Origin of the sequence: Longirhabdus pacifica (assembly GCF_004115085.1) — a bacterium.
Taxonomy (GTDB): Bacteria; Bacillota; Bacilli; order Paenibacillales; family DSM-105158; genus Longirhabdus; species Longirhabdus pacifica.
This window is the reverse complement of the sequence record NZ_QXJP01000008.1, coordinates 1-170,411: the sequence shown is the minus strand read 5'-3', so window position 1 is coordinate 170,411 and position 170,411 is coordinate 1. Positions and strand designations below refer to the sequence as shown.

Here is a 170,411-nt window from a genome sequence, read left to right as displayed (position 1 = left end):
TTGGACGCTTAGCTCAGCTGGGAGAGCATCTGCCTTACAAGCAGAGGGTCGGCGGTTCGATCCCGTCAGCGTCCACCATGAATTTTACTGAAATTGTATGCCGTTGTAGCTCAACTGGTAGAGCAACTGACTTGTAATCAGTAGGTTGGGGGTTCAAGTCCTCTCGACGGCACCACTTTCGGGGTTAGCCAAGCGGTAAGGCAACGGACTTTGACTCCGTCATGCCTAGGTTCGAATCCTAGACCCCGAGCCATTTAATTGGAGCCATTAGCTCAGTTGGTAGAGCACCTGACTTTTAATCAGGGTGTCGGAGGTTCGAGTCCTCCATGGCTCACCATTCAGATATGCGCATGTGGCGGAATTGGCAGACGCACTAGACTTAGGATCTAGCGTCTCACGACGTGGGGGTTCAAGTCCCTCCATGCGCACCATCTTTGCGGACGTGGCTCAGTGGTAGAGCATCGCCTTGCCAAGGCGAGGGTCGCGAGTTCGAATCTCGTCGTCCGCTCCATGATTTGTGCCCTTAGCTCAGCTGGATAGAGCGTTTGACTACGAATCAAAAGGTCGGGAGTTCGAATCTCTCAGGGCACGCCACTTAACATAAGCCATATAAATTACTTCGGGACGTAGCTCAGCTTGGTAGAGCACTTGGTTTGGGACCAAGGGGTCGCATGTTCAAATCGTGTCGTCCCGACCATTAATTTTATATTCGCGGGTGTAGTTCAATGGTAGAACTCCAGCCTTCCAAGCTGGTAGCGTGGGTTCGATTCCCATCACCCGCTCCATCTATTTAAAACAGAAGACCGTAGGGTCTTTTTTCGTATATACTTCCACATTTTTGTGCTTCACTACTCTAATAAATATAGTATAATGTAAATATGATTATACCCATAGGCATTGTATGTTTTAATGATTTGTAATTGTTGAAAACAAAATACTGTTACATCATCTATTCTGTATATTTATTGATTTTTTCTTATTTTTTTAATTTTCTTTATTTTCATGTTGTTTCTAAAACAAATAAAATATATAAAAAATTTACTGGGGTGGATGTATGAGTAAAGTAGATAACAATAGAAATGAATCTGTCAACTTGTTGCGTAGAGATGTAAGATTTCTAGCAACCATACTTGGTAAAGTATTGGTGCATCAAGGAGGTAAAGAATTACTTAACACGGTAGAAAAAATACGAGAGATGAGTAAATCACTTCGCTCTGATTATAAAGTGGAACTGTTTATGCAAATCAAGGACGAAGTTTCAGCATTGGGCCATACACCATTAAGAAGACAAGTAATTAGAGCATTCGCTATTTACTTTCAACTCGTTAATATAGCAGAACAAAATCATAGAGTGAGAAGAAAACGGGACTACGAAAGATCTGCTGGAGAAAACTTTCAACCTGGTTCTTTAGAAAGTGTAGTAGCAGAATTAAAGGAAAGAAATACGTCGGTAGAGGACGTAAAGTCTATATTGCAAGAATGCTCTTTGGAGCTAGTGATGACCGCTCATCCTACAGAAGCAACAAGAAGGGCAGTACTAGACATTCATCATCGGATTGCAAATGAAATGATGCAGCTCGATAATCCCAACCTTACATATCGTGAACGGGAGCAGTTGAAAGACAAGATGCTTAGTGAAGTCATGACGCTTTGGCAAACAGATGAATTGCGTTCACGTAAACCAACCGTTATAGATGAAGTGAAAAATGGGCTTTACTATTTTGACGAGACGTTGTTTGATGTCTTGCCTGAATTGTATAAAGAATTAGAGCGTTGTTTGAATAAATACTATGAGGGCTATGACTGGCATGTTCCATCTTTCTTGCGCTTCGGATCATGGATTGGCGGAGACAGAGATGGTAATCCTTCTGTGACGGCAGATGTGACATGGGAAACATTGCTGATGCATAGAAAAGTAGTACTCAAAAAATATATAGATGAATTACAACATATTAAAGACAATTTGAGTTTCAGTACTAGTATTATTGATATTACTGGTGAATTACAATCTTCTATTGAACAAGATCGTGAGCATATTAAACTTGCTCAAAATGATATTTGGTGGAATGATAGTGAACCTTATCGTATTAAAATTGGATATATGATAGAAAAAGTAAAAAACATCACTGCGAATAAACAATCTAATGTTTATTACCAACAGCCTAGTGAATTAATAGAAGACTTGAAAATTGTAGATCGCAGCTTAAGATATCATTTTGCTGACTATACAGCGGATGAATATATCATGAAATTAATTCGACAAGTCGAACTTTTTGGTTTCCACATGTCGACATTGGATATTCGTCAGCATAGTAAAGAACATGAACTAGCGCTGGAAGAGATGCTCAATAAAATTGGATTGGTAGAACACTATTCACAGTTAACAGAAAATGAAAAAATAGCATTACTAGAGCAATTATTAAGTAATCCGAGGCCCATTACTTCAAGGTATATTTCATACTCTGAAAGCACGCAAGAATGTCTTGAAGTATTCCGCACAGTGCAAAGGGCAAAACAAGAATTTGGTGAGCAATGCGTTACAAGTTATCTCATCAGTATGGCACAAGGTGTTAGCGACATACTGGAAGTTGCAGTACTAGCTAAAGAGGTTGGCCTCTCACCTGACCATGATGCTGGAAACAAACTTCAAGCTGTACCATTATTCGAAACAATAGAAGATCTGCATGCAGCACCTGCCATCATAAATAAGTTATTTTCTATTCCTATATATCGTTCATATTTAGGAAAAATGAACAACGTACATGAAATTATGCTTGGTTATTCTGATAGTAATAAAGATGGGGGCGCTATAACTGCCAACTGGGAACTCAGAATAGCATTGAACGAAATAACGAAAACAGCAGAAAAATTCGGTGTGAAAATTAAGTTTTTCCACGGTAGAGGTGGGGCCTTAGGGCGAGGTGGTATGCCATTAAACCGAAGTATTATGAATCAGCCGCCTCACACGATTGCTGGTGGAATTAAAATAACAGAGCAAGGTGAAGTATTGTCCTCTCGTTATTCTATGAAAGGCATAGCATATCGAAGTTTAGAGCAAGCTTCACATGCCATGATCAAATCATCCTTCTTATCTAAAAATCCAGGCAATGACATCGAAGATGATGCTTGGAAAGATATAATGAGTGGTATTTCTAAAGCGGCACAAAACAAATATCAGGATTTGATTTTTAGAGAGAAAGATTTCGTTACGTTCTTTAAAGAGTCGACACCACTATCTGAAATTAGTGAATTAAATATTGGCTCACGACCTTCAAAAAGAAAAAACAGTGATAAATTTGAAGATTTAAGAGCCATACCATGGGTTTTTTCTTGGACACAAAGTCGGTATCTTTTACCTGCATGGTATGCTGCTGGGACAGGGTTGCAATCCTATTACCAAGATGATGAGAATCGCATGCAGGAACTACAGCACATGTATGAAAAATGGCCATTTTTCCGTTCATTGATAGATAACTTGCAGATGGCACTTGCAAAAGCCGATTTACACATCGCAGAAGAATACTCCGGTTTGATTAGAGATAATAACATTCAACAAAAAATATTTGCTTACATTGAAGCAGAGTATAAGTTGACATCAGACCTCATTCTTAAAATAACAGACCAAAATGAAATATTAGATAATGTACCTGTAATCCAGGAATCCATTCGTTTAAGAAACCCATACGTAGACCCGTTAAGCTATTTACAAGTACAACTACTGACGGAACTAAGAAGCAAACGGGAAGAGGGCGAAGAGGCAACTTCGCTATTACGTCAAGTGTTGTTAACGATTAATGGCATTGCTTCTGGACTTAGAAATACAGGCTAAACTTTTAAAAAAATAGAGAGAGATCTCTATTTTTTTTTTGACCTTAAGTGTGGTAAAGTATATATGTTATACATAAAAGTGCGAAGAATGACAAAAGATTGTGATGCATTACAATGGAAGCCTCATTGTACATATGGAGCAAACATGATAAAACATGCAAACCTTAGTATATGATTAGTTTTTCGTAGCAGAAGCCGGGGGGATGTGCGTGAAGTCTATTGAATCGCAACTGGCTAAGAAAGCGAAAGGCGGCGATCGCAGCGCATTTAATGAATTAGTACAACGATATAGTTCCAAAATATATAACCTAGCTTATAGAATGCTTGGGAACGTTCAAGAATCGGAAGATGTAGTGCAGGAAACTTTTTTAAGAGTATATAAAAACTTAGCAAGCTATAATCCTACTCACAAATTTTCCACTTGGATTTATCGTATAGGTACTAATCTATGCATTGATCGTTTGCGAAAGCGCAAGCCAATTTATTCATTAGATATGGAAAGAGAAGATGGTGAAGGTGTCGATGGCTATGCCGTCATTGCCAGTGATGAAAAAACACCAGAGATGGAACTTATTTTATCTGAGACGCAGCTAAGTATTCGTGAAGCGATTCAATCACTTCCAGATAAATATAAATCAGTAGTGATATTAAAATATTTTCAAGACCTTTCCTTACAAGAAATCAGTGAAATTTTGGATATGCCAGTGACAACAGTAAAAACAAGAATACATCGTGGTAGAGAATACTTAAGAAGAAAATTACAGCATCAGCAATTGTAAAATTAGTTGAAACTTATGATCGACTTCTCCGTATGATAGATATATTACAAACTTTATGGACGAGGAAGGGGGGCTATGCATGGACTGTCGTCATGCCATCTCTTTGATGCACGAATATTTAGATGGGGACCTGGATCATGGGAACTCTGTAATGTTGAAAGAACACTTACAGACCTGTCCTTCATGTAAGCAGCATTTAAATGAGTTAGAACAAGCAGAAGTTTTTGCAGCAACGATACCTCCATTAAAAGTTCCGGCGAACTTAGCAGTGAATATTATTGAATCTTTTCCTCCAGAAAAAAAATCATCCGTTGTTTTCAGATGGTTGAAACGTTACCCAGCGTTATCTGTAGCTTCCATCTTTATCATTGCGATGGTTTCCAGCTACACTATTCAGGGTATGGGAAATGAACCTGAACTCGTAGTGAGAGGGACCGATATCGATAAGATCATGATTGAAAACAACAAAGTGATTGTACCTAGCGGAGTCGAAATTGCGGGTGATCTCGTCATTGAAAATGGTGAACTATGGATACAAGAAGATGCTGGTATTAAAGGTGATGTCGTCATCATTGATGGTGAGCTTGTTGCATCAACCGCTAATATAGAAGGGAAAATCAGAGAAGTCAATGAAACCATCGATCTGTTATGGTATAAATTGATTGGTTTTTTCCGTCCTTAAAAAAGCATGATTATTCAGAAACACCTAACACCTCCATCCAGGAGGTTTTTTGTGTACGTGCAGTGATGTTGTTGATGTGATAAAATAAATTAAATATAATCATACGTTTGTCGATAAACATATGAAACAGACGTGAGAATGGGTACTATCGATAATGGTTAAAGATGATGTGGATACGCTTGTAAGAAGTCCAAATTGAAAAGTCCCAATGGAAACATGATTACGTCAGTGCATTTGGTATAAAATAATGTGTAGAAGTAGACAACCTATCCTTTAACTGGGGGAGTACGGAAATGGACGTCTTTCAACAAATATCCGTAACAGATGGTATAGATATACTCATTGTCAGCTATGTTATATATAAATTAATTATGCTTGTAAAGGGCACAAGAGCAGTCCAATTGCTAAAGGGAATGCTTATTATTGTTGTCGTCTGGGTTATCAGTATTAGCTTTAATCTAAACACATTAAAATGGTTAATGGACGAAATGATAACAGTAGGCGTTCTGGCTATTATCGTTATTTTCCAACCAGAATTAAGACGAGCATTGGAGCAGCTAGGAAGAGGAAAGCTTTTTCAAAGATCTTCTCATACGGATGAGGTAAAAGCATTCCAAAAACAAGTTCATGAGATAATTAGGGCCGTTAATTATTTATCACGTAAAAAAACAGGGGCACTTATTGTTTTTGAAAGGCAGACGGGGTTAAATGATTATGTGGAAACGGGTATTCCTTTGCATGCAAGTATAACGGGGGAACTGTTGATGAATATTTTTATTCCAAACACCCCCCTTCATGATGGTGCCGTCATGATCAGAGGGAATGAATTGGTGGCAGCGGGATGTTATTTACCGCTATCCGAAAATCCTTTTATTAGTAAAGAACTAGGTACAAGACATCGAGCGGCAATTGGCATGAGTGAGGTTTCGGATGCGATATGTGTTGTCGTATCGGAGGAAACAGGACAAGTTTCACTCGCTATAAACGGTCAAGTCGTAAGAGACATACAAGAGGAATCCCTAGTTTCCAAATTATATGATGAGTTAACGCCGAAGTCGAAGGAAAAACAACCCTTTTTCAAGAAAAAGGAGAGTAACGATGGATAATTGGCTTAACAATAAAAAAGTAGTCATACTCATATCTGCTTTAATTGCTATCTTATTATGGGCGATTGTACGATATGATCAGGGTGTTATGCCAACACCTACCAACGTAGTACAGCAGGAGACAAAGGTGTACAAAAGCTTTCCTATCACTTATGTTGGGCTAGATCCTGAAGCGGATCTTATTTTAACGAGTGTAGAATATACAGAAACCGATGTGACCATTCGCGGGACGAAGGACGAAATTACGAGAATGGACCCCGGCCAAAATAATTTTCGCATTGAAGTGGACTTGTCTGGTATTGAAGCAGAGGGAGAATATAGTCTACCTTTAAACGAAGTAGGTTTTCCAAAAGGGCTGATCGTCAATGCAGATCATTTTACTACGAAAGTAGTAGTGGAAAATCTCTTGAGCAAAGAGATGGATGTACAGATTCAGATTATAGGTAGTCAAGCAGAAGGATACGAGCAAGACCCACTACAATTAGATCCATTGAAAGTTACAGTAAAGAGCTCAGAAAGTGTGCTTGGAAACATTTATACCATCTATGGTGAAGTAGACATCAGTGGAGCGGTGACGACGGTAGAGCAGGAAGTCCCTCTCATTGCTTTAGATGAAAGCGGGAATGCAATTGAAACTGTGCAGCTTTCGGAATCCAGTGTAAATGTTAAAGTACCTATTCAAAGTCCTTCGAAAAGTATGCCTCTCATTATCTCATTAATTGGAGAAACACCAGAAGGCTATAGTGTAGTATCATATAAGCAAAGTGTAGATGAAATAACGGTATTTGCTCCACAAGAAGTGTTGGATAGCATGGATCGTTATGAAATGACTTTGGATATTTCTGCATTGACCGGAAACCAAATTGTTAATTTAAATATACCGATTTTAGAAAAAGTTCGGGATGTATATCAAAATCAAGTGGTAGTTGAAGTTGAAATTGCCGCCACTGCATCTAAAATAATACAAAATGTTCCTGTCAACATTATTGGTGCAGGAGAATACGATGCTTCTATAATAGATCCTTCCAATGGGCTCATATCGGTTACGTTGAACGGAGCAGCGGAACTTTTGCAAAACATTGAAGAGGTAGAGGCTACAGTAGATGTGAGTGGTTTTTCTGAAGGGACGTATACAGAGGAAGTTACGTATACATTACCTAATTTCATAAGTGCTACATACACTGAAGTAACCATTGATTTATCAAAAGCTGTAGATGTGAACCCAAATGATGCAGAAGATGGTAGTCAAGTAGGCAGTGAAGAGACAGAGCAAGATGATACCACGGATGATGAAAATGAACCAGCAGAGCAGCCAGTAGAGGTTCCAAGTGAAGAAGAGGAGCAAATAGAAGTATCAGATACAGATACAGATCCGATTATAGAACAACCACTATAAAAAAAGCAACATATCGGAAACGCATGAGTATAACATGATATCATGACAAAAGAAAGACTACGTTTCATTATGTGTGCATAAGTTAAAAGGAGAGTTTATCATGGGGAAATATTTTGGCACAGACGGTGTGAGAGGGATAGCAAACAAAGAATTAACACCGGAGTTAGCATTTAAAATTGGACGATGTGGTGGTTATGTATTAGCAGGTAAAGTCAAAAAACCACAAATTGTCATTGGCAGAGATACACGTATTTCTGGTTCGATGTTAGAATCAGCACTAGTTGCAGGCTTACTATCTATTGGAGCGGATTGTGTTCGCCTTGGCGTTGTTACCACCCCTTGTGTGGCACATGTTACGAAGCAACTAAACGCAGATGCTGGTGTGATGATATCTGCTTCTCATAATCCAATACCAGATAACGGTATTAAATTTTTTGGTGGAGATGGATTCAAACTATCAGACGAAACAGAACTGTTAATAGAGCAATGTTTGGACTCGGATGAAGATACATTACCTCGTCCTATTGGCGATAAAATGGGCGCTGTAACAGATTTGGACTCAGCAAAATTTGACTACATTCACGATTTAGAAAATGCAATACAAACAACGTTTACTGGACTTAAAATTGTGCTGGATGGTGCAAATGGATCAGCGTATGAATTAGCCCCTTATGTGTTCGAAAAGTTAGGTGCAGAAGTCATAAAAATAGCTTGTGAACCAGATGGGCTGAATATTAACGAAGAGTGTGGTTCCACACATATTGATCATTTAAAGGCGGAAGTCAAAGCACACGGTGCTGATTTAGGGCTCGCATTTGATGGGGATGCAGATCGACTGATTGCAGTAGATGAGCATGCAGAAGAGTTAGACGGTGACTATATTTTAGCGATTATCGGTCAGCAGTTACATGAGCAAGGTAAATTAAATCATGGAACGATTGTATCTACTGTAATGAGCAACATCGGATTCTACAAAGCAGTGGATGAACTAGGAATGCAGACGAAGCAAACGGCAGTAGGCGATCGCTACGTGATGGAGGAAATGCGTAAAGGTGGATATAACCTTGGCGGAGAGCAATCTGGACACGTTATTTTTCTAGATCACAGTACAACAGGCGATGGTATATTGACTGCACTAAAATTAGTAGAAGCGATGGTGTTAACACAAAAGCCATTAAGTCAATTACGTCACATCATGCAGAAATATCCACAAGTGCTTGTTAACGTAAAAGGGGTACAAAAAGATGGTTGGCAGGAAAATGAAAAAATTAATGAAGTCATTTCCGGTGTGGAATATAAATTAGGGAATGAAGGAAGAGTACTCGTACGTGCTTCTGGAACAGAACCATTAATTCGTGTCATGGCTGAAGGAAAAGATAGTGCGGTTGTAGAGCAATATGTAACAGAAATCGTAGAAACGATCAAAGATGAAATTTCACTCACCTAGTCATTATTGACTTGGATGAGTGTTAAAAAGTTGCAATTTATATCGCACATGCATAAAATAGAACTATGTGATTCAAGAATGGAAAGGAGCATAGAGGTTTGGTTCATAAGCGCCTGAACTTATACAAAGGGTCGGTCAAAAGCTTTGTTTAAGTTGACGAGGTAGAGGTGTTCGGAATAATCGGCGGGGGCCTCTCGGTACTTCATCTATACCGAAAAGTTGAATCTAAAATGATAGGGCGACCAATCAGACAACCATTCAACTACGATGACAAATCAAAAATAAAATTACAAGCCTAATACCCTCCAAGACATCAGGGTATAGTAATTCATCATATTTTGAACTATGAAAATCACTAGGAATGCAAACAAGAGAATATTTTTATATATACAATATATATGGAACACGCTTCTCTCCTATCGCTTACTATTCTCCTTTTGACATGGAGGGTACAAGGTACAGATGGAGGAGTAATAAATATGTGTGGAATTGTAGGATATATTGGAAATCGTGAAGCGCAGTCTATATTAATTTCAGGTTTGAGTAAACTAGAGTATCGTGGTTACGACTCTGCAGGAATTAGTGTTTACAACGGTAAAGCATTGCAAACTGCTAAGAAAAAAGGTAGATTGGCAGTGTTAGAAGAGCAGTTGCAATCTAATCCATTAAACGGACACATTGGAATCGGTCATACGAGATGGGCAACACATGGTAAACCATCTGACGAAAATGCACATCCTCATAGCGATAATGATCATCAATTTTCTATCATTCATAATGGTATTATTGAAAATTATTTATCATTGAAAGAAGAATTAGTGGCAAAAGGTCATGTTTTCAAGTCAGAAACCGATACAGAAGTCATTGCTCACCTTATACAATCATTGTATGAAGGAGATATGGAGCAGGCGGTACAACGAGCAGTGAAGAAAATGAAAGGCGCATATGCTTTAGTTGTGCTTTCCAAATCAGAGCCGGATAAACTCATTGCAGTGAGACTGGCTAGTCCGCTTATCGTTGGCGTTGGTCAAGGAGAAAACTTCATCGGTTCAGACATTCCAGCTATTTTAGAATATACGAGAAACGTGTACATTCTAAATGACGGGGAGATGGCTGTGTTAACTCGTAACGATGTGCAGTTGAAAGATGTCGAAGGGAACTCGATTTCCCGGGAAATTTATCATGTGGATTGGGATATTGTCACGGCTGAAAAAGACGGATACGATCACTTTATGTTGAAGGAAATTCATGAGCAACCAAAAGGTTATCGTGATACGATGGGAAGTCGCATTCAATCTGATCAACACAAAGTGGATTTGAAAGAGTTGACGTTAAGTAAGCAACAAATTGAATCTATTGATCGTATTCATATCGTAGCATGTGGAACAGCATATCATGCAGGACTAGTAGGAAAGCAAGTACTAGAGTCCATGACGCGAATACCAGTAGAGGTTGACGTTGCTTCCGAGTACCGTTACCGTAATCCTATTATTACGAACAATACGCTCGTGATCATTGTCAGTCAATCTGGAGAAACGGCAGATACGCTTGCTGCGCTTCGTGAAGCGAAATCGCAAGGCGCTACTATATTGGCCATAACGAATGTGGTAGGTAGTTCTGTTACTAGAGAAGCTGATCAAGTGTTAATCACATGGGCTGGTCCTGAAATTGCTGTAGCTTCAACGAAAGCCTACACAACACAATTAATTACGTTTTATTTATTAGGCTGTCATTTTGCGGAAGTATTAGAGACGAAAGATGAGCAATTCATTGCAGAAGTGGTTAGTGCGCTGCAAGTGTTGCCAGAACAAGTCGAAATGATTTTAAGTCAAGCTGAAGATATTAAGCGTTATGCGGAACATATCGCACAGCATGATCATGTGTTCTTCCTTGGAAGAGGTTTGGATTTTGCTGTAGCGCAAGAAGCTTCGCTTAAGCTAAAAGAAATTTCCTACATTCACTCCGAAGCGTATGCAGCGGGCGAGTTGAAACATGGAACGTTAGCTTTAATAGAAGAAGGAACACCTGTAGTAGCTATCGCTACACAAGAAGATTTATTTGACAAGACGGTAAGTAACATACAGGAAGTCGTAGCGAGAGGCGCAGATGTTTTAGGTTTAAGTACAGTAGGCGATGAAGAGTTAGTGAAGTCTGTAAACCAACTTCTGTTCATACCGAAAACATTGCCGTTCCTTACACCAGCGTTATCTATTATTCCATTGCAACTGTTGTCCTACTATGCAGCAATGGCAAGAGGAACGGACGTAGATAAGCCTCGTAATTTAGCTAAGAGTGTGACTGTAGAGTAAAGTATATTAGGTAGAGTTAAGTAAGTTAGTATCGTTTAGCCTATTGTAGATTTAAAATAAAGTCGCGACGTTGATAAAAAAACTTACACCGTTTACCCCTTTAGATATGGATGATCTAAAGGGGTGTTTTTATGTGCAAAAGAAAAAATTCTGAGATGGAGCATTGGATTAAACAAGATCAAGTTACCGGTATTGCCGTAGATTATAAACCTTGATAGTTTAGTGATTTTATAAATATTGTCATTAATAGATGCCACAGACACTACTCTTTTATACTAGGAACCGCTAGCAAAAGTGAGAAGGAGTAGTAGTGTGTTGTAGTAAAACTTCAATAGTTTTTTGTTTCTCCTTTTCAATGAGCTAGGGCTAATTATGCCTAGCTTTTTTTGCTGTGTGATCCAAACTTATGTTAATTCAATTCGTAAGTAATAACTTTTAATTTAATAAAAACAACACATTATTTAGGTATAAAGACCCATTTACTATTCTTTTCACGAGTTCTATAATTTTAATCGTAATAATTACGATTAAAAGAAAGGTGTATGTAGTATGAATCTTTCAAAATATGATTTCTTGTTGTCGTTAAAATCTATAGACTTTCAAATTAGAGAGCTTGAAAAGATGTCCGAACAAGTTGATGTATGTTATGTACTCCTTCGTAAAAAAGTAGATGAATTGTCGTCCTATGTGGTCAATCAAAGGAATCAGGAACTATGGGAGACGTGGTGCGAGGATAGTGATGTGAAAGAGCAAGTTGGATTTATAAGAGAGTCTGCTGTAAATGCGATCTGTAATCTTGAAAAATATGAATCTCACGAGATTATTTCCGGACGTTACGAATCAAGCAGCTATCTAAACAATCTTAGCAAACAACTCAAAGATGAGATAGAGATTTATCGCATGAACAAGGATTCCTATATTCTTTTTATCGGCTCTGGCGCACTACCATTGTCCGCATTAACGATTGCTAAAAATACTGGAGCAAAAATGATGTGCGTTGATATTGATGAGGAAACGATTCCTTTAGCGAGAGAGGCCACAGCCAAGTTAGGCCTTCAAACACAGATTGAATTTACAAGTGATAAAGTTTCACAGCTTGTAGATCGAGGGCAATACACACACGCCGTGATTGCTTCTTTAGTAAATGAAAAGGTCAAGTTGATAGATGAGTTAGCACAATCTATCCAACCTGAAGCGAAGGTGATTGTAAGGTATGGAGATGGCTTAAAATCATTATTCAATTATCCCTCATCATTCTTTCTCTCTTCCAATTGGCAGGTTGAAAAACATGAAAAAGATGATTTTTTTTATGATACAGCTCTCATCAAATGGATACCAACCAACGTAGTTGGAGTGGAGGGATAAGATGAATGCAAACAGAGCAGATCAACATGCAATACAAAATGTTCTTTTGGTTGGGTTGGGACCAGCGGCAGCCCAAATGGCTGTGCTTTTAACAAATATTGGCGTAAAACATATTGATATTGTCACCAGAGCACCGTATAGATCGAAAGAAATTACAGCCGTAGTGACAAAGGACGGATTTCCTCATTTAGCTGGACAAGCAAGGATTAATAACCTAGAAACAGACATGACTAAGTTAGATGGAGAATGGGATACGATCATTTACTGCACGCCTAATCATGTTTATGAAGATATAACGAAAAAACTACTTGAATGTGAGTGTAGAAGTTTAGAGCGAGTACTCTTGCTATCACCAGGAATAGGAGACCACGCACTCGTACAATCCCTTTTACAGGATAAAGCAGTTGTTGTCAGTTTATCTACATATTTCGCTGCAACGAAATGGAAAGCGTCTAACGGATTAAGCTGCATCACGAAAAACATAAAGAAAAAAGTGTACATAGGTTCAAGTAAAGGAGCACGTTGTCCATCTGTGATGTTGTTTAAGCAACTATGGAAGCAAGCAGGTATATGCCTGGAAGTGACGGAGAATGCGTGGATTGCAGAAAGCAGAAATATTACGACATATGTACATCCGCCGTTCTTTATGAACTACTTCGCATTAGAAGATATATTTTTTGGCTCAGGTCCCTTGAAAAGTATGTATAAAGTGTACCCGGAAGGCCCTCTTACGCCTCAAGTCATAAAAGACATGGTTCTTTTATGGAAAGAGATAACAGAGCTTTTACGTATGCTAAATGTGAAGCCGCTTGATTTATTACGTTTTCTAAATGATGATAACTATCCGGTACCAGCATACCTTCTCCCACGTGATCACATTGATGAATTTATGTCCATGAGTCAAAAAGAACAAGAATATGCACTTTATGTGCGATATACAGGCTTATTAATCGACCCATTTTCTACGCCGGATCAAGACGGTTATTATGCTGATTTTTCACGTGTTCCCCTAAAAAGAATTTTTAAATTAGGAGAGGGCTGGGGTATTCCGAGAGTACCACTGGAAGATTACAGAAAGATAAAACGACTTGTTTTGTTAGGAGAAGCGATGGAAGTAGACCTGAAGACAGCTAAGAAACTGACACAACAATTCGAACATTATGTAAGTCGGACAAGAGAAATGAATATCGTTACCATAGATTTAGATACGGTGATCAAACAGTTACAGCAAGAAGCAATTATCATTAGTCAGCAGTTATATATTCACGAGGGTTAGGGGTTTAGTTTATGAAAAACGGTATTATATTAGCTATTGCATCTGCCTTTACCTTTAGCATTATGAATGTGCTTGTAAAAGCAGCAAGTGAAACGATACCTGTAACTGAAATTGTTTTTTTTAGAAGTTTAATTGGTACATTGCTTGTCCTAATTCTCATGAGGAAATATCAAGTGGCTTTTTCTAAAAAGGGAATTCCAATGTTGTTTCTTCGTGGGGCGCTTGGATCTGCATATTTGTTAGCTTATTTCTATACGATCGCGCATATTCCACTTGGAGATGCGAGTATTCTAGCACATATGTCACCATTTTTCGCGCTGATTTTTTCCATAGTATTCTTAAAGGAAAGCGTCAGTAAGCAGGTGTTCCTTTGGATGCCTCTTTTTCTTGTTGGGGCCGTATTCTTATTAGATCCGTCAAGCTTTGATAGTTATACGGTGTATGCTTTAGTAGGGGTACTGAGTGCAATGCTCGCAGCAGGTGCAGCAACTAGTATTCGTTATTTAAGTAGAACCCATCATAAGTTTGAGATCGTCTTCTACTTCCTGGCTACTGGTACGGTGGTCTCGATTCCTCTAATGTGGGAGGGATTTGTGAACCCCTCATGGACGGGTTGGATCTACTTAATTAGCATTGGCATTGTTTCATTGATCGGTCAATTTGTTCTAACAAGTGCTTTTACTCATGAAAATGTGATGGTGGTAGAAGTGGTTAGATATATAGGTATTTTCTTTAACGTGATGTGGGGATTTTTATTCTGGGGAGAAGTCATTTCCTTAGGGTCATTATTCGGAGGAGCATGTATTATTGCAGGTTCGATTGCCTTATCCAGACGGAAAAAAGAAAGAACAGAGACAAAAGTGGCCTAAAATCATTGCAATGCGTTAAATACACACAAGGTTAAAAAGAAGTTATAACTTCATTCATCATCGTTACGATGTATTGCTGTTTTAACAACAAACTAATAAAAATGAATATATCAACTCAAAACATACCGGGGGAATAAAAATGAAGTTTATGAAATCAAAATGTATGATGCTTATCATGGTGCTTTCGTTTGTTTTAGTAGCATGTTCTAGTCATGATAATGAAGAAACAAATACAGGAGGAGAAAGTGAAAATAAAGAGATTACTTTTCTTTCAAATTTTCCCTTTGAAACGATGGACCCTCACTTGAACTGGACGCCAATGAGAGCGGGTGTTGTGGAAACACTAGTAAAAATAACGGAAGATTACAATATAGAACCTTGGCTAGCTTCTGAATGGGAAACAAAAGATAACGGTCAGACATGGACGTTTAAGATTACCGAAAACGTTACATTTCAAAATGGAAAAACGCTGGATGCTGAGGCGGTGAAAGCATCTTTTGAAAGGAATATACAAAACAGTGCAAAGATGAAAGCAGCTTTAAGCATAGAGAGTATGGAAGCGGAAGGACAAAAGCTAACGTTTAGACTAGAAAAAGCTTTACCACAATTTCCATCGGAATTAGTTCATCCGAATGCTTCTATCATCGATGTAACAGAAGAAAATATGGAAACAGCGCCTATTGGTACAGGCCCTTTCCAAGTAGCTACCTTTGAAGCAGGTACTAAATTAGAACTGAATAGATACGATGATTATTGGGGTGGGAAACCAAAGCTGAATAAAGTTACGTTCACATATAATGAAGATGCGAATGCAAGAACGGCCGCTTTACAGTCAGGAGATGCTGACATCGTCTATCGACCAGCAATAGAGAGTCTTGAATTATTAAAACAAGATAAATCTATTGCAACAGAAGTAGTTCCAAGTACGAGAACAACCATGTTGATGTTCAATATGAATGTAGAAACGACACAGGATGAAAATATTAGAAGAGCTTTGGAGGCGTTGATTCATCGAGAAGAAGTGGTTAGTAGTGTAATGGCAGGACAAGCGGAAGTATCACAAGGTCCATTTCTAGCTGATGCTCCATTTTCCCCTTCATATGAAGAAAAAGAATTCGGTGAAGAAATCGCAAAAGAGTATTTGCAAACAGCGGGCTTTGTTATGGAAAACGGCAAGGCTTTAAAAGACGGTAATCCTTTAGAGTTAACACTTGTTACTTATAATTATCGTCCCGACCTTCCAATAGTCGCACAAATCCTCGAATCCAATGCGAAAGAGCTAGGGATAACAATGGACATACAGATTGTAGAAAATATTGATGAATATTTAAAGACAAAAGACGATTGGGACTTAGCCATTTATAGTGCTAACACAGCACCAAGAGGTGATGCAGGGTACTTTTTAAACGCTGTATATATGGAAAATGGTGCGTTAAACTTTGGTGAAGTAAGAGACCAAAATTTAGTGAACGTTATTCATGAGTTCAATGGAACGGCTGAAATAGAGAAACGTAATGAGCTAGCGAAAGAGGCGGTCACTATTATTGATGAGAATAGATACCATTCCTTTGTTGTTCATCCAAGCAACTATGCTGCTTACAAGAATACTGTGAAAAACTATCAAATTAGCAAAAGTGAGTTTTACGTTATAACAAAAGATATCGATATTGGTGAATAATGAAACAAATATTAAAGCGGCTGTTGGAATTTACTTTATTTATTTTAATTTTATCTATTGTGAGTTTTACATTCATGAAGCTAGCGCCTGGAGATCCTGTCAGATCCATACTAAGCGTAGATGATGTATCAATAAGTGAAGCTCAAATAGAAGAACTAAGAAGCGAACTAGGTCTGGACAAGCCTGTTGTGATACAGTACTTGCATTGGTTGTATAGCTTTATTCAATTTGATCTAGGGCATTCATATATGACAAAGCAACCCGTAGTGCATGAATTGTTAGAGAAGCTTCCAGCAACACTTCAGTTAACTATTGCTTCTTTGGTTATAATGATGATGATATCCGTCCCTTTGGGCATTCTATCGGCCATTTATAAAGACAGTTGGATAGATCATGTAAGCAGAATGTTCGCTTTAGGTGGATCTGCCATACCAAGTTTCTGGCTTGGGTTACTGTTAGTGCAAATTTTTTCAGTCAAGCTTGGACTACTTCCTTCAATGGGGAAAGGGAGCTTTCTTCACTTGCTCCTGCCCTCCATTACCTTGGGTATTGCAATGGCCGCAGTTTACGTAAGGCTTATCAGGGCTAGTTTAATAGAGAGTCTCGGTGAGGACTTTATAAGGTCCGCTAAATCAAGAGGATATAGTAGAAGAAAAATATTTTTTCAACTCGCATTTCGACACGCGTTAGCACCTGTTATCAACGTTCTAGGAGTAACTATCGGCAGTTTGTTAGGAGGAACAGTCATCATAGAGGTGATTTTTTCTTACCCGGGTTTAGGTAAGTTGGTTATTGATTCTATTCTGAGAAGAGACTATCCAGTTATACAAGGGTATATTCTCTCTATGGGGATAATCGTTGTCATCGTCAACCTATTAGTAGATAGTACTCACCGTTATTTGGATCCCAAAATACGTATTAAAGGGGGAGAGTAGCGTTGGGAAAAATGAAAACGATAGTTGCTAGAATGCCGATCATGATCTTGGTCATTGTATTACTAAGCATAAGCCTTTTCTTATTTATTGCTCCAATTGTTGCCCCGTATGATCCTTTAAAAGTGGAAATGGGTAGCCGATTATTACCAATAAGTTCAGAACATTGGTTAGGGACAGATCATTTAGGCCGCGATATTTTATCAAGACTATTAGTTGGCGCACAAGTTACGGTGGGATCGACTTTCCTTATTTTATTTTTATCTATTGCTATAGGTTTACCATTTGGGCTTATCTCAGGCTATGTAGGTGGATGGGTTGATAGAGTGTTAATGAGGATAGTAGATGCCATACTGGCTTTTCCGGATTACATTGTTGCCATTGTATTGACTGGCTTGCTTGGTCCGGGGTTGAGTAACCTAGTTATTTCTGTAATTATAGTAAAATGGGTGAAGTATACGCGGCTTGTCAGAGGAACCGTATTATCTGAAAAGTATGCAGACTACATTGCAATGGCCAAAGTGAATGGCTTAAACCCTTTTCAAATCTTAACAAAACATATCATCCCTCATGTCATGGGAAATGTACTAGTACTAGCAACTTTGGACATAGGGAAAACGATCCTTCTCATTGCTTCACTATCTTATATAGGGCTTGGAAATCAACCACCAAATCCAGAATGGGGTTCTATGCTTAATGAAGGAAAACAATTTTTTTACAATGAGCCTCAATTGATGTTTATTCCAGGAATCGCTATTGTCATTGTGGTTCTATTCTTTAATTTATTTGGAGATAAACTAAGGGATTACTATGATGTGAAGAACAAGCAAGGAGGTTATTGATGAGCATATTAACTGTTGAGAATATTAAAATTTCGAATGAAGACCAAATCATTATCCAAGATGTAAGCTTTTCAGTATCTTCAGGTGAATGGTTAGCATTGATTGGGGAGAGTGGAAGTGGGAAAAGTGTCACATCTTCTGCAATTGGAGGCATATTGCCCAAACCGCTAAAGGTTCAAAGTGGTAGCATTTTCTTTGAAGGAAGTAATATGTTACATAAGAGTGAAAAGCAATTACAACCAATAAGAGGGAACCAAATCTCATATATTTTTCAAGATTACCAAGGAGCGTTTGCTCCTTTTTTAACTATTGGAAAACAATTCGATGAAACATTAAAAACGCATACTAAACTCTCGAAAAAAGAGAGGATACAATGTTCGTTACAAGCGATAAAAAAAGTCAGCCTTCCAGAGAAAAGAGTATATGACAGCTATCCTTTTCAATTGAGTGGAGGGCAGCTACAAAGAGCAGCGATTGCACTGGCCATTTTATTAAAACCAAAACTATTAATTGCGGATGAATCAACTACTGCCCTAGATAGTGTTACTACTGCGAGTATTTTGGATCTTATTAAGGATCTAAAAGACCAGATGAACTGTGCCGTATTGTTTATCTCCCATGATTTAAGACAAGTAAAAAAACACGCGGATACGATAGCCATTATGAAGCAAGGTCGTATTGTAGAAACAGGAAAGACAATGGATGTGTTTAATCAACCACAACATGAATATACCAAAAAGCTATTTGCATCTATCCCTCCTTTGAAAAATCCTCCATCCAGATTGTTAGCGTTGGAGAACAAAAAAGTTTGGAAAGAAAACCGTGTCTCCTTGAAGCAAAATAACGAACAAACTATCATATTACAAGCAAATGGAATTTCTAAACGTTTTAAACATCATGCTGCTGTTAAGGATGTCTCTCTGACCATTAATAGAGGAGAATGTGTAGGGTTGGTAGGTGAAAGTGGAAGTGGAAAAAGTACATTAGCCAAATGTTTATTACTATTGGAAAGAATGAATACGGGGGAAATGTCATTAAATGGATTTCCTATGCACAATATGAAGAAGAAAGCACTGTACAGCAAACGGAAAGAAGTCCAAGCTGTATTTCAGAATCCCGCGCAATCACTAAATCCTAAATTAAGAATCATTGACTCTCTTATGGAACCATTAGATGTCCAAAATAAAAAGCAGATTGAATTCTTAAACTTGGAGTGTTATGACCGCAAGCAGGTTGCAGCTAAACTGCTTGATATCGTACATATACCATCTAGGTATATGAACCTTTATCCCCATGAACTCAGCGGGGGTCAAAAGCAGAGGGTGGTTATAGCAAAAGCCATAAGTGTTGAACCATCACTCATTATTTTAGATGAACCTACATCAAGCTTAGACGTTTCTGTGCAAGCACAATTGTTAAATTTGTTAAAAGATCTACAGGAAAAATTCTCTTTCTCTTATTTGTTCATTTCGCATGATTTAGCAGCTGTTAACTTTATGAGTGACCGAACTCTAGTAATGAAAGATGGAATGATTGTTGATGAATGTAATAAAGACAATATGTTTAAAGAGGAAAGAAATGAATATACAAAACAATTACTTCATATTTTTGAATCTTAACGAAACGACGATAATACCAGGTACCATCAATCATTTTGTGTAAAGTGAAATTCTTTTTCATGCAGAAATATTACCTTTTTCTTTCATTAGAACTATAACATCTACAAATGGGTGTTACAGAGGTAGTTGTAAACAAATCAGGCTAAGCATACTGGAGACGGGTAATATATCACTATCCGTCTTTTTTAGTTAATACATCCTATTCGCGCTAGGACTATCACGTCATAACAAGAATTTTTTAAGGTATGAAATAAAAACCTTTCAAATGGAATAATGAACCTAGCTGTTCCAATAAAAAGTGGTCTAATGCTGATAACAGTGAACTTTTTTTGTTAATAGTAATTAAAAACACTTACCGATACACTGTGGTTCATGGTATAATATAATCGAAACGTTTCGATTTTACTTCACACTTAAAAGGGGAAAGGAGCAAACTATGAATAAAGTAAGAATAGTAAGCGTATTTTTGATGTTTAGTCTTTTAGCGAACTTATTTGTAACACCCATAGCTTCAGCAGGAGATATGGAAAAAAATCATGTTTTTGAAACAAAGTTGAAAGCGGTTGCAAAGAAAACATACAAATATTTTAGGCATCATACAGATCCTAATACAGGCTTGACTTATGATATAGTACGTTTTACTGAAGAAGGGAAAGAAGAGGCAACACATACTTCACCTACCAATATTGCAATGTATTTGATGAGTACTGTTTCAGCTCAAGAGATGGGGATCATTACGGAAAAGAAGGCAGTAAAACGTATTAAGGTAACGTTAGACACTCTAGAAGAGTTGGAAACGTGGAATGGTCTATATTATAACTGGTATAACACAGAAGATGGTTCCGTTAAGACAGATTGGGGGCAATTTATATCTCAAGTCGATAATGGTTGGCTTACAGCAGGATTAATCGTTGTTGGACAAGCATATGAAGAGTTGAACGAACAAACGAGTAGATTAGTCGATGCGATGAACTATACACCGTTATATGATCCGGAAGTTGGTCAATTTCGTGGTGGTTTTGATGTGGCAACAGGAGAATTAACAGAACATCATTACGGCATGTTCTACACAGAGCCACGCATTACTAGTTATATTTCCATTGGTAAAGGGGATGTACCACAAGATCACTGGTGGAAAATGTACCGCACACTTCCGAAAGAGTGGGATTGGCAGTCTCAAATTCCGGAAGGAGAAAATGTAGAATATGATGGAGTAACCGTGTTCGAAGGAAGTTATGAATACAACGGCCTGAAGTTTGTTCCAAGCTGGGGAGGAAGCATGTTTGAAGGCCTTATGCCTGGCATTGTTTTAAAAGAACAAGAACTTGGGACGGAAGCATTAGGGTTAAACAACCAACGTCACGTAGAACTTCAAATAGCGTATGCAGAAGAAAAAGGATATCCTGCATGGGGCTTCTCTCCAGCTGCAACTCCAACAGGGTATAGCGAGTTCGGGGTACCAACACTTGGCACATCAGGTTATGAAGATCATGCGACTGTAACTCCACATGCTACATTCCTTGCTTTAGACTATGCGCCTGAAGCTGTACAAAAAAACATGAAAGCATTAAAAAAATTAAAAATGTATGGTAAATATGGCTTCTATGACTCTGTAAATATGGAAACAGGAGAGATTGCAAAAGCTTACCTTGCACTGGACCAAGGAATGATCATAGTATCCATTGCTAACTACTTGGAAGATGGAGTGATACGTGATTATTTCCATAGTGACCCAATTGGGAAAAAGCCAGAGGAATTACTAGAAAGAGAAGTATTCTCCATTCAATAGTAAAAGCAAGCTGAAAATTAAATAACATCTTTAGAAAAATACATGCGTTGTACCCCTTTTGATATCAATATCTAAAGGGGTATTTAATTGTGTTCCACGCATGGCACGTAGATAAATGGTGAGTATTATAGTACCCCTAATCCTAGGGGTAATTTTTTAATATTTAGTTTTACAAAAATTATAAACTGAATTGTTTCATACCTTTTTATTTTGTTTACTATGTTCGCAGTAAATGTAATAATAATGATTGGAATTCCTGTGCTTAAAAAAACATGTAGAAAGAAGGTTGATGTATTGAACAAGAATAAGCTTATTCTAGGCATGATTATCTCATTACTAATACTATTAACCGCCTGTGATATAAATAGTTCTGAAGAGAACATAATAACCTCACAAAATAACATATCCATTGAGGTAGAAGATTCTAATACGCATACTAAAGAAGAAAATAATAATTTTGAAGATGTGTCTGCAAGTAAAAGTGACTATACATTTATTGAGCAAAGTTATATCAGTAGTGAGAACAGTAATAACATTATCATTAACTATCCTCAATTGAGCAATGTTGAAGATATTACGAAACAGAAAGCAATAAATGCAATAATAAAAAATGAATCTTTAAAAGTATTAAGTACTTATGATGCTTCTGTTGAAAATCTAACGTTAAAAATAAATTATGAAATTAAGTTCAACGATACTGATATTATTAGTATCGCTTATTCCGGAGTAGGGTACGTAAAAGGAGCGGCTCATCCAAATAAACTATATTATACAACCAATGTTAATGTGGAAAAAGCAACCAAACTACGCTTGGAAGATATGATTACCTTAGATGAAAAATTTGTACAGAAAATTTTAAATGGAGAGTTTACAGTTTTAAATGAGGATCAAGAAACAGTATTGAGTCTATATACCAACGATGAACTTATGGAAAGACTAACGTATGCAGACACGATGGGGGAAAATGATAGGTATACGTATGCATTTAGCTATTTTACAGAAGACGTATTAGGGATTAGTTTCAGTGTTCCCTATGGTGCTGGAAGTCACTTAGAGATTGAAATACATTATGAAGAGATAGAAAGTCATATGCATGATAATATAACCTTAAATTGAATGGGAAAGACGGAGTCACAAGTTAATAAATCATTGCATGTCAATTTGTTGGATGTGTTACAGTACAGAGGTTGTTCTAACAAATTCATGTTTCTTATATCAGAAATATATGGTAGCATGATGTATAGAGATGTAAGAAAGGGGAATTAGTTTAAACATGTGGAATAACCTTGAAATGATGAACTAATTGGATAGAGACACTGGCGGTCCTTTTTGTTTAAAAGGATTCGTTTATTTGTCTATCTTAAATCATTCAAGGGACACATGGTGCGGACAATCTATTCCCATAACCAAGCAGATACCTTTTGTGTATCTGCTTTTTGCTTTATTTCGGGGAAATTCACATCTCTATTGCTGTAATTATAGTGTCTCTAAAATAAACTACAACGTTTATCCATGTTATGTTAGGAGGGAGTGAACGAAACATGGTTTTATTGCTAAAATGAAACATAAGGCACATTAGTAATGACCATGTTTCTAGTAGCAGATATTTATGGAAAAAGAAATATATCCTTTATTTACTGAATCGATAATTAGAGAGGCTTCAAGACGATTTGGATTAAATTATAGTTCATTAATAAACCTTCATGGCTTTCAAAACTTTGTATATGAATCTACAAGGGATGGAGATAGTGTTATATTACGAATATCTCATAGTTCTCATCGGTCAAAAGAAATGATTTCTGGCGAATTAGAGTGGGTTTCATATCTTACAGACAATGGTATACCTGCAGCGAAACCAGTTCTGTCTTTGAACAATAGATTAGTAGAAGTTATTCAAGGTAATGACTCCTATTTTGTTGTTGCTTTATTTAAGAAAGTACCAGGAAAGCAACCGCCATTGTATGAAGACAATAGTCTTTTATACAAAAACTTAGGTAGGATTACTGGCAAGATTCATTCATTGTCTCGAAACTATAAACCTTCCTCTTTGAGTGTAAAGCGATATAGTTGGGACGAAAATAACTATCTGGTTAAAGTGAAAAAATATGTACCTTTATCCTATCATGTAGTACATGAAAAATTCGAGCTATTATTAAACAACATTCAAAAAATTCCTAAAAGCACCAACAATTATGGATTAATACATGGCGACATTAGCGATGGAAATTATCTGGTAGAGGATGAGATAATATCTATTATTGATTTTGATGAATGTGAATATAGCTGGTTTGTTAGTGATATTGCCATCCCTCTTTTTTATGCTACTCCATTAAAAAGTTGGGGGGAAGAAAAACGAACGCTAGTAGCCAAGCATTTCTTTGAAAATTTCATGGAAGGTTACAGTCAAGAAAATCATTTGGATAATAATTGGATTAAACAAATTCCCTTGTTTTTAAAGTTAAGAGAGATGCTCTTATTTTCTGTAATTTATAGGAGTCTGTATCCAGACTATATGAATGATTGGGGAAATGAATTTATAAAACAGGCAAAAATGAGTATTGAAAATGACATTCCATATTTAGATCATCGTTTGTTTGATCGTTAATCAGTATATGTCCCCTGGTTACCCCTTTAGATAACCCTATCTAAAGGGGTGTTTGTATTGTTATTACAAGAAAATCGTTGTGATAGTTGTTAGCGAATAGAGCAACGTATTTAACCATTGCATCTCTAGCGGGAACATCATTCCAAAAGTTCGTACTTGATTTTGATGTGAATCATATAATACAATATATTAAATCGTAATTATTACGATTAATAATCAACCAACAACTAGACGAAGTATGAACTGGTTTTGGCACACATGTTTTCAGTGAAAAACTTATTCGTCTTCAAAACATATATTTCTAATATCAAAAAGGAGAGAATGATTTTGACAAAAAGAATACCTGTTACCGTGTTAAGTGGATACCTAGGATCAGGAAAAACAACATTGCTAAATCATATTTTGACTAACAAAGAGCAAAAAAAGATTGCGGTTATCGTTAATGATATGAGTGAAGTGAATATTGATGCTTCCATGATAAAACAAGGAAGTTTTTCAAGAACAGAAGAGAAGATGGTTGAGCTGCAAAATGGTTGTATCTGTTGTACATTACGTGAAGACTTAATCATTGAAGTGGAAAGGCTCGTAAAGTCAGGGGATATCGATTATATCGTCATTGAATCCACTGGGATATCAGAGCCAATACCTGTAGCACAAACTTTTACGTACATGGACGAAGAATTGAATATTAACTTAGCAGAATTTTGTAGGTTGGATACGATGGTGACGGTAGTCGATGGCAATCGATTCTGGCATGATTTTGCTTCGGGAGAGACGCTCTTAGATCGTAAACAAGCAACGGATGCTAGTGACCAACGAGAAGTCGTGGATCTATTAATAGATCAAATTGAATTTGCAGATGTGATTTTACTAAACAAAACAGATTTAATTGAAGAGAATGATGTAAAAGAATTACATTCCGTTCTTCAAAAGTTAAACCCAGTAGCAAAAGTCTATAACACAGTAAACTCACAAGTCAGTTTAGATACTGTTCTGCATACACATCTTTTTGATTTTGAGCGTGCAAGTCAAGGTGCTGGTTGGATTAAAGAGTTAAATGAGGAACATATTCCGGAGACGGATGAGTATGGTATATCGTCCTTTGTCCACCGCAGTAAAAGACCGTTCCATCCTCAAAGATGGAAGCAATGGCTTGAAAATTGGCCAGAAGATGTTGTTCGAGCGAAAGGGTTTTTCTGGCTGGCAACAAGAAACGATATGACAGGTTTGATCTCTCAAGCGGGAACATCGATTACACTTCAAGGAGCGGGCGAGTGGGTAGCGGCCTATCCAGAAGATGAAAGAAACCAACTGTTGAAAGAAGAACCACAGCTCTTAGAGTCATGGGACCCTATCTACGGCGATAGAATGAATGAAATTGTGTTTATTGGAGTCCAAATGAGTCAAGAGGACATTTCCGCATCATTAGACGAATGCTTATTAACCGATACAGAGATGGAAAGTGACTGGTCACTTATCAAAGATGAATTACCCGCATTTATTGCAGAATAAATACGATGTATATACGTTGAATGCATTTTTACAACCAACATATTAAGGCTATGTATAAGATGGAGAAATCTCATCTGCAAATAAAGGATGGTACGTACTGTTAATGACAGTTATGTATCATCTCTAAGAAATCAATAGAGAAATATTATTGCAGTGGTAACAGGCTTTGTTTGTTTTTTTATTTATAAGTTTGGTAGAAATAGTTTAAAAAAGTATATGAAATATATACCTTCTATGGTGTTCGCTATCAGTATTGTTTTGTTTTATTTGAAGATGGTATTACTTTCAAAAGGGTATGAGGGAATCTTAGATATCGTTATGATCATCAATCTTTCCGTCGTACTCTTCATTTCAATATTGTTAGCACTCATCATGGAATTATGGTTATGGAATAAAAAACGTAACGGTGAAATGGAGCAATAGGCTTAGTCTCATCAACATTCAAGAAGATACAATGTTTACGTTTTCAACCCTTTGGATAAGTCATCCAAAGGGTGTTTTTTATAGTAAAATAATAATTTTTTTATTCAACAATTTGTTGTTTTTACTTTATGAAGTAATGTAAGCCTCCGATATAAGAAGAGACTAAACGTATAGAGTATATATTATTGGGAGGAAGACTGCATGAAGCAAATTTCTGTTTGCATTATCATCTTATGTATGATCATTACTGGTTGTCAAAATGGCGATCAAGAGAAAAATGCACAGGTAGAAGAAAAAAGAATTGGCATAATGTTAAGTGGTAGTGGTCTTGGTGATGGTGCTTATAATGATGTTGCATTTACAGGAATGGAAAAGGCTCGTGATGAACTAGGTATTATATTTGATTATAGAGAAGATCCAGATGAAAATTATGAAGCACAGCTTCTGGAACTAATAGAACAAGATAACGATCTAATTATTGCATTAGGGTTTAGTATACAAGAAGCATTGGAAAAAGTGGCAACAGCAAATCCACAACAACAATTTTTATTAATTGATGCTGTATCTGAATTAGATAATGTTGTTTCCATTACGTTCAAGGAACATGAAGGTAGTTTTCTAGTAGGTATGGTAGCTGCTATGACTTCTAAAACAGGGAAAATAGGTTTTATTGGTGGTGTGGATATCGAAACCATAAACCGTTTTGAAGTAGGTTACAAGCAAGGTGCGCAATATGTTAACCCTGATATTGAAATCGTGGTAGATTATGCAGGTAATTTTATCGACGCAGCACTAGGTAGTAACATTGCCGAAAATCAAATTGCACAAGGTGTGGATTTCATTTTCCCTGCTGCCGGATTTACAGGCGTTGGAGCACTACAAACAGCCCAAGATAAAGGAATTTATGGTTCCGGAGTAGATTCAGATCAATTCCTTTTAGCAGAAGAGGCTGTTGTGACCTCCATGTTAAAGAACGTAGATGTTGCGGTGTTTAATATGATAAATAATTTGTTGAATGACCAATTAACAGAACAAATGTACACTCTAGGTCTTGCTGAGAATGGTGTTGGACTTGCTCCTGTCCGCATTATGGAGCTAACAGATGAACAGGAAAAAATAATGGAAATGGCGAAAGAGGACATCGTTTCTAATAAAATACAAGTCCAATCAAAAAAATAAGAAGGAGCATCCCTATGAGGTTACAGTTAAGAATGTTTATAATAGGTCTTGTGCCTATCCTGCTTTCATCTATTATGATCACTTACATTATTTTCAACATGTTTCAAATACAAAACGCGGCCGAAGGTGATGTAATCATCTTATTAGAAGCTGAAGAACTAGAGGGTAAGTTATCATCAGCTAAGTTAGCACTTTCTAGCTATTCATTTAATGCTACGGAAGTAAACAAGAATGAAGCCGAAAAGGCATTAAGAGATTCAACAGTACTAATTAGTCATTTAAAAACGATTATTACAGAAGAAGAACAACAAAGATATTTAACATCTATTGATGAAAAGTTTAATGTTATCTTAGCAGAATCCACCACCGCATTAGAAGCTAAAAATCAGGCCAACATTAAACGGCAATCTATTCGTATTAATGGAATATTAAATGATGTCATCATGTTAGAAAAAGTAGCCAATGAATGGTATAGCAACAATCTAGAAAGCACACAAAAACAAATTAATGCTATTGCAGTAAGTAGTACCGTTAGTGTTTTTATTTTAATTGTGGCTTCTGCTGCTCTGGCATATGTGTTATCTATGCAAATTGTTCGTCCTGTTAATCGTATTGTCAAACAGACCGAAGAAGTCGCGAAAGGGAACCTTGCCGTTGTGTTGTCAAAACCTAAACATAGTCAATATGAAATTGATAAGCTCAACGTAGCGTTTGCACATATGTTAGATAACCTTCGTGCAACAGTAGAATCTATCGACAGCACAGGTAAACAAGTGCAATCCTTTACAACAGATGTCAAAACAAAGATGGAAAACGTCACAGAAAGTAGTCGTCAGGTCGCTGTTTCCACAGATGAGCTTTCCCGTGGCAGTCAAAGTATTTCTGAGGATATTCAATCTACCTCCGTCCTGATGTCTTCATTAGTAGAGAAATTTGAGGATAATGTAGCAGAGGGGAAGAAGTCCAATGAAGCGAGTAAACTTGCTTTAATTTCTGTGGAAGAAGGACGTCTATCTGTTGAGAAGCAAATACAGTTCGCTAATCAATTGTCGAATTCATCTCAGCATATTAAAGAGGGTGTAGAGAAATTTTCTGAGTATACAACAGAAATTGAAACAGCGGCAGAAGCGGTACGTGATATCGCAGAGCAAACCAATTTGTTATCTTTAAACGCTGCTATCGAAGCGGCGCGTGCTGGTGAAGCGGGGAAAGGGTTTGCTGTTGTAGCAGATGAAGTGAAAAACCTTGCAGAAGATTCAAGAAAAGCTACTGAAGCCATTACACAGATGGCACAGTCTATCAAGAAAGGCATTTCTTCCATAATAGAAGCTTCTACGACGGGAAGCGATTTATCCCAAAAGCAAGTGGAGAGTATGAGCCAGACGGAAAGTGCGTTTCAAAGTATATCCAATCAAGTATCGAATATCTCGACTCAAGTTAAGACCTTGGAGGAAGCCATGACCTATTCCAGTGACTTGTCTAAAGAAGTGATTGCGTCAGTGGAAAATATCTCCGCGGTTATAGAACAAAGTGCTGCAGGTACAGAAGAGATTTCGGCTTCGACACAAGAACAGTTGAGCTCTTTTGAATTCTTAGTAAAAGAAGTGGAGACGTTAGATGAGATGACAAGCGAAATGAAGAAAGCTTTAGAGAAATTCACTGTATAGAGAATGATGAGTGAAGAGATCAGAAAGAAAAAGAAAGAAGAGTGAAGATGGAAGAAAAAAGAGAACTGCCCGAACAACGGACAGTTCTCTTTTTATGCATTTCTATCTTTTACAGATTCCCTTTCCACTAATTCTGTAGATAATTTATAGTAGTTTTCTACTTTTTCATTGGAAAGCAACTGAAAGATTAAGTGAACGGCTAGCGCACCTGCTTCATACTTTGGTTGTTTCATCGTTGTCAAAGGAGGGGATACAAATTCAGAGAGCTGAATATCATCGAATCCAATGACGGAAATGTCCTCTGGAACAGTAATGCCATTCTCTTTTAGAGCTTGTAGACCACCTACTGCCATTTCATCATTACCATAGAAAATACCTTCAGGAAGATCATTTTGCGCAATGAGCATTTTTGTTGCTTTATATCCACCTTCTCGGGTAAACTCACCTGATATTTTCCATTTTGAACGGTATGGTAATTGATGATGGTTTAGAGCGTTTTTATAGCCCTGTAGCCTCAATTCATTATCATGAGAGTTAGCAGGTCCACTGATGTAGGCTATTTCTTGATGTCCTTTATGAATGAGATATTCTGTGGCTGTAAACGCACCTTGCACATTATCTACCTCTATTTCATTCACAAATTCATTGTCTAGACTACGGTCTAATACTACAATGGGAAAATCTTGACGAGCAGAAGATTGAATAGTCTCATCCTTAATGTTATGAGCTAAAATAATGACACCGTCTACTCGTTTTTCTCTCAAAAATTTGAGGGCTGTCGATGCGGAGCCTCCAATGGAACTACAGGCAATAAGATCAAATCCATGCGTTCTCGTAATATCTTGGACGCCCTTGATGAGTTCAGAATAATAAGGGCCAGATAAATCACTGAGTATGAGCGCAATCGTATTGGTACTTGTTCTTTTTAAATCTGAAGCAAGACCGTTTTTTTGATAATTTAATTCCTCTGCGGCTTTCATCACTTTATTTTTTGTTTCTTCTTTTACTTTATTGCTGTTATTTAAAGCATAGGAAGCCGTTGAAACGGCTACTCCTGCTAATTTTGCAACATCTTTAATGGTTGGCATACTGTCACTTCCTACTACTAGGGTCTGCATGATTGATTCATCGTGCATTAAACATTTTTAACATTTATTTACTCATAATATATCAATGGTATAAGTATACATCTTATTTATTGTATAGAGTAGGAAGAAAACGGAAAGTTCCTACTATGTTTAACAAATAAAACTACTTCACATCCTGATAATGGTTACTTCATACCGGACATCGTAAATCCTTCCACAATATATTTTTGGAAGAACGCAAAGATAATAATGATTGGAACGACCATAAAGGCTGCGCCTGCCATTTGTAAAGCAAAGTTGTTGGCGTACTGTCCTTTAAGTAAAGATAAACCGACAGATAGCGTGTATAATCTTTCGTCATTGGCAATGATCAATGGCCATAGGAAACTATTCCATGAACCGATAAACGTTAAAATGCCTTGAACCGCAAAAATGGGCTTACAAACGGGAACGATCAATTTAAAAAAGATATAAAATTCATTTGCGCCATCCAGCCTCGCTGCTTCAATTAAGTCATCTGGTATGGTCGCCATAAATTGTCGGAACAAGAAAATACCAAAGGCTGCCGCCAAGCCAGGAAGAATGATACCCGTCATCGTATTGGTCAATCCCAACTCATTTAAAATGAGATAAACGGGAATCATCGTCACTTGAGCTGGAATCATCATCGTTGCCAAGATAAGTATAAACAATTTGTTTTTACCTTTAAAATCGTACTTTGCAAATGCATATCCAGCCATCGCATTAAAGAGTAATCCTAGAAAAGATAATAAGACAATAATGACAGTGTTTCGTAGGTACAGCCCAAAATTCATATTGGAAAATAAATTGATGTAGTTTTCCAATGTAGGATTTTGAGGAAATAAAGTAGGTGGCACCTGTAAAATTTCACTTTCTGGTTTAAATGAAGACGTAATCATCCAGATAAACGGAATAGAAACCAACAATCCACCTAAAACAAGCACGATGGAAACGACTATTTTTTCTATGCGTAATTTTATTTTACTTTTTTTGTTATTCATTATATTCCACTCCGATACTGTTTTTTTGAGCGATTTAATAGTCTGTATCAGATTTTCGCAGTTTAAATTGAAGCAAGGTTACAATAATGATAAAGATAAACAATACGAAAGACCCAGCTGCTGCGTAACCAAATTCACTGAATTGGAATCCGTTTTTGTAAATAAATAAGGACATCGAAATGGTACCATCAAGCGGTCCACCTTTTGTCATAATAAACGGCTCTTCAAAAAACTGTAGCCAACCGATAAGTGTCGTTACCGTGACGAAGAAGATGGCGAACCGTAAAAGTGGAATCGTAATATAAAATAATCTTTGGAATCGATTAGCTCCATCTATTTCAGCAGCCTCATAGTACATTTTCGGAATGCCTTGGAGTGCTGCTAAGAAGATAATCATATTAATACCTATCCCTTTCCACACAGCAAGAATAATTAACGATATTTTTGCTATCGTTGGTTCTCCCAGCCAAGGAATTTTATCCACATGGACTAAAGACAGAAGATAGTTAATTAAACCGTATTCTGTATTGTACAGGTATCCCCAAACTACAGCTACAGCGATAATATTCGTGATGGAAGGCATGTAGTATACCCCACGAAATATTTTAAATAACAGACTGCTTCCATAGTTCAATAATAAAGCAATACTTAATGAAAAAAAGATGACTAATGGAACACCGAAGATAACATAAAAGAATGTATTGAAAATAGAGCGATGAAATACCTCATCACTTAATAATGATGCATAGTTTTCCAAGCCAATAAAACTAATGTTAGACCAGTCTGCCAACCCTTTAAGATTAAGATCGGTAAAACTAATAAAAAGCGCTACGACTATGGGGATGATGCTAAAAACCGTTAGAATGATAATTGCTGGGGCAATAAATATATATGGATGTCTATTTTTCATGAGATTTTTTACTGTGCCCATGTTATCCCACCTATCTTATGAAATTCTACCGTAGTGGTTGTTGCTGCAAAAAGAGTTAAGGCGTCCTTAAGACGCCTATAACTCTAATGGTGTATGCATGACCTACTGTATAAGGTAGAGCGTTCGCTGTACTTCTTGTCATGCTACTCTACAATCTCGTTTGCTTTTTCTCTGAATTTTTCTAGTTGCGTTTCTAAATCCTCTCCACCAAGAATGACACGCTCTAGTGTGGATAACAATTCTTGCGCTATCGCTTCAAACTCTGCTAACTGAGGAGAGCTTTTTGTGTTTGCAAGTTGTTCACCAAACGCTAGAAGATGAGGATCTTCTTGTAAAACGGAATTTTCCCATGCTGCTACTCTGGATGGTAATGTGTTGGCAATATCTAACCACTCTAATTGTGTATCTACTTCATTAATGTAAGAAATAAATTTTAATGACTCTTCTACGTTCTCTGAGTTATGGAATATAGATAACACTGAACCACCGATACTGGACGTATTCGTCTCTTGGGATGGCATGACAGCTGTTGTCCATTGTCCTTCTATTTCAGGAGCTTGATCATTAATGATGTTAATCATCCACGGACCACTAAAGAAGATAGGTTTTACACCATTTTTAAACGCTTGGACAATCTCCAATCCTTCTGTTGTAGGAGCTATCCCTTCTTTAAAGAAGCTAGTGTAGTATTCCATTGCGCCTACAAATGCTTCACTGTCAAAGTTCATATATTCCGCATCTGCATCGAACTCATAACCGTTTTGCCATGCAAAAATAAATGGATTGATTTGGTCATTTTGATCAATATCAAGACCATAAAAGTCCTCGCCACGCGCCGTTAACTTTGTTGTAGCATCTTTGAGTTCATCCCATGTTGCTGGTGCGTTGCTGTAGCCCACTTCTTCTAATACATCTGTACGGTAATACATGACGCGTGTATCGATATACCAAGGAATGCCTACGACCTTATCATTAAATTTCATGGTTTCAACAGAACCTGAGAAATAATTTTCTGCTTTGAAATCAGGATAATCATCTAAGTAAGGCGTTATATCTAACAGTGCATCTGCATCTGCAAATTCTGAAACCCATGTTGTTCCTAATTGAAGCACGTCCGGACCATTTTGAGAAGCAACCGCAGTTAAGATCTTATCACGAGCGGTATCCCAAGGTATTGCTTGTACTTCTACTTCAATTTCTGGGTTCTCTGCTTCAAATTTCTCCGTTAACTGTCCGAGTTGCTTACCTTCTCCGCCCATTGCCCAAACCGTAATGGTGGTAGTATCGCTAGAGGAACCCTCATCTCCACTACTAGAGCATCCTGCCAATAAAGTAGACACCGATAATGCACAAACTAACGCTAAAGACCAAACTTTCTTTTTCATGTTTACAACTCCCATTCTTCAAATTTGTTATCAAGCCATGTGATAGAAATGATCAGTTTTGTTTCTTTTTATAAGGAGCTATTTTAGCTTATGAAAAAAGATAATAAAACTCATCCATAAAAACATTGTAACGTTTCGATAATTTGATTATAATTTATTATGTATTCGCTTTCAACATTTTTTACAAAAAAATTATAAAAGAAGAGATGGAAAAGTAATTTCCAATTTTTTTATTGTAATATCAATGTATTTTAATGTATTTTCGAAAAATCACATTGACGGAAGAATATCATAATCGTATAATCTCTTTTATCAAGCCTAATTGAAACGTTTCGAATTACATGAGCCAACATAAGGAGGAAATAGTAATAAAATGGAAGATAATAAATTGGTTTATCTTTTAAATAAAATGACATTAGATGAAAAAATTGCACAGCTTTTGCAACTGGCGACTCCTTTTTTTAAGGGAGCAAAAGATCAGGGAGAAATTACAGGTCCCATGCAAAGTCTGAATATATCAGAAGAAATAGTCGAAAACAGTGGCTCTGTCCTCGGTGCATCTGGTGCAAGCGAAATTAAATCTATTCAAAAAGCTCATCTAGAAACAAATCGACTAGGGATTCCTCTTTTATTTATGTCCGATGTTGTGCATGGTTATGAAACGATATTTCCAGTACCCCTAGCCATAGGTTGCTCATGGGATTTAGAACTTGCGGAAGAGAGCAGTAAAATTGCTGCAATAGAAGCGGCCGTTTCTGGTATTCATGTTACGTTTGCTCCGATGGTCGATCTTGTCCGAGATCCTAGATGGGGTCGTGTAATGGAGTCTACAGGGGAAGACCCTTATTTAAATAGTGAGTTTGCAAGAGCGTTTGTAAGAGGGTTCCAAGGAAAGGATTTACGATCCGAGACGGAACGCGTCGCTGCTTGTGTGAAGCACTTTGCAGCTTATGGTGCGGCAGAGGGAGGAAGAGACTACAATACGGTGGACCTTTCTGAAAGGGAATTGAGAGAGAATTATCTTCCTGCTTATAAAGCTGCTTTAGATGAAGGTTGTGAAATGGTGATGACAGCTTTCAATACCGTATTTGGAGTTCCTGCTACTGGGAATAAAAAGTTAATGAGGCAGATGTTACGTGATGAAATGCAGTTCAACGGTGTATTAATTTCTGACTGGGGCGCTGTAAAAGAAATGATTCCCCATGGCGTAGCGGAGAACGAAAAGGAAGCGGCGCTGAAAGCGATAACAGCAGGAGTGGACATCGAAATGATGACGGCGACCTATGTGCATCATCTCAAAGAATTAGTACAAGAAGGAAAAATGAATGAAAGTTTGATTGACGAAGCGGTTCTTCGTATTCTTATATTAAAAGAAAAATTAGGATTATTTGAAAACCCTTATCGTGGTGCGGATGAAGAACGGGAAAAAGAAGTGATCATGAGCGAAAGTCATCGTGCAGTGGCGAGAGAGTTAGCGACGAAGTCAGCGGTACTTCTAAAAAATGATAACGTTCTTCCACTTCAGTCTGATCAAAAGATCGCGCTCATTGGGCCATTTGGAGAAAGTGGTGACATCCTTGGTCCTTGGTCTTGGAAAGGGTCTAAACAAGCAGCAGTGACATTGAAGCAAGGAATGTTATCGCAAATAAAAGAAGAGCAATTGCTCCTTTCTAAGGGATCAGACGTGGAAACGATCACCGATGAGCAACTAACGGAAGCCAAAAAAATAGGCGAAGCAAGTGATGTCATTGTGCTTGCACTTGGGGAGCACTCCGATATGAGTGGGGAAGCGGGTTGCCGAGCAGACATTCGACTTCCGAAAGCGCAGCTGAAACTTTTATCGCACATGAAAGAGCTTCAGAAACCGATCGTTGTGGTGTTGTTTAATGGTCGACCACTTGATTTACATGGAGTGGTGGACGAAGCAGATGCAGTGCTAGAAGCGTGGTTCCCTGGTACAGAGGGTGGCTCTGCTATTGCAGACTTGCTATTTGGCGAAGTCAATCCATCTGGTCGATTATCCATGTCATTTCCATATAGTGTGGGACAGATCCCTGTTTATTATAATCATTTTAATACAGGTAGGCCGAAGGGAGCTGTCGATGCACAAGAACGGTATGTTTCGCAATACTTGGATATTCCTAATGCCCCACGCTTCCCATTCGGTTATGGCATGAGCTACACTCACTTTGCTTATAGTGAGCCAAAGCTTTCATGTCACACCTTGACGGCGGATTCTCCTATTACGATCACGGTTACTGTGCGTAACACAGGGGATAGGGCTGGGGAAGAAGTTGTCCAGTTATACGTAAGAGATTGGAGCGGGGAAGTAGTAAGACCACTTAAAGAATTAAAAGGTTTTAGCAAGATAGCGCTAGAAGCTGGCGAAAGCAAAGAGGTTACGTTTACTTTATCAGAGGATCAACTTCGGTATTATGATACAGATTTATCTTATGCAAGCGATGCCGGTTCTTTCACTGCGTTTGTCGGTTCAAATAGCCGTGATGTGGTGGGCGTAACATTTACATTAGAATAAATATGAGATGAGGGAAAGTCATGGAACAGACACACATGTTAGTATCGGAGAATATAAACTTTACCTTTTTAAAAAGTGGAGATATAAAAGAAATTTCATATCAACATACGATGATGAATCAAGTCGTAGCAAATGGCATCGATGGCTCCATGAATCAACTATACTTGCGTGTTCATGAGGAGAATGGGATTCAGTTTGCACCAATGATAGGAACTAAATCACGTAGTCACGTTTCCTTTGGAGATACACAAGTGAAATGGACAGGAAAGGAACTTGGCATCCATTATGAAGTGACTTTTACATTGGCTAAAGGTGGTGTTTGGTTCTGGGATGTACAAGTGGAAGGGACAGACAAAGAAGTAGACGTCATCTATGGGCAGGATGTTGGCTTAGCGGACAAAGGTGCTGTTCAATCCAATGAAGCCTATATGGCACAATACTTGGATCACCGTGTTTTTGAAAATGCCGACGGTAGTGTAGCGGTTTGCTCTCGTCAAAACCAACCGCAGCATGCAGGATTTCCTTACTTGCAGCAAGGAACAATCGGTAAAGCATCAGGTTATGCTACAGATGGTTTTCAATTTTTTGGATTATCTTATAAAGAAACGAACGTACCTGAGGCATTATCTAAGGCACTATTGCCAAATGAAATCTATCAGTATGAATTTGCATATACAGCACTTCAGTCTGAGCGGGTACTATTACAAGGTGATCACCGCTTTGTATTTTATGGACTGTTTAAAGAAAATCATGCAGAAGTCGTGACAGTGCGGGAGTATGAAGAAGACATCCAAGCAGCGTGGAAACATGTACAGACTCATAAGGAAGTGTTACAAGAAGCGTTAGCACCACCTTCATCCTTTACGACATTAACGAAGCCACTTCACACATTACCGATGACAACAGAAGAGGTGGAAGCACATTATCCTGATCGTCATAACGAGGAATGGGACGGTACGACGTTACTTTCCTTTTTCACAGCCAGTCATGAGCATGTTGTGTTAAAAGAAAAAGAACTTTTGATGGAAAGACCACATGGTCATATTATCATGTCGGGAAACAATCATACGGTAAAAGATGATACGATCACGACGACATCCTTTATGTATGGTGTCTTCAATTCACAGTTAGTGATAGGAAATACTTCTTTTCATAAAATGTTGAGTAATCAACGGAATCATTTAAATGTATTAAAAACATCTGGACAGCGCATCTATGTAGAAGTCGATGAAACATATTATTTGTTAACAATGCCATCTTGGTTTGAATTAGGTGTCAATTATAGTAAATGGTATTACAAAACAGAGACGGACGTCACTATCGTTACCAATTATGCTGTAGTAGATGCTCAAGAAATCAATCTAACAGTGGAGTCTGCATCTGGTCGTCACTATCGCTATCTCATTACAAACCAAGTGACGATGAATAATAATGAATACGAAGTACCATTCCACTTTGAGGTTCAAGATCATGTCGTGAATATTACAGCAGATGAAAAATCAAACAGTGCAGAGAATTATCCTCACTTGGCATATAAGTTGACCTTGGAAGGTGCTGTAGCTTCTGTAGGGAGGGAAGACAAGCTTGGTGTTACTGTTGAAGATAGTCAAGCTTCCTTGCTGATATATGAACTAGAGGCTACGGATCAGTGGAGGCTCGTCATTCAAGGTTCCTTACAACAAGAAAATAAACCAGTGTTGGAAAGAGAATTTGCGGTGGAAGTAGATAAATACCGCCGATATTATTTGGAATTAATGAATGGCTTTTCCTTATCTATGAACGGTAAAAATGGCAACGATACATCTACATCCCATTTACAAAAATTTAACGCGACAGCTTGGTGGTATACCCATAATATGCTTGTTCATTTCTCTGTGCCGCATGGTCTAGAGCAATATGGAGGAGCTGCTTGGGGAGTAAGGGACGTGTGCCAAGGCCCTACGGAATTTTTCATGGCGATGCAGAAGTACGGTACGGTCAAGGAAATCATTCAAACCGTTTTCTCCCATCAATACGTTGAAGACGGCAGCTGGCCACAATGGTTTATGTTCGATCGACATTATAAAGTACAGCAATATCATAGTCACGGAGACGTGATTGTATGGCCGCTAAAGGTCATTGGTGACTATCTTGCTGCTACAAACGATTACAGTATCTTACAAGAACCGTTACCTTACACTAGTAAAGATGGATATGACTTTACAGATAAACAAGAGACGTTATTGGATCATATGCATAAAGCTATTGATTATATTAAAAACAACTTCTTACATGATACGTTCCTTTCCTCCTATGGAGATGGTGATTGGGATGACACACTGCAACCTGCTAATCAACAATTGAAGCAATACATGGCAAGTAGCTGGACGGTGGCATTAACGTATCAAGTGTTGTCAACATTAGCAGACGTATTACATGGCGTGCATCCAAACGATGCAGATGACATACAAGCCATCGTAGAAGGGATTCAACAAGATTACAACGAATACGTACTGAAAAACGATGTCATTCCTGGATTTTTGTACATGGAAGAGCCAGGAAAAGCAGAATTAATGCTTCATCCTAGCGATACAAAAACAGGTATACAATATCGACTATTGCCGATTAATCGAAGCATTATTAGTGAGCTATTTTCCAAAGATCAAGCAGCAAAGCATTATGACATCGTAAAAAAACACTTAGCGTGCCCAGATGGAGTCAGATTAATGAGCAAGCCTGCACATTATAATGGTGGGGAATCCGTTCACTTTAAGCGTGCAGAACAAGCGTCTAATTTTGGTAGAGAAATTGGATTGCAGTATGTCCATGCACATATTCGTTTTGTGGAAGCGATGGCTAAGCTCGGTAATAAAGAGGAAGTGTGGAATGGCCTAGAGGTTATTAATCCGATAGGTATTCAAGATATCGTTCATAATGCCGAACGTCGCCAAAGTAACGCGTATTTCAGTAGTTCAGATGGTAACTTTAAAACGCGTTATGAGGCAGAAGATCAATTCCATGCATTACGAACAGGTACTGTAGGTGTAAAAGGTGGATGGAGAATTTACTCTAGTGGCCCAGGAATCTATATGAATCAGCTTATTTCTAACGGTTTAGGAATTCGTTTTGAAGCGGAGGATGTCATTATTGATCCGGTATTGCCTACTGAATTAGACGGATTACACTTCCATTTCCGTCTGCACAATTATCCAGTGACCTTTGTATATCATATGAATGCGAAGGAGCAAGGTATCAAAATTAACAATCAAGCTGTGGAAGTGGAACAGGTATCTAATCGATATCGAGCATGTGGGATGAAATTGTCCTACAACCAATTGAAAAAGTATGGTGTGACAAGTGAGGAGAATGTCATCGAACTGTTTATATCCTAATTCATTTCCCAAACCATCATGTATGTCCAAGCCAAGATAAAACTTGGTGTCTAGGAGCATGAAAAAATGAAAAACCCTTGAATAGTGCTGTATTCCAAAAGTGATAGTGTGAAATTAGCTTTTGGGGTGCAGCACTTTTTTGCGTTTTTTAGTGATGTTTCATGGTGAATATCGCGTAGTGAAATTCTATATCAAGCTTATACAAGGGTGTGTATTAAAAAAATAGTTGCAAAATTAATTTCGTTGTATATAATGTATATATATAACATATACAATATAAACAAAATATACAGTTTGAGCTTAAAAAATGGAAAAGAAAGAGGAAATCTATGCAGATTATTATCTCCAACAGCTCTAAAGAACCGATTTACGAGCAAATTACGAATCAAATTAAATCCTCCATTTTAGCAGGTGACCTTTGTAAGGGGACGGCATTGCCATCTATACGCAAACTTGCTAAAGAGCTACAAGTGAGTGTCATTACGACAAAGCGTGCCTATGAGGAGTTGGAAAAAGAGGGTTTTATTTATTCCATCGTAGGAAAAGGATCTTTTATTGCAGAGCAAAATTTAGAAATGATGAGAGAGAAAAAACTAAAGGTGATTGAAGAACAGCTGATGGCTGCGATAACAAACAGTAGAGAAATGGATTTACCCTTTGAGGAATTACAGCAACTATTAAACATTTTGTATGAGGAGTGAAGACGATGGAGAATGTCGTTGAGTTAAAAGGTGTCACGAAAAACTTTAAAGGTTTTTCTGTTGAAAATATGAATTTAGAAGTAAAGCAAGGGTACATAACAGGATTTATTGGAGAAAATGGTGCAGGTAAATCAACAACGTTAAAAATGATCATGAATTTACTGAGACCAGATGCAGGGGAAGTTAACATATTTGGCATGGACTATAAGCAACATGAAAAGGAGATCAAACAACGTATTGGGTTTGTGTACGATAGCAATGTGTTTTTTGAAGGATTAAATGTAAAAGATATTAAACGGATTGTAGCACCAGCTTATAAACAATGGGATGATGCTTTATTTTATCGATATGTGGAGCAGTTTGAGTTGCCACTAAATAAAGCGATAAAGACATTTTCCAAAGGGATGCAAATGAAAGTATCACTTGCGATCGCATTATCTCATCATGCTGAGTTTATTATTATGGATGAACCCACAGCGGGCTTAGACCCTATTTTCAGAAGAGAGCTATTGCATCTGTTACAGGAAATAATGGAAGATGGTCAGCGTACTATTTTCTTCTCCACGCATATTACGACAGACTTAGATCGTATTGCCGATTATATCGCTTTGATACAAAAAGGGAACCTATTATTTAATCACTCCATCCATGAAATAGAAGAAAATTATACACTCGTGAAGGGGAGTTTAGACCTTTTAGATCGGGACACAGAGCAGGCATTTGTTCACGTTCATCGTACATCAACAGGGTTCGAAGCTCTAGCGAAGAATGTACAAAATGTAGAGCATACTTTCGGCAATGATGTTGTCATGGAACGTGCTTCTTTAGAAGATATCATGTATTACTTTAAAGGGGGAATGCAACATGCTTAATTTAATTCGTCGTGATTATATACTATTGAAATGGCAAATATTAATCTTTATTCCTTTTGTTTTATTTTTTATCTTTTTCGGTGATCATCTTGATCCTGCTTTTATTTTCTTGATCGCGAGTTTTTATATTTCCTTTAGTACCTATACTTATGATGAAAAAGCAGAGACGAATAGGTTACTAAACTCTCTACCTTATACACGTAAAGAAATTATTGCATCACGTTATCTTGGTGGTATGGTTCATATGATAGTAGCGATTGCCTTTACAAGTGCGTTGTTGTTTATTTTCAATAAACCTTATACAGTGACGGATATTGCCATATCTAGTGCCCTTTTTCTAGTGTTTGCTTCGTTATTTTTTCCATTATTTTATGTGATAAAAAAAGGTTTTTTTACACCAGTTGTCATTATTAGTTTCCTCGTTATTAGTTTTATAGGCCCTCCCATTGCGTCATTTTTTGCTAATCATGTAACAGCAGTTACTAATTTTATTAACAATTTATCTGTTCCTGCTTTATACAGTGGATCAGTTCTAGTAAGTATGTTCATTTATGCTGTTTCATGGGGCATCTCCGTGATCATTTACGAACGAAAAGCATTTTAAAAAAATCATTTAAAAAACATACTAAATTATAGTATATTAAAAAAATATTTAAAAAGTTTAGTGAATATAGTATAATGCGGCATGAGGTATCGTCAATAATTTCGTGTAAATGGAAACTCCTTTTCATGCAGAGAGAAAAAACTAAAGGTGATTAAAGAGCAACTGATGGCTGTGATAACAAACAGTAGAGAAATGGATCTGCCTTTTGAGGAATTACAGCAACTATTGAACATTTTATATGAGGAGTGAACACAATGGAAAATGTCGTTGAGCTAAAAGGTGTCACGAAAAACTTTAAAGGTTTCTCTGTTGAAAATATGAATTTAGAAGTAAAGCAAGGATGCATAACAGGATTTATTGGAGAAAATGGTGCGGGTATATCAACAACGTTAAAAATGATCATGAATTTACTGAGACCAGATGCAGGGGAAGTTAACATATTTGGCATGAACTATAGGCAACATGAAAAGGAGATCAAACAACGTATTGGGTTTGTGTGCGATAGTAATGTGTACTATGAAGGACTGAACGTAAAAGATATTAAACGAATTGTAGCACCAGCTTATAAACAATGGGATGATGCTTTATTTCATCGATATGTGGATCAATTTGAGTTACCTCTGAATAAAGCGATAAAGAAATTTTCAAAAGGGATGCAAATGAAAGTATCACTTGCGATCGCACTATCTCATCAGGCTGAGCTTATTATTATGGATGAGCCAACAGCGGGCTTAGACTCTATTTTCAGAAGAGAGCTATTGCATGTTTTACAGGAATTAAAGGAAGATCGTCAGCGTACTATTTTCTTCTCTACGCATATTACGACAGATTTAGATCGTATTGCAGATTATATCGCTTTTATACATAAAGGAAATTTAATATTTAATTACTCCACACATGAAATTGAAGAAAATTATACACTCGTGAAGGGGAGTTTAGACCTTTTAGATTGGGAAACGGAGCAGGTATTTGTTCACGTTCATCGTACATCAACAGGGTTCGAAGCTCTAGCGAAGAATATACAAGATGTAGAGCATACTTTCGGTAATGACGTTATCATGGAACGCGCTTCTTTAGAAGATATTATGTACCACTATAAAGGAGGGATGAAACATGCTAAATTTAATATGGCGTGAGTATATACTATTTAAACAGAGTATGTTATTTTTTATTCCTTTTATTTTATTTTTAACCTTTTTTTATGATGGTTTTCATACTGCTGTTATTTTTTTGGGCGGGAGCTTTGCTATTTCCTTTAATTCCTATGCTTATGATGAAAAAGCAGAGACGGATATTTTACTAAATTCTCTACCTTATACACGTAAAGAAATTATTGCATCACGCTATCTTGGTGGTATTGTTCATATGATAGTATCGATTGCCTTTACAAGTGCGTTGTTGTTTATTTTCAATAAACCTTATACAGTAACAGACATTGCCATATCTATTGCCCTTTTTCTAGTGTTTGCTTCGTTACTTTTTCCATTATTTCATGTGATAAAGAAAGGTTATTTTTTAACAGTTGCCGTGAATAGTTTTCTCCTTATAACTATTCCAGGCTCTAAAGTCAGGTCATTTGTTGCAAATCTTGTAACAGCAGTTACTGAATTTACTAGTGGAGCAATGTTGGCGGCGATGCTTATTTATGCTGTTTCATGGGGCATCTCCGTAATCATTTATGAACGAAAAGAATTTTAAAAAATATTTAAAAGTATACTAATTATAGTATATTAAAAAAATATTTAAAAAGTTTAGTGAATATAGTATAGTACAGGTCTAACGATGAAAATATTAGATAAATTTACCAACAGATTAAAGGAGAGAACAAAAACATGCAACAATTTTTACAACAGATCTCAGAAATGAATGTTTTTATCCAACTCATTGCCATATTCATTATTGGCATGATACCACTTTTGGAAGCCCCTTTAGCTTCGGTGTTGGGAATAGCGCTTCAACTTCCCCTTCCATTGGTACTGATGTTAGCTATATTAAGTAATTTCTTGACCGTCGTTATCGTAATTTCTTTTGCCAACCTATTAAAATCCAAATTTAGTAGAAAAGATAAAAGTGAAAGTGGCTTCCTTAACAAACGATTCCACAAAACACAGGTTTATTTTAATCGGTATGGTGTACCGGGAGTTTCTCTCCTAAGTCATTTTATCCTGGTTGGTAATCCCATTTCCGCTTTCTTTTGTATCCTTCTTGGAGGAACTAAAGCTCAAGTGATGGTATGGCAATTTTTGAGTATTGTTTTATGGGGAGTTGGAACAGCTCTATTAGCGCTTGGTCTAATTTCGTTATAAATTGAAACTATTAGACAAAGATGCGGATCGTCCATGTCCATCTCGCTGCAACAGGATTTGAGGCATGAACAGATAATATGAAACTAGCGCAACATACTTTCAGAGATGCGGTTGTTATGAAGACTGTTTCGTAAGAAGATATGCTGTATTAGCTTAAAGGGTTAGAAGATTCTTCTATAGATGGAGGGGACGAACTAAATCACTAGTCCGTCCTCTTGTATTTTATCTTATGCAAAAAATAATTTCGGTTTCATTCTGAATACTTTAGTAAAATATGGTAAATACATTTTCACTTTTTTACTTGTGAGAATGTTCAAGACACATTTTGATGTTTGAGTACGATCCGTTGATTTTTTCTGTAACGGATAAATAAAATAACGGAAATAAGTAAACTTCCGATGATGCCAATAAAAATATTACGGTATATCGCTTCATATGCCAGATTAGACTGCCAAAGTATCAACATACCTGACAATGCTACACCAAAAGCACCTCCAAAAAACTGCACCAGTTGATACATGCCCATCCCCGTTCCTATTTGCGCATCTGGTAAAATTCTTGTCGCTTCATTCGCAATGCTAGACGTTAAGGCGGAAAAGCCCGTACTCATAAATGCATAGGCGAACATAATCCAGTAAGGAGAGACGCTAGAAAATAGAGCAAGTAAACTAGTGGAAATGATTAATAAAGCTTGTCCTAGCATCATAATTGGTATGTTACCAAAACGGTCAATGACTCTACCGATAAATTGTGCGGCAACAGCAGAGAGCATCGCACCTGGAAAGATCATCAGTCCAATGGCAGCAGCTTCTTTGTTGAAAATATTTGCAAGAATAAACGGCATCATAAACAAGGTAGAAAAATGAGTAATAAAGGCGATGAAACTAATAAACAGTAACTTAATATATGCACGATTTTGCAATATGATCGGCTGAATAAATGGGACGGATACCTTGTGGATGTGTTTCCATAGCAGCAACAAACTGACTACACTAGCAATGAGAAAGTAAAATGAAAGTGTAGATAAAAATAGTAAAAAGAAAGTAACGATAGCAGCAGTTAACAATGCACCGATATAATCAAATTTTATTTTTTGAGTTGCTGACTCTTTAGGTAGTAGTTTATAAAAAACAGGAAGTAGTAACACCGTAAAACTCGTCACGACAAATAAATAGTTCCATCCTAGTGCCTGAGTAATCGCCCCTCCAACAACAGGCCCTAGACCAAAACCTAAGGATGCAGCGGAAGAAATAAGCGACATGGCTTTTCCTCTTCTAGACAACGGGATGTATCTACTAGCTAAAACCATCGCTAATCCTGGTACAGATCCAGCGCCCGCAGCTTGTAAAAGCCTTGCTAATAATAACTCTACAAACGTATTAGCCATCCAACCGATAAAAGAAGCGATTCCCAGTAAGATGAGACCAAGCAATAGTAGTCGAGAAATGGGGATGAAATCGGATAATCTGCTGTACGTTAGTGTAGAAATAGCAAACACAATAGAATAACCTGAAACTACCCAAGAGGTAGTAGAAGAGGTTAAGGATAAATCTTGAAGGACGGATGGCAGCGCCACATTAAACATCGTCGTGTTCATGACAACGAGCAATACCGTCATACTCCATAAAAAAATGATTTTATTTTCATGCACTAATGAACCTTCCTTCATTGCAGCTGTATTCATTGGATTAGATCAAACTCCTTGTCATTCATTTACTATATAACATTCATGTACTATATAAGATGAAGAAATGATGGGATAATGTAATAAGTTGGTTGCAAAAGTTCATTCAACTTGTGTAGTATTGCTATACTGTATAAACTATACATCCAGTTTAACATTTCGTCAAAAGAAACATATGACATTCATATTTGTTAATGAAGGGAAAATCTTGTTTCTTGTAAGTGTTTTGATGAATTAAGTGTACACTGGGGTGAGATAGTTACTGTATTGGGGTGCATTACCAGAAACAATATTTTGGTACAACTTTTGAATATTGCTTGTGATTATTCCTTTCTTACCTGTTCCAATAGTTCGGTGATCAATTTTCACTATGGACTTAATTCCAGCTGCAGTCCCACTAATAAAAACTTCATCCGCAGTGTAAAGCTCTGTTCGATCCATGCTTCTTTGTACTGTGTTTATTCCAAGTGAATGTTTTGCCATGGTAATGATGGTATCTCTAGTAATTCCGTTTACAATATCATCAGAAACGGGTGGAGTTATTAATGTTCTTCCTATAACGATGAAAACATTTGTCCCAGTTCCTTCTGCCACATTCCCTGCAGCGTCAAGGAAAATAGCATCATCAAACCCACTTAACCTTGCATTAGATGCTGCAAGTGCTGAATTCATGTAGCCAGCTGTTGATTTAGCATCTGTAGGAATAGCGTTTGTTTGATTTCTTACCCAAGAAGAAATACATATATTTAGTTCATCTTCACCATAACGAACTGAACTTAAATAAATATAGACAACATTATTACTATCAAACAAACGGAGAGCAGTGGCAGTTTCATCAACAAGACAAAGAGGACGAATGTATATGTTTTCTCTTATTTTATTTATTCTTAATAGATCTATCGTTGCTTTGAGAAGCTGTTGGACTGGATTCCAAAAAGCTCTGATGCCTTCTAAAATGCCCAGTCCAAAGTTGACGCTAGAACTTCTAATGCTTATTTTTGTTTTTTCTTCAGGTACAAATTTACCTTGAGCAAAAACAACCATATGTAACCTCCTCAAAGTGTTTACTTACTTATATATAGCATGGTTAAAGTTGTACCATCACGCTTGTGGAATAATTTTTTATTAGGGTGTAGGTGCAGTTTGAAAGACGACAACGGGCAACAATCACATTATACTTATAAATATAGTTAGGAGATATGTAATGATCATGGTCAAATTAGTAGACTACAATCCAGAATGGGAACAACGTTTCTTCATAGAGAAAAAAAGAATGATCGACGTTATAGGTGATAAAGTGAGCGGAATAGAACATATCGGAAGTACTTCCATAAAAGGTATGCCAGCTAAGCCCATTATCGATATACTCGTAGGCATTAGTGATGTAGCGGATGCATTTCAACTTATCGAACCATTCAGTACAATACAATATGAATACGTACATAAGCCGGAATTAATAGATAGAAGATTTTTTAGAAAAGGGGAATGGGGAAGAGGGACGTGTCATGTACACGTATGTGAATATCATAGTAAAGAATGGAAAGAAAAAATATGGTTTCGTGACTACCTCAGTGAACACCCTCCTGAAGCAAAGCAGTATGCAATGGTAAAGAGGACATTGGCTGTGCAATATGCTCAGGATAGAGCGCTGTATAGTAAAAGCAAAGAACCATTCATTCAGGCCGTCATAGAAAAAGCACGCATACGATATGAACAGTAGTGTAGTAGCTAATTGTAGCTAACCTTTGGTTGTTTTAAGCCAAAGGTTTTTTGGGTATGCATACCTTCACTCTAAGTACACATGAAGGACACATCTCCCTCCTATAATACAAACTACAAATAACCTAAACCTTTAGGAGTGTGAGAGATGAAAAAACTTTCATTATTACAGTCATTTCGAGCGATAGCCCCTGTGCTTATTTTGCTCTTACATGCAGCTCAAATATATGATGTCAACTTTATGTATATGTTGAAATTTGAGAAAACGGGTGGTGTAGATTTATTTTTTGTGATGAGTGGCTTTCTGTTATATTACATTTATAATAGAAAGTTCGGGGAAAACGGGCAAGCAAGAAATTTCTTGCTTAAACGAATCACGAGGATTATGCCACTGGTTTGGGTGTTGACGTTGTTCTTTTTTGCAGCTAGTTATATTGGTTTGTGGGAACCATATGCTTCAGATGAATTGCTAGGATCTCTTTTCGTTCTCCCAACGTCAGAACATATACTAGATACGACATGGTCGTTAAGTCATATGGTGTTTTTCTACCTGATGATGGCAATCGTGATTTGGCAGCCGTTATGGAGACTACCTATGTTGGCAATAGTCAGTATCATGACACTGTATCTGTATCGTTATGGATTTTTGGGAGAAGATACGATTCTTTCTCTGTTAACGATGAATTATTATAACTTCGAATTCTTATTAGGATGTATTGCAGCTGCTATCGTGATGAAAGTGAGAATAAGGGGGGCGTTCGTATACCTCATTGCTGGCATCATCGGTTATGCCTATACTTGGTATGTCATGACCAACGGAATCGAGAGTCGCTTGCCATTAGAAATGATGTTTGGTCCTGCTGCCTTTTTACTTGTACTAGGTGGAGCGGGATTAGACCAAACTAGAAATATTAACATTCCGAAACCAATTCAGATTTTAGAACAGTCTAGTTATGCTTTGTACTTATCTCATTACCCTCTGCTTATTATCTCGATGTACTTGTACGATGTGAACAGATGGTTTGAATATATATCCTCTGCTGTAGCATACAGTTTGGTATGTACAGTGATTGTATGTATCAGTACCGGCATTCATTACGTTGTGGAAAAGCCACTAGATCGTTTCGTTCAACGGTTAGTACAACCTTTGTATAGTAAAGCGAAGCCAAAGGATGAGGTAAAGGCAACAGCAGTACAATAGAAGGAAGACGAGATTAAACGGAGGATTAGGAGATGAACACCACGATTTTGTTAGTGGAAGACGAAGTGCGAATGAGAGAGATTGTGAGGGATTACTTTCAAGCCAATGGATTCAAGGTGATTGAGGCGGAAAATGGGGCAGAAGCGTTGGAGAAGTTTCATATGCATCCTGTGGATCTCATCATATTAGATATTATGATGCCTGAAATGGATGGATGGTCTGTCTGTCGGCGTGTGAGAAAAGAATCCGACATTCCGATTATTATGCTCACAGCAAGAAGCGAAGAGGACGATCAATTAATGGGATTTGAGCTGGGAGCAGATGAATATGTCATTAAGCCGTTTAGCCCGAAAGTATTAGTGGTCAGAGCACGAAATATTTTGAAAAGAGCTAAGGGCAAGGAATTACAGCACATTGAAGATGTAACAATAGATAGACAAGGTCAAGTGGTGAAAATAGGGACGGAACGTGTAACATTAACACCGAAAGAGTTCGAATTATTGTTGTATCTTGTAGATAATGAGGGCATTGTGCTGTCACGTGAACAAATACTAAATCAGATTTGGGGATACGAATACTACGGTGATGAACGGGTCGTGGATACACATATTAAAAAACTACGCAAGAAAATACAGAAAAGCGCAAAACATATTCATACTGTTATTGGTACTGGATACAAGTTTGAGGTGTTGACGTGAGAAGGAAAGGCATATCATTTAAACTGTTTATGTTTACATTTGGGATTTTTTCATTTATTCTGCTCGTTCAATTTATTTTCCAAACGTTATTTTTAGGGGATTATTACATCAACAAAAAAAATAATGACATTGAACATAATATATATGATTTTGCGGAATCGTTTACGGAGTCTAATTGGAATTTGTCGCAATTGAATGAACAAATCAGTTTATTTGTAGAATACAACAATGCACCGCTAGTCATTATGGATGAAGATGGGATTACGGATACACAACATAATTATAGTATTGTGATGCAAACGGAGGAAGGTCTTTTTTATAAAATATTCTCAGGTGACATTTATGCACTCGATACTTACGAAGACTTTGAGAAGTTAATGGGTTCGAAGATTCATGTAGAAGGTATTTTAATGAAAGAAGATGAAAGTGTCATAGAACCATTTCTTTTACAGTCAGATGAAGTCAATTATTACAACGAAGACTTAGAAAAAGAGTGGAAAGAGGATCAATTTTCTACCGTTAATGTCACTGGTAAAGTCGTTTATTTTAATGAATTGGTGTACGAAGAAGCATTGATATACAAAAATGATCTTTTGTTAGATGAAGTAGGGTATTGGTTTTACGAAAATAGAGAAGAATTATTGGATCTTGAAATGGGAGAAGTCATCCATTACAGTTTTGAAGATGAATTAAGTGGTATAGAGAACATCGTGTTCATTTACCCGATTGAAGTGCAAAGTAATATGAAGTATATTTTCGTGATGCATTCGTTACAACCTATCAACGAAGCGATTAGTATTATGAATCAATTTACGATCTTTGTGCTAGGTATAGGGCTTGTTTTGATCGTTTTGTCATCCTTTTTATACTCGCGGACGATGACGAAGCCTATTGTGGAAATGAACCGTATAGCAGAGCGGATGGCTAATTTAGATTTTTCAACATCCTCTACGATCCAATCGGATGATGAATTAGGGAATCTCTCTCGTAGTTTAAATACTTTATCTAACAATTTGGACCAGAGCCTTAAAGAACTTCAAGCATCGAATGCTAAGTTGAAAGATGAGATGGAGTTGGAGCGGGAACAAGAAAAACGGCGCAAGGAGTTTGTAGCTAATGTATCCCATGAATTGAAAACGCCATTAGGGATTATAAAAGGATACGCAGAAGGCATAAAAGATGGCATATACGAGGAAAAGAAGGAACACTATTTAACGGTTATTCTAGAAGAAATTGATTCTATGAACGCGCTCGTTCTCGACATGTTGGAGTTGTCTAAACTAGAGGAGGATAGTTTTCAGCTGACGATCTCGACTTTTCCGCTGCAACATTTGTTTAGAAAAATAAAAACTATTTTTAGTCATATGCTGGAAGAGAAACAGATAGCATTTGAAATGACGCCTGTTCAGGTACACGTAGAAGGGGATATGAAACAGTTAGAGCAAGTGCTGCGTAATTTAGTACATAATGCTATCCGTTATAGTAAGCATGGAGAGAGGGTATTTGTTAGAGCAGAAGTGCAGAATACCTATGTGACGGTAAGCGTAGTGAATACAGGTGCGTATATTGAAGAAGAAGAGCTGACAAAAATATGGGACAGATTTTATCGCATTGAAAAATCAAGAAATCGAACTTCAGGTGGTACAGGATTAGGCCTTCTTATTGTAAAAACGATATTAGAACGTCATCGTAATGAGTATGGTGTGAGTAATAGTGAAGAAGGAGTCGTTTTTCATTTCACCTTACCACGGAGCTGAGGCAAAGTAAGGTGAAATGATATTACATTTCTGAATGCTGCTTCATCATGTCACGTTGTAATGATGGACGTCGGTCATATATTTTTTCAAATATAACACCCATCATATAGAAAAATAGCAGGCAGAAGCTAATACGAAGAAATGAAAATAGAGGGCCGAATGAAGTGAGTTCAAAAATAACCACGTGTATTTTTGTGGTGGACCAAACACCTAGGAAAAACACAATATACCGCAGGCTTGCGCCTTTTCTTAACAGTATGACGGAGATGGGAAAAGCAATATAGAGGGGGCCTGCTGCAACAGTACCTAATAACAAAGCAAATACTATGCCGTATAGACCAGCATCTTTCCCCATATATTTTACTAGTGCATCTTTTTCCAACCATGTATCCAGTACACTGACAAAAATGAGTATAGGAGGCAGTAAGAGGAGCATGTCTAACATACTTTTACCGGTTAATTGTATGGCATTCCATCCCATCGTTTGATTCCATAAAGTGACGAGAGAGAGAACGAATAGTAACACAACAAATAAGCGGTATGCTTTGAATGTTTTCATACCATCACCACCCAGATTAACAGTGAAAATAGCAAACACATGAATATAGCAGCTGCATTACGAGCGTATGCAAAACTATTCCCAAATGTTTTCCGTTCCAAAGGTAAAGTGAAGATACCGACTGCCATTAATGAGGACATGAAGGCGGCTACTTGGGGGAGGCCTGCTCCGTTCTCTACTAAAGTATCTCCTAGTGGAAATACAATAAAGCTAGGAATAAGCGCAATAGAACCAATGATGGTAGAAGTGACAACGCCAATCCATCCGGACTGCTCTCCAATCACAGAAGAGAGAAAAGACGGTGTGAATACAGATAGGGACAATCCTACTAGCAGCATAATAGACATCACATCTGGCATAATCTTCGCAAACATGCTCCAGGCATTTTGTACAACCTTTTTAGTACGACTGACACTTTTTCTCCAAGAAAGGATAAGGAGAATCATAGCGATACTGTATAGTATCACTCCGCTAATCATGATGAGATGCCTTCCATTCACTATATTGATCCATGAAAAAAGATAAGTTTTTTATTTTAGCTTGCGTTAAAATATAAAACTCGTCTAGTTTTTGTTTCCCCATCTCCGTTAGTTTGTACATTTTTATCGGTTTGCCCTCTTCCGATGTCATCCAATATGATGTAATCGCATTTTCGTTTTCTAATTTTTTTAATGTGCGATATAAAATAGCGCTATCAATCGGGTTGACGGGTAGTTCATCCTCACACTTTTGTAATAGCTTTCCTCCATAGCTGTCTTCCTGAGCTAAAAATAGTAAAATAAATTCCGCAGTATGTCGGCCTGTATGTTTCATGACGATTTATCCTCCTTTTTGTTCTTCATTGTCACAATGAACTGCACGAAAAAATATGAAAATATGACATGATAAATCAGTGACAAAATGTACTTTTTCTGTGATGCTTTTACTATCATAATAGTGTTATTGACAGTTGAGTGTTACTAACAGTTTAAATAAAATATAAAAAAATGTCAATAAAATCGTTACATCGTTTTTTTCGATTTTTTGAAATGCAATTTTTTGGTCCGTTTCACGAAAAAAATCAAATGAAAATACAGATGAAACAAGAAATATTTTTTAAAATATATATTTCTTGAAAGGTGTTGGATGAGTAACATGTATGTCCATGAAATTGAATCGTTACGAAAACAATTAGTAAAAAAAGTAATTCATTGCAAAAAATTAACCGATGACCAAGTTGTGCAGTTGAGTCAACAGTTAGATACTTTAATTGTGGAAGATCAGAGATGGAAAGCAAAGAAGAGAGTGCGATAATACTCCAAATATAAATATTACTTTTACGGCAATGATGATCTGCAGTGCATGTCAATCCTGTGATATGCTTATGTGCCTGTAACATCTATACCATATTACGTTTCATACGCAGTAATCTATTCATCTTTATGTGACAGGTGATTTTGCCTGTTTGTAGATTTGTATATCATTTCGTATGTTGTATATGCTTTTTTAGATGTTTATTTAATGCCGTCGGTAGATTTACACTTAGAAACTATCTGTGATGGAAGACACTTACCCTATTCACTTCCAAGTCTCGATGAAGCCCATCTAGGCTTTTTGTTTTGTGATTGTCGAAAATGTATTTTCATGTTTCCACTGATAGAAATTGGATTTACATGGTTTCACTTTTTTTATGAATGAGATGATTTATGGTTTGCCGTTGTTACTTTCATCACATCGTCCACCTTCACAACCTTGATATAATAGTATGCAAAATGTCTATGACATCTAGAAAAAGAGGGAGAAACGATGCCATCACACAACAAGTTAAAAAGTAGAGCGGCAGCAAACGTTGTAAGTAACATACAGATTGCAACGAATATCTATGAGATGGTGCTGCACCACGACGACGTTAGTAGAGCGACACAGCCAGGACAGTTTATTAATTTGTACTGTAATGGTAAAGCGACATTGTTACCGAGACCGATTAGTATATGTGAAACGCAGTCTGATTATGGAACGATGAAAATAGTGTACGCTGTAGTTGGTGCAGGAACAGAGGAATTCAGTCAACGGCAACCCGGTGACACAGTGGATATTCTAGGTCCGTTAGGACACGGTTATGACATGCATGAAGGTGTCAAGGAGCATATTATTGTTGGCGGGGGACTTGGTATACCACCGTTATTGGAGCTTACAAAAAGATTGATAGGAAAGAAGAAAGTCGTCCTTGGTTTCAGAGACGAAACGTTCTTAGTGGATGCATTTAAACACTATGCGGACGAACTGTACGTGGCAACCAATGATGGATCTGTTGGGGAACAAGGGACGGTCATCGATATTTTGGAACGCCATCATATTAGAGGAGATATGTTGTATTCTTGTGGTCCCAAGGCAATGCTAGAAGAAGTGCAACCATGGTGTATCCAACATGAAATAGAAGGCCAAATTTCCATGGAAGAAAGAATGGGTTGCGGGTTTGGAGCTTGTGTTGGCTGTGTGACCAAAGTGAAAAATCAGGAAACAGAGCAATGGGAATACAAAAAAATATGCAGTGATGGTCCGATCTTCTATGCTAAGGAGGTCGTTTTTGATGTGTAAATCCATGGAAGTCAACATTGCTGGTATCACGTTCAAAAATCCAGTGATGACTGCATCAGGTACGTTTCAGCCACGGGAATGTGGTGACTATGTAGACATGAATCAACTTGGAGCGGTAGTCGTAAAAGGAATAGCGAGTGAACCTTGGACGGGAAATGCTACACCTCGCATTGCAGAAACGTATGGGGGCATGTTGAACAGCGTGGGACTGCAAAACCCAGGTGTAGACGTGTTTCTACAAGAGGATTTACCGTTTTTAGAGCAATGTGACACAAAAATTATTGTGAATATAGCGGGTAGAATGATACAAGATTATTGCGAAGTAGCGGAAAAATTACAAGGTACGTCTATCGCGATGTTGGAATTAAATATTTCTTGTCCCAATATCAAAGAAGGCGGTGTAGCATTTGGAACGGATGCAAGCATGGTGGAGAAAGTTACACGAGAAGTGAAAAAGTATTGTGACAAGCCCCTTATTGTCAAGCTTAGCCCGAACGTCACAGACATTACGGAGATGGCAAGAGCTGCAGTGAGTGGTGGTGCAGACGCCATTTCGCTTATTAATACGTTGCTTGGGATGGTAATCGATGTGCATCAGAGGACACCTATCTTATCGACCAAGATGGGAGGTCTCTCAGGCCCAGCCATTAAACCGATTGCAGTAAGAATGGTGTATCAGGTAGCCAATGCAGTAGAGGTGCCGATTATTGGTATGGGTGGAATCACAACCGGAGAAGACGCGATTGAGTTTATCCTTGCTGGAGCAGACGCAGTTGCTGTTGGAACTGCTGGATTGATCCATCCTACTGCACTAACCGATGTTGTTCAGGGAATACAATACTATATGGATAGATATAATGTAAAACATATAAAGGAACTCCGTGGATTAGTAAAATAAATAGAATAGATGTTTTTGCTAGAGAATGGCTCCCCTTAAGATAGACAGTTAAAGGATAAAACTGTTTATGACAAGGAGGAGCTTTTTTGTTTCTAAGAAATCCCCATAAAACGATGAGGTCATGCTCTACAATCCGAATATAGTAATAGGTATAAAGAATTATAGTATATATGTCAATTCTACCAACAACACATTATATGTTTAGTATTTGTTAAGTAATAAGTGTTTTAATAAGGTATTGTATATAGTTCTATATTACTATAAAGGGGATAATTACAAAAAATGATGAAAAAACAAGTGTCCATATTCCTAATATTTATTTTATTTCTTCAGTCTTTTATAGGGGTAGGGAAAGATATAGTACATGCTGCATATAATGGGGATTTACAGTTTGCCATACAGCATGGTTCGAAACAGATCGTACTAGGAAAGCAGACTACATTGTATGCGAAAGTGACTAATAATGAAACGAACGATTGGGCTTATAATCTAACCTATGCCATAGCATTAGGAGATGGGTTGGAATACGTGGAAGATCCACTATACCCTGCATCTGATCATTCTGTGTCTACTGATGGTGTACAGAACATCGTGTGGAAAGATATGAAAGATTTAGCTCCCCAAGAGACATATATGTTTCCAATTTCCATTCAATCTTTAGAATCTTATCGCTACCATGAGGATCAACGAGCGGTAGCTTTCGGAGATGATATTGCCATCACCATGTCGGTAGCAGCAAGCGATGATGCTCGTAACCTTCCGCAAGCAGGAGATGGACCAAGTGATGTGATCACCATGGAAATCGTGCCGTTTGAAATTAACGTAAACCATACAGCTGCAGTAAAGGGTGCAGGTCCGAATGACACCCCTCCAGATCATGGACAAAATTGGGGAGAGATGACTCGTTTTATTAATCTTGTTAATAATACACGAACGGAAACGGTCATTGATCTAGAAAATAGAGTCCATACAGCAGTGGAGGTGTACCAGTTGTCGGATGCTGCTGATGAAGAAATAGACAGCACTTCAGATCCAGAGTGGAGGCAATGGGAGTGGTCTAATTTACAATTAGCCGCTGGTGAGACACGCAAACTGTCGTATAAAGAAGCTTTTTTAGAACAATACCCAGATCAAAGTGCTATCCAACATGGAGATACGGTCACGCATACATTAGCTTACACTGCGATAGTCGATAGTGAGAGTTACACAGGAAATATCGATTATACAGCCAATGCGAAAGATATTTCTATTCATAAAGCAGTAGATAAATCTGTGGTGAAGTATGGTGATACCGTCACATATACAATACATATAAAGACCAATGAGTATGAAGATGTTGCTGATGTTGTTGTAACCGATACACTCGGAGATGGACAAGATTTTTTGCAATACTTAGATGTGCAGGGAGTAGAAGGTAATCCACAAAAAAATAGTGATGGAACGACGACGATAACTTGGGATTTAGGTACGCTTGCGAAACAATCTACGATGTCCATATCCTATACAGCTCATATACGTGATGAATGGGCAGCTTCCTATAATGGAGGTCCAATTTACGCTGGAGATAGTATCCATAATGCTGTCAGTATAGCGGGAGTTACTGATGCATCCGGTTACGTTCAACATAGCAGTGATACTTCTATTAGTGTGAATGAACCTCATATAAGTGAAAAAATCGTAAAAATAAACGACGTAGCGATGGATGCCAAAGCTGGATCTGTGACGGTCGGAGATCGTGTATATATGGATGTGAAGTACGATGCTCGTAACATTGGTGCGAAGCAGCATGATGTGGCGTTGTACAATTTTCTTCCTTTAGGTACCGTTTTAGAAAGTAATGACTTATCTTCCTATGCCTTAAATGGAGTTGCTCCAAGTTATGAATCTTCCAATCATTTGTTAGTGTGGGAGTTAGGTGATTTGCCTGATAATACAGGAGAGTTATCTACGACATTGGAGATCATCGTTGAAGATAGTGGTGAATTTGTCAAAGCAGATAAAGGTGCAGAGAACTTGCTTGTACTTTCTTATGCCAATTCGCCACAACGCATTGTGAGTAAAAGAGATAGTGTGAAATTACAATATACAGAACCAGCTATAGAGATGGAACGCAAAGTCAAACAAGTTTCGGTAAAAGATACCCGTACTGTAGATGTATACGGTTCTGAGATGGTGGATATCGCTATTACATTGCGTAACCATGGCGATACAACGGCCTATAACATTCAATTCGTGGATGTATTGGGTGAACAACTGGAAAACCCAACGATCATTCAAGATGATTTTACCTTTAATAGTAACGATAGAACACTTACGTTTGATGAGATAGAGAAATTAGAACCGCTACAGTCCGTAACATTTACGTATACAGCAGATGTCACAGACCCTATCGGATCAGGTTACGTCATTTACAGTAACGCTTCAGCAGATTATTACGGTCAACCACAGCAAATGACTCCTGTAAGAGAGTATACCGCATCAGAAGTCAATAATCCTGTCATGCAAGTAGAGCGACCTGCTGTGACGAAAAAAGTAATAGATACAACAACAGGAAGTAAGGCAAATGTACGTATCGGAGATTGGGTTGTGTATCAACTAGAAGTGAACCTTCCGACTGGAGCTGTTGCGTATGAGCCGAAACTCATCGATACCATTTCGAATAACCAAACGTTTTTAGAAATGTTTACTACCTATCATAGTGATGGGAATGGACAGTGGTCCCCAGCAGGTGAACAGAAGAGTGTTGCAGGCAATAACGTGACGATTTCTAACTTAGCAGTAAGCACAGAAGCTACGTACACTTATTATGTGAAAACAAGAGTAGATGATATTAAAGATGGTGTAGTAAATGAAACGCAAAAATCTACCGCTATCTTTGAATGGCAAGATCCCAATGATAAAGTTGGCAAGCTAGTTGCACAATCTAATCCAGCTGCAGTACAAGTGAGAATACCGAATTTGAGAGCAACAATCACCCCTGCTTCTAAAGAGATGAATCTAAATGATGAAGTGGATTACACGTTTTCTGTTAAAAATGTAGGTAGAAATACGGCGTATGGCTTTACCCCTTCGGTCACTATACCCGCGGGATTTGATATCATTTCCACCCCTGTTCAGACTGCTGTCTATGGAGATGTGAATAAGGGATATACATTGACTTTTGATACCGTATCGACGTTGTTCGTAAATCATAGTGTGGATTACAACTTTACTATGTCATTAGTTTCATTAAAAGACGCAGGAGAGAATGATGCCGTGTATGGGGATACAGGCCCCTATTATACGAATAACCAAGCGTATGTGAATGATACAGATGCAGATCATAACAATAATCCAGAGTTAGGGAAAGAAAAATATAGTAGTTCCAAGGCCACAGGCGTTTTAAACATTCCAAAAGTATGGATAAATAATCGTATTAAAAGGAGCAGCAATGAAGGGCGTATAGATGAAATTCGTCCTGGAGATACGATAGATTATGAGTTAACCGTTACTGTGCCAAAAGGTACCAACGCTCGTAACATTACGATAAGAGATACATTCGATTTGTTGAACATGTTTGATGTTATATCTGTTACCGATGAGAAAGGGCAACCCGATCTTACAGCCACTTGGTCTAACAGTACGTTAAGTATGGTTTTGGGAGACGTTATAGCGAAAGAAACAGATACGGATGCAACTACGATCGTTCGTCATGTTCAACTTCAAGTAAAAAACGATGGTAGCAGTGTGGATACAGGATCGGTAACGCAATTAATAGAGGCTGTAGAAAGTAGTGCGGTTGTAAGATGGGCGACAGAAGAGGGGAAATGGCTGCAAAGTGCTAAATCCAAAACAAACGTGGATGTCGTACAACCTAAATTAATGTTAAGTAAAATAGGTTTGTTACAGAGTGAGTTTTCTGAAACGGTAAACGAAATTCAGATTGGGTATAAGCTTAAGAATGAGGGAGAAACGAATGCTTTTAACGGTGTAGTAGAGGTAGATATTCCTACTGGTTTAACGGTAGTACCCCAGTCCATCTCGAACCAAGGGACACTAAGCAGTGATGGGAACAAAGTGATATGGACACAGCTGCATGTCAATCAGAATGCAGAAACAAACGTCACGTTTACCGTAACTCCCGATACCCTTGCGGCCGGAGTAGATGACATTATCGTACCAGCTACACTCACATCGTATACATCAAAATTCAATACCCCATATAAAACGTATAAGCTTAATCAAACCATACAGCACAAGCTATCGACAGCACCGCCGCAACTATCTGCTGTGATGAAGTACAATACAAATAACGATCAAACCAACGTTACACCAGGGGATGAAGTGACTTATGAAGTTAACATTGATATCCCGAATGGGTTGCATGTGTATGATGCTGTGTTGAAATTTGAACAAACGGAACAGATGATAACGGAAGTGTTTTTACCTAATGGGGATAAGGTAGAGTTGAAAGGCGGAGGATATCATCTTGAACATATAACAAGGGATATGTATGTTACAGTAAAGGCGATAACTCCTACAGATAGTTCGCAAAGTAGCAATAGCTATTATACGAGCTTTGAGCCTATTCTGCATTACGAGACTGCGCTGCAACATGGTGTGTCAAAGCAAGCGACAGTAAGTCAAGCGATTATATTACAAGTAGGGCAACCTGATTTGTCGATCTCCTTAACTTCAAATGAAAGTGAGTTTACACAAGTAGGAGATACCATTACGTACACGTTAGAAGTGAATAACGAAGGACAAAGCACAGCGTATGATGCAGTCACTTATTTGAGTGTAACAGATGCAGTATACGTTACGCTGAAAGAGCCGACAGTGTCCGATGCAGTATATGGTGATGCTTCATGGAACGATGCTCGCAATGAGTTGAAGTGGGACATATCATCATTAAGACTGGGCGAAAAACAGGTAGTGACGTTTGACGCAACAGCGAAAAAAGATACCGCGGTTGGTGCTGAATTACAATTTGAAGCGGAAATCAATCAATATTTCTCTAGACCAGTGGCAGACTACAAACAATACGGACCGGTAAATACGAATAAGGTTAACGCAGTGGTGAAAGGGCAACATATGCTTCTCGGTAATGGTTATGAAGAAGTAACAGCGGGGAACAGTGTGCGATTCACGCATACGCTGCACAATACGGGTGCAGGAAAAGATGAGTTTGCGTTAACCTTTGATAGTCCTTTCCAGGTCACAAGGGTGGATGACGACCGACAAGCAATGACCCTTGCTGCAGATGAAAAACGAGACATTATCATTGAAGTGGTCGTTCCAGAGCAAACACCTTATGACACCACCCATATCGTTACGGTGAAAGCAACAGGCAAAAATAGCGGCAAAGAAAGTACCACGCAAAATACAGTGAAAGTGCTGGGCAGCTTGCTAGATGGTTGGAGTGGATCAGAGCAACAAGCAGATTGGGAATTAACGAACTATGGGGAGAATGACATAGCAACATTTCAGGCGATCAGTGCGGTAAACGTAGAGGACGTTACCGTAACATATGGACAAGGTACGAATGTACAAACCCATGCATTGATATGGATGAATACCACTTCTTATATTTCCGATGGGTACAAAGAGTGGATCGTATCCGTACCATTAGATCAGTCAGTAGCTGCATCCACGCTCTTTACACCAACCTTTCATGGTTACCACAGTCAGAGTCAACAGATAGAACAAGATGCTTATAACGGTGTAAACGGGGCAAACAATCCATTCTACGTGTATCCGACGGTAGATGTTGTTGGCACGATTACGGATATCGTTGATGATGCAGTGATGGAAGGTGCGAGTGTTAGGTTGTTACATCGTTATAGTGAGGAAGAAACTGCAAGGACTGCAACAGCAGCTAACGGTACCTATATTTTTAAAAATGTTAGTGTGGCTGAGTATATACTAGACGTGAGTGCGGAAGCATACGCTGACACACAAGTAGAGTTTTATGCATTACCAGAAAGCGGTGCAGAACAAGTCATTGTCGATGCACAACTTGCACCATACCAAATTACGTTGATGGCTGATCCAGAGACCATTCTGGGTGATGGGAAATCAGAGACGATATTACAAGCCATGATTACGGATCTGAATGGAGAACCATTATCAGGAGCGAACGTCCTATTTTCCTCACCAACTAACAGGGGGACTTTCCCGCAAGGGACAACAGCGATAACAGATGAGGATGGAAAGGCAAGCTTACCGTTTCGTTCGGATGAGATTATCGGTACATCTTCTATCCGTTTTCCTGTATTGGTGGAAGTAAGTGATGAGAAGAAGAAATTATATGCAACAGATCAAATTTATATCGTGTTTAATCCCGGAGCAGTTGCAGGAGTGGTAACAGAAATAGACGAAAATGGTATGAGTCAGCCTGTAGGTGGAGCCATTGTTATCATTACAAAAGATATGGATGGTGATGGGGTCATCGACTTTTCTGCAAAAGCGATAACAAAAGAAGATGGATCTTATCAAATCTCAGTTCCAAAAAGCAACACGGACTATGATATAGAAGTGACAAAACAAGTACAGATTGGAAAAAATACGACACCAATAACGTTTAAACAAAAAGCAGAAGTAGGACAATTTCCGATTTCTAACCATGATGTATTTCCTTCAGATAAGACAGGAGCAGGAATGGTTTTATTTCAATCTGTAGAACAAGAGACACTACAATATCCGAAAGAGCTGTATGAAAAAATGAAAGGATATTTGCTGGATAGTAATGGGGATATCGTATTAAATCATGATCAAAGTATTAAATATTTTTCCATAGAAGAGCAAGGTGTTTTTCATATCCCTAATTTGAAGAATGGTACGTATCAATTAGTTGTGCTGATGGAAGTGACACCGGGTGTGGAGATCATTATTAATGAAGATCGGAATGGAAATTACGCACCATTAATGATTAATCAAGATGGGGAGTTAAATCTGAGTGAAGTGCTCATTGATCCATATGGCATAGTGACGGATGCAGTAACAGGAAAATCTATTGAAAACGCACATGTGCATTTGTATTATGCGGATACGCAGCGAAATCGTGATCATAACATTACACCAGGAGAGTTAGTGATTTTACCTGAACTTGTGGGCTTTGATCCTAATGATAACCGCAACCCACAAGATTCCGATGCATATGGTTTCTATGCTTATATGGTGTATCCATATACGGACTATAAAGTGGTTGTCACCAAGCCAGGATACATTACTTACAATAGTCCTGCAATTGAAGTTGGAACGACGATGGTGCGTCATGATGTGTCTTTAAAACCGATTATAGAACCGAGCGAACCAAGTAAACCGAGCAATAACCAAACGACAAATAGAAAAGAATCGGATTTATCCATCGAAATTTTCTCTGATAAAGCGATGTATGGCGAAGGGGACAACATATATTATACGTTGCAATACCGTAATGACAGCGAGCATGCCGTAAATCAAGTTGAAATACAGGCACAAATTCCACGCTATACTAGTATGGAAGATGCTGCTGGTGGTAATGTGAATGGACAGATGGTGAGTTGGAATGTCGGTACATTGCAAGCTGGCGAGACAGGGGAAATAATGTACAGTGTTGTTGTAGGAGAAGATGTACTACCCCAAGCGGAGGTAATCGTGAACAATGAAGCGAAGATTGCAAGTAAAGCAGCTATACTAGTGAATACACTAAACGATACATCTTCCATTCAAGTCATGTTGCATAGTGATCGATTTGGTTCATCGTTGCACCATAGCTATATTGTTGGTTATCCAGATGGGGAATTTAAACCGAATCGTGAAATTACCCGTGGGGAAATTGCAGGTATATTCGCGAGAATTATGGATTTAGAGCATATCGTTACAGAGAAGAAAATGTATGACGATATCCCAACAGATCACTGGGCAGCAGCATATATTGAAGCCGTTACCCGTGCTGAATTATTTGGGGGCTATGACGACGGGTCGTTTAGGCCTGACCAAGCTATTACCCGTGCAGAGCTTAGCGCTGTTATTGCTAAATATTTAAATTTAAACAATAGTGAGGCATTAAATATTCACTTTACAGATGTTGAAAATCATTGGGCTGTGAATTACATTGAACATATGTACCGACATCATATTATCGTTGGCAATCCAGATGGAAGCTTTAAACCTAGTGATCCAATGATTCGTGCCGAGGCGGTAACAATGATCAATCGCCTGTTGCATCGTGGGCCGTTAACTAATGTGGATGTTTCATTTCCAGATGTCCCAGCAGATCACTGGGCATTTGGCGAAGTAGAGGAGAGTACTAGAACACATCGATACGATCGCTTGGAAGATGGCACAGAACAAATGACGGAATTTATTCCTGATCCGTTATGGTAATCTGACGTCCTCCTTCTTTCACATATTGAAATAGATATAGATAACCAGCCTACTCATACTAATGATAATAGGCTGGTTATTTTTTTCATTATATGTATGAATGTATGATATTGTTGAAAGACTTATGAAAGCGACATCGTATAAAGTGTCAAAAAATAATTAATCATGTTATTTTTTCGATATCACTGTCAATTTGTGTGATATAATCATAAATTATAATCTTTATTTTTGAAGTGATGTTACAGTATTTTTAATTGCTTTTTTAATATTAAATAAAATAATAAGATATACATAACAAAACAGAAATTTAATATTCAGTATATTCTAAAAACAAAACATGAAAGTCTGTCTTAGTATACAAACATCTTTAGTGTGAAAATCGTCATGGGAGTGAAGGAGTGAGATGATGAAAGTTTACATTGTAAATGATGACGTAATGGAAGTAGAGATGCTTCAAAGGCTCCTTTATCATATAGATGATGTGGATATTATAGGAAGTCATGTTCATCCATATAAAGCATTAGAGGAAATAAGAATACTATCTCCACATGTGGTGTTTCTTGATATTCAATTACAAGAAATAACGGGGATAGAGCTTGCCAAACAAATACATCAGATGGATCCTTTCATACATATTATTTTTGTAACTGAATATAGTACACATGCGATTTCGGCTTTTGAGGAGGGGGCTATCGACTATATCTTAAAACCTGTAAGTGAAGCAAGGCTTTTGAAATCCATTGAACGTGTTAAAAGAATACAGATGGCGAGTACGTCTTCATTAATGAAAACAAAATATGATGCAAAATTATGTGTGAAAATGCTTGGTAATTTTGAAGTGTATGGTATAGATGGAGTGAAGTTGAAATGGCGAACTGCGAAAGAAAAGGAGCTATTTGCTTTTCTCGTTTTGCGAGGCACTGCTGGTGTATCACCAGATATTTTGTTAGAAGTGCTGTGGCCTGAAGAAAACCCTAGCAAAGCAAAAGTGTATCTACATACTTGTGTGAGTTATATTCGAAAAAAGTTGCGTCCATACCAATGTAGTAATGCATTGACATATAGTAATAAAAAGTATTACTTGGATCGAACAGAAATGAAGATAGATTATTGGGAGTGGATGGAATATGCCATGGTTCCTAGATTAGGAGAGATGTTATTCCCCCCAATACAAGAAAAGATGAGCATGGCTTTGCATGGCACTTTACTACAAGATTGTGATTATATTTGGGCGGAACAAGATCGTGAGCAAATGAACAGACTCATGATGGAATTTTATATTCGCTCCGCTTTAAATGCATTGGAGAATGGGGAAAAGGATGGAGCGATGCATTTATTGCAATCTGTTATTTTTAAAGATCGCTACAATGAGGAAGCGTATCGATTGTTGATGAAAATATACGTAGAAGAAGGAAGACACGATGCGGTCATGCGTGTGTATATTCAACTTGAACAGGCGTTAAATGAACTGAGTATTAAACCTTCTTATGCTACGAAAAACATATTGGAACAAACGTTAATAACGTAGCATCAACGATACACACACCTAAACTATAAAACAATTATAACTCCCCTTAAGATAGACAGTGGGGCACTGGCATCATAAGGGGAGTAAAGATTTAGTAAAGGGATGAATGGTTTAGATTATGCTTTCTTTCCGTACCAGTGCTTACGGTTCATAATGTCTCGTTCATGTCCAGATTCGAAATCATCTACAATGTAGGACCAAGTGTAATTCATGATACATACTTTAAAAGATCCAAATTTGTGATGGCTCAGTCCATAGTTATGACCAATTTCATGAATCACTGTATGCCATGTTGCAGAGTAAGATTGGTCTGCCATTACACTGATACCTACACTTGGTGCGCTGTTATAAACATATGCAATGCCACCATCTTTAAAATTACCATCGTCAGAGAATCCCATGACAAAGTCGTACTGGCTGTCTCCCCATTCTCTTTGTAAATCAGCTAAAATTTCGCTACTGTTATTACCTTCCGATTGCCATTCTACATAAGAAGTAATATTAAAATCAATTCCAAAATCTCTATTAAACGTATCATCCGCTCTTTCTACAATGTCTTTCGTATATTGTACCCAATTGCTATGGCTTTTACGATATTCTTCATCGGCTGCAATACGCACATTGATGACAGTGTCCCCTGACTCTCTAGCGGAGCTTATCTCATTAAGCATTGCCTTGAAAGTGGCACTAGAATCATTAACTTCGAGGTTACTGCCTGATGTTGTGGTGGCTTCAAATGTTACAGTTTCCTTGACACCATCAGCATTTTCAATGTTTGCATAAATTGCTTTTTCCGTTATACCTTTTTCCACTATAAAATGCTCTGCTGGTGGATTGACTTCTCTAGGTAATGCGTGTACTTCTACTCCATTGGATTCATGTTCATGGCCTACTGCATGCTGGTCTGCTATGGAGACGGAAGAAAATAAAGAAAAAGATAGTGTTACTGCCGAAATAATAGATAACGTTTTTTTCATGTTTATCATCATTGTCACTCCTCTAGTATTGTAAATGATTCATTTTAAAAGCGAAAAATAGATTATCAATTCCCTCCTTTTTATTTTCATCATATAAAACGACAACGCTTTTATGCTTAACTTCACTAAATTAAGCAAATATAAAATAAAAAGGGAATCATTTGAGTACATTAAAATGAAGTAGAAAATAATCCCTTTTATCTTATATATTAGTTATCGGAAGGATAAAACACTTTATTTATAAACGCTAAAAAAGTTTAAATTTTAAAATTATTCATTTTATTTCCATGAAAATACGATATAAAATGGAAAGGTGCTGTACAGTGGAGATTGTACAGCACCTTTGTAATGGAGATAATGAATGCGTTTTTTATACAGATTCGCTGCTGGATGGTAACGGTCGATATTTTTTATTTCCGATATAGTAAAAGAAAGTTGCTGCCAGTGATATGACAGCCATCATTAGAAACAATACCGTTCCATTAAGATGATCTAATACGATCCCTCCCATAAGAGGGCCGAGGAAAAAACCTAAACTAATAAACTGGTAAGAGCCAAAATACGTTCCTTTCATTCCTTCTGGGGCAATCTGATCTACAAATACGCTGCTAGCTGGAAATATCAACATTTCACCTAATGTGTAGACAATCATGGATAATATAAACCACCCAGATGTAAAGGAGAGCCCTAAACCAACATTTCCAATAGCAAACAGCACGCTGCCTATAATAATGATACGCATCGGGTTTATTTTTTCTGTGATACTAGAAAGCTTAAGTTGTAAAACGATAATGGTAATCGTATTGACCACTAGTAAAATCGTGTACATTTTCTCTTGGTTTATGAAAAGGTTAAACATCGAAAAGCCATCATTAAAGTTTTGTGTTAAATGTAGAGAGAGTCCTGTACTCATCTGTGAAAAACTCGTACCGATCAATATACCACCGATAATGAAAAATAGTAGCGGTAAATCTTTGCTAATAGTAAGAATAGAATGTTTAAAAGAAACAGTTTCTTTTTTAGCATCGTAAGTAGATTCATTGATATCTTTTAGTTTTATCGCCATGATGATCGTATACAAGAAGTAGATAGCTCCTGTTAATAGCCATGGGATAAGGATGTTCACCATGGCAAATAATGCACCTAGCATAGGTCCGATCGTAGCTCCAATATTAATCGTTAAATAGCGAAGCGTAAAAATTCTAGCACGTTGCGATGGTTTGGATAAGTCGGTCATCATCGCCTGAGATGCCGGTTCATAGAAACTGCGACATAATCCATTCAAAATGTTTAAAATGATAAACATCCATATGTGTGTGGCTACGGCAAAACAAAAAAACGTTATAGACCATACGAATAATGAAAAAATAATGACTTGCTTTCTCCCTATTTTATCTGCTAAATGACCTCCAAGAAAGCCTCCAAAGGTAGAAGCAAGTGCGCTCAAACTGACAGCAAATAAAATAGAAGTAGGGTTTAGAGGCGTCACTTTCGTCATATAAATGGCTAGGAACGGCAAGCTCATAGAAGAACCAATTCGAGATAGCATGGTGCCAAATAATAAGAAATTAACAATCGGATTATAGTTTTTGAGTTCGTTCCATACATTTTTCATTGTGATTACCTTCTTTTTGTATATTGATATTATTTCTCTTTCATTTTATTTATTCTAGCATGAATTAAATATTTTCCCACTGACCATTAGTAGGAAGAAAGCAAACTTTCATCCCCTACTTTTGTCGTAGAAAACATGAAAGTGATGATAACCACAGCAATTTGTAGATCATCATTTCTACTTTGAATTCCCTGTTTAGATTCATATCTATCGACGGTACTATTTATTATTTTTTGTACAACATTAAAATTTAGTACCTGTATATGAATGGAAGCTTCGAGCTATTTTCCTCAACTATATAAAAAAGCAAAAAAAGATAAAAGAGTTATTCCGTTGTTATTAAAAAAAGCTAAATATAATGGAGAGGTTATTCATTTATATAGTTTTGAGCTCAATCACCCTGAAGCTATTGGGGAATGGTTAGCTAAAGAAGCGAGGAACTATGGTGTATATATCAAAGTGCATTGGGTAAATTACGCAAATGGAATGTCTCTTGCGAATGATGCCGATATCATGTTAGCAAGAGATATTGGTAATAACGATCCGCTCATTTCGTTTTTATCCTGTTTTTATATGAAATCGCTTGTATTTAATCGTTTTTTCGGAGAAATGTGGCTGAAAGTAGAGCCGTATTTAGAGAGGTTACGATATGAAGAAAATGGGGATAAACAAATCGAGTTCATTCAGCACATTGAACACATCATAAGACAGCATCATCTTATTGTTTACTTATTCCACCCAAAAGAAAGTAGTTCCTTTCATTCTCTAATGAAAGAAATACATATGGATCATTTCGGTTTTGCAGATTTGCGGAAACTTTGGTTAGATGAACAGATGAGACTTGGTGACGGTTCGCTATAGATGTGATGACACAAATAGGTTGAAAAAGAATGTAGTAGATAGGATGCATTTACCATTCACAAACTTTTGTTTATATGATAAACTTTTGTTTGTGAGAACGAATGGAAAGGTGATGTACATGGATAAAGAGAAACAAATTATTGAGCACATTAAAAATAATCCATACATTTCACAACAAGAGTTAGCAAACTTGGTAAACATATCACGTTCTGCAGTGGCGGGTTATATCGCTGCTTTAACGAAAAAAGGAATCATCAAAGGAAGAGCTTACGTCCTGCGTGATGAAAAGATCGTGATGTGTATCGGTGGTGCTAACCTTGATCGAAAAGCATATAGCAAACAAAAAGTAACATTGCACACTTCCAATCCAGTGACTATAAAGGAGTCCTGTGGTGGTGTTGCTAGAAATATTGCAGAGAACCTTGGAAGATTAGGCAGTACCGTCATGTTAATGAGCGGGGTAGGAGACGATAAGGAAGGCAAACTTCTTTTACAGAAAACGAAACAGCATGGTGTCGATGTTAGTCAAGTCTGGGTATTTCCAACGCAAAATACAGGCACGTATACAGCCATGTTAGATCAAGATGGGGAAATGGTCGTTTCACTAGCAGATATGGATATTTACGATGCATTAACGCCTGCTTTATTTGCAGATAAATGGCCTCAGATCAATGCTACAGAAGTCGTTTTTATTGATACCAATATTCCAGAAGACGCATTGCAATTTATCATCGAGCGTTGTAAGCAAGAGGACATTCCGTTATATATTGATCCTGTATCTTCCATTAAAGCGCAGAAGCTTCCACATGATTTAAGTGGGGTCAAAGGAATGATGCCTAATTTAGATGAAGCGGAAGTATTATCTGGTATAAGCATTAACTCTACTGAAGATGCCAAGCAAGCATGTAAAATTATGCATGAACGTGGCGTGGAGCAAGTCATTATCACCATGGGCGAAAAGGGTGTGTATTGTTCCACAGAACATGACGATCAACTACTTCCTCCGTTTTCAACCGAAGTTGTGGATGTAACAGGAGCAGGAGATGCATTCGCTTCTGGACTTCTATACGGTATAGTTCAAGCATTACCTATCATCATTGCATGTCAGCTAGGACTAGCTGCCTCGATGTTAACACTGCAAAGCGAACAGTCGGTGTCACCTGAATTATCAGCAGAAAAACTTTATTCCGTTATAAAGGAGCAAACAACATGAAACAATATTTATCTTTTACAGAAGAAGTAAGACAAGCACTAGACAACAATCAGCCTATAGTAGCACTAGAAACAACGATTATTTCACACGGTATGCCATACCCACAAAATATCGAAATGGCTAAAGAAGTAGAGCAAATTATTCGGGACAATGGCGCAGTGCCAGCTACGATTGGCATTATGAATGGGAAAATTAAAATAGGTTTAACAGATGAAGAATTGCAAGAGTTTGCAACGAATAAACAAGTAGAAAAAGTAAGTCGCCGTGATTTCCCGTATATGCTGGCGAGTGGAAAAATAGGAGCTACTACTGTAGCAGGTACGATGATAGCCGCTCAATTAGCTGGAATTAACATGTTTGCAACTGGTGGAATAGGAGGCGTGCATCGCGAAGGAGAAATCACTTGGGATGTATCCGCTGACTTAACAGAACTGGCAAACACCGATGTTGCTGTGGTATGCGCAGGAGCAAAATCCATCTTAGACATTGGAAGAACATTAGAATATCTAGAAACAAATGGTGTTCCGGTAGTAGGATACAAAACCGACGAATTTCCATCCTTCTATTCTAGGGAAAGTGGATACGGTGTAGATTTTAATCTAGATAAACCTGAGCAGGTAGCAGCTGTAATGGCTAGTAAATGGGATTTGGAACTTCGTGGTGGTATGGTTATAGCCAACCCTGTTCCAGCGGAAGCTGCATTGAACTTTAATGAAATTGAAGGGGTTATTGTTCAAGCATTAGAAGAAGCTAAACAACAAGAAATAACTGGAAAAAATGTAACGCCGTTCATTTTAGCTAAAGTAAAAGAGTTAACGAGCGGAAAAAGTTTAGAGACGAATATTGCACTTGTTAAACATAATGCGCAAGTAGCGGCTAACATTGCTGTAGCATATCAGGATATCCAAAAAGATAATTAAGTCATTTGTCCTATTCCCTTACTGTACATTTCCATTACAATGATAGTAAGGGAATTGATTTAAACTATTTAAATTTATGTTTAAATTTGATGTCTTAAGGGTAAATGACTATATTTTATCATTCATCATAGTGGGATCTTTTTTGTTGTAAAAAAGTAAATATGTTTACCATAATATGATGAAAAGTTTGCCCGCAGACAAAGAGGGGGACACAAATATGAAAGTAATGAGTGAGGAAATGCAAATCCAAGATTTTGAAGTGTGGACTACTTATACGAAACAAAGTCATCAAAATATGTGGGAATTTTTACACAACCAAGAACGGTTCAAACAACTCACTACTCCTCAAATTGTTCTAATACAAGATTATATTATTTTACAGGAATTATACGACGAAGCATTATTGAATGATTGGATCATAGATTGTCACCAACACAAACAATGTGTAGAACAAGCTGTGAATATTTGTGCTGTACTTGATTTATTTCCTACATTAGAGCAAAATGATTTATCGAAAACAGACTTGAAGGTGCTAGGTGAGATCATTAGAAAATTCTGGGCTAAGAGTTTTCTTGAACGGTATGGAGATAGAGGAATCATCGTAGATTTGATTGAAGATGAGGAGCATTACTTCTTGTCGGTATATGAAGTTCAAATATAAATATATGTCACTAATATGCTATGAATATAAATAACAATATTATAAATAAGGAAAAGGAAAACAAAGTGATGCCACTAATAGAATTAAAAGAAAAAGAATATTCTAGGATTGAACATTGTTTTCAGTTTAAAAAACAGCATATACCAGCATTATCTGTTATACAGCAACGTTTTCCAAAACAAAAAGAAGCCAGTGAAAAGTGCTCATAGCACCTTCATGAGGCTTCTTTTTGTATGAGGTTAAGTTGAAGTTAACACTTCATTTTTATTGAAGATGACCTTCATTCCAATGGTTTGAATGGTTTCTGCTGGGATAGGGAAGGAGCGCGCTGCTGGATCTTTGGACACAGCTTTTATCGTAGCTTCTAGCTGAGATGCATTAATGTTGTAATCCCTAAAATCAGCTGGCAGATCGACTTGCTGCTGCAACTCTTTTATTTTATGGACACTATCTTTCAGTAAATGTTCACGTTGCTTCCCATTGGTGTCAATACCTAGCGCTTGCGCGAGTTCGAAGCTTTTAGGTAAATATAGTTGAGGAATATGTTCCATCACTTCGGGCAAGAAGACGGCATTGGCTAGCCCGTGTGGAATGCGGAACAATGCTCCATATGCATGAGCAAAGTTGTGAACGGGAATCGCATTCAGAGCGAAACTAAACGCAGTAATGGCAATCAAACTTGCCTGCAACATTTCCATACGTGCCGGAAGATAGGCTCCATCTTTTACAACAGCAGGTAGTTGTTTCGAAATAATACGTATAGCATGCAGTGCATAAGCGTCTGTCAGTACAGTTGCTTTAGGAGATGCCAGTGCTTCTATGGCATGGGTTAGAGCGTCGAATCCGGTAAACGCAGTAATAAATGGAGGCAAGCCAACCGTTAAATCTGGATCCAACACGGCCATATCTGCGTTAATAAAAGGATGAATGATATTGGATTTTATTTTTAATTGCTCGTTGTAAATGACCGCTATTGGCGATACTTCAGAACCCGTACCTGCAGTTGTAGGTACGGCAACATGAGGAATCGACATCGGCTGTGCTTGAGGCCAATTTTCTACAAGGATGCCTCCTGTAATGATGGACTTAATATCTGTAATGCCTTTCGCAAGGCAATACTTCACTCCCTTTACCGCATCGAGAACGCTTCCTCCACCTACCGCAAGTAAGGCATCGGCACCGACTTCACGAGCATAACGAGCCGCTGCATTGACACACTCACTACTAGCATCTTGTTGTATATCTAAATATATACCAACTAGTTCTGGGCCATGTTGCTGCTTAGGTAAATCAAACAGGGAAGCTATTTTGTCTACAATGCCTGCAGATTGTAGTCCAGCATCACTAAATAATACGATTCGTTTGGCATGTAAACCTCTAAAGAGTTCAGGAATCATTGCTCTTGTTCCTGTGCCGCTATGAATAGCAGTTCTTTGACCAAATTGATTATACGTTAATGTCATTGTATTCACCTCAATTCATCATTTGAATTTGAAAATAATATGTTATACCAGCTGCGTTTGTTAAGCTCTGGTGTCATCGACGTGTGGACATGCTTTGTTTGTGTGTATTCATCTAGAGAATGTTTACCCATTTCTCTTCCGATACCACTCTGTTTATATCCACCGAATGGTGCATCTGGTCTCAGTAAATGCCAATCATTAATCCATACCACACCAGCACGTAGCTTGCGTGCCACATCGTATGCTTTATTCACATCTTTCGTCCATACTCCAGCAGCTAGGCCATAAATCGTATCATTTGCCATCTCAATGGCTTCTTCCACGCTGTTGTATCGTATGACAGACAATACAGGTCCAAAAATTTCTTCTTTTGCGACCTTCATGTCATTTGCTACATCTGCTAAAATCGTAGGTCGAATAAAGTGTCCACCTTCGCATCCTGGAACCGTCTCTTTTTTACCGCCACAAATGACTCTTGCCCCTTCTTTTTTAGCCGATTCAATATAAGATAAGATTTTTTCTTGCTGTTTCGCTGAAATAACAGGTCCCATGTCGGTGGAAGGATCAAGAGGGTTACCGAGTTTGAGTTTGCTTGTTTGTTTCACGAGTAAATTAATGACAGTGTCATACATGTGATCGGGAACGAAAAGCCTTGTACCAGATTCACATAATTGACCGCTATGTAAAAATACACCGAACAAGCTTCCAGGAATGGCGATTTCTAAATCAGCATCATCCAGTAAAATGTTAGGGGACTTTCCGCCAAGTTCTAGTGTCGTGTTCTTCACCGTCTTGGCTGCAATGGACATAATCTTACGTCCTACCTCAGTAGAACCAGTAAAAGCGATTTTATCAACATCAGGATGGGCTGCAAGAGACTCCCCAACTTCTGCTCCTGAACCTGTAACGACGTTGATGACGCCTTTCGGGACAACTTCTGAAATAATTTCTGCAAATTTAAGTGTGGATAGAGGGGTGTAGCTTGCTGGTTTAAGAACAATGGTATTTCCCATAGCAAGTGCAGGGGCGATTTTCCATGATGCAATTAACATCGGCATGTTCCATGGTGTAATGGCTGCACAAACTCCAATAGGTTCTCGCCAAACAAAGTTATGTGCTGGACCAGGGAAGAGTGGCATAGGTAGTGTTTCGGAGTAAGGATATTCTAGGACAAATTTACTGAGTGTTTGAAAAAATAGTGCTGTTTGCAACACATCGCTGTTAGAGAGCCTTCTTACCGTTCCACCAGAACTGATAGCGTCTAAGTACACGAGTTCTTTTGCATTAGCTATAATCTTTTGCGCTATCATCAGTAACATTTTAGAGCGCTGTTCTGGCTTCATTTCCCGCCATGCTTCTAACTCAAAAGCTTCACGAGCAGCGGTAACGGCTTTATTTACATCTTCTTTCGTGGCTTTCGCTACTTTAGCTACTAATTCACCAGTTGCGGGATTGCTGACATCAAATGTTTCTCCGTGAGTAGCTGGTGTCCATTCCCCATTAATAAACAGCAAGAATGTTTTTACATCTACTTGTTGCTGTAAAGACATACAATACCCTCCTTCATTATAAATAGTTTGAAGTTTATTATTCTTTCTAATCTGAATTTTCTGGTTTTTAAATGTAATCGTTTACAAAAAAGAAAAATTTTAATAGTATAGTGACTTTTATTTACTTAACATACACTTGCTGCATGCGTTGTTACATGCAGATGCAACGATAATATGATTTCTTCTATCATAGATGAGAGACGTTTTGCCTGTCAAGACAAGGAATAGGAATGAAAAAGACGGATAACCTTATGTCAAGATAGGTTTGCTTGATTATGTAAGTGGAAATGATGGTGTGAGTGCATCTATAAAAAGAAGTATTGCGAAAAAAGCCGATGAAATTCGGCTTTTTTCGTTATGTTCATTGCTGTTCATGGAATTAATCTTTTTAGTTAGTTGACTTCATCTAGAGAGATTTGTTTTAATGTATCATCTCTCTGTTTAAACACCATTTGTTGATCGATGATTGCATATGTTTCATAATCCCCCATGTACTGTTTGCGTTCTAAAGACGCTTGATCTAAATCGTAAGTAATGAGTTGATTCATCTTTCCTCTACTAGTATCATTAACGAGTGAAAAATACAGTTTGTTTTGGTCATATAGTAAATAGCCTATTCGATAGTGTGAAAAGATGGTTCTCATTTCTTCCGTTTTTAAATCTACCTCAATCACTTGTGAGTCAATGACGATATACAACAGATCGGCCTCTTCTAATAGTACATAACTACCACTAGATGGTATCTCCCATCGATAATCTTCATATCTCTCTTTATCCATCTCAATAACTTTCTCAAAGTCACCATTACGTTCAAAAAAGTAAATTTGATGATCTGTCAACACGAGCACTTTATCTTTATAAGGGATGATCGAATCAGAAGAAAGCATATAAGTTGAAGTTTCTATATAATACGTCCGTAGTGTGTTTTCTGACTGGTTATATTGCGTTAATGTACCTCCATTTAGCTGCCACAGGATATCAAGTTCATTATCTACATAGACGAGATTTTCATCTATCTCTTTCTCATTCCAATCTCCAGAGAAGGGTTCGAATGTTCTGGTTTTTTGATTCACTATATTGAGATCATTGTCTATTTCATACGTATGAGCTAAGGACTCCACGATAAGTGTGTCGTCGTCTGACCATTGCACCGCATAGGGAGATAACAGTTCGACTTCGGCAATTACATTAAAGTATGCATCCAATTTCACTAATCTGTCTCCATATGTATCGGCTACAAACCATTGATTATCAACCTGTATAAAATCTTCTGCTGAATAACTTATTCCGTATGAATTGTTAAAAGATGAAGCGTTGTTTACTGGCAATTCTCCTATTTTTTGTAGGTCATTCTGATCATTAATGATATACATTGTATTTACTAAGAGAACATGCCACACGTTATTTATTTGACGCGCTGTGTATGCCAAGGACAAATCTCCACTACCTTCATCTCCGTAAGAATCAATAATGGCTTCAATGTGTTCCGGAATTATTGTGTTGCTTTCACCTACTGTAGGAACAAGTGGGATATTTGTCATCACTTCTTTATTTATTACAACATCATCCTCGGTTGCCTTTAAAATCAACGTTTCGTTTTCAACCCAATAATGCGCAAGCGGTTTTTGATAATCAGTATGGTAGTTACTTGCATAAATTAAATCTTGGAGATGTAATTTCTTATCTGCGCCATCCACTTTAAACGTAAAAACTACTTCTCCTCCCAATTCTTCTTTGTTTGTTAACTTGGCACCGTTAAGAAGATAATAATGATTATTTATTTCAAATTTATTATCTGTTATACGATAAAAGTGGTTATCATCCACATCGTTCCACTTCGTCCAATGACTTGCATCATTCGCTATTTTATCAACTGATGTTGTTCCTTCGTCTTGATGCGATTCCATTTCATCAGTTAATTCTGATGTTTCCGACAGTGCATCTCTCTTCAATCCATCGGAATAAAAACCGATGATAATAAAAATGAGAGATATGAGTATACTGAACAATACAACCTTACGCTTACTTGCAAGCATGATTCCGCCTCCTTTTTTTGAGATTATATCACAATTAAACGAATGATTGTATACTCGTTATATAGTGCATACTTACTATATGGTGAAGGGTATGGAAGAAAAGGTAGGGAGAAAGTTGTGAATATACAAAATATTCCCAATGTCGACACGTTTTTTTGTATAATAGAAATAAGTATATCGTTTTTTATCATGTAACCGTAAAAAGCAAAATATGATGAATTGGAGTGAGATTAATGTTAAATAAGCAATTGCAGGATACGAAAGCAATGCTGAACAAGGCAAAAGAAACAATGCACGATCAGGAACATTTGGTTAAAAAATACTCTGAAAATTCTAACAATATTGCTACACATTCCCAAAAATTGCAAGTGCAGGTATCTAGCATGAAGACATTATCAGATGAAGCGGAACAACATATTAACTTAGGAGAAAAAGAAGTAGCAGAAGTACATCAAAATATTAAAACTATTGCAGGAAAAGCAGCTATGATATTAGAACAAATGCAAGAGCTTGCAAGCTACTCCAAAGATATTTTAAAAGTTGTCGGTGTAATGCAAGAACTGGCAAGTCAAACAAAATTGCTTTCTTTAAACGCATCTATTGAAGCGGCAAGAGCGGGAGAACATGGCAGAGGTTTTAACGTCGTGGCAACGGAAGTTAAGAAATTAGCGGAAAGCAGTAATAAATCTGCCGCTGAAGTACATGAATTGGGAAGTAAAATAACGGGGCAAATTGATGAGTTGTTGCACAAGACGTTAACTGGGGATAGTGCAGCTAATAAAGTCATTGAAAGTATGGGAGAAGTGATGTTTCGCTTTGAACAAATTAGAGATATCACTAAGAAACTGAATGAAAATAGTGACACACTACATAACCAGTCCGTTGAAATGACCGAAGTTAGTGAAGTAGTCCAACATCTAAGTCAACCTATTTCTCAAAATCGCATACATATATCAGAAGGTTTGGATACTGCCATCAAAACGATAAGTGAGTTAGTAGATGAAACTGTAACGTCATGAAAACGTTAATATTGGTAGGGGGTGGACATGCCCACTTGTTCATCTTGCATCAATTGAAAAATCATAAACTAGACAATGTCCAAGTGTGTCTCATTTCGACAAGTACGCATCAATACTATTCTGGTATGCTCTCGGGCTATGCCGAAGGGATATTTCAGCAATCAGAAATACGTGTGAACTTACGTCAACTTTGTAAGCAAGCTGGTGTGATGTTTATGCAGGAAAAAGTGGAACATATCGATCCGGTGAAGCAAAATATTGTAACTTTAAAAGGAAAAGAGATCACATATGACCTCATTTCGTTTAATATAGGTTCTGTTTTGAATACAAGTCATGTGCCTGGTGCGGATCAGTATGCCATGCTGATAAAACCTTACGATCAGTTACCACAACAAATAGAAAAAGTAAGACAAAGTGAAAACGTTATCATTGTAGGAGGAGGGGCATCTGGTGTAGAAATTAGTTTGGCCCTTCAATCGTGGCGAAATCAGCATGACATTCCAAATACTGTTCACTTAATTTCTCAAGGGAACATACTGCATGAAGTTTCAAAGAAAGCAACAAACATAGTGACACAGCGTTTCCAACAAGTTGGTGTTTCCTTACACCAGCATAATCAGGTTTTACGAGTGGAGAAAGATATAGTGCACGTCATCCATACGCAGTCTAAAGCAAAGCAAACACTACCTTACGATACTTTAATTTGGTTAGCTGGTGTAACGGCTTCCTCCATTTTTAAATATCATCATACATTAGAAACGGATGAAGCTGGCTATTTGTTCGTTAACAATCAGTTGCAAAGCACTTCATTTTCCAATGTGTTCGGAGTAGGGGATTGTGTAAGTTTTAAACATCATGCTCATGTAACCAAAACAGGTGTATATGCAGTAAAAGCGGCGGAGACATTGTGGCATAACTTGCTGGCATATGTACAAGGAACCGACCTAAAAACATACAAACCACAGCGACATTATTTAGCTATACTATCTACGGGCCATCGTCAGGCCCTATTAAAATACGGAACATTCGTGGCACACGGACGATGGTGTTGGACACTGAAAAAAAAGATAGACACCTCCTTCATAAAAAAATATATTGAATAACAATTTGCGACTGGCAACTGAGTCGCAAACAATTTGCGACTGGCAACTGAATCGCAAACAATTTGCGATTGGCAACTGAATCGCAAACAATTTGCGACTGGCAACTGAGTCGCAAACAATTTGCGATTGGCAACTGAATCGTACACAATTTGCGATTGGCAACTGAATCGCAAACAAGTGAACATATACTGAAATTTCATTAATGTTTGAAACATTAATGAAATTTGTAAATTCTTTTTGAAGTTAGGTTTTTGTCTATGGTAAAATGGAGAAAAGGAGGAGTTACTATGATGAATTTTCACGTTAGAGGAAACCAAATTGAAGTTACAGAAGCCCTGAAGGATTATGTGGAGAAGAAAATCGGTAAATTGGAAAAATATTTCGACACTCCCCCTGAATCAGATGCTCATGTAACATTAACGGTTGTTAAAGATCTTCATAATGTTGAGGTTACTATTCCTTTACAAAATGTGCTTTTAAGAGCGGAAGTGCGTGGCGAAGATATGTACGCTTCCATTGATTTAGCTGTAGATAAACTGGAAAGACAAATTAGAAAGCATAAAACAAAATTAAATCGTAAAGTACGTCAAAAAAGTGGTCTGAAAGGCCTTTTCAAAGAAAATGGTATTACAACTTCTGCATACAGCGAAGTAGAGGAAGACGATTTGACAGTAGTTCGTACAAAACGTCACTTACTTAAACCAATGGATGTGGAAGAAGCAATATTACAAATGAATATGGTAGGACATAATTTCTTCGTATTTTCTAATATGAACACAGAAGAAGTGAACGTAGTGTACAAACGCAATGACGGTAAATACGGTTTAATTGAACCAGCGCAATAATACAATAAATATGATGTAATAAAAATATAAAATAATGATAGACATGCATAATTGTAATTGAAATGCTGAAAGGAGTCTGGACTTTTAAAGCCAGACTCCTTTTATATACTGATACATTTTCAATCATTTTTTTCCCACCGATTCTAATACTTTTCTACTTATGTTTACCGCGGCTCTTCTAGGTGCTAGTCGATTTGCTTGCACGATGACGTTATTCATTGTTCCAGTTATCACCGTCGATTTACCCCGTAGTAAGCCTCTATACCCAAGTTTAGCTACAGTAGAAGCACTCATCATATACTTTTTGTTCACATCTACCCCTTGTAGACCGTCTCGCTTCCCAAACTCCGTTTCTGTAAACCCAGGGCATAAAGCTGTTACGGTAACACCGCTGTTTTTAAGTTCATTCCCTATCGCTTCAGAAAAAGACAAAACATATGATTTAGTCGCGCTGTATACTGCCATAAAAGGACAGGGTTGAAAAGCAGCAGTGGAAGCGACATTTAAAACTTTCCCTTGTTTTCTCTTTATCATTTCAGGAATAAATAATCTTGTAAGGGCTGTGAGCGATGAGATATTAACGTGAATCATTTGAAGCTGTGAAGAAAGATCACTCTCATGAAAAAGTCCATATGAGCCAACTCCTGCATTGTTTACAAGGGTATGAACGACCAAGTTTTGCTCTTTACAATGATCATAAATGTCTACTGCTGCATGTGTTTCTGCTAAATCTTTTTTTATGATTTGAACATCGATTGGATGATGTTTTGTTATATGTTTCGCTAATGCATGTAATTTATCTTCGCGACGGGCAACAAGGATGAGATGATGCCCATTTTGTGCAAATAGTTTTGCAAGTTCCAATCCAATGCCACTAGATGCGCCTGTAATTAAAGCGTATTCCATCGCTGACACCTCACTTTCCATTTTGTACATGACGATGTTGCTGACGAAAAATAAATCTGTATTCTACACTTTATTGTATGTGCTCTTTATATGAATATTAGTATAGGTCAACATATAAAAGAATATGAACATATACAACATGATCTCCAATAAACAATTTTTAAGCAACATTTTCTTTCTGCAACATATACTAAGTGGTGGAGTCATATTAAATATGAATAAAGGAGCATCAAGCATGAATACAGGCGTGTATAGTGTAGAAGAACGCTTACGGCGTACAAAAAAAATGTTGAAAGAAAAGGAGCATTTGAAACATTTAATCCAAGAAGATGTTAACGAGCTAGAACATGATGTAAAGCAATTGGAAGAAATGTTGGCAAAGGAAACAAGCCAATCCAAACAAAGTGTGCATAGCTAACCAAATCTTATACGATCATAACAGAGAGCCAGATTGGCTCCTTTTCGTTTTAGTTGGATAATTGGAAATGTTTAAAAAAAACGTTGACAAAATGTTTCCAACGGTGATAAGATACTCAACATAAGATTCATACATACATCATAAAAAGGAGGTTACGATCATGAAAGCCATCATAAGAATGCAAGATCTATCTGTTCAGAGTAACAGAACGGGAGTCCCAACAGCAATTAAATATAAGAAAGATCAATTCAATCTTTCATATCGTGACCTGTCTATATCTGTATTTTAAGTTATCCATAAGCGCTAATGTAGAATAAACGTTAGCGAATTACGGTGAACGTAAATCAAAGCGCAGGTCACACTATATCATTCGTGACATGCGCTTATATATTTTTTTGGAACCTAAAGCACATCACTGAAGTGGTGTGCTTTGTTGCATTTAAAAGGAGATGATAACGTGTTTGCAGCACTAACGAAATTAAAATGGTTTTTTGTACTAGAGAAAAAGCGCTATATTGTGGCTATTAGTTTGCTGATATTAGTAGGTGCATTAGAGCTCGTACCTCCAAGGCTGCTAGGGAATGCGGTCGACGAGATTGTCATTGGCTCCATGACCAGTGAAAGTTTATGGCGCTACATTAGTTACTTTCTTATCACGATCGCAATTATTTACATGATTACGTATGTATGGATTTATAATTTATTTGGTGGTTCTTTTGTTTATCAGAGAATGCAACGTTCTTTTTTGATGAAACATTTTTTGAAAATGAGCCCAACCTTTTATGAAAAAAATCGTACTGGAGATTTAATGGCGAGAGCAACGAACGATCTGCAAGCCATATCCTTAACGGTAGGATTCGGAGTCTTAACATTAGTCGATTCTACGTTGTACTTATTTTTTATTTTGCTGGCAATGTGGTTTACGATAAGTTGGAAATTGACCTTGGTTGCACTTATTCCAATGCCAATACTTGCTCTTACCGTCAATAAATATGGAAAAGTCATTCATAAGCGATTTATGAAAGCCCAAGATTCATTTGGAAAAATGAATGACGAAGTGCTAGAATCCGTCTCAGGCGTTCGAGTTATTCGTTCTTACGTCCAAGAGCGAGCAGATGAGCGTAAATTTAAAGGGGCAACAGAAGATGTATATGAAAAAAACATGAATGTTGCCAAAGTAGATGCTTTACTCGAACCAGCAATCAAAATTTTGATTGGAGCAAGTTATTTGTTATGTAACATGTTTGGTATCTACTTGATTTTCCAAACGGAATTAACACTAGGTAAACTCGTAACATTTAACGTCTATCTTGGATTCGTGACATGGCCGATGTTTGCAATCGGACAATTGATTAACGTCATGCAGCGTGGTAATGCTTCTCTTGATCGTATAAATACGACAACATCGTATGAACCTGATGTGAAAGATGAAGGGGACTTAGTGGAAGTGAAAAGGCCAGAGGAAATTGAATTTAGAAACGTAACATTCCGCTATCCTTCCGCTGTAGATGTGAATCAGTTGGAAAATGTATCATTTAGATTGAAAAGAGGACACACGCTAGGTGTCGTTGGAAAAACGGGAAGCGGGAAATCAACGCTAATTCGTCAATTGCTGCGTGAATATCCTGTAGGTGATGGACAAATCAACATCTCCAACGTACCTATTGATAACATTGCGCTAGATACGTTGCATCAATGGATAGGCTACGTGCCACAGGAACAAATTTTGTTCTCTAAGACAGTAAGAGAGAACATTAAATTCAGCAAACCAAATGGTACGGATGAAGAAATGTATGACGCGATGAAATTGGCTGTATTTGATAAAGATGTCGAACGTTTGTCAGATGGATTAGAAACATTAGTTGGGGAAAAGGGAGTCGCGTTGTCAGGAGGACAGAAACAACGTATTTCCATTGCCAGAGCGCTCATGTTAGATCCAGAAATATTGCTGTTAGATGATGCAATGTCTGCGGTAGATGCGAAAACAGAGACATCGATTATACGAAACATTCAAAATGTAAGATCAGGCAAAACGACCATCATTACAACGCACCGCTTATCTGCTGTCCAACATGCAAATTGGATTATTGTGTTAGGTGACGGTGCCATCATAGAAGAAGGTACGCATGAACAACTCATTCAACGAAACGGTTGGTATAAACAGCAGTTTGATCGCCAACAACTGGAACAGAAATTAGATCAATAACATCACTAAAAAAAATATATAGAAGGGAACGATGAAAAAATGATGATACTAACAAAAAGAAGACGTAAACAACAAATATTAGAGGGAACAGGAACGAAACGAAAGCATAAAGACAATGAAAAAATAAACATGAGGCAAATTTACAAGTCATGAAGTAAGTCTGCCTCGATAACGAGGTGAACAGGGTGAACTTAATCTATAAACTTTTGACCATTCATCGATTGCAAATTAATGTATCATTGAACTGGATAAATAAAAATGAGTATCTGGAAGAAATATATGCATATAACCAACGAATGAATGAAATAGAAAAAGAAAAGATGAAATATATAAATGAAATAAGATATTATTAATACAATGGTTAAACTACCATATTATACGGTTTAATCATAGGAGGTGAAGTGGTTGTCCATATCAAGGAGATTACTAAGCTACGCTGCTTTGTATAAGAAAACCATATTAATCGCATTATCTTTATTGATCGTTGCAGCTTCAGCGGACCTAGCTGGTCCGCTCATTATGAAAAATATAATAGATAATCACGTAACAGGTATTGAAAGACCGTGGTACGTATCAGAACAATCCGAAGATGCTGTGCAATATGAAGGAGTTTGGTACAAACGAAGTGATCGTTTTTCAGCAGGAGAATCACAAGGTGCGGAAGTCAATATACTACAAGCTGGAACGACATACTACTTTGTCAATGAAGCCATTTCATCTTCGGATGGAAAGCGAGAATATAGCGATGGGCAATTAAGCATTACTCGTGGGGAAAATGTTGTCTTTTATAATGCAACGCCACTGAGCAAAGAAGAGCTATATTTATTTTACAAACCAGAAATTAATCCGATCATTAAACTCGCATCTATTTTCGGAGGACTGATCTTAATTTCCGCGCTGTTCCATTACGGTCAACGCTATTTATTGCAGCTTGCTGCAAATCGTATCATTCAAAAAATGAGAACAGATCTTTTCGGACATTTACAGCGTTTGCATATTCAATACTTCGATACATTGCCAGCAGGTAAAATTGTATCGAGAGTTACCAACGATACCGAAACGATCAGAGAATTGTTTGTTACGGTATTAGCAAGCTTTGTGACTAGCTTTATGTACATCGGTGGGGCATTAACCGCTTTATTTTTCTTGGATACGAACTTAGCATTAATATGTTTAATTGTCGTTCCCATTATTTTTGCTTGGATGTGGATGTATCGCACGATTGCTTCCAAGTACAATCATAATATTAGGACGTTAATTAGTGATATTAATGCAAACATTAACGAATCCATTCAAGGGATGCCTGTCATTAGAGCGTTTAATAAACAAAAAGAAAGACAAGAAGAATTTGAAACTTTCAATAAGGAACATTTCCATTTCCAAAATAAACTGCTTAATTTAAACGCCATGACAGGACATAACTTAGTAGGAACGTTAAGAAATCTTTCGTTCGTTGCCGTGATTTGGTATTTTGGTGGGGCAACCATCAGCTCTACTTCGATCATCTCCATGGGAGTACTGTATGCGTTTATCGATTACTTAGGTCGAATATTTAACCCACTAGTTGAAATTGTGAACCGTTTGCCAGAGCTGAATCAAGCGATGGTGTCCACGGAAAGAGTGTTCCAATTGTTAGATGAAAAGGGTATCCATGTAGCAGATGAGAAAAAAGAACGTATACAAGGAAATGTAGAGTTTGATGATGTATCTTTCTCTTATGTCAATAATGAATTAGTCCTTAAACATATTTCGTTTGAGGCCAATAAAGGGGAAACGATCGCTTTAGTTGGGCACACAGGCTCAGGGAAAAGTTCCATTATGAACTTATTGCTTCGTTTTTACGATGCGCAGCATGGTGAAATTCGTATAGACGGGGAAGAAATTAAATCGATACCACATCAAACATTGCGTCAACATTTAGGTATCGTACTGCAAGATCCGTTTTTATTTACGGGCACCATAGCGTCCAATGTCAGTTTAAATGATCCGAAAATTACGAGAGAGCAAGTGGACGATGCTTTAAATCGCATTGGTGCAGCTCAAATTTTCAAAAATTTAGAGCATGGATATGACGAGCCAGTATTAGAAAAAGGGAGCACGCTCTCTGCAGGGCAAAGACAAATCATTTCCTTTGCGCGAGCACTTGCTTTTAACCCAGCCATTCTCGTATTAGATGAAGCTACAGCGAATATTGATACGGAAACAGAAGCGATCATTCAACATGCATTAGATGTATTGAAAGAAGGTCGAACGACGTTTATTATTGCGCATCGACTCTCTACTATTAAAAATGCAGATAAAATTCTCGTATTGGATAAAGGGGTTATCGTAGAACGTGGTAACCATGATGAATTGATGCAACAAGAAGGGAAATACTTCAACATGTATCAATTACAAAAAGGGAAGAAACAACAACAGACTCAAGAGAATAAAAATAAACTGGGTAGTAAAAAGAAAAATACCAAAGTAGCAGTGTTATAAAAGTAAAATAGTACAAAATAAGTTAAAAGCGATTTCCTCACTGTAGGAAATTGCTTTTTTTATTGGACTTAAGTCTAGTTACATTTCCGCCTAAAGTTGAGGGGGAATACCCATCTAAAGCCGGTTTCGGCGGAAAACGATAGCCGTTAAACTAAATATACAATAAAAAATAAATACGTTCTAACTCTTGGGGAGGGAAAAATATGCACAATCATACAACAATAAAACAATGGGTTCAACATCGCATTCATCGTCATACACAAAAAAGAACATTAACAAAAATATATGAGAATCAAATACAGTTAAAACGGTTGGAGAGGGAGAGAAGTCGGACATTAATCTATTATCGATTATAATGTTTGCACATACATGTAATATCAACAACATCGTTGTATCAAAGTAACCATAAAATGAATACGTCATTAGTACTCAAAGGTTTGATGATGTTTCACTCTAAAGCGTTTCTCAAATCATGATGTTTCTTCTTCTCTCTATAACTTCATTCATATTTATGCTAAAATATTTTTGTACAACATCTTGTAGGAGAAGGGACAAGAAGAATGAGCAATGTAACCTTGCAAGAAATTATAAACGCGGAGCGTGCACTCAGTAAATTTATTGATCGTACGCCTTTACAAAAGAGTGATTTATTATCTGAAAAATATGAATGTAATTTATACATGAAGCGAGAAGATTTACAAGTTGTTCGTTCGTTTAAAATTCGCGGAGCATATAACGCCATAAGAAACTTATCAGCAGAACAAAGGAAACGTGGAGTCGTATGTGCCAGTGCGGGTAATCATGCGCAAGGCGTAGCTTATTGCTGTAAGATGTTAAATATTAAAGGCAAAGTATTTATGCCTGCCACCACACCACGACAAAAGATGTCGCAAGTAAAGTTTTTTGGTGGTAAGCAAATTGAAGTCGTGATTACAGGCGATACATTTGATGATTCATTTGAAAAAGCAAAAGAATATTGTGAACAAGAGAAGATGGTGTTTATACATCCATTTGATGATATACATACGGTTGTTGGACAAGGTACGGTAGGACTAGAGATTATGGATCAAATACATGAATCTGTTGACTACGTATTCTCCAGCATTGGCGGCGGTGGTTTAGTTTCCGGAATGGGAACGTACATTAAAGCGCTTAGCCCTACAACACAAATTATTGGTGTTGAGCCTGAAGGCGCACCAGGAATGAAAACAGCTTTTGATCAGGGCGGAGTGGTGAAGTTAGATGAGATTGATCCGTTCGTAGATGGAGCAGCAATTAAACAAGTAGGAAAACTGAATTATGAAATGTGTAAAAAAGTAGTCGATGACATTTTAGTGCTTCCAGAAGGAAAAGTATGTACGACGATATTAGAGCTTTATAATAACCATGCTATCGTTGTGGAGCCTGCAGGTGCGCTATCTATTGGGGCATTGGATTTCTATAAAGAAGAAATAAAAGGAAAGAATGTGGTTTGTGTCATTAGTGGGGGAAATAATGACATAGATCGTATGCAAGAAATAAAAGAGCGCTCCATGATTTATGAAGGGTTAAAACATTACTTTATTATTACTTTCCCGCAGCGCGCCGGTGCATTAAGACAATTTTTAGATGAAATATTAGGGCCTAATGACGATATTACAAGGTTCGAATATGTCAAAAAGAATGATAGAGGCGATGGCCCTGCTATGGTTGGTGTGGAGCTCAAACATCGTGATGACTATCATGGGTTAATAAAACGCATGAAAGAAAAAGATTACGCTTATGTAGAAATCAACGACAATCCGGAATTGTTCTATTTCTTAGTGTAAGGAACATGGCATGGTTGTGTATTAAAGGAGAAGAGAAAGATTGACCTGGGATATATGGAATGTTATTGGAACGATTGCGTTTGCCGTTTCTGGTGTTATCGTAGCAATGGAAGAAGAATATGATATATTAGGTGTTTACTTTCTTGGACTGGTCACAGCTTTCGGCGGCGGGGCAACGAGGAACTTATTAATCGGAGTGCCTGTAGATCGATTGTGGGAACAAGGAAATTTATTTATGATTGCTATCATCACGATGACGATCGTATTCGTTATCCCAAATTTGTGGTTCAATTATATTAAACATTGGACTTTTTTTGATGCGCTTGGACTTTCGGCATTTGCTATTCAAGGCGCACTGTATGCCGTGGAGATGCAGCATACGATAAGTGCTGCCATTTTTGCCGCATTGCTAACGGGCAGTGGGGGAGGTCTCATTCGAGACGTGCTCGCTCATCGTAAGCCGCTCATTTTCCGAGATGAAATATATGCGCTATGGGCTATGCTGGGAGGCCTTGTCATTGGTCTTGGTTGGGCGAACGACCCATGGGAGTTATATGTTTTGTTTGCCATCATTGTCAGCTTGAGATTGCTTTCTGTGAAGTATCATTGGAAGCTACCTAAACGAAAATTACATAGTTAATGTATGGATGTGACTTTCTAGAGTTTGGTTGTACTACGCTAGAAGGTTTTTTTTTTGAAATAAATAAATATGATTATAGGAAGGCGATGAAAGGTGAAATGATTGAATTAGAAAATATAAACCATTCATTTGAAATCGGAACTAAGAAACATAAACGAAAAGTACCTGTCCTGCATGATATTCATTTAAAAGTGGAACAAGGTGAGATATTGTCTATTATGGGACGCAGCGGGACTGGAAAATCTACATTGCTACATCTCATTAGTGGTTACATTAAACCACAACAAGGGAAAATAATGATCAACGATACGGAAGTCACCCATTTTACCGAAGGTGAATGGGCCGATTTTCGTTTACAACATTTAGGTTTTGTTTTTCAAAATTTTCAGCTTATCCCTAGTATGACCGCAATGCAAAATGCCGAGCTTCCCCTTATTCTTCATGGCGTTCCTGAAGCAGAAAGAAAAAATAAAGTGACGGACATGATGAAAAGGCTAGATATCGAGAAATACATGGAACATTATCCGAGTGAATTATCTGGAGGACAACAACAGAGAGTGAGTATTGCTAGAGCATTAATGTTAAATCCTTCAATTATTTTAGCCGACGAACCAACAGGAAGTTTAGATAGTGAAAATGAGCAATCCCTATTGCACTTTATTAAGCAGTTAAATGAAGAGCATGGTATTACATTTTTAATTATTACGCATGATGAACAAGTCGCAAAAGTCGGACACCGGACATTACTGATGAAAGATGGCCGCATTGCGGAAGGAGGCCATGCGATATGAAGTGGAAAGATAAATTGAAATTTGTAAGACAAAACGTGAAAAAGAATCGCATGCGCACATTTATGACGGTACTTGCCACAGCAATGAGCTGCGCATTTTTAATTATTATTGCTTCGGTAGGATTTGGTGTGCAAAAGACTGTGGTGGATGAATTGACTGCTGATGCGTTAGTAACGGAAATTGATATTCATAGTCGTATAGACAGTGACTTCGGACAAATAACGTTAGCCGACATACAGTACTTTGAGTCATTAGACCACGTAAAGGCTGTTACCCGCAGCAATTTTACTGGTCTGACTATGGAGGATGACGACGACACTACATCTGATGCATCTATCTTTGGTGAAATTACCGCTATGGAAGCGTTAAAGCAAAGTGGCAAGTTGGAGTTGGCTTATGGCAAATATCCTGAAAAGGAAAATGAAGTAGTTGTTGGTGCACATTTTTCCGATGTTTTTTCAGAACGTGCTTTTCGTAATATAGAAGATACGCAGCAATGGCTGGATAAAACAATAAACATCATGGTAACTGGTGAAAGTACTACAATGGAAGTAAAAATAGTAGGGATTATAGAAGAACCCAAGAAAGAATGGGTTTCAAGTGAACAGATAGTGATTGATGAATTACTGTTACTTAATCATGGTGTATCCTTAGGAGATAGCCAACAATATGATAATGTAAAAGTATATATGGACCATGTAAAATACGTAGAAGAGACAAATAAAGCAATTAGCGAAGCAGGCTATTTTACTTATGCTGTCATTAGTGAAATCGAGCAATTTAGTTCGTTTTTCTTTATTTTTCAAGCTGGGCTTATTTTTGTGGGCGTGATAGCTATCATTATCGCTTCTATCGGGATTTATAATACGATGACGATGGCAGTAACAGAACGTATCCAAGATATTGGTATTATGAAAGCTATAGGGTCACACCCATCCACAATACGTCAGTTGTTTTTAATTGAAAGTGCGTATATCGGTTTTATTGGGGCAATCATTGGGACGAGTGTGTCTTATTTACTGAGCAAAATGGTGAATGTAGCTATGCCTGTACTATTAGAGTTAGCAATTGAGAGACAACCACCAGAAGATTTTATTTTTTCCTATATTCCGCTTTCGCTTGTTATCATTGCAGTAACGATTTGTATTGGCATTGCAATCATTTCTGGTATAAGACCAGCAATGCGAGCAACACGTGTTGATGTGTTAAAAGCACTGAGGAGAGATATTTAAAAAATCATTGCTAAAAGTAAATAAAATGAACCGCATATGAAAATTAACTCCTCACATCATACACCTTTTTATACTTTTACCAAGCATCACATACGATGGTGTGAGAGATCGAGGGGTTAAGCAACCCCTCTTACTTCATTCATTTCTTGTAGTTTTTCTATTCATTGTGTTTAGTTCTTCAATATGAATTTCTCAATCACGTGTTTCACGCCTTCTTCATTGTTTGAGCGAGTAACATAATTGGCAACGTCCTTTAGAGGTGCTACTGCATTCTCCATGGCAACACCTAGTCCAGCAGCTTCAATCATTTCATGATCGTTCCAGCTATCTCCAATGGCGATGACTTCAGCAATATCACAGTCATAATGTTCAGCGAGGAATCGTACAGCGTGCCCTTTCGTTGCTTCTTTGTGGACAAATTCAAGGAAGTTCGGCTTTGATTTTGTCATATGAACGTCTTGGCCAATTTGTTGATCAAGATGGTTTTTCATTTCATCTAACACTTCCGGCTCATCAATAATAATGAGTTTAGATAAAGGTAAGTGGCTTAATGTAGACATATCTTCTTCAATAATATACGCTACATTAGATAAACGACAATACTGAATGAGCTTTTCGTTTTCTTCTTGCGCATAAAGCTGATCGTTATAGTACGCCTGAATGTGAAGGTCATGTTCCTTTGCATATTGAAACATAAATGCTACAACGGTTTGTGGCAAATAACGTTCATAAATGGTGTCTTCATCAAGACAATTTTTGATAAGCGCCCCTTGATAAGTAATAATAGGCACGTTAATGTCCAATTGCTTTGCAATTTTCTTTGCAGAGGCGAACATTCTCCCCGTTGCTAACGTCACCACAACACCTTGATCTGTTGCAGCTTGTAGCGCTTGTTTCGTACCTTCTGTTACTTCATTACTATCCGTTAGTAACGTATCATCAATGTCAATTGTGATCATTTTATACATGATGCTTTTCTCCTTTTTCCTATCCTTGAAAGGGTTGTTTTTATATATAAGTTGAATAACTTGTTTAACCAACTTATTACCACTATTCATAAGATGGAGAAATCTCAATATCACACTTTTTACGCCTGGCTACTGAGGCGTAAATTTGTATTAGATCATTTCTTCATCTTCTATATAGTATACCATGATATGCGTTGCATAAGACGGTACAGTCACGTGTACAAACCATAACAAATCAAGCCTGTACAAACCAACAAAGACGTTTTATTGACAAGAATTCATGCTTAAAAAGTACATTGTTAAATGAAATGAGGAAATGATGAAATTCGTTAAAGACATCTGCATGATAGTGTGAATAAATGGTTACTGCAACGGAGTAACATATACATGAAAAAAATGGGCAACATAACATAAGTAAAAGATGAAAGAGGCATTATTTTACCAAAAAAGCAAAATAGATGGTTACTAACAGGAGGGTATGCAATGGATGAACAACAAATGGATAACAAAATAGGTGCATATAAAATAGGCGTAGGACATATGCAAGATCAATCACCGCAAGTGGTGCAAGCTTATCATCACTTTACAGGCGAGTGCTTTAAAGAAGGGGAATTATCAGCGAAAGAAAAACAGTTGATTGCGCTAGGCATTAGTATGTTTGCTAACAACGAAGTGTGTACATATTATCATGTGCATGAATCCCTGACACATGGTGCAACGCATGGAGAAGTGATGGAAAGCGTCGCTGTGGCAGCTGCACTTGGCGGAGGTCATGTCATGTCGCAAGGGGTGACAAGGGTACAGAAGGCATTGGAAAACCAACCGTTACACTAATGCCTTTTATACAAAACTCAAAAAGTTCTCGAAACTCTCATGCTGCAGTGATTAAACGCTGTAAGTATGAGAGTTTTTTGTTGTTTGTGAACTTTTTAACGGGGGATGGGATTGAAAAATATGAGAGTGGAGTGGAGTGAGTATAAATTATGCTTGAAAAAGAATACATCGAATGTCAAACTTAACATAATACAAACTACGGCATGATTAAAATGATCATTAGGCAAAAATTAGCTGCATACGTATATGGCGGGCTACATAGAGGAACGAACAGTAGGGGGAAATTCATGCTGAAAAAAATGAATGAATCAGAATTAATCACACTACAGACGATTGCCGAACTGTTGAATCAATGTGTGGAAATCGAAGATATGTTGCATACAGTGTTGCAAAAATTGTTAGAGGTCACAGGTTTAACGACAGGTTGGATTTACATGATAGAGGAAGAACCATATTATACATGTGAAGCGGACTATCGACTACCTCCTGCATTGCAAAAAGACGATAAACAAGTGATGGAACGGGGAGATTGTTGGTGTTTGAATCGATTTTGGGACGGAAGATTACAAAACGCAGTAAACATTATTAATTGCAAACGTATCGAAGAAGCAATCAAGTATAAATGGGGGGACACGAAAGGGATTACACACCATGCTACCATTCCTTTGCGCACTGGAGATAAACTGCGAGGTTTATTAAATGTGGCAGCACCAGGCAAAGAACATTTTAATGAGGAAGAGCTGGCATTATTGCAGTCCGTAGCATTACAAATCGGTACAGCATTAGAGCGTGTCACATTATTTCAAACCGAACGGATGCGAGCAGATTATTTTGCTAAGTTAGGTAAGTTGAATAGTGAATGGAACCATGTAGAACAATCATTCGAGATACCTAGTGTGACAATGCATTGGCTACGGGAAAATTTTCAATGGGACTGTTTATTTTTTCATACTAACGATAAACACCAAAGTCCAGACATCGTAAAGAAAGCTTTTCAACAAAAAATGACCATAAGTCAGCATTACGAACTAGCTGTGGCTGTGACCTATGCAGACGATATGATAGGAGCGATATATTTGCGGTTTTCTCCACCTGAAAAAATTGGTGTCGTGGAGAGAGAGATACTTGAAAATGTGTCTAAGCAAATGGTATTGCAAATAGAAAACATGAAAATAAGTCAGCAGCGACATGAATTAATCAAATGGGAAGAGCGTAATCGATTAGCACGTGATTTACATGATTCGGTTAATCAATCTTTATTTTCGTTGCAATTGACCGCCAAAGGAATGGAAGGGTTGTTGCAACAGACACAACAAACAGAACAGCAGGAAAACAAGTTGCCAGCACAAACGTCATTTGCTGAGATGAGAGAAGCACTTGATGATATTCAATCTTTATCTAGCGGTGCTTTAGTAGAAATGCGTGCTTTAATCATGCAATTACGTCCGATGGGTTTGGAGGCAGGGCTGCTGAAAGGTTTTGAAAACTATGGACAGCGGCTTGGTTTGCAGGTTAAAACACATATAAAAGGTTTGAAGAATATGGATCGCTGTATGGAAGAAGCGTTGTGGCGTATAGGACAAGAGGCGTTGAATAATGTGCGTAAACATGCGAATTGCAACACAGTAGAAATCCACCTTCACTGTTCACAGGATGAGGTGAACATGAAGGTCATCGATTTTGGGAAAGGCATTGACAAACAGGAAACCACATCAGGATTTGGTTTACATAGTATGAAAGAGAGAGCGTAAGCTTTAGGCGGGAAATGTGTTGTGGATAGTAACCCACAGCAGGGGACAGTCGTTACCGTCGTTTTACCACTAAAGAAATAAAATAAGAAGCAAGTAATGGGGTGAAGAAACGATGAGTATTAATATTATGCTTGTAGATGATCATAAAATAGTACGGAAAGGGCTTCAATTTTTTTTAAAAACACAAGCAGATTTTCATATCGTAGGGGAAGCAAGTAACGGGCAGGAAGCATTGGAAAAAATAAAACAATGGATGCCAGATGTCATATTATTAGACTTAATGATGCCTGTAATGGACGGAGTAGAAGCGACAAAGGCTATACGGCAAACATATAAAGATATAAAAATTATGGTGCTCACGACATTTGCAGACCAAGATCACGTCATTCCAGCGATTCAAGCAGGAGCAAATGGATATGTACTGAAAGAAATAGAACCAGTTGAATTAGCAAAAGCGATTAGAATTGTACATAGCGGACAATCATATTTAGATCCTACTGTAGCAGGACAGGTGATGAATCAAGTTCAACATCCTACAAATCCAAGTACAGCAGATCATCAAGTGAATGATGAACAGCCAGTAGAAGCGCTTACGCCGAGAGAGACGGAAATATTAAGATACATTGCTTCAGGTCTTAGCAATAAAGAGATTGCTGCAACATGCTCCATTACAGAGAAGACAGTAAAAACACACGTCAGTAATATTTTAGGTAAACTTGGTTGTGCAGATCGGACACAGGCTGCTATTTACGCCGTGAAGCATGGTTTGGATGTGGAAAGTAATACATGATAAACATGAAATCAGACTAAAGTAGTACAAAGTCCGAAGGGTATTCGGGCTTTTTTACGATGTCGAAGTAGACCTTTTCCCCGAGGTCAAGTTGGAAAATACAAGTTAAAATAATTATACACAGGAAGAGGACTAGAAAAGAGGGCGATCAATTTGATTCTAAAAGATAAAAGGCTACATGCCATCTTAACTGCTAATTTATTTTCTTCTATAGGATTAGGTATTTCCGGAACGGTAGTTACGTGGAATTTAATTCAATCAGCGAATGGTGCACAACTTTACGGCTATGTCATTGCGGTTATGAATATTACGATGTTTTTAATACTGCCTTATTTAGGCACGATGGTGGATCGGTATTCTAGGAAAAAAGTCATTATTTTCGCAGAAGTATTTGGCTTAACTATTACGTTTCTCGTTTTATGCTTTGGTTACGTATCTCAAGGCTTGGATGTTTGGCACTTTGTCGTATTACTTATGTTGAGTTATATTTATTACCCTTTACAAATTCCTGCCAAAATTGCACTTTGCCAAGAAATATTTGATGCATCACAATATCGAACGTTGAACAGTGCACTAGAAATTCAAGGGCAAACAGCAGCCATGATTAGTGCAGGTATAACAGCATTAGCGATGAAGTATTTATCGTTGTTTACTATTTTGTGGATCGATGTGTTGACGTATGTGATTGCTATTAGCTTTATTATGTTCATTCCATATACGGCGAAGCAATCAGAGCGGTTACAAAAGTCAAAGGCATGGGCAAACATCTCAGAAGGATTTATGTATTTAAAAAATCGTAAGCGATTATTATTGTTTTTGCTAGGTACTTTCATCCCTTTCGTCATGGTTATGATAGGTAATTATATCAACCCCATTCATATTAAAGATACGCTAGGTGCAGGACTAGAAGTGTTCGCTTCTTTTGAAATGTTTTATGCTATAGGTGCCATTTTAGCTGGGTTTATGATGACAATATTAATGAAAAAGTACGGCGATTTTACAGCGTGTTTTACGATGATGATTATTTTTACTATAGGTATGATGAGCATTATTATTATTCCTAATGTAGCCATGTTGCTTGTGGCATCGTTGTTATTTGGTTTAGGAAATGCAGGAACAAGGGTAGGTAGGAACGTAATCATGATGAAAATTGTCCCAAATGACATCATAGGAAGAGTAAGCAGTTTTGTACAAGGGATGGGTTTGTTGATTCGAACGACGTCTATTTTCATCTTATCCTCCATTATTCATCAAATCAGTACCCTGCATGCTTTTTCCGTCATGACATTCATGTTATTACTAGCCCTTTTTGCAGTTTGGAAAGTTAGGGATACAGTGATAGAGGACAAAGTGAGCGTTACCCATGTAAGTGTGTAATAAGCATCGATAAAGCATGTAAAGTAAAAAGATTTTGTAATACGAAAAAAATAAAGAGACAAGGGAACATCCAACATTAAGTGAGTGGGAACAGAAGCAAATAAGTATATAGTTTAGCGAGCAACGATGTGAAGTAGTAAATGAGAATGCAAATAGGAAAAGGGAGTTTACAAGAAACCAGAATAAAGCAGATAGAAGGGAATATACATGATATACCCTCTTGTCTGCTCCTCCTGAATTGAACATATGTTTTACTCGTTAGTCATTTCGAATAATCAAATAAATGATAATTCCTAGAATGGGAAAAAATATAGTAGCGACAAGTATTAAAATCGCATATTCTTTGCTTTTTCCTTTACGTAAACTGTCACGATATGCCCAAACACTCGTTAAAATATTAATAATAAACAAAACGATAGAAATGATGAAAAACGTTAAAACAATATTCAAAGCGATAAATTCCATATAAACCTCCATCATTAATGTATTCTTTTATCATATAGTAAAGTATAGTATTAATGAAGAGGTATATAGTACTAATGTAATGAAACAAAACATAATAAAAATATATCCCAGGTGATTACCATGGGATATTTCATGTGACTATTCACCAAAGTGATTTTTTACAGCCTCATTAAATGAGCTCACATATGGTTGCAGAGGTTCCCCTCCATATGTTTTTTTAGCGAAATCATCAAATAGGTTCATCATGTCTGGGTTGGCTGTAATAAACACTTCCTGTAATGGGGTGTGATAGGACCTTACACATAATGCTATTTTTTGTTTGAGTATGTGAGAGATGTTTTCTGGTCTTGGTAAAATCGGAGCACTTCTATAATTTTGCATAATTTGGCTTGGGTGTGCGTTGATATCACCGCCTTTGTTTTGGTCTATGGTCTCGCTATTTTTTATACCTGTTGCATTGTTTCTTGTCATGATGGTAACGTAAGCATTTTTATTCGTTACAAATACATAAGCTTGACCCACTCCTTTTATTTTCATGACTTCATTAGATGTAGTTTTTTGAAAGTCTAAGTACTCATTTTCATGATGCTTTATATTCGGTATGGTGTGGCCATATGCTACAGGGCTTTTTTCATATTTTTCATATGCAGCTTTAGAACTTAAGTCACTGTCACTTTGCTCATATTGTTCTCTATAGTTACAAGAAATCATAAATAAAGAGAACAGCAGTAAAATGGAAAGGCAATATAATAGATTCTTATTCATAGAATTTCACGCTCCATTATTAGAACAATTTGTGAACTTTACAAGATTCATTGACAAAAAAGTTTAAGAATTTTATAGTAATAACGTGGTAAGCTTTGTTTTTTGGACGGCTTATGTTCTAATTACTTACAAAATTGTTACATATCAAGGACGAAGTGGGGTTGATATTGTGAAACGGAGAAAGTTTATGATGTTTCTCCTAATGATGTTGACACTCTCTTTAGTATTAAGTGGCTGTAGTTTTACAGAAGAAGCAAGTCCACTTAATCCTCAAGGTAGTGTCGGTGAAAGTCAGCTTTTTCTCATTAATTTATCATTAGGAATCATGTTTGGTGTTTTAGCTGTTGTATTTGCACTGTTTTTCTATGCAATCATACGTTTCAGAAGAAAGAAAAGTGACAAGGACTATCCAGAACAAGTAGAAGGAAGTCACAAGTTAGAAATTATATGGACTGTTATTCCTTTGATCTTAATTACTATTTTGGCTGTTCCTACTGTAATTTATGCATTTGTGTTAGGTGAAGATTTAACGGAAGACCCAGATGTTTTATTAGTAGAAGTAGTGGGTCACCAGTACTGGTGGGAATTTAACTATCCACAGTTAGATATCTACACTGCTCAGGATTTAGTTATGCCTGTGGATAAAACCGTTGCGTTTAAAATAACTGCAAGTGACGTCTTGCACTCATTCTGGATTCCAGGTTTAGGCGGAAAGATGGATGCAATACCTGGTACAGAAAATGTTTTATATTATGATGCCAACACAACGGGTGTTTTAAAAGGTAAATGTGTGGAGCTTTGTGGTCAGTCTCATGCTCTCATGGATTTCAAGGCGGTCGTTCTTGAGCAAGATGAATTCGATACATGGGTGGAAGACATGAAAACCCCTTACCCGGAAGAGGTAGAAAATGTTGAACTTGCTGAAGGATACGAAATATTCAAGAACAATTGTATTAGTTGCCATGCAATCGATGCAACACAAAAGGGTATTTTTCCAAACTTGAAAGGGTTTGCGAATCGTGAAACAGTGGCTGGTTTCAAAGACAATAATGCAGAAGAAATTAAAGCTTGGATTGAAGATCCTAACAAAATGAAACCAGGTGTAAGCGATATGCCTGCTTTTGAAAACGTTCTTAGCGATGAAGAGTTAGATAAACTAGTTGAATATTTACAAAGCCTAGATTGAGGGTTTAAGGAATGATAAGGGGAGGCTAGAACATTGGCTCATAAGGCAAAAAAGTACAAGGGTTTAATGGACTGGTTGACTACGGTCGATCATAAGAAAATAGGAATAATGTATTTAATTGCTGGTGCTTTTTTCTTTGTTATCGGGGGAATAGAAGCGTTACTGATTCGTTTACAGTTAATGTTTCCAGATATTAGAGCATTCGGTGATGATACGGCACAAATTTTTAATGAACTTATAACGATGCATGGAACCACGATGATATTTTTGGCAGCGATGCCGATATTGTTTGGTTTAATGAATGCAATTGTCCCACTACAAATTGGTGCTCGTGACGTAGCATTTCCATTTGTAAATGCGCTCGGTTTTTGGACGTTCTTATTTGGTGGGTTATTGCTGAATATTAGTTTATTCACTGGTGGTATGCCAGATGCAGGATGGACATCCTATGTACCTCTAGCTTCAAATGAGTTTAGTACGAGTAGAGGTGTGGATTTTTATACTATCGGTTTACAGATTGCTGGTATTGGTACGTTAATTGGTGGTATTAACTTCTTAGTTACGATTATTAACATGAGAGCGCCAGGAATGACGTTCATGAGAATGCCTTTATTTACTTGGGCAACTTTCGTAGCATCTATTATTATATTATTTGCTTTCCCAGCTTTTGCAGTTGGTTTGATTTTATTAACATTTGATCGTTTGTTTGACGCAAACTTTTTTGATGTTGCAAGTGGCGGTAGCCCCGTGCTATGGCAACATATATTCTGGATTTTTGGACATCCTGAAGTTTATATATTGATTTTGCCGGCATTTGGAATCATTTCTGATATCATTAGTAATTTCTCACGAAAGCGCTTATTCGGATATGCATCCATGGTATTTGCAACGATGTTGATTGGATTTTTAGGTTTCATGGTTTGGGCGCATCACATGTTTACTGTTGGTCTCGGACCTGTTGCAAACGCATTGTTTGCTGTAGCTACGATGTTGATTGCAGTACCTACAGGAATGAAAGTATTTAACTGGCTCCTTACATTATGGGGCGGTCAAATTACGTATAACACAGCGAATTTGTTTGCGATGTCATTTATCCCTACATTTGTTATGGGGGGCGTGACAGGGGTTATGCTTGCTGTTGCTCCAGCTAACGCGCAGATGCATGATACGTATTTTGTTGTAGGACACTTTCATTACGTTATTGTAGGTGGAATTGTACTTAGTTTATTCGCTGCTGCATATTACTGGTGGCCGCGTATGTTCAATAAAGAACTTAACGAAGGACTAGGTAAATTTACGTTCTGGACGTTCTATATTGGATTCCACTTAACTTTCTTCGTACAACATATTCTTGGTTTAATGGGTATGCCACGTCGTGTATTTACGTATTTACCGAACCAAGGTTGGGATACAATGAACTTGGTAAGTTCTATCGGTGCATTTTTAATGGGTATTGGATTTTTGGCTACGGTGATCAATATCGTGATCACGACGGCAAAGAAGAAAAAATCTGTAGCAGATCCATGGGATGGCCGTACGTTAGAGTGGGCTATACCTTCTCCTACACCAGAATACAACTTTAAACAGCTTCCACTTGTTCGTAGTATAGATCCTCTATTCTATGAAAAAGTGCAAGGAAATAAAGGCATGACACCTGCTGAACCAGTTGGTCCGATTCACATGCCTAACGCTTCTATCTTGCCATTTGTGATGTCATTTGGACTGTTTGTGGCTGGATTAGGGTTCATGTATCAAGATGGTGGATTGAATAACGATTTCTTGAATTTTATTTTTGAGAACTTTATTGTGGCGTTTGTTGGTATAGGCATTACATTACTTTGTATGTTCTTACGTTCTGTTATCGATGATCACGGATATCATATAGAAGTTGAAGAGCTTGAAGATGAGGGGGCGAAAATATGAGTCACGCATCCCATGAAGGAGAAAATAAAATAATGCATCAGCCTGAAAAGGCAACCCTTGAAGGTCGTAATAAAGTCTTAGGTTTCTGGCTATTCCTTGGTGGAGAAACCGTTCTTTTCGGAACGTTATTTGCTACATTTATTGCGCTTCGTGGAGAAAGCAATGGTGTTCTTGCAAAAGACTTATTTGATATGACACTAGTTGCCATCGCAACGTTCATATTGTTAACGAGTAGTTTGACCAGTGTATTAGCTACACAAGCATTGCATAGAGGTAATGCGAAACAAATGATCAACTGGTTAATTGTAACCGTCATACTCGGATTCTCATTCTTAGGATTAGAGATATATGAGTTTTATCATTACGTACACTTAGGACATACTTTTTCGTCCAGTCCTTTTGGTTCATCGTTTTATGCTCTAGTTGGTTTTCACGGAGCTCACGTTGCACTCGGTGTAGCTTGGATTACCATTTTGATTGTGCAAGGTATGCGCAAAGGAATTACGACGTACACTGCTCCAAAGTTTTATGTAGCAGGATTGTATTGGCACTTTATTGACGTGGTATGGGTATTTATCTTTACTGTTGTTTATTTGATGGGAGAGGTGGGCTTTTAATGAATAATCATGTTGAAGAAAAGCCAGTTACAAACATCAAAAGACGAGATAATCACGAAGGTCCAAAGTATCACTTTATTACTTACGCTGTGTCCATGGTTCTCACTTTTTTAGCCTTTATCGCAGTGTTGAATGAGACATTAAATAAGAATTTTGTTGTATTTCTTATTTTGGCTATGGCAGTGGTGCAAGTGGTATTGCAGTTAGCTTATTGGATGCATATGAAAGATCGCGGACATTTCTACGCCATAACTGGTTTAATAGTCGGGACATTTGTTATGTTTACTTGTGTTATTATGGCTGTGTATTGGGTATGGTGGTAGGATACAATAGATAAGAAGTGGAGATAGAAGGCAAATGCTTTCTATCTTTACTTATTTTCTTTGTTTAGTATATTCTATAGTACTCATTGTTGGCTTCAGTATGGGGCCATTTTTCATTTTTATACTATATAGTAGGGGAGGTAGCTATGATGTTTGGATTAGAATATTTTAGTTTTAGTGCAGTGTGGAGTCCGTACGTTATGATTTCATCACTTGCTTTGATTGTCCTTTATTTACTTATTACAGGACCATGGCGACACAAGTTTAAAAACAGTGAGCCCGTTCCGTTGAGAAAAAAGATGTATTTTATTATTGGAATAGCTATTTTTTATTTTGCGCAAGGCGGTCCTTTAGACTTGCTTGCTCATTTAATGTTTAGTGCACATATGATTTCTATGTCGGTTAAATTTATTATTTTACCGCCCATTATTTTATTAAGTATACCTGCTTGGTTTTACCAAGCCGTTTTCAGAGCTTCATTTTTCAAAAAGCTTTCTTTTATTGTTCATCCCATTTTTACCGCTATATTGTTTAATGGATTATTTTCTTTTTATCACATACCGATTATTCATGATGCAGTAATGACTAACTATAGTGTTCACACCATTTACTTGATCATTTTATATATTTCCGCTTTTCTTATGTTTTGGCCTGTTATGAATCCTTTACCTGATACAGACACGTTGAGTGGGTTGAAGAAAACGGGTTATATGTTTTTGAATGGTGCATTGATTACTCCGGCATGTGCGCTAATTATTTTTTCGCCCACGGCTTTGTATACGACGTTTACAGATCCGGCAGAGTGGGCTGTTATGTTAGGGTATTGTGTACCATTAGACGCCAGCACATTGCTTGCAAATTTTAGTGGACCAGAATACTTTACTAACGTTACACCTTTAGAAGATCAGCAGATAGGTGGCGTGGCGATGAAATTAGTTCAGGAATTTGTGTATGCATTCGTGTTAGCATCGATCTTTGCACAATGGTTTAGAAAAGAGAGTAAAAAAGATAAGTTTGATGTGCAAGACAAAACATCATCTTTGACCAACACGCTATCTGACAATAGAGCATAACCAACTAGAGTTGTTCTTAAAGTACATTGATTTTCACTTTGAGAACAGCTCTTTTTTTATGATGACCATGATAGAAACCGATACATTACATATGTAATGAGTCAAGTTAAAGGAGGTGTAAGGTGAATGGTCTCCTCACTCGGTGATAACAAAAAGCTATTGCTTACACTAGGAACAATCATTACTTTTATCACCCATATTATCGTTGCTTCAAGTTTGCAAAACATTTCATTTTCATCACTGTTATGGTTTCTTGTGATTACAATGTGGATTAGCTTCCTATGTGTACTCATATACCATAAAAGAAACCAAAGTTATAGTTTAGGAGAAACGATAGTTGCTTATCGTGTGCAACTTGTATTTGCTTTACTGATAAGTATTATGTTTTACATCACCCCTTTTCCTCGCTATATTGAGGAGTATTTTATCATTTACGTTGCCATGTTTCAATTTGTATACGTTGGGCCAGCTATTGTCGTTTTTAGCATGATCAATAAACGATTGATGCAAGGGGTCATATTAGGTGCTATCATCACTATTTTAGTTAGTATAGCGTGTGTTGGGTCTGTTCTAGTCTCTGTGGGTATTTAATGCATGAAATGTTGTTTTAAAAAGGAGTTGCATGATGGATTTTCCTGTTTTCATTTCTATTGGTTCTTTTACTATTCATCCTCATTTGTTATTTGAAATGCTCGCATATTTTATTGGATTTCGGGTGTATATGTGGACGCGTACTAAAGGTGCAATGAGTTTTGATAAAGCGATTTGGATTGTGATTGGTGCAGGGCTTGGGGCTGCTATTGGTTCCAAAGTGTTATATTGGTTTGAAGATCCGCTATTGCTGTATAATAATTGAAATGATTTAACTTATTTGATGGAAGGAAAAACGATTGTTGGTGGACTGCTAGGAGGCTTGATTGGTGTAGAAATAAGCAAGCGATTTGTAGGGGTCAAACAATCTACCGGTGATGATATGGTCATCCCGATTGTCATCGGAATGTGTATAGGTAGAGTAGGTTGCTTTTTAACTGGTTTATCTGATCGTACGTATGGTACAGCGACAACATGGATGACTGGTGTGAATTTTGGTGATGGGATCATGAGACATCCTACACAATTATATGAAATAGCTGCATTATTGTGCTTTATGCTGCTGCTAGGTTATGTGCATTACATAGAGAAAAAACGAGGTAGTGTATTTCACCAGGGATTCCGATTTCAACTATTTATGCTCTATTATTTAACGTTCCGATTGTTTATTGAATGGATAAAACCAACACCTCATCCATACTTCGGATTGAGTAATATTCAACTTGCAGCGTGCATCGGGATTGTATATTACATTTGGTTAGTAAGGAGAAAGATGAAGAAGATGAACACGATCAAAACGATAACAGCAACGTAACTTACTTCAATATGTCTTATAAATATAATATGACTTGTGACTTATCATTGGAGGTCAAAAAGATGGCGACAAAAAATCGTGATTACTTGTTTTACGAATTAACGAATAGTATTTGTTCTGTATGCTTACGTAAAGTAGAAGCAAAAGTCATCATACAAGACGATAAAGTATATTTATCTAAATATTGCTTCACACACGGACCTGAAAAAGTGCTCATTTCTGACGATGTGGAATATTACAAGCAATGCAGACAATTTATTAAACCTTCCGAGATGCCCCAGCGATGGAACACACCGATTAAATATGGCTGTCCATACGACTGTGGTCTTTGTCCTGATCATGAACAGCATAGCTGTTTAACGTTACTCGAAATTACGGATCGCTGCAACTTACAATGTCCGATCTGTTACGCTGATTCATCATCTGCGCCTCATAAAAGTCATCGTTCGATGGAAGACATCGAGTATATGCTTGATGCTATCGTTAAAAATGAAGGAGAGGCCGATATCGTACAAATTAGTGGGGGTGAACCAACGCTTCATCCACATTTTTTTGAAATATTAGATCTGGCTAAGTCTAAACCGATTAAACATATCATGGTAAATACAAATGGCGTTAAAATTGCACAGGATAAAACATTTGCAGAAAAATTAGCACAGTACATGCCTGGTTTTGAACTGTATGTGCAATTTGATAGTTTTAAAGCAGACACGTTAACATCATTACGTGGAAAAGATCTAACTGCCATCAGGCAGCAGGCACTTGCACACTTAAATGAACACAATGTTTCTACTACGCTCGTAGTGACCGTCAAAAAAGGATGGAACGATGATGAAATTGGAAAAATAATTGATTTTGCATTACAGCAAAAAGCGGTTAGAGGTGTAACTTTTCAGCCTATTCAAAGTGCAGGTAGATTAGAAGACTTTGATCCCAAATTAGATAGATTAACACTAAGCGAAGTGCGGAGGAATATCATTACACAAAGCGACGTTTTCTCAGAGAAAGATATGATTCCCGTTCCTTGTCATCCAGATTGTTTAGCTATGGGGTATGCGTTGAAGTTAGAAGGAGATGTTATTCCGCTAACGCAATTTATTGAACCAGATAGTTTGTTAGAGGGGCAACGGAATACGATTGTATTTGAGCAGGATGAACAGATGAAAGAAAAGGTTTTTAACTTATTTTCCACCAGTCATTCACCTGCATCTTCTGCTGCTTCATTGAAAGATTTACTTTGTTGTTTGCCCAAAGTATCAGCTCCGCCTTCCATAAGTTATGATCACGTTTTTCGTGTGCTCATTATGCAGTTTTTAGATCCATACAATTTTGATATTCGCTCTGTTAAAAAATCATGTGTACACATTGCGCATCCTGATGGACGTATTATTCCTTTTGACACATACAATATATTTTATCGAGATGGACTAGAAAGCCAGTTACAGCAGATTATTTCAGGCTCATCTTCATGATATTTATGATAGAAGTTTCGTTCTAGATTGACATCGATTGACATAAAAACAAGGATAGTGAAAGTATGGTATACTATACGAGTTGAAGGTATGGTAAAAATATGAATATATTATACGTTTCATTATTAAATAAGTTGTTCAACCAACTTATTACCGCTAAACACAAGATAAAGAAATCTCATACAACTTTTACGGCTGGCAACTGAGGCGTAAACTTGTATTCTTATATTTCTTTATCTTATAAATAAGTTGTTCAACCAACTTATTACCGCTAAACACAAGATAAAGAAATCTCATACAACTTTTACGGCTGGCAACTGAGGCGTAAACTTGTATTCTTATATTTCTTTATCTTATAAATAAGTTGTTCAACCAACTTATTTACATACTTTTTCACTGACTTACATTCATTTGGAGGGATAGAAATGATGAAATGGAATCAAATTCGTTATATGTTTATTGCTATAATTATGTTTACTCTAGTTATGCCTACGTATAGTTTTGCAGAAGAAGCACAAGGTGAAACGGGAGTAGTATATGATGAAACAGAAGTAGTGCAAGAAGTCATTCACTTAATTAATGAGCATAGTATTTATGAAAGTGATCTAAATAGAATGATAGATGCAGCTATAGATGGAATTAGTTATTACGGTACAGACGATCCGTATATTAGTTATTATTCACCAAGTGAAGAAGTAGGTGTAGTGGGGACAAAAGCTTACTATTCAGGCAACTACACTGATGCTGGCTTTGATTTTTCTTATAATGACGAAGGAGAAATCTTTGTCTCTTACATTTATGAACAATCCGTAGCGAATGGCAAGCTTCAAGTTGGTGATACCATAAAAAAAATAAATGATATCGATGTGACAAGCGAGGAAGTAGCAGTAGGAGAGATAAGTGTATTCTCTATGATTTATGATAACGTAGAGGGTGAGTTGGTAACGGTTGTCGTTGAAAGAGAAGGAAAAGAAGTTGAGGTTGAGCTGATTATTTCTTCTTATTATGTGCCAACGGTAATGGGTTTGATGGCTGATTCACAAACAGCGTATATAAAATTACATGAGTTTAATGATAAAACAGGCACGGAATTTAAGGAAGTGCTTAGTAACTTGCAGAAGCAAGGGATGAAATCTTTAATACTAGATCTTCGAGATAATTCTGGTGGTTATGTGGACCAGATGCAAGAAGTAGCAAAGAACTTGATGAAAGATAAAGTGATCATGTATGAAGTCGATAATAAAGGGAACATGGAAGCAGTGAAGCTTGACGGAGGTACAGATGCGGAATTCCCTATTACCGTCTTGACGAACTATAATACTGCTAGTGCATCAGAAATTTTGGCGGCTGCACTGCAAGATCATGAAATCGCAACAATCGTTGGCGAACAAACTTATGGAAAAGCAGCCATCCAAAATGGTTATGATTTATCAAATGGCGGTGTGTTGTACTTAACGACCCACAAATACTTAACACCGGACAAACACGATATCGACAATTACGGTATCACTCCAGACATTGCAGCATCTAGTGAGGCAGATCAGATCATTGCTGCTTTGCAGCACGCTGGTGTTAGTAAAGTGGAAGTAGAGTTCACATCGTATCTTGAAACGAAAATAAACGGGATTCCATCTTACTATACATCGCATTATGTGGAACAAGATAATACATTCTATGTACCAAGTTCATTGCTATTAACATTGCTTTCTGCAGAGGTAGAATGGTTAGATGAAAAAAATAATTTACTCAAATATGTCATCAATGATACGGTATTATCTTTTTCATATGATAACGGTGAAGTGATGTATGATGAAGGTGATTTTGAAACGTATATTGCAGTAGATGCCATTGCAAAAAAAATAGACGGTTTTGAATGGAAAAAAGATAAAAATTTCTTTACGATACAGTACGAAGCTAAGTAGTACAAAATCAAGTAAGCAAGTGATATGAGGACTACAAGCAGCAACGGGTAAAATAAAAAATAAGGGGAACAGGAGGTACAGTGCATGAAGGAACTTGAAATTAAAGTAGCAGGGATGATGTGTGAAACTTGTGCACGTTCTATTGAACAATCTGTACGTTCTCTTTCTGGTATTATTGAAGTACAGGGAATCGTAGAAAGTCAATCCGTTATCGTAACATTGGATACCGTCGTCGCTAGCGTTGATAAAGTGGAAGAAGCCATTGAAGCGGCAGGATACGATGTTGTAGGATAAAGTTACAATAAAGCATCATGTACTATACGCTAACTATTTTCATATTAAACACCACTTCTTGCATAGGATACAGCATGGAGGTGGTGTTTGTTGCATTTAACACGCTTTGTGGATCCCCTACCTAGACCGAAAAAGAAGCAGCCATTTAAGCAAGTAAAAGGCAATACGTTATATGAGATAAAGATGTTAGAAAGCAACCATACATTTCATCGTGATCTCGGACCGAGCACGATTTATGGATATGATGGGCAATATGTAGCTCCATATTTTGAGGTAAATCGTAATGAAAAAGTGAAGGTGGAATGGAAAAACGAATTACCATTGAAGCATTTTTTACCTGTAGATAAAACGGTTCATGGTGCAGAAGAAGATAAACCTGAGGTTAGAACGGTAGTGCATGTTCACGGTGGGGTAACGAGGGCAGATAGCGATGGATACCCAGATGCATGGTATACGAACGGTTATGAAGTAACAGGACCATTTTTCACTAGGAAAGTGTATGAGTATGATAATCCTCAGCAAGCGACGATGCTTTGGTATCATGATCATACGGTAGGTATCAATCGATTGAACGTCTATGCTGGTTTAGCTGGTTTTTATATTATCCGTGACGAAATAGAAAAAAAGGCGCAGCTACCGAAAGGAAATGAAGAAGTTTTCTTAATGATTCAAGATAAATGCTTTTTTGAAAATGGGGAAATGTATTATCCTCCTGAACCAACGCCCAATCCGTACGGTGTTTTTCCTTGTATTCTCGGAGAATTTTTTGGAGATTTTATTATTACGAATGGCAAGGCATACCCTTATTTGAATGTCGAAAAGAAAAAGTATCGATTTAGAATATTAAACGCTGCAAATGCCCGTTTTTTTGAATTAAGTTTAGACAATGGGCAGTCTTTTGAAGTGATAGGAACGGATCAAGGTTTATTAGAGCGTTCAGTAAAGGTGAAAAAGTTTTTGCTAGCACCAGCAGAGAGGATCGATGTTATCATTGATTTTTCCCACAGCAGTCAAAGAAGAATAAATCTCCTCAATAGTGCAAGAGCCCCTTATCCATCTGGGGATGAAGTAAATGAATATACTCGTTATGTGATGCAATTTAGAGTGACCAGTAAACAGATCTCTAGTCAATTTGCAAAAGAGCAGGCAGTGCATGATGCCAAACCTTTATTCCTACAGTATCCTTACGACAAATGGAAAGAAGAAGATGCTGTAAAAGAAAGGGCATTATTACTATCCGAAGAAAAAGATGAGTACGGAAGACCTTATATGTTGTTGAATAAAACGACGTGGAGCCAGCCAGTAACAGAAAAGCCTAAACTACATAGCATAGAAATTTGGAAGTTTATAAATATATCAGAAGATACACACCCTATACATATTCATCTTGTAAAATTTTTACTGTTGAGTCGGCAACGTTTTGATAAAGAGCAATACCTTGCAACAGGAGAGGTCACGTATACCGGTGATAAACAACGTCCGCTGATATATGAGAGAGGGTGGAAAGACGTCGTAGCTGCTAATCCAGGAGAGGAAGTGAGGGTGATAACGAAATTTACTCCATATAGTGGTAGGTATGTGTGGCATTGTCACATGTTAGAACACGAAGATAATGAAATGATGAGGCCATATGATGTGGTCCCTAAGTTTCGTTTTGCTAACCCATTTTACTTCATCAATACGGTAGTGAGAACTATAAGCAAGGTAAAGCGTGTCATGAAATAGATGTAAGCTAACCTTGGCATGTCATGAAAAGTTTACTGCTAAAAGGAGACAGAATAACTTCAATTATTGTGGTTACACTACCATTACCATGATAAAGGAGGATATTCAGTTGGAACCAGCTTCTATCGTATTCCAATTTCAAGATGGCAATCAAGCAAAATTAGCTTGGGACACGTATAATGATTTAGGATATAGTCCTGTGATGTTTACAGATACAGAACAACCTTCTCTTAAGATTCATATTGATAAATGTGACTTAACATCTGCTCTAGAAATTGCTTTTATGCATGGTGGGGAATTAATTACGAGCAGCAAATATAATGATTTAGAAATTTTCTCCATGGCATACGAATTCGGAGAAGAATTTATATCTATTCCAGCTCATATCGTCAATGAAGATATCATTCACGATGAGATGACTAAGGACACTGAAAGCAAAAAAGCAACATCGACAGAGGAAGAAGATGAAATGGACGAATCATTACAAAGCATATTGTCAGACCAAGATCAAAAATTTGATCACTTCTCAGCCGATGTTAGAGCCTAGCAGCGCGGCATTTTTTCCCGCCGTAAATCCTGTGGCAAAAGCAGCAGTAATATTGTAGCCACCTGTATAACCATGTATATCTAATATTTCTCCGCAAAAGAAAAGGCCTTGTAACAATTTTGATTGCATACATTTCGGATCAATTTCTTTTAATTTTACTCCTCCACCTGTTACGAATGCTTTTTCGATTGGTAACGTACCATTTACTTGTATGTTAAAAGCTTTGATTTGCATGGCTATCTTTTCCCACAATATATTGGAAATATCATAATTACAACGTTCATGATTGATATCCAACTTATCTAGTATGGCAGGCACTATACGTTCAGGAATGAAAGATTTCAATGTGTTTTTTAATAATTTGTTAGGATTTTCATTGCCTTTTGATAATAACATTTGCTGTATTTGTTGGATCTTTTGTTCTGGAAGAAGGTCAATGGTAATGGTAACAGTAGTATTAACTTTATTTTTCTGTAATTGCTTCACTACAAATTGACTGCATCGCAAAACTGCAGGACCAGATATACCGAAATGGGTAAAGATCATATCTCCTTGATGAGAAATGATTTTTTTGTTTTTTTCATTCCATACCGTCAAGATGACATTTCTTAATGATAGTCCTTGACATTGTTTTTGTTGAATGAACTTCTCATTAGATGTAATAGGTACTTCTGTTGGGTATAACGTCGTAATGGTATGTCCTGCTTGCTCTGCCCAAGCATAACCATCTCCTGTTGAACCTGTATGTGGTACTGATTTTCCACCAGCGGCAAGGATGACGTTATCTGCAAGTATAGTCTCTCCATTTATCAAGACGACACCTTGTAATCTTTCTTCACGTATGAGAAGTTGTTGCACAGGAGTATGGACTTTGATTTTCACCCCAAGGCGACGAACTTCTGCAATCAACGTATCCACTACCGTCTTTGCTTCATCACTAACTGGAAACATTCTCCCATTGTCTTCTTCTTTTAAAGAAATGCCGAGGTCTTCAAAAAATGTAATGATGTCTCTGTTGCTAAACGTATGAAAAGCGCTGTAAAGAAACTTACCATTACCTGGTATGTGTTGAATGATGTGGTCGACGTCTCCATTATTCGTAACGTTACAGCGACCTCCACCAGATATAGCTAACTTTCTTCCGAGTTTATCTCCTTTATCCAAAAGGAGTACTTTTGCACCATTGCGACTAGCAGCGATGCTGGCCATTAATCCTGAAGGGCCTCCTCCAATAACAATGACGTCGTATTTCATGTGTTTCCAGTCTCCTTTCATTGCATTAGATAGTATAGCTTAATGTTGGACAGGAAGTAAAGTAAACAGAGATGTACGTCTTCATGATATTTCATTTCTTTTTGCACATAATAAAGAGGAAAGGAGATGATAAAATGACGCATTCATCACAATCAAAAGCACAACAAGAACATGACAGAGAAAATAAACAAAACAAGCAAAAAGCAAATAAAAAGATCACCGATAAGTATTTAGATGGACCAAATGAACCTGCCACATAAGATGGGGGAACAATGATGAAAGAAAGCAATGATCAAATACAGAACAATGTAGATCGTAATGTAGATAGTGAGGAAAAGTTGAAAAATCTGGGGGATCCGAAGTTAGATCCATATGAAATACAGTTTATGCCCAAGTTGCATATGCAAGCTGTAGCGCCTTTCATGAATCAACATGGAGTAGTAATTGGGGATCATGAATATGAATCTCCAAACTCTCCTCTAACAAACTGGGATGAACATACAGACCCTGCTACCATGGCCGGGGAGGAATGGGTTCATCCAACGAAAGATATTGGCTTTCACCTTCCTAGCAATAAGCAATATTTTGAAAAAGGAACGTACCCAGAGGGGAATAATATTTCCCATCCTTTACATGATGTATCCTATTTCATACACAAAGAAAAAAGACAAAAGGACGATGGATGATCATGATCATCAGGAATTATGGATCTTATCTTGAGTGCATTCCATGAGGATGTGGAACAATCATCATCTCCATGTTTTATTTCTTCTCGTCCAGATGTATAATGGAAGAGTACGAAAGTACAGGATACTTAGAAAGTTAAGGAGGGGAATCTGTTGTCCCAATTTCAATTTTATATGGAAGATATGGTAAGACCTATGCGTGAGGAATTGACAAACATAGGTATTACGGAGCTTACAACTCCAGAACAGGTAAGTGAGAATTTTGAAGGTATGACAGGTACGGCATTACTTGTCGTGAACTCTGTGTGTGGTTGTGCTGCTGGGCAATGTCGTCCAGGAGTAGCAAAAGCATTGCAGCATGCTAAAACACCAACTCATTTATATACGGTTTTTGCTGGTCAGGATAAAGAAGCAACGGCAAAAGCAAGAGAATATTTAGCACCTAATCCGCCATCATCTCCATCCATTGCTTTATTTAAAGATGGAAAATTAGTGCACTTTATTGAGCGTCATCAAATAGAAGATCGCACTGCTGTAGATATTGCTAATGATTTAACTGCTGCATTTGATCAACATTGCTAAACATAGATAAAGATAAGTATATCTAAACGAAGCAAAGAACATCCCCCTTCATATAACATGAGGGGGGATGTTTTATACTTACATTTTATAGATGATCTTGATCGGTTAAAATCATAGGTCCGTCTTTCGTAATCGCAATCGTATGCTCATACTGTGCAGACCATTTTCCATCAAACGTTTTTGCTTGCCACCCGTCATCTTCAACGTAACAATGGGCTGTTCCTAGATTCAACATCGGTTCAATCGTAAATACCATTCCTTCTTTAATACGAGGACCAAACCCTGCTTTACCGAAATGAGGAACATCGGGAGCTTCATGAATATGTTTCCCAATACCATGACCTGAGAATTCCCTGACTACTCCATAGCCTTTACTTTCACCGAACACTTGAATAGCGTGTGATATATCTCCAATTCTATTTCCGATCTTTGCTTGCTCAATGCCGATATATAAAGATTCCTTCGTATCTTTCAGTAAGTTATCTGCTTGTTCTGAAACTTTACCTACTGCATAAGACCAAGCGGAATCAGCTAGCCATCCATCAAGATTGACTACCATATCGATGGTTACGATGTCGCCTTCTTTTAGAGGTTCTTTGCTGGGGAAGCCATGACACACCATCTCATTGATGGAAGCGCATGTGGCGTAAGGATAATCCATGACTCTGCCTCTGTAACCTTTTTGCTCCGGTGTAGCGCCATGGTCTAACAAGAACTGTTCGGCAAAAGCATCTATTTCTAAAGTACTAATGCCAGGTTGGATTCTTTTTTTTATTTCTTGATGACAAGCAGCTAAAATTTTCCCTGCTTGCTTCATTTTATTTATCTCTGATAACGTTTTTAATCTCGTCAATGGAAAAGAACGCTCCTCTCGTACGTTTTATTTATCTTTTTCCGACAGAAGACTCAAGACTCCCACTTCAACGAGTGAGAAGGGCATAGCCCAATGAGTAAGTGGGAGATGAATGTCGGTAAGCGTAGCCTAAGATTGTTTGATTATTATGCAACTGAGGCAAAAGGTAACTTGAGTAAGTAATGATCAGTGTACATACTAAATAATCCTGTAATTTATTATACATAAAAACTGGAAAGATGTTAACTGTTACTTTTGTATAATTTACACTGCTACGCAAAACATACCAGTATAGCGATGGCATATATCGTTGCTGTTTGGCTTTACATGTGGGAATACGGTATAATTTATATAATATGTTACGTACATATATAAGATGAAGAAATGATCTAATACAAGTTTACGCCTCAGTAGCTAGGCGTAAAGGTGTGATGTGGAGATTTCTCCATCTTATGCATCGTGGTAATAAGTTGCATTAACAAGTTAATTCAACTTATATAGATGAATGATGATTTTGTATCGTTATCGTTTAGGAGGGTGTAAACAATATGAGAGAGAAAGACATGCAACAGCACATTATAGAAGCGTTAGGTGTAAAACCAACGATAGATGTAGCAGCAGAAGTGGACAAGCGGGTACAATTTTTAAAAGAACACGTATTAGCGTCTAAAACAACCGGACTTCTCATCGCTATTAGCGGAGGAATAGATAGTGCGGTGACCGCAGGTCTCTGTAAACGTGCTACGGATGAGTTAACGAAGGAAACAGGTCAAGATTATCGTACTATTGGTGTATTCCAACCGTATGGTGAACAAGAAGATATTGAACATAGTTATGCTGTAGCAGAAGAGTTTCAACTTCAACACACCATGGAGACGAATATAGAAGAGGCAGTGAACGAAGTTGCTTTAGAAGTGGAAGACAGTTTGAAATCGATTGGTGTACACCGTCACGTTAGTGTGAAGGGGAAAGGCAACATCAAGGCTCGTACGAGAATGGTAATGCAATATGCGATCGCATTTGAGCAAAATGTACTCGTTGTGGGAACAGACCATGCGTCGGAAGCGTTGACTGGTTTCTTTACTAAATATGGAGACGGAGCAGTAGATATTACACCATTGAGTACACTAAACAAGCGCCAAGTTAAAATGTTGGCGGAGGTTTTAGGTGTGCCACAGCAAATTATTACAAAAGCACCGACGGCTGGGTTATGGGTAGGACAAACCGATGAAGATGAGTTAGGTATTAGTTATGACGATAACAGTGACTACTTGGAAGGAAAAGAAGTACCTGCATCGGTGAGAGAGAAGTTAGAGCAATTATATCAAAATACGCAGCATAAACGTTCCATTATTCCAGGTATATAAGCGTAAATGTTATCATTCACCATGAAATATGAAATGCTAGGGTAGCATAGTACTCTAGCATTTCAAGAAATCAAAATAAATGGTAATATCAATAAAACTATGGTATTATGTTAATGATTTCTTATTTTTTATTAGATTATATGAATAAGGAGGTAAGGAAAAGTTACAATGCAGAGGTATCTGTTGCATACTTGTAATAAAAGTTAATTTATAGCTAATTATACTTTAATTCATTATTGTGTTAAAGTTTTCAGAAAATTTTAAATTATGTCTACAGCAGTAATAGAACGTTCCATGTACTTTAAATTTAGGGAGGACAAATATATATGAAACATATACAGCAAAAAATAAAATGGGTGGCAGCCACTGCGCTCTCATTATGTTTAGTTTTTACATTTATTCCAGTACAAGCAGAAGAAGCGGAAGAATTGCAAGTGATGCCAGCAATGACAGAAACACCAACGGTTGAGATGCACGAAATGGATGACATGAAGATGGAAGAAGCAGCAGTTTACAAATACGTTGCTTTTGGTGATTCCATTACATCAGGATTTGAGCCTGGATGGACTCCAGAATCTGTACCTTATGGATTTGTAGAAAGAGTTTATGAGCAAGCATTATTACAAGGTAGAGCAGAAGTGAACAATTATGGTGTATTAGGGATAGAAACAGATGTATTGTTGAGATTACTTACAGCGATATCAACTGAAAATACAGAAATGACTGCAGAGGAGATTCAAGCTAATTTCTATGATCCTAAATTGACGGAAATACTTTCTCAGTTAGATGTCGTAAAAAAGAATGTGCAAGAAGCTGATCTTATTACGATCACGATTGGTGGAAATGATATTATAGATCTGCCCAATTTATTAGGTGAGAAAACGCAAGAAGAAATTGCAGCGGTATTTACAGAGCGCTTGCAGGCGATTGGCACTAATTTAGCTGAAAGTTTGCAAATCTTGTACACACTAAATCCTGATGCTAAAATCGTTATTTCTGATCAATATCAGCCAATTCCTGAAGTTGCAGTTGGAGAAGAGTATGCAGGTTTAGATTTATTGAGACAAACGATGACAGATCAATTAAGTGAAGTTGTTGCTGGATTTCAATCGTTAGGATTAGATTTATCATTAGCACTAGTAGCTGAGCCGTTTGTAGGTAATGAGCTAGCTTACACACACATTGGTGTTGAAGATATTCATCCGAATCAAATGGGATATCAAAAATTTGCAGAAATCTTCTCACAACAAATCTGGGGAGAGTATAGCGAAATTTCTAGTGTAGAACCTGCTACTATTTTGTTGGAAGGTCAGTTGTTTGAAACAGCTGAAATGCCTGTCCTTTTGAACGATAAAGTATATGTACCGATTAGAGAATATGTGGAAACACTAGGTGCTAAAATTGAATATGATGTGGAAACAGAAACAACTAGCGTGATGAAAGACGGTATGACTACAGAATATAAAGTCACTTCATTTTTCGCAGATGACAACTTTGAAACGTTCACAGAAGGAGTTTTTATCTATCAAGGTAGAACGTATGTAGCTTTAACTTCTTTTGCTGAACAAATGGGATTAGATTTGACTGTTACAGGTAGTGATAAGATCTTCCTACATTCTATGTATAGTAAACCGCTTCTTGAACAAGAGACGATGGAAGTGGAAAGTGAAGATTTTGAATTAGAAATTAACACTGAAGATCTTAAATTAGAGACGGACACGGAAGAACCAATGATGGAAGAAGATACGAACGCAGGAATGTAATGACTGCATGCATATCGTTTAAGAAAGAAAGCCCCTTTAGAACAAATCTAAAGGGGCTTTAGCTTTACTTTGTAAAGCTTTTTCTTCTCTTGCTTACGAAGTAGCTTTACTTTGTAAAGCTTTTAGAAGTAGCTTTATTTCATAAAGCTTTTAGTTACTTTTTCAATTACTGCTTTTGTACGCTCCATGATGTCTGCAATTTGTTCTGTCGTTGTACATAAAGGAAGCCATAAATACAGTGTATCTCCAAGTGGACGGAGTACCAGTCCATGCTTCAATGACTCTAGGTAGACGTGGTAGCCAATGCGTTGTTCAGGGTCAAAAGGCGTTCCATTCTCTACATCTTGCACTAAGTCCCATGCTGCTATCATTCCAATTCCACGTATGTTGGTGACATGAGGAACTGAAATTAGCTCTTCCTTTATATTTTGCAAATAGGCGGCACTTGTTTCCACGTGTGCCATCACTTGGTCTTCCTCAAATATGCGCAAACTTTCTACTGCTACAGCACAGGCGAGTGGATTCCCTGTAAAACTATGACCATGGAAAAACGTTTTGAATGTATCGTAATCGTCATAGAAAGCTTGGTAAATTTCTTCTTTGCATAGTGTAGTGGACAGTGGCATAATTCCAGCCGTTAGTCCTTTGGATAAGCACATGATGTCTGGGCTAATACCAGCGTGCTCACAAGCAAACATTTTACCTGTTCTGCCGAATCCAGTAGCAACCTCATCTACAATAAGATGTACATTATATCGATCACATACTTCTCTAATCTCTTTCAAGTATTGTGGATCATAGATGTGCATACCACCAGCTGCTTGAATAAGTGGTTCAATGACAATACCTGCAATGCTATCTTCATGCTCTTCTAGTATCGCTGTTACATCTTCTATACTTTGCTGTATGCCTACATCTGCTGGTGATTTAGCAAGGAAAGAAGGGAAGAGCAACGGTTTAAATACGGAGTGGAATAGTTCTACTCCCCCGATGCTAACCGCACCAAGTGTATCTCCATGATAACTGTTGTTTAAGTATATAAAATGATGTTTGTTTTTGCGTCCTCTATGTTGCCAATATTGGAAGGACATTTTCAAACCAACTTCTACAGCCGTGGACCCGTTATCGGAATAAAATACTCTGGTAAGTGAATCAGGAGTAATCTCTACTAGTTTTTCTGCAAGTTCAATACCAGGCTCATGTGTCATGCCACTGAACATGACGTGATCCATTTTTTGAATTTGCTGCTCTATCGCTTTTTGAATTCGCGGATGATTGTGGCCGTGAATGTTTGTCCACCATGAAGAAACAGAGTCATAATATTTATTCCCATCTGCATCGAACAAGAACACACCCTCTGCTTTTTCAATCAATAAATGATCGCGTTCTTCGTAATCTTTCATTTGCGTGAATGGATGCCACACGTATTGTCTATCTTTCTTCAATAAATCTATTTTCTTTTGCTTATCCATTAGCTCACCATCTTTCATTATGTTTGATTGCAATACCATGTTGAACGGTAGTACATATAAAGTGATACCTATGTTAATACAGGCAAAACTACCTGTTTATTGTCGTTACTATATTAGTGTACACTATATACAGACAAGATGACATGCTATGTATTTAAATGGAAAAAACCGTATAATAAAAATAAAGATATAAAGTAGAAGGGGTACAATATGATAATTGGAGTCGGAACAGATATCGTAGAATTGAAAAGAATAGAGAAATTGTTGAGTGGTAAAATAGCAGAAAAATTTATACATCGCATCTTGACAGAGGAGGAAGGGGAGAGGCTGTTAAGTATGAGTGAAAATCGAAAAAAAGAACATATTGCAGGTCGTTATGCTGCAAAGGAAGCGATTGTAAAGGCGTTAGGTTGTGGAATTGGGGAAAAAGTTGGATTTCACGACATCATAATGATGCCGAATGCGGATGGAAAGCCAGAAGTTCGGCTTTCACAAAAAGCATTCGACAAATTAAATCTCTCATCAGAACATATTACTATCCATCTTTCCATATCTCATAGCACTGAACAAGCTGTAGCTTTTGCAGTAGCAGAACAGCAAACGGAAATATAATATTCCCTTACTACAAGAGATTATAATGGTTGGTAAGTTCTATTTTTTTGTCTCCAACCATGTTGCAAGTTGATCTATTTGTTCTTCATCTAATTGCGTTTGAGCAGGCATGATGCCTTGACCGTTCGCGATAACGTTTTTAATTTCATCTTTACTTAGTCTGCTTCCTACTTGCGTGATATTGCTTCCACTCATGACTCCTGATAAATCATTGGCGTGACATCCGATACAATTGTTGTTAAATGTTTTCACTGCGTCACCGTATTGTGCTGTGTCTAAACTTGTGTCTACCCCAACGCTTCCACCGTCATCACTTCCACCGCCACAGGCTGTAAGTATCATGCTCATACCTACTACTACCGCCCATTTCTTCATGTTTTTCATGTTTTGGACCTCCACTTCAAAATAAAATAAGGTGCGCTTCATAAAATGAAGAATATGTGTCATCTCAGTCCATAGTTCATGACAAGCCAACTTCAGAAATTCTCCATTTTATGGGATTGAGTTATATGTTGAAAATATGTAATTCAACATATATAGTTAAAGTTACATGCTACATGGATGTCATTAATCATATAAGCTACACTTTACTTTCATTATAATTTAATATCGTATAAACGAGTGTATGATTCCAGTGTTTTCAGTATTTTGTAACAAAAAAAGGAGAAGAAATGTCACATCATCGTCATAATTATTTTGTTGAACAGTTATTAGCGTGGTATAGAGGCAATAAACGAGATCTACCTTGGAGAAAAGATCATAACGCTTATCGTGTCTGGGTTTCGGAAATCATGTTACAGCAAACCAAAGTAGATACCGTCATTCCTTACTTTGAAAATTTTATGAGTAAGTTTCCCACCGTTTCAACATTAGCTGAGGCACCAGAAGAGCAAGTGTTAAAAGCTTGGGAGGGGCTCGGTTATTATTCTAGAGCGAGAAATTTGCATGCCGCTGTGAAGGAAGTAGAAGCGACCTACGGAGGGGTTGTTCCACAAGAGAAAGAGGAGATTTTAAAGTTAAAAGGGGTAGGGCCTTACACCGCTGGTGCAGTATTGAGCATTGCATATAACAAACCAGAGCCTGCGGTGGACGGGAATGTGATGCGAGTGTTATCACGCTATGAAAAAATAGAAGAAGATATTGCAAAAGTCTCTACACGTAAAATGATGGAAAAATGGATTGTAAACGTTATTCCACATGACAGTAGTGGGGATTTTAATCAAGCTCTGATGGAATTAGGTGCGCTAGTATGTACTCCTAAATCTCCGAAATGCGACACTTGTCCAGTGTTCAAACATTGCATTGCTCGTAAAGAAGGCTTGCAAACATTGTTACCGATCAAGAAAAAAGCGAAGCCGCCTCGACCAGAGAGACGTATAGTCGCCTTGATTAGAGGTACAGGAGCGCATAAGGATCAAGTATTGATTGCAAAAAGACCAGCAGAAGGATTGCTAGCAAACATGTGGGAGTTTCCACATTGGGAAGTGAAGAAAACAGCAGATCAGACGTCACATCATCAAGATATGGTGAAACTGAGAAAACATATTAAACAGGAATTAGGCATAGAAGTACAACCTCTAGGATGGGCAATGAACGTCACCCATATGTTCAGCCATATTCATTGGGATATGGATGTGTATGAATGTACTTTGCATGAAAATGATAGTGTGCTAGATGATCGTTATCACTGGTATGATCCATCGAAAATAGAAGCATATACGTTTCCAAATGTCTTTTTGAAAATAGGAAATACGTTATTAAGTAAGAATGAATCGGGAGAGCCTGAATAAGGTGATGGAACAAGTTCATTTAACTTATCTGTATGTGAAAAATAGCGCTAGCCTCCAAGGCTAGCGCTATTAGTATACAACGTAATGTTGTACATTAGTTTATTTTACCGCTGCGTCATAACGTTTGCTTGCTTCATCCCAATTAATAATGCTAAAGAATGCAGCAATGTAATCAGGGCGCTTGTTTTGGTATTTCAAATAGTATGCATGCTCCCATACATCTAATCCTATTACAGGAGTTAACCCTTCCATTAATGGGTTATCTTGATTAGCAGTGCTATGTACGACGAGTTTTCCATCAGCGTTGACACTTAACCAAGCCCAACCACTTCCAAATCTAGTAGCTCCAGCTTTTGAGAATTGTTCCTTAAAGCTTTCAAGTCCACCTAATTCTGATTCAATGGCTTTAGCTAAAGCTCCAGTAGGAGTTTTGCTTCCACCTGGTGCGATAATTTCCCAGAATAAAGAATGGTTTGCGTGTCCGCCACCATTATTTCTAACAGCAGTTTTAGCGCTTTCAGGTACAGCATCCATGTTAGAGATAAGTTGGTTAATGTCTTGCTTCAACAATGTTTGATTTCCCTCTAGTGCAGCATTTAAATTGTTTACATACGTTGCATGATGGCGATCATGATGTATCGTCATTGTTTCCTCATCGATGTAAGGCTCTAACGCGTTTTTAGCATAAGTTAATTCAGGTAATTGAAAAGTCATGAAATATATTCCTCCTTGGCATTGTACTAATCTTATTATCTCTAATTTTTCATAATAAATCAACATATATGTATAGAAAGTACAAGAACTATTTTATGCTAAATTTGCATGGAAATGTTATCCATTCATTCTCAGTTACAGGAATCATTATGCAGCTATGGAAATAACAAAAACGATAAAAGCGCTTACATTAAAATTCAACGTTTTTTTTGATAAAAAATTTTTATAGTAGAAGATTTTCACTGAAAAATGTCGTATTATAAGAAAGTAGTCCTAAGCAGTAGACATCCACACTTGATATAAATATTAATATATTTGCATATTTATTAATAGAAACGTATTTTCGCATTGTATTCAAAAATAGCATGATAGACATCAGATAAGAACAAAACTTCGGTTAGGGAGAGAATATATGTATATACGTACTTTTCAATTAAGTGATTACGTTGCAATATCTCAGTTGTTGCAGACAGAATTAAGTGAACGTTGTTATGATGAAACGAGAAGAGCATTTGCACATCAATTGAACTGGGACTCCGAACTTGTTTTGGTTGCTGTTTTAGATGATGAGATCGTAGGTACGATTATTGGTACGATTGATCATGAAGAAGGTTATTTTTACAGAGTTATTGTTCAATCTAACTGTTTACATAAAAATTGTGAGGTTAGGTTAATTGAAGCGATGAACCAGTGTTTTGCACAACATCAAGTGAAAAGAGTGCTGGTAACGGTAGATGAATACAATCATCAATTACAATTTTTATGTAAATCTTTAGGTTTTGTAACGACAAATACACCTTGTAGTGAAAAAAAATTGAGCATTTTAACAGGATAACACTAAACACTGTTTAAATTAAAAAGTTTAAAATACAGATACAATGAATGAAATAAAACAAGGATAGAAATAACATAACATTCCCGAGACAAACTATACGTTTCGGGATTTTCTTATGCTTAATACTGCTTAGCACCAACCTCTTTCATATTCACAGCACGTATTTCGCGTGCTTTCATGCACTCATGATATAATATGAATGATTGAATACAGTGAGATGGAGGAGTATATGAATAGTCAATTGGATGTAAAGGGTAAGATGAATGTAAATAACCGCAAAAACCTTCATACATTATGGGGGTGGATCAAGTGGGCTGCTACCGTCCTCATTTGCTCTATTTTGATACATCAGTTTGTGTTTCAATTATCGATCGTACAAGGCAGTTCTATGAATCCTACACTGGAGCATAATCAAAGATTGTTTATTAATAAATTCATGTATCAATTTGCTGATCCGAAACAAGGAGATGTCATCGTGTTTAAGCATCCTTTAGACGATGTGAAGGAGAAATACTTGGTGAAACGCGTCGTTGCAGAACCAGGTGACATCGTTGAAATAAAAAAGGGCAGGTTAATTGTCAACGGAGTGGCGCTTGAAGAGCCTTACACCGCGACAAACATTCAAAGTATGGATCAGAAGCAGACGGAAGTAGCAAGCGATCATTATTTTGTCATGGGAGATAACCGTTATGCTGGGGGAAGTACAGATAGCAGAATATTTGGTACGATTCATGAAGATTTGATTGTGGGCCGTGCAGATTGGATAGTATGGCCATGGAGTCAAATAGGAGGATTGTAGGTGATAGAGATTGACCATACAAATGGCAGCAGCATCACGTGATGACTGGATGGAGTTAAAAGAAAAATTAAAACGACAAGCGTCTTCGTTAGGCATAGATAAAATTGGGTTTACATCTGCACGTCCATTCCAAGGACTGAAAGACATATTAGTGCAGCATAGGCAGAAGGGATATGAATCAGGTTTCGAAGAACAGGATCTGGATAAACGGGTAGATCCCAGTCAATCGTTAGGAGAAGCACAGTCGATTATTTCTATTGCAATTGCGTATCCTTCTAAACTATCTCCTGCTCCTAAATCAGAAAAAGATCATTACAGAGGTATGATTGCACGCTCTGCTTGGGGACAAGACTATCACCATGTATTGAAAAAAAGGCTCGTAGCACTTCAATCCGTCTTAGAACAAGAAGTGAGTGATGTGAAAACAGAGTTAATGGTGGATACAGGAGCACTCGTAGATCGCTCTGTGGCAGAGAGAGCTGGGATAGGTTGGAGCGGGAAAAATTGCTCCATCATCTCACCTGAATTTGGGTCATGGATTTACTTAGGTGAAATGATAACGAACATACCTTTTCCACCCGATGTTCCAATGACGGAACAATGCGGGAGCTGTAATAAGTGCATTGAAGCTTGTCCGACCGATGCGCTTGTAGGACCGGGACAATTAAACGCCCAGCGCTGTATTTCATTTTTAACCCAGACAAAGGACGTTATCGATGATTTTTATAAGAAAAAAATTGGAAATCGACTTTACGGTTGTGATACATGTCAAATCGTTTGTCCTATAAATAAAGGAAAACATTTTACACACCAAGAAGAATTACTTCCTGAACCTGAATTGGCCAAGCCGTTGCTAAAGCCATTGCTTTCTATGAGCAACAAACAGTTTAAGCAAAAGTTTGGACACACTGCTGCTGCATGGAGAGGGAAGAAGCCGATTCAACGTAATGCGATTATTGCGCTAGGGCACTTTAAAGACCAGTCCGCTTTGCCTGATCTCATGCCCATACTCCTTCGTGATGAGAGAGAAGTGATGAGAGAGAGTGCTGCCTGGTCATTAGGACAAATAGGTGGTGCAGAAGCAGAAAGTGTACTTCATCAAGCATCGGAAAAAGAAGAAAGTGAAGTCGTTTTGGACGCCATACACAAAGCTTTACAAAACATACTATCCACAGCTGAGGAAAATCATAATAGGATTGAATCATGATGGTGGTCATGCTATCATAAGGGACGGATAAATTAATTAGGGGTGAAAAGGAAAATGTGGAATATTATTATACCGATTCTTACTTTAATTGTCGGTTTGATTCTAGGGTTTGTGATAGGTGTATTTTATTTACGTCAGCAAATGACGAAGATGCAAAATGACCCTGCAATGATGCAAAAAATGGCAAAACAAATGGGATATAACTTAAACAAGCAACAAATGAACAAGATGCAACAAATGATGAAAAATAAAAAGTTTTAATACAAGAGGGGAGTGATCATTGTCACTTCCCTCTCTTTTTTCTATGATATAATGTGATATGGATGATTTTTTCTTTTATCGGGGTTAACGATGGAATTGACGTTTATGTTTGATTACATTGTTTACTCCGTTTTTTTATCTAATGTATCTAATGAACCTAGTAAACTAGCTAAACCTCTGTACCATGGTCTCATGTCATATCCTCCAATGCCTACGATGTCCGTATGATCTACCTGACTTAACACTCCTAAATAGTTCCACTTTCCTATTTGCGCCTTTCCATTGTAAAATACAGCAGCATCACTAGATCCGAAACTTGGTTTATCCATGGATACGGTGCTCACTAGCCCATCATTTTCCCACCAGCTTTGATCAATATTGACACTTCCGTTGTGCGTATATTTACCCATCAAATAACTTGTAGGTGCAAACAATGGATTCATGAACAGTTCTGGGTAATGATGTCCTGTGAAAAAACCAGAATACGTTTGTTCATTGGCAACAGAGAAATAGTAGACATCAGGCTGTGCTTCTACCCAACTATTTAATTGTTTTGCACCTTCCGGACTTAAATCATACTTACTAATATCACTTGTATCCCAAATATGACTATTCATGACACGATCAAAATAAGAGGAGAGTTCTTCACCATTTCCTCGTGCTAGTCCCCATTGTTCAAGCTGGAAATCGTATAGATCATTATCGATAACACCATTAAATGCTGCTAATAACGTAATCAATTGTCTAGTAAAAGGCACTTTATCATCTAAAATATGAAGCAATGATGTACCATCATGTGGTGTAGATATACTCGTTGCACTGTGTACCCATGATTTACCTCCTGTAAACAAAGGAGATATGCTGTCAGCGGAAGTCAAACTTGCTTCCTCTGGATGCCCATCAGATAAAAGCTCCGTTAATACGCGAATCGTTTGTCCACCCATAGAATGTCCGATAAGATGAACTTTATTGACTTCCCCTGTCTCTGGATTGATTTCTCCCCATTCTGGGTAAAGCCCTTCGTAAGTGATGCCGTATCGATCATGTCCATGTAATTTGGAATGTGCTTCACCGTAGTCGACGGTTCCCCCTTTGATCTGAGCGTACAATTCACATGCGCGATCCCAATTGCTAGAAACAGCACCGATACTAGCTGTTAATGCACGGTAACCACTGTTACTTAAATACGCTTCAATATCGCGAAATCCCCCCCAGTATAGAAGGCCAGCTGCTTCCTCTCTACCAAATCCCATTAATCCGTGTACAAGGATAATAGGATAATCATTTTTCCTTTCTCCTTCTGCACTAATTCGAAAAGAAGGGGTCATGGTTCTATTATTTTGTGCCCCTTGTTCTAGTTGAAAGATTTCCACATCGTTATCTAGTTCCAATAATGGAGCAACATCTTGTTCCATTTTCATAGGTTCTAGTTGTACTCCCTCAGCAGGCGTAGCACTTACAAAGTCAAAAGTGAGCGTAAACATAAATAGACTTAAAATAAGTAGAGTAATTTTTTTCAATATAAACCCTCCTGTTTTGATAAACGTATTTTTGAAAAAATGAAAAAACGAACTTAAAATCAAAAAAATGACGAATAAACCTTAAGCGTATTGACGTTCTGACCGTATAATCAAAATGGTCAAATTAACACATAAAAAGATGGATGAAAAATTACATTTTTTGAAAGCGTTTTCAAATATAGATTTAAATAAAAATGACATCAACATGCTAGATAAGTTCTACTTTCTACGAAATGATGAGTAAACGTTATGAAAATAATAGACTGAAAATACTGAAAAAACTGAAAATAATTTTAAAAAGCTGCATCAAACTATTTCATCACGCTCCTTTCATAGTGGCATTAAAAATATCATGTTAGGTATGCTGGAGTAATTTTAAAATATAGTAAAAAAGTCAGGTTGTCAATATTTTATTAACAAGTTATTACTTTATATATCATAATTAGATATTGAACTTAATTTTCCAATAATTGATTTCAAAGTGTGAATGAAAAATATACTATGTCCATTCATGTTCATTTTTGATAAACTATATGAGTTAGATAGGTAGGGTGTACTCTGCCATCTTAATGTTTAGTGGTAATAAGTGGATTGGATAAGTTCATTCTACTTATCTACAAGATTGACATGATGAAACTATTTGTAGCATGATGTATAAATAAATCGAAAACATTCATCTTTTTAGGAGGTATGGAGACATGGCTGGTTTGAAAGATTATCATAATACTATGGCTGAGCAAAATAAAGAAAAGCTTGAATTTCATATAAAAGAAATCTTGAAGTTAGTTGGGGAAGATGTAGAAAGAGAAGGATTGCTAGAAACGCCTACTCGTGTAGCTAAAATGTACCAGGAGATTTTTGCAGGATATGAAGTAGATCCTCGCGATGCATTAGGTACAGTATTTGATGAGCAGCATGAGGAGTTAGTGATCGTGAAAGATATTGTTTATTACAGCCAATGCGAACATCATATGGCTCCTTTCTTCGGTAATGTTCATATTGGATATATTCCCAGTGGTAAGATTGCGGGATTGAGTAAGTTTGCTAGATTGGTGGAGGCGGTAACTAGACGCTTGCAAGTGCAGGAGCGTATTACTTCACAAATAGCGAATATTATCGATGAAGTACTTTCTCCACACGGGGTGATGGTTGTAGTGGATGGACAACACTTATGCATGTGTGCAAGAGGGGTAAAGAAGCCTAACAGCAAAACGATAACTTCTGCTGTAAGAGGCCAATTTGGTACAAGTTCAGCTCTTCGTTCAGAATTTATGTCTTTGATTAAAGAGTAAAAGTTAAACAATAAAAGAATAAACGTACAAGCACATTAATATGGTTGCCATTTTAATGTGCTTGCTTTTGTAAATCGCTCATTGACATGACTCCAATTGACGATGTTCCACCAAGCATCCACATAGGAGCCACGATCCGCTTGGTATTGTAAGTAATATGCATGTTCCCATACATCCAGCACGAGAAGAGGGATGACATCCCACTGCGTTAAATTTTGATGTTTTTCTGCTTGCAGTATCTCTAGTCTTCTACTGCGTGGACTCCAAACGAGAATCGCCCATCCACTTCCTTCTACCTTTTTCGCTGCTTCACTAAAATGCGTTTGAAAAGCCTCGAATGACCCAAAGTCTTTTTCAATTTGTTTACCTATCGCTTGTGTAGGCTCTCCTCCACCATCAGGGGACATAATATTCCAAAAGATGGTGTGCAAGTAATGTCCTGCACCATGAAATGCAGCCTGTCTTTCCCAATGTTGAATTAGATCGTAATCTCCTGTGATACGAGCTTGCTCCATCATTTTTTCTGCTGTATTTAAACCTTCGACATACGCCCTATGGTGAATATCGTGATGAAGGCGCATAATTTCCTCATCAATATAAGGCTCAAGTGCATCGTAAGCATATGGTAAAGGTGGTAGTGTGTGCTGGCCAATGCCCACAGCTTCATTACGATGGTCAAACATATACGATGTCCATAAACTTTCATTCGTTATAGGAGAAGTAAATGCTTCGTTTTCGTTCTCTGGTGTAGGCTGATGTGGAATGTTAGATAGGTGAAGATGGTTAGGATTAGGATTGACAGTCGCTTCATGGTTTAATGATTCGACATCATCCACTTTCCCTACTTGTTCCATGACATAAATATAATATTGTGATTGTTGAATAATATGGTTGAGAATAGGCGTTGTATGTTGCTGTGATTTTATCCCACGGCTTTTGTCCATTAGCTTTGTTAAATGTTGAATAAATTCATAGGAATGTGTATTTGCTTGATGTACAAAATGTTGTAAGGGCTTAGAAGTTTCCATTGTAGGATGAGATCTATATAAATGATGCTGAATCGCTTGATGTGCGGTAGATTCCGTTTTGGCAAATACAACTTCCCAATCACTTAACAATTTTTCATATTCTGGTTCTAATGTTGGACAGGCTTGTCGAATTAAAATGGTATGTTCTTTCTCCATCATTTTCCAAAAACGTACTTGTTCTAAAATGCGAAGAGGCATTTGCCTTCCGTACACAATTAACAAAATACCAACCCCTTCAGTCTCCCTTTGTGAATATAGCTCCTCATTTACTTATATTCCACAGCACCCTTGTTTATGATTAAGGAACACTGTATTGCAATGAACGGTCAAAACATTTGCCTTTTCATTTAAGATAGAATCCGCTATACTATATAAATAAGAAACTTAGTTTCATTATACGAAACTGACTGTGAGGTGAGTGGTTTGGAAGATAAAAAATCTACCGTACGTGCAGTAGATCGAGCATTAGATGTATTATTATGTTTTACACAGAAACCTTCACTAAGTTTAACGGATATTACGATGCTAACTTCCCTACATAAAAGCACCGTTCATCGATTACTTGCTTCTTTAGAAGAAAAAGGGTTTGTTGTTCGTAGTGCAGAAACAGATAAATATACATTAGGTTTTCGTATATGGGAACTTTCTACACATTTGCCTCAGGTGGATGATCCTGCTACGATCCTGCTTCCAGAGATGGAGAAGTTAGGTGATTTGCTAGGGGAGACGATTAGTTTATATATTAGAGACGGCAATGAAAGGGTTCGTATTCAAGCCGTGCAGAGTAAACAAGCCATTCGTAGAGTAGCGCCAATTGGGGCGAGACTACCATTATATGTAGGCGCTTCTAGTAAAATATTAGTTGCATACGCAGATGACGAAGCACAAATATCATTGCTTTCCAGTATAAACTTTCCGAAGTCTTCAGATAAAGAAAAGTACTTAATACAGCTAAAGCAAATCAGACAGGACGGTTATGCAACGAGTATTGAAGAGAGGGAGCAGGGAGCTGCCGCAGTAGCTGTGCCCATATTCGATCAGTCTGAAAAGCTAGCAGTTGTGCTCTCTGTATCAGGTCCATCTAATCGATTGACTTTAGAGAAAATGCAAGAACATGCCCCGCAAATGATGGAAGCAGCCGCTAGAATGGGTAAAATGCTACGTTAGGGTAGTATGCAAATACCATTTAACGCGTTGCTTTCGCAAGTGTGTTGCTTAAACGCTTCACGTGTTTCTCCATATGCTCCAGATCTAAATGAGAAAAGCCAAAACATGCGCTTGGTACTGGATGATGGTAATAATACGATGTACAATCTGTCCAGCTTATACCTTGCTGTAGACTATATGTTTTGGCTTTTTCATATGCTTCTTCGCTTCCTTTCCATTCCGCAAATACGTGTAGTCCACTATCTGAAGCATGAAATGAGAACCAAGTACGACAGTATGTTGATAATAAATGAAAAAAGTACGTTTGTTTACTTTTGTAAACTCTCGTCATTTTTCTGATATGCCGATCGTAATGACCTGTTTTCATAAAATGTGCTAATGCTCTTTGTTCCAATCCGTTACTCGGATGGGGTTCAAACAGTTTTTTTCCTGTAATAAACGCCTGCACCAGTGAGGGAGGAAGAATGACGTAACCGATCCTTAGGGCCGTCATCATTGTCTTTGTAAAGGTGCCGATATAAATGACACGCTGTTCTTGATCCAATACTTTTAGCGGCTCTATCGGTTTACCTTTGTATCGAAACTCACTATCATAATCATCCTCTACAATATATGCATGTTGCTCGTTTGCCCAATGTAGCATGTGTTGTCTACGCTTGAGGCTAAGTACCGATCCTGTAGGGTATTGCCGACTCGGTGTTGTAAATAGCATTTTACTAGGATGCGGTTCAAACACGACTCCATCTTGATCCACAGGTAGTGGAATGGGCGATGCTCCTGTGGTCGCAATCGCATTTAAAATGCCACTGTAACATGGGTTTTCTATCATGACATGATCTTCAGCATCTAAAAGGAGCTGAGCCAAAATGGCAATCGCTTGCATAGAACCGTTGACCAGTACAATCTCTTCCGGTGTGCAATGAATGCCGCGGTGGTGGCGAACATGCTGACAGATTGCTTCTCGCAGTGCTAGGTTTCCTTGTGTATCATATAGATCGTAATGCGGATGATCTATTGTTTCTCTGACACTTTGATATAAGCTTCTACTCCACAATGCTTTCGGAAAATGTCTTTGATCTGGCGTTCCAACATGAAAATGCAATGTATTCTCCTTAGCATCCACTAACGTATGAACTAGCGTATGGTCAAACTTTGAAAGTTGTTGGCCCCACTTGGAGAGCGGAATGTCTGGCTTTTTTTCCGTACATTCTACAGGGGACGTCAAAGCAGTAAAGGTAACATAACTTCCTTTTCCTACTTCCGAAAAAATATATCCTTCAGCAGTTAGCATTTCATATACTTGATTCACGATACCTCTAGAAAGTTGGTATTGCTTTGCTAGCGCTCTAGTTGAAGGCAGCTTCGTGTGATTCGGGATGTGGCCAGAGGTTATGGCATCGTGCAGCGCATGATACAACGCTTTGTATTTATACGTATATCTTTTTTTATACGCTTCTAAAGGAATGAAAAGAGGCATAATGTTTACTCCTGTAAAATTGGTCTCATAAAACAAACTATTAATGGTACTTTTATTATACCCATTTTCTTTTTACGATGTAAGTATAAGGAGGGAAAGAAATGGGAGTAAACATCAGTGAATTACGAGGACAAACGGTGATGCTACGAACGATGCAGCCAACAGATTTAGATGCCTTATATGCTATCAGTACAGAGGAGATATGGCAGTATACGCCGATGCGTGTGAAGCATAAGGAGGATATGAAATGTTGGATGGAATATGTGTTAAATGAACAGAAGAAAGGTATGCAACACCCTTTCGTTATACTGGACACCCATAACAATATCGTAGGGAGTACTAGTTTGCTGGATATTCAACCTGCTCATCGCAAAATAGAAATAGGATGGACTTGGCTTGCTCGTGACGTATGGAAGACGAGGATCAATAGTGAATGTAAATATGTATTGTTGTCGTATTGTTTTGAACTGTGGGAAGCGGCAAGAGTGCAGCTCAAAACAGATACAAGAAATAAACGATCACAGCGTGCTATAGAGCGCATTGGAGCGAAGCAAGAGGGGACGTTACGCCAAGATCGTATTCTATGTGATGGCCATATAAGAGATACCGTATATTACAGTATCTTACGCGAAGAATGGCCTAGTATAAAACGTCATTTAAAGATGAGTCTGGGCTTGAAATAAAGGTAGATATGATTCTGCCCGACCTAAGTCATGATGATGTCATACATATGTAGAGAGTAGCCTTTCACGATAGGCTACTCTTTATACTAAGAATGGAAGAAGGAGTAAACACTCACCGATTTCATATTGATAGGATGTTGCATGCATGAAGTGAGCAGCTACAATAGGATCGCATGATGGGAGGTCGAAGGAGGTTGTTTTCCCATATGCTGATGCCAAGGTAGGTGATAACGTTCATTAACTCCTCGTATGACATAAATAAAATTATTGTCTCTTGGATGTGCAGCGTAAAGCAATAATTTATTTATGTTCTATATCGTATGAAGTGGGGTCAAGTATTGCTTGTATGAATATGGAGTTAATAAAAATTTAGTGGGATGCTGATGAGCTTTTATATGTATGGCAGTGATAGGTGTCTATACCAATTTTTTCGCTTGAGAGTATGATGCAGGATATTAAACTTTGAGGTGGTATAGATGATTTGTAATAGGAATGCTGTAGGAATTTGCTCTGATGCCACGGGACAAAACACATTTGCAAATGGGCAGGCTTCTCATGCTGAGGGATTAAATAATACATCTAATGGGGTTGCGGCACATAGTGAAGGATGTAGCACTTTAGCTGAAGGGTTGTGTTCACACGCAGAAGGGAATAGCACCAAGGCAATCGGTGCTAATTGTCATGCGGAAGGAATTTTAACCATTGCAGAAGGGGATAACGCTCACGCAGAGGGATGTAGCACGTTTGCATCTGATATATGTTCTCATGCTGAAGGAAATCTGTCCATATGTTGTGGGGTGAATGGACATGCTGAGGGCATTCAAGCTGTTGCTGCTGCAAGCAATACGCATGCCGAAGGAAATGACACGATGGCACTTGCTGAACAAGCGCATGTCGAAGGGTTGAGATCAATGGCAACTGCTCCACAGGGACATGCAGAAGGAACGGATACATCAGCAAGTGGAGTAAGTGCCCACGCAGAAGGCAACATGACACAAGCTAGTGGTAATGGCTCTCATGCCGAAGGGTGGATGTCTCTTGCCATGGCTCAAAATAGCCATGCAGAAGGAACAGCAGTAGCATCAGGTATGAATAGTCATGCCGAAGGATTGTCGAATGCCACAGGAGTAAATAGTCATGCTGAAGGGATATCGAATGCCTCAGGAGCAAATAGTCATGCGGAGGGTGCGTCGATTGCCTCGGGTGTTGTTGCGCATGCGGAAGGGGATGCAACGATAGCTTGTTCTGATGCTGCCCATGCCGAAGGTAGCTCTACGATGGCAAGTGGTGCTTTTTCTCATAGCGAAGGAATGTTTTCCATTGCTACTGCTGTCACTTCTCATGCGGAAGGATTATGTACATTTTCTATGGGAGAAAGTACTCATGCCGAAGGTGTATTATCTATAGCCATGGGTGATCGTTCTCATGCGGAAGGATTTGAGGGAAATGCGATAGGAGAGGCTTCCCATGCGGAAGGAAGTCAAACAACCGCAAATGGGAACAATAGTCATGCGGAAGGAGAAGCTACCTTTGCACAAGGCAGATGTGCGCACGCAGAGGGAACGTTAACGCAGGCGATTGGAGAGAATGCGCACGCCGAAGGAATTTCTACGACAGCAAGTGCAGATCATGCACACGCCGAAGGGAATCAAAGTGTTGCGAGTGGGACTTCTTCGCATGCAGAAGGAGTAAGTTCACAAGCCACCTCTTTAGCTGCACATGCAGAGGGATTTATATGTACTGCCACCAATATCGGTTCTCATGCGGAAGGTCAATGCACAGTTTGTACAGGGGCTGGTGCACATACAGAAGGTGTAAATACGATGGCTGTGGGAGAAGGAGCGCATGCAGAAGGTGCAAATACGAATGCAGTCGGAGACGATAGTCATGCAGAGGGGTGTGCAACGACTGCTACTGGTGTTGCTGCCCATGCCGAAGGTGTAATGACAGTTGCTGGTGCTAGTGGCTCGCATGCGCAAGGAGTAGCTACTAGCGTTGGAGCAACATTAGTTAGTGCGCATATTATGGGTAACAGTGGAGCTGCTAAGTTCGAAAATTCCTGGCACTTGGCTGCTGGGGCATTTGGTGTAACCGGTAATGGATTAGCAGCCTTTATTAGTGGAACAACAAATGGGGCTAACTTAGGCGATGCATGTTTTATGGGAACTGTTTCCATGAACAGTAATTGTAATGCTTGTGATTTTGCAGAAATGTTTGAGAGTATGGATGAGCAAGGCATTGATGTTGGTTTTTTTGTGACGCTAAAAGGGAATAAGATACGCAAAGCAACGAGCAAGGATTCATATATATTAGGTATTACAAGTGCGACTCCTGGATTGTTAGGTGGTAATGCATCATTGCATTGGCATGAGCAATACATGATGGATGAATGGGGAAGACGTATATATGAAGAAGTGCCCTCATGGCAACAGCAAAAAAACCGGAAAATTTTAAAAGTTAACCCAAATTATAATTCGTCGTTTTCATATACTCCGCGGAATGAGCGGGCGGAGTGGGCTGCTGTAGGATTAGTAGGTCAAGTTCGTGTTAGAGATGATGGTAGCTGCCTTGTCGATGGGTATTGTTTACCTAATGATGAGGGCATGGCTACGAAAGCATCCTTTGGTTATCGTGTTGTAGCACGAACAGGAAGCAATCAAGTGATGGTGCTATTGAATGGAGATCACTATACAGAGCAGCAACAACAAAGAAGAAAGGTACAACAGATGAGAGAGGATATGGATTTGTTACTCATGAATAGAGATATAGAAATACAATCTTTGAAAAAAGAAGTAGAGCAGTTGCGTCAAGCATTAAAAACAGTAACGGTACAAATGAAAAAGATGTTATAAAAACTATATAAGATAAAGAGATTTCTTCATCTTATGAGCAGAGGTAATAAGTTGAACAAGTTCATTCAACTTATCTATAAGATAAAGAAATATTGAAATACAAGTTTACGCCTCAGTAGCCAGGCGTAAAGGTATGATAAAGAAAAAAGCCTTAGTTCCACTAATACCCTTTAGAGGTTGGGAAATAAGGCTTTTGCCATACTATATACATTACATAGGATTAACCTGATGGTGTATCCTTCATCATTTGACGCAACACTGTTTGTAAAATACCACCATTACGATAGTAATCAATATCTACTAAACTATCTAGACGTAAAATAGCATCGAAATCAAACGTAGTACCATCTTCTCTGGTAGCTTCCACTTTCACCGTTTGTCCTGGTTTGATCTCATTATCTAATCCAAGAATAGAGAACGTTTCTTTCCCTGTAATGTTCAGTGTTTTCCAGCTATGACCTTCTGCGAATTGAAGTGGTAACACACCCATACCTACAAGGTTACTGCGGTGAATACGTTCGAAACTTTCTGCAATAACTGCTTTTACCCCAAGTAAATCCGTTCCTTTTGCAGCCCAGTCACGGGAGCTTCCTGTACCGTATTCTTTACCAGCAATGACGACAAGCGGTGTGCCGCTTTCTTGGTATTTCATCGAAGCATCATAGATTGGCATCACTTCATCTGTTGGAAGATAAGTCGTGAATCCACCTTCTGTACCAGGAGCCATCTGATTTCTAATGCGGATATTGGCAAACGTTCCACGCATCATCACTTCATGATTACCACGACGGGAACCATAGGAGTTAAAGTTTTTACGCTCTACGCCATTTCCTGTTAAATACGTGCCAGCAGGACTGTCTGTTGCGATGTTGCCCGCAGGTGAAATGTGATCCGTAGTAACGGAATCTCCTAGCAATGCTAATGTTTTTGCACCTTTTATTTCTTTAATATCTTCTATTTCAGGGCTCAATCCTTCGAAGAATGGAGGATTTTGAATATAAGTAGATTTGTCATCCCACTCATATAGTTTTCCTTCGGCGACAGGGATCTCGTTCCATCTTTCATTTGCAGTAAATACATTTTTATATTTATCTGCAAACAACGCAGGGCTCATCGCTTCAGCTACCGCTGTTTTTACTTCTTCGTTGGTTGGCCAAATATCTTTTAAATACACCGGTTTGTTTTGTTGATCGTATCCGATTGGATCGTTTTGTAAGTCGATGTTCACATTTCCCGCTAATGCATAAGCCACAACGAGTGGTGGAGAAGCAAGGTAGTTAGCTTTTACCTGTGCGTGAACACGGCCTTCAAAGTTACGGTTACCACTGAGCACAGAAACGACAGTCATATCATGGTCTGCAATTGCTTTGCTCACTTCGTCAGGAAGTGGTCCGCTGTTTCCGATACAAGTTGCGCAGCCATACCCAGCAACGTGGAAACCTAATTGTTCAAGGGATTCCAATAAACCAGCTTTTTTCAAGTATTCCGTTACGACTAGGGAACCTGGAGTTAAACTGCTCTTGACATACGCAGGTTTAACCAAGCCTTTTTCCACCGCTTTTTTAGCTACTAATCCTGCTCCAAGCATCACGCTAGGGTTGGATGTATTCGTACAACTTGTGATGGCAGCAATAACGACAGCACCCGTTTCTAATGCTGATTTTTCCCCATCATAATCGATACTTACTTTTTCTTTCATTTTTTCTGCTGACAGTCCGTATCCACCTTTATCAATTGGCGTGCTGGTGATATTTTGGAATGCTTCTTGCATTTGAGATAATTCAATGCGATCTTGTGGACGCTTAGGACCTGCCAAACTTGGAACAACAGAACCGAGATCCAATTCAATACTGTCAGAGAAAACAGGGTCAGGTGTATCATCTGTACGATACATGCCTTGGGCTGTATAGTACGATTGAATGAGTGCAATTTGCTCTTCACTGCGGTTCGTACCACGCAAGTAATTCAGTGTTTCATCGTCGACAGGGAAGAATCCCATCGTAGCGCCATATTCTGGAGCCATATTTGCGACGGTAGCTCTATCTGCAAGAGAGATGTTACTTAAGCCTGAACCGTAGAACTCTACAAATTTCCCAACTACACCTTTTTTACGAAGCATTTGTGTGACAGTAAGCGCTAAATCCGTAGCTGTTGCACCTTCTGGCAAGCTTCCAGTTAATTTAAAACCGATCACTTCAGGTGTAACAAAATATAGCGGTTGACCTAACATGCCTGCTTCCGCCTCAATACCACCAACACCCCAGCCCGCAACACCAAGGCCGTTGATCATGGTCGTATGAGAGTCCGTTCCTACTAAGGAATCAGGGTAGACGTAAGTTTCACCGTCAATGTCTTTCGTTGCGGCAACAGAAGCTAAGTATTCTAAATTAACTTGGTGAACAATGCCTGTTGCAGGAGGGACTGCACGGAAGTTATCGAACGCTGTTTGTGCCCAACGTAAAAAGCGATAGCGCTCTTCATTTCTTTCAAATTCTAAATTCATATTCGTAGCTAAAGCATTTTCATTACCGAATGCATCGACCATGACAGAGTGGTCAATAACGAGATCTACAGGAACGAGTGGATTGATTTTTTGTGGATCTCCACCAGCTTTCTCCATCGTGTTGCGCATTGCTGCTAAGTCAACGACAACGGGAACACCTGTAAAGTCTTGCAATACGATTCGTGCCGGAATAAAAGGCACTTCTTTTCTTTCTTTATTTGTCGTCCAATTCGTTAGTTGTTGTAAGTGCGTTTCTGTAATTGCTCTTCCATCAAATTGACGCAAACCAGCTTCCAATAACACTTTAATGGAAAAAGGTAATTTTTCAATGTCACTTTTTTGTTGTTCAGATAATTTAGCTAATGAAAAATATTGATACGATTTCCCATTAACGTTCAAAGAAGATTGCGTTGAAAAATGATCTTTATAATGCATGGGTATGCCTCCTAACTTGATTTTGTTTCCATTTTCGTTATAGTTTCACATAATGAAACACAATTTCATATTATGACGTCTTCTTCAGTATACCGTTTTCTCTATGTCAGGTAAAGGTTTTTTTATCATGTGTTGACGAAGATCCATGCATGATTCATATTTTGCTGGTGTTCATCATATAGTTATACAATCTTTAAACATGGTGGAGGATGCAAATGGAGCGGAATGTTTATCCTTTGATCAAACAGTATGTACAGTTGAAAAGTGACATGAGGATAGGTAATTTTAAAGATGTGGACTGGATTAAAGATCAATTATTTAAGTATAGAGCGATGCAAAAAACAAGCCGAATACGAAAGGTATATCAAATACGTAAAGTGACTCCCATACACTGTCAGATGCATGCGGTGGTGACGAAGGTAAAAGAGGTAAAAGAAGAGACCACAATATACTTAGTTACGAATTGGAACCTAGTGTATACGCAAGGTAATACGATGTTTGCTGATGCAGGAAGCGAGACAGAAACGATGGTACTGAAAAAGGAACACGCTGCTACTGTCATGAAAAGTGTGGTGGTGGACGATATAGAGCGCTGTCCTTTTATATATCAAGCAACGCAACAACATGATGTATTATATTTGCACATACCTGCAAACGAGCATACAATGAAGCAAGGTCAAGAGGAGCTTGTGCAAGAGGGAAGTATGGATCACAGTCAACTGCCAAGTAGAAAAGTAGCATACGATCGGCAAAAAGCAGCTAACTATGCTGACCAGTGGTGGAACAAAGGAAATGAACAGTACATTCATTTTGATGTGGATTGTACCAATTATGTTTCACAATGTCTCTATGCAGGCGGAGCCCCAATATATTATACTGGTAAAAGAGCAAGCGGTTGGTGGTATAAGCAATATGGAAAAGGCGCTTCCTGGAGTTTTAGTTGGACCGTTTCTCATAGTTTATATTTATATTTGACGAATAATAAGCAAGGTTTGCAAGGCGAAGTAGTTTCCGCCCCTGAAATGCTCGATATTGGAGACGTTATTTTTTATGATTGGAATGGCAATGGAAGATTTGAACACAGTGTCATCGTGACAGATAAAGACGCGCAGCACATGCCGCTGGTGAACGCACATACTTTAGATAGTAAGCATCGGTATTGGAACTATCATGACAGTCATGCATGGACAGAAAGAACGACATATGCTTTCGTACATATAGCAGACTATTTTTAAATAACGAAATAAGTATATACATCATAACGAGTTGACGGAGGTTGAACATGAAAAAAACAAGAGTGGGGATTGTGTACGGTGGAAGATCAGGGGAACATGAAGTCTCCTTAACGACAGCATTTTCGGTCATTTCCTCATTAGATTTTGAGCGATATGAAGTCGTTCCATTTTACATTAATAAAGAAGGTCATTGGTTTAGCAGCAGCCCATTATCCGCACCTTTACAACAACAATCACAGTTATTATTACAAGAACAAGGGGAATCTTTAGCAAGTCCGCTGCCAACTTTATTGGGCCAACATAAGGATAAAGATCAGTCCATTGATGTCATGTTCCCTTTGCTGCATGGTACATACGGTGAAGATGGTACGATACAAGGTTTCTTTGAGATGCTGCAAATGCCATACGTAGGGTGTGGCGTGTTGGCATCTGCTGTAGGGATGGACAAAGTGATGATGAAGAAAATTTTCGCGGAATCTGGGTTGCCACAAAGTTTATATCGTTACTTTAACCGAAACCAATGGGAAAATAATGCCGAATACTACATTATGGAAATTGAAGTGACGCTTGGATATCCATGTTTTGTTAAACCAGCAAACCTAGGTTCCAGTGTGGGCATTAGTAAAGTACAGACAAGGGAACAATTAATGGAGGCAGTGTCTTATGCACTTCAATTTGATCATAAAGTGATCGTGGAAGAATTTGTGGATGGTAGAGAAATCGAAGTGGGTGTGCTTGGAAATGACAATCCAGAGGCTTCTGTACTGGGTGAAATAGGTTCAGACGGAGAATTTTATGATTATAACGCCAAGTATAAAGAAGGCAAAACAGAGATGATCATTCCTGCTGAGCTACCTTCAGAGCAGGTACAATATATTCAGCAGCTTGCCATTAGAGCCTTTCAAGCCATTGATGGAAGTGGTTTATCTAGAGTAGATTTCTTTATCGGCCGTGATAACGACAAAGTTTACATTAATGAAATTAATACGATGCCTGGATTCACACCTTATAGTATGTATCCCATGTTATGGCAAGCCAGCGGGGTAAGTTATACAAAACTATTAGATACGTTAATTACACTCTCTATAGAAAGATTTAAGCATAAAAATCAGCTTCGATATGAACTAGAGTAAGCATATGCTCTATCTGAATGATGTCATATCATGGTGAAAGCTTATGTTCTAATTATATATCGTAGTGTAAAGGAGAATGGATGATGGGATTTTCAACTGAATTTAATAGTGTATGTAAATTTAAATCGGAACAGGAACTGCATGAATTATTGGAATACGGTAAGACAGCGATGGTAAAAAAAGGACTTCGTGTATATCCAACAGGACAAAAGGTGATTGCTTATACTCCAAATAACAAAGCTATCGCTATCGTGCAAATTACCGCAAGTATTGCAGAAATAGTGGAAAACGAAGAGGTTACGAAAGTAGAGATGGATCTCATCCGCAAATTAACAGAAGAAGAGTCTACTGTACAGACTGCGCTTGCACATGAAATGTTTTTTGGTGATCATACAGGATAAAGTAGGGGAAGTCATTCACCCATCATATATTGACAACGTTAATATAGTAGATTGTCCATGATATACGGCAATCTACTTTCGTTATGTTGCAGCAAAGTTGTAGTATGCATAGATGATGATCGTGATGTACAGACATAACGTCTATGCTAGTGTATGCTGATTCGTATGAATAGAGAAAAGTATAATCAAGCGTAATCAAAAGTTATTTAGCGTTATCTTGATTATACAGGAGTAATTATCGCATTTTTGTTTTATTTGTCAAAAAAATGAAACCATTCACTCCTATTTGCGTATTATTAATTGTGAAGCAAACAACATAAAACATAAAACAATGCTTCCATCACGTGATTGGAATGGAAAGGAGGATTTGCACTTGGCTACATTATACTTAGGATGTTTTATTTTCGGTGTACTATTTGTAGTAGTCACCGTTGTTTTCGGTGATATCGTAGGAGGTATATTTGACGGTATATTCGATTTTTTATCGTTTGAACTGGCATTCATACAGCCACTAACGATTGTAGGTGGGTTAGCGGCATTTGGTGGTAGTGGTTTGCTATTGGATCAATTTAGTTCGTTATCATCCTCTATCATTTTCCTTCTTTCACTCTGCATTGCTGTTATTGCTTCCGTTATGAGTTACATCCTTTACATTAAACCGATGTCAAAAGCAGAAAACTCATTAGCGTTTTCGATTCAAGATTTAGTAGGTCAACTAGGAGAAGTATCTATTCCTGTGCCGAATGATGGATTTGGTCAAGTGGAAATCAAATCAAAAACAGGTAACGTATATGAAATTGCAGCAAGTTTTGATCAAAAGGAAATTGCACTAGGACAAAAGGTTGTCGTTGTCGAAGAAAGAGAAGGGGCGCTGTACGTCTCTCCTTTGAAAGAAGATGAATTATAATCATGTACTTTTGTTAATCAATTTTTTATTTTATACTGTTTCATATTATTCATAATTTATAAGGAGTGGTTTGAATGGGTGTTTTCGCGTATGGGGTACCGGTAGTTATTATTGGAATTATAGTGATATTAGGATTGGCATTTTGGGCTCGGTATAAGACGGTTGGTGCAGATGAAGCGATGATTGTAACCGGTTCGATGTTAGGAAGTAAAAATGTGATTTCTGATCAAAGTGGAAGAAGTATTAAGATCGTAAGAGGTGGCGGTGCGTTTATTCTACCTATTTTTCAGCAATCTGAATTTTTATCGTTGCTATCTCACAAACTGGACGTTTCCACTCCAGAAGTGTATACCGAACAAGGTGTACCTGTCATGTCAGATGGGGTAGCTATTATTAAAATCGGTAGTGCAGTAGAAGAAATTGCGACGGCTGCTGAGCAATTTTTAGGTAAAAAATCTTCCGAATTAGTGCTTGAAGCACAGGAAGTACTAGAAGGTCATCTGCGTGCGATACTCGGTTCCATGACGGTAGAAGAAATTTATCGTAATCGTGACAAATTTGCACAAGAAGTACAGGAAGTAGCTGCAAGAGATTTGAAACGAATGGGTCTATCCATCGTATCCTTCACGATTAAAGATGTACGTGACAAACACGGTTATTTGGATGCATTAGGAAAACCAAGAATCGCAGCAGTAAAAAGAGACGCAGATATCGCAGAAGCAAACGCAGTGAGAGATTCTAGAATTAAAAAGGCGCTTGCCGACGAAGAAGGGATGAAAGCAGAACTACTTCGCGATACAAATGTGGCGGAAGCGGCAAAAGAAAAAGAATTGAAAGTAGCTGAGTTTAAGAAAGATCAAGATATGGCAAAAGCAGAAGCAGACCAAGCGTATCATGTGCAAGAAGCGATATCTAAACAGCAAGTGGTGGAAGAACAAATGAAAGTAGAACTTGTTCGTAAAGAGAAACAAATTGATATCGAAGAGAAAGAAATTTCTCGTCGTGAAAAGCAATATGATTCCGAAGTAAAGAAAAAAGCAGATGCCGATCGCTATGCAGTAGTGCAAGCCGCAGAAGCAGAAAAAGCAAGACAGCTTACGCAAGCAGATGCGTTGCAATATAAAATTGAAGCGGAAGCAAAAGCGAATGCAGAACAAAAACGTTTGGACGGTCTTGCGATCGCAGAAGCAGAGAGAGCAAAAGGTACGGCAGAAGCTGATGTTATTCGCTTGCAAGGTTTAGCAGAAGCCGAAGCGAAAGAGAAACTTGCGGAAGCATTTGAGAAATTTGATGATGCAGCTATCGTCGATATTATCGTTCGCATGTTACCAGAATTAGCGGAGAAAATTGCGCTTCCGTTGCAAAATGTAGATAAAATTACGGTAGTAGATACAGGCAATGGAGAAGGAGCAGCGCGTTTAAGTAATTATGTAACGCAGCTGATGGCCACAGCTCCAGAAATGGTGAAAGATGTGTCAGGTATAGATATGAATCAATTAGTAAAGAAATTAACAGATAAACAATCTCAATAACCTCATCATATAGGGCTGTATTTTCATATCTTTACAGCCTTTACTACTTATCCTATATCCATATAAGTACATTACAACATGAACGATAATAAGCTGGAAGTTTATGAAACCATAAGTAAAGTTTGTCGTATAACATAATAACAAAACAGTATTTCATTTTGGAAATACGTTATCATTAGGAGGAAAAAAGGAATGGGAATTTTTAAACGTATTCGTGACATCTCTTCAGCTGCAATTAACGATGTGATTGATAAAGCTGAAGATCCAGTAAAAATGGTCAGTCAATATATTAGAGATATGGAAGATGATATAGCAGAAGCGGAAATTGCGGTAGCAAAACAAATTGCAGTAGAGAAAAAATTGAAACATCAAGCAGAAGAAGCGCAGGAAATGGTTGACAAGCGAATGGAGCAAGCGAAAAAGGCACTTGCATCTGGAAATGAAGACTTAGCTCGTAGAGCGTTGGAAGATAAAAAAGAACACGAGCAAAAAGCAGAAGATTTCCGTACGCAATATGAAAATGCAAAGTCCAATGCAGATAATCTTCGTGCACAATTGAAAGAGATGAAAGACGAATTCGAAAAAATGAAAAACCGAAAAGACACGCTCGTTGCACGTGCTGAAACCGCAAAAGCACAGAAAAAAATCAATCAAACGATGTCAGGATTCGGTAAAGGTTCAGGAGTGAAAGGCTTTGATCGCATGAACGACAAAGTGATGCAGATGGAAGCGGAAGCAGAAGCAAGTGGAGAATTGAAAAAATCCAATCGCAGCTTGGATGATGAATTAGATGCATTAGGCTCCAGTGATGTGGATGATGAATTGGCAGCTTTGAAAGCAGAGTTAAATAAAGATACTAAATAAGCATATACCATCCATATACATCATGTATAATAAATAAGGTGAGGCGTCCATTCCTCACCTTTCTGTACGTCTAATCGTAGGTTATAATAAAAAAAGCTGGGGAAATAACAGTTATGTACAATAAGGTGGTGTTTCATATTCCAAAACGATTAGGAGCGATGATAGCCGTTCTACTTTGTTTTGCACTTGTATTATCTGCTTGTGGAAATTCTGCATTGAATACGTATTTAAACAATGCATACGAGTTTGAAGACAACATAGAAACGGACGACGGCTCGAAGGCGATGGTATATCGAGCGCAGGGCACTGACGTAGAACAAGTTTCTAACCAAATTCAAGGGTGGAAGAATCCTGTCCAAACTAGTCCGCTTAAGGAAGAAAGAATGTTTCTAGTCTACGATGAAGAACTTGTTCAATTGATGCCTGATGCGAACAGTCCTACCGATACGTTAATTGAAGTATACGATCAAAAATTTGTACGCAATCATTTTAGTATGTCTTTGTTGGAAACGTACCTTCTTGTTAGTATCGTGGATGATTTATTCGACATTGCCAGAAACAGAAAAGGTACTGGTGGATACGGCGGCTATGTAAATAATGACGGCAAATATACGAAAACTGTAGGCAATACTGGTACGATTCGCTTTGGATCATCCAATGCTTCGGTGCGTGGAGGCGGACCAGGAGTAGGGAAATAAAACGATCTGCATGTTAAACAAGTGAATGTTTTGCAACGATACGAGGAGGGTATATATGGATTTTATTTATGAAAATGATTTTTTGTTAACCGCAGCATATTTTATGATCGCAATCATCGCCATTGTGATTAGTTTGGTGATTTTTGAAATTGTAACGAAATATAAAAATTGGGTGCAAATTAGACAAGGAAATGTTGCCGTTGCGATGGCTACTGGCGGTAAAATATTTGGTATCGCGAACGTCTTCCGCTTTTCTATTGAACACAATGACACGATACTAAAAACAGTAGTGTGGGGCGGTTTTGGATTTGTTTTACTACTTTTAGCTTATTTTATTTTTGAATTTTTAACGACAGGATTTAAAGTGGATGAAGAAATTGAAAAAGGAAATACCGCAGTAGGGTTAATCTCTTTATTTATATCTATCGGTGTATCGTACGTTATCGGTGCAAGTATTACTTAAATAAAGTAAGGCTGATACATAAATAAGAGGAGGAATCGATATTGGTTTTTTCAAGATTTTTTAAAAAGAAAGACAAAGAAACGAAACCTAGTCGAGGTCTAAGACCAGTAGAGGAACAAGTATTTCACCTAAGAGTCAATGATATTGTTGAATATGATTTAGAAGATTACGTTGTCATCGGTAAAATCGTGTACGATCACGGTGGATACAAATGGTACGCATATCAACTCAAAGGAGACCAGCAAAATATATGGCTCTCTGCCGAGATGGATGATGAATTAGAGCTTGGTGTGTATCAAAAAGTGAAAACGAAAATCACGAAAGTACCAGATAAAATGGACATGGACGGAGATACGTATTATCTGGAGGAGCAAGGAACGGCTAGAATTGTAGAAGTCGATGGGCAAGCTGGCGCTGTTGTAGGTCAGCAAGTACAATACTGGGAATTTGAAGCAGATGAAGAAGAGCGTTATTTATCTGTGGAGAAGTGGGGCGGAGACCTCGAAGTGAGCAAAGGATACCCGATTAAAAGCAAAGAAATTAAAATTCACCTTGGCAGTTAGTGAAGGTAGGATGAGGATCGATGTATCATGACGAATACAAGAAAAATCTATATTGCTAGTGGTATCGTCTCCATTTGTGGTATCGTTTTTCAGGTTATGCTTGGAGCACTTGGCTCGTACACACTTGGGGACAGCGTAAAGCAATATGCCCTCACGATTGGATTGTTTTTGAGCGGGATGGGCATTGGTTCTGCACTTAGTGAAAAAGTGATGAAGCAACTCATTCGTCGCTTTGTGCAAATTGAATTGTTGATTGGAGTAATCGGAGGATGTTCATCCTTCGTTTTATTTTTTATTTTAGCTTATGGAGATTTTACAGCAGGACAATTTTACTTGTATTTGGTCACCTTAATTATTGGCATGTTAACGGGGCTAGAAGTACCGATTTTAATTCGCAGAGCGAGTGAAATTGGCGTAGAGTTAAACAAGAGTACGGCAAGAGTTTTATTTTCTGATTATGCTGGAAGCTTAGTTGGTGCGCTTGCGTTTGTTTTTTTACTTCGTCCGTGGCTCGGTCTTATTAAAACTGCTTTTCTCATCGGCATGATCAACATTGCAGTGGCCATTTGGCTTATTTATGCTTTCCGTAATGAAATGGTGAACAGCAAATGGCTTAAAGGTTTAAATATGGCCTTGTTTTTACTTTTATTCGCTGGATTTTGGTTTGGAGAAAGCTACGTATCTATATTCGAACAAAAATTATATCGTGATCAAATTGTGCGTTCTTTCGATACAAGTTATCAGCGCGTCGTTGTGACGAAAGAAGGGCCAGATACGAGACTGTATTTGAATGGCAACATTCAATTTTCTTCATCGGATGAACATCGTTACCATGAAGCTTTGGTGCATCCCGCTATGAGTGCAGCTAAAGCGCATCAACATATTTTAATTTTAGGCGGTGGCGATGGCATTGTGATGCGTGAACTGCTCAAATATGATGATGTGGGACAAGTGACGATGGTGGATTTAGATGAGGAATTTGTACAATTTGCGAAAGAAGACCCTCTGTTAACTGCGGTGCATGAAGGGTCGCTGCAAAGTGATAAGCTGCGCATCATTCATGAGGATGCATTTCAATTTATGATGCAGGATCGCAGTTTGTACGATGTGATTATCGTCGACTTGCCTGATCCGAATAGTGAAGCGTTGAATAAATTGTATACTTTGCAATTTTACAATATGGTACAAAAACGCCTGGCTCCAGATGGTGCCGCTGCTATCCAATCCACGAGCCCACTGCATGCGGTGAAGGCGTTTTGGACGATTCATACGACGATTAAGGAAGCGGGCTTACACGCGCAAAGTTATCATGTAGAAGTTCCTTCGTTTGGAAACTGGGGCTTTACGCTCGCTACCCGTAACCCATTGGATATAAACCATTTACAAGTGGAAGTAGATACAAAATATCTTAATAATGAAGTGCTGCCATTGTTATTTTCATTTGGTGAAGATGAGGATGAGTACATTGAAGAGAATGGAAGCGTGCTGAAGCTAAGACCGAATACGATCAATGACCCCATCTTAATGCAATATTATAATGAAGCATGGAAGTTTTATTAAAACAACCCCCTTCACAAGAAGGAGGTTGTTCGTCATGCTTCACATTACAGCGATAGTCATATGCATATATGGTTTTATAATTTTAGCAGATCCTTCAGCAGGTTAAATATTAATTATCTAAAGTAAAATCTCCCGAAGTTGTTCTAACTTTAACTTCAAATGCTCCATCATTTTTAGTGCCAAAGAATGCATGATCTCCGTTTTTTTCGTTTGTGAGTCCATCTATGTTCTGATCTATACTGCCAGAACTTCCGTCATAATCTAACGTAATGGAAGCAATGGGATCTTCAAATGTTAAATTCACATCCCCGCTTGTTGCTTTAGCGTATATGTTTCCTTTCAATGCTTTATTTTCAATTTCTATATCTCCTGAAGTAACTTTCGTTGTTATGTCTTCTGCGACAATATCTTCGGCTTCAATGTCACCGCTACTGGTATGCAGTTCTATTTGCTTACTGTCCATTTGCTCTAGTGATATAGTACCACTTGATGTGTGGAGTTGAATTTGGACACCTTCCACTTCCTGCGCCGTTATATTTCCACTTGATGCCTTTACTAGCATATCCTCTGTATTAATAGTGCTTATTTTTATATCTCCGCTTGATGATTTCACTTCAAACTGGTCATCTGCTTGCACAGCTGAGATATGTTGATTTCCCGAACTGGTGTGGGATATGAAATCATTACTATGAACTTGTTGAACCTCGATGTCTGTACTGTAGGTATCAATCTCCACCGCATCGTATACTTTGTTTGGAATGGTAATATGTAGAGTGCTGCGATGTTCATTATTTTGGATTACATTTATTAAGCTACCAATACCATCTATATTTACAATAGATAATATATTTTGAGTCGTGCTGACATTCACATACAATGTGTCTTGCTTGGATTCTACTTCAAACTCCATATTTTCCTTTTCGCTTTGGCTCAACGTTCCTTCTAGTGATACTTGTATTTCTTCACTGTCCGTGGCTTCTAGTATAATATGCTGAATGGAAGAAGATTGAATGTTAATGTTTTGTATGTCTTTACTTTCTTCTGCTGTTACTGTTTTTTGTTCATTTATTTCTGCAACGTTGGAATCGGAGAACACCGCCGTACCTGATACAACCATGCCTACAAATCCGACGATAATAAGTAGTAATGCTATTTTTTTCATTACTTTCCTCCCTTAATCAGGTTTCTGTTAAATGCTATATAGCGCTGCACTCCATGTTTGAGCATGCTACCAACATATTTTGCTACAGGAAATAATAACATGCCGATCCCGCATAAAAAAATAGATGTAAATAAACTTAAGCTGTTAGCTGTTTCAAAAGGATTTTGAAATACATATAACTGTATCACGATCTCGATAAGTGCCAAGATTGGACTAAATATAAGCACACATGCCACCATAAAAAAAGCGATCACTCCCAAAAAGCCAGCTGCAAACGGCGCAATAAGAAAAAGATGGAGAAACACCAATCCAATCATACAAAAAATATAGCCAATGGATCGTTTATCACGATGAGTACGTTCAGCTTGGATAGTGTCAGTATGCATGGGTTGTATGTTGCTTGTTTTCGGTTGCTCTGTTTTGTTTAACTTGTACTCTGCTATGAAGTCATTAGCAACGACCATAGGATCAGCTAGTTGTTGTAAGATTTGTGTTTCTGATTTGCCTGATCGTTGTTCTTTATTGAAAAAATCCTTTAGATCATCGAACAAAGGTTGTTGCTCTTTGTAAGGAATGTCAGTAAGTAAAGTTTTCAATTGATCTTTATACATTTTTAAAGTGACTTCCATGTCATGCTCAACTCCCAATTTGTTGTATTACGCTTTTTGCCATCCTATGCCGTCTTCGTTAAGCAAAAGAGTAGGCACTATCTTCATATATAGTATCGTACAGCATATGATGAACTTTAGTATTTATGTTATGGCCATCAAAATGGCATATGAATCCTTTATCAATGTGAGTAAAGTATTTGTTTGTTGTGAAATCAAAAGGTCTTACTAAGCTTGGATGTTGTTTGAAGTAGCTGGATCCAGAGCTATTCAGAATGAAACTGACAAATTGAGAACAAAAATAAGCATTGTTTTCTTCACTTTCTTTCCCCGCTAAATTTTTAAATAAGCCGTAAAAATTGTACTTCCATTTGTGTTTGTTGTCTTTGAAATAGTTTAATTTATTAATCATCTTACGTTTTTGTTGCTCTGATACAAACGTGACATAAAGCGAATAATGGATCGTATCTTGATATTTGCAATAAATACCCTCGTGAATACTTTCTTTCACAAACCCTCCGATAAAAGGGTTGGATGGGTTTTTCCTACCGAAGCTGTACATTTCAGAAAGTGAGCTATCAAAGGATATACTCACGTGACTATAAGGCGCTCTTGTAATAGATTTAATCGTATTCGCTAACACGGTCCCTGTATGAGTAAGCAGGATATAGACAGGAACTACTTTATCTTGGGTGTGGTGAGCGGAGCTTATATCATGAGGTAATTTCCTTGTATCAGCAAATAGATGATTTACATGTTGGTTATTGCTGTGTTTCTTTTCTGTCTTATTATAGTGATGTTGCGTGCGCTGTTCTGTGTATGTAACATATGTATGATCATCATTATTCTCTTTATTTGGCGTATTTTGATCATAATAAGGGAATGTTATTTTTTTAAAATAGTATTGAAACTGTTGTACGATATGGTTTGTGACTGTGTTAGGATGATGAGCCTTTTTTATATGATGTAAAAGTTCGGCTTTACTTTCAAAAAGTTGAGCGCATATGTTGCAAGTAAACATGAATGCTCCTCCTTTCACTATACTTACTATAGTTTTAGTCACTTTTTAATGTATATTGGTGTTATTATAATATTTTCAATTCACGATTGTCAGTAAATATTTTCATTTAGCAGATGATTCAAACGGCTTGTTTGTTGAAAGTACAATACTTATTATATCTAAAATTTATTAAAGTGGTATGGACTATGGCATTGTTTTGTACTGGCTTAAAGTAGAGGTCTAACCTAGACTTTAGTCTAGGTTAGGTTGAACGTTCTCACTACCAACAACAAAAAAAGCTTTCCCCTAGATCTACATCTACTTTGGAGGAAAGCTGTAATATGTTTGTATACGTGCAGATGCTGCGCGTGTTAAAAAGTAAAAATGTGTTATCGATTTTTTGTACTACTTGATTAAACTTTTAGCAATACGTAAATTGAGTTTCATATATGCAGCAACCCACTTGATAAGTTTTCGACCGAATTTCATGACCAGGGGAAACAGGAGTATACCTAAACCACACAAAAAAACGGACAAAAATATTTCTAGCCAATGGATATTATTAAAAGTCAGCGAAAAGAAATACAAATCTAATATGACATCACCTACGGTTAACAGTGGTGTAAGCACAAATACACCTGCTAAGATAAAGAAAGCGATAAAAATAAAAAATCCAGCAATAAAGGGAGCGATGAGCAAAAGGTTAAGAAAACTTATGCCAATTACCGACAGAATAGGAGAGCCGTTTTTGGGAGCTGGTTCCGGTTCCTGTGGATTGTTTACATAGTATTCTGCTATAAAGTCGTTTGCAATATGGAGTGGATCACCTAATAGGGCTATACTCTGTTCTTCTGTTCTCCCCATTCTTAAGCCTTTATCGAAAAATTCCGCAAGATCTTCAAAAAATGGTTGCTGCGCTTTTAAAGGTATTTCTTTGAGTAAAGCCCTTAATTGGGCAGCATAAAGTTGTCTGTTCATCCCCAGAAGGCTCCTTTTTTAGTCGTTATGATGATAGATATTCATAAAGGTTCTTATGTTTTGTGTATGCTTATCGTTGTACATTTAGAATATACTACTTGCAATCTGTATATCAATAGTTTGTTTATAAAGCCCATAACAATTCATGGCGATAGGCATATAATGAACTATGTTTGCCATGTAAGCCATGATACTCACTACCTTTCATTGTACAATTTATTTACTTCGTTAGGAGGTCAGCAGTGATGACAGTAAAAAGAGGAACACCTGGTGCAGTTTATTTAGCTAACCTAAATAGTAATGCATGTGTGACGTTTTGCAGAAATGTATGTAACTTATTTTCGTCAGGTCGTAGACAATGTCGCAGCGATTGTTTGAATTGTACGGACTCAAGTGCTGCATTTAAAAAAATACATCAAAATAAACGATCTAAAGTATACACAAGACCAAAAAAGAAAAATTGTGGTTGTTCCATCTAAACAAAATAGAATAGATTGTACTAACGTGTTTTAGAACGTGAAGAATTTGAAACCTTCTTGGTTGTTGATGACTTATGGGTGATACAACATCAAGAAGGTTATACATAGGTATACATACGAAAAAGGCATAGAAGAAAAACAAAAAAAGGACAAGCAGTAAGAACAAATGTTTGCATATTATTTTTATTTCGTGAAATACTAAGCATATAAACGTTACACATATTTAGGAGGTAAAGGGGAAGACGATGAACACGACAAAAGGTCAACACCATAAAACGAAAAAGGAGGAGGTTCAGATGACAGTGTATGAAGCCATGTCGTTAATGGTTTCGTTTGGGATATTAATTATAGGAATATTAGCTTTCCACAAACATAAATAACTTATAACATGACAACATATGGAAATTTATCTGATTGTCATGTATAGTAGAATCCATAAAGTATGTGAAATATGTACAAATAAACATATAGAAGGGGAGATGACATGCAGAAATTAGTTGGGGATAACGTTGTAGTAAGAAAATTAGAAGAAAAAGATCTCCCTTTATTGTGGAACTATAGATATGGAGAAGAAAATCCAGAGTGGAAAAAGTGGGATGCACCGTATTTTGAACTAGAATATGAACCGTTAGAAGATTATATAGAGAGCATGAAGCCATCTATAGAGCACGAAGATTGTTACGTCATTGAAGTCAATGAAAAGGTCGTAGGCTCTGTTGTGTATTATTGGGAGTATCAGCCTACGAGATGGTTGGAAGTAGGTATTGGTATTTATGATCCTTCGTATTGGAATGGAGGGTATGGAACAGAAGCTTTACAGCTATGGGTAACGGAAATATTTCGACGCTTCCCTCGTATTGCGAGAGTAGGATTAACAACATGGTCTGGCAATCATCGCATGATGAACGCAGCGGAAAAAGTAGGAATGATACTAGAAGGTAGAATGAGAAAATGCAGATACTATAACGGCGTATATTATGACTCTATACGCATGGGTGTGCTGCGTGAAGAATGGATGGAAAAGAAGGAAGGAATAGAGGAGAAAAAATAAGGAGCTAACGTTGTTTAATACTGAAGTAGTGTATGAAGGAGGAAGGAAGATGAGAAAACGAGGTAGCTACTCGATGCAGTTAAACAGGAGGATAGAGTCTGTATCGAGATAATGAAATTCTATCTGTGAACTGCATCGTCCATCATTAAAAATATGTAGAGGATGGATGAGTATGACAACAAAAAAATATCGAATGCAAGATGAAATGGATTTATTAAAACAATGGGAAGAGCACGAAAAGATAACCTTTTCTGGATGGGACTTTACTCATATTAAAGATAGCTGGGAAAATGAGCCTCTTCCATGGGACTATAAAAATATAATAGAAACTTACTTGTCATGTGACATGAAGCTACTCGACATGAGTTCTTCAATGCGAAGGAAGTGCATAGGGTTCTAAAACCAAATGGAATATTCATTACGCAACAAGTGGGCGGTCAAAACGGAAGACGCTTATCAAACATGCTTATTCCTCACTTTATCCCTAAGTATGAGGAATGGAAGCTACACAACACATCGCAACAATTGCAGAAAGAACACTTTGAAATCATCTATGCCAATGAATATCATCCTTACCAAAAGTTTTTTACGATAGAAGCACTTATTTATTATGCTAAAGTAATACAATGGGAGTTTCCTGATTTTACTGTAAGCAATAACTTTCAACAACTACTAGAAGCTGAGAAAGAACGATTAGCGAAAGGGTATATTTTAAACTACCAGCATCGATTTATCATCGTCTCAAGGAAACGCACCTAATAAGTAAACCTTTGCAGGTAGAAAGTAACGTAAATTACTTTCTACCTTTTCTAGTTTTTTTGAGTTTTTAAAGTGAGTGAAAATAGTAATGTGAAAATGCTTAACGCAGACACGGACATTTTTTTGGTTTGTTTGGTTTAGTATTTCTGAAGTAAATTCTTTTGTTTGTTAATATGCCGTTGTTATTTAAAGACTGAATTAACGCGCTTTTTTTATTTTTATTTTTAATATTAGTGAATTTAATTGTTTTTACTTCTAATTTTCCTTTTGAAGAAGCATTTAAAATGGAATATTGTACATATTTACTTGGTTTTAATATGGCGATTAGTCCATTTTTAGTTTTCTTAAAAGTAATATTTGCATTGGAAACGGTTGTTCCTGTCAATTGTCCGCATACAAATAAAACGCCGCCAAAGAAACATATGCAAGTAGGAAATGGACAATGATTACAATTACTTGCAACACAATTTTTTTCAGGTGGTACAGGTACACTTTTTAAATTGTATACTTTCCTAGTAACCACTTTGTTTCTTATCATTAAGATCACCTCCAACTGTTATATGTTATGTATGTTAACCAGAGCATGCCTGTACATTTGAAGCATTATTTAGTTTGCATGCTTTCAATAGTTAGCCAAAATATTTAGAGTTAATCATGACAACCTTTGTCACTATCCCCATCTATAATATAGACAAAAGTAATGGATAATGAATGAGGAGATGGTGATACCATGATTCAAATGAAAAAAGCTAAAAAAGATGCTATGATGCTAAGTGGAATGATGACAAGAACAAACAATCAACGAGAATTTGAAGGAAACGGAAACATTCAAAAACTATGGGAACAATTTTATGCACAAGATACGAACGAAAATCAAAGAAATCAATCACAGCCAATATATGCGATCTACAGTGATTACGAAAGTGAGGAGTTTGGTCATTATAATTACACCATAAGTACGGAATGTAGTAGATTTCCTCTTACAAATTTTACGATGCATATTCCGAAGCAAAACTATATCGTATTTACGACAGAAAAAGGACCAATAGCTGAAGTAGTTCCTAATGCGTGGGAGGAAATTTGGAATTGGTCAAAAACATCAGCAGAAAAACGCTCATTTACGTATGATATGGAAGTATACGATGAGCGCGCGCAAGATCCAGCAAATGCCATAGTAGATATCTATATTGCTATAGTGTAAACCATTTTTAAAAAGCAGTGGGTCTCGAAAAGGAGACAAACTGCTTTTTGTTTTTATATTGTAAACTTGTTTATAAAAGATGAAGAAATGATGAAATACAGTTTACGCCTCAGTAGCCAGGCGTAAAGTTTGTAATGTGGAAATTTCTCCATCTTATGTTAGCGGTAATAAGTTGCCTGAACAAGTTCATTCAACTTAATATAAGATGAAGAAATGATGAAATACAGTTTACGCCTCAGTAGCCAGGCGTAAAGTTTGTAATGTGGAAATTTCTCCATCTTATGTTAGCGGTAATAAGTTGCCTGAACAAGTTCATTCAACTTAATATAAGATGAAGAAATGATGAAATACAGTTTACGCCTCAGTAGCCAGGCGTAAAGATTGTAATGTGGAAATCTCTCCATCTTATGTTAGCGGTAATAAGTTGCCTGAACAAGTTCATTCAACTTATGTAGTATCGTTCAATGAATAAGCATAAAGTTATGCATTGCCAAGAGATAAAAAAAAAGATAATATATAAAGTGCGAATAGTTAACCTTACATGGAAAAATTGGTTAACATTTTTTTTGCAACTGTACATATGAAATAGAAGGTGGCAAAAACATGCATACAAAACAAATATTCATCACTGCGACAGATACAGAAGTAGGCAAAACAGAAGTAGCTGCGGCATTAGCAGGAATGTGGAAAGAGCAGCATAAACCAGTGCAAGTATGGAAGCCTGTCCAAACAGGCGTGACCGTAGGAGCACCAGATGCAGATAGCTATCGTTTAAAATGGGGAAGTGGAACAGAGCAAGAGGAGAAGGATATTGCTACATATACGTTTAGTCAGCCATTAGCACCATGGATCGCTGCACAACATGATAAAAGAGAAATTGATTTTTCGTCATTAATAGAAGAAGGCAAAAATAGGTGTGAAAATTCTGAATATTTAATCGTGGAAGGAGCAGGAGGCTTAGCTGTACCAATAACAGAACAGCACCTCATGTCCACATTGATACAAGCGCTGTCATTACCTATCATTATTGTAGCTAGAGCGGGATTAGGTACTGTAAACCATACATTACTTTCCATAGAACATGCAAAGACATTGCAAATTCCTATACTAGGCGTCATCTTAAACCAATCCACACCGCAAGAAGAAGAGAGAATCATAGAAAACAAAACCATGATAGAAACCTTTGCAAACGTACCAGTAATCGGCATCTTGCCACATATGAAACAAGAAAAAGACCAAACCTTACATCGTAACAAGTGGATAAAAGCACTACAAAACCAACCTAAACTGCTTGAACTATAAGCAGAAGAAGTATAAGTGGCAGAAAAAGCAATGGGGCCCCGACTTTTGCGGTTCTCAGCAAGTGGAGGAAGCCACCTCCCGTGAGCAACACCCAAAGCCAACTGAAAGTAGCGGAAAGAGAAGTGGCGCCCCGACTTTTGCGGTTTCCAGCAAGTGGAGGAAGCGACTTCTCATGAGCAACACACAAACCCAACCAAAGGCGAGGAAAGAGAATTCGCGCCCGACTTTTGCGGTTTCCAGCAAGTGGAGGAAGCGAATACACTTTCCGAGCAGTTAGGAGAAATCACATGCAAACAACAATAACAAATTGGAACGAACTAGCAGACAAAGTATTACAAGGGGATAGCATTACAAAAGAAGAGGGGCTATCCATACTACAAGCAGATGACGAACAAGTTTTACCTTTAATGAATGCAGCATTTAAAATCAGACAGCACTACTATCAAAAGAAAGTAAAACTAAACATGATCTTGAACGCTAAAAGTGGCCTTTGCCCAGAGGACTGTGGGTATTGTTCTCAATCGATCAACTCCACTGCACCGATTGAAAAATATACGTTACTAGAAAAAGATGAACTCCTCAAAGGAGCACAAAAAGCACTGGACATGAAAGTAGGTACATATTGTATCGTTGCTAGTGGAAGAGGCCCTACGCCAAAAGAAGTGGATCAAGTCATCGATGCTGTAACCGAAATTAAAGATACGATGCCGTTAAAAATTTGTGCGTGCCTTGGTATCCTTTCCGATGAACAAGCAGTACGGTTAAAACAAGCAGGTGTCGATCGTTACAATCATAACATCAACACCAGTAAATCCAACTATGGCAACATTACGACGACACATACGTACGACGACCGTGTAGACACAGTAGAAACCGCAAAAGCAGCGGGTATGTCCCCTTGCTCCGGTATTATTGTTGGTATGGGTGAAAAAGACGAAGAAATCATTGAAATGGCAGAAGGATTAAAAGCGCTAGATGCAGATTCTATTCCTGTTAACTTCTTGAACGCCATTCCAGGGACGTTACTCGAAAAATACAACTACCTTACACCGATGAAATGTTTAAAAGTGTTGGCGTTAATGCGCTTCATCAATCCATCGAAAGAAATTCGCATTTCAGGTGGCCGTGAAGTGAACCTAAGATCCCTACAGCCACTTGGACTGTACGCGGCAAACTCTATTTTTATCGGTGATTACCTTACTACGGAAGGTCAGCAAGGATCAAAAGACCATCAAATGATAGAAGATATGGGATTTGAAATTGAAGTTTGTGCATTGTAATAGTGGGACACCATGCATGATGACGATGGAAAAGAGTGCTTGCCTATGAGTAAGACTAAGAAGTCGACATTAGACTGGATGCACAGAAAACTAGATGATTTGCAGCAACAATCCCAATATCGGACGCTAACGGAAACGACCTTGTTGCCAAATGGTTGGCTCATGCGAAACCAGCAAAAAATGCTGAACCTAGCATCGAATGACTATTTAGGTTTAAGTTTGGCTCCTATAGCGGATCAAGATTATAATCATATTCAATCTAGTGCATCCAATCTAGTATTACCGCCTGACAAAGGGCAAGAACAACATGTTCCCATTGGTGCAGCCGCTTCGAGGCTCATCAGTGGACACTCTCTGCTATACGAAACATTTGAACAAGATTTTGCAGCGTATAAGCAGACGGAAAGTGCATTAATATTTAATAGTGGCTATATGGCAAACATCGGTGTCATCAGTGCTATTGTTGGACGTGGAGATATTATTTTTAGTGACCGATTAAATCACGCGAGTATCATAGACGGGAGCATATTATCTCGAGCAGAAGTGAAGCGTTATCGGCACGGTGATCTAGATCACTTGCAATCTCTACTAGAGAAAGCTCCAGCGAAAGCGAAAAAACTTATCATTTCAGACAGTATTTTTAGTATGGACGGTACCGTGGCCCCCATAGCATCATTAGTGGAACTGAAAAACAAATATGGTGCGATGCTGATGATAGATGAAGCACACAGTGGTGGTGTTTACGGAAAGCAAGGAGAAGGACTAGTTCATGAACTTGGCTTGACTAACGAAGTAGAAATTCATATGGGTACATTCAGCAAAGCATTTGGTAGTTACGGTGCCTATATTGCGGGTGACCAAGTGTTAAAGGATTACCTTATCAATCATGCGCGCAGCTTTATTTACACGACAGCGATGCCCCCGCAATGGATGGTTACGCTGAGAAAGCAATGGCAAACACTACGTGATGAGCAATGGCGTAGAGAGGCGCTGCAAGAACGAGCGTGTTGGTTCCGCAACCAACTTCAACATGCTGGATTACACATAGGAGCATCTACGACACATATAATCCCTGTTATTGTAGGTGGCAATGAGGAAACATTACAATTTGCAAAGCGATTGCAAGAAGAAGGGATAGCAGCGGTTGCTATAAGACCGCCTACAGTTCGGCAGCAAGAGGCGAGAATAAGATTCACGTTAATGAGTGTGCACCAGTGGGAAGATTTACAATGGGCTGTAGATACGATCATTACTACAGCGAAAGCAATGGATTTGATCTGACACTTTCCCGCCTGTATAGGTGGGATATTTTTTCTAACAATATAGTAAGGAGTTTGAAGTCATGGAATCTATTATTTGGATCCCTGGTTGGGGCATGTCTCCGCTAATCTATCATGCATTGGAGAAAGATTTACCCACTATTCGTCATCATCATGTTGATTTTAAAGATTGTAACGATGTAACAGCATTTCAACATAAAATACATAGCGCGTTACAGCAAGCAGAGTCTAACGTGACAATAATCGGATGGTCGATGGGGGGCATGCTTGCACTGCAAACGTTATTCCAACAAAATAACCATCTCGATAAACGCATAGACCGTGTCATGATCATCTCTAGCTCATTAAAATTTATAAGTAAAGAGCGAACGCTCGGATGGCCGATGCGTATGGTGAAGGTGATGCAGCAACGGTTGCTGGAACAACGCCAATCAGTATGGGACTCCTTCACCAAGCTGATGTTCAGTAAACATGACTTGCCTCTCATTACTCAGGATCATAAGGAAATACTTAGAACGTCGGATTGGTGTCATCAAGCATTAGAAGGTGGGCTACAATATCTAATGCAAGTGGATTTGACCACGGCATGGGAAGCTTGGAGAAAACATCATCCTGATTTCCCTCTGCGTTGGATTCATGGAATAGAAGATGCAGTATGCCCTGTGCAAGCATTGCCGCAGTCGTTACATGAAAAGCATAAACTCATCTTAGAACATACAGGTCATGTGCCTTTTATTTCTTATCATGACAGGATGGTTCATGAAATAAGGAGTTTTATTTATGGTAGTGAATAAACATCAAGTTCGACTTCATTTTGATAAAAACGCATATCAGTATGAACAATATGCATCATTGCAAGAACAGATGGCGCAGCGATTAGTACATACCGTGTTATCCCAAAGGGATGCAACGCAAATCCATCATATATTGGAGATCGGAAGTGGAACAGGGCTTTTAACAAGGAAGTTGTTGCAGTATTTTCCCCATGCTATCATCACCGCAATCGATATTTCCTCTCATATGATAGAGCAAGCACAAGCAAGCCTGTCTAAAGCGCAACGAGCGCGTGTTCATTTTATATGTGAGGATGCGGAGCATATGGAGTCTATTCAAAATCAATGGAGTACTTTAGATCCTCACCATGATAACGTAGACCTCATCATCTCCAACGCATCTTTTCAATGGTTTAACGAACCGAAGAAAACGATAGGCCGCTATATTCATCAATTTTTAGATCAAGGTTTGTTTGCATTTAGTACGTTTGGACCGCGAACGTTTCATGAAATGCATCACGCTTTCGAGGTAGCAGAGCAGATAGAAGGAAGAAATGCACAGCGAAGAGGACAACCGTTTGTATCCCTGCCCTATTGGGATGAAGTCATGACGGCACATCACGGGGTAAAATTAGCCCTGCATACAAGGGAAGAGAAACAATACTTTAAGTCTGTATTAGACTTTCTGCGCAGCATCCAACGTATTGGAGCATCGAGTGCCAATTCATCTTCTCAACAAGCGTATTTATCTAAAGCGTTGTTAAAAAGCATGACAGCGCAATACGAATCATTATACACTACATCTCACGGGATAGAAGCAACGTATGAAATCATTGAAGGTTGTTATGCAATAGGATGAAGAAAAGAAGTAGTCGCCAAGCAAGAAAGCAACTGCAACAACAGATCGTATACGACTACATACGAAATATAGTTATCCATGGATGACGCACAATGCAGTCAATGCAGTGCTGGAATCTATAGAAAAATATATAGATGCTGTAAAGCTGAAGCCCTTTGGTTTCAGTTTTTTTATGATCTTATCCATCTTACCTTCTATTTATTTACATAAAAATATAGGTTAGTACAGTATATTACAAATGAATAACGGTATAAGTTGTACGAAATGATGTTTGATTGCCTTTATAGTACAGACCGAGGTTTTAACATTAAAACGGGAGAGGTGAATAACGTGAATGTAGAGTTTGATATGTTAGGTTACTTTTCTTTATATGGACCGTTTTCAGTACTGTTTGTAAGTTTATTTTATTGGACATTAAAAACGTATACACACCGGGAGGATATTTATCGAAGAGAATTGCAAGAAATGCGTAGTGAAATAAACACGTTTACGAAGCAATATAATGAAAGATCAAAAGAGTTTAATGAGGTTATTATAAAATTTGCCGATAAATTAGAATTAGTAAATGAAGTCTATAAAAAAGTGAATAACATCGAAACAAAATTAGACAACAAAGAAATATGAAATATATACACTATACACTTTAATTCTCCAATTAACCCTATTTATCTCATGTAAAAATACGATGTATAATGACAATTATCATCGTTTTTCTGTGCATTTTAGGATACATACTTTTATATTAGTTGATAAATTGCTCGATTTTTGTCTGTTTTTAATTAAGTAAACATTTTAATACATATTATATTTATTTTAATAGAAAATAAAAATATTTTATTATAAGCACAATTTATATTACATTCTTCTTAAATTGGTTGTAAATTATGAACCATAATCTACCTATTTATGTAGAGACGTGAAAGGGAGGGGAAAATAATATCTAATATGATAGAAATAGAAGAATGTCGAATATTTTTAAGAAGAACGGCGTGGAAATTACAGTATCGTTCTCGTGTACAGCGAAACAAGGAGTCTTTTTTATTTCAAGATTATTTTACTTCTCAACCTGGCTTTGAAAATGATTTAGTTTTAAAACTACATGTAGAAGAATTGCTGGAATCCATCTCTTCACATCGTGGGAAATATATTTTAATTAGACTGTTTTATGAGCAAGCAACAGAAAAAGAAATAGCTTCAGAATTAAATATATCTCAACAGGCGGTGAGTAAATGGAAAAAAAAGATTTTGCAGTCTATACAAATGAAGACCATATGATTGAAAGTTATTTTGAAAAAGCTAAAACAGGCGACAAAAAAGCACTTGAAATTATACTCGCTTACTTTGATGAAGAAATACAGTATTTATCTAAATATATTAGACTTCCTAAAGAAGATGCAATGCAATCGATACGAACAGAACTTATAGCATACATTCTCCAATTAGATCAGCCTAAATAGATGGAATTATAAAATAATAATGATGATTGCTTGCTATTGTTAGCAAGCTTTTCTTATGTCGTACTGTCCTGCTTTGTTCATCCTATGCATTTCATAAGCTAGTTATTTCCTATCAATAATTTCATCATACATCTTACTTTGAGATGTTGTTATGTTTTATTAAGGGCTTAATGATGAGTTGAGCATGGTCTAATTTTCCTGTTATATATTTTATTTTTGTAATAATTAACCTTTTTTATTTATTTTAGTTGTAAAAAAGAGTTATTTTTTCCTTAATATTTGAAAACACAATAAAACAACATCAACTAAGGTGGAGTTGATTTTTGTTTTACCACCAAGTGTTTGAAAGTGTAGTTGAGTCACTTGTTTCGGGATAAAGGCACGTGATTTATATCCTACTATACGTCATTATATTAAATTTTTTGGAGGTCATGAGAATGCCAAATTACAAGTTATCCGTATTTTTCGATGATAAAGATCTAGAAAGAATTTGTTGTGCAAAACAAAAAGTTGTATTAATAAAACAATCAGGAAAAGGTTCTCCATTAGCATGGGTTACCTTTGATCCATTCGAATTAACAGAAATAACGTGGGAGGATAAATATGGGGTATATGCCTCAGCCTCTGCGACACAAAATGGAGCAACTATTTCCAAACATTCCAGTAAAGACGCTATATCTGAATATTGTTACACGTTTAGTTGTGGTAGATTTACACAAAATTTTGGAAAAGGAAAAGGTCCTTTCCCAGAGACAGTAATTCCAGCCGATGGGTACGGTGTATATAATCAGTCTGGTCGTGATCTGACTTTCGGTTTATATCAAGATGTTTCTGTAAATGGTGCTTCTTATCCGAAGTCCCCAATTAATGCAGTCAAGGTACTAAACGAAGATGTAGATACGTTCTCTCCTTTAGAAGAAGTACAAATCTTTTTACAGTCGAATATCCAGCAAGGACTAGTACTTTCTGACTTAACTAGTCAGCGTACCACGCTGGAATTTGGGAATGGCACGGATAGTATCGGGGTTAAATTCGACGGTGCTCGATTTATTCAAGTTTAATGTTTATCGTTTCTTCAAACGATTTTAATAGAAATAAAAGGTAGTACTGTATGCATCATTAATCGTAACTAGGGATCAGTATAAATTTAAAATCAAGTTAAACTAGAGATGGGGGAATGGTTATGCCTACACCAGTATGGCCCTATAGTTGGCCTTCTAAAGATATCACGTTTAAAATTGATAGTGGCACAACATATTATAATGCAGCCGCATCAAGATGGAATAATGCAACGAATGTAACGATGACTTCAGGAGATAGTGATGTTTTCATAGCAAAAGAAGTCAATGCAGGAGAAACAGGATGGGATGGTATTTCTCAAAGATCAAGTTCAGGTAGCGAGATTACGGGATGTACGGTAAAGTTAAACACTTTTTATACAAGTCAAGAAAAATATACGGAAGAAATCATAAAAGGTATTGCTACGCATGAATTTGGACATGCCTTAGGGTTAAAACATAGTGACGAGGGTCCAGATAAAACCATTATGTACCCTAATACATTTTCAGCAGATAAAGTTAGGGTAACCACGCCACAGCAACCAGATATTGAAGCAATAAATGGCAAGTATTCTTCTGGACTTCAGGCTGCTCCGTTGGATGTGGATACAGAATATTCTGTTATTACACCACATTATACGACAAACTATGAAGGGTATATATGTGATGCAGATGTGATCGTAGAAGGGATCGTAGAGTCTGCAGGAGATGGTAGTGAGCATACTTTTGGAGACGATAAAGACACTTCGCTTATTTACACAGATTTTGATATTAACGTGAAGGTTGTATATGATGGTTCTATTCCATGTGGTATGCTAACGGTTCATCAAATGGGCGGAAAGTATGGAGGAAAAGAACATAAAGTAGAGGGCAGCACGCCGTTCACCATTGGACAGAGGGTATTGTTACACCTTAGATGGTTAAATGGGCATTACTATTTAATAAATGAAGATGAAGGTGTGCATATCAAACAATGTGGACACGAGTACGTAAATGTAAAAACAAATAATAAGATGCACAAGTTAACATTTCTTCAGCAGTTAGAAGAAATAAAAAATGCAAGAAAATAATGTATAGTGATTAAAAAATAAGTAAGAGAAAAGAGTGGAGCTTATGTGATTGCATGAGCTCCACTCCTATTTTGTTTACGTAGAAGATAGCATTTGCCTTAGCGCAAAATCTACTGTCGTAATCGTTTTTTCAATATCTGCTTCCGTATGGGCGGTGGTAATAAACCACGCTTCATACTTGGATGGTGCTAAGTTAATGCCCTGCTGCAGCATGTATCGGAAAAATGCTGCAAATTGCTCCCCATCTGTATCTTGTGCTTCCTCATAATTCGTAACAGGGTGGTCGCAGAAGTGTGTAGACAATGCGCCAACAATTCGATTGACAGTCATCGGAATGCCATATTTATGAGAAGCTTCTACAATGCCTTGTTCCAGCATCGCACCTAATTTTCCTAACTTTTCATACGTTCCTTCCTGCTGCAATACTTCCAAACAAGCAATGCCCGCAGAGATGGAAGCGGGGTTACCAGCCATCGTCCCTGCTTGATACGCAGGACCCAGCGGTGCGACTTGCTCCATAATTTCTTTTTTACCTCCATAAGCACCAATGGGAAGTCCACCACCGATGATTTTACCTAGCGCCGTAAGATCAGGTTCTATCGCTTTATGGTCAGGGAAATAGGAGAAAGTCTGCGCAGATCCATAGTGAAAGCGAAATGCACTGATGACTTCATCATAGATGACAAGTGCTCCATGCTGCCTCGTCACTTCACATAACTGCTCTAAAAATCCTGGCTCTGGCACAACCATGCCGAAATTACCGACAATCGGCTCGATCATCACGGCTGCAATTTCGTCACCCCATCGTTCTAATGCAGAACGCAATGCATCGATGTCATTGAACGGTACCGTGATGATTTCCTGTGCAATGGTAGGCGGAATGCCTGCGCTATCTGGAATACCTAACGTAGATGGTCCTGATCCTGCTGCGACAAGCACTAAGTCAGAATGGCCGTGGTAACATCCAGCAAACTTAATGACTTTGCTTCTACCTGTATAAGCACGAGCGACACGAATCGTTGTCATCACGGCTTCCGTACCAGAATTAACAAAGCGGACTTTATCCATCGATGGTATCGCTTCTTTTAACATGGCAGCAAATTTATTTTCTAGTACGGTTGGCGTACCATACAATGTACCGTTTTCGGCAGCTTTGCAAATGGCTGCTGTAACATGCGGATGAGCATGTCCAGTAATAATCGGTCCATAAGCTGCTAAGTAATCAATATAGCGGTTATCATCTTCGTCATAGAAGTACGCACCTTCCGCTCGCTTCATGTATACCGGAGCACCGCCGCCTACTGCGCGAAAAGAGCGAGAAGGACTGTTTACCCCTCCTACGATATGTTCTAAAGCTTGTTCATGTAATTGTTCTGATCTTTTCCGTTGCATGTGTCACACACCTATCTTGTTATTAATATGATGATCATGGTTGAATGGGTATTGATTATATATAAAAATGTAACGTACCTTCACTATGCAAGTGATGGTTACTCTGTGGTATTACCTTCTTGCTCGTCATTTTGCATGTCATCTTCCGTTTGTTCTGGAACAGGAGGTTCAAACTGTTCTTGTACAAAATCTTTGATGGCAGTTGGAGAAACCGTAATGACACTCGCGCCCCCGATCGTCGTTTCGTTCAATAACTCTAGCGGTGGTAACTGCACAGATTTTATTTCGCTCGTATTTAATTCAAGTGCAAGGGAACCTAATTTTAGCATGTCTGTTGCAGATAAATTCGTACGAATGTAGTCTTTTGTACCATTTAAGATGTCAGGTATTTTAAAAATGCTAGACACAGATTGCATTTCTTTCATAATCGCAGATAATAGCTTTCTCTGTCTTTCTGTTCTCGTATAATCACTTCCAATATCGCCGCGATATCGAACGTATTGCAGCGCTTTTTGACCGTCTAATTCTTGCACACCGGCCGTTAAATAAATGTCTTCTGGATGATTATACTTTCCATCGTAATTGACATCATACATCATGTTTTTTTCTATTTCGTATTCTATGCCACCTAACGCATCGACTAAGCCGACGAAAGTCTCGAAGTCGACAGAGGCGTAATATTGAATAGGGATGTCTAGCCATTCGCTAATGGCTTTCATCGATAATTCCGCACCACCAAGGGTATAGGCTGCATTCGCTCGGTTAGAGCCGTAGCCAGGAATAGGAATATAAGCATCTCGTAATACGGACATTAAAATAATTTCATTCGTTACAGGATCAATGGAAGCAACGATCATCGTATCTGTTCGTGCAGCTTGCGTCTCATTCCGATTGTCGCCGCCCAATAATAAAATGTTTACTCTTTCCTTTCCCTCCCATTCTGGAGGTATATATGTCTCTTCCTTATCATTGTTTTGTTCATTTCCAGTAACATCTTCCTCAATCGCAGTTATCGTCTGATAAAAATCATAAAATGAATACGCATAATAGGCGACAAAGCCAAAAACTACAATAAAAACTAACGATACCATTCGTTTGAAAAACTTCTTTTTGTTTATTTTCATGTCATTAGCATGTCCTCTCTAACAGTATGTTTCTCTAAGTTGCTGACATGGTGCACGTTCCTACATAGTCAAAAAAACCGTAATCCGTTATAATCGGATAGGATAAAAAAATATTTTTATGCGTGCAACCTTACCATATTGTATAGAAACTAGATCATGATTTCAAATAAATTTGTAAGGGGAGGACAAAAAGTGCTGGCAATCGAAGTAGAAAATTTACGCAAAGAATTTCGCGTACAACAAAATAGAGAAGGGTTGAAGGGCGCTTTTCGCGACTTATTTAAACGTCGTTACAATCATGTCACTGCTGTAGAAAACATTAATTTCCAAATACCAAAAGGGGAAATTTGCGGCTATATAGGGGAGAATGGTGCCGGCAAATCGACAACGATTAAGATGCTGACCGGCATTTTAGTACCTACATCAGGTAAGGTGGTCGTAAACGGTTACGTTCCTTTTCAAGAGCGGGAGAAATATGTAAAGGAAATCGGTGTCGTGTTTGGCCAACGGAGTCAATTGTGGTGGGATATTGCTGTGATTGAATCGTTCCAATTGCTGCGAAAAGTATACCGAGTACCTGAGCAAGATTTTAAAAAGAGAATGGATGAACTAGTAGAACGACTACATTTACAAGAAGTATTGCATCGACCGGTGCGTAAATTAAGTTTAGGGCAACGGATGCGTTGTGAGCTGGCAGCATCGTTACTGCACAACCCATCTATCGTATTTTTAGATGAACCTACGATCGGATTAGATATTGTGGTGAAAACAGAAATTAGACAATTTTTGAAAGAGATGAATAAAAAATACGAAACGACGATCTTGTTAACGACGCATGATTTACAAGACATTGAGGCGTTATGTTCGCGTGTCGTCATGCTGGATGAAGGGAAAATCATTTATGATGGTGACCTAGAGCAATTAAAACAGCGATGGGGCAAAGGGAAGGAAATTGTGTTTCACTTTGCTGAAGCGGTCAACATGCAAACATTGCAACAGTTGACGCAAGGCATGGAAGTAAAATGGCAGCAAGATCATCCTTACGAAGCGAAAGTGTGGGTTCCATTTGAGCAGGAAAACGTTTCAGAAGTGATGCGCAGCGTGGTGAGTGAGTTAAATATTAACGACATGAAAATTATTGAGACGAATACAGACGATATTGTGCGGGAGATCTATAAATCAGGTTCTGCGGAGACGGCAGGAGAGAACCATCATGCTTAGTGCTTATGTGGATATGATCCGTATTCGCTTTTTGATGATGCTTGCGTATCGCGTCAATTATTTTAGTGGCATTATTATTTATACGTTAAACATTGGTGCGTATTATTTTTTATGGAAAGCGATATATGGAGGGAATGACACACTCGCTGGCTTTACCGTATTGCAGATGACGACTTATATCGCGATATCGTGGATGGCGAGAGCATTTTATTTTAACAATTTAGATCGTGAAATTGCGAATGAGATCAAGGACGGTAGCGTAGCTGTGCAAATGATCCGTCCATATCAATATTTAATCGTGAAGATGATGCAAGGCTTAGGAGAAGGGCTGTTTCGTCTGTTGCTGTTCTCTGCGCCAGGAATGATAATTATTACCTTTTTATTCCCTATTCAATTACCAACGGACGTCATGACATGGGCTATCTTCATGGTGATGATATTTTTTAGTTTCTTAATTAATTCGCAAATTAATATTATGGTCGGTTTGTTTGCTTTCTTTGTGGAAAATAACGAAGGGCTGATGCGCATGAAGCGAGTGGCTGTGGATTTATTTTCAGGACTTATTATTCCGCTCAGTTTCTTTCCCTTGTGGGCAGAATCAATCTTGCGCTGGCTGCCTTTTCAAGCGATTACCTTCTTACCTGCATCGGTGTTTACAGGTAGAGTAACGGGACAGCAAGTGTACGATGCACTACTGACGCAAGTGGTGTGGTTTATCGTACTCATTTTACCTATCGTGTTCATATGGCGTAAATCTAGACAGCGTTTATTCGTGCAAGGGGGTTAGCATACCGTGTATTATGCAACTATTTTTTGGGATTACACGAAAACATACATGAAAACTCGCATGACGTATCGAGCAGATTTTATCATTGAAGTGCTGACCAACTTAGCGTTTCAGCTGATGAATTTATTGTTTATAATCGTCGTGTTTCAGCATACGTCTTTCCTTGGCGGGTGGAGTAGAGAAGAAATTATTTTTATTTACGGTTACTTCATGCTGCCATATGGTGTGTTTATGACATTTTTTAATTTATGGGACTTTACAGAGCGCTATATCGTGAAAGGTGAAATGGATCGCATATTAACACGTCCAGCATATAATCTCGTTCAATTAATGTTGGAAAATATGAACCCTTCTTCGTTGTTTGGTTCTTTAACGGGAATGCTCATTATGGGTTATGCATGGCTGCAACTCGATGTGACATTACAGTGGTATGATCCGTTTGTATTACTGCTCTTTGTAGCGGGATCGGTGATGGTGTACGGTGGTATTTATATTTCGATCACGGCACTTTCGTTTTTTTCTGATGCACCAACGGGTATTCACGCTCTGATGTGGAATATTCAAAACTACGGCAGGTATCCTGTGAACATTTACAATAAAGTCATTCGTTTCGTTTTAACATGGATATTGCCATTTGCGTTTGTGGGCATTTATCCGTCTGCATTCTTCTTAGATAAAGAAGTAACGACACTGTTCTCCTTTTTAACTCCAGTTGTCGGATTGGCATTTCTGACAATGGGGATATTGATTTGGAACTTTGGTGTAAGGAAATATCGCGGGGCAGGATCGTAATTTCAACTTTTTCATGCTGTTTGAAAAAGTTTAGTTTGTGATCCTTTTGTGTCATCGTAACAGATAACAGCAGTAAGACATAAAATTGTAGTTGGGAAAGTGGCAGAAGCGATGAAATCATGCCGTTCATCATTTTGTCACTTTTTTATTTTGAAAAGTTTAAAGTTGGGTTTAATAAATTTGAAAATTATGTTTAATAACCTTAGAAGTCAGTCATATCAAGGGAAGCAACATTCTGGTAAAAAATAGAAATATAAAAACCGTATTGTACTATCTATTGGAGCTAAAAACGTGACAATAAAATGCAAAATTAAATATTGCGAACAAAATAAAGCTCTAGTAAAATACAAACAGTTGATTAAATGAAAGGAAAATTTAAGAAGTAGTGAAGTGGAAGAGAGGGGATGTACGTCGTTGCCAGCGATGTAAACACGCGAAGACACTATAGAATAAAGTAGTACATTACTGTGATAAGTAGCTTTACTGACATGCTGTAAATTAAACGTTTTTATTTATTTTTAAATAACTGAGAGGTGCATGAGAAGATGAATAACGGATCGAAAAAAGTGTTTGCAATCATATTAACATTAGCGATGTTAGTAGGTTTTATTCCAATGCAAAAGGTGGAGGCAAGCACACCGACTCCTATAGGATCGGCATTTGAAACTATACAGAATGAACAAGATCTAAAGTACGAACGAAAAAGTTTGAGTTTAGAAATAGTTGGCGATAATATGTACGCCGTTGGTGGTTTTAATGGAAAGTTTGCATTTGCTAGTGGAACAGTAGAAGCATTGGATGTCAGCAACACACCATCTGCATGGATACAAGTAGATAGTATGGAGACAACTAGATATAACCATACCACTGCAGTCGTAGGGGATAAAATATATAGTATGGGTGGAAATAAAACAAGTGGTAGTGATCCAGATTCAAGACAGAGTGTAGAAGTATATGACTCCGTTCAAGATAAATGGACGATGATATCGGAGCAGCTTAATACAAGTAGAATACATGCAGAAAGTGCCGTAGTAGATGATAAAATATATGTGACTGGCGGTAGTTCAGCAACAGTAGAAGTGTTGGATACTAACAATCAACAAGACGGATGGAAGATGGCTGATTCCATGTCTTATGTTAGAGCAAGTCATGGAATAGCGGTAGTAGATAAAAAGATTTATGTCATAGGTGGAGATGCAAAACAATCGATGGAAGTGTTTGATACACAAAATCCTAGCCAAGGTTGGACAGTTATCGGAGAAGATATGTTAAATGGTAACTGGGGAAATATTGAAGCAGTAGTAGTTGGAAAAAAAATATATGCTGTAATGGACACTGATATCAATAGCAAACCGGTTCTTTCTTTGCAGGTTTACGATACTACATATCCTGAATTAGGTTGGATTACATTGCCGCACAATATAAAGCCTAGAACTTCTTCCAGTGTGGCAGAAAAAGACGGTGTTCTTTATATTGTAGGTGGTTATAAAAATGATCCTTATAGCGCGAATAGAGAGTTTTTAAAAACAGTACAATCCTTGGATTTGAATGGAATTACAGACATGCCCCAGAACGTCAATGCTTCCATGACAACGGGTCAAGTGGATTTAAGTTGGGATGCGGTGCAAGGTGCTACAGGCTACACCATCAAGCGATCGACGCAACCGGAAGGTCCGTATACTTTAGTAGCACAAACACTTACGGAATTGACATACCAAGATCAAAGTGTAAATCCAGGCACAACCTACTATTATACGATCACAGCTTATAACGGAAAAGGGGAAGGAATACGTTCCCGTGTGATGCAAGCTTCAGAGCAACTTGTTAGCCCTGTATTGTATGCACAAAGTGAAATAGAGGCTGTAAAATTAAATTGGAATACGGTAACAAATGCAACGTATTACAACGTAAAAAGATCCGATGTGCAGGGTGGAAGTTATGCTACAGTAACTACAACTACGTATGATTATTATGATGATATAGCTGTAACCGCTGGGGATACTTATTACTACGTCGTTACAGCAGTGAACGCAGTAGAAGAGAGTGCAAATTCTAACGAAGTTGTTGCAACACCACAATCAGCGCAGCAGAAACCACAAGCACCAACAGGATTGCAAGCGATGGCTGGTGACGGAGAAGTAGAACTAAACTGGAACAGTGTAAACGATGCAACATCATACAAAGTGAAGCGTGCAACAACACAAGGAGGAAGCTACGTAGAAATAACAGCAACATCGGCAGCATCCTACAAGGATACAAGCGTTAGCAACGGAACAACCTACTATTACGTCGTAACAGCTGAAAATGCAGCGGGAGAGAGTGGCGCTTCTAACGAATCCACTGCAACACCACAAGCACCGCAACAGAAGCCACAAGCGCCAACAGGATTGCAAGCGATGGCTGGTGACGGAGAAGTAGAACTAAACTGGAACAGTGTAAACGATGCAACATCATACAAAGTGAAGCGTGCAACAACACAAGGAGGAAGCTACGTAGAAATAACAGCAACATCGGCAGCATCCTACAAGGATACAAGCGTTAGCAACGGAACAACCTACTATTACGTTGTAACAGCTGTAAATGCAGCGGGAGAGAGTGGAACTTCTACCGAATCCACTGCAACACCACAAGCACCGCAACAGAAGCCACAAGCCCCAACAGGATTACAAACGGTAGCTGGAGACGGAGAAGTAGAACTAAATTGGAACAGTGTAAACGATGCGACATCATATAAAGTGAAGCGTTCAGAAACACAAGGAGGAAGCTACGTAGAAATAGCAACAACGACGGCAGCATCCTACACCGATACAAGCGTAAGCAACGGAACAACCTACTATTACGTTGTAACAGCTGTAAATGCAGCGGGAGAGAGTGGCGCTTCCAGCGAATCCACTGCAACACCACAAGGGACAACACAAAATCCTTTAAAACCACAGATTACAAATGCAACATGGGATGCAAATCAAAGTGAAGTCGTGATAAATTGGAATACCATAACC

General features: G+C 37.9%; 151 protein-coding genes, 9 tRNA genes and 1 pseudogene. 127 read left to right on the top strand and 34 right to left on the bottom strand.

The window, feature by feature from the left end:
* Positions 1 to 2 precede the first annotated feature (2 nt).
* The 29 genes from D1Z92_RS08700 to D1Z92_RS08560 all read left to right on the top strand — a co-directional run bounded on the left by D1Z92_RS08700 (position 3) and on the right by D1Z92_RS08560 (position 29,303).
* Positions 3 to 78 (top strand) — tRNA-Val (locus D1Z92_RS08700).
* Positions 79 to 99: 21 nt separating this feature from the next.
* Positions 100 to 175: transfer RNA gene (locus D1Z92_RS08695), tRNA-Thr, on the top strand.
* A 3-nt stretch (positions 176 to 178) separates the two neighbouring features.
* Positions 179 to 253, top strand: a tRNA-Gln gene (locus tag D1Z92_RS08690).
* 8 nt (positions 254 to 261) lie between these two features.
* Positions 262 to 337: transfer RNA gene (locus D1Z92_RS08685), tRNA-Lys, on the top strand.
* Positions 338 to 346: 9 nt separating this feature from the next.
* Positions 347 to 431 (top strand) — tRNA-Leu (locus D1Z92_RS08680).
* 5 nt (positions 432 to 436) lie between these two features.
* Positions 437 to 511: transfer RNA gene (locus tag D1Z92_RS08675), tRNA-Gly, on the top strand.
* Positions 512 to 517: 6 nt separating this feature from the next.
* Positions 518 to 594 (top strand) — tRNA-Arg (locus tag D1Z92_RS08670).
* A 26-nt stretch (positions 595 to 620) separates the two neighbouring features.
* Positions 621 to 697, top strand: a tRNA-Pro gene (locus tag D1Z92_RS08665).
* A 14-nt stretch (positions 698 to 711) separates the two neighbouring features.
* A tRNA-Gly gene (locus D1Z92_RS08660) sits at positions 712 to 785 on the top strand.
* Between the two features lie 269 nt (positions 786 to 1,054).
* Positions 1,055 to 3,829 (top strand): phosphoenolpyruvate carboxylase, encoded by a 2,775-nt coding sequence (gene ppc / locus D1Z92_RS08655; protein WP_128895264.1) that lies wholly within the window; start codon positions 1,055 to 1,057, stop codon positions 3,827 to 3,829.
* A gap of 208 nt (positions 3,830 to 4,037) precedes the next feature.
* Positions 4,038 to 4,607: an RNA polymerase sigma factor SigW gene (gene sigW / locus D1Z92_RS08650; protein ID WP_128895263.1), complete on the top strand. Its 570-nt coding sequence runs from the start codon at positions 4,038 to 4,040 to the stop codon at positions 4,605 to 4,607.
* A gap of 79 nt (positions 4,608 to 4,686) precedes the next feature.
* Positions 4,687 to 5,289: an anti-sigma factor family protein gene (locus D1Z92_RS08645; protein ID WP_164931520.1), complete on the top strand. Its 603-nt coding sequence runs from the start codon at positions 4,687 to 4,689 to the stop codon at positions 5,287 to 5,289.
* A gap of 293 nt (positions 5,290 to 5,582) precedes the next feature.
* Positions 5,583 to 6,395, top strand: a complete 813-nt coding sequence (gene cdaA / locus D1Z92_RS08640; protein ID WP_128895261.1) for a diadenylate cyclase CdaA — start codon at positions 5,583 to 5,585, stop codon at positions 6,393 to 6,395.
* Positions 6,388 to 7,791 carry a CdaR family protein gene (locus D1Z92_RS08635; protein WP_128895260.1) on the top strand — a complete coding sequence of 468 codons (1,404 nt, stop codon included), beginning with the start codon at positions 6,388 to 6,390 and terminating at the stop codon, positions 7,789 to 7,791. The genes cdaA and D1Z92_RS08635 overlap by 8 nt, the downstream gene beginning before the upstream one ends.
* Before the next feature lie 100 nt (positions 7,792 to 7,891).
* The gene (gene glmM / locus D1Z92_RS08630) at positions 7,892 to 9,238 is read left to right on the top strand and encodes a phosphoglucosamine mutase (protein WP_128895259.1); all 1,347 of its coding nucleotides are present in this window, start codon (positions 7,892 to 7,894) and stop codon (positions 9,236 to 9,238) included.
* A gap of 479 nt (positions 9,239 to 9,717) precedes the next feature.
* Positions 9,718 to 11,547, top strand: a complete 1,830-nt coding sequence (gene glmS, locus D1Z92_RS08625) for a glutamine--fructose-6-phosphate transaminase (isomerizing) (protein ID WP_128895258.1) — start codon at positions 9,718 to 9,720, stop codon at positions 11,545 to 11,547.
* 549 nt (positions 11,548 to 12,096) lie between these two features.
* Positions 12,097 to 12,912: a nicotianamine synthase family protein gene (locus D1Z92_RS08620; protein WP_128895257.1), complete on the top strand. Its 816-nt coding sequence runs from the start codon at positions 12,097 to 12,099 to the stop codon at positions 12,910 to 12,912.
* A gap of 1 nt (position 12,913) precedes the next feature.
* On the top strand, positions 12,914 to 14,188 hold the full coding sequence (locus D1Z92_RS08615; RefSeq protein ID WP_128895256.1) for an opine metallophore biosynthesis dehydrogenase: 1,275 nt from the start codon (positions 12,914 to 12,916) through the stop codon (positions 14,186 to 14,188).
* An 11-nt stretch (positions 14,189 to 14,199) separates the two neighbouring features.
* Positions 14,200 to 15,057: a DMT family transporter gene (locus tag D1Z92_RS08610; protein WP_128895255.1), complete on the top strand. Its 858-nt coding sequence runs from the start codon at positions 14,200 to 14,202 to the stop codon at positions 15,055 to 15,057.
* A gap of 148 nt (positions 15,058 to 15,205) precedes the next feature.
* Positions 15,206 to 16,735, top strand: coding sequence for a nickel ABC transporter substrate-binding protein (nikA, locus tag D1Z92_RS08605; RefSeq protein WP_370741250.1), 1,530 nt, complete (start codon positions 15,206 to 15,208; stop codon positions 16,733 to 16,735).
* The gene (gene nikB, locus D1Z92_RS08600) at positions 16,735 to 17,670 is read left to right on the top strand and encodes a nickel ABC transporter permease (protein ID WP_128895253.1); all 936 of its coding nucleotides are present in this window, start codon (positions 16,735 to 16,737) and stop codon (positions 17,668 to 17,670) included. The genes nikA and nikB overlap by 1 nt, the downstream gene beginning before the upstream one ends.
* A gap of 11 nt (positions 17,671 to 17,681) precedes the next feature.
* Positions 17,682 to 18,509: a nickel transporter permease gene (nikC, locus tag D1Z92_RS08595; RefSeq protein WP_128895279.1), complete on the top strand. Its 828-nt coding sequence runs from the start codon at positions 17,682 to 17,684 to the stop codon at positions 18,507 to 18,509.
* Positions 18,509 to 20,128: a dipeptide ABC transporter ATP-binding protein gene (locus D1Z92_RS08590; RefSeq protein ID WP_128895252.1), complete on the top strand. Its 1,620-nt coding sequence runs from the start codon at positions 18,509 to 18,511 to the stop codon at positions 20,126 to 20,128. Before nikC ends, D1Z92_RS08590 begins: the two co-directional genes overlap by 1 nt.
* Positions 20,129 to 20,564: 436 nt before the next feature.
* A complete protein-coding gene (locus tag D1Z92_RS08585; protein ID WP_128895251.1) occupies positions 20,565 to 21,917 on the top strand; it encodes a glucoamylase family protein in 1,353 nt (450 codons plus the stop codon).
* A 294-nt stretch (positions 21,918 to 22,211) separates the two neighbouring features.
* Positions 22,212 to 23,033 (top strand): polysaccharide deacetylase family protein, encoded by an 822-nt coding sequence (locus D1Z92_RS08580; RefSeq protein ID WP_164931519.1) that lies wholly within the window; start codon positions 22,212 to 22,214, stop codon positions 23,031 to 23,033.
* A 493-nt stretch (positions 23,034 to 23,526) separates the two neighbouring features.
* Positions 23,527 to 24,522 (top strand): phosphotransferase enzyme family protein, encoded by a 996-nt coding sequence (locus D1Z92_RS08575; protein ID WP_128895249.1) that lies wholly within the window; start codon positions 23,527 to 23,529, stop codon positions 24,520 to 24,522.
* 327 nt (positions 24,523 to 24,849) lie between these two features.
* Positions 24,850 to 26,034 (top strand): GTP-binding protein, encoded by a 1,185-nt coding sequence (locus D1Z92_RS08570; RefSeq protein WP_128895248.1) that lies wholly within the window; start codon positions 24,850 to 24,852, stop codon positions 26,032 to 26,034.
* A gap of 624 nt (positions 26,035 to 26,658) precedes the next feature.
* Entirely contained in the window at positions 26,659 to 27,636 is a 978-nt protein-coding gene (locus D1Z92_RS08565; RefSeq protein WP_128895247.1) for a BMP family lipoprotein, read from the top strand.
* A gap of 14 nt (positions 27,637 to 27,650) precedes the next feature.
* Positions 27,651 to 29,303 carry a methyl-accepting chemotaxis protein gene (locus D1Z92_RS08560; protein WP_128895246.1) on the top strand — a complete coding sequence of 551 codons (1,653 nt, stop codon included), beginning with the start codon at positions 27,651 to 27,653 and terminating at the stop codon, positions 29,301 to 29,303.
* A gap of 92 nt (positions 29,304 to 29,395) precedes the next feature.
* On the opposite strand, the gene D1Z92_RS08555 is transcribed toward D1Z92_RS08560, so the two are convergent.
* From D1Z92_RS08555 to D1Z92_RS08540, 4 genes are all read right to left on the bottom strand, one after another.
* On the bottom strand, positions 29,396 to 30,391 hold the full coding sequence (locus D1Z92_RS08555; protein ID WP_128895245.1) for a LacI family DNA-binding transcriptional regulator: 996 nt from the start codon (positions 30,389 to 30,391) through the stop codon (positions 29,396 to 29,398).
* A 185-nt stretch (positions 30,392 to 30,576) separates the two neighbouring features.
* Complete coding sequence (locus D1Z92_RS08550) at positions 30,577 to 31,413, bottom strand: carbohydrate ABC transporter permease (protein ID WP_128895244.1); 837 nt, start codon at positions 31,411 to 31,413, stop codon at positions 30,577 to 30,579.
* 34 nt (positions 31,414 to 31,447) lie between these two features.
* Complete coding sequence (locus D1Z92_RS08545; protein WP_206099729.1) at positions 31,448 to 32,344, bottom strand: carbohydrate ABC transporter permease; 897 nt, start codon at positions 32,342 to 32,344, stop codon at positions 31,448 to 31,450.
* Positions 32,345 to 32,487: 143 nt separating this feature from the next.
* Positions 32,488 to 33,729 carry a sugar ABC transporter substrate-binding protein gene (locus tag D1Z92_RS08540; protein WP_128895243.1) on the bottom strand — a complete coding sequence of 414 codons (1,242 nt, stop codon included), beginning with the start codon at positions 33,727 to 33,729 and terminating at the stop codon, positions 32,488 to 32,490.
* Positions 33,730 to 34,102: 373 nt separating this feature from the next.
* Here D1Z92_RS08540 and D1Z92_RS08535 point away from each other — a divergent pair, with 373 nt between their 5' ends.
* The 9 genes and pseudogenes from D1Z92_RS08535 to D1Z92_RS08495 all read left to right on the top strand — a co-directional run bounded on the left by D1Z92_RS08535 (position 34,103) and on the right by D1Z92_RS08495 (position 44,119).
* Positions 34,103 to 36,265 carry a glycoside hydrolase family 3 N-terminal domain-containing protein gene (locus D1Z92_RS08535; RefSeq protein ID WP_128895242.1) on the top strand — a complete coding sequence of 721 codons (2,163 nt, stop codon included), beginning with the start codon at positions 34,103 to 34,105 and terminating at the stop codon, positions 36,263 to 36,265.
* Between the two features lie 20 nt (positions 36,266 to 36,285).
* Complete coding sequence (locus D1Z92_RS08530) at positions 36,286 to 39,636, top strand: GH36-type glycosyl hydrolase domain-containing protein (protein WP_128895241.1); 3,351 nt, start codon at positions 36,286 to 36,288, stop codon at positions 39,634 to 39,636.
* 329 nt (positions 39,637 to 39,965) lie between these two features.
* Complete coding sequence (locus tag D1Z92_RS08525; RefSeq protein ID WP_128895240.1) at positions 39,966 to 40,337, top strand: GntR family transcriptional regulator; 372 nt, start codon at positions 39,966 to 39,968, stop codon at positions 40,335 to 40,337.
* Positions 40,338 to 40,342: 5 nt separating this feature from the next.
* Positions 40,343 to 41,209 carry an ABC transporter ATP-binding protein gene (locus tag D1Z92_RS08520; protein ID WP_128895239.1) on the top strand — a complete coding sequence of 289 codons (867 nt, stop codon included), beginning with the start codon at positions 40,343 to 40,345 and terminating at the stop codon, positions 41,207 to 41,209.
* Positions 41,202 to 41,813 carry an ABC-2 transporter permease gene (locus tag D1Z92_RS08515; RefSeq protein ID WP_128895238.1) on the top strand — a complete coding sequence of 204 codons (612 nt, stop codon included), beginning with the start codon at positions 41,202 to 41,204 and terminating at the stop codon, positions 41,811 to 41,813. Before D1Z92_RS08520 ends, D1Z92_RS08515 begins: the two co-directional genes overlap by 8 nt.
* A 129-nt stretch (positions 41,814 to 41,942) precedes the next feature.
* Positions 41,943 to 42,062 (top strand): annotated as a pseudogene (locus D1Z92_RS17585) (GntR family transcriptional regulator); the annotation flags it as partial.
* Between the two features lie 5 nt (positions 42,063 to 42,067).
* Positions 42,068 to 42,949 carry an ABC transporter ATP-binding protein gene (locus tag D1Z92_RS08505; RefSeq protein ID WP_128895237.1) on the top strand — a complete coding sequence of 294 codons (882 nt, stop codon included), beginning with the start codon at positions 42,068 to 42,070 and terminating at the stop codon, positions 42,947 to 42,949.
* Positions 42,927 to 43,511, top strand: a complete 585-nt coding sequence (locus tag D1Z92_RS08500; protein WP_128895236.1) for an ABC-2 transporter permease — start codon at positions 42,927 to 42,929, stop codon at positions 43,509 to 43,511. Before D1Z92_RS08505 ends, D1Z92_RS08500 begins: the two co-directional genes overlap by 23 nt.
* A 134-nt stretch (positions 43,512 to 43,645) precedes the next feature.
* A complete protein-coding gene (locus tag D1Z92_RS08495; protein ID WP_128895235.1) occupies positions 43,646 to 44,119 on the top strand; it encodes a hypothetical protein in 474 nt (157 codons plus the stop codon).
* Between the two features lie 313 nt (positions 44,120 to 44,432).
* On the opposite strand, the gene D1Z92_RS08490 is transcribed toward D1Z92_RS08495, so the two are convergent.
* Both D1Z92_RS08490 and D1Z92_RS08485 read right to left on the bottom strand, forming a co-directional pair.
* On the bottom strand, positions 44,433 to 45,803 hold the full coding sequence (locus tag D1Z92_RS08490) for an MFS transporter (protein WP_128895234.1): 1,371 nt from the start codon (positions 45,801 to 45,803) through the stop codon (positions 44,433 to 44,435).
* Positions 45,804 to 46,037: 234 nt separating this feature from the next.
* Positions 46,038 to 46,847 carry an aminotransferase class IV gene (locus D1Z92_RS08485; protein ID WP_128895233.1) on the bottom strand — a complete coding sequence of 270 codons (810 nt, stop codon included), beginning with the start codon at positions 46,845 to 46,847 and terminating at the stop codon, positions 46,038 to 46,040.
* Positions 46,848 to 47,013: 166 nt separating this feature from the next.
* Here D1Z92_RS08485 and D1Z92_RS08480 point away from each other — a divergent pair, with 166 nt between their 5' ends.
* The 4 genes from D1Z92_RS08480 to D1Z92_RS08465 all read left to right on the top strand — a co-directional run bounded on the left by D1Z92_RS08480 (position 47,014) and on the right by D1Z92_RS08465 (position 51,178).
* Positions 47,014 to 47,523 (top strand): GrpB family protein, encoded by a 510-nt coding sequence (locus D1Z92_RS08480; protein ID WP_240666627.1) that lies wholly within the window; start codon positions 47,014 to 47,016, stop codon positions 47,521 to 47,523.
* 147 nt (positions 47,524 to 47,670) lie between these two features.
* On the top strand, positions 47,671 to 48,723 hold the full coding sequence (locus D1Z92_RS08475; protein WP_128895231.1) for an acyltransferase family protein: 1,053 nt from the start codon (positions 47,671 to 47,673) through the stop codon (positions 48,721 to 48,723).
* 32 nt (positions 48,724 to 48,755) lie between these two features.
* Positions 48,756 to 49,421 (top strand): response regulator transcription factor, encoded by a 666-nt coding sequence (locus tag D1Z92_RS08470; protein WP_128895230.1) that lies wholly within the window; start codon positions 48,756 to 48,758, stop codon positions 49,419 to 49,421.
* Positions 49,418 to 51,178, top strand: a complete 1,761-nt coding sequence (locus D1Z92_RS08465) for a sensor histidine kinase (RefSeq protein ID WP_128895229.1) — start codon at positions 49,418 to 49,420, stop codon at positions 51,176 to 51,178. The genes D1Z92_RS08470 and D1Z92_RS08465 overlap by 4 nt, the downstream gene beginning before the upstream one ends.
* A gap of 22 nt (positions 51,179 to 51,200) precedes the next feature.
* On the opposite strand, the gene D1Z92_RS08460 is transcribed toward D1Z92_RS08465, so the two are convergent.
* From D1Z92_RS08460 to D1Z92_RS08450, 3 genes are all read right to left on the bottom strand, one after another.
* On the bottom strand, positions 51,201 to 51,737 hold the full coding sequence (locus D1Z92_RS08460; protein ID WP_128895228.1) for a permease: 537 nt from the start codon (positions 51,735 to 51,737) through the stop codon (positions 51,201 to 51,203).
* Positions 51,734 to 52,111, bottom strand: a complete 378-nt coding sequence (locus D1Z92_RS08455; RefSeq protein ID WP_370741249.1) for a hypothetical protein — start codon at positions 52,109 to 52,111, stop codon at positions 51,734 to 51,736. Before D1Z92_RS08455 ends, D1Z92_RS08460 begins: the two co-directional genes overlap by 4 nt.
* Before the next feature lie 97 nt (positions 52,112 to 52,208).
* Positions 52,209 to 52,550 carry a PadR family transcriptional regulator gene (locus D1Z92_RS08450; protein WP_128895226.1) on the bottom strand — a complete coding sequence of 114 codons (342 nt, stop codon included), beginning with the start codon at positions 52,548 to 52,550 and terminating at the stop codon, positions 52,209 to 52,211.
* A 321-nt stretch (positions 52,551 to 52,871) separates the two neighbouring features.
* Between D1Z92_RS08450 and D1Z92_RS08445 the strand changes: the two genes are divergently transcribed.
* From D1Z92_RS08445 to D1Z92_RS08425, 5 genes are all read left to right on the top strand, one after another.
* The gene (locus D1Z92_RS08445) at positions 52,872 to 53,030 is read left to right on the top strand and encodes an aspartyl-phosphate phosphatase Spo0E family protein (RefSeq protein ID WP_164931518.1); all 159 of its coding nucleotides are present in this window, start codon (positions 52,872 to 52,874) and stop codon (positions 53,028 to 53,030) included.
* A 492-nt stretch (positions 53,031 to 53,522) separates the two neighbouring features.
* Positions 53,523 to 54,314, top strand: a complete 792-nt coding sequence (locus D1Z92_RS08440) for a dihydroorotate dehydrogenase electron transfer subunit (RefSeq protein ID WP_128895224.1) — start codon at positions 53,523 to 53,525, stop codon at positions 54,312 to 54,314.
* Positions 54,307 to 55,212: a dihydroorotate dehydrogenase gene (locus tag D1Z92_RS08435; RefSeq protein WP_128895223.1), complete on the top strand. Its 906-nt coding sequence runs from the start codon at positions 54,307 to 54,309 to the stop codon at positions 55,210 to 55,212. Before D1Z92_RS08440 ends, D1Z92_RS08435 begins: the two co-directional genes overlap by 8 nt.
* Positions 55,213 to 55,494: 282 nt before the next feature.
* Positions 55,495 to 63,561: an S-layer homology domain-containing protein gene (locus D1Z92_RS08430; protein ID WP_128895222.1), complete on the top strand. Its 8,067-nt coding sequence runs from the start codon at positions 55,495 to 55,497 to the stop codon at positions 63,559 to 63,561.
* A 403-nt stretch (positions 63,562 to 63,964) separates the two neighbouring features.
* Positions 63,965 to 65,089: a response regulator gene (locus D1Z92_RS08425; protein ID WP_128895221.1), complete on the top strand. Its 1,125-nt coding sequence runs from the start codon at positions 63,965 to 63,967 to the stop codon at positions 65,087 to 65,089.
* Positions 65,090 to 65,205: 116 nt separating this feature from the next.
* On the opposite strand, the gene D1Z92_RS08420 is transcribed toward D1Z92_RS08425, so the two are convergent.
* Positions 65,206 to 66,075 (bottom strand): M12 family metallo-peptidase, encoded by an 870-nt coding sequence (locus D1Z92_RS08420; protein WP_164931517.1) that lies wholly within the window; start codon positions 66,073 to 66,075, stop codon positions 65,206 to 65,208.
* Between the two features lie 361 nt (positions 66,076 to 66,436).
* On the bottom strand, positions 66,437 to 67,681 hold the full coding sequence (locus D1Z92_RS08415) for an MDR family MFS transporter (RefSeq protein WP_128895219.1): 1,245 nt from the start codon (positions 67,679 to 67,681) through the stop codon (positions 66,437 to 66,439).
* A gap of 333 nt (positions 67,682 to 68,014) precedes the next feature.
* On the opposite strand from D1Z92_RS08415, the gene D1Z92_RS08410 reads away from it, so the two are divergent.
* The 5 genes from D1Z92_RS08410 (at position 68,015) to D1Z92_RS17290 (ending at position 71,545) form a co-directional block, all read left to right on the top strand.
* Entirely contained in the window at positions 68,015 to 68,542 is a 528-nt protein-coding gene (locus tag D1Z92_RS08410) for a periplasmic substrate-binding domain-containing protein (RefSeq protein ID WP_128895218.1), read from the top strand.
* Between the two features lie 118 nt (positions 68,543 to 68,660).
* The gene (locus D1Z92_RS08405; RefSeq protein ID WP_128895217.1) at positions 68,661 to 69,755 is read left to right on the top strand and encodes a carbohydrate kinase; all 1,095 of its coding nucleotides are present in this window, start codon (positions 68,661 to 68,663) and stop codon (positions 69,753 to 69,755) included.
* Positions 69,752 to 70,675, top strand: a complete 924-nt coding sequence (locus D1Z92_RS08400; RefSeq protein ID WP_128895216.1) for a pseudouridine-5'-phosphate glycosidase — start codon at positions 69,752 to 69,754, stop codon at positions 70,673 to 70,675. Before D1Z92_RS08405 ends, D1Z92_RS08400 begins: the two co-directional genes overlap by 4 nt.
* Positions 70,676 to 70,892: 217 nt before the next feature.
* Complete coding sequence (locus D1Z92_RS08395) at positions 70,893 to 71,336, top strand: hypothetical protein (protein WP_128895215.1); 444 nt, start codon at positions 70,893 to 70,895, stop codon at positions 71,334 to 71,336.
* Positions 71,337 to 71,404: 68 nt separating this feature from the next.
* The gene (locus D1Z92_RS17290) at positions 71,405 to 71,545 is read left to right on the top strand and encodes a hypothetical protein (RefSeq protein WP_164931516.1); all 141 of its coding nucleotides are present in this window, start codon (positions 71,405 to 71,407) and stop codon (positions 71,543 to 71,545) included.
* A 30-nt stretch (positions 71,546 to 71,575) separates the two neighbouring features.
* On the opposite strand, the gene D1Z92_RS08390 is transcribed toward D1Z92_RS17290, so the two are convergent.
* The 3 genes from D1Z92_RS08390 to D1Z92_RS08380 all read right to left on the bottom strand — a co-directional run bounded on the left by D1Z92_RS08390 (position 71,576) and on the right by D1Z92_RS08380 (position 76,385).
* Positions 71,576 to 72,799 (bottom strand): iron-containing alcohol dehydrogenase, encoded by a 1,224-nt coding sequence (locus tag D1Z92_RS08390; RefSeq protein WP_128895214.1) that lies wholly within the window; start codon positions 72,797 to 72,799, stop codon positions 71,576 to 71,578.
* A 5-nt stretch (positions 72,800 to 72,804) separates the two neighbouring features.
* Entirely contained in the window at positions 72,805 to 74,349 is a 1,545-nt protein-coding gene (locus D1Z92_RS08385; protein WP_128895213.1) for an aldehyde dehydrogenase family protein, read from the bottom strand.
* A 392-nt stretch (positions 74,350 to 74,741) separates the two neighbouring features.
* On the bottom strand, positions 74,742 to 76,385 hold the full coding sequence (locus D1Z92_RS08380; RefSeq protein ID WP_128895212.1) for a hypothetical protein: 1,644 nt from the start codon (positions 76,383 to 76,385) through the stop codon (positions 74,742 to 74,744).
* Positions 76,386 to 76,618: 233 nt separating this feature from the next.
* Here D1Z92_RS08380 and D1Z92_RS08375 point away from each other — a divergent pair, with 233 nt between their 5' ends.
* The 3 genes from D1Z92_RS08375 (at position 76,619) to hpf (ending at position 79,352) form a co-directional block, all read left to right on the top strand.
* Positions 76,619 to 77,404: a methyl-accepting chemotaxis protein gene (locus D1Z92_RS08375; protein ID WP_128895211.1), complete on the top strand. Its 786-nt coding sequence runs from the start codon at positions 76,619 to 76,621 to the stop codon at positions 77,402 to 77,404.
* Positions 77,401 to 78,507 (top strand): FAD-dependent oxidoreductase, encoded by a 1,107-nt coding sequence (locus tag D1Z92_RS08370; protein ID WP_128895210.1) that lies wholly within the window; start codon positions 77,401 to 77,403, stop codon positions 78,505 to 78,507. The genes D1Z92_RS08375 and D1Z92_RS08370 overlap by 4 nt, the downstream gene beginning before the upstream one ends.
* Before the next feature lie 290 nt (positions 78,508 to 78,797).
* A complete protein-coding gene (gene hpf / locus D1Z92_RS08365; protein ID WP_128895277.1) occupies positions 78,798 to 79,352 on the top strand; it encodes a ribosome hibernation-promoting factor, HPF/YfiA family in 555 nt (184 codons plus the stop codon).
* A gap of 123 nt (positions 79,353 to 79,475) precedes the next feature.
* On the opposite strand, the gene D1Z92_RS08360 is transcribed toward hpf, so the two are convergent.
* The gene (locus tag D1Z92_RS08360) at positions 79,476 to 80,258 is read right to left on the bottom strand and encodes an SDR family NAD(P)-dependent oxidoreductase (RefSeq protein WP_206099727.1); all 783 of its coding nucleotides are present in this window, start codon (positions 80,256 to 80,258) and stop codon (positions 79,476 to 79,478) included.
* A 235-nt stretch (positions 80,259 to 80,493) separates the two neighbouring features.
* Here D1Z92_RS08360 and D1Z92_RS08355 point away from each other — a divergent pair, with 235 nt between their 5' ends.
* The 9 genes from D1Z92_RS08355 (at position 80,494) to D1Z92_RS08325 (ending at position 89,834) form a co-directional block, all read left to right on the top strand.
* Positions 80,494 to 80,676 (top strand): hypothetical protein, encoded by a 183-nt coding sequence (locus tag D1Z92_RS08355; RefSeq protein WP_128895208.1) that lies wholly within the window; start codon positions 80,494 to 80,496, stop codon positions 80,674 to 80,676.
* 160 nt (positions 80,677 to 80,836) lie between these two features.
* Positions 80,837 to 80,965 carry a hypothetical protein gene (locus tag D1Z92_RS17720; RefSeq protein ID WP_276318872.1) on the top strand — a complete coding sequence of 43 codons (129 nt, stop codon included), beginning with the start codon at positions 80,837 to 80,839 and terminating at the stop codon, positions 80,963 to 80,965.
* Between the two features lie 168 nt (positions 80,966 to 81,133).
* The gene (locus D1Z92_RS08350; protein WP_128895276.1) at positions 81,134 to 82,882 is read left to right on the top strand and encodes an ABC transporter ATP-binding protein; all 1,749 of its coding nucleotides are present in this window, start codon (positions 81,134 to 81,136) and stop codon (positions 82,880 to 82,882) included.
* Between the two features lie 405 nt (positions 82,883 to 83,287).
* Positions 83,288 to 85,363: an ABC transporter ATP-binding protein gene (locus D1Z92_RS08345; protein ID WP_128895207.1), complete on the top strand. Its 2,076-nt coding sequence runs from the start codon at positions 83,288 to 83,290 to the stop codon at positions 85,361 to 85,363.
* A 203-nt stretch (positions 85,364 to 85,566) separates the two neighbouring features.
* The gene (locus D1Z92_RS17285) at positions 85,567 to 85,719 is read left to right on the top strand and encodes a hypothetical protein (RefSeq protein WP_164931515.1); all 153 of its coding nucleotides are present in this window, start codon (positions 85,567 to 85,569) and stop codon (positions 85,717 to 85,719) included.
* Between the two features lie 204 nt (positions 85,720 to 85,923).
* Positions 85,924 to 87,171 carry a threonine ammonia-lyase IlvA gene (ilvA, locus tag D1Z92_RS08340; RefSeq protein WP_128895206.1) on the top strand — a complete coding sequence of 416 codons (1,248 nt, stop codon included), beginning with the start codon at positions 85,924 to 85,926 and terminating at the stop codon, positions 87,169 to 87,171.
* A 40-nt stretch (positions 87,172 to 87,211) separates the two neighbouring features.
* The gene (locus tag D1Z92_RS08335; protein ID WP_128895205.1) at positions 87,212 to 87,811 is read left to right on the top strand and encodes a trimeric intracellular cation channel family protein; all 600 of its coding nucleotides are present in this window, start codon (positions 87,212 to 87,214) and stop codon (positions 87,809 to 87,811) included.
* Between the two features lie 98 nt (positions 87,812 to 87,909).
* Complete coding sequence (locus D1Z92_RS08330) at positions 87,910 to 88,602, top strand: ABC transporter ATP-binding protein (protein ID WP_128895275.1); 693 nt, start codon at positions 87,910 to 87,912, stop codon at positions 88,600 to 88,602.
* Complete coding sequence (locus tag D1Z92_RS08325; RefSeq protein ID WP_128895204.1) at positions 88,599 to 89,834, top strand: ABC transporter permease; 1,236 nt, start codon at positions 88,599 to 88,601, stop codon at positions 89,832 to 89,834. Before D1Z92_RS08330 ends, D1Z92_RS08325 begins: the two co-directional genes overlap by 4 nt.
* Positions 89,835 to 90,004: 170 nt before the next feature.
* Here the strand turns inward: D1Z92_RS08325 and D1Z92_RS08320 are convergent, their stop codons facing one another.
* Complete coding sequence (locus D1Z92_RS08320; protein ID WP_128895203.1) at positions 90,005 to 90,802, bottom strand: Cof-type HAD-IIB family hydrolase; 798 nt, start codon at positions 90,800 to 90,802, stop codon at positions 90,005 to 90,007.
* 483 nt (positions 90,803 to 91,285) lie between these two features.
* On the opposite strand from D1Z92_RS08320, the gene D1Z92_RS08315 reads away from it, so the two are divergent.
* The 4 genes from D1Z92_RS08315 to D1Z92_RS08300 all read left to right on the top strand — a co-directional run bounded on the left by D1Z92_RS08315 (position 91,286) and on the right by D1Z92_RS08300 (position 95,554).
* Positions 91,286 to 91,636, top strand: a complete 351-nt coding sequence (locus D1Z92_RS08315) for a carboxymuconolactone decarboxylase family protein (RefSeq protein WP_128895202.1) — start codon at positions 91,286 to 91,288, stop codon at positions 91,634 to 91,636.
* 287 nt (positions 91,637 to 91,923) lie between these two features.
* Positions 91,924 to 93,387, top strand: a complete 1,464-nt coding sequence (locus D1Z92_RS08310) for a GAF domain-containing sensor histidine kinase (RefSeq protein WP_164931514.1) — start codon at positions 91,924 to 91,926, stop codon at positions 93,385 to 93,387.
* Positions 93,388 to 93,499: 112 nt separating this feature from the next.
* Positions 93,500 to 94,177 carry a response regulator gene (locus D1Z92_RS08305; RefSeq protein WP_128895200.1) on the top strand — a complete coding sequence of 226 codons (678 nt, stop codon included), beginning with the start codon at positions 93,500 to 93,502 and terminating at the stop codon, positions 94,175 to 94,177.
* Positions 94,178 to 94,330: 153 nt separating this feature from the next.
* Positions 94,331 to 95,554, top strand: coding sequence for an MFS transporter (locus D1Z92_RS08300; protein WP_164931513.1), 1,224 nt, complete (start codon positions 94,331 to 94,333; stop codon positions 95,552 to 95,554).
* A gap of 258 nt (positions 95,555 to 95,812) precedes the next feature.
* On the opposite strand, the gene D1Z92_RS08295 is transcribed toward D1Z92_RS08300, so the two are convergent.
* Entirely contained in the window at positions 95,813 to 96,019 is a 207-nt protein-coding gene (locus tag D1Z92_RS08295) for a hypothetical protein (RefSeq protein WP_128895198.1), read from the bottom strand.
* 138 nt (positions 96,020 to 96,157) lie between these two features.
* Positions 96,158 to 96,784: a hypothetical protein gene (locus tag D1Z92_RS08290; RefSeq protein ID WP_128895197.1), complete on the bottom strand. Its 627-nt coding sequence runs from the start codon at positions 96,782 to 96,784 to the stop codon at positions 96,158 to 96,160.
* 169 nt (positions 96,785 to 96,953) lie between these two features.
* Between D1Z92_RS08290 and coxB the strand changes: the two genes are divergently transcribed.
* The 13 genes from coxB to D1Z92_RS08230 all read left to right on the top strand — a co-directional run bounded on the left by coxB (position 96,954) and on the right by D1Z92_RS08230 (position 109,271).
* Positions 96,954 to 97,970: a cytochrome c oxidase subunit II gene (gene coxB / locus D1Z92_RS08285; protein WP_240666626.1), complete on the top strand. Its 1,017-nt coding sequence runs from the start codon at positions 96,954 to 96,956 to the stop codon at positions 97,968 to 97,970.
* Positions 97,971 to 98,036: 66 nt separating this feature from the next.
* Entirely contained in the window at positions 98,037 to 99,893 is a 1,857-nt protein-coding gene (ctaD, locus tag D1Z92_RS08280) for a cytochrome c oxidase subunit I (protein WP_128895273.1), read from the top strand.
* A complete protein-coding gene (locus tag D1Z92_RS08275; RefSeq protein WP_128895196.1) occupies positions 99,890 to 100,510 on the top strand; it encodes a cytochrome c oxidase subunit 3 in 621 nt (206 codons plus the stop codon). The genes ctaD and D1Z92_RS08275 overlap by 4 nt, the downstream gene beginning before the upstream one ends.
* The gene (locus D1Z92_RS08270; protein WP_128895195.1) at positions 100,510 to 100,833 is read left to right on the top strand and encodes a cytochrome C oxidase subunit IV family protein; all 324 of its coding nucleotides are present in this window, start codon (positions 100,510 to 100,512) and stop codon (positions 100,831 to 100,833) included. The genes D1Z92_RS08275 and D1Z92_RS08270 overlap by 1 nt, the downstream gene beginning before the upstream one ends.
* Positions 100,834 to 100,979: 146 nt before the next feature.
* A complete protein-coding gene (gene ctaG / locus D1Z92_RS08265; RefSeq protein ID WP_128895194.1) occupies positions 100,980 to 101,906 on the top strand; it encodes a cytochrome c oxidase assembly factor CtaG in 927 nt (308 codons plus the stop codon).
* Positions 101,907 to 102,032: 126 nt separating this feature from the next.
* The gene (locus tag D1Z92_RS08260; protein WP_128895193.1) at positions 102,033 to 102,497 is read left to right on the top strand and encodes a hypothetical protein; all 465 of its coding nucleotides are present in this window, start codon (positions 102,033 to 102,035) and stop codon (positions 102,495 to 102,497) included.
* Positions 102,498 to 102,531: 34 nt separating this feature from the next.
* A complete protein-coding gene (locus D1Z92_RS17580) occupies positions 102,532 to 102,762 on the top strand; it encodes a hypothetical protein (RefSeq protein WP_240666625.1) in 231 nt (76 codons plus the stop codon).
* 18 nt (positions 102,763 to 102,780) lie between these two features.
* Positions 102,781 to 103,311, top strand: a complete 531-nt coding sequence (locus tag D1Z92_RS08255; RefSeq protein WP_240666628.1) for a prolipoprotein diacylglyceryl transferase family protein — start codon at positions 102,781 to 102,783, stop codon at positions 103,309 to 103,311.
* Between the two features lie 62 nt (positions 103,312 to 103,373).
* The gene (locus D1Z92_RS08250) at positions 103,374 to 104,783 is read left to right on the top strand and encodes a radical SAM protein (RefSeq protein WP_128895192.1); all 1,410 of its coding nucleotides are present in this window, start codon (positions 103,374 to 103,376) and stop codon (positions 104,781 to 104,783) included.
* A 425-nt stretch (positions 104,784 to 105,208) separates the two neighbouring features.
* Positions 105,209 to 106,705, top strand: coding sequence for a S41 family peptidase (locus tag D1Z92_RS08245; protein WP_128895191.1), 1,497 nt, complete (start codon positions 105,209 to 105,211; stop codon positions 106,703 to 106,705).
* Between the two features lie 84 nt (positions 106,706 to 106,789).
* Positions 106,790 to 106,999: a heavy-metal-associated domain-containing protein gene (locus D1Z92_RS08240; protein ID WP_128895190.1), complete on the top strand. Its 210-nt coding sequence runs from the start codon at positions 106,790 to 106,792 to the stop codon at positions 106,997 to 106,999.
* 87 nt (positions 107,000 to 107,086) lie between these two features.
* On the top strand, positions 107,087 to 108,724 hold the full coding sequence (locus tag D1Z92_RS08235) for a multicopper oxidase family protein (protein ID WP_240666624.1): 1,638 nt from the start codon (positions 107,087 to 107,089) through the stop codon (positions 108,722 to 108,724).
* 109 nt (positions 108,725 to 108,833) lie between these two features.
* The gene (locus tag D1Z92_RS08230; protein ID WP_128895189.1) at positions 108,834 to 109,271 is read left to right on the top strand and encodes a hypothetical protein; all 438 of its coding nucleotides are present in this window, start codon (positions 108,834 to 108,836) and stop codon (positions 109,269 to 109,271) included.
* Here the strand turns inward: D1Z92_RS08230 and D1Z92_RS08225 are convergent.
* Complete coding sequence (locus D1Z92_RS08225) at positions 109,251 to 110,525, bottom strand: BaiN/RdsA family NAD(P)/FAD-dependent oxidoreductase (protein ID WP_128895188.1); 1,275 nt, start codon at positions 110,523 to 110,525, stop codon at positions 109,251 to 109,253. The genes D1Z92_RS08230 and D1Z92_RS08225 overlap by 21 nt on opposite strands.
* Before the next feature lie 134 nt (positions 110,526 to 110,659).
* Here D1Z92_RS08225 and D1Z92_RS17715 point away from each other — a divergent pair, with 134 nt between their 5' ends.
* The 3 genes from D1Z92_RS17715 (at position 110,660) to D1Z92_RS08215 (ending at position 111,793) form a co-directional block, all read left to right on the top strand.
* Positions 110,660 to 110,785: a hypothetical protein gene (locus D1Z92_RS17715; RefSeq protein WP_276318871.1), complete on the top strand. Its 126-nt coding sequence runs from the start codon at positions 110,660 to 110,662 to the stop codon at positions 110,783 to 110,785.
* 15 nt (positions 110,786 to 110,800) lie between these two features.
* Positions 110,801 to 111,211 carry a DUF3905 domain-containing protein gene (locus tag D1Z92_RS08220; protein WP_128895187.1) on the top strand — a complete coding sequence of 137 codons (411 nt, stop codon included), beginning with the start codon at positions 110,801 to 110,803 and terminating at the stop codon, positions 111,209 to 111,211.
* A gap of 174 nt (positions 111,212 to 111,385) precedes the next feature.
* Positions 111,386 to 111,793, top strand: coding sequence for a BrxA/BrxB family bacilliredoxin (locus D1Z92_RS08215; RefSeq protein WP_370741248.1), 408 nt, complete (start codon positions 111,386 to 111,388; stop codon positions 111,791 to 111,793).
* A gap of 85 nt (positions 111,794 to 111,878) precedes the next feature.
* Here D1Z92_RS08215 and map read toward each other — a convergent pair whose 3' ends face one another.
* The gene (map, locus tag D1Z92_RS08210; RefSeq protein ID WP_128895185.1) at positions 111,879 to 112,646 is read right to left on the bottom strand and encodes a type I methionyl aminopeptidase; all 768 of its coding nucleotides are present in this window, start codon (positions 112,644 to 112,646) and stop codon (positions 111,879 to 111,881) included.
* Between the two features lie 548 nt (positions 112,647 to 113,194).
* Here map and nadE point away from each other — a divergent pair.
* Positions 113,195 to 114,013 carry an NAD(+) synthase gene (gene nadE / locus D1Z92_RS08205; RefSeq protein WP_240666623.1) on the top strand — a complete coding sequence of 273 codons (819 nt, stop codon included), beginning with the start codon at positions 113,195 to 113,197 and terminating at the stop codon, positions 114,011 to 114,013.
* Between the two features lie 326 nt (positions 114,014 to 114,339).
* Complete coding sequence (locus tag D1Z92_RS08200) at positions 114,340 to 115,776, top strand: GDSL-type esterase/lipase family protein (RefSeq protein ID WP_128895184.1); 1,437 nt, start codon at positions 114,340 to 114,342, stop codon at positions 115,774 to 115,776.
* A gap of 134 nt (positions 115,777 to 115,910) precedes the next feature.
* On the opposite strand, the gene bioA is transcribed toward D1Z92_RS08200, so the two are convergent.
* A complete protein-coding gene (gene bioA / locus D1Z92_RS08195; protein WP_128895183.1) occupies positions 115,911 to 117,248 on the bottom strand; it encodes an adenosylmethionine--8-amino-7-oxononanoate transaminase in 1,338 nt (445 codons plus the stop codon).
* A gap of 210 nt (positions 117,249 to 117,458) precedes the next feature.
* On the opposite strand from bioA, the gene acpS reads away from it, so the two are divergent.
* Positions 117,459 to 117,860: a holo-ACP synthase gene (acpS, locus tag D1Z92_RS08190; RefSeq protein ID WP_128895182.1), complete on the top strand. Its 402-nt coding sequence runs from the start codon at positions 117,459 to 117,461 to the stop codon at positions 117,858 to 117,860.
* A 39-nt stretch (positions 117,861 to 117,899) separates the two neighbouring features.
* Here the strand turns inward: acpS and D1Z92_RS08185 are convergent, their stop codons facing one another.
* Entirely contained in the window at positions 117,900 to 118,244 is a 345-nt protein-coding gene (locus D1Z92_RS08185) for a c-type cytochrome (protein ID WP_164931512.1), read from the bottom strand.
* A gap of 287 nt (positions 118,245 to 118,531) precedes the next feature.
* Between D1Z92_RS08185 and mutY the strand changes: the two genes are divergently transcribed.
* Positions 118,532 to 119,650 carry an A/G-specific adenine glycosylase gene (gene mutY, locus D1Z92_RS08180; protein WP_128895180.1) on the top strand — a complete coding sequence of 373 codons (1,119 nt, stop codon included), beginning with the start codon at positions 118,532 to 118,534 and terminating at the stop codon, positions 119,648 to 119,650.
* Positions 119,651 to 119,749: 99 nt separating this feature from the next.
* Here the strand turns inward: mutY and D1Z92_RS08175 are convergent, their stop codons facing one another.
* Complete coding sequence (locus D1Z92_RS08175) at positions 119,750 to 120,364, bottom strand: superoxide dismutase (RefSeq protein ID WP_128895179.1); 615 nt, start codon at positions 120,362 to 120,364, stop codon at positions 119,750 to 119,752.
* Positions 120,365 to 120,776: 412 nt separating this feature from the next.
* Here D1Z92_RS08175 and D1Z92_RS08170 point away from each other — a divergent pair, with 412 nt between their 5' ends.
* From D1Z92_RS08170 to D1Z92_RS08155, 4 genes are all read left to right on the top strand, one after another.
* Complete coding sequence (locus tag D1Z92_RS08170; protein WP_128895178.1) at positions 120,777 to 121,199, top strand: GNAT family N-acetyltransferase; 423 nt, start codon at positions 120,777 to 120,779, stop codon at positions 121,197 to 121,199.
* Positions 121,200 to 121,428: 229 nt separating this feature from the next.
* On the top strand, positions 121,429 to 121,998 hold the full coding sequence (gene lepB, locus D1Z92_RS08165) for a signal peptidase I (RefSeq protein WP_128895177.1): 570 nt from the start codon (positions 121,429 to 121,431) through the stop codon (positions 121,996 to 121,998).
* Positions 121,999 to 122,020: 22 nt separating this feature from the next.
* Positions 122,021 to 123,205 carry a tRNA epoxyqueuosine(34) reductase QueG gene (gene queG / locus D1Z92_RS08160; protein WP_128895270.1) on the top strand — a complete coding sequence of 395 codons (1,185 nt, stop codon included), beginning with the start codon at positions 122,021 to 122,023 and terminating at the stop codon, positions 123,203 to 123,205.
* A 54-nt stretch (positions 123,206 to 123,259) separates the two neighbouring features.
* Positions 123,260 to 123,466: a YneF family protein gene (locus tag D1Z92_RS08155; protein WP_128895176.1), complete on the top strand. Its 207-nt coding sequence runs from the start codon at positions 123,260 to 123,262 to the stop codon at positions 123,464 to 123,466.
* Positions 123,467 to 123,588: 122 nt separating this feature from the next.
* Here D1Z92_RS08155 and D1Z92_RS08150 read toward each other — a convergent pair whose 3' ends face one another.
* Positions 123,589 to 124,986, bottom strand: a complete 1,398-nt coding sequence (locus D1Z92_RS08150) for an esterase/lipase family protein (RefSeq protein WP_206099726.1) — start codon at positions 124,984 to 124,986, stop codon at positions 123,589 to 123,591.
* A gap of 698 nt (positions 124,987 to 125,684) precedes the next feature.
* On the opposite strand from D1Z92_RS08150, the gene folE reads away from it, so the two are divergent.
* Complete coding sequence (gene folE / locus D1Z92_RS08145; RefSeq protein ID WP_128895175.1) at positions 125,685 to 126,278, top strand: GTP cyclohydrolase I FolE; 594 nt, start codon at positions 125,685 to 125,687, stop codon at positions 126,276 to 126,278.
* A 35-nt stretch (positions 126,279 to 126,313) separates the two neighbouring features.
* Here folE and D1Z92_RS08140 read toward each other — a convergent pair whose 3' ends face one another.
* Complete coding sequence (locus tag D1Z92_RS08140) at positions 126,314 to 127,519, bottom strand: Fe-Mn family superoxide dismutase (protein WP_306438813.1); 1,206 nt, start codon at positions 127,517 to 127,519, stop codon at positions 126,314 to 126,316.
* A 210-nt stretch (positions 127,520 to 127,729) separates the two neighbouring features.
* On the opposite strand from D1Z92_RS08140, the gene D1Z92_RS08135 reads away from it, so the two are divergent.
* The gene (locus tag D1Z92_RS08135) at positions 127,730 to 128,473 is read left to right on the top strand and encodes an IclR family transcriptional regulator (protein WP_128895174.1); all 744 of its coding nucleotides are present in this window, start codon (positions 127,730 to 127,732) and stop codon (positions 128,471 to 128,473) included.
* A 19-nt stretch (positions 128,474 to 128,492) separates the two neighbouring features.
* Here D1Z92_RS08135 and pdxR read toward each other — a convergent pair whose 3' ends face one another.
* Entirely contained in the window at positions 128,493 to 129,950 is a 1,458-nt protein-coding gene (gene pdxR / locus D1Z92_RS08130; protein WP_128895173.1) for a MocR-like pyridoxine biosynthesis transcription factor PdxR, read from the bottom strand.
* A 101-nt stretch (positions 129,951 to 130,051) separates the two neighbouring features.
* On the opposite strand from pdxR, the gene D1Z92_RS08125 reads away from it, so the two are divergent.
* Entirely contained in the window at positions 130,052 to 130,633 is a 582-nt protein-coding gene (locus D1Z92_RS08125; protein ID WP_128895172.1) for a GNAT family N-acetyltransferase, read from the top strand.
* 476 nt (positions 130,634 to 131,109) lie between these two features.
* Entirely contained in the window at positions 131,110 to 133,485 is a 2,376-nt protein-coding gene (locus tag D1Z92_RS08120; protein WP_128895171.1) for a peptidase G2 autoproteolytic cleavage domain-containing protein, read from the top strand.
* A gap of 220 nt (positions 133,486 to 133,705) precedes the next feature.
* Here the strand turns inward: D1Z92_RS08120 and acnA are convergent, their stop codons facing one another.
* A complete protein-coding gene (gene acnA / locus D1Z92_RS08115) occupies positions 133,706 to 136,423 on the bottom strand; it encodes an aconitate hydratase AcnA (RefSeq protein WP_128895170.1) in 2,718 nt (905 codons plus the stop codon).
* Between the two features lie 215 nt (positions 136,424 to 136,638).
* Between acnA and D1Z92_RS08110 the strand changes: the two genes are divergently transcribed.
* From D1Z92_RS08110 to D1Z92_RS08065, 10 genes are all read left to right on the top strand, one after another.
* Positions 136,639 to 137,658, top strand: a complete 1,020-nt coding sequence (locus tag D1Z92_RS08110; RefSeq protein ID WP_240666621.1) for an amidase domain-containing protein — start codon at positions 136,639 to 136,641, stop codon at positions 137,656 to 137,658.
* Between the two features lie 47 nt (positions 137,659 to 137,705).
* Complete coding sequence (locus D1Z92_RS08105) at positions 137,706 to 138,791, top strand: D-alanine--D-alanine ligase (RefSeq protein WP_128895169.1); 1,086 nt, start codon at positions 137,706 to 137,708, stop codon at positions 138,789 to 138,791.
* Positions 138,792 to 138,874: 83 nt separating this feature from the next.
* On the top strand, positions 138,875 to 139,192 hold the full coding sequence (locus tag D1Z92_RS08100; protein ID WP_128895168.1) for a hypothetical protein: 318 nt from the start codon (positions 138,875 to 138,877) through the stop codon (positions 139,190 to 139,192).
* A 373-nt stretch (positions 139,193 to 139,565) separates the two neighbouring features.
* Positions 139,566 to 140,099, top strand: coding sequence for an NfeD family membrane protein (locus D1Z92_RS08095; RefSeq protein ID WP_128895167.1), 534 nt, complete (start codon positions 139,566 to 139,568; stop codon positions 140,097 to 140,099).
* Positions 140,100 to 140,173: 74 nt separating this feature from the next.
* Complete coding sequence (gene floT / locus D1Z92_RS08090; protein ID WP_128895166.1) at positions 140,174 to 141,631, top strand: flotillin lipid rafts scaffold protein FloT; 1,458 nt, start codon at positions 140,174 to 140,176, stop codon at positions 141,629 to 141,631.
* A gap of 192 nt (positions 141,632 to 141,823) precedes the next feature.
* Positions 141,824 to 142,495 (top strand): PspA/IM30 family protein, encoded by a 672-nt coding sequence (locus D1Z92_RS08085; RefSeq protein WP_128895165.1) that lies wholly within the window; start codon positions 141,824 to 141,826, stop codon positions 142,493 to 142,495.
* A 113-nt stretch (positions 142,496 to 142,608) separates the two neighbouring features.
* Positions 142,609 to 143,193, top strand: coding sequence for a DUF4247 domain-containing protein (locus D1Z92_RS08080; RefSeq protein ID WP_128895164.1), 585 nt, complete (start codon positions 142,609 to 142,611; stop codon positions 143,191 to 143,193).
* 55 nt (positions 143,194 to 143,248) lie between these two features.
* Complete coding sequence (locus D1Z92_RS08075; protein WP_128895163.1) at positions 143,249 to 143,656, top strand: DUF350 domain-containing protein; 408 nt, start codon at positions 143,249 to 143,251, stop codon at positions 143,654 to 143,656.
* Between the two features lie 41 nt (positions 143,657 to 143,697).
* Complete coding sequence (locus tag D1Z92_RS08070; protein ID WP_240666620.1) at positions 143,698 to 144,219, top strand: DUF4178 domain-containing protein; 522 nt, start codon at positions 143,698 to 143,700, stop codon at positions 144,217 to 144,219.
* A 27-nt stretch (positions 144,220 to 144,246) separates the two neighbouring features.
* On the top strand, positions 144,247 to 145,779 hold the full coding sequence (locus D1Z92_RS08065; protein ID WP_128895161.1) for a polyamine aminopropyltransferase: 1,533 nt from the start codon (positions 144,247 to 144,249) through the stop codon (positions 145,777 to 145,779).
* A gap of 109 nt (positions 145,780 to 145,888) precedes the next feature.
* Here the strand turns inward: D1Z92_RS08065 and D1Z92_RS08060 are convergent, their stop codons facing one another.
* The 4 genes from D1Z92_RS08060 to D1Z92_RS08045 form a co-directional block, all read right to left on the bottom strand.
* On the bottom strand, positions 145,889 to 146,941 hold the full coding sequence (locus D1Z92_RS08060) for a DUF4097 family beta strand repeat-containing protein (RefSeq protein WP_128895160.1): 1,053 nt from the start codon (positions 146,939 to 146,941) through the stop codon (positions 145,889 to 145,891).
* Positions 146,941 to 147,570: a DUF1700 domain-containing protein gene (locus tag D1Z92_RS08055; protein ID WP_128895159.1), complete on the bottom strand. Its 630-nt coding sequence runs from the start codon at positions 147,568 to 147,570 to the stop codon at positions 146,941 to 146,943. Before D1Z92_RS08055 ends, D1Z92_RS08060 begins: the two co-directional genes overlap by 1 nt.
* Positions 147,571 to 147,628: 58 nt before the next feature.
* Positions 147,629 to 148,570, bottom strand: coding sequence for a hypothetical protein (locus D1Z92_RS17485; RefSeq protein ID WP_206099725.1), 942 nt, complete (start codon positions 148,568 to 148,570; stop codon positions 147,629 to 147,631).
* Between the two features lie 384 nt (positions 148,571 to 148,954).
* Positions 148,955 to 149,527 (bottom strand): DUF1700 domain-containing protein, encoded by a 573-nt coding sequence (locus D1Z92_RS08045; RefSeq protein ID WP_128895158.1) that lies wholly within the window; start codon positions 149,525 to 149,527, stop codon positions 148,955 to 148,957.
* Positions 149,528 to 149,772: 245 nt separating this feature from the next.
* On the opposite strand from D1Z92_RS08045, the gene D1Z92_RS08040 reads away from it, so the two are divergent.
* From D1Z92_RS08040 to D1Z92_RS08025, 5 genes are all read left to right on the top strand, one after another.
* Positions 149,773 to 150,006, top strand: a complete 234-nt coding sequence (locus tag D1Z92_RS08040; RefSeq protein ID WP_128895157.1) for a hypothetical protein — start codon at positions 149,773 to 149,775, stop codon at positions 150,004 to 150,006.
* 245 nt (positions 150,007 to 150,251) lie between these two features.
* Positions 150,252 to 150,386 (top strand): putative holin-like toxin, encoded by a 135-nt coding sequence (locus tag D1Z92_RS08035; RefSeq protein ID WP_128895156.1) that lies wholly within the window; start codon positions 150,252 to 150,254, stop codon positions 150,384 to 150,386.
* A 104-nt stretch (positions 150,387 to 150,490) separates the two neighbouring features.
* Entirely contained in the window at positions 150,491 to 151,057 is a 567-nt protein-coding gene (locus D1Z92_RS08030; RefSeq protein ID WP_128895155.1) for a GNAT family N-acetyltransferase, read from the top strand.
* Positions 151,058 to 151,229: 172 nt separating this feature from the next.
* Positions 151,230 to 151,457, top strand: coding sequence for a hypothetical protein (locus D1Z92_RS17480; protein WP_206099724.1), 228 nt, complete (start codon positions 151,230 to 151,232; stop codon positions 151,455 to 151,457).
* Positions 151,442 to 151,816: a hypothetical protein gene (locus D1Z92_RS08025; RefSeq protein ID WP_206099723.1), complete on the top strand. Its 375-nt coding sequence runs from the start codon at positions 151,442 to 151,444 to the stop codon at positions 151,814 to 151,816. The genes D1Z92_RS17480 and D1Z92_RS08025 overlap by 16 nt, the downstream gene beginning before the upstream one ends.
* A 100-nt stretch (positions 151,817 to 151,916) precedes the next feature.
* Here D1Z92_RS08025 and D1Z92_RS08020 read toward each other — a convergent pair whose 3' ends face one another.
* Positions 151,917 to 152,354, bottom strand: a complete 438-nt coding sequence (locus tag D1Z92_RS08020) for a hypothetical protein (RefSeq protein WP_128895154.1) — start codon at positions 152,352 to 152,354, stop codon at positions 151,917 to 151,919.
* A 192-nt stretch (positions 152,355 to 152,546) separates the two neighbouring features.
* Between D1Z92_RS08020 and D1Z92_RS08015 the strand changes: the two genes are divergently transcribed.
* The 12 genes from D1Z92_RS08015 to D1Z92_RS07965 all read left to right on the top strand — a co-directional run bounded on the left by D1Z92_RS08015 (position 152,547) and on the right by D1Z92_RS07965 (position 162,096).
* Positions 152,547 to 153,017, top strand: coding sequence for a GyrI-like domain-containing protein (locus tag D1Z92_RS08015; RefSeq protein ID WP_128895153.1), 471 nt, complete (start codon positions 152,547 to 152,549; stop codon positions 153,015 to 153,017).
* A 603-nt stretch (positions 153,018 to 153,620) separates the two neighbouring features.
* Positions 153,621 to 154,319, top strand: a complete 699-nt coding sequence (gene bioD / locus D1Z92_RS08010; RefSeq protein WP_128895152.1) for a dethiobiotin synthase — start codon at positions 153,621 to 153,623, stop codon at positions 154,317 to 154,319.
* Positions 154,320 to 154,472: 153 nt separating this feature from the next.
* Positions 154,473 to 154,622 carry a hypothetical protein gene (locus D1Z92_RS17280; RefSeq protein WP_164931511.1) on the top strand — a complete coding sequence of 50 codons (150 nt, stop codon included), beginning with the start codon at positions 154,473 to 154,475 and terminating at the stop codon, positions 154,620 to 154,622.
* A complete protein-coding gene (bioB, locus tag D1Z92_RS08005; RefSeq protein WP_128895151.1) occupies positions 154,607 to 155,599 on the top strand; it encodes a biotin synthase BioB in 993 nt (330 codons plus the stop codon). Before D1Z92_RS17280 ends, bioB begins: the two co-directional genes overlap by 16 nt.
* A gap of 45 nt (positions 155,600 to 155,644) precedes the next feature.
* Positions 155,645 to 156,880 carry an 8-amino-7-oxononanoate synthase gene (bioF, locus tag D1Z92_RS08000; protein ID WP_240666619.1) on the top strand — a complete coding sequence of 412 codons (1,236 nt, stop codon included), beginning with the start codon at positions 155,645 to 155,647 and terminating at the stop codon, positions 156,878 to 156,880.
* Between the two features lie 61 nt (positions 156,881 to 156,941).
* Positions 156,942 to 157,673, top strand: a complete 732-nt coding sequence (locus D1Z92_RS07995; protein WP_128895150.1) for an alpha/beta fold hydrolase — start codon at positions 156,942 to 156,944, stop codon at positions 157,671 to 157,673.
* Complete coding sequence (gene bioC, locus D1Z92_RS07990; RefSeq protein ID WP_128895149.1) at positions 157,660 to 158,511, top strand: malonyl-ACP O-methyltransferase BioC; 852 nt, start codon at positions 157,660 to 157,662, stop codon at positions 158,509 to 158,511. Before D1Z92_RS07995 ends, bioC begins: the two co-directional genes overlap by 14 nt.
* 330 nt (positions 158,512 to 158,841) lie before the next feature.
* Positions 158,842 to 159,135 carry a BhlA/UviB family holin-like peptide gene (locus D1Z92_RS07985; protein ID WP_164931510.1) on the top strand — a complete coding sequence of 98 codons (294 nt, stop codon included), beginning with the start codon at positions 158,842 to 158,844 and terminating at the stop codon, positions 159,133 to 159,135.
* Positions 159,136 to 159,456: 321 nt separating this feature from the next.
* Positions 159,457 to 159,786, top strand: coding sequence for a sigma factor-like helix-turn-helix DNA-binding protein (locus D1Z92_RS07980; protein ID WP_128895147.1), 330 nt, complete (start codon positions 159,457 to 159,459; stop codon positions 159,784 to 159,786).
* Positions 159,741 to 159,968, top strand: coding sequence for a helix-turn-helix domain-containing protein (locus tag D1Z92_RS07975; protein WP_128895146.1), 228 nt, complete (start codon positions 159,741 to 159,743; stop codon positions 159,966 to 159,968). Before D1Z92_RS07980 ends, D1Z92_RS07975 begins: the two co-directional genes overlap by 46 nt.
* A gap of 437 nt (positions 159,969 to 160,405) precedes the next feature.
* The gene (locus D1Z92_RS07970; RefSeq protein WP_128895145.1) at positions 160,406 to 161,029 is read left to right on the top strand and encodes a hypothetical protein; all 624 of its coding nucleotides are present in this window, start codon (positions 160,406 to 160,408) and stop codon (positions 161,027 to 161,029) included.
* Between the two features lie 122 nt (positions 161,030 to 161,151).
* Positions 161,152 to 162,096 (top strand): M57 family metalloprotease, encoded by a 945-nt coding sequence (locus D1Z92_RS07965; protein WP_164931509.1) that lies wholly within the window; start codon positions 161,152 to 161,154, stop codon positions 162,094 to 162,096.
* Between the two features lie 75 nt (positions 162,097 to 162,171).
* On the opposite strand, the gene D1Z92_RS07960 is transcribed toward D1Z92_RS07965, so the two are convergent.
* A complete protein-coding gene (locus tag D1Z92_RS07960; RefSeq protein ID WP_128895143.1) occupies positions 162,172 to 163,488 on the bottom strand; it encodes a glutamate-1-semialdehyde 2,1-aminomutase in 1,317 nt (438 codons plus the stop codon).
* A 98-nt stretch (positions 163,489 to 163,586) separates the two neighbouring features.
* On the bottom strand, positions 163,587 to 164,612 hold the full coding sequence (locus D1Z92_RS07955; protein WP_128895142.1) for an LCP family protein: 1,026 nt from the start codon (positions 164,610 to 164,612) through the stop codon (positions 163,587 to 163,589).
* 192 nt (positions 164,613 to 164,804) lie between these two features.
* On the opposite strand from D1Z92_RS07955, the gene D1Z92_RS07950 reads away from it, so the two are divergent.
* The 4 genes from D1Z92_RS07950 to D1Z92_RS07935 form a co-directional block, all read left to right on the top strand.
* A complete protein-coding gene (locus D1Z92_RS07950) occupies positions 164,805 to 165,833 on the top strand; it encodes an ABC transporter ATP-binding protein (RefSeq protein ID WP_128895141.1) in 1,029 nt (342 codons plus the stop codon).
* The gene (locus tag D1Z92_RS07945; RefSeq protein WP_128895140.1) at positions 165,826 to 166,620 is read left to right on the top strand and encodes an ABC transporter permease; all 795 of its coding nucleotides are present in this window, start codon (positions 165,826 to 165,828) and stop codon (positions 166,618 to 166,620) included. Before D1Z92_RS07950 ends, D1Z92_RS07945 begins: the two co-directional genes overlap by 8 nt.
* Before the next feature lie 6 nt (positions 166,621 to 166,626).
* Positions 166,627 to 167,412 (top strand): ABC transporter permease, encoded by a 786-nt coding sequence (locus D1Z92_RS07940; RefSeq protein WP_240666618.1) that lies wholly within the window; start codon positions 166,627 to 166,629, stop codon positions 167,410 to 167,412.
* Positions 167,413 to 167,957: 545 nt separating this feature from the next.
* On the top strand, positions 167,958 to 170,411 hold a 2,454-nt coding region (locus D1Z92_RS07935), incomplete at its 3' end, for a fibronectin type III domain-containing protein (RefSeq protein ID WP_370741245.1).

Excerpts from the sequence above, each read along its gene's own strand:
- D1Z92_RS08045 (WP_128895158.1), bottom strand. The coding sequence starts at position 149,527 with ATGAACAGACAACTTTATGCTGCCCAATTAAGGGCTTTACTCAAAGAA.
- D1Z92_RS08055 (WP_128895159.1), bottom strand. The coding sequence starts at position 147,570 with ATGGAAGTCACTTTAAAAATGTATAAAGATCAATTGAAAACTTTACTT.
- D1Z92_RS08245 (WP_128895191.1), top strand. The coding sequence starts at position 105,209 with ATGATGAAATGGAATCAAATTCGTTATATGTTTATTGCTATAATTATG.
- D1Z92_RS08155 (WP_128895176.1), top strand. The coding sequence starts at position 123,260 with ATGTGGAATATTATTATACCGATTCTTACTTTAATTGTCGGTTTGATT.
- nikC (WP_128895279.1), top strand. The coding sequence starts at position 17,682 with ATGAAAACGATAGTTGCTAGAATGCCGATCATGATCTTGGTCATTGTA.
- D1Z92_RS08485 (WP_128895233.1), bottom strand. The coding sequence starts at position 46,847 with ATGGTTGTTTTTGCTCAAGGTAAATTTGTACCTGAAGAAAAAACAAAA.
- D1Z92_RS08360 (WP_206099727.1), bottom strand. The coding sequence starts at position 80,258 with ATGGAATACGCTTTAATTACAGGCGCATCTAGTGGCATTGGATTGGAA.
- D1Z92_RS08420 (WP_164931517.1), bottom strand. The coding sequence starts at position 66,075 with ATGATAAACATGAAAAAAACGTTATCTATTATTTCGGCAGTAACACTA.
- D1Z92_RS08450 (WP_128895226.1), bottom strand. The coding sequence starts at position 52,550 with ATGAAACATACAGGCCGACATACTGCGGAATTTATTTTACTATTTTTA.
- bioF (WP_240666619.1), top strand. The coding sequence starts at position 155,645 with ATGAGTAAGACTAAGAAGTCGACATTAGACTGGATGCACAGAAAACTA.
- D1Z92_RS08530 (WP_128895241.1), top strand. The coding sequence starts at position 36,286 with ATGGAACAGACACACATGTTAGTATCGGAGAATATAAACTTTACCTTT.
- acnA (WP_128895170.1), bottom strand. The coding sequence starts at position 136,423 with ATGCATTATAAAGATCATTTTTCAACGCAATCTTCTTTGAACGTTAAT.
- D1Z92_RS08540 (WP_128895243.1), bottom strand. The coding sequence starts at position 33,729 with ATGAAAAAGAAAGTTTGGTCTTTAGCGTTAGTTTGTGCATTATCGGTG.
- D1Z92_RS08170 (WP_128895178.1), top strand. The coding sequence starts at position 120,777 with ATGTATATACGTACTTTTCAATTAAGTGATTACGTTGCAATATCTCAG.
- D1Z92_RS17715 (WP_276318871.1), top strand. The coding sequence starts at position 110,660 with ATGACGCATTCATCACAATCAAAAGCACAACAAGAACATGACAGAGAA.
- D1Z92_RS08255 (WP_240666628.1), top strand. The coding sequence starts at position 102,781 with ATGGAAGGAAAAACGATTGTTGGTGGACTGCTAGGAGGCTTGATTGGT.
- D1Z92_RS08380 (WP_128895212.1), bottom strand. The coding sequence starts at position 76,385 with ATGCTTGCAAGTAAGCGTAAGGTTGTATTGTTCAGTATACTCATATCT.
- D1Z92_RS08480 (WP_240666627.1), top strand. The coding sequence starts at position 47,014 with ATGGTCAAATTAGTAGACTACAATCCAGAATGGGAACAACGTTTCTTC.
- D1Z92_RS08390 (WP_128895214.1), bottom strand. The coding sequence starts at position 72,799 with ATGACATTAACGTATAATCAATTTGGTCAAAGAACTGCTATTCATAGC.
- D1Z92_RS08415 (WP_128895219.1), bottom strand. The coding sequence starts at position 67,681 with ATGAAAAATGTATGGAACGAACTCAAAAACTATAATCCGATTGTTAAT.
- D1Z92_RS08305 (WP_128895200.1), top strand. The coding sequence starts at position 93,500 with ATGAGTATTAATATTATGCTTGTAGATGATCATAAAATAGTACGGAAA.
- D1Z92_RS08315 (WP_128895202.1), top strand. The coding sequence starts at position 91,286 with ATGGATGAACAACAAATGGATAACAAAATAGGTGCATATAAAATAGGC.
- D1Z92_RS08185 (WP_164931512.1), bottom strand. The coding sequence starts at position 118,244 with ATGAAAAACATGAAGAAATGGGCGGTAGTAGTAGGTATGAGCATGATA.
- D1Z92_RS08120 (WP_128895171.1), top strand. The coding sequence starts at position 131,110 with ATGATTTGTAATAGGAATGCTGTAGGAATTTGCTCTGATGCCACGGGA.
- D1Z92_RS08475 (WP_128895231.1), top strand. The coding sequence starts at position 47,671 with ATGAAAAAACTTTCATTATTACAGTCATTTCGAGCGATAGCCCCTGTG.
- ctaG (WP_128895194.1), top strand. The coding sequence starts at position 100,980 with ATGATGTTTGGATTAGAATATTTTAGTTTTAGTGCAGTGTGGAGTCCG.
- D1Z92_RS08290 (WP_128895197.1), bottom strand. The coding sequence starts at position 96,784 with ATGAATAAGAATCTATTATATTGCCTTTCCATTTTACTGCTGTTCTCT.
- D1Z92_RS08220 (WP_128895187.1), top strand. The coding sequence starts at position 110,801 with ATGAAAGAAAGCAATGATCAAATACAGAACAATGTAGATCGTAATGTA.
- glmM (WP_128895259.1), top strand. The coding sequence starts at position 7,892 with ATGGGGAAATATTTTGGCACAGACGGTGTGAGAGGGATAGCAAACAAA.
- D1Z92_RS08560 (WP_128895246.1), top strand. The coding sequence starts at position 27,651 with ATGAGGTTACAGTTAAGAATGTTTATAATAGGTCTTGTGCCTATCCTG.
- ctaD (WP_128895273.1), top strand. The coding sequence starts at position 98,037 with ATGGACTGGTTGACTACGGTCGATCATAAGAAAATAGGAATAATGTAT.
- D1Z92_RS08470 (WP_128895230.1), top strand. The coding sequence starts at position 48,756 with ATGAACACCACGATTTTGTTAGTGGAAGACGAAGTGCGAATGAGAGAG.
- D1Z92_RS08400 (WP_128895216.1), top strand. The coding sequence starts at position 69,752 with ATGAAACAATATTTATCTTTTACAGAAGAAGTAAGACAAGCACTAGAC.
- D1Z92_RS07995 (WP_128895150.1), top strand. The coding sequence starts at position 156,942 with ATGGAATCTATTATTTGGATCCCTGGTTGGGGCATGTCTCCGCTAATC.
- D1Z92_RS08495 (WP_128895235.1), top strand. The coding sequence starts at position 43,646 with ATGCAACAATTTTTACAACAGATCTCAGAAATGAATGTTTTTATCCAA.
- D1Z92_RS08635 (WP_128895260.1), top strand. The coding sequence starts at position 6,388 with ATGGATAATTGGCTTAACAATAAAAAAGTAGTCATACTCATATCTGCT.
- lepB (WP_128895177.1), top strand. The coding sequence starts at position 121,429 with ATGAATAGTCAATTGGATGTAAAGGGTAAGATGAATGTAAATAACCGC.
- D1Z92_RS08100 (WP_128895168.1), top strand. The coding sequence starts at position 138,875 with ATGGGATTTTCAACTGAATTTAATAGTGTATGTAAATTTAAATCGGAA.
- D1Z92_RS08435 (WP_128895223.1), top strand. The coding sequence starts at position 54,307 with ATGTGTAAATCCATGGAAGTCAACATTGCTGGTATCACGTTCAAAAAT.
- D1Z92_RS08575 (WP_128895249.1), top strand. The coding sequence starts at position 23,527 with ATGGAAAAAGAAATATATCCTTTATTTACTGAATCGATAATTAGAGAG.
- D1Z92_RS08260 (WP_128895193.1), top strand. The coding sequence starts at position 102,033 with ATGGTCTCCTCACTCGGTGATAACAAAAAGCTATTGCTTACACTAGGA.
- bioA (WP_128895183.1), bottom strand. The coding sequence starts at position 117,248 with ATGGATAAGCAAAAGAAAATAGATTTATTGAAGAAAGATAGACAATAC.
- D1Z92_RS08525 (WP_128895240.1), top strand. The coding sequence starts at position 39,966 with ATGCAGATTATTATCTCCAACAGCTCTAAAGAACCGATTTACGAGCAA.
- D1Z92_RS08325 (WP_128895204.1), top strand. The coding sequence starts at position 88,599 with ATGAAGTGGAAAGATAAATTGAAATTTGTAAGACAAAACGTGAAAAAG.
- D1Z92_RS08375 (WP_128895211.1), top strand. The coding sequence starts at position 76,619 with ATGTTAAATAAGCAATTGCAGGATACGAAAGCAATGCTGAACAAGGCA.
- D1Z92_RS08225 (WP_128895188.1), bottom strand. The coding sequence starts at position 110,525 with ATGAAATACGACGTCATTGTTATTGGAGGAGGCCCTTCAGGATTAATG.
- D1Z92_RS08355 (WP_128895208.1), top strand. The coding sequence starts at position 80,494 with ATGAATACAGGCGTGTATAGTGTAGAAGAACGCTTACGGCGTACAAAA.
- D1Z92_RS08105 (WP_128895169.1), top strand. The coding sequence starts at position 137,706 with ATGAAAAAAACAAGAGTGGGGATTGTGTACGGTGGAAGATCAGGGGAA.
- D1Z92_RS08585 (WP_128895251.1), top strand. The coding sequence starts at position 20,565 with ATGAATAAAGTAAGAATAGTAAGCGTATTTTTGATGTTTAGTCTTTTA.
- cdaA (WP_128895261.1), top strand. The coding sequence starts at position 5,583 with ATGGACGTCTTTCAACAAATATCCGTAACAGATGGTATAGATATACTC.
- D1Z92_RS17580 (WP_240666625.1), top strand. The coding sequence starts at position 102,532 with ATGGATTTTCCTGTTTTCATTTCTATTGGTTCTTTTACTATTCATCCT.
- D1Z92_RS08275 (WP_128895196.1), top strand. The coding sequence starts at position 99,890 with ATGAGTCACGCATCCCATGAAGGAGAAAATAAAATAATGCATCAGCCT.
- glmS (WP_128895258.1), top strand. The coding sequence starts at position 9,718 with ATGTGTGGAATTGTAGGATATATTGGAAATCGTGAAGCGCAGTCTATA.
- D1Z92_RS08535 (WP_128895242.1), top strand. The coding sequence starts at position 34,103 with ATGGAAGATAATAAATTGGTTTATCTTTTAAATAAAATGACATTAGAT.
- D1Z92_RS08085 (WP_128895165.1), top strand. The coding sequence starts at position 141,824 with ATGGGAATTTTTAAACGTATTCGTGACATCTCTTCAGCTGCAATTAAC.
- D1Z92_RS08330 (WP_128895275.1), top strand. The coding sequence starts at position 87,910 with ATGATTGAATTAGAAAATATAAACCATTCATTTGAAATCGGAACTAAG.
- D1Z92_RS08620 (WP_128895257.1), top strand. The coding sequence starts at position 12,097 with ATGAATCTTTCAAAATATGATTTCTTGTTGTCGTTAAAATCTATAGAC.
- D1Z92_RS08395 (WP_128895215.1), top strand. The coding sequence starts at position 70,893 with ATGAAAGTAATGAGTGAGGAAATGCAAATCCAAGATTTTGAAGTGTGG.
- D1Z92_RS08615 (WP_128895256.1), top strand. The coding sequence starts at position 12,914 with ATGAATGCAAACAGAGCAGATCAACATGCAATACAAAATGTTCTTTTG.
- D1Z92_RS17485 (WP_206099725.1), bottom strand. The coding sequence starts at position 148,570 with ATGTTTACTTGCAACATATGCGCTCAACTTTTTGAAAGTAAAGCCGAA.
- D1Z92_RS08440 (WP_128895224.1), top strand. The coding sequence starts at position 53,523 with ATGCCATCACACAACAAGTTAAAAAGTAGAGCGGCAGCAAACGTTGTA.
- D1Z92_RS08565 (WP_128895247.1), top strand. The coding sequence starts at position 26,659 with ATGAAGCAAATTTCTGTTTGCATTATCATCTTATGTATGATCATTACT.
- mutY (WP_128895180.1), top strand. The coding sequence starts at position 118,532 with ATGTCACATCATCGTCATAATTATTTTGTTGAACAGTTATTAGCGTGG.
- D1Z92_RS08215 (WP_370741248.1), top strand. The coding sequence starts at position 111,386 with ATGGAAGATATGGTAAGACCTATGCGTGAGGAATTGACAAACATAGGT.
- nikB (WP_128895253.1), top strand. The coding sequence starts at position 16,735 with ATGAAACAAATATTAAAGCGGCTGTTGGAATTTACTTTATTTATTTTA.
- D1Z92_RS08320 (WP_128895203.1), bottom strand. The coding sequence starts at position 90,802 with ATGTATAAAATGATCACAATTGACATTGATGATACGTTACTAACGGAT.
- D1Z92_RS08270 (WP_128895195.1), top strand. The coding sequence starts at position 100,510 with ATGAATAATCATGTTGAAGAAAAGCCAGTTACAAACATCAAAAGACGA.
- floT (WP_128895166.1), top strand. The coding sequence starts at position 140,174 with ATGGGTGTTTTCGCGTATGGGGTACCGGTAGTTATTATTGGAATTATA.
- D1Z92_RS08405 (WP_128895217.1), top strand. The coding sequence starts at position 68,661 with ATGGATAAAGAGAAACAAATTATTGAGCACATTAAAAATAATCCATAC.
- D1Z92_RS08080 (WP_128895164.1), top strand. The coding sequence starts at position 142,609 with ATGTACAATAAGGTGGTGTTTCATATTCCAAAACGATTAGGAGCGATG.
- D1Z92_RS08385 (WP_128895213.1), bottom strand. The coding sequence starts at position 74,349 with ATGTCTTTACAGCAACAAGTAGATGTAAAAACATTCTTGCTGTTTATT.
- D1Z92_RS07960 (WP_128895143.1), bottom strand. The coding sequence starts at position 163,488 with ATGCAACGGAAAAGATCAGAACAATTACATGAACAAGCTTTAGAACAT.
- D1Z92_RS08065 (WP_128895161.1), top strand. The coding sequence starts at position 144,247 with ATGACGAATACAAGAAAAATCTATATTGCTAGTGGTATCGTCTCCATT.
- D1Z92_RS08370 (WP_128895210.1), top strand. The coding sequence starts at position 77,401 with ATGAAAACGTTAATATTGGTAGGGGGTGGACATGCCCACTTGTTCATC.
- nadE (WP_240666623.1), top strand. The coding sequence starts at position 113,195 with ATGAGAGAGAAAGACATGCAACAGCACATTATAGAAGCGTTAGGTGTA.
- D1Z92_RS08520 (WP_128895239.1), top strand. The coding sequence starts at position 40,343 with ATGGAGAATGTCGTTGAGTTAAAAGGTGTCACGAAAAACTTTAAAGGT.
- ppc (WP_128895264.1), top strand. The coding sequence starts at position 1,055 with ATGAGTAAAGTAGATAACAATAGAAATGAATCTGTCAACTTGTTGCGT.
- D1Z92_RS07965 (WP_164931509.1), top strand. The coding sequence starts at position 161,152 with ATGCCTACACCAGTATGGCCCTATAGTTGGCCTTCTAAAGATATCACG.
- D1Z92_RS08125 (WP_128895172.1), top strand. The coding sequence starts at position 130,052 with ATGGGAGTAAACATCAGTGAATTACGAGGACAAACGGTGATGCTACGA.
- D1Z92_RS17720 (WP_276318872.1), top strand. The coding sequence starts at position 80,837 with ATGAAAGCCATCATAAGAATGCAAGATCTATCTGTTCAGAGTAACAGA.
- D1Z92_RS17285 (WP_164931515.1), top strand. The coding sequence starts at position 85,567 with ATGCACAATCATACAACAATAAAACAATGGGTTCAACATCGCATTCAT.
- D1Z92_RS08555 (WP_128895245.1), bottom strand. The coding sequence starts at position 30,391 with ATGCCAACCATTAAAGATGTTGCAAAATTAGCAGGAGTAGCCGTTTCA.
- D1Z92_RS07980 (WP_128895147.1), top strand. The coding sequence starts at position 159,457 with ATGATAGAAATAGAAGAATGTCGAATATTTTTAAGAAGAACGGCGTGG.
- D1Z92_RS08250 (WP_128895192.1), top strand. The coding sequence starts at position 103,374 with ATGGCGACAAAAAATCGTGATTACTTGTTTTACGAATTAACGAATAGT.
- D1Z92_RS08035 (WP_128895156.1), top strand. The coding sequence starts at position 150,252 with ATGAACACGACAAAAGGTCAACACCATAAAACGAAAAAGGAGGAGGTT.
- D1Z92_RS08200 (WP_128895184.1), top strand. The coding sequence starts at position 114,340 with ATGAAACATATACAGCAAAAAATAAAATGGGTGGCAGCCACTGCGCTC.
- D1Z92_RS08545 (WP_206099729.1), bottom strand. The coding sequence starts at position 32,344 with ATGGGCACAGTAAAAAATCTCATGAAAAATAGACATCCATATATATTT.
- D1Z92_RS08240 (WP_128895190.1), top strand. The coding sequence starts at position 106,790 with ATGAAGGAACTTGAAATTAAAGTAGCAGGGATGATGTGTGAAACTTGT.
- hpf (WP_128895277.1), top strand. The coding sequence starts at position 78,798 with ATGAATTTTCACGTTAGAGGAAACCAAATTGAAGTTACAGAAGCCCTG.
- D1Z92_RS08015 (WP_128895153.1), top strand. The coding sequence starts at position 152,547 with ATGATTCAAATGAAAAAAGCTAAAAAAGATGCTATGATGCTAAGTGGA.
- bioC (WP_128895149.1), top strand. The coding sequence starts at position 157,660 with ATGGTAGTGAATAAACATCAAGTTCGACTTCATTTTGATAAAAACGCA.
- D1Z92_RS07975 (WP_128895146.1), top strand. The coding sequence starts at position 159,741 with ATGGAAAAAAAAGATTTTGCAGTCTATACAAATGAAGACCATATGATT.
- D1Z92_RS08445 (WP_164931518.1), top strand. The coding sequence starts at position 52,872 with ATGTATGTCCATGAAATTGAATCGTTACGAAAACAATTAGTAAAAAAA.
- D1Z92_RS08490 (WP_128895234.1), bottom strand. The coding sequence starts at position 45,803 with ATGAATACAGCTGCAATGAAGGAAGGTTCATTAGTGCATGAAAATAAA.
- nikA (WP_370741250.1), top strand. The coding sequence starts at position 15,206 with ATGAAATCAAAATGTATGATGCTTATCATGGTGCTTTCGTTTGTTTTA.
- D1Z92_RS07970 (WP_128895145.1), top strand. The coding sequence starts at position 160,406 with ATGCCAAATTACAAGTTATCCGTATTTTTCGATGATAAAGATCTAGAA.
- D1Z92_RS08455 (WP_370741249.1), bottom strand. The coding sequence starts at position 52,111 with ATGTTTGCGAAGATTATGCCAGATGTGATGTCTATTATGCTGCTAGTA.
- D1Z92_RS08060 (WP_128895160.1), bottom strand. The coding sequence starts at position 146,941 with ATGAAAAAAATAGCATTACTACTTATTATCGTCGGATTTGTAGGCATG.
- bioB (WP_128895151.1), top strand. The coding sequence starts at position 154,607 with ATGCAAACAACAATAACAAATTGGAACGAACTAGCAGACAAAGTATTA.
- D1Z92_RS08295 (WP_128895198.1), bottom strand. The coding sequence starts at position 96,019 with ATGGAATTTATCGCTTTGAATATTGTTTTAACGTTTTTCATCATTTCT.
- D1Z92_RS08425 (WP_128895221.1), top strand. The coding sequence starts at position 63,965 with ATGATGAAAGTTTACATTGTAAATGATGACGTAATGGAAGTAGAGATG.
- D1Z92_RS08430 (WP_128895222.1), top strand. The coding sequence starts at position 55,495 with ATGATGAAAAAACAAGTGTCCATATTCCTAATATTTATTTTATTTCTT.
- D1Z92_RS17480 (WP_206099724.1), top strand. The coding sequence starts at position 151,230 with ATGACAACAAAAAAATATCGAATGCAAGATGAAATGGATTTATTAAAA.
- D1Z92_RS17290 (WP_164931516.1), top strand. The coding sequence starts at position 71,405 with ATGCCACTAATAGAATTAAAAGAAAAAGAATATTCTAGGATTGAACAT.
- D1Z92_RS08075 (WP_128895163.1), top strand. The coding sequence starts at position 143,249 with ATGGATTTTATTTATGAAAATGATTTTTTGTTAACCGCAGCATATTTT.
- D1Z92_RS08505 (WP_128895237.1), top strand. The coding sequence starts at position 42,068 with ATGGAAAATGTCGTTGAGCTAAAAGGTGTCACGAAAAACTTTAAAGGT.
- D1Z92_RS08500 (WP_128895236.1), top strand. The coding sequence starts at position 42,927 with ATGCTAAATTTAATATGGCGTGAGTATATACTATTTAAACAGAGTATG.
- D1Z92_RS08030 (WP_128895155.1), top strand. The coding sequence starts at position 150,491 with ATGCAGAAATTAGTTGGGGATAACGTTGTAGTAAGAAAATTAGAAGAA.
- folE (WP_128895175.1), top strand. The coding sequence starts at position 125,685 with ATGGCTGGTTTGAAAGATTATCATAATACTATGGCTGAGCAAAATAAA.
- D1Z92_RS08515 (WP_128895238.1), top strand. The coding sequence starts at position 41,202 with ATGCTTAATTTAATTCGTCGTGATTATATACTATTGAAATGGCAAATA.
- D1Z92_RS08550 (WP_128895244.1), bottom strand. The coding sequence starts at position 31,413 with ATGAATAACAAAAAAAGTAAAATAAAATTACGCATAGAAAAAATAGTC.
- queG (WP_128895270.1), top strand. The coding sequence starts at position 122,021 with ATGGCAGCAGCATCACGTGATGACTGGATGGAGTTAAAAGAAAAATTA.
- pdxR (WP_128895173.1), bottom strand. The coding sequence starts at position 129,950 with ATGCCTCTTTTCATTCCTTTAGAAGCGTATAAAAAAAGATATACGTAT.
- D1Z92_RS08175 (WP_128895179.1), bottom strand. The coding sequence starts at position 120,364 with ATGACTTTTCAATTACCTGAATTAACTTATGCTAAAAACGCGTTAGAG.
- D1Z92_RS08310 (WP_164931514.1), top strand. The coding sequence starts at position 91,924 with ATGCTGAAAAAAATGAATGAATCAGAATTAATCACACTACAGACGATT.
- D1Z92_RS08610 (WP_128895255.1), top strand. The coding sequence starts at position 14,200 with ATGAAAAACGGTATTATATTAGCTATTGCATCTGCCTTTACCTTTAGC.
- ilvA (WP_128895206.1), top strand. The coding sequence starts at position 85,924 with ATGAGCAATGTAACCTTGCAAGAAATTATAAACGCGGAGCGTGCACTC.
- D1Z92_RS08020 (WP_128895154.1), bottom strand. The coding sequence starts at position 152,354 with ATGATAAGAAACAAAGTGGTTACTAGGAAAGTATACAATTTAAAAAGT.
- D1Z92_RS07945 (WP_128895140.1), top strand. The coding sequence starts at position 165,826 with ATGCTTAGTGCTTATGTGGATATGATCCGTATTCGCTTTTTGATGATG.
- D1Z92_RS08590 (WP_128895252.1), top strand. The coding sequence starts at position 18,509 with ATGAGCATATTAACTGTTGAGAATATTAAAATTTCGAATGAAGACCAA.
- acpS (WP_128895182.1), top strand. The coding sequence starts at position 117,459 with ATGATAATTGGAGTCGGAACAGATATCGTAGAATTGAAAAGAATAGAG.
- D1Z92_RS07955 (WP_128895142.1), bottom strand. The coding sequence starts at position 164,612 with ATGAAAATAAACAAAAAGAAGTTTTTCAAACGAATGGTATCGTTAGTT.
- D1Z92_RS08110 (WP_240666621.1), top strand. The coding sequence starts at position 136,639 with ATGGAGCGGAATGTTTATCCTTTGATCAAACAGTATGTACAGTTGAAA.
- D1Z92_RS08040 (WP_128895157.1), top strand. The coding sequence starts at position 149,773 with ATGACAGTAAAAAGAGGAACACCTGGTGCAGTTTATTTAGCTAACCTA.
- bioD (WP_128895152.1), top strand. The coding sequence starts at position 153,621 with ATGCATACAAAACAAATATTCATCACTGCGACAGATACAGAAGTAGGC.
- D1Z92_RS08460 (WP_128895228.1), bottom strand. The coding sequence starts at position 51,737 with ATGAAAACATTCAAAGCATACCGCTTATTTGTTGTGTTACTATTCGTT.
- D1Z92_RS08645 (WP_164931520.1), top strand. The coding sequence starts at position 4,687 with ATGGACTGTCGTCATGCCATCTCTTTGATGCACGAATATTTAGATGGG.